The 222,117-nt window shown below is 67.4% G+C and carries 234 protein-coding genes and 2 tRNA genes (1 of these 236 only partly in view); 115 read left to right on the top strand and 121 right to left on the bottom strand.

Going from position 1 to position 222,117, the window contains the following annotated elements; genetic code table 11:
* From BGP17_RS23345 to BGP17_RS23325, 5 genes are all read right to left on the bottom strand, one after another.
* Positions 1–745: the beginning of a strawberry notch-like NTP hydrolase domain-containing protein gene (locus BGP17_RS23345; protein ID WP_502688453.1), read on the bottom strand. It extends 1,805 nt beyond the left edge of the window; only the first 745 of its 2,550 coding nucleotides appear in the window; its start codon is at positions 743–745; the stop codon falls past the left edge of the window.
* Positions 746–803: 58 nt separating this feature from the next.
* The gene (locus tag BGP17_RS23340; RefSeq protein ID WP_286713871.1) at positions 804–1,040 is read right to left on the bottom strand and encodes a DUF6117 family protein; all 237 of its coding nucleotides are present in this window, start codon (positions 1,038–1,040) and stop codon (positions 804–806) included.
* A gap of 58 nt (positions 1,041–1,098) precedes the next feature.
* Complete coding sequence (locus tag BGP17_RS23335; RefSeq protein WP_286713870.1) at positions 1,099–3,201, bottom strand: ParB/RepB/Spo0J family partition protein; 2,103 nt, start codon at positions 3,199–3,201, stop codon at positions 1,099–1,101.
* Positions 3,202–3,324: 123 nt separating this feature from the next.
* A complete protein-coding gene (locus BGP17_RS23330; RefSeq protein ID WP_286713869.1) occupies positions 3,325–3,774 on the bottom strand; it encodes a hypothetical protein in 450 nt (149 codons plus the stop codon).
* Between the two features lie 63 nt (positions 3,775–3,837).
* On the bottom strand, positions 3,838–5,037 hold the full coding sequence (locus BGP17_RS23325) for a DUF932 domain-containing protein (RefSeq protein WP_286713868.1): 1,200 nt from the start codon (positions 5,035–5,037) through the stop codon (positions 3,838–3,840).
* Between the two features lie 357 nt (positions 5,038–5,394).
* On the opposite strand from BGP17_RS23325, the gene BGP17_RS23320 reads away from it, so the two are divergent.
* The 3 genes from BGP17_RS23320 to BGP17_RS23310 are packed head-to-tail and all read left to right on the top strand — an operon-like array spanning position 5,395 to position 7,004.
* Positions 5,395–5,772 carry a helix-turn-helix domain-containing protein gene (locus BGP17_RS23320; protein ID WP_286713867.1) on the top strand — a complete coding sequence of 126 codons (378 nt, stop codon included), beginning with the start codon at positions 5,395–5,397 and terminating at the stop codon, positions 5,770–5,772.
* Positions 5,772–6,218, top strand: a complete 447-nt coding sequence (locus BGP17_RS23315) for a HipA N-terminal domain-containing protein (protein WP_286713866.1) — start codon at positions 5,772–5,774, stop codon at positions 6,216–6,218. Before BGP17_RS23320 ends, BGP17_RS23315 begins: the two co-directional genes overlap by 1 nt.
* 30 nt (positions 6,219–6,248) lie before the next feature.
* Positions 6,249–7,004 (top strand): type II toxin-antitoxin system HipA family toxin, encoded by a 756-nt coding sequence (locus BGP17_RS23310; protein ID WP_286713865.1) that lies wholly within the window; start codon positions 6,249–6,251, stop codon positions 7,002–7,004.
* A 714-nt stretch (positions 7,005–7,718) separates the two neighbouring features.
* Here the strand turns inward: BGP17_RS23310 and BGP17_RS23305 are convergent.
* A complete protein-coding gene (locus BGP17_RS23305; RefSeq protein WP_286713864.1) occupies positions 7,719–8,135 on the bottom strand; it encodes a MerR family transcriptional regulator in 417 nt (138 codons plus the stop codon).
* Positions 8,136–8,205: 70 nt separating this feature from the next.
* Between BGP17_RS23305 and BGP17_RS23300 the strand changes: the two genes are divergently transcribed.
* The 4 genes from BGP17_RS23300 to BGP17_RS23285 all read left to right on the top strand — a co-directional run bounded on the left by BGP17_RS23300 (position 8,206) and on the right by BGP17_RS23285 (position 10,312).
* The gene (locus tag BGP17_RS23300; RefSeq protein WP_286713863.1) at positions 8,206–8,568 is read left to right on the top strand and encodes a mercuric reductase; all 363 of its coding nucleotides are present in this window, start codon (positions 8,206–8,208) and stop codon (positions 8,566–8,568) included.
* 13 nt (positions 8,569–8,581) lie between these two features.
* A complete protein-coding gene (locus BGP17_RS23295) occupies positions 8,582–8,788 on the top strand; it encodes a GDCCVxC domain-containing (seleno)protein (RefSeq protein ID WP_455431360.1) in 207 nt (68 codons plus the stop codon).
* A 277-nt stretch (positions 8,789–9,065) separates the two neighbouring features.
* Complete coding sequence (locus BGP17_RS23290) at positions 9,066–9,731, top strand: DUF6088 family protein (RefSeq protein ID WP_286713861.1); 666 nt, start codon at positions 9,066–9,068, stop codon at positions 9,729–9,731.
* Complete coding sequence (locus tag BGP17_RS23285; protein WP_286713859.1) at positions 9,731–10,312, top strand: hypothetical protein; 582 nt, start codon at positions 9,731–9,733, stop codon at positions 10,310–10,312. Before BGP17_RS23290 ends, BGP17_RS23285 begins: the two co-directional genes overlap by 1 nt.
* 22 nt (positions 10,313–10,334) lie before the next feature.
* Here the strand turns inward: BGP17_RS23285 and BGP17_RS23280 are convergent, their stop codons facing one another.
* Entirely contained in the window at positions 10,335–11,054 is a 720-nt protein-coding gene (locus tag BGP17_RS23280; RefSeq protein WP_286713857.1) for a tetratricopeptide repeat protein, read from the bottom strand.
* Between the two features lie 15 nt (positions 11,055–11,069).
* A complete protein-coding gene (locus BGP17_RS23275) occupies positions 11,070–11,312 on the bottom strand; it encodes a hypothetical protein (RefSeq protein WP_286713855.1) in 243 nt (80 codons plus the stop codon).
* Between the two features lie 48 nt (positions 11,313–11,360).
* Between BGP17_RS23275 and BGP17_RS23270 the strand changes: the two genes are divergently transcribed.
* Positions 11,361–13,409, top strand: coding sequence for a competence protein CoiA family protein (locus BGP17_RS23270; protein ID WP_286713853.1), 2,049 nt, complete (start codon positions 11,361–11,363; stop codon positions 13,407–13,409).
* A 3-nt stretch (positions 13,410–13,412) separates the two neighbouring features.
* On the opposite strand, the gene BGP17_RS23265 is transcribed toward BGP17_RS23270, so the two are convergent.
* Both BGP17_RS23265 and BGP17_RS23260 read right to left on the bottom strand, forming a co-directional pair.
* Entirely contained in the window at positions 13,413–14,054 is a 642-nt protein-coding gene (locus BGP17_RS23265) for a hypothetical protein (RefSeq protein WP_286713851.1), read from the bottom strand.
* A gap of 86 nt (positions 14,055–14,140) precedes the next feature.
* On the bottom strand, positions 14,141–14,410 hold the full coding sequence (locus tag BGP17_RS23260; RefSeq protein WP_286713850.1) for a metal-sensing transcriptional repressor: 270 nt from the start codon (positions 14,408–14,410) through the stop codon (positions 14,141–14,143).
* 73 nt (positions 14,411–14,483) lie between these two features.
* On the opposite strand from BGP17_RS23260, the gene BGP17_RS23255 reads away from it, so the two are divergent.
* On the top strand, positions 14,484–15,812 hold the full coding sequence (locus BGP17_RS23255) for an MFS transporter (protein WP_286713848.1): 1,329 nt from the start codon (positions 14,484–14,486) through the stop codon (positions 15,810–15,812).
* 47 nt (positions 15,813–15,859) lie between these two features.
* Here the strand turns inward: BGP17_RS23255 and BGP17_RS23250 are convergent, their stop codons facing one another.
* From BGP17_RS23250 to BGP17_RS23235, 4 genes are all read right to left on the bottom strand, one after another.
* Positions 15,860–16,258 (bottom strand): response regulator, encoded by a 399-nt coding sequence (locus BGP17_RS23250; protein WP_286713847.1) that lies wholly within the window; start codon positions 16,256–16,258, stop codon positions 15,860–15,862.
* 110 nt (positions 16,259–16,368) lie between these two features.
* Positions 16,369–16,539, bottom strand: a complete 171-nt coding sequence (locus BGP17_RS23245) for a Flp family type IVb pilin (RefSeq protein WP_286713846.1) — start codon at positions 16,537–16,539, stop codon at positions 16,369–16,371.
* 114 nt (positions 16,540–16,653) lie between these two features.
* Positions 16,654–16,893 (bottom strand): hypothetical protein, encoded by a 240-nt coding sequence (locus tag BGP17_RS23240; protein ID WP_286713845.1) that lies wholly within the window; start codon positions 16,891–16,893, stop codon positions 16,654–16,656.
* A 65-nt stretch (positions 16,894–16,958) separates the two neighbouring features.
* Entirely contained in the window at positions 16,959–17,138 is a 180-nt protein-coding gene (locus tag BGP17_RS23235; protein ID WP_286713843.1) for a hypothetical protein, read from the bottom strand.
* 203 nt (positions 17,139–17,341) lie between these two features.
* Here BGP17_RS23235 and BGP17_RS23230 point away from each other — a divergent pair, with 203 nt between their 5' ends.
* Positions 17,342–18,208, top strand: coding sequence for a helix-turn-helix domain-containing protein (locus tag BGP17_RS23230; RefSeq protein ID WP_286713841.1), 867 nt, complete (start codon positions 17,342–17,344; stop codon positions 18,206–18,208).
* A gap of 6 nt (positions 18,209–18,214) precedes the next feature.
* Here BGP17_RS23230 and BGP17_RS23225 read toward each other — a convergent pair whose 3' ends face one another.
* The 3 genes from BGP17_RS23225 to BGP17_RS23215 are packed head-to-tail and all read right to left on the bottom strand — an operon-like array spanning position 18,215 to position 19,841.
* Positions 18,215–18,994 (bottom strand): sulfite exporter TauE/SafE family protein, encoded by a 780-nt coding sequence (locus BGP17_RS23225; protein ID WP_286713840.1) that lies wholly within the window; start codon positions 18,992–18,994, stop codon positions 18,215–18,217.
* Between the two features lie 7 nt (positions 18,995–19,001).
* Positions 19,002–19,520 (bottom strand): rhodanese family protein, encoded by a 519-nt coding sequence (locus tag BGP17_RS23220; RefSeq protein WP_286713839.1) that lies wholly within the window; start codon positions 19,518–19,520, stop codon positions 19,002–19,004.
* 3 nt (positions 19,521–19,523) lie between these two features.
* A complete protein-coding gene (locus BGP17_RS23215) occupies positions 19,524–19,841 on the bottom strand; it encodes an ArsR/SmtB family transcription factor (protein ID WP_286713838.1) in 318 nt (105 codons plus the stop codon).
* Between the two features lie 74 nt (positions 19,842–19,915).
* Here BGP17_RS23215 and BGP17_RS23210 point away from each other — a divergent pair, with 74 nt between their 5' ends.
* The 3 genes from BGP17_RS23210 (at position 19,916) to BGP17_RS23200 (ending at position 21,845) form a co-directional block, all read left to right on the top strand.
* Complete coding sequence (locus BGP17_RS23210; protein ID WP_286713837.1) at positions 19,916–20,800, top strand: MBL fold metallo-hydrolase; 885 nt, start codon at positions 19,916–19,918, stop codon at positions 20,798–20,800.
* Positions 20,801–20,980: 180 nt separating this feature from the next.
* Positions 20,981–21,379: a response regulator gene (locus BGP17_RS23205; RefSeq protein ID WP_286713836.1), complete on the top strand. Its 399-nt coding sequence runs from the start codon at positions 20,981–20,983 to the stop codon at positions 21,377–21,379.
* Positions 21,366–21,845 carry a response regulator gene (locus BGP17_RS23200; RefSeq protein WP_286713876.1) on the top strand — a complete coding sequence of 160 codons (480 nt, stop codon included), beginning with the start codon at positions 21,366–21,368 and terminating at the stop codon, positions 21,843–21,845. The genes BGP17_RS23205 and BGP17_RS23200 overlap by 14 nt, the downstream gene beginning before the upstream one ends.
* A 52-nt stretch (positions 21,846–21,897) precedes the next feature.
* Here the strand turns inward: BGP17_RS23200 and BGP17_RS23195 are convergent, their stop codons facing one another.
* The 5 genes from BGP17_RS23195 to BGP17_RS23175 all read right to left on the bottom strand — a co-directional run bounded on the left by BGP17_RS23195 (position 21,898) and on the right by BGP17_RS23175 (position 26,159).
* The gene (locus BGP17_RS23195) at positions 21,898–22,038 is read right to left on the bottom strand and encodes a hypothetical protein (RefSeq protein ID WP_286713835.1); all 141 of its coding nucleotides are present in this window, start codon (positions 22,036–22,038) and stop codon (positions 21,898–21,900) included.
* Complete coding sequence (locus BGP17_RS23190; RefSeq protein WP_286713834.1) at positions 22,004–23,017, bottom strand: cysteine desulfurase family protein; 1,014 nt, start codon at positions 23,015–23,017, stop codon at positions 22,004–22,006. The genes BGP17_RS23195 and BGP17_RS23190 overlap by 35 nt, the downstream gene beginning before the upstream one ends.
* The gene (locus tag BGP17_RS23185) at positions 22,992–24,323 is read right to left on the bottom strand and encodes an MFS transporter (protein WP_286713833.1); all 1,332 of its coding nucleotides are present in this window, start codon (positions 24,321–24,323) and stop codon (positions 22,992–22,994) included. Before BGP17_RS23185 ends, BGP17_RS23190 begins: the two co-directional genes overlap by 26 nt.
* A gap of 3 nt (positions 24,324–24,326) precedes the next feature.
* Positions 24,327–24,671 (bottom strand): MBL fold metallo-hydrolase, encoded by a 345-nt coding sequence (locus BGP17_RS23180; protein WP_286713832.1) that lies wholly within the window; start codon positions 24,669–24,671, stop codon positions 24,327–24,329.
* A gap of 195 nt (positions 24,672–24,866) precedes the next feature.
* Positions 24,867–26,159, bottom strand: coding sequence for a type II restriction enzyme NmeDI-related protein (locus tag BGP17_RS23175; RefSeq protein ID WP_286713875.1), 1,293 nt, complete (start codon positions 26,157–26,159; stop codon positions 24,867–24,869).
* A 231-nt stretch (positions 26,160–26,390) separates the two neighbouring features.
* Between BGP17_RS23175 and BGP17_RS23170 the strand changes: the two genes are divergently transcribed.
* The gene (locus BGP17_RS23170) at positions 26,391–27,662 is read left to right on the top strand and encodes an acyltransferase family protein (protein ID WP_286713831.1); all 1,272 of its coding nucleotides are present in this window, start codon (positions 26,391–26,393) and stop codon (positions 27,660–27,662) included.
* A gap of 288 nt (positions 27,663–27,950) precedes the next feature.
* Positions 27,951–28,547 (top strand): class I SAM-dependent methyltransferase, encoded by a 597-nt coding sequence (locus tag BGP17_RS23165; protein ID WP_286713829.1) that lies wholly within the window; start codon positions 27,951–27,953, stop codon positions 28,545–28,547.
* 118 nt (positions 28,548–28,665) lie between these two features.
* Here BGP17_RS23165 and cueR read toward each other — a convergent pair whose 3' ends face one another.
* Positions 28,666–29,055 carry a Cu(I)-responsive transcriptional regulator gene (cueR, locus tag BGP17_RS23160; protein ID WP_286713828.1) on the bottom strand — a complete coding sequence of 130 codons (390 nt, stop codon included), beginning with the start codon at positions 29,053–29,055 and terminating at the stop codon, positions 28,666–28,668.
* The gene (locus BGP17_RS23155) at positions 29,052–31,316 is read right to left on the bottom strand and encodes a heavy metal translocating P-type ATPase (protein WP_286713827.1); all 2,265 of its coding nucleotides are present in this window, start codon (positions 31,314–31,316) and stop codon (positions 29,052–29,054) included. The genes cueR and BGP17_RS23155 overlap by 4 nt, the downstream gene beginning before the upstream one ends.
* A 576-nt stretch (positions 31,317–31,892) precedes the next feature.
* Here BGP17_RS23155 and BGP17_RS23150 point away from each other — a divergent pair.
* From BGP17_RS23150 to BGP17_RS23140, 3 genes are all read left to right on the top strand, one after another.
* Entirely contained in the window at positions 31,893–33,194 is a 1,302-nt protein-coding gene (locus BGP17_RS23150; protein ID WP_286713826.1) for an acyltransferase family protein, read from the top strand.
* A gap of 100 nt (positions 33,195–33,294) precedes the next feature.
* The gene (locus BGP17_RS23145; protein ID WP_286713825.1) at positions 33,295–33,978 is read left to right on the top strand and encodes a DUF2231 domain-containing protein; all 684 of its coding nucleotides are present in this window, start codon (positions 33,295–33,297) and stop codon (positions 33,976–33,978) included.
* Positions 33,979–34,020: 42 nt separating this feature from the next.
* Positions 34,021–34,494: a YybH family protein gene (locus BGP17_RS23140; protein WP_286713824.1), complete on the top strand. Its 474-nt coding sequence runs from the start codon at positions 34,021–34,023 to the stop codon at positions 34,492–34,494.
* A 49-nt stretch (positions 34,495–34,543) separates the two neighbouring features.
* On the opposite strand, the gene copD is transcribed toward BGP17_RS23140, so the two are convergent.
* Both copD and copC read right to left on the bottom strand, forming a co-directional pair.
* Positions 34,544–35,470, bottom strand: coding sequence for a copper homeostasis membrane protein CopD (gene copD / locus BGP17_RS23135; protein WP_286713823.1), 927 nt, complete (start codon positions 35,468–35,470; stop codon positions 34,544–34,546).
* Positions 35,471–35,857, bottom strand: coding sequence for a copper homeostasis periplasmic binding protein CopC (gene copC, locus BGP17_RS23130; protein ID WP_286713822.1), 387 nt, complete (start codon positions 35,855–35,857; stop codon positions 35,471–35,473).
* 135 nt (positions 35,858–35,992) lie between these two features.
* Between copC and BGP17_RS23125 the strand changes: the two genes are divergently transcribed.
* The 8 genes from BGP17_RS23125 to BGP17_RS23090 all read left to right on the top strand — a co-directional run bounded on the left by BGP17_RS23125 (position 35,993) and on the right by BGP17_RS23090 (position 42,289).
* Positions 35,993–36,268: a hypothetical protein gene (locus BGP17_RS23125; RefSeq protein WP_286713821.1), complete on the top strand. Its 276-nt coding sequence runs from the start codon at positions 35,993–35,995 to the stop codon at positions 36,266–36,268.
* Positions 36,265–36,705: a periplasmic heavy metal sensor gene (locus BGP17_RS23120; protein WP_286713820.1), complete on the top strand. Its 441-nt coding sequence runs from the start codon at positions 36,265–36,267 to the stop codon at positions 36,703–36,705. The genes BGP17_RS23125 and BGP17_RS23120 overlap by 4 nt, the downstream gene beginning before the upstream one ends.
* Positions 36,702–37,265 (top strand): RNA polymerase sigma factor, encoded by a 564-nt coding sequence (locus BGP17_RS23115; RefSeq protein ID WP_286713819.1) that lies wholly within the window; start codon positions 36,702–36,704, stop codon positions 37,263–37,265. The genes BGP17_RS23120 and BGP17_RS23115 overlap by 4 nt, the downstream gene beginning before the upstream one ends.
* Before the next feature lie 52 nt (positions 37,266–37,317).
* On the top strand, positions 37,318–39,174 hold the full coding sequence (locus BGP17_RS23110) for a copper resistance system multicopper oxidase (protein WP_286713818.1): 1,857 nt from the start codon (positions 37,318–37,320) through the stop codon (positions 39,172–39,174).
* The gene (locus BGP17_RS23105; protein ID WP_286713817.1) at positions 39,171–40,316 is read left to right on the top strand and encodes a copper resistance protein B; all 1,146 of its coding nucleotides are present in this window, start codon (positions 39,171–39,173) and stop codon (positions 40,314–40,316) included. The genes BGP17_RS23110 and BGP17_RS23105 overlap by 4 nt, the downstream gene beginning before the upstream one ends.
* A gap of 177 nt (positions 40,317–40,493) precedes the next feature.
* Complete coding sequence (locus BGP17_RS23100) at positions 40,494–40,883, top strand: DUF305 domain-containing protein (protein ID WP_286713874.1); 390 nt, start codon at positions 40,494–40,496, stop codon at positions 40,881–40,883.
* Between the two features lie 192 nt (positions 40,884–41,075).
* On the top strand, positions 41,076–41,753 hold the full coding sequence (locus BGP17_RS23095; protein ID WP_286713815.1) for a PepSY domain-containing protein: 678 nt from the start codon (positions 41,076–41,078) through the stop codon (positions 41,751–41,753).
* An 86-nt stretch (positions 41,754–41,839) separates the two neighbouring features.
* Positions 41,840–42,289, top strand: a complete 450-nt coding sequence (locus tag BGP17_RS23090) for a DUF411 domain-containing protein (RefSeq protein WP_286713814.1) — start codon at positions 41,840–41,842, stop codon at positions 42,287–42,289.
* A 5-nt stretch (positions 42,290–42,294) separates the two neighbouring features.
* On the opposite strand, the gene BGP17_RS23085 is transcribed toward BGP17_RS23090, so the two are convergent.
* The gene (locus BGP17_RS23085; protein WP_286713813.1) at positions 42,295–42,870 is read right to left on the bottom strand and encodes a TetR/AcrR family transcriptional regulator; all 576 of its coding nucleotides are present in this window, start codon (positions 42,868–42,870) and stop codon (positions 42,295–42,297) included.
* A 113-nt stretch (positions 42,871–42,983) separates the two neighbouring features.
* Here BGP17_RS23085 and BGP17_RS23080 point away from each other — a divergent pair, with 113 nt between their 5' ends.
* The 9 genes from BGP17_RS23080 (at position 42,984) to BGP17_RS23040 (ending at position 52,014) form a co-directional block, all read left to right on the top strand.
* Positions 42,984–43,139 carry a hypothetical protein gene (locus BGP17_RS23080; protein WP_286713812.1) on the top strand — a complete coding sequence of 52 codons (156 nt, stop codon included), beginning with the start codon at positions 42,984–42,986 and terminating at the stop codon, positions 43,137–43,139.
* Positions 43,136–43,675, top strand: a complete 540-nt coding sequence (locus tag BGP17_RS23075) for a hypothetical protein (RefSeq protein ID WP_286713811.1) — start codon at positions 43,136–43,138, stop codon at positions 43,673–43,675. The genes BGP17_RS23080 and BGP17_RS23075 overlap by 4 nt, the downstream gene beginning before the upstream one ends.
* 100 nt (positions 43,676–43,775) lie before the next feature.
* Positions 43,776–44,153, top strand: coding sequence for a hypothetical protein (locus BGP17_RS23070; protein WP_286713809.1), 378 nt, complete (start codon positions 43,776–43,778; stop codon positions 44,151–44,153).
* A gap of 96 nt (positions 44,154–44,249) precedes the next feature.
* Positions 44,250–44,525, top strand: a complete 276-nt coding sequence (locus BGP17_RS23065; RefSeq protein ID WP_286713807.1) for a hypothetical protein — start codon at positions 44,250–44,252, stop codon at positions 44,523–44,525.
* Positions 44,526–44,641: 116 nt separating this feature from the next.
* Positions 44,642–45,904: a TolC family protein gene (locus tag BGP17_RS23060; protein WP_286713806.1), complete on the top strand. Its 1,263-nt coding sequence runs from the start codon at positions 44,642–44,644 to the stop codon at positions 45,902–45,904.
* The gene (locus BGP17_RS23055) at positions 45,901–47,376 is read left to right on the top strand and encodes an efflux RND transporter periplasmic adaptor subunit (protein WP_286713804.1); all 1,476 of its coding nucleotides are present in this window, start codon (positions 45,901–45,903) and stop codon (positions 47,374–47,376) included. The genes BGP17_RS23060 and BGP17_RS23055 overlap by 4 nt, the downstream gene beginning before the upstream one ends.
* Complete coding sequence (locus tag BGP17_RS23050) at positions 47,373–50,519, top strand: efflux RND transporter permease subunit (protein ID WP_286713803.1); 3,147 nt, start codon at positions 47,373–47,375, stop codon at positions 50,517–50,519. The genes BGP17_RS23055 and BGP17_RS23050 overlap by 4 nt, the downstream gene beginning before the upstream one ends.
* A gap of 11 nt (positions 50,520–50,530) precedes the next feature.
* Positions 50,531–50,926 (top strand): copper-binding protein, encoded by a 396-nt coding sequence (locus BGP17_RS23045; protein WP_286713801.1) that lies wholly within the window; start codon positions 50,531–50,533, stop codon positions 50,924–50,926.
* A gap of 293 nt (positions 50,927–51,219) precedes the next feature.
* A complete protein-coding gene (locus BGP17_RS23040; RefSeq protein ID WP_286713799.1) occupies positions 51,220–52,014 on the top strand; it encodes a TSUP family transporter in 795 nt (264 codons plus the stop codon).
* A 170-nt stretch (positions 52,015–52,184) separates the two neighbouring features.
* Here BGP17_RS23040 and BGP17_RS23035 read toward each other — a convergent pair whose 3' ends face one another.
* The 7 genes from BGP17_RS23035 to BGP17_RS23005 form a co-directional block, all read right to left on the bottom strand.
* Positions 52,185–52,814, bottom strand: a complete 630-nt coding sequence (locus BGP17_RS23035; protein WP_286713797.1) for a class I SAM-dependent methyltransferase — start codon at positions 52,812–52,814, stop codon at positions 52,185–52,187.
* Positions 52,811–53,809: a sterol desaturase family protein gene (locus BGP17_RS23030; RefSeq protein ID WP_286713795.1), complete on the bottom strand. Its 999-nt coding sequence runs from the start codon at positions 53,807–53,809 to the stop codon at positions 52,811–52,813. The genes BGP17_RS23035 and BGP17_RS23030 overlap by 4 nt, the downstream gene beginning before the upstream one ends.
* 62 nt (positions 53,810–53,871) lie before the next feature.
* Complete coding sequence (locus BGP17_RS23025; protein ID WP_286713793.1) at positions 53,872–54,531, bottom strand: class I SAM-dependent methyltransferase; 660 nt, start codon at positions 54,529–54,531, stop codon at positions 53,872–53,874.
* Between the two features lie 197 nt (positions 54,532–54,728).
* Positions 54,729–55,196 carry a helix-turn-helix domain-containing protein gene (locus BGP17_RS23020; RefSeq protein WP_286713791.1) on the bottom strand — a complete coding sequence of 156 codons (468 nt, stop codon included), beginning with the start codon at positions 55,194–55,196 and terminating at the stop codon, positions 54,729–54,731.
* A gap of 33 nt (positions 55,197–55,229) precedes the next feature.
* Positions 55,230–55,790: a hypothetical protein gene (locus BGP17_RS23015; RefSeq protein ID WP_286713790.1), complete on the bottom strand. Its 561-nt coding sequence runs from the start codon at positions 55,788–55,790 to the stop codon at positions 55,230–55,232.
* A 172-nt stretch (positions 55,791–55,962) separates the two neighbouring features.
* Positions 55,963–56,202, bottom strand: a complete 240-nt coding sequence (locus BGP17_RS23010) for a hypothetical protein (protein WP_286713788.1) — start codon at positions 56,200–56,202, stop codon at positions 55,963–55,965.
* A 116-nt stretch (positions 56,203–56,318) separates the two neighbouring features.
* Positions 56,319–56,681 (bottom strand): hypothetical protein, encoded by a 363-nt coding sequence (locus BGP17_RS23005; RefSeq protein ID WP_286713786.1) that lies wholly within the window; start codon positions 56,679–56,681, stop codon positions 56,319–56,321.
* A 103-nt stretch (positions 56,682–56,784) separates the two neighbouring features.
* Between BGP17_RS23005 and BGP17_RS23000 the strand changes: the two genes are divergently transcribed.
* Together BGP17_RS23000 and BGP17_RS22995 are read left to right on the top strand one after the other, a co-directional pair.
* Positions 56,785–57,228: a MerR family transcriptional regulator gene (locus BGP17_RS23000; RefSeq protein ID WP_286713784.1), complete on the top strand. Its 444-nt coding sequence runs from the start codon at positions 56,785–56,787 to the stop codon at positions 57,226–57,228.
* The gene (locus tag BGP17_RS22995; protein WP_286713782.1) at positions 57,228–57,554 is read left to right on the top strand and encodes a YnfA family protein; all 327 of its coding nucleotides are present in this window, start codon (positions 57,228–57,230) and stop codon (positions 57,552–57,554) included. The genes BGP17_RS23000 and BGP17_RS22995 overlap by 1 nt, the downstream gene beginning before the upstream one ends.
* Before the next feature lie 35 nt (positions 57,555–57,589).
* Here the strand turns inward: BGP17_RS22995 and BGP17_RS22990 are convergent, their stop codons facing one another.
* Complete coding sequence (locus BGP17_RS22990; protein ID WP_286713779.1) at positions 57,590–57,982, bottom strand: MerR family transcriptional regulator; 393 nt, start codon at positions 57,980–57,982, stop codon at positions 57,590–57,592.
* Positions 57,983–58,045: 63 nt separating this feature from the next.
* On the opposite strand from BGP17_RS22990, the gene BGP17_RS22985 reads away from it, so the two are divergent.
* The 3 genes from BGP17_RS22985 to BGP17_RS22975 all read left to right on the top strand — a co-directional run bounded on the left by BGP17_RS22985 (position 58,046) and on the right by BGP17_RS22975 (position 60,227).
* On the top strand, positions 58,046–58,696 hold the full coding sequence (locus tag BGP17_RS22985; protein ID WP_286713777.1) for a cation efflux transmembrane domain-containing protein: 651 nt from the start codon (positions 58,046–58,048) through the stop codon (positions 58,694–58,696).
* Between the two features lie 117 nt (positions 58,697–58,813).
* Positions 58,814–59,620, top strand: a complete 807-nt coding sequence (locus tag BGP17_RS22980) for a helix-turn-helix transcriptional regulator (protein WP_286713775.1) — start codon at positions 58,814–58,816, stop codon at positions 59,618–59,620.
* Positions 59,621–59,681: 61 nt separating this feature from the next.
* On the top strand, positions 59,682–60,227 hold the full coding sequence (locus BGP17_RS22975; protein WP_286713773.1) for a heme-binding beta-barrel domain-containing protein: 546 nt from the start codon (positions 59,682–59,684) through the stop codon (positions 60,225–60,227).
* A 61-nt stretch (positions 60,228–60,288) separates the two neighbouring features.
* Here BGP17_RS22975 and BGP17_RS22970 read toward each other — a convergent pair whose 3' ends face one another.
* From BGP17_RS22970 to BGP17_RS22950, 5 genes are all read right to left on the bottom strand, one after another.
* On the bottom strand, positions 60,289–61,815 hold the full coding sequence (locus BGP17_RS22970) for a tyrosine-type recombinase/integrase (protein ID WP_286713772.1): 1,527 nt from the start codon (positions 61,813–61,815) through the stop codon (positions 60,289–60,291).
* Between the two features lie 226 nt (positions 61,816–62,041).
* Positions 62,042–63,316: an adenosylmethionine--8-amino-7-oxononanoate transaminase gene (locus BGP17_RS22965; RefSeq protein WP_167301279.1), complete on the bottom strand. Its 1,275-nt coding sequence runs from the start codon at positions 63,314–63,316 to the stop codon at positions 62,042–62,044.
* Positions 63,313–63,924 carry a dethiobiotin synthase gene (bioD, locus tag BGP17_RS22960; protein ID WP_286713770.1) on the bottom strand — a complete coding sequence of 204 codons (612 nt, stop codon included), beginning with the start codon at positions 63,922–63,924 and terminating at the stop codon, positions 63,313–63,315. Before bioD ends, BGP17_RS22965 begins: the two co-directional genes overlap by 4 nt.
* A complete protein-coding gene (locus BGP17_RS22955) occupies positions 63,921–65,039 on the bottom strand; it encodes an 8-amino-7-oxononanoate synthase (RefSeq protein WP_286713768.1) in 1,119 nt (372 codons plus the stop codon). Before BGP17_RS22955 ends, bioD begins: the two co-directional genes overlap by 4 nt.
* A 61-nt stretch (positions 65,040–65,100) precedes the next feature.
* Entirely contained in the window at positions 65,101–65,529 is a 429-nt protein-coding gene (locus BGP17_RS22950) for a hypothetical protein (protein WP_286713766.1), read from the bottom strand.
* Between the two features lie 165 nt (positions 65,530–65,694).
* Here BGP17_RS22950 and BGP17_RS22945 point away from each other — a divergent pair, with 165 nt between their 5' ends.
* The 11 genes from BGP17_RS22945 (at position 65,695) to BGP17_RS22895 (ending at position 73,411) form a co-directional block, all read left to right on the top strand.
* On the top strand, positions 65,695–66,342 hold the full coding sequence (locus BGP17_RS22945) for a hypothetical protein (RefSeq protein WP_167301283.1): 648 nt from the start codon (positions 65,695–65,697) through the stop codon (positions 66,340–66,342).
* A gap of 59 nt (positions 66,343–66,401) precedes the next feature.
* Positions 66,402–67,514, top strand: a complete 1,113-nt coding sequence (locus BGP17_RS22940) for an S-(hydroxymethyl)glutathione dehydrogenase/class III alcohol dehydrogenase (protein WP_286713764.1) — start codon at positions 66,402–66,404, stop codon at positions 67,512–67,514.
* Between the two features lie 10 nt (positions 67,515–67,524).
* Entirely contained in the window at positions 67,525–67,908 is a 384-nt protein-coding gene (locus BGP17_RS22935) for a VOC family protein (protein WP_167301285.1), read from the top strand.
* Complete coding sequence (locus BGP17_RS22930) at positions 67,905–68,261, top strand: cupin domain-containing protein (protein ID WP_286713762.1); 357 nt, start codon at positions 67,905–67,907, stop codon at positions 68,259–68,261. Before BGP17_RS22935 ends, BGP17_RS22930 begins: the two co-directional genes overlap by 4 nt.
* 25 nt (positions 68,262–68,286) lie before the next feature.
* Positions 68,287–69,135 carry a formyltetrahydrofolate deformylase gene (gene purU, locus BGP17_RS22925; RefSeq protein WP_286713761.1) on the top strand — a complete coding sequence of 283 codons (849 nt, stop codon included), beginning with the start codon at positions 68,287–68,289 and terminating at the stop codon, positions 69,133–69,135.
* 10 nt (positions 69,136–69,145) lie between these two features.
* Positions 69,146–69,979, top strand: coding sequence for an S-formylglutathione hydrolase (gene fghA, locus BGP17_RS22920; RefSeq protein WP_167301288.1), 834 nt, complete (start codon positions 69,146–69,148; stop codon positions 69,977–69,979).
* Positions 69,976–71,193, top strand: coding sequence for an NAD(P)/FAD-dependent oxidoreductase (locus tag BGP17_RS22915; RefSeq protein ID WP_286713759.1), 1,218 nt, complete (start codon positions 69,976–69,978; stop codon positions 71,191–71,193). The genes fghA and BGP17_RS22915 overlap by 4 nt, the downstream gene beginning before the upstream one ends.
* Before the next feature lie 103 nt (positions 71,194–71,296).
* Positions 71,297–71,509, top strand: a complete 213-nt coding sequence (locus BGP17_RS22910; protein ID WP_167301290.1) for a helix-turn-helix transcriptional regulator — start codon at positions 71,297–71,299, stop codon at positions 71,507–71,509.
* On the top strand, positions 71,502–71,915 hold the full coding sequence (locus BGP17_RS22905) for a hypothetical protein (protein WP_286713757.1): 414 nt from the start codon (positions 71,502–71,504) through the stop codon (positions 71,913–71,915). Before BGP17_RS22910 ends, BGP17_RS22905 begins: the two co-directional genes overlap by 8 nt.
* A 27-nt stretch (positions 71,916–71,942) precedes the next feature.
* Positions 71,943–72,866, top strand: coding sequence for a TraB/GumN family protein (locus BGP17_RS22900; RefSeq protein ID WP_286713755.1), 924 nt, complete (start codon positions 71,943–71,945; stop codon positions 72,864–72,866).
* Positions 72,867–72,943: 77 nt separating this feature from the next.
* Positions 72,944–73,411 (top strand): DUF1440 domain-containing protein, encoded by a 468-nt coding sequence (locus tag BGP17_RS22895; protein WP_286713753.1) that lies wholly within the window; start codon positions 72,944–72,946, stop codon positions 73,409–73,411.
* Between the two features lies 1 nt (position 73,412).
* Here the strand turns inward: BGP17_RS22895 and BGP17_RS22890 are convergent, their stop codons facing one another.
* From BGP17_RS22890 to BGP17_RS22870, 5 genes are all read right to left on the bottom strand, one after another.
* Positions 73,413–74,177: an exonuclease domain-containing protein gene (locus tag BGP17_RS22890; RefSeq protein ID WP_286713751.1), complete on the bottom strand. Its 765-nt coding sequence runs from the start codon at positions 74,175–74,177 to the stop codon at positions 73,413–73,415.
* Positions 74,178–74,233: 56 nt separating this feature from the next.
* Positions 74,234–74,614 (bottom strand): DUF1801 domain-containing protein, encoded by a 381-nt coding sequence (locus BGP17_RS22885; protein WP_286713749.1) that lies wholly within the window; start codon positions 74,612–74,614, stop codon positions 74,234–74,236.
* Complete coding sequence (pgmG, locus tag BGP17_RS22880; RefSeq protein ID WP_286713748.1) at positions 74,614–76,002, bottom strand: phosphoglucomutase/phosphomannomutase PgmG; 1,389 nt, start codon at positions 76,000–76,002, stop codon at positions 74,614–74,616. Before pgmG ends, BGP17_RS22885 begins: the two co-directional genes overlap by 1 nt.
* Positions 76,003–76,086: 84 nt before the next feature.
* Positions 76,087–76,344 carry a J domain-containing protein gene (locus BGP17_RS22875; RefSeq protein WP_086128232.1) on the bottom strand — a complete coding sequence of 86 codons (258 nt, stop codon included), beginning with the start codon at positions 76,342–76,344 and terminating at the stop codon, positions 76,087–76,089.
* On the bottom strand, positions 76,344–77,138 hold the full coding sequence (locus BGP17_RS22870) for a division plane positioning ATPase MipZ (protein WP_086128233.1): 795 nt from the start codon (positions 77,136–77,138) through the stop codon (positions 76,344–76,346). The genes BGP17_RS22875 and BGP17_RS22870 overlap by 1 nt, the downstream gene beginning before the upstream one ends.
* 79 nt (positions 77,139–77,217) lie before the next feature.
* Here BGP17_RS22870 and panC point away from each other — a divergent pair, with 79 nt between their 5' ends.
* Entirely contained in the window at positions 77,218–78,060 is an 843-nt protein-coding gene (panC, locus tag BGP17_RS22865) for a pantoate--beta-alanine ligase (RefSeq protein WP_286713747.1), read from the top strand.
* A gap of 88 nt (positions 78,061–78,148) precedes the next feature.
* The gene (locus BGP17_RS22860; RefSeq protein ID WP_167301298.1) at positions 78,149–78,445 is read left to right on the top strand and encodes an SEL1-like repeat protein; all 297 of its coding nucleotides are present in this window, start codon (positions 78,149–78,151) and stop codon (positions 78,443–78,445) included.
* 15 nt (positions 78,446–78,460) lie between these two features.
* On the opposite strand, the gene BGP17_RS22855 is transcribed toward BGP17_RS22860, so the two are convergent.
* Both BGP17_RS22855 and topA read right to left on the bottom strand, forming a co-directional pair.
* Positions 78,461–78,901 (bottom strand): GNAT family N-acetyltransferase, encoded by a 441-nt coding sequence (locus BGP17_RS22855; protein ID WP_286713745.1) that lies wholly within the window; start codon positions 78,899–78,901, stop codon positions 78,461–78,463.
* Positions 78,898–81,438 (bottom strand): type I DNA topoisomerase, encoded by a 2,541-nt coding sequence (topA, locus tag BGP17_RS22850; RefSeq protein ID WP_167301300.1) that lies wholly within the window; start codon positions 81,436–81,438, stop codon positions 78,898–78,900. The genes BGP17_RS22855 and topA overlap by 4 nt, the downstream gene beginning before the upstream one ends.
* A 130-nt stretch (positions 81,439–81,568) precedes the next feature.
* Here topA and BGP17_RS22845 point away from each other — a divergent pair, with 130 nt between their 5' ends.
* Positions 81,569–83,101, top strand: a complete 1,533-nt coding sequence (locus BGP17_RS22845; protein ID WP_286713743.1) for a DUF4403 family protein — start codon at positions 81,569–81,571, stop codon at positions 83,099–83,101.
* Positions 83,102–83,133: 32 nt separating this feature from the next.
* On the opposite strand, the gene yghU is transcribed toward BGP17_RS22845, so the two are convergent.
* The 4 genes from yghU to plsY form a co-directional block, all read right to left on the bottom strand.
* Positions 83,134–84,027 (bottom strand): glutathione-dependent disulfide-bond oxidoreductase, encoded by an 894-nt coding sequence (gene yghU / locus BGP17_RS22840; RefSeq protein ID WP_286713740.1) that lies wholly within the window; start codon positions 84,025–84,027, stop codon positions 83,134–83,136.
* Between the two features lie 68 nt (positions 84,028–84,095).
* A complete protein-coding gene (locus tag BGP17_RS22835; protein WP_167301302.1) occupies positions 84,096–84,758 on the bottom strand; it encodes a hypothetical protein in 663 nt (220 codons plus the stop codon).
* 10 nt (positions 84,759–84,768) lie between these two features.
* Complete coding sequence (gene dprA, locus BGP17_RS22830) at positions 84,769–85,854, bottom strand: DNA-processing protein DprA (RefSeq protein ID WP_167301303.1); 1,086 nt, start codon at positions 85,852–85,854, stop codon at positions 84,769–84,771.
* Complete coding sequence (plsY, locus tag BGP17_RS22825; protein ID WP_167301304.1) at positions 85,847–86,452, bottom strand: glycerol-3-phosphate 1-O-acyltransferase PlsY; 606 nt, start codon at positions 86,450–86,452, stop codon at positions 85,847–85,849. The genes dprA and plsY overlap by 8 nt, the downstream gene beginning before the upstream one ends.
* Before the next feature lie 136 nt (positions 86,453–86,588).
* Between plsY and murI the strand changes: the two genes are divergently transcribed.
* Positions 86,589–87,386 (top strand): glutamate racemase, encoded by a 798-nt coding sequence (gene murI, locus BGP17_RS22820; RefSeq protein ID WP_286713738.1) that lies wholly within the window; start codon positions 86,589–86,591, stop codon positions 87,384–87,386.
* A gap of 102 nt (positions 87,387–87,488) precedes the next feature.
* Here the strand turns inward: murI and BGP17_RS22815 are convergent, their stop codons facing one another.
* Complete coding sequence (locus tag BGP17_RS22815; protein ID WP_167301306.1) at positions 87,489–87,659, bottom strand: hypothetical protein; 171 nt, start codon at positions 87,657–87,659, stop codon at positions 87,489–87,491.
* 234 nt (positions 87,660–87,893) lie between these two features.
* On the opposite strand from BGP17_RS22815, the gene hemA reads away from it, so the two are divergent.
* Positions 87,894–89,135, top strand: coding sequence for a 5-aminolevulinate synthase (hemA, locus tag BGP17_RS22810; protein ID WP_286713737.1), 1,242 nt, complete (start codon positions 87,894–87,896; stop codon positions 89,133–89,135).
* Between the two features lies 1 nt (position 89,136).
* Positions 89,137–89,484 carry a hypothetical protein gene (locus tag BGP17_RS22805; protein ID WP_286713736.1) on the top strand — a complete coding sequence of 116 codons (348 nt, stop codon included), beginning with the start codon at positions 89,137–89,139 and terminating at the stop codon, positions 89,482–89,484.
* On the opposite strand, the gene BGP17_RS22800 is transcribed toward BGP17_RS22805, so the two are convergent.
* From BGP17_RS22800 to BGP17_RS22780, 5 genes are all read right to left on the bottom strand, one after another.
* Positions 89,481–90,008, bottom strand: a complete 528-nt coding sequence (locus BGP17_RS22800; RefSeq protein ID WP_286713735.1) for a DUF4199 domain-containing protein — start codon at positions 90,006–90,008, stop codon at positions 89,481–89,483. The genes BGP17_RS22805 and BGP17_RS22800 overlap by 4 nt on opposite strands.
* A 202-nt stretch (positions 90,009–90,210) precedes the next feature.
* A complete protein-coding gene (locus BGP17_RS22795) occupies positions 90,211–90,627 on the bottom strand; it encodes a response regulator transcription factor (RefSeq protein WP_286713734.1) in 417 nt (138 codons plus the stop codon).
* A gap of 4 nt (positions 90,628–90,631) precedes the next feature.
* On the bottom strand, positions 90,632–91,294 hold the full coding sequence (locus tag BGP17_RS22790) for a class I SAM-dependent methyltransferase (protein ID WP_167301311.1): 663 nt from the start codon (positions 91,292–91,294) through the stop codon (positions 90,632–90,634).
* Positions 91,291–92,535 carry a BtaA family protein gene (locus tag BGP17_RS22785; RefSeq protein WP_286713733.1) on the bottom strand — a complete coding sequence of 415 codons (1,245 nt, stop codon included), beginning with the start codon at positions 92,533–92,535 and terminating at the stop codon, positions 91,291–91,293. The genes BGP17_RS22790 and BGP17_RS22785 overlap by 4 nt, the downstream gene beginning before the upstream one ends.
* Positions 92,536–92,635: 100 nt before the next feature.
* Entirely contained in the window at positions 92,636–93,214 is a 579-nt protein-coding gene (locus BGP17_RS22780) for a DUF1579 family protein (RefSeq protein WP_286713732.1), read from the bottom strand.
* Between the two features lie 47 nt (positions 93,215–93,261).
* On the opposite strand from BGP17_RS22780, the gene BGP17_RS22775 reads away from it, so the two are divergent.
* Positions 93,262–94,089 carry a LytTR family DNA-binding domain-containing protein gene (locus BGP17_RS22775; protein WP_286713731.1) on the top strand — a complete coding sequence of 276 codons (828 nt, stop codon included), beginning with the start codon at positions 93,262–93,264 and terminating at the stop codon, positions 94,087–94,089.
* A gap of 43 nt (positions 94,090–94,132) precedes the next feature.
* Here BGP17_RS22775 and BGP17_RS22770 read toward each other — a convergent pair whose 3' ends face one another.
* Positions 94,133–94,606, bottom strand: coding sequence for a hypothetical protein (locus tag BGP17_RS22770; RefSeq protein ID WP_286713730.1), 474 nt, complete (start codon positions 94,604–94,606; stop codon positions 94,133–94,135).
* Positions 94,606–94,857: a hypothetical protein gene (locus BGP17_RS22765; protein WP_167301315.1), complete on the bottom strand. Its 252-nt coding sequence runs from the start codon at positions 94,855–94,857 to the stop codon at positions 94,606–94,608. Before BGP17_RS22765 ends, BGP17_RS22770 begins: the two co-directional genes overlap by 1 nt.
* A gap of 58 nt (positions 94,858–94,915) precedes the next feature.
* Between BGP17_RS22765 and rpiB the strand changes: the two genes are divergently transcribed.
* The 5 genes from rpiB to BGP17_RS22740 all read left to right on the top strand — a co-directional run bounded on the left by rpiB (position 94,916) and on the right by BGP17_RS22740 (position 98,341).
* Complete coding sequence (rpiB, locus tag BGP17_RS22760; protein WP_167301316.1) at positions 94,916–95,368, top strand: ribose 5-phosphate isomerase B; 453 nt, start codon at positions 94,916–94,918, stop codon at positions 95,366–95,368.
* Positions 95,365–96,675: a serine hydroxymethyltransferase gene (glyA, locus tag BGP17_RS22755; RefSeq protein WP_167301317.1), complete on the top strand. Its 1,311-nt coding sequence runs from the start codon at positions 95,365–95,367 to the stop codon at positions 96,673–96,675. The genes rpiB and glyA overlap by 4 nt, the downstream gene beginning before the upstream one ends.
* A gap of 124 nt (positions 96,676–96,799) precedes the next feature.
* Entirely contained in the window at positions 96,800–97,261 is a 462-nt protein-coding gene (gene nrdR / locus BGP17_RS22750) for a transcriptional regulator NrdR (protein ID WP_167301318.1), read from the top strand.
* On the top strand, positions 97,258–97,983 hold the full coding sequence (locus BGP17_RS22745) for an RNA methyltransferase (protein WP_167301319.1): 726 nt from the start codon (positions 97,258–97,260) through the stop codon (positions 97,981–97,983). Before nrdR ends, BGP17_RS22745 begins: the two co-directional genes overlap by 4 nt.
* Before the next feature lie 85 nt (positions 97,984–98,068).
* The gene (locus BGP17_RS22740) at positions 98,069–98,341 is read left to right on the top strand and encodes a hypothetical protein (protein WP_167301320.1); all 273 of its coding nucleotides are present in this window, start codon (positions 98,069–98,071) and stop codon (positions 98,339–98,341) included.
* 61 nt (positions 98,342–98,402) lie between these two features.
* On the opposite strand, the gene BGP17_RS22735 is transcribed toward BGP17_RS22740, so the two are convergent.
* Complete coding sequence (locus BGP17_RS22735) at positions 98,403–98,705, bottom strand: chorismate mutase (protein WP_167301321.1); 303 nt, start codon at positions 98,703–98,705, stop codon at positions 98,403–98,405.
* Positions 98,706–98,883: 178 nt separating this feature from the next.
* Here BGP17_RS22735 and rpsD point away from each other — a divergent pair, with 178 nt between their 5' ends.
* Positions 98,884–99,498, top strand: coding sequence for a 30S ribosomal protein S4 (gene rpsD / locus BGP17_RS22730; RefSeq protein WP_086128258.1), 615 nt, complete (start codon positions 98,884–98,886; stop codon positions 99,496–99,498).
* 213 nt (positions 99,499–99,711) lie between these two features.
* Complete coding sequence (locus BGP17_RS22725) at positions 99,712–100,479, top strand: nucleotidyltransferase domain-containing protein (RefSeq protein WP_286713729.1); 768 nt, start codon at positions 99,712–99,714, stop codon at positions 100,477–100,479.
* Positions 100,480–100,491: 12 nt separating this feature from the next.
* Here BGP17_RS22725 and BGP17_RS22720 read toward each other — a convergent pair whose 3' ends face one another.
* Positions 100,492–102,477, bottom strand: a complete 1,986-nt coding sequence (locus tag BGP17_RS22720; protein ID WP_286713728.1) for an alpha/beta hydrolase family protein — start codon at positions 102,475–102,477, stop codon at positions 100,492–100,494.
* Positions 102,478–102,737: 260 nt separating this feature from the next.
* Here BGP17_RS22720 and BGP17_RS22715 point away from each other — a divergent pair, with 260 nt between their 5' ends.
* The 4 genes from BGP17_RS22715 (at position 102,738) to BGP17_RS22700 (ending at position 109,539) form a co-directional block, all read left to right on the top strand.
* The gene (locus BGP17_RS22715) at positions 102,738–105,242 is read left to right on the top strand and encodes a TonB-dependent receptor (RefSeq protein WP_167301324.1); all 2,505 of its coding nucleotides are present in this window, start codon (positions 102,738–102,740) and stop codon (positions 105,240–105,242) included.
* Between the two features lie 100 nt (positions 105,243–105,342).
* The gene (locus tag BGP17_RS22710; RefSeq protein ID WP_286713727.1) at positions 105,343–106,782 is read left to right on the top strand and encodes a CehA/McbA family metallohydrolase; all 1,440 of its coding nucleotides are present in this window, start codon (positions 105,343–105,345) and stop codon (positions 106,780–106,782) included.
* Between the two features lie 137 nt (positions 106,783–106,919).
* On the top strand, positions 106,920–108,539 hold the full coding sequence (locus BGP17_RS22705; protein ID WP_286713726.1) for a M28 family metallopeptidase: 1,620 nt from the start codon (positions 106,920–106,922) through the stop codon (positions 108,537–108,539).
* A 19-nt stretch (positions 108,540–108,558) separates the two neighbouring features.
* Positions 108,559–109,539, top strand: coding sequence for an agmatine deiminase family protein (locus tag BGP17_RS22700; protein WP_286713725.1), 981 nt, complete (start codon positions 108,559–108,561; stop codon positions 109,537–109,539).
* A 140-nt stretch (positions 109,540–109,679) separates the two neighbouring features.
* On the opposite strand, the gene BGP17_RS22695 is transcribed toward BGP17_RS22700, so the two are convergent.
* The 15 genes from BGP17_RS22695 to BGP17_RS22625 all read right to left on the bottom strand — a co-directional run bounded on the left by BGP17_RS22695 (position 109,680) and on the right by BGP17_RS22625 (position 123,460).
* The gene (locus BGP17_RS22695) at positions 109,680–111,113 is read right to left on the bottom strand and encodes a PQQ-dependent sugar dehydrogenase (RefSeq protein ID WP_286713724.1); all 1,434 of its coding nucleotides are present in this window, start codon (positions 111,111–111,113) and stop codon (positions 109,680–109,682) included.
* Between the two features lie 82 nt (positions 111,114–111,195).
* Positions 111,196–113,403, bottom strand: a complete 2,208-nt coding sequence (gene katG, locus BGP17_RS22690; RefSeq protein ID WP_167301329.1) for a catalase/peroxidase HPI — start codon at positions 113,401–113,403, stop codon at positions 111,196–111,198.
* Positions 113,404–113,655: 252 nt separating this feature from the next.
* A complete protein-coding gene (locus tag BGP17_RS22685) occupies positions 113,656–114,564 on the bottom strand; it encodes a hemolysin family protein (RefSeq protein ID WP_167301330.1) in 909 nt (302 codons plus the stop codon).
* Positions 114,565–114,573: 9 nt separating this feature from the next.
* Entirely contained in the window at positions 114,574–115,083 is a 510-nt protein-coding gene (gene ybeY / locus BGP17_RS22680; RefSeq protein ID WP_286713723.1) for an rRNA maturation RNase YbeY, read from the bottom strand.
* 37 nt (positions 115,084–115,120) lie between these two features.
* Complete coding sequence (locus BGP17_RS22675) at positions 115,121–116,122, bottom strand: PhoH family protein (protein WP_086128269.1); 1,002 nt, start codon at positions 116,120–116,122, stop codon at positions 115,121–115,123.
* A gap of 371 nt (positions 116,123–116,493) precedes the next feature.
* Positions 116,494–117,828 (bottom strand): tRNA (N6-isopentenyl adenosine(37)-C2)-methylthiotransferase MiaB, encoded by a 1,335-nt coding sequence (miaB, locus tag BGP17_RS22670; protein WP_286713722.1) that lies wholly within the window; start codon positions 117,826–117,828, stop codon positions 116,494–116,496.
* Positions 117,829–117,877: 49 nt separating this feature from the next.
* Positions 117,878–118,759: a lysophospholipid acyltransferase family protein gene (locus BGP17_RS22665; protein ID WP_286713720.1), complete on the bottom strand. Its 882-nt coding sequence runs from the start codon at positions 118,757–118,759 to the stop codon at positions 117,878–117,880.
* A gap of 1 nt (position 118,760) precedes the next feature.
* On the bottom strand, positions 118,761–119,183 hold the full coding sequence (locus BGP17_RS22660; RefSeq protein ID WP_137864504.1) for a Fur family transcriptional regulator: 423 nt from the start codon (positions 119,181–119,183) through the stop codon (positions 118,761–118,763).
* 121 nt (positions 119,184–119,304) lie between these two features.
* A complete protein-coding gene (locus BGP17_RS22655; protein WP_086128275.1) occupies positions 119,305–119,718 on the bottom strand; it encodes a Ros/MucR family transcriptional regulator in 414 nt (137 codons plus the stop codon).
* A gap of 108 nt (positions 119,719–119,826) precedes the next feature.
* On the bottom strand, positions 119,827–120,303 hold the full coding sequence (locus tag BGP17_RS22650; protein ID WP_167301335.1) for a GNAT family N-acetyltransferase: 477 nt from the start codon (positions 120,301–120,303) through the stop codon (positions 119,827–119,829).
* The gene (gene tsaB / locus BGP17_RS22645; RefSeq protein WP_286713718.1) at positions 120,300–121,001 is read right to left on the bottom strand and encodes a tRNA (adenosine(37)-N6)-threonylcarbamoyltransferase complex dimerization subunit type 1 TsaB; all 702 of its coding nucleotides are present in this window, start codon (positions 120,999–121,001) and stop codon (positions 120,300–120,302) included. Before tsaB ends, BGP17_RS22650 begins: the two co-directional genes overlap by 4 nt.
* Positions 120,931–121,524 carry a malonic semialdehyde reductase gene (locus BGP17_RS22640; protein WP_167301337.1) on the bottom strand — a complete coding sequence of 198 codons (594 nt, stop codon included), beginning with the start codon at positions 121,522–121,524 and terminating at the stop codon, positions 120,931–120,933. Before BGP17_RS22640 ends, tsaB begins: the two co-directional genes overlap by 71 nt.
* A gap of 28 nt (positions 121,525–121,552) precedes the next feature.
* A complete protein-coding gene (locus BGP17_RS22635; protein WP_167301433.1) occupies positions 121,553–122,125 on the bottom strand; it encodes a NifU family protein in 573 nt (190 codons plus the stop codon).
* 148 nt (positions 122,126–122,273) lie between these two features.
* Positions 122,274–122,543, bottom strand: a complete 270-nt coding sequence (locus tag BGP17_RS22630; RefSeq protein WP_286713717.1) for a hypothetical protein — start codon at positions 122,541–122,543, stop codon at positions 122,274–122,276.
* Between the two features lie 50 nt (positions 122,544–122,593).
* Positions 122,594–123,460: an aspartyl/asparaginyl beta-hydroxylase domain-containing protein gene (locus BGP17_RS22625; protein ID WP_286713715.1), complete on the bottom strand. Its 867-nt coding sequence runs from the start codon at positions 123,458–123,460 to the stop codon at positions 122,594–122,596.
* A gap of 191 nt (positions 123,461–123,651) precedes the next feature.
* Between BGP17_RS22625 and BGP17_RS22620 the strand changes: the two genes are divergently transcribed.
* Entirely contained in the window at positions 123,652–126,546 is a 2,895-nt protein-coding gene (locus tag BGP17_RS22620) for a M16 family metallopeptidase (RefSeq protein WP_286713713.1), read from the top strand.
* A gap of 150 nt (positions 126,547–126,696) precedes the next feature.
* Here the strand turns inward: BGP17_RS22620 and BGP17_RS22615 are convergent, their stop codons facing one another.
* Together BGP17_RS22615 and ggt are read right to left on the bottom strand one after the other, a co-directional pair.
* Positions 126,697–128,478: an AMP-dependent synthetase/ligase gene (locus BGP17_RS22615; protein WP_286713712.1), complete on the bottom strand. Its 1,782-nt coding sequence runs from the start codon at positions 128,476–128,478 to the stop codon at positions 126,697–126,699.
* A 59-nt stretch (positions 128,479–128,537) separates the two neighbouring features.
* Positions 128,538–130,256 carry a gamma-glutamyltransferase gene (gene ggt / locus BGP17_RS22610; RefSeq protein WP_286713711.1) on the bottom strand — a complete coding sequence of 573 codons (1,719 nt, stop codon included), beginning with the start codon at positions 130,254–130,256 and terminating at the stop codon, positions 128,538–128,540.
* A gap of 163 nt (positions 130,257–130,419) precedes the next feature.
* Between ggt and BGP17_RS22605 the strand changes: the two genes are divergently transcribed.
* Positions 130,420–130,995, top strand: coding sequence for an HdeD family acid-resistance protein (locus tag BGP17_RS22605; protein WP_286713710.1), 576 nt, complete (start codon positions 130,420–130,422; stop codon positions 130,993–130,995).
* Positions 130,996–131,004: 9 nt separating this feature from the next.
* Here BGP17_RS22605 and BGP17_RS22600 read toward each other — a convergent pair whose 3' ends face one another.
* Positions 131,005–131,979 carry a quinone-dependent dihydroorotate dehydrogenase gene (locus BGP17_RS22600; RefSeq protein WP_286713708.1) on the bottom strand — a complete coding sequence of 325 codons (975 nt, stop codon included), beginning with the start codon at positions 131,977–131,979 and terminating at the stop codon, positions 131,005–131,007.
* Positions 131,980–132,251: 272 nt separating this feature from the next.
* Between BGP17_RS22600 and BGP17_RS22595 the strand changes: the two genes are divergently transcribed.
* The 14 genes from BGP17_RS22595 to BGP17_RS22530 all read left to right on the top strand — a co-directional run bounded on the left by BGP17_RS22595 (position 132,252) and on the right by BGP17_RS22530 (position 144,098).
* Positions 132,252–133,163 (top strand): DUF6597 domain-containing transcriptional factor, encoded by a 912-nt coding sequence (locus BGP17_RS22595; RefSeq protein ID WP_167301342.1) that lies wholly within the window; start codon positions 132,252–132,254, stop codon positions 133,161–133,163.
* Positions 133,164–133,242: 79 nt separating this feature from the next.
* Complete coding sequence (locus BGP17_RS22590) at positions 133,243–133,719, top strand: SUF system Fe-S cluster assembly regulator (protein ID WP_286713706.1); 477 nt, start codon at positions 133,243–133,245, stop codon at positions 133,717–133,719.
* Between the two features lie 2 nt (positions 133,720–133,721).
* Positions 133,722–135,185 carry a Fe-S cluster assembly protein SufB gene (sufB, locus tag BGP17_RS22585; protein WP_167301344.1) on the top strand — a complete coding sequence of 488 codons (1,464 nt, stop codon included), beginning with the start codon at positions 133,722–133,724 and terminating at the stop codon, positions 135,183–135,185.
* Positions 135,185–135,586, top strand: a complete 402-nt coding sequence (locus BGP17_RS22580) for a hypothetical protein (protein WP_286713705.1) — start codon at positions 135,185–135,187, stop codon at positions 135,584–135,586. The genes sufB and BGP17_RS22580 overlap by 1 nt, the downstream gene beginning before the upstream one ends.
* Positions 135,583–136,143: a hypothetical protein gene (locus tag BGP17_RS22575; protein ID WP_286713704.1), complete on the top strand. Its 561-nt coding sequence runs from the start codon at positions 135,583–135,585 to the stop codon at positions 136,141–136,143. Before BGP17_RS22580 ends, BGP17_RS22575 begins: the two co-directional genes overlap by 4 nt.
* Before the next feature lie 24 nt (positions 136,144–136,167).
* On the top strand, positions 136,168–136,911 hold the full coding sequence (gene sufC, locus BGP17_RS22570; RefSeq protein ID WP_167301347.1) for a Fe-S cluster assembly ATPase SufC: 744 nt from the start codon (positions 136,168–136,170) through the stop codon (positions 136,909–136,911).
* Entirely contained in the window at positions 136,908–137,213 is a 306-nt protein-coding gene (locus tag BGP17_RS22565) for a hypothetical protein (protein ID WP_167301348.1), read from the top strand. Before sufC ends, BGP17_RS22565 begins: the two co-directional genes overlap by 4 nt.
* Complete coding sequence (locus BGP17_RS22560) at positions 137,210–138,295, top strand: SufD family Fe-S cluster assembly protein (protein ID WP_341786483.1); 1,086 nt, start codon at positions 137,210–137,212, stop codon at positions 138,293–138,295. The genes BGP17_RS22565 and BGP17_RS22560 overlap by 4 nt, the downstream gene beginning before the upstream one ends.
* Entirely contained in the window at positions 138,292–139,503 is a 1,212-nt protein-coding gene (locus BGP17_RS22555) for a cysteine desulfurase (protein ID WP_286713703.1), read from the top strand. The genes BGP17_RS22560 and BGP17_RS22555 overlap by 4 nt, the downstream gene beginning before the upstream one ends.
* Entirely contained in the window at positions 139,500–139,976 is a 477-nt protein-coding gene (locus BGP17_RS22550) for an SUF system Fe-S cluster assembly protein (protein WP_167301350.1), read from the top strand. Before BGP17_RS22555 ends, BGP17_RS22550 begins: the two co-directional genes overlap by 4 nt.
* Positions 139,976–140,329 carry a HesB/IscA family protein gene (locus tag BGP17_RS22545; protein WP_167301351.1) on the top strand — a complete coding sequence of 118 codons (354 nt, stop codon included), beginning with the start codon at positions 139,976–139,978 and terminating at the stop codon, positions 140,327–140,329. Before BGP17_RS22550 ends, BGP17_RS22545 begins: the two co-directional genes overlap by 1 nt.
* A 48-nt stretch (positions 140,330–140,377) precedes the next feature.
* Positions 140,378–141,439, top strand: a complete 1,062-nt coding sequence (gene mgrA / locus BGP17_RS22540; RefSeq protein WP_167301352.1) for an L-glyceraldehyde 3-phosphate reductase — start codon at positions 140,378–140,380, stop codon at positions 141,437–141,439.
* A complete protein-coding gene (locus BGP17_RS22535; RefSeq protein WP_286713702.1) occupies positions 141,436–141,903 on the top strand; it encodes a GreA/GreB family elongation factor in 468 nt (155 codons plus the stop codon). The genes mgrA and BGP17_RS22535 overlap by 4 nt, the downstream gene beginning before the upstream one ends.
* A gap of 26 nt (positions 141,904–141,929) precedes the next feature.
* Complete coding sequence (locus tag BGP17_RS22530) at positions 141,930–144,098, top strand: penicillin acylase family protein (RefSeq protein ID WP_286713701.1); 2,169 nt, start codon at positions 141,930–141,932, stop codon at positions 144,096–144,098.
* 26 nt (positions 144,099–144,124) lie between these two features.
* On the opposite strand, the gene dinB is transcribed toward BGP17_RS22530, so the two are convergent.
* Both dinB and BGP17_RS22520 read right to left on the bottom strand, forming a co-directional pair.
* Entirely contained in the window at positions 144,125–145,192 is a 1,068-nt protein-coding gene (gene dinB / locus BGP17_RS22525; RefSeq protein WP_286713700.1) for a DNA polymerase IV, read from the bottom strand.
* Position 145,193: 1 nt separating this feature from the next.
* A complete protein-coding gene (locus BGP17_RS22520) occupies positions 145,194–145,796 on the bottom strand; it encodes a TetR/AcrR family transcriptional regulator (protein WP_208413775.1) in 603 nt (200 codons plus the stop codon).
* Positions 145,797–145,967: 171 nt separating this feature from the next.
* Here BGP17_RS22520 and BGP17_RS22515 point away from each other — a divergent pair, with 171 nt between their 5' ends.
* The 7 genes from BGP17_RS22515 to BGP17_RS22485 all read left to right on the top strand — a co-directional run bounded on the left by BGP17_RS22515 (position 145,968) and on the right by BGP17_RS22485 (position 156,591).
* Positions 145,968–147,017 (top strand): efflux RND transporter periplasmic adaptor subunit, encoded by a 1,050-nt coding sequence (locus tag BGP17_RS22515; RefSeq protein ID WP_286713699.1) that lies wholly within the window; start codon positions 145,968–145,970, stop codon positions 147,015–147,017.
* Positions 147,014–147,154: a hypothetical protein gene (locus BGP17_RS22510; protein ID WP_286713698.1), complete on the top strand. Its 141-nt coding sequence runs from the start codon at positions 147,014–147,016 to the stop codon at positions 147,152–147,154. The genes BGP17_RS22515 and BGP17_RS22510 overlap by 4 nt, the downstream gene beginning before the upstream one ends.
* 10 nt (positions 147,155–147,164) lie before the next feature.
* On the top strand, positions 147,165–150,410 hold the full coding sequence (locus tag BGP17_RS22505) for an efflux RND transporter permease subunit (RefSeq protein ID WP_167301357.1): 3,246 nt from the start codon (positions 147,165–147,167) through the stop codon (positions 150,408–150,410).
* Positions 150,407–151,822: an efflux transporter outer membrane subunit gene (locus tag BGP17_RS22500; protein WP_286713697.1), complete on the top strand. Its 1,416-nt coding sequence runs from the start codon at positions 150,407–150,409 to the stop codon at positions 151,820–151,822. Before BGP17_RS22505 ends, BGP17_RS22500 begins: the two co-directional genes overlap by 4 nt.
* 325 nt (positions 151,823–152,147) lie before the next feature.
* Positions 152,148–155,231, top strand: a complete 3,084-nt coding sequence (locus BGP17_RS22495) for a TonB-dependent receptor (protein ID WP_286713696.1) — start codon at positions 152,148–152,150, stop codon at positions 155,229–155,231.
* 59 nt (positions 155,232–155,290) lie between these two features.
* Positions 155,291–156,346: an alginate lyase family protein gene (locus BGP17_RS22490; protein WP_286713695.1), complete on the top strand. Its 1,056-nt coding sequence runs from the start codon at positions 155,291–155,293 to the stop codon at positions 156,344–156,346.
* 44 nt (positions 156,347–156,390) lie between these two features.
* On the top strand, positions 156,391–156,591 hold the full coding sequence (locus BGP17_RS22485) for a hypothetical protein (RefSeq protein WP_167301361.1): 201 nt from the start codon (positions 156,391–156,393) through the stop codon (positions 156,589–156,591).
* Here the strand turns inward: BGP17_RS22485 and BGP17_RS22480 are convergent.
* Together BGP17_RS22480 and BGP17_RS22475 are read right to left on the bottom strand one after the other, a co-directional pair.
* Entirely contained in the window at positions 156,575–157,822 is a 1,248-nt protein-coding gene (locus tag BGP17_RS22480; protein WP_286713694.1) for an MFS transporter, read from the bottom strand. The genes BGP17_RS22485 and BGP17_RS22480 overlap by 17 nt on opposite strands.
* Entirely contained in the window at positions 157,819–159,222 is a 1,404-nt protein-coding gene (locus BGP17_RS22475; protein WP_167301363.1) for a glycoside hydrolase family 30 protein, read from the bottom strand. Before BGP17_RS22475 ends, BGP17_RS22480 begins: the two co-directional genes overlap by 4 nt.
* Positions 159,223–159,539: 317 nt before the next feature.
* Here BGP17_RS22475 and BGP17_RS22470 point away from each other — a divergent pair, with 317 nt between their 5' ends.
* On the top strand, positions 159,540–160,526 hold the full coding sequence (locus tag BGP17_RS22470) for a cupin-like domain-containing protein (protein WP_286713693.1): 987 nt from the start codon (positions 159,540–159,542) through the stop codon (positions 160,524–160,526).
* A 41-nt stretch (positions 160,527–160,567) separates the two neighbouring features.
* Here BGP17_RS22470 and BGP17_RS22465 read toward each other — a convergent pair whose 3' ends face one another.
* The 5 genes from BGP17_RS22465 to BGP17_RS22445 all read right to left on the bottom strand — a co-directional run bounded on the left by BGP17_RS22465 (position 160,568) and on the right by BGP17_RS22445 (position 168,890).
* Entirely contained in the window at positions 160,568–162,079 is a 1,512-nt protein-coding gene (locus BGP17_RS22465; RefSeq protein ID WP_286713692.1) for a tryptophan halogenase family protein, read from the bottom strand.
* A gap of 86 nt (positions 162,080–162,165) precedes the next feature.
* Entirely contained in the window at positions 162,166–164,109 is a 1,944-nt protein-coding gene (locus BGP17_RS22460) for a glycoside hydrolase family 3 protein (protein WP_286713691.1), read from the bottom strand.
* A gap of 117 nt (positions 164,110–164,226) precedes the next feature.
* The gene (locus tag BGP17_RS22455) at positions 164,227–167,094 is read right to left on the bottom strand and encodes a TonB-dependent receptor (protein ID WP_286713690.1); all 2,868 of its coding nucleotides are present in this window, start codon (positions 167,092–167,094) and stop codon (positions 164,227–164,229) included.
* A 160-nt stretch (positions 167,095–167,254) separates the two neighbouring features.
* On the bottom strand, positions 167,255–168,358 hold the full coding sequence (locus BGP17_RS22450; protein ID WP_286713689.1) for a LacI family DNA-binding transcriptional regulator: 1,104 nt from the start codon (positions 168,356–168,358) through the stop codon (positions 167,255–167,257).
* Between the two features lie 64 nt (positions 168,359–168,422).
* Positions 168,423–168,890: an Lrp/AsnC family transcriptional regulator gene (locus BGP17_RS22445; protein ID WP_286713688.1), complete on the bottom strand. Its 468-nt coding sequence runs from the start codon at positions 168,888–168,890 to the stop codon at positions 168,423–168,425.
* Positions 168,891–169,014: 124 nt separating this feature from the next.
* Here BGP17_RS22445 and BGP17_RS22440 point away from each other — a divergent pair, with 124 nt between their 5' ends.
* Together BGP17_RS22440 and BGP17_RS22435 are read left to right on the top strand one after the other, a co-directional pair.
* The gene (locus BGP17_RS22440; protein ID WP_286713687.1) at positions 169,015–170,082 is read left to right on the top strand and encodes a Glu/Leu/Phe/Val family dehydrogenase; all 1,068 of its coding nucleotides are present in this window, start codon (positions 169,015–169,017) and stop codon (positions 170,080–170,082) included.
* A gap of 3 nt (positions 170,083–170,085) precedes the next feature.
* On the top strand, positions 170,086–170,319 hold the full coding sequence (locus tag BGP17_RS22435) for an ACT-like domain-containing protein (protein WP_286713686.1): 234 nt from the start codon (positions 170,086–170,088) through the stop codon (positions 170,317–170,319).
* Here BGP17_RS22435 and BGP17_RS22430 read toward each other — a convergent pair.
* Positions 170,316–170,945 (bottom strand): TetR/AcrR family transcriptional regulator, encoded by a 630-nt coding sequence (locus tag BGP17_RS22430; protein ID WP_286713685.1) that lies wholly within the window; start codon positions 170,943–170,945, stop codon positions 170,316–170,318. The two genes, BGP17_RS22435 and BGP17_RS22430, sit on opposite strands and share 4 nt — an antisense overlap.
* Positions 170,946–171,034: 89 nt before the next feature.
* Between BGP17_RS22430 and BGP17_RS22425 the strand changes: the two genes are divergently transcribed.
* Genes BGP17_RS22425 through BGP17_RS22400 form a run of 6 tightly spaced genes read left to right on the top strand, consistent with a single transcriptional unit; the run spans position 171,035 to position 179,935 of the window.
* Positions 171,035–172,504, top strand: coding sequence for an efflux transporter outer membrane subunit (locus BGP17_RS22425; protein ID WP_286713684.1), 1,470 nt, complete (start codon positions 171,035–171,037; stop codon positions 172,502–172,504).
* Complete coding sequence (locus BGP17_RS22420) at positions 172,497–173,642, top strand: HlyD family secretion protein (RefSeq protein WP_167301371.1); 1,146 nt, start codon at positions 172,497–172,499, stop codon at positions 173,640–173,642. The genes BGP17_RS22425 and BGP17_RS22420 overlap by 8 nt, the downstream gene beginning before the upstream one ends.
* Positions 173,643–173,653: 11 nt before the next feature.
* Positions 173,654–175,183 (top strand): DHA2 family efflux MFS transporter permease subunit, encoded by a 1,530-nt coding sequence (locus BGP17_RS22415; protein ID WP_286713683.1) that lies wholly within the window; start codon positions 173,654–173,656, stop codon positions 175,181–175,183.
* A 51-nt stretch (positions 175,184–175,234) separates the two neighbouring features.
* Positions 175,235–175,567 (top strand): hypothetical protein, encoded by a 333-nt coding sequence (locus BGP17_RS22410; protein WP_286713682.1) that lies wholly within the window; start codon positions 175,235–175,237, stop codon positions 175,565–175,567.
* 54 nt (positions 175,568–175,621) lie between these two features.
* Positions 175,622–176,749: an efflux RND transporter periplasmic adaptor subunit gene (locus BGP17_RS22405; RefSeq protein ID WP_167301374.1), complete on the top strand. Its 1,128-nt coding sequence runs from the start codon at positions 175,622–175,624 to the stop codon at positions 176,747–176,749.
* A gap of 3 nt (positions 176,750–176,752) precedes the next feature.
* Entirely contained in the window at positions 176,753–179,935 is a 3,183-nt protein-coding gene (locus BGP17_RS22400) for an efflux RND transporter permease subunit (RefSeq protein ID WP_286713681.1), read from the top strand.
* A gap of 74 nt (positions 179,936–180,009) precedes the next feature.
* Here BGP17_RS22400 and BGP17_RS22395 read toward each other — a convergent pair.
* The 5 genes from BGP17_RS22395 to infA all read right to left on the bottom strand — a co-directional run bounded on the left by BGP17_RS22395 (position 180,010) and on the right by infA (position 182,059).
* A tRNA-Phe gene (locus BGP17_RS22395) sits at positions 180,010–180,085 on the bottom strand.
* A 30-nt stretch (positions 180,086–180,115) separates the two neighbouring features.
* Entirely contained in the window at positions 180,116–180,301 is a 186-nt protein-coding gene (locus tag BGP17_RS22390) for a DNA gyrase inhibitor YacG (RefSeq protein ID WP_286713680.1), read from the bottom strand.
* A gap of 1 nt (position 180,302) precedes the next feature.
* Complete coding sequence (locus BGP17_RS22385) at positions 180,303–181,265, bottom strand: ribonuclease (protein WP_286713679.1); 963 nt, start codon at positions 181,263–181,265, stop codon at positions 180,303–180,305.
* Positions 181,258–181,827, bottom strand: coding sequence for a Maf family protein (locus tag BGP17_RS22380; RefSeq protein ID WP_167301441.1), 570 nt, complete (start codon positions 181,825–181,827; stop codon positions 181,258–181,260). The genes BGP17_RS22385 and BGP17_RS22380 overlap by 8 nt, the downstream gene beginning before the upstream one ends.
* Before the next feature lie 13 nt (positions 181,828–181,840).
* On the bottom strand, positions 181,841–182,059 hold the full coding sequence (gene infA / locus BGP17_RS22375; RefSeq protein WP_003049127.1) for a translation initiation factor IF-1: 219 nt from the start codon (positions 182,057–182,059) through the stop codon (positions 181,841–181,843).
* Positions 182,060–182,306: 247 nt separating this feature from the next.
* Here infA and BGP17_RS22370 point away from each other — a divergent pair, with 247 nt between their 5' ends.
* Positions 182,307–183,683, top strand: coding sequence for a hypothetical protein (locus BGP17_RS22370; RefSeq protein ID WP_286713678.1), 1,377 nt, complete (start codon positions 182,307–182,309; stop codon positions 183,681–183,683).
* Between the two features lie 84 nt (positions 183,684–183,767).
* Here BGP17_RS22370 and BGP17_RS22365 read toward each other — a convergent pair whose 3' ends face one another.
* The 7 genes from BGP17_RS22365 to hisG form a co-directional block, all read right to left on the bottom strand.
* Positions 183,768–185,759 carry a S9 family peptidase gene (locus BGP17_RS22365; protein WP_286713677.1) on the bottom strand — a complete coding sequence of 664 codons (1,992 nt, stop codon included), beginning with the start codon at positions 185,757–185,759 and terminating at the stop codon, positions 183,768–183,770.
* Positions 185,760–185,930: 171 nt separating this feature from the next.
* Entirely contained in the window at positions 185,931–188,111 is a 2,181-nt protein-coding gene (locus tag BGP17_RS22360) for a sodium-translocating pyrophosphatase (protein WP_286713676.1), read from the bottom strand.
* Positions 188,112–188,219: 108 nt separating this feature from the next.
* Positions 188,220–189,059, bottom strand: coding sequence for a thiamine-phosphate kinase (gene thiL / locus BGP17_RS22355; protein ID WP_286713675.1), 840 nt, complete (start codon positions 189,057–189,059; stop codon positions 188,220–188,222).
* Positions 189,060–189,103: 44 nt separating this feature from the next.
* Positions 189,104–189,565, bottom strand: a complete 462-nt coding sequence (nusB, locus tag BGP17_RS22350; protein WP_167301383.1) for a transcription antitermination factor NusB — start codon at positions 189,563–189,565, stop codon at positions 189,104–189,106.
* A 90-nt stretch (positions 189,566–189,655) separates the two neighbouring features.
* A complete protein-coding gene (locus BGP17_RS22345) occupies positions 189,656–190,045 on the bottom strand; it encodes a hypothetical protein (protein ID WP_286713673.1) in 390 nt (129 codons plus the stop codon).
* Positions 190,045–191,337 (bottom strand): histidinol dehydrogenase, encoded by a 1,293-nt coding sequence (gene hisD, locus BGP17_RS22340; RefSeq protein ID WP_167301385.1) that lies wholly within the window; start codon positions 191,335–191,337, stop codon positions 190,045–190,047. The genes BGP17_RS22345 and hisD overlap by 1 nt, the downstream gene beginning before the upstream one ends.
* Positions 191,334–191,987: an ATP phosphoribosyltransferase gene (gene hisG / locus BGP17_RS22335; protein WP_167301386.1), complete on the bottom strand. Its 654-nt coding sequence runs from the start codon at positions 191,985–191,987 to the stop codon at positions 191,334–191,336. Before hisG ends, hisD begins: the two co-directional genes overlap by 4 nt.
* A gap of 64 nt (positions 191,988–192,051) precedes the next feature.
* Here hisG and BGP17_RS22330 point away from each other — a divergent pair, with 64 nt between their 5' ends.
* Together BGP17_RS22330 and BGP17_RS22325 are read left to right on the top strand one after the other, a co-directional pair.
* Complete coding sequence (locus BGP17_RS22330; protein WP_286713672.1) at positions 192,052–193,149, top strand: DUF2332 domain-containing protein; 1,098 nt, start codon at positions 192,052–192,054, stop codon at positions 193,147–193,149.
* On the top strand, positions 193,149–193,526 hold the full coding sequence (locus tag BGP17_RS22325) for a DUF6157 family protein (protein ID WP_167301388.1): 378 nt from the start codon (positions 193,149–193,151) through the stop codon (positions 193,524–193,526). Before BGP17_RS22330 ends, BGP17_RS22325 begins: the two co-directional genes overlap by 1 nt.
* Positions 193,527–193,554: 28 nt before the next feature.
* On the opposite strand, the gene BGP17_RS22320 is transcribed toward BGP17_RS22325, so the two are convergent.
* The 4 genes from BGP17_RS22320 to BGP17_RS22305 form a co-directional block, all read right to left on the bottom strand.
* The gene (locus BGP17_RS22320) at positions 193,555–194,454 is read right to left on the bottom strand and encodes an alpha/beta fold hydrolase (RefSeq protein WP_286713671.1); all 900 of its coding nucleotides are present in this window, start codon (positions 194,452–194,454) and stop codon (positions 193,555–193,557) included.
* A gap of 97 nt (positions 194,455–194,551) precedes the next feature.
* The gene (locus tag BGP17_RS22315) at positions 194,552–194,677 is read right to left on the bottom strand and encodes a hypothetical protein (RefSeq protein ID WP_286713670.1); all 126 of its coding nucleotides are present in this window, start codon (positions 194,675–194,677) and stop codon (positions 194,552–194,554) included.
* Positions 194,678–194,720: 43 nt separating this feature from the next.
* Positions 194,721–195,620 (bottom strand): pirin family protein, encoded by a 900-nt coding sequence (locus BGP17_RS22310; protein ID WP_286713669.1) that lies wholly within the window; start codon positions 195,618–195,620, stop codon positions 194,721–194,723.
* A 181-nt stretch (positions 195,621–195,801) separates the two neighbouring features.
* A complete protein-coding gene (locus BGP17_RS22305; RefSeq protein WP_167301391.1) occupies positions 195,802–196,086 on the bottom strand; it encodes a BolA family protein in 285 nt (94 codons plus the stop codon).
* A 108-nt stretch (positions 196,087–196,194) separates the two neighbouring features.
* Between BGP17_RS22305 and BGP17_RS22300 the strand changes: the two genes are divergently transcribed.
* Positions 196,195–196,737: a J domain-containing protein gene (locus tag BGP17_RS22300; RefSeq protein WP_243857682.1), complete on the top strand. Its 543-nt coding sequence runs from the start codon at positions 196,195–196,197 to the stop codon at positions 196,735–196,737.
* Here BGP17_RS22300 and BGP17_RS22295 read toward each other — a convergent pair.
* From BGP17_RS22295 to BGP17_RS22260, 8 genes are all read right to left on the bottom strand, one after another.
* Positions 196,734–197,381: a glutathione S-transferase family protein gene (locus BGP17_RS22295; RefSeq protein WP_286713668.1), complete on the bottom strand. Its 648-nt coding sequence runs from the start codon at positions 197,379–197,381 to the stop codon at positions 196,734–196,736. The two genes, BGP17_RS22300 and BGP17_RS22295, sit on opposite strands and share 4 nt — an antisense overlap.
* 65 nt (positions 197,382–197,446) lie before the next feature.
* Positions 197,447–198,169 (bottom strand): VOC family protein, encoded by a 723-nt coding sequence (locus tag BGP17_RS22290; protein WP_353681892.1) that lies wholly within the window; start codon positions 198,167–198,169, stop codon positions 197,447–197,449.
* Entirely contained in the window at positions 198,166–198,528 is a 363-nt protein-coding gene (locus BGP17_RS22285; protein WP_167301395.1) for a DUF1428 domain-containing protein, read from the bottom strand. The genes BGP17_RS22290 and BGP17_RS22285 overlap by 4 nt, the downstream gene beginning before the upstream one ends.
* A 22-nt stretch (positions 198,529–198,550) precedes the next feature.
* Positions 198,551–199,204, bottom strand: a complete 654-nt coding sequence (locus BGP17_RS22280; RefSeq protein WP_286713667.1) for a glutathione S-transferase family protein — start codon at positions 199,202–199,204, stop codon at positions 198,551–198,553.
* 10 nt (positions 199,205–199,214) lie between these two features.
* Positions 199,215–199,694, bottom strand: coding sequence for a VOC family protein (locus BGP17_RS22275; protein WP_286713666.1), 480 nt, complete (start codon positions 199,692–199,694; stop codon positions 199,215–199,217).
* 25 nt (positions 199,695–199,719) lie between these two features.
* Positions 199,720–200,103: a DoxX family protein gene (locus BGP17_RS22270; protein WP_286713665.1), complete on the bottom strand. Its 384-nt coding sequence runs from the start codon at positions 200,101–200,103 to the stop codon at positions 199,720–199,722.
* A 26-nt stretch (positions 200,104–200,129) separates the two neighbouring features.
* A complete protein-coding gene (locus tag BGP17_RS22265; RefSeq protein ID WP_167301399.1) occupies positions 200,130–200,570 on the bottom strand; it encodes a VOC family protein in 441 nt (146 codons plus the stop codon).
* A 23-nt stretch (positions 200,571–200,593) separates the two neighbouring features.
* A complete protein-coding gene (locus BGP17_RS22260) occupies positions 200,594–201,286 on the bottom strand; it encodes a DUF899 family protein (RefSeq protein ID WP_286713664.1) in 693 nt (230 codons plus the stop codon).
* Between the two features lie 159 nt (positions 201,287–201,445).
* Between BGP17_RS22260 and BGP17_RS22255 the strand changes: the two genes are divergently transcribed.
* The gene (locus BGP17_RS22255; RefSeq protein ID WP_286713662.1) at positions 201,446–202,060 is read left to right on the top strand and encodes a winged helix-turn-helix transcriptional regulator; all 615 of its coding nucleotides are present in this window, start codon (positions 201,446–201,448) and stop codon (positions 202,058–202,060) included.
* Positions 202,061–202,116: 56 nt separating this feature from the next.
* Here BGP17_RS22255 and BGP17_RS22250 read toward each other — a convergent pair whose 3' ends face one another.
* Positions 202,117–202,767 (bottom strand): hypothetical protein, encoded by a 651-nt coding sequence (locus BGP17_RS22250; RefSeq protein WP_167301402.1) that lies wholly within the window; start codon positions 202,765–202,767, stop codon positions 202,117–202,119.
* Positions 202,768–202,953: 186 nt separating this feature from the next.
* Here BGP17_RS22250 and cobS point away from each other — a divergent pair, with 186 nt between their 5' ends.
* Positions 202,954–203,958 carry a cobaltochelatase subunit CobS gene (cobS, locus tag BGP17_RS22245; protein ID WP_167301403.1) on the top strand — a complete coding sequence of 335 codons (1,005 nt, stop codon included), beginning with the start codon at positions 202,954–202,956 and terminating at the stop codon, positions 203,956–203,958.
* A 96-nt stretch (positions 203,959–204,054) separates the two neighbouring features.
* On the opposite strand, the gene BGP17_RS22240 is transcribed toward cobS, so the two are convergent.
* Positions 204,055–204,438, bottom strand: a complete 384-nt coding sequence (locus tag BGP17_RS22240; RefSeq protein WP_286713661.1) for a hypothetical protein — start codon at positions 204,436–204,438, stop codon at positions 204,055–204,057.
* A 138-nt stretch (positions 204,439–204,576) separates the two neighbouring features.
* Here BGP17_RS22240 and BGP17_RS22235 point away from each other — a divergent pair, with 138 nt between their 5' ends.
* From BGP17_RS22235 to BGP17_RS22210, 6 genes are all read left to right on the top strand, one after another.
* Positions 204,577–205,467, top strand: a complete 891-nt coding sequence (locus tag BGP17_RS22235; RefSeq protein ID WP_286713659.1) for a hypothetical protein — start codon at positions 204,577–204,579, stop codon at positions 205,465–205,467.
* A gap of 42 nt (positions 205,468–205,509) precedes the next feature.
* Positions 205,510–207,336, top strand: coding sequence for a cobaltochelatase subunit CobT (cobT, locus tag BGP17_RS22230; protein ID WP_286713657.1), 1,827 nt, complete (start codon positions 205,510–205,512; stop codon positions 207,334–207,336).
* Positions 207,333–207,581, top strand: a complete 249-nt coding sequence (locus tag BGP17_RS22225) for a ribbon-helix-helix domain-containing protein (protein ID WP_286713655.1) — start codon at positions 207,333–207,335, stop codon at positions 207,579–207,581. Before cobT ends, BGP17_RS22225 begins: the two co-directional genes overlap by 4 nt.
* Positions 207,582–207,688: 107 nt before the next feature.
* Entirely contained in the window at positions 207,689–210,193 is a 2,505-nt protein-coding gene (locus tag BGP17_RS22220; protein ID WP_286713653.1) for a TonB-dependent receptor, read from the top strand.
* A gap of 101 nt (positions 210,194–210,294) precedes the next feature.
* On the top strand, positions 210,295–210,888 hold the full coding sequence (locus tag BGP17_RS22215; protein ID WP_353681891.1) for a tetratricopeptide repeat protein: 594 nt from the start codon (positions 210,295–210,297) through the stop codon (positions 210,886–210,888).
* On the top strand, positions 210,882–211,565 hold the full coding sequence (locus BGP17_RS22210) for a Fe2+-dependent dioxygenase (RefSeq protein ID WP_286713652.1): 684 nt from the start codon (positions 210,882–210,884) through the stop codon (positions 211,563–211,565). The genes BGP17_RS22215 and BGP17_RS22210 overlap by 7 nt, the downstream gene beginning before the upstream one ends.
* Before the next feature lie 176 nt (positions 211,566–211,741).
* Here the strand turns inward: BGP17_RS22210 and BGP17_RS22205 are convergent, their stop codons facing one another.
* The 4 genes from BGP17_RS22205 to BGP17_RS22190 form a co-directional block, all read right to left on the bottom strand.
* Entirely contained in the window at positions 211,742–212,629 is an 888-nt protein-coding gene (locus tag BGP17_RS22205; RefSeq protein WP_286713651.1) for an FAD:protein FMN transferase, read from the bottom strand.
* A 207-nt stretch (positions 212,630–212,836) separates the two neighbouring features.
* Positions 212,837–213,700, bottom strand: a complete 864-nt coding sequence (locus tag BGP17_RS22200; RefSeq protein WP_286713650.1) for a DUF4198 domain-containing protein — start codon at positions 213,698–213,700, stop codon at positions 212,837–212,839.
* 19 nt (positions 213,701–213,719) lie between these two features.
* Complete coding sequence (locus BGP17_RS22195) at positions 213,720–214,253, bottom strand: DUF2271 domain-containing protein (protein WP_286713649.1); 534 nt, start codon at positions 214,251–214,253, stop codon at positions 213,720–213,722.
* Positions 214,254–214,259: 6 nt separating this feature from the next.
* Positions 214,260–214,916: a PepSY-associated TM helix domain-containing protein gene (locus BGP17_RS22190; RefSeq protein ID WP_167301413.1), complete on the bottom strand. Its 657-nt coding sequence runs from the start codon at positions 214,914–214,916 to the stop codon at positions 214,260–214,262.
* Between the two features lie 194 nt (positions 214,917–215,110).
* Here BGP17_RS22190 and BGP17_RS22185 point away from each other — a divergent pair, with 194 nt between their 5' ends.
* On the top strand, positions 215,111–215,389 hold the full coding sequence (locus tag BGP17_RS22185) for a hypothetical protein (protein ID WP_286713648.1): 279 nt from the start codon (positions 215,111–215,113) through the stop codon (positions 215,387–215,389).
* Positions 215,390–215,453: 64 nt separating this feature from the next.
* Here the strand turns inward: BGP17_RS22185 and BGP17_RS22180 are convergent, their stop codons facing one another.
* Entirely contained in the window at positions 215,454–220,052 is a 4,599-nt protein-coding gene (locus tag BGP17_RS22180; protein WP_286713647.1) for an NAD-glutamate dehydrogenase, read from the bottom strand.
* Positions 220,053–220,210: 158 nt separating this feature from the next.
* On the bottom strand, positions 220,211–221,500 hold the full coding sequence (locus BGP17_RS22175; RefSeq protein ID WP_167301416.1) for a PAS domain-containing protein: 1,290 nt from the start codon (positions 221,498–221,500) through the stop codon (positions 220,211–220,213).
* 189 nt (positions 221,501–221,689) lie between these two features.
* Between BGP17_RS22175 and BGP17_RS22170 the strand changes: the two genes are divergently transcribed.
* Positions 221,690–221,765 (top strand) — tRNA-Thr (locus tag BGP17_RS22170).
* The last annotated feature ends 352 nt before the right edge of the window (positions 221,766–222,117 follow it).

Raw genomic sequence — 222,117 nt, 5'->3', positions numbered from 1 at the left:
GTCCTCCGGGACGAAGCCGGGCAAGCGCGGATGCGATATGCCGGAGCGCCGTTCCGGGCATGCGGCGCTCGACCCCCGCCATCGCGGAGAAAGGCGGGTTCATCAGCACGACGTCCGGTATCAGGCCGGGATCGAGGCGATCGTCGATCTGTGCGGCATCGTGACGCGTCACGAGCGTATCCGGAAACAGACGATCGAGCAGCGCGGCTCGCGCCTGGGCCAGCTCATTCAGGGCGAGACGCGCACCGAACAGCTGCGCGAAGATCGCCAGCATGCCGGTCCCTGCCGAGGGCTCAAGCAGTTGCTCGCCCGCGCCGATCCTTGCTGCAATGGCCGCGACAAGGGCAAGCCCCGGCGGAGTCGAGAATTGCTGCATCGCCTGCCCGGCCTGCGAACGGCGCGTGTGCGTCGGCGCAAGGGCCGCGACCCGTTCGACGAGGCGCAGCCACCCCTGCGGATCGCGCGCGGGATCGAGGATCGCCGGGCCATGGCGCCGCAGGAACAGGATCTCGGCAGCTTCGCAGCTGTCGTAGGCCTGTTTCCAGTCCCAGGCGCCTTCGGCATCGCTCGCGCCAAAGGCCTCCTCCATGGCACGGCGAAGCAGTCGGGCGTCGATCGGTGCGCCGCGTTCGAGGTTGGGCAGCAAGATAAGCGCGGCGCGGTGGCACGCATCGGCTGCGGCGGTGTCGGGACAGGAACGAGCGGGCGCGCCGAGGGGCGTCCCGCCGAGAATCGGCAGGTTCATGGTCGGTCTCCAGGATTTGGGGGCTGGGCGCATCGGCGCGCCCGCGCGAAGATTGGGGTCAGCCGGCGGGATGGGCCGGATCGGCGGGCGGCCGATAGAGATCGAAGGGGTTGCCATCGGCGAGATGGCCGAACGGCGTCATGCAATAGGCGCCGTCGTCGAAACCGACCGCGCACAGCACGCAGCGCGGCTCGCCCGAGACTGCGTCGGTGCATTCGAGCAAAGCGAGATTGCCGTCGGCAGCCGCGCGCAGCAGCGTGTCGAAATTGGCGCGATGCGCGTCGGGAATTGCCATGACAGGCTCCTGAGGCTGGAAGGGGGAGCGGGACGCGAACGCGCCCCGCTCCCAGAAGTCACTCGGCGGCGATCGCCAGTGGCGCTTCGCCCTCACCCTCGCCGGGCTCGGCGAGGAACGCCGGAAGCTCGGCCACGGCACCGCCCAGTAGCTCGGCCTGGGCCGGCAGCTCGGGCGTGCGCAGCGGCTCGGGCAGCCAGCGGGCATCCTCCATCAGCCGTTCGGCTTCGCGCGCCATATCCGGCTTCTTCAGATGGTCGATCAGCGATGCGGTATCGGCGCCCTTGCCCTCGGTCACCGCTTCGAGGATCCGCGCCTTGGTCACCTTGCCGAAGAAATTGTCGGCGGTGGGCTTCCAGCCGCCAGCGACCAGGTCGAGACCGACCGCACGGGCGAGGATGTGGCTGTGCGCCAGGCGGCGATCGACCATGTGCGCCGAGATGCGGCCATTGTCGTACTTGGGCGCGACCTCATAGAGCGCATTGACCGCATAGGCCGCGCAATGCGCGAACAGCTCGGCCTGGGCATCAGCATCGAGCTGGAGCAGCGCGTCCCAGAGGTCGCGGTCCGACTGCGGAAGCCGCTCTTTCCACATCGCATGCCGGGCGTCGATCGCGAGCGCGGCCGGGCTGTGCTTCATGCCCGTGGGCTGGAAGCCGAAGCCGACCTTGGACAGGCTGACGGTCAGGCAGCTTTCGGTCCGGCCATAGTAGAAGGTCGCCAGCACGAAATTGTGCAGCACCGCAGCGAAGGCGACCTTGGGATTGCCGGCGATCGCCTCCTGAAGCGCGAGCGTGCGCTCGGCAGTCAGCTCGGAGATGAGGCGGTCGGGCAGCGGCTTCAGCCCTTCATCCTCCTCTTCCGCCGATTCAGGCTGGATGGCCGTCCCACCTTCACCCTCGCCGCGATGCTCGCCGTCGCCCTGGCCGACCTCGGCGTCGTCACCGACCTCTCCGGGCTCGGGCTCGACCACCGGCTCATCCTCGGCACGGACCCAGCCGGCTTCGATCTCGAGCGCGCCCGTGCGGTCGATCGTCACGAACACGCCAGCGATCGTCATGTCGGCGGGATCGTAGTTCCAGCTGCCGCCGGCCAGCTCGGCGATCCGCTCGTCGATCGCGGTGATCCTCGCGTCGACCGCGTCCGGGATCTCGTCGGCATTGCCCCATTCGGTCTCGAGCGCGTCGGCCTCGGCCTGGAGCGTCGCCACCTCGGCGAGATCGGCCTCGGTCGGCGGCGTGTGGATCGGCTCGATCGGCCGCATCCCGTGCTGGAATCCATAGGGCAGGTCGATCATAGCCTCGACCCATTTCCAGCCTTCGCCGCGGATGCGCTCGGCTTCGGCGCCGAGTTGCTCGAGCACGAGCCGGTCGAGCAAGGCCGCATCCTGCAGCCAGCCGCCGCGATCCTCCTCGAACAGGTCGCGCAGCACGCAGCCGCCGCCCGCGACATAGACGTCGATGCCGACGAACAGCGCGCGCGGATCGCGCGCCGGCACGGTGGTCTCGTTGAGGCGCGCGCGGATGAAATGCGCGGACTGGTTGTGATGGCTCTGCACCAGCTCCCAGACCTGCTCCTGGCGGGCATGGTCGTCCGAGACGGTGAAGGCCATCAACTGCTCGAGGCTCATGCCGCCGGCGGCATAGACCTCGTGCAGCGCCGGCGACACGCAGGCGAGCTTGAGGCGCTGGCGCACGACCGCAGGCGTGACGTGGAAGCGCGCGGCGACATCCTCGATCTCGCCGCCCTGGTCGACAAGGCTCTTCATTCCGCGGAATTCGTCGAGCGGATGGAGCGCTTCGCGGTGCGTGTTCTCCGCATAGCTGTCCTCCTCGGCGGAAACAGCCGCGTCGGCAGGCTTGACGACGCAGGGGACGATCGCGTCGGGGGCGAGGCGCTTGCGCTTGACGAGGATCTCAAGGGCGCGGAAGCGCCGGCCGCCGGCCGGCACATGGAAGGTCCCGGTGTCCTGGCCCTCGGCGTCCAGCAGCGGCCGGACGCTGAGACCCTGGAGCAGGCCGCGGCGTTCGATGTCCGCCGCCAATTGCTCGATGGTGACGCCGTTCTTGACCCGGCGGACATTGGCCTGGGACAGGACCAGCTGGTTGAAGGGAATCCCCTGCGCGGGCGCAAGGACGAGCTTGGGTAGGGCTTTCGCCATGTCAGTTCTCCATGGCGGAGCGCCGGAAGACTCTCTCCCGGCCTTCACTCCGCCATGGGAGCGGCGCAGCCCTCTACCTCTTGAGGCAGGAGAGCTGCGCCATGCACGAGCGACGCGGAAGGGTCATGGGTCGCCGTCCACGACGAGCGGCGGGATTGGGAAATCGGCTGCGTCGAAATGGCCGATCACGGCTTCGATGGAGCCGAGCTGCAGCGCCGTTTCGCGGTCCACCAGAATGCGGTCCTCCTCGTCGGCGACGAACGACGCGGGCTCGCCCGCGCCGGCATAGACGACGCGCTCGGATCCCCAGGATCCGGCATAGCCGCCTGACCAGCGCGCGAAGGGAACGCGGTTGGCGACGCACCAGTCCTCGACCGGCTCGACCCGACCCCAGGCGACCTCGTGCGCAAAGAGCTTTAGCGGCTCCCCGCGAGTACGATGGCCGGGCTCGAACGGCGCGCCGCCCCACTCGATCGACAGCCCCTCAAGCTGGATGAGGGCGGTGACTTCTTGATACTGGTCATCGGTAATGGCGCCGCCCAGCGTGAGGGCGACGGAAACGCGATCGGCCATGATGGCCTCCTGTGAAAGCAGATGTGGGAGACGCCGGGGCGCGTCGCGCCCCGGCGTCGGCGGTCAGTGGACGGCGGACAGGAGCTTCGAGGCCTTGCCCTCGAGATCGAGCCGCGCATCCTGATGGGGCTTGTCCCGCGCGAGCGCAGTGATCCCCTGGACGAAATCAAAGATCGAGGCGGGCGGATGCCCCTCCTCGTCGAGCACGGTCGCAGTGATCCTGCCGGTCTCGGCCTTGGAGAAGCCGCGCTTGCGCAGGAAGTCCTGCCGGTCCTCGTCGGTGCGGGCGACGATGCGCTGCCGCGCCGCAAGGATGCCCGACATGAAGGGCTGCGGTGAGGAGGTCGCGAAATGCTCCAGCGCCGGAGCCGCCTCGTGCGCGAAGCGGTTGGCGGCAAACTTGCTGTGCCGGATGCTGATCTCCTCGAAGCCCTCGGCACCCCAGATGTTGCGGTTCATGCAGACCGCGCGGAGATAGAAGGAGGCCATGCCGAGTGTCTTTGCGCCGACCTCGCTGTTCCAGCAGTAGAAGCCGCGGAAGAACAGGTCAGGGTCGCCATTGGGCAACCTGCCCGCCTCGATCGGATGGGCATCATCGACCAGGAACAGGAACACGTCGCGGTCGCTAGCATAGAGCGTGGTGGTGTCCTTGGTCACCTCGACATGCGGGTTATGGGTCATGGTCGACCAGTCGAGCAGCCCCGGCACCTTCCAGCGCGTGTCGCCGGTGCCGTTGCCGGCGATCCGCATGACGGCCTCGACCAGCTCATGGTCCCAGATCCGGCCATAGTCGGGGCCGGTCACCGCACGCAGCTCGGTCCGCCCGTCCTCGGTCTCCAGCGTCTTCATCAGCTCGCCGCGATGCGTGAGCAGCCCGTGCTGGAGATTGATGCCGGCAAGCGGCGCGGGGAGCTGGCGCAGATAGCCCGATGGCGCGCCGACGAGGCTGGCGAGCTGCCCGAACGACCAATGGGTCGGCGCGACCGGTTCGTCACGGCCGGGCACGATCAGCGCCAGGCGCTCGGCATTGTCGCGGCTCGCCTCGACCCGCACCTCGCGCGTCTCGATCGTCCGGGTGGTGGCGCGCTTCGCCCGCGCCAGGGTTGCGGCGTGCAGCTCGCGCAACGAGAGATATCGCTCGTCATCGGGGCGCGAGAACCATTCGGACGAGACGCGCCCGATGCGCCGGCCCCTCGAGATATCGACCTTGTAGGGCGCAGTACGCGGCGGCGGCGCGGGGGAATGGTTGAGGACAGTGGCCATGGAAATTCTCCGCGACGGGCGCCGGGAGACTCTCTCCCGGCCCTGACCCGTCACGGCCGAACGGCCGCCCTCTTCCTCTCACCGGAGCGATGCGGGGCGGAGCGTCCGCGGAAGGGGTATGGCCAGACGCGGCTGGCCGTCACGGGAAGGCCTTCCCCTTTCGGATCGTTGTGGCGAAAATCGGCGGCTATGATCTGCGGCTCCAGACCATGGCCGCGCGCGTTTGCGTGCCGAAAAGTGCGTTGGCACTTCCGCAATCAGGACGACACGCGACCGGAAAATCGATCTTTACGTATCTGGTAACATATCATATGTGGCAGTTTATAGGATACAACACGTCATATCTGGATTGTTATCATGTCTTCGGCAAAAACCCGGTCGGTCTTGATTCGGCTCGGCAAGGATCTGCGGGCCGCGCGCCTTCGCCGCGGCATGGCGATCGGCGACCTTGCCGTGCGCGCCGGCGCTTCGACCAGCACGATTATCCGGATGGAAAAAGGGGAACCGGGAGTCGGGATCGGCACGCTCGCCGACGTCATGGTCGTGTTCGGTCTCAATGAACGTTTCGCCGACCTGCTCGATGTCCGGCACGACGATCTTGGCCTGGCCCTGAGCAATGAACGGCTTCCGCAACGTGGCCGCCGCCGCTCTACGAAGATTCCTCGCCAGCAAGGCGACAAGGATTCGGCTTCGCCGGAGGGTGGCGACAGCAACGCTGACGGCCTCGCCTTCTGATGACCGACTACCGCGCAAAGGTGGCGCTAGGCGAGGCGCTGGTGCCGGTCGGGCAGTTGCGCTTCACGCGTGATGGGCCGCGGCAATATTCGAGCTTCGCTTATGATGCTGGCTGGATCGAGGATCCGCGCCGGTTCGCGCTCTCGCCCGACATGCCGCTCGACAGCGGCCCCTATCATCATTCGGGCCAGCAAGGCGAAGCGCGCGACGCGCTTGGGGGCGCATTCGCCGACGCAGCACCAGACAGTTGGGGCCGGCGACTGCTCGAGCGCGCTTATGGCAATGGCCTGAGCGAGTTCGAATATCTGACCCTGTCCGACGATGCCTGCCGCCAGGGGGCATTGCGCTTTCTCGACGATGCCGGCGCGGTGATCACCGGCGGCGCCGCCGACGCGGTGCCCCGCCTCATCGACCTTGCCGCGATTACGGCGATCGCGCGCGCTTAAGAGCAGGGTAATGAAATCTCTGCCGAGGATTTGCAGGCGCTGGCCGGCGCCGGCGGCTCGGGCGGCGCGCGCCCCAAGGCCAATGTCCGCGAAGGCGAGCATCTCTGGCTGGCCAAGTTCACCTCGGTGCTAGATCAGCAGCCGGTCGAGCGCGTCGAAGTGGCGACGCTTCGCCTTGCCAAACTGTGCGGCATCGCGGTTCCGGAGGTGCGTCTCGTCCTTGCCGATACCCCTTGGCCGGTGGCGTTGCTGCGCCGGTTCGACCGGCAGGGCAATGCCCGGATTCCCTATATTTCCGCGCGCACCGCGCTTGCCAAGCGCGGCACGGAACTCGGGTCCTACACCGAGATCGTCGATTTCATGCGCGGGCATGCGGCCGACCCGTCGCGCGATTTCCGCGAGCTGTTCCAGCGGCTGATCTTCACCATCCTCGTCTCCAACAAGGACGATCATCTCAAGAATCACGGCTTTCTCTATGTCGGCAAAGGCCAATGGCGCTTGTCGCCAATGTTCGACGTCAACCCGGCGCCGGATCGTAACCCGCATCTCGAGACCGCCATCCTGGAAGGTGGCGCGCATGACCGCTCCATCGCGCTTGCGCTCTCGGCTTGCGAGTTCTTCGAGATCGAGGAAGGCGATGCGCGCACGATGATACGGGAGATGGCCGCACGCATCGCCGGAAGCTGGCGAGACGCCTTTCGCGAGGTAGGGGTAACTGGCGCCCAGGCCCGCAGCTTCGAAACAGCCTTCGAGCATGACGAAGCAAAGCTGGCGTTGAACTTTTAACATTCATATTTGATTTCTTATCGTGAATAACACGTCATATATGACGTTTTGGATTCAACCGCCGAACTGGCCGCCCTATTCCTCTCCGGGGCGTTGCGGGGCGGAGCGCCCGCAGAAGGGGTACGGCCAGACGCGGCTGGCCGTCAGGGGAAGGCCTTCCCCCTCCCGGATCGACCTCCGGAACCGAGCAGCATCCTGCCCGGCGATTGTATCCTGGGGGAAAATCAAAAAAAGGGAGGCCGTGGGGCCTCCCTTTCGAATTCCGACCATCCGCTTCATGGTCTTCCCGAAACTCTCCCCTTATGGGCTTGACCTCGGGAAAGGTGCTAGCGCGGACCTGCAAGGTTTTTACGCCCTGCCTCATATTTAACGACCCTGAGGTTGATACAAGGTCGCGGATTGCTCCGATTGACGAGCTTCTAACTGGCTATCCATGGTCGTTCGAAGAAGGGCCGCTGGAATATCCGATGCCGGGATGTGTGGCTTCAGCGCCTCGTTGGCAAGACTGGCGGAGTAGCCGGCCGAGGCCGTCCCTCTTTCCGGACAAAGGGGCGTTGCGGAGCAGGCTGTACGCAAACTCGCCCAGCGAAGACCAGCGGTTGGACCTGGGCCACCCGCCCCGCCTCCAACCCGGAGATGCGCGCGGCATATGATTGTGCAACGCGCCAAACGCACGAAGCTCAAGCAAAGGTGAGGCGTGCAGTCTCTCGTCGGTCAGTGAGCCGGAGTGCCGTCCGTCAGCGCTTCGAGCAGCGGGCAGCCGCTATTGTCGCCGCGTTCGCACGCCAGCACGGCCTCGGCCAGAACTCCCGCCATGCGTTCGAGATCGGCTAGCTTCGCGCGCACCTCCGTCAGATGCCCTTGCGCGAGGTCGTGCGCCTGCTGGCACGATTGTGCGCCACCCTCAGCAAGCGTCAGCAACGCCCGGATCGCCTCGATCGGGAAGCCAAGCTCGCGGGCGCGGCGGACGAACGCAAGCCGGCGCACGTCGCCCCCTCCATAACTGCGGTAGCGGCCTCGGCGGGCCGCCAACGGCAGCAAGCCGATGCGCTCATAATAGCGGATGGTTTCGATATTGCAGCCGGTCTGGCGCGAGAGCTCGCCGATCGGGATCGTCCCGGATGTCGTCATGAAGATTCCGCTTGAGTCTGTAGCGGCTACAGACGCTAGGGCGAGTCCATATCCGCCGCAAGGAGTCGTCATGCCCCGACCATCAACTCGTCGACCCACTGGCATCGCCGCCGCTTCGCTTGCGCTGGGCGGGATCGCAGCGGCGTTCGGGGTCGCCGCCTGCTGCGCGTTGCCGTTTCTGCTCGCCTCAGCAGGCATTGGAGCCGCGTGGCTGGGCGGTATTGGCATGGCGGCAGCGCCCTATCGCACCCCGCTTCTCGCCATCGGCGCGCTGTGCCTGCTGACGGGCGCGCTGCTGCTCCTCCGCCAACAGATCGCGGCCTCCCGTTGCGGGCCGGACGGGGTCTGCACGCCGCCAGCGATAAGGATCGTCACGCTCATCGGGCTGCTCATCGGCGCGGTGTTGCTCTATCTCGGCTATCGCTATGTCTGATGCCGCCATTGAATTGCGTTCCACACTCACCTGTCCGCACTGCGGCCATCAGGCGACCGAGACGATGCCGACCAACGCCTGCCAGTTCTTCTACGACTGCACGGGCTGCGGCACGCTGCTGAAGCCCAAGCCGGGAGACTGCTGCGTGTTCTGCTCCTATGGCACCGTGCCGTGCCCACCGATCCAAGTCGAGGGCAAGGGCAGCGGCTGCTGCGGCTGAAGGCATAGCTGAACGGCCGAGGATCGTCTTTCCGGCCGTTGCATCCATTCCCGATTGGCTGACCTATGCCGATAGAGGTGGAAGCGTGTTGTCGACGCCTCCACGAAGCTAACACCATGACAGTCCTCCCACGGGGCGAGCAGCAGGCCGTACAAGGCATCGGTTGTGCCAGCACCGCCATGGCCGGAGGAGCCAAGGTGAGTCTGTCCGAAATTTGTTGTTGTTTTTCGGACAATCGACTATAAGCGTGTCCGAAATATGTAGGCAAATTTCGGACATGGACACGCCCGACCTCAAGACGCAAATCGTGCGGCACATCGCCAAGGCGAAGCCGCGTGCGGTGTGGACACCCATCGATTTTCTCGATCTCGGCACAAGGGACGCGGTCGACAAGGTCCTGCAGCGCCTGGTCAACGCCGGCGACCTGCGCCGCATCGACCGGGGCCTGTACGACAAGCCCGGCATCAACAGCCTGACGCGCCAGCCCACCGCGCCCGATCCGCGCGAGGTGATCGACGCGATCGCGCGCCGCGACCAAATCCGGGTGCTGGTCGACGGGATGACTGCCGCGAACGATCTGGGCCTCACCAATGCGGTGCCCTCGAAGATCGTGGTGCATACCGACGCCCGGCTGCGCTCGATCCATCTCGGCAACATGATCATCACGTTCAAGCCGACCGCGGCGAGCAAGCTCTACTGGGCGGGCAGGCCCGCCATGCGGATCGTGCAGGCGCTGCACTGGCTGCGCGATACGCTCGGCGATCCCGACGGCCTGGACGATCTCAGGCAGCGGCTCGACGACCTGCTGCACAGCGGCCCCAACGCCACCAAGGTTCGCAACGACCTGCGCGACGGGCTATCGACGCTGCCGGCCTGGATGCACGATTTCCTGAAACCCCTGCTGACCGCGAGGCGCGCCGCCGGTTCGGCCGGTTATCCCTGATGACCGACCCGGCCGACATCGTCGCGCAATTTCAGCGAGAGCCGCTGCTGCTTCCCTGGCCGGCCGACGGTAATCCGGGCGGCTTTCTGTCGTTCGAGACGGGCGCCCAGTGGCGCGACTTCATCGCCGGGCTCGGCATCGACCCTCACATCCCCGACATCGTGCAGGCCAAGTTCGATCGCGCGCAGCGGCTCTATCTGCTCGGCTGGATCGACTTCAACCTGATCAAGGCGGGCGAACTAGCCGCGCTCATCGCCCTCGAGCTTGCGCTGATGGATCGGTACGGCGGGGCGATCTCCAAGCGAAAGCGCAGCTTCTCGACCTTGCTCCTGCACATGGTTCAGGCCGACGGCCTGACCGACGCCCAGATCCCGATGTCGGTTCGCTGCGGCGGCAGCGCGCTCGGCCAGCTCACCGGCGAGACTCACCCGACCCTGGCCGAGCGGCGCAACCTGCTCGCGCATGGCGACCCATTCGATGGGTTCCCGACCGGCGGGCTGCTCGAGCTGGTGCGCGACCTGATCAACTATGCCTATCGCGGCTATATCGCCGAAGCGGCGGCGTTCGGCCGACGGGCATGATTTGAATCGCGTCGGCGAACCGCTAGCCTCCGCGCGAGGCCAGCCATTTCAGCGCGCCCGGGGTAGCAGTCCAGCCATCCTGCGCATTGGCTGCGTAGATCGCCGCTTCATCGGGCGACCCGAAGGAATAGGATGCGGTCGGGAGGCGGATCGACACCAGGCGCCGGTTCAGCGCGGCGACGACGTGCGGATTGCCGGCGATCGCCTTGTCGAGCAATGCGTCGGCTTCGGGCGCGCCGTCGCGGAACGCATGGAGCGCCAGCCAGTATCGAACCTCGGTCCGATACTCATCGCGATACCGGCGCGCGATCCGGCGCGCGGCCGGCCAATTGCCGGCCGAGGCTTCCCACCCCATCAACAGCAATCGCGTTCCGGCGCGGTCGTTTGGATCGAGCCGCAGGGCGCGCCTTGCATGGCGCAGCGCTTCCTCGCGGTTGCCTGGCCGCGCCGCCTCCCAGAGCAGTCGGGCCAGATTGCCGAGCGCACGCACATGCGCGTGCAGGTCGTAGGCGACAGCTTGACTGCACTCACCTTTCTCGAACGCCGCAGCGACGCAGACAGCTTCCTTCAATAGCGCGATCGCTTCCGCCGGGACCTCCGTAGCCGCCGCCAGCACGACATAGGCATCGATCACTTCGGGGCGATGATTCAGGATGGCGCGGGCCAGCACGACGGCGTGCTCGGTCTCGCCCATGCCGAGGCACTCCCAGGCGTCGTCGATCTGTCGCCGATAGTTTGTCACTGCCTTTGCCCCCGGCTAGTCGGCGTCCTCGATCGTCAGGATCATCAGATCGACGAGCTTGCCCGGACGGTCCGACGAAACATGTTCGAGATGGATCGCATAGCCGTCACCTTCATTGGCGCGCACCCGGCGAACCAAGTTCTGGAACGAGGCCAGGTCAGTCTCGCGATCGCTGGCAGGAGCCAGTGACGCACCACCTTCGGTCCGCGTGAACACGAAATTCCCGCCACCCTCAACAAGCTCGTCGATAAACGCCAACGCCGATTCCTTTCGCCCCCGTTTCGAGCGTCCGATCGCCAGTGTCCAGTGACCACCCTGCCGCCACGGGCCGTATTCGAACAAGGGGCACGCGAGGGCGTGCGCACAACCCCATCCGGCAGACTTGAAGGGCAGGTCGACCAAGGGCACAGTTCGGTCCCGGCACAGCGCACCCTCGCGCGGTACCGGCGCGAGGCGCACACTTTGTCCGACCTGGATCGCTTTGACTCCATGTTGCTGGCCCCGCGGCCCCGCCGGCCGTGCGCCGCCGGACGGATCGCGCAGCCCATCGGCCAGGGCCTGCTCAAGGTGCCGTTCGCGCGGTGCGGCGACGGGGTGGCGCGCCACGTCTCCGCAGTCGCCGGCGCGAGACAGGGGCCCTTCCATTGCCTGGACTGCGGCGAGCTGCTGAACCTTCGCCAGCCGGTCGACAAGCGCCGGCATTTCGCGCACCGGCCGGACTCGCTGTGCACCGGCGAGACCGCGCTTCATCGCTACGCGAAGGAACTGCTGACGGCAGCGAGGACGCTGACGCTTCCCGCGCTGGTCCTTGAAGAGGAACGGGTCCGCCAATTGGTGTTCGAGGCCGGGACCTATGCCTTCGACGCCGTGTCGCCTGAGCACAGGATCGGCACGTTCCAGCCCGACGCGCTGGTGCGCTATCAGGAGTTCGAGCTGGCGGTCGAATTTCTGGTCAACCATGCGGTCGATCGCGAGAAGCGCGCCAAGGTGCGCGATCACGATATTTCGATGGTCGAGATCGACTTGTCCGGGCTGAAGGCCGGGCAGATGGACGGCGATGCGCTCGACGCCGCGATCCTGCACACGGCGCCCCGCACATGGATCCATCACCGCAAGGCCGCAGCCGCCAGGCGCAGGCTCGACGCCGCCGTCGCGAAGGAGAAGGCCGAACGCGGCGGGCGGCTCAAGGGGCATATTCTTCGCCGGCGCCGGGCCAGCGTGCCCGACGGCTGGAAAGCCGAGGCAATGGCGGCTGTTCGGCGAACCGGCCTCGAGGCCTTGATCGGGATCGAGGTGGAGGGCGGTCACTGGTTCACCGTTCCGGCCAAGGATTGGCAGGCCGAGGCGCTGTTCGCCGTGGTGATCAAGCCGAGCGAGCAATATTCGCCAGGCGCGACGCTCAAGGTCAAAGGCGATTTTCCGAACGAGCGCGATCTGTCGTCGATGCTGCCGGACTGGATGATCCGAACGGACCTCGCCGCGTATCCGGTGAAGCGCCTGGCCGAGGCCGGGTTCAGCAAGGAGAGCTATGGCAGCCCGGATGCCGCGGTCTGGCACTATCTCGCGGAGCTGACGGCAAAGGGCGAGGCAGTATTCTGGAGCCGCGAGGACCAGTGTTTCTATGTCGAGCCCGAGCTTCAAGGCCTGCTGCATCGCCGGTCCGAGTTGCAACGGCGCGTGAAGAAGCTGCTCAGGGCAACAGACGTCGAGGACGTTGAGACAGCCTACTTGCATTGGGCGGCGACCTATCGCAGCAGCGGCATGTCGCCGTCCCAGCTGATCGAAGCGGGCGGCGATGCGTATGGCGATTTGCTCGCCCGGATCGCGCGGCTCGAGACGATGGTGTCCGGCTACGCGCCAAAGGTGGTGGACGATCTATGCGGTTTGCCCCTCGCGGCGATCCGCCTGTGCAACCAGGAGGCCATTGCTGCGGCCGAGGCCGACAAGGCGGCCAAGCTGGAAGCGGCGGCATCGGAGCGACAGCGATCCATTCGCCTGCAGGCCGGACAGATGCTGGAAGGCGAGGCGACGGCCTGGCTGGCTCAAAAGGTTGCAGGCACCGACACCAGCTTTGCGGCGTTCGCTCGCGAAAGCGATGACGCACTGCTTCGGCTGGAGCGGCAATTGGCCAGGGACAGCGACGCGCGCCGCAAGCGGATCGCGGCCGAGCGCGAGGCCAGCCGGCTTCGTGGCCAGCTGTCGGAGGCGGCAAAGCGGGCCTTTCCCACCGAGCAGCTGGCGGAGCTCTTCCTCAATTCGGCGCATCCGAAACTTCAGGGCAGCCGGCCGATCGACCGCTGTCACAGCTCCCAGGACCTGGCCTTCATTCTGAGCCTGATGCCAAAGCGGCGCTGAGCGTCAGGCCTTGGGCTCGTGATTGGCTGGAGCATGGCGGCCCCACCTGCCCCAGGGGAGCGAGCGCAGCCCGTCCTTCTCGACCATGTCGGCGCATTCGCGCATCATCTCCGCCACCGCTTTCCAGCGGGGACGGTCGTCCTTGGCATAATAGACCAGGGCCGCTGCACCCGCCGCGATCCAGACCTCGCCGACGTCCCAAAGGAAGTCCATCTTTCGCCGTCCGGCGGGAATCGCGTAATCCTTCATGTCCCAGAACCAGCGGCTGAAGCTGGTATAGAAATCCTTGCGCCAGGAGTCGCTTTCCCAATAGCGGGCATGCTTGCCCGCCGGCGGTTGCGCCGCGCCTTCGGCGGGGGCCTGGAGCTCCGCGATCTCGGGCTCGGGCCAATCGGGCTCAGCTTCCGCCTCGCCGTCAGGCGGCCCGAGACGATCCCGCACGATGCGCAGAACTTCTCCCACCGCTTTCCGGTAATCGGTATTAGGCTTGAACCGGTCATGGGTCGAAAGCAGTCCGTTCACGCTGTGCTTGAGCATCGCGAAATAAACCGCGGCCTCGTTGTCGCCGGGATTGCGGCTCCAATGCTCCTCGACGATCCGGTCCATCCAGACCGCCACCACATCGTCGAGCGATCCGTCCCTCACCAGCATTCTCCGATTCCGCGTTCACGCCCGGTCGAGCGCTTATGCTCGCCACGATTCCATTCTGTGCCGCTGACACGGCGGCGACCCTAGAGATATCTCGAGATTGCCCGGAACTCCTCGATCGCCCTGGCCGCACCCCCTTCATCGGCGGCGTGGCTGAGGCAATGATCGATGTGATCGTTGATCAACGCACGCTTGGCGCTGGCCACGGCCTTTTCCACCGCGTCGAGCTGTTGGGCAAGGTCGATACAGGCCCGCCCGTCCTCGATCATCGTAACGACGCTGCGCAGATGTCCCGCGGCACGGTTGAGCCGCTTGACGATCGCCGGATGGCTCGAATGCTTGTGCTCGCTCATCTCGCGTTCTTCGCGCCGAAAGCGGCTTTTGTCGAGGCATTGACATATCCCCCCTGGGGGATATGCGCGGGCCATGCTCCGCGTCCTCGCCAATCGAACCTATCGGCACCTGTTCCTCGCGCAGGTGATCGCGCTGATCGGTACGGGGCTCGCGACCGTGGCGCTGGGACTGCTCGCCTACGACATCGCAGGCGGTGATGCGGGCGCGGTGCTGGGGACCGCGCTGGCGATCAAGATGATCGCCTATATCGGCGTCGCGCCAATCGCCGGCGCCTTTGCCGACCGGGTGCCGCGCAAGGCATTGCTGGTCGCGCTCGACCTGGTTCGCGCAGGCGTCGCGCTGTTCCTGCCCTTCGTGACCGAGATTTGGCAGGTCTATGTCCTGATCTTCGTGCTGCAGTCTGCGTCGGCCGCGTTCACGCCGACCTTTCAGGCGACGATCCCGGACGTGCTGCCGGACGAAGCGGACTATACCCGGGCGCTGTCGCTGTCGCGACTGGCCTATGACATGGAGAGCCTGACCAGCCCGATTCTCGCGGCGGCGCTGCTGACGCTGATCAATTTCCACTGGCTGTTCTCGGGGACCGCCATCGGCTTCCTCGCATCCGCCGCGCTGGTCGTGACATCGGGTCTGCCCAGGGCAATGGCGAAGCCGCGCGAAGGGGGCATCTACGAGAAGACCACGCGCGGCATCCGCATCTACCTCAAGACCCCGCGGATGCGCGGCCTGCTCGCAGTCACGCTCGCAGCGGCGGCGGCAAGCGCGATGGTCATCGTCAACACCGTCGTCATCGTCCGCGGGCTGGGCCTGGGCCAGCGCGAGGTGGCGCTGACGCTGGCGGCGTTCGGCGGCGGCTCGATGCTCGCGGCGTTCACGCTGCCGCGCATCCTCGACCGGATCCCGGACCGTCTGGTGATGGTCTGCGCCTCGGCGGTGCTGGTCCTCGGGCTCGGCGCACTGACCGCCTTTTCGACCGCAGTGACCGGCCCCGCCTATTGGCACCTGGTGCTCGCCGGCTGGGTCGTGCTCGGCATCGCCTATTCGATGAGCGTGACACCCGGCGGCAGGCTGCTGCGCCGCTCGGCCAGCGCCGACGATCGCCCGGCGCTGTTCGCCGCACAGTTCGCGCTGAGCCATGTCTGCTGGCTGATCGCCTATCCGTTGGCGGGTCAGCTCGGCGCGAAGGTCGGCATGACCGCCGCCTTTGGCGGCACCGCGCTGCTCGCGGCGATCGGCGTAGGGGCGGCGCTGTTGCTCTGGCCAAAGCGAGATCCCGATGCCGTGCCACACCTGCATGCGGACCTGCCCGCCGGGCATCCGCATCTGAGAGAGGCTCATGGCGCGGACGGTGGGCATGATTTCGTGATCGACGGCCTCCACCGGCACTGGCCCAAATCGTGATGCGCGAATTGCTTCCTGAGTCGCGCATCACGGAGGCGGTCAATCGGTCAGGCCGTACTGCCCGGACGGCTATCGACGTTGATGAGCAAGGTCGAGATCGCGGTGACCAGTTGCGCCGGCGCGAAAGGCTTCTGCAACAGGACGCTGTTCGGAACGCCCCTGGCGGTCCAGTCTCCAGCACTATCGCCAGTCATGTACACGACCGGTAGCTCGGGCCTAAGCTCTCTTCCATGGTGGGCGACCTTCCAGCCGCTTGGGCCTTCGCCCAAACGGATGTCGGTTATGAGTCCAGCGATTTCGGCAACTCGGTCATCGAGCATCCCAAGAGCCTCCATACCGCCCCCCGACCAGATCACGTCATATCCGCGATCGGCCAAGGCAGCCTTCATCAATTCCGCGATGAGAGGGTTATCCTCGACGAGCAGCAGTAAGATCGTATTCCCCACCGCATTGCCTCGTTAAGAATTTTCGGTTGGTGACACCCGCGGCCATAGCGCTCGTGCTTTTGTCCGAGCGGTCACGCTATGGCCGCAAACGCCCCCCCGGATGAATTCGGTTAACTTGCCTTCATGTTCGAAGAAACATTGCCGAAGGTTTTCTTGAGCTGATTCCCAAGCCCCTGCATCGCCGCGATCGCAGCCACCGCGATCAGGGCTGCGATCAAGCCGTATTCGATGGCGGTCGCGCCGCGTGTGTTGCGCAGGGCCGAAACGATATAGTGAAGCATGATTTTCTCCGTTGCCCGCCCGCTCTACGGATGATTGGTTGAGAGCGAATTAACCATGTCCGGCCGCGAACACGACGAGCGAGAAGGCTCCGCTCCGCGCCCGCGCGGAGATGGTTACCGTCTCAGGCTCAGCCGGCGGCGCTTTGGCGGCTCCGGGCCATCCGGTTCCGCCGGCATCGCGTGGCGCAACAGACACTTGTCGTTCTCGTCCCTGACTTCCGCGGCAGTCACGCCCAGCCGACTCATCTTGATCGGAAATTGCTCCTTGGCGTGCCGGACAGCGGTGAGGAATTCGTCGTGGAAACTCGTTTCCACGACAGTGTTTCCGCTTAACCAGATGACGGTACAGGTCACGTCGATTCCTTATCCAGGCGGCGGGCAGGAGTCCGCTGCTCCCCGATCGCTTCGCTAGGTTTGCCTTACCCGCTTGCGGCGCCGGCCTCGGGTTCAAGGAATTTGCTCGCGCCGGACTGAATGGCGTCGGCATGTTCGTTGCCAAATCGCCAGATTTCCCCATCGATGGCCCGCAGCACCGCATCTGCTTCGATCGCCGCCTTGTCGTCTCCTCTTCGCACCGCGGACTGGATTTGATCGACCATATGTTGCGGCGCCCTTCGCCCGTAGGACAGGATAAGCTCTCGTGCTCGCTGTACCGCTTCCACGGGTAAGGGGGCAGTTTGCACATCGTACCTCGATGCGATGGAATTCCAGCCTGTCACACGATCCCCCGGGCGTCCCGATATTTCTTGGTCGCGCCCGTACAGCAATATTTGTAAGGTCGCAGCAAAAATCGGATGAAGATATGCCGCTCAAGACTGACCTCGAGTTCACGACCGCTCAAGCGACTCCATCCATCTCACGAGCGTTCGACGGCTTCGCCGTCGAGCATTTCGAATTTCAGGAGAGCGCGCCGTTCGATTACGCGCGTGAAGGCGATAGCTGGTATCTCGCGCTGCATGACATCCAGCTTGAAGCGGCCGAGGCTCGGATTAGCGACGGACAGCGAAGCGAGCGTCTCGACTTGCGCGACACGCTGACGCTGCTGCCGCCCTCGGCCAGAATCGAGGGCTGGTCAAAGCCGCTGACGGGGCGGCACTCGTTCATCGCACTCTATTTTTCACCGGAGTTGTTGGCGCCCGAACTGGGACGGCAATTCGAGACGACGCGGCTCCAACCCGTCCTTTATGGCCGGGACCGGGCAGTATCCCTGACGATGCGGAAAATGACGAAGCTGCTACGCGAGGGGCATGAGGGACGCATGCCTCTCGAACAGCTCGCAATCGTCGCGGCATGCGAGGTGCAGAGCTTCTTGCGCCCCCAGGCGGTCGCCGACCGTCCGACCCGCCTGTCCGCGGCGCAACTCAATCTCGCGACAGACTATATCGCCGCGAACATGACCGGCGACATTTCCCTGGGAGACCTGGCACATGCGGTAGGGCTGAGCAGGTTCCACTTCGCGCGCGCGTTCGCCGCTACGACAGGCACAAGTCCCTACGCATTCCTGACCGCGCAGCGCACGAAACTCGCGTCGGACCTTCTGGCGTCAACGGCGCTGCCGCTTGAAGAAGTCGCGCTCCGGTCTGGTCTTGGGACGGCAACGCGACTTCGCAGGGCAATGGCCAAATGCCATGGCGTCACGCCATTGGCATATCGCCAGCATCACAAGTAGGATGCGTCAGATACCCTTCAGCGCCACATAGCCACCCACTACCACCACGATGAGCGCGAAAACGCGCTCGAGCAGGCCTTTGCGCGTGGCGAGCCTGGCGCCCAGCCAGATTCCGGCAAAGGCGCCCGCGATCCCGCCGAAAACGAGAAGCGCCGCGAGCGGCCAGTCGACATAGCCCGAAAGCGCATAGGAAGTCGCGGTCGTGAGCCCAAGCGCCGTGACGACCACCAGCGAGGTGCCGACGGCGAAGCTCAGCGGCATCGCCGTCGCGGCGATGAGGCCGGGAACGATGAGGAATCCGCCTCCGATCCCGAAGAAGCCCGCGGCAAGCCCGACGCCGAGGCCAATCGGCACCAGGCGCGACAGCAGCACCGATGCGGTTTCGCGGGTGAGGCGAACATCCGGCGCCTCGCCCTTGCCGCGCTTTCGCAGCATCGAGAGGCCGACGCCGATCATCAACAGGCCGAACAGCATCAGCAGCCGCTGCCCGTCGAATGCCTTGCCGAGCTCGGCACCGATCGTCGCGCCGACAACCCCAGCCGCCGCGAAAACGGCGGCGCAGCGCCACTTCACCTTGCCAGCGCGCGCATGGCCGATGAGGCTCGCGAACGCGTTGGCGGTGACCGCCACCGCGGCGGTTCCGATCGCAGCATGGGGAGATCCTAGCCCGACGAGATAGACGAGAAGCGGGACCGCGAGGATCGAACCGCCGCCGCCCACCAGCCCGAGTACGACGCCAATGATGCCGCCGGACGCGAGCGCGAGCAGGACTTGGGCGAGTGTCATGGCCGGCTCAAACGGCCGGAGCCGAGCGGTTCCACGGCAGCCGGCGCAGCAGTGTCGCCATCCCGCACCAGCCGGTAGCGCCCGCTAGAGTCAGGCCCGCGCCGACAAAAGCCGATAACCCGAAAAAGGCCGGCGCGACGAGGAACCCGAGGATGACGCCGAGCAACACCAGCCCGCCGGCGACAAGCTGGACCTGCCGCATGATTTCGAGCGGCCGGCGTCGATCGAGCGCGGTGGGCAGGCCGCCCGCGCGCCAGGCGTCGATTCCGCCCGCCAGAATGTAGCAGGGAGCGCCCGCGGCATCGGCCAATTGGCCGGCGTTGGCCGCCGTGCGCATGCCCGAACGGCAGTGAAATATGACCGGGCCGGACGGGGGGCGCATATCCGCGATCGCGACCAGCGGTACGTTGAGCGCGCCCGGGATATGCTCGCGCGCATGTTCGTCGGCATCGCGGATATCGACGAGCGTGGCGCCGGCGGCGACAAGCCGCTGCGCGTCGGCGGGGTTGAGCGAGACAGGCGTCATGGATCAGGCTTCCTTGCAATAGAGATGGTAGAGGGTGGAGAGCAGCGCCTCGGTGCGGGGATCGGCGATCCGGTACCAGAGCGTCTGGCTTTCGCGACGGAAGGCGACGAGGCCTTCGTCGCGCATCTTCGCGAGATGTTGCGACAGCGCCGATTGCGACAATGCAATTTCACGCGCCAGGTCGCCGACCGTCATCTCGCCATGCTCGACGAGCTTGCACAGGACCATCAGGCGACGGCCATTCCCCATCGCCTTGAGCAGGTTCGATACCTCGCCCGCCTTCGCCTCGAAGGTGCCAAGATCCATCGGAGGTTTGAGCATCGCCGCTTCCTTATATTAGGTATTGCTAATTTAATGACCTCTAATATATTGTCAAGCGACACAGGAGATTTCCAATGCCCGCCCAGCCCATGATCGAGGCGTTCTTCGACGAGCCAACCAACACCATCAGCTATCTCGTCGCCGATCCCGCAACCCGCGACGCTGCTGTCATCGACCCAGTCCTCGATTTCGACCTGGCGAGCGGCGAGGCGGATACGCGCTCGGCGGAACGCATCCTGGCGTTCGCCGCCGCGCATGAATGGCGGATCGTCATGGTGCTGGAGACGCACGCCCATGCCGACCATCTTTCCGCCGCGCCCTATATCAAGGCCAGGACAGGTGCCGTGATCGGCATCGGCGAACATATCCGCGATGTTCAGAAGATATTCCGCCCGGTCTTCGCGCTGGAGGACCTGCGCACCGATGGATCCGATTTCGACCAGCTGTTTAGCGACGGCGAGCGGTTTCTGATCGGGGAGATGGAGGTCGAGGTATTGCACGTGCCGGGTCACACCCCGGCCGACATTGCCTACAGGATCGGCGATGCCGCGTTCGTCGGCGATACGCTATTCATGCCCGATTATGGTACTGCGCGTGCGGACTTTCCCGGTGGGGACGCGCGCCAGCTATTCCGTTCGATCCGGCGGGTGCTCGCGCTGCCGGAAGAGACGCGGTTGTTCCTGTGCCACGACTATAAGGCGCCGGGCCGCGACGACTATCGCTGGGAGACGACAGTCGGCGAGCAGCGCCGCAGTAGCGTCCACGTCCATGACGGGGTTAGCGAAGACGCATTCGTTGCGATGCGCGAGGCGCGTGATGCCACGCTGTCCGTGCCGAAATTGCTGCTGCCCTCGATTCAGGTTAACATCCGCGCGGGAACATTTCCCAAGGCCGACAGCAACGGTGTCTCCTATCTCCGCATTCCGGTGAGGGCAGCTGCCCGGGGTTGCGGACGTTAGGGGAGGCGTCTGGGTGGGCGCCGCGCGTGCCCAATAACCGCCAATTCTCCCGGAAAGCGGAACGGCGACGCTCGGCGACCCCCAGGGACAGGTCGCACAATGTGGTGGGGATGCGACCCGACACGTCGCACCGGAACTGAGTGCCTTGCCCAAGGTTATTGCGGAAACGGGGATAATCTGATGCCGGGGAACCAGTTGCTGGTCGTTGAGGATGAGACGATCATTCGGCTGCTGGTGGAAGAGGTGCTCAGTGATGGGGGTTACAAGATAGCGTCGGCCACGACCGGCCTGGAGGCGATCGAATTCCTCGAAAATCCCGCGCAGGAATTTGCTGAAATCGTCACCGATGTCAGACTTGGCGGCGATCTGACAGGATGGGACATTGCCCGCCATGCGCGTGAACTGCACCCCGAGATATGCGTCGTCTATGTGAGCGCCGACAGCGGCGATGAATGGCTATCACAGGGCGTGCCGGGTAGCATGTTCATACAAAAGCCGTTCGCCGCGGCGCAGATCGTCACGGCGATTTCGACGCTGCTGAACGAGGCCGGTGGTCAGGCGGGGCATGCGCCAGATTGATCGCCTGGACGGGCGACATTCGGTCGTGCCGCGCGACCGGGGTGCTGACCAACACATGGGCGCGAACGGCGGCGCTGCAGGAATGTCCGACGATACTAGCTTCCATGCCAGCCTCGAAAGTCCATCGGGCGGATGCCCATTATCCGCGCCGTCGGCAAAATTCTCCTGGATTCCCGTACCCGAAAAAATGATGGCGCCGATTGGCAGCACCGACAGGATCGCATCGTTGCGCTTGAACGGCGCCGCTTTCTTGTGGCGCGTCCAGTCGGTGCTGTCGATCGACGGCATTGCTCTGGCCCAGGCCGTTCGGGCGAGATTTCCATCGGTTCCGGTGATCGTAACCTCAGGCCACCTAGGAGGCCGAAGCCTGGACGGAATCGCGCATCACGCGGGATTTGCCGACTCTGCCCATTTCAGCCGCACCTTCACGCGCATTCGGTTTGGCGGCAGCAGCGCTACGGCTTGACGGGAGCCTGGGTCCACTCTGAGTCGATCACTCCACCCAACGGCTCGAGACCTTACTTCGCCTGGCCGCGCAGGAAGCGGTTGAACGTGTAAGGCTGGAATCCCTTGCCGTCGGGATCGAGCTCGAAGCGCTCCTGATATTCGTCGGGCCCAAGGAAATCATAGGTGTAGCGCGCCTTCCAGCCGGCGGGCACATTCTCGAGACTTTCGGACGTCAGGACCAGATGGCCCGGACGGCTCGCGGCGGGATCCTCGACATAAGTCGACACGAAGCCGAGATTGTCGAACTGCCGCAGGATGAGCCGGTGGCGGGCCTTGGCCGTTCAGTATGACGCGATCGCCACGACCCTCCCTCAGTTCGTTCCAAAAGCGATCGCGCAACACGCCGACGCGGATCATCGGCTCCATGTCCATGGCCAGCTCGCAGGCCGCACCGAGACCGACGGCAAGCAAGGCACTCTCCGTTCCAGCACGCCTCCCTTGCTCGTGCCCTGCGCCATGGATCAGAGGCTCAAGCGCGACATCACGGCGGATATAAAGCGCGCCGACACCCTTGGGTGCGTAGAGCTTATGGCCAGCGATCGTCAGTAGATCGACGCCAAGCGCATCGACCCTGGCCGGAACCTTGCCGACCGATTGTGCGGCGTCGGTGTGAAAGCGGATGCCGTGCTCTCTCGCAATAGCGCCTATCTGTGCAATCGGCTGGATCGTGCCGACCTCGTTGTTGGCGTGCATGACGCTGATCAGGATGGTGCGCGGGGTGATGGCACGGCGCACGGCCTCGGGATCGACGCGGCCCGTCGAGTCGACGGGCAGATAGGTCACTTTCGCGCCGAGCCGTTCGAGAAACCGGCAGGGCGCGAGTATGGCCGGGTGCTCGACCGCGGTGGTGATGATGTGCTCGCCCTTGTGGCCGAGCGCGAAGAACATGCCTTTGATCGCGAGGTTATTGGCCTCGCTACCGCCGCTCGTGAACACGATTTCATTGGATGCACAGCCGAGCAATGTCGCTACCTGGCCCCGGGCGTTCTCCAGGGCGGCCTTTGCCGGCGTACTCGCCCAATGTCCGCTGGATGGATTGCCAAAGGATTCTTCCAGAAGCGGCCGCATGGCTGCCACTACTGCCGGATCAATCGGCGTGCTTGCGTTATAGTCGAGATAGATCGATCCCATCTGAGACCTCCTGTCGTTCCCGCTGGGCGACCTCGGGTGCGATCGGTTGACTCGGGGGCTTCCCTATTTCCTGCATTACGATGGCGACCACGGCGCCTGACAGAAATGTCAGGGCAGCTATCGAAGCGATCGCCCACGACAGCCCAAAGCGATCGGCGATGAGACCCGCGGCGAGCGCGCCGATGGCGTAGCCGAGATCCCGCCAGAACCGGTAGACGCTGAGCGAACGGGCGCGCCAGGTCGGGTGCGAGGCGTCGGAGACGGCAGCGATCAGGCTCGGGTAGACCATGGCCGTGCCGATGCCGAGCAGGAGGCTGCCGACGAGCCACCACTCGAACCGGTGCGTCGCCGCGGTCAGGAACAGGCCGGCGGCCTGGACCCACATGCCGGCGACGATCAATCCCTTGCGGCCCCATCTGTCACTCAAGGGACCAGTGGCGATCTGCAGGATGCCCCAGGTCGCCGGATAGACCGCCTTGAGGATGCCGATGCGCTCGATGCCGAGACCGAAAGAAGCGAAGAATAGCGGGAAGATGCCCCAGCTCATGCCGTCGTTGAGATTGTTTACGAGCCCGGCCTGCGAGGCAGCAAACAGATTGCGGTCGCGGAACGAGGTAAGCGCAAAGATCTCGCGGAAGCTGATTGGAGGAGCCTGTGGGTGGGATGAAGCCTCCAGCCGGACGTGGTCCCGCGTGTCGCGCACGAGCAGGATCGACAGTACAGCGCCGAGGACCGCATAGCCGATGCCGAGATAGATCGGCACCGGCCTCAGCCCGTATTGCGCGGCCAGATAGCCGGTGAGGAATGCGGTCACGCCGACAGCGAGATAGCCGGCGAACTCGTTGAGGCCGACCGCGAGGCCGCGCGACTTTGGTCCGACGAGATCAACCTTCATGATCACCGTCATCGACCAGGCGAGCCCCTGATTAATGCCGAGAAGCGCGTTGGCGGCAATGACCCATTCCCAGCTCGGCGCCCAGATGATCATGAACGGCACCGGCAGACCGAACAGCCAGCCCAGCACGAGAACGCGCTTGCGCCCCCAGGCATCGGCGAGCTGGCCGGAGACGAGATTGGCGAACGCCTTGACGACGCCGAAGCTGACGATGAAGGAGACGACCAGGGTCGTCGAGACGATGCCGAACTCCTCGGAGCCGATGAGCGGCACGACCGTTCGTTCGATTCCGATCATGCCGCCGACAAAGGCGTTGATCACCACGAGCAGCGCGAATTGTGGCCAGTTCTCCCTGAGGCCGAGCCTGACGGGTAGACCCGCCCTGCCTGGAACCGATGCCGCTTTGTCCATGGATCAAGCCGCCGCCGCAGCCAAGGCGGAATTGGCCGCCCGAAACGCAGCGGCCTCGGGCGGAGCCGGCGGAATCTCGGCGAGCATGAAGCGGATGAACTCGACCTCATCCTCGATCCGGAAAGCCTCATTGTGACGCTTCTCGAACCCGATGGTGGACCAGGGCTTGCCGCTCAGACGCCGGCCACAGACGGAGCCGGCATAAGCACCGGGGAGCACCTCGACATGGTCCGGCAGGGCCCTGAGCCGACGGGTGCTCTGAAACAGATCCATTGCGCCTTGTTCGGCGCTGATCGCGAGTTCCGTCCGGCCGAGATCGCCGACCATCAGCGTATGACCGGTCAGCACGAACCAGGGTTCGTCAGCGCGTGTGCGGTCGCTTACCAGCAGGCAGATGTGCTCGGGCGTGTGGCCAGGCGTAGGCGGCGTTGCGCGCGAGCGCGTCGGCTTCTCAACCGCTTAATACGCACGCACGCGCGCGATCCCTCACGGACCGAAGCGTCGCGGAACTCTCACTGCTTCCGCGCACAAGGAAACCGCACCTTACGCTAGTCGGTTGGAGATCGCCTTGATCGCTTTCAAGCCCGATCCGAAGCGCGCAATCGCGTCCTTGTTCTTCTCCAGTTCGCTATAGGGCAAATAGGAAAAGTCCAGATCTGCCACGCGGCTGAATGCTGGCCTGCGCAACTGCGCGCGCACATCTGCTTCGCGTGCGTCGGGCGCGACCAGAAATAGGCCGGCCGCCGCATGAAGATCGCTGCCGGAAAGCGCGAGGTCGAGCATCCGCACGATGCCCGAATAGATCGATGTCGAATGTTCCACTTCAAATGCGGCCGCCACGCCTGCGTGCGTTCGATCCAGCCACAAGACGTCGATCAACCGGATCGAGTCGGCCCCCGTCGCGGTCGCAATGGTATCCGGAAGATGCTCGAGGCAGCCTCGCCCGAGCGGTACGCCCTCGTGAAGCCTTCCGCGATCGTTTGCCGCGATCCAGACATCATAGCCGAGCGACAGCCCGAGATCGCGCAGCCAGGCTTGGATCTCGGCGTGCGTACGATCGGTCTCGTTTTGCGCGGACGCGACCTTGTCGAGCTTGCGCGCCTCGTCCCGTGCCTCCTCCAGGCGCGACAGCCAATCCATGCCGGCGGCGCCGTCGTCCGGCGGAGGCGCGGGATACCGGCCTGATCCGATGTCGAAGAGCAACCCGCCGATTGCGCCGAGATCGTTGGAGAGTAGGTCGCGATGGCGGTCGTTCAAATCGAGAATGCCGGCGCGCATCGCCAGGAAATGATCCCAGGACCCGAGCTTCACTCTGGCGCCGGTCAGCGCGTTGTAGCCGTTGACGATCGCGGTATTGAATGGCGGTATCAGTGTGGGGTGCAGAAAATACAACAGGTTGGCGACGGCCGGCCCCAGACCTTTGATCTTGAGACGATCGATCGCTCGAATATGCGCGATGACCTCGTCGGCGCTATCGCAGCATGAGCAATTTTCGAGCAGCTGACCGAATGCGCGCTGGTTGACGGGATTCTCGTAGATGTCGGGAATGCGGAGCTTGGGCTTCCACAAGAAGGCGTGGTCGGCCCCTTTGAAGATCTGCCGTTGCTCGGCGACCGAATGAACGACGGTCTCAAGCGACGATCCGCGATAGGCGACGCCGAAGCTGCCGGCGTGGATCTCCGCAACCACCTGCGCGAGACCTCGCCGGATCGACCTGAAATTCTTCAGGCGCTCGTCCCAAAGAAACCAGCTTCGATATGTCGCGCCGGGATCGTCGCGCCAGCGGCGGATCAGTTCCCGCGTTAGATCGATCGAAGAGACGTCAATTTGTGGCATCGAACCCGATTCCGTTTCTGGCACGCGCGATGGTTCTGCATCGTAGCGTGCCGGTACTCCGATTGCAGCATATCATCCTGCATCCAGGTAATGTCTTGGCTTGGGGCTGCACAGCCCACAGCTTCCGACCGGTGATGGCGCCCGAGGCGAGGGGCGTCGCGCCCGGCTCGTCCGGCCGGCCGGCGCCGTCTTGCTGCGGACCGAGCCGCACGCGAGGGATGGAGCCTCCCGGTGCGTACTAACACCCAGAAGCAGTCGGTGCGGTCCGAGCGGCGCCGACATTTGGGGGGCGACGATGGACGCCAGTCGACTTCACGCAATCCCGCTGCGGCGCAATTCGGCAGCGGCCGGGCCGGCGGGAGCAAGGCGGTGATGGCGCTCATGGCACCGGGGCATCTCGGCACCGCGTCGAGAAGCTATATTCAGTCGCACAATGCGATCCGGGGATTCGCCGCGATCGGCGTCTTTGCCTATCACCTTCAATTGGAGAATGCGTACGGGGTCCCGCTCGGTTTGGCTGAGGGCTTGGTCAAGCGGGGCTACGTCTGGGTCGATCTGTTTTTCATACTGAGCGGTTTTGTCATAAGCCTTACCTACCAGACGCGGCTCGCGGGCTTGTCCTGGTCTCCAATTCGGAAATTCCTGTTGGCGCGCGTTGCGCGCATCCTTCCCCTTCACCTGTTTGCGCTCCTGTACCTGGGAGCGCTGGTGCTTGGCATGGAAGGACTCTACCGGCTGCTCGGCTGGTCGCCCCACTGGAGTCCGGTGACCTGGCGGGACATCGGTGATCTCGGACTCCAGGCGGCGCTTGTTCAGATATGGAGTCGCGACGCGACGATGAGCTGGAATATCCCCAGCTGGTCGGTTAGCGCGGAGATGCACATTTATATCCTGTTCGTCCCGATTGCCGGGATGCTCGCGCGGCGACCACGGGCGACGATGCTGTGCCTCGCGGTGATATCCGTGGCGATCTATCTCTTCATTCTCTTGAATTACGCAAATCTCGACATACTCACGCCCGTGGCGCTGCTGCGCTGCCTGGCCGGCTTCGCGCTCGGGACCGTCTTGCAGAACATCCACCGCACTTACCCGATAGCCCCCGCTTGGCTGATCGCCGCGCAGTCGGCAGCTCTCCTTGCCATAGGCGCCGTTCTGGTATCGGGCTTGCACGACGTGTTCCTCATTCCCGCCTTCGTCCTCCTCGTCGTATCGACGGCTTCCGACGGCGGACTCGTCGGGCGCGCGACCCGGGGGCGGCTGGCCCAGTGGCTGGGCGACATCTCCTATTCGATCTATCTGCTCAACTTCCCCATTCTCCTCTCGGCAGGCCTTTTCTGGCCGAAACTCGAACCGCTGCTGCCTGCCGGCTGGTTGATCCCTGCGCGGCTGGCATGGATGGCGCTGCTGCTAATGTTGCTGGTCGCAGCGGCGGGCCTCACCTTCCGCTTCATCGAGGTACCAGCCAGGCGGCGCATGCGGGGAACCTCGAGGCTCGCGTCATAGCTGACCGGCCACGCCCATAGGTTCGCGGAATGCGCAGACTTTGCATCCACCGTACATCAATGCTTCATTAATGACGGGGGCGCAGCCCGCCGGCATCCTGACAAAGAGAAGGTTAGATAGGGCGTTACGCGCGTACGGGGACGGCGCGTGTTCGCCATGGGCGGAAGGACTCGGTATTGCGGCAGATTAAGGGACATTCTCTCGCGGAGCAGGTGCATGGAAGCTGACAAATATACGCCGGCGCTTGGCTGGCATGCGCTGACCGGACTTTATGATTCCGCGCTCGCCTTGCTGACGCGCGAGCATCGGTGGCGCGCCGCGCTGCTTGAACAGGTCGCAGCCCAGCCAGGGGAGACGATTGTCGATGTCGGTTGCGGAACCGGCACATTGGCGATCGCGCTCAAGCGGCGCGCGCCGGAAGCCCATATCATCGGAATCGACCCCGACCCCCGCGCGCTGAAGCTCGCCGCCGAAAAAGCGGATCGTGCCGGCGTCAGCATCGACTGGCGACAAGGCATGGCGAGCGCGCTCTCTGCCCAACCGCAAACGGTCGACAAGGCAGTTTCGAGCCTGGTGTTCCATCAGGTGCCGCCCGCGGGCAAGCGCGCCGGCATCGCCGCGATGGCCGCCGCGTTGCGATCCGGCGGCGAACTGCACATTGCCGATTATGCACGCCAGACCGGCCTCGCGCGGCTGGCCTTTCGCTGCACGGTCCAACTGCTCGATGGCATCGCGGATACCCAGCCCAATGCCGACGGCATGCTCGAGAGCATCTTGGCGGAAGTCGCAGGCGCTGCGGTCAACGCGAGCTGCGCCTTCGGCACTCCGACCGGAACGATCAAGCTATTCAAGGTCACCCCGGCTTTCCACGCGGATCGACAGTAATCCTCGATGCCCGCTTTGAGCGGCGTCGGCGGCTCTTCCTGCTTGTAGCCCGCAAGGAGACGAGACGGCTTCGCGCCGGCGCCGCCGGCGCGCACAAGCGACACCCACAAGGCTGCGGCTAGCGGCGGGCCAGGCTTTCGAGGATAGGGCAATCCGGGCGCGCGTCGCCATGGCAGCGTTCGGCCAGGTCAACGAGTGTCCGGCGCATTGCCTCGAGCAGCGCCGCCTTGCGTTCGAGCTCCGCCGCGCGCGCGGTGGCCAACGCCTTGACCTCCGCGCTCGATCGGCCGCGATCGCTCCATAGTGCAAGCAGCATCTGGATCTCCTCAATCGGAAATCCGAGATCGCGCGCGTTGGCGATGAAGCGAAGGCGATGGACGTCGGCGTCGGAATAGTCCCGGTAGCCGCTGTCGCGCCGCGGCGGGGTCGGGATCAGACCGATCTTCTCATAGTGGCGGATCATCCGCTGCGAGACGCCGCTCGCAGTCGATGCCTGGCCGATGTTCACAGCTCTACCCGATTGAGGCGGAGCGCATTGCCGACCACGCTCACCGACGACAGCGCCATCGCCGCCGCCGCGATGATCGGCGACAGGAGGATGCCGAAGAAGGGATAGAGCAGGCCGGCGGCGATCGGCACGCCCGCCGCGTTGTAGACGAAGGCGAAGAACAGGTTCTGGCGGATGTTGGACATGGTCGCCCGGCTCAGCCGCCGCGCGCGGACGATCCCGCCAAGGTCGCCCTTGAGCAAGGTCACGCCGGCGCTCTCGATCGCCACGTCGGTTCCCGAGCCCATGGCGATGCCGACATCGGCGGCGGCAAGCGCGGGCGCGTCGTTCACGCCGTCGCCGGCCATCGCCACGACATGCCCGTCACGCTTGAGCCGCTCGACCACCGCGCTCTTCTGATCGGGCAGAACCTCGGCCTCGACCGAGTCGATCCCGAGCTCGCGCGCGACCGCCTCGGCGGTCGTCCGGTTGTCGCCGGTGAGCATGACGACCTTGATTCCCGCGGCACGAAGCGACGCGAGCGCGTCGGCGGTGGTCGCCTTGATCGGATCGGCGATCGCGAGCACGCCGGCGACGCGGTCGTCGAGGCCGATATAGATCGCGGTCGCGCCGTCGCGGCGCAGTTCGTCGGCGGCTTCCTCCATCGCGCCCAGCTCGATGCCGCTCTCGCGCATGATGCGGGCATTGCCGAGCGTGACTCGCCTGCCTTCTACGGTCCCGACCGCGCCCTTGCCGGTCGGGGCTTCGAAATCCGCGACCGCGGGAATCGCGATGCCACGCTCCTCGGCGGCCGCGACTACCGCAAGCGCGAGCGGATGCTCGGAGGCGCGCTCGACCGCGGCGGCGAGCCGCAGCACCTCGGCCTCGTCCGCGCCCTCGGCGGTCACGATGCGGGTTACCGAGGGCTTGCCTTCGGTAAGCGTCCCCGTCTTGTCGACGATCAGCGTGTCGACCTTCTCCAGCCGTTCGAGCGCCTCGGCATTCTTGATCAGCACGCCCAGGCCCGCGCCGCGTCCGACGCCCACCATGATCGACATCGGCGTCGCGAGGCCGAGCGCGCAGGGGCAGGCGATGATGAGCACGGCGACCGCCGCGATCAGGCCGTGCGCGAGCCGCGGCTCGGGGCCCCAGATACCCCAGGCGACGAACGCTGCCACCGCCACGAGCAGCACCGCGGGGACGAACCACCCAGCCACCTGGTCGGCGAGCCGCTGGATCGGCGCGCGCGAGCGCTGCGCCTCGGCGACCATCTGGACGATCCGCGCGAGCATCGTGTCGCGGCCGATCTTCTCGGCGCGGATCACCAGCGCGCCGCTCTGGTTGAGCGTGCCGCCGATCACCATGCCGCCGGCTTCCTTGGCAACGGGCATCGACTCGCCAGTCACCATCGATTCGTCGATTGCGGAACGGCCTTCCTCGATGACGCCGTCGATCGGCACCTTCTCGCCGGGCCGGACGCGCAGCCGGTCGCCGACCGCGATCAGCTCGAGCGACACTTCCTCGTCGCGCCCGTCCGCGGCGATCCGCCGCGCGGTCTTGGGCGCGAGGTTGAGCAACGCCTTGATCGCGCCGGAAGTGCGTTCGCGCGCGCGCAACTCGAGGACCTGGCCCAGCAGCACGAGCACGGTGATCACCGCCGCCGCCTCGAAATAGACCGCGACGGTGCCGCCTTCGCCGCGGAACGCCGCGGGGAATATCCCGGGGGCGACGGTGGCGACCACGCTGTACGTCCAGGCGACGCCCGTCCCCATTGCGATCAGTGTGAACATGTTGAGGTTGCGCGTCCGGAGCGATGCCCAGCCGCGCTCGAAGAACGGCCAGCCGCCCCACAGCACCACCGGCGTCGCCAGCAGGAACTGAAGCCAGGTCGACGCGCGTTCGGAGACGAGATGATGGAGGGCAGGAAAGAGATGGCCGCCCATCTCGAGGACGAACACGGGGATGGTGAGCGCGACCCCGATCCAGAAGCGGCGCGTCATATCGACGAGCTCGGCGCTCGGGCCAGCGTCGGCGGTCGCGATCTCCGGTTCGAGCGCCATGCCGCAGATCGGGCAGGCGCCGGGATGGTCCTGGCGGATCTCGGGGTGCATCGGGCAGGTCCAGATCGTGCCTGGCGCAGTTTCCGCAGCCGGCTCCTGGCGATCGCCCAGATAGCGTTCGGGGTCGGCGAGGAACTTCACCCGGCAGCCTGCGCTGCAAAAATGAAAGTCGTGTCCCGCATGGGAAGCATGGTGCGCCGTCCGCTCAGGATCGACGGTCATCCCACAAACCGGATCCTTTGCCTCGGTCGCTAGCGGACCGGCTGGACCATGGCCGGCATGACCAGCGCTGCCGCCATGCCCACCCGAATGCGTCCCATGTTTCGAATCAGTCACGGCTCTTCTCCTCCTCGACTCGATCTAGGGTTTGACATCGTGTCAGGGTCAAGGGGTAGGCCTTGTTTTCCGGACATCAACGGAGAGGGTGCCCGATCCATGCCCCAACCCACCGACAACGAGTATCAGATCTTACCGATTGGCCTTGGTCGCGGCGAACCGCCTTAGTGCAGTCCCTCCCGAACCGGCGCGCCGCGATCGAGAGAAGGGTGCTCTGAGCAAGCCCGCCGGGCTCGCAACCTTCATATATCCGCTCCACTTCCGCCCTTGTCCCATAATACGCATCGGCAAGGCATTTCCCCCACCGCCTTCGTCCGGCCCACGCTCGGGAAGCACAACTCGCTGGCGGCGCCGGAGGGGCCGTGCCGGCCGCGGGACAGTTGCAGCCGATACGGCGAAGATGACGTGAGCCCACCCGCCCCTTGACCTCGAGCTGGAAATTCGAGGAGCAGTGAGGGGTGCATGCGTCGCCTGCGTATTGTTCGTAATGGCGCGACATGGCTTCATTCCGGCAGCGACTCATTCGCGGACTCTGCGGTGGGCCTGGTGTCTGCGCACGTCGGCGCGCGGCACCCCGGACATGGCCGAAGCGTTTCGTCGCGCAGTTCGGGCATGACGCCGGACGAGCGGCAAACAAGCCCGGCGAAATCGGCCGATACCGGCGCTCCGGTTGCCGCTTACGCCTACATGGACGCCTTTCGCTTCATGCTCGCGCTCGCGGTCGCATTTGGCCATGTCTGGGCATTGTTCATCCGGGATTATCAGCCGACGGCGGATACAGGGGTCAATATCCTCTATTTCGCTGCGGGCTTCGCGCATCCCGGCGTCGTGATGTTCTTCGTGCTCAGCGGCTATTGGATATCGAAGAGCGTGATCGGTCGCGCTGAGGCAGGGTGGAGGTGGAGCGGCTATCTGATCGACCGGCTCAGCAGGCTCCTCGTCGTTCTCATCCCCGCGCTGGCGATAGGTGGCGCACTGGATGCCGCCGCACTCTATCTGATGCACTCACCGACGCATCTCGGCGAAACGGATACCTATGTGCTCAAGACGGACGTCGCTGCCAACCTCGCTCCCGATGTGCTTCTCGGGAATCTGCTGTTTCTCCAGGGCATTCTGGCGCGCCCCTTCGGGTCGAACGGGCCGCTTTGGAGCCTCGCGTACGAATTTTGGTACTATATCTGGTTTCCGGCGATCTTTCTGACGTACCGGCGGCGCAGACTGTCCGCCGCGTTGATTGCATTGGTGCTTGCCCTGCTGGCGCCCGAGTTGATGTTCGGGTTCATCTCCTGGAGCTGCGGCTCCTTGCTTTTCTTTCTGGAGGCAAGGCTCCGGCAAAAGGGCGCGCGCGTCACTTCGCTGGCAAGGCGGCTTCTGCTGCCGGCAGCGATGCTGTTCTCCATCATCCTGGTCTGGGGACGCACCGGGGACTTCAGCTACGAAGATCCGATGCTCGCGGCAGGCTTCAGCGCCTTCCTGCTGGCGTTGCTCCTCGCCAATCCTGCGCCCTTCCGGGGCATTGCCGCCCTGGCGGCCTATGGCGCCGGGGCGAGCTTCTCGCTCTACGCGATCCATTTTCCGATCATGGCCTTTGCGGCCGGACTATTCGTCGGCGCGCAGCGTTTCGCACCGAATTCTTCCTCGATCGGGCTCGCGGCATTGGTGCTCCTCACGACAGTTGGCGCCGCCTGGCTATTCTCGCGGGCAACCGAGAGCAGGACCAACACGGTACGACGGGCCGCCCGCGGGATTCTTGCCGGGCGCTGAGCGAGAGGCGGCATTGTCCTTGCCGCACGCCCAACAGGAAATGAGGGCTGCGCGACCGCCCTGCGTATTGAGGGCATGGGTTGGGAAGGGGTAGATTCCGATGAGCAATACCAGGCGCATTTTTGTCCTCGCGGTCGCGCTGGCCGGTCTCGCGATGGGATCGCCGGCACTGGGCCATAACGATCATGAAGCGCTTGGAGCCGGGCCGGGGCCCGCGAATGCGGTCGCGCCTGCTCCACAGAATGCGGATGCCTCGAACGGTCACATGGAGATGGGCAGCATGAATGCGCCCTCCGACACGGACATGGACCACGGGCATGATGAAGCAGGCAGTGCGAACAAGACATTTGGCGAGCGGCTGGTGAGTTGGCTCGGGCGACTCCACACCATGGTGATCCACTTCCCCATCGCCATGTTCATCGGAGCCTTTGCCGTGGAGGTGTTCGGACTTTGGCGCGGGAAGCGCGATTATCAGCATGCCGCCTACATCATGCTCATCGTGGGCTCGGCAGGCGCGATCGCCGCCGCATTTCTCGGATGGTTCGCAGGCGGCTTCTATCTGACCGACCGCAACCCGGTTCTGATGACACACCGGTGGCTGGGGACAGGCATTGCGATCTTCGGATTCATCCTCGTCTATCTCGCTACCGCCTCTCGCAAGTCGCCCGAGCGCTCGCGGACCTTGTTCTTTTCGCTGTTGGGAATCATGGTGGCCGCGATCGCGATCCAGGGCTTTTTGGGCGCGACGTTCATGCACGGCGGCCTGCGTCATCTCGCCTTCTAGACAAGATACCGACGGACGACCCGAATCGATAAGGAGAAAGAAATGCGTGCGGGACTCATGATGATAGCGGCCACGTCCCTGGCGATGCCGCTTGCTTCCGCAGCCGAGCAACCTGTCGGCCGCCCCACCGACGTTCAGGCCGTGCAAGGTGTGCTGGCGCGGTACATGGCTGCGATCGAGAAGCTGGATGCAAGCGGCACCGAGATTCTGTTCGTCCCGGACTCGCAAATATTCGAGACCGGAGGCTCGGAAGGCACCTACGCCAACTATCTCGCCCATCATCTCGGTCCGGAGCTGGCCGAGTTCAAATCGTTCAAGTTCTCGGATTACAAGGTGAGCGTCAGGTTCGAGGGGCCAGTCGCGCTCGCAACCGAAACCTACCGATTCCGCATTGAGCCCAAGTCCGGGGAAGCCGCGGAGCGGGTGGGCGTGACGACGAGCGTGCTGAGGAAGGTCGGCGACAGCTGGAAGATCGTCGTCATGCACAATTCGGCAAGACGTCCCAGGCCTGCCTGACCCTTTCTTACGTCTCCCATGCCGGGGCTATTCCGCCCCGGCATCGACGCTAGCCCGAGATAGGGGGCGCGAGCGTTCCGAGCCAGGCGACGAGCGCCAGGATCGCAAACGCCAACACCGTCTCGACGACAAGGCTCCGGCGCAGCGTGGATGCGGCGCTTGCAGCATCGTCCTGTTCGAGCGCCGCGCCAAGGGCCGGCGTAAGGCGAAACCGATGGCTCGCCGCCAGCCAGAGCATGGCGGCGAACAGAGCGATTTTCGTTATCAGAAGCTGGCCGTAGAGCGTCGTCCCGAGCAACCAAAAAGCGTCGAAACCGACCAAGACCAAGCCGTTCAAGACTCCAGTGACGATGATCAGTGCAACGAGGATCGAACCGACCGTCGCGAAGCCCGCCAATGCGCGATGGGTTATCCGTACGCGCTCGGCGGTCGGCTCCCGGCGCATCATCATCAATCCCGTCAGCACGGCGAGCGCGCCGAGCCATGCCGATGCCGCGAGGAGGTGAACGATGTCACCCGCCAGATGGACGATAGCGGCTGTCCCCTCGCTCGCGGCGGCGTGGCCGGACCAGGCCAGCGTTCCGACCGCGACCGCGCCCGTGGCCGATGCCAGGACCAGGAACGGGACTGGCTTGCGGGGGATCCGTAGGCAAAATGCCAGCGCAAGGATCAACGCGGCTTCCCGGGCAACAAAAGCCCATCCGACCGCTGTCTCCGAAATCAGCATCATCATGATGCCGCGATCGAGGCCGGCGAGGCCGGTACCAGTCATCGAAGCGGCCATCGACGCGAAGCCGAGCAGGCTCAAGATTGCGCCCACCGCCGCAAGGGTCCCAACAATCAGTCTGAACGGGAGCAATTGTCCCCGCTCCTCGCCTCTCAAGGCGTAGAGCGCGAACAATGGCACCCCGAACAGAAGCCCGAGGTCGGCGTAAAGCGCGAGCCTCGTTGCGACGATGGGCCAGTCGGTCTCCACTTACTTTACGGTGAATGTCAGCTTGCCGGTGATTCGATGGGTGTCGGCCGACACTGCATGCCAATCGATCTGATAGGTTCCCGCAGGCAGCGCCTTGGGAAGCGTTGCGACCAGCGTCTTGCCGTCGGGGCCGACCGAGATCTTGAACCCGGTCACTTTCATCGGCTTGTGGTTCGCCATTCCGGGCATGCCGGTCATCGACAGATCGATGCCCGACAGCTGGGGCATGAGCCGCTCGCTGAAGGTCAGCGTAATCTGCTTCACGTTGCTGACGACGGACTGCGCGGCGGGCGTCGACGAAACGAGCTTGGGATGGGCCATCGCCGGGCTTGCGGTCGCGATGATGGCGACCGAAACGGCCGCGCCCATGATGCGAGAGAATTTCATATTGGGACTCCTTGTTCGATTCACTGCTCAATACGCGCGCCCGCGGCCGAACCCTCATCGGAAAGTGCGGGGCCGTGCTATGAGGGGTTGCGACGATAGGTGCGTAATATCAAGGAAGAGCGCGGAGAAACACGCATGACCGACATTGATGCAGCACTCGCACGGCTGCGCGAGATGCCCCTCCACCCGCGACTGGCGGCAATCGACGCGACTGTGCTCGACCATATGGCGACCAGGTCCGTATCGCGACCGGTTCCCGGCATGGTCTTCGGACTGGCCGCGCTCTCTGCGCTTACGTTCGGTATCGCCAGCGCGGCGGTTCCGGGCACCCCGGCGCGTGCCGCCCAGCTCGCTCCCTTCGGAACTTCGCCTGCACTGGCACCTTCCACCCTGTTGAGCAGCGCCGAATGAACGACCGGCGCCGCCTGCTCCTGATCGCGCTCATCGCTTTCGCGGCAGCGCTCGCCGGCGTGTTCATCGGGCGCGCCTATGTCGCGCGGCAGCTGCCCGTCGAAACCGAACTGCATGCGCTGCTCCACCATGATCTGAGCCTCGACGACAACCAGAAGGTGCAGCTCGACGCGATCGAGAAGCGCTTCGCGGTTCGCAGGCAGGCACTCGAGCTCGAACTCCGCGCGGACAATGCCCGGCTGGCGGAAGCTATCGAGGCCGAGCACGGATATGGGCCACGCGTAGGCGCGGCAGTTGATCGCTCGCATCAAGTGATGGGCCAGCTGCAGAAAGAGACGCTCGAGCACATTTTCGCGATGCGGGGCGTGCTCCGTCCGGATCAGGCCGCCAAATTCGATGCCGCGGTGGTGAGAGCGCTCACGGCCAAGGAGCAGTGACGCTCGATCTTGGGGGCTGCTCGGACGGCGAGCTTGCCGCATTGGCCGTCGCGGGGAGGCAAGCTGCCTATACCGAACTCATGCGCCGCCATCGCGACGGCGTATATCGCCTGGTCCGGGGCCACACCGGCGATGCAGATGCCGCGCTCGACGTCACGCAGCAGAGTTTCCTCGCCGCCTTCTCCGCACTCGCCCGATACGATGGCGCACGGCCATTCCGGACCTGGATCGCGCGCATCGCTCTGAACAAGTGCCATGACTGGGCGCGGCGCCGTGCGGTGCGCCGCATTTTCTCATTCGCGCTTCCCGTGGAAACGGCAGAACACGTCGCCGACGAGGCGCCGACACCCGAAACGCTTTTGGCGGACCGCCAGGAGCTCGATCGCGCCATGGCGGCGATTGCCGCCCTTCCGACCTCGCTTAAGGAGGTCCTTATTCTGCGCACGGTTGACGGCTTCACCCAGCCCGAAGCGGCGGCGGTGCTGGGCGTGAGCGAGAAGGCGATCGAGACCCGTCTCTATCGCGCTCGACTAAAATTGACGGAAGTGCTGAGGGATTGATCTTTTCTGCGCGTATCTTCGTTAAGGCCGCGAATTCAGGGACTCAAGGGTGATGCATTCATTAAATCTCGATCGCCGGGCGCTGTTGCGCGGGGCTGCTGTCGCAGGCGGAGGGCTTTCGCTTGCGAGCTGGTTTCCGGCATGGGCCCAGTCGGGATCGGCCGGTATTACGCGGCCGCTTCCGACGGTCAGCGGCACCGACATTTCTTTGCGCATTGCCCATCAGATGATGATGATCGACGGTCGGGAGAGTCACGCGATCGGCATCAATGGTACGATCCCGGCGCCGCTCATCAGGCTGCGGCAAGGCCAGACGGTCCGGCTGTCGGTCACCAACGATCTCCATGACGAGGACAGCTCGATCCACTGGCACGGGCTGCTCGTGCCCTTCCAGTTCGACGGCGTTCCCGGCATCAGCTTTCCGGGCATCAAGCCCAAGTCGACCTTCGTCTACGAGTTCCCGATCATTCAGTCGGGCACCTATTGGTATCACAGCCACTCAGGCCTCCAGGAGCAGCTGGGGCATTACGGCCCGATCGTGATCGATCCCGAGGGCGAGGATCCGATCGCGTCGGATCGCGAGCATGTCATCGTGCTGTCGGATCATAGCCAGATGCATCCGCACTTTATCTTCAGAAAGCTCAAGCAGCAGGCCGGCTATTTCAACCATCAGAAGCAGACGCTCGGAAGCTTGCTCGCCGGCAAGGATCAGCCGCTCAAGGACCGGCTTGATTGGGGCAGGATGCGGATGGATCCTACCGATGTCTCCGACGTGACCGGGGCGGCCTATACCTATCTCGTCAACGGCCACGGCCCCAAGGACAATTGGACGGCGTTGTTCCGGCCGGGCGAGCGGGTACGCCTGCGGATCATCAACGCATCAGCGATGACCAATTTCAACGTCCGCATTCCCGGCCTGCCGATGACGGTGGTTCAGGCCGATGGCCAGAATGTCCAGCCGGTGAGCGTAGACGAGTTCCAGATCGCGATCGCTGAAACCTATGATGTCATCGTCACGCCCTCTGACGAGCGTGCCTACACATTTGTCGGCGAGGCGGTCGATCGCTCGGGCCTTGCCCGGGCGACGCTTGCACCGCACGAGGGCATGGCCGCCGAAGTCCCCGCGCTGCGCGAGCGGCCGCTGGCGACGATGAAGGACATGGGGATGGACATGTCCGGTATGGACATGGGCGGCATGGATATGAGCGGTGACAGCGGCGGCACGCTCGATCTCAGCGCGCCGGAGCCCGCCATGCCGGGAATGGATCATGGCGCGATGGCGGGCGCGGCTGCTCCCGCGCAATCAGGCCCCGCGATGGCCGGCATGGACCATGGCGCGATGGGCGGTATGAGCATGAATATGCGCGACCCCAAGAACGCGCCGCAGGTCAAGCTCGGGCCCGGCGTGCAGACGATCGCGCCGATGCCGATGGATCGCACCGGCGAGCCCGGTACCGGCCTGGAAAATGCCGGTCACAAAGTGCTCGTCTATCGCGACCTTATGGCGGTGACGCGCAACCCGGATGTACGCGCACCCGACCGCGCGATGGAAATTCACCTGACCGGTAATATGGAGCGGTTCATGTGGTCGTTCGACGGAGAAAAGCTGAGCGAGGTCAAAGCGCCGATCCCGTTCCTCAAGGACGAGCGGGTTCGCGTCACCCTGGTCAACGACTCGATGATGTCGCATCCGATCCACCTGCACGGTCACTTTTTCGAGCTGGTGACCGGCCACGCGGAATATGCGCCGCGCAAGCATACGGTGAACGTGCTGCCGGGAGGGAAGGTGACGTTCGATGTAACCACCGATGCCGTCGGCGACTGGGCGTTCCACTGCCATATGCTTTACCACATGCACGCCGGGATGATGCGGGTCGTGTCGGTCCGTCCGCGCGGAGAAGCAGCATGAGAGGTGTTCTGCTTCTGGCGGGCGTCGCCCCCTTGCTGTTCGCTGCCCCGGCCGTGGCCCAACAGACCGATCATTCGAACATGCCTGGCATGCAGATGCCGGCGCCAGCGGCCCCGGCGGCCAAGCCTAAACCCAAACCGCGCGCCAAACCCAGGCCCACGGCACGGGCGAAGCCTGTGCGGAGAACACCCGCACCACCTCGGGCCGCTCCGGTACCCGGGGCCGATCCGCATGCCGGCCACGTCATGCCGGCAACGCAGGCTGCCGACATGCCCGACAAGCAGACGCCGCCGGCGCCCGGTGCACCGGCTCCGCAAACTGGGCACGACATGCCCGGGATGCCTGGCGTGCCCGAAGGTGACGCAGCGCCCCAGCACGGGACGGGCGGTACCGCTCTGCCAGCCGGAGACGCACCGGCTCCGGCGCCGCCTGCCGACCATTATGCCGACCGGATATTTCCATCTGATGAGATGGCGCGCGCGCGGGCGAGGCTGACCCGCGAGCACGGAGGCACCTCGACCTATAAGGTGATGGCCAACCTCGCCGAATACCAGCTGCGCCGCGGTCGCGACGGCTTTCGCTGGGATGGCGAAGCGTGGTTCGGGGGCGACATCAACCGGCTGACGCTCAAGTCGGAGGGTGAAGGTAGTTTCGGCAGCGGCGTCGATAGCGCCGACGTCCAGGTGCTCTATAGCCGGGCGCTTGACCCTTATTGGAACTTGCAGGCCGGCGTCCGCCAGGATTTCCAGCCTGGGCCGGGACGGACCTACGCGACCGTCGGCATTGAAGGTATCGCGCCGTACTGGTTCGATATCGAGGGGGCAGTCTTCCTTTCCGACAAGGGAGATTTGCTGGCTCGAACCAGCGCCTATTATGACCAGCGCATCACCCAGCGCGTGATCCTTCAGCCACGCGTCGAATTGAACTTCTCTGCCCAGGACATGCCTCGGAACAGGATAGGGTCAGGATTGGTGAATGCCGAGCTGGGCCTCAGGGTGCGCTACGAAATCACGCGTGAATTCGCCCCCTATGTGGGCGTCTCATGGGAACGCAAGTTTGGAAACACCGCCGATTATGCACGGCTGCGCGGCGAGGATACCGGCGGCTTCAGTTTCGTTCTGGGGCTTAGGACATGGTTCTAGGAGAGGCGGACGCGCGCGTCGCGACTGCCATTTCGGTGCGAGAATCCAGAAGGCGCGCGAAATGTGCGACCAGGCAAGAGGGCCGATGCTGACGCCCGGGCGGCAACAGGAGGAAGGCGAGTGACGAAGAACCCTTATGCGAGTCTCGCGCTGCAGACGGTCCTCGGCGGCATCGTCATGTATCTGGTGATGTTCGTGATGATCGACGGGCTCGGCAGCTTCTACAACAATCTCAACATGCTCTACATGACGCTGATGATGGCCACGCCGATGATCGTGCTGATGATCCTCGCCATGCCGCACATGTTTCCGTCGCGGGCGCTCAACATCGCGCTCCTGGCCGGCTCGGCTGTCCTTTTCCTCGGCTCCTTCGCGCTCATCCGCACCCAGACCACGATTGGCGACCGCGAGTTCCTCCGCTCGATGATCCCGCATCATTCGGGTGCGATTCTGATGTGCAAGGAAGCGTCGCTGCGCGATCCCGAGATCGTTGCGCTGTGCCGCGAGATCATCCGGTCGCAGCGACAGGAGATCGACCAGATGAAAGCCATCCTGGCACGAAAGTAGATCTGGCGGTTGCCAGGCGCCTGCCATCAAGAGAGACGGTAGGCACGGGCACTCATGGCCTAGACCGATTCTGGGGGGAAATGTGTTTAATGTTGAGAGAAGCGGCGGCTGCGCCGGCAGCGTGCGCATGACCAACGTACGAGCCTGGTCGTGAGGAGCCGAAAGCTCCGGCTGCACATCGGCGCGAGCCGGTTGCACCGCTGGCTTGGGCTGCTGCTCGGCGTCCAGCTCCTGCTGTGGTTCACCAGCGGGCTGGTGATGAGCCTGCTTCCGATCGACCGCGTTCGCGGGGAACATCTGGTGGATCGGGAAGCGGCGGCCATGCTTCCGGGCGATACGGGCTATGCGCCCACGCACGCGATATTGGCTGCCGGCAAGGAACCCATCCGGCAGTTCCAGGTGCGGATGCTGCTCGGCCGCCCGGTGGTGGAAGTGCAGACCGCTTCGGGTGCAGTTCGGCTCCACGACGCCAGAACCGGCGCCGTCCTTCCGCCAGTCGGATCCCGGGACGTGGCGACGATCGCTTTGGCCGCGTATCGCGGCGGCTCGAAAATTGCCCCGCAAGTCGAGCGAGTCTCCGCGACGAGCACGGAGTATAAGGGCAAGGTCCCTGCATGGCGCGCGGTATTCCCGGACCCCGACGCGACGCGGGTCTATGTCGACGACACCGGAAAGATCGTTGCGGTGCGGACCGGCACATGGCGCCTCTATGACTTCTTCTGGGGTCTGCACATCATGGACTGGACCGAGCATGAGCACTTCAACACGCCCTGGATGTGGGCCTTTGCGACCGGCGGGCTCGCCCTGGCGATCGCGGGCACCATACTCCTTTATTTGCGCTGGCCGCGGCGCAAGCGGAAACCGGCCTGAAGATGGCTGGTTCGCCGCATCGGCTTCGGCCGGCGGCAAGCGGTGAAGAGGATCCGCCCTGTTGGCGGAGAGAGACGGGAAGAACGATGATGAATCGAATCCGGATATTGTTTGCCGCGCTCGCGCTGGGGGTGCCCGCGGCCGCGATGGCGACCCAGCAGATCGCGGTCTACCGCGATCCCGGCTGCGGGTGCTGCGAGAAATGGGCGGCGCAGGTGAGAGCCCAATTCGGGCGGCAGGTCCAGCTTGTCGATGACCGGCAGCGGGCGGCGCTGCAGAAGCGGCTTGGCGTTCCCGCAGATCTGGCCTCGTGCCATACCGCCATCATCGACGGCATGGCGTTCGAAGGACATGTTCCGATCGCCGACATGAAGCGCGTACTCGCGCAACGCCCCAGGGGCGTCAGCGGCCTCGCCGTTGCCGGGATGCCGCTCGGGTCGCCGGGGATGGAGGTGCCGGGCGTGCGCGGGCAAGCCTATGAGGTGATCGCATTCGGGCCCGCCGGGCGCCGCATGTTCGCGCGTCACGGCGGCTGAGTCACTCAGCGCGGAGGCCGAAGCCCGGACAGCGTGACTGCGACGAGCCGTTGAACGGCATCCTCCGACTTTAGCCTGCTCGCGGCGGTAAGCGCATAGAGGCAATAGTCGGCAAGTTCGTCGGGCGCGATATCGTCCCGAAGGTTCCCGGTCCCGGCGACCTCCACCAGCAATTCCCGGATCAGTTCGGCGAGCTGCTGGTGCGACTGATCGACATGTTCGCCCCGATGCAGCAGCGCTACCAGTTCGGTGTCGTGCTGGCCCCGGTGATGGGCGATCAGGGCAAATGCCCCGAGCACGGCTCCGAGCCGTTCGCAGGGGTCGCCGGGCCGCTTGCGAAGTTCGGCCAGATGACGAAGATGGGCAGCTACATGGCGCTGATGCCAGGCGGCCAGGATCGCTTCGACCTCCGGAAAATATTTGTAGAGCGTCGCCCGGCCGATTCCGGCCTCCTGCGCGATCCGTGACATCGTCACGGATGCCAGCCCCTGTTTCGTTACCAGCCCCCAGGCGCTGTCCAGGATCGCGTCGCGCACCGCGGCGCGATGGGCTTCGATCGTTTGATTCCAGAGCTTTGGCACCGCCGCACTATAGGCTCGCGGTTTTCCAAGACAATACGACTCGACAGAGACATATTGTCTCGATAAATCTGCAGAATGGCCTATCGACTTCGAGGCTGAGCGAAGGAGGGACAATGGCTGACCCGTCCGCATATCCCGGCATGCCGCGCTGGGCGAAGCTGCAGGGGATCCTGGTGGCGGTTCTGCTCCTGCTGACGCTGGGGATGGCTGCGGGGCTGACCGGTCATGGTGCCGCGGGCGATCACGCAACGCGCCACGGTGGCCATTGATGATCATGCCACCCCGCCTCCGCAGGTTCGCGCTCACCGTGCACGTCATCTGCTCGATCGGCTGGATCGGTGCGCTTGCGGCCTTTCTCGCGCTGGCGATCACGGGTTTGACCAGTCAGGATGCCGATATCGTCCGCATCGCCTATGGCGCGAACGCGATAATCACCGCGTACGTCATCGTCCCACTATCGCTCGCTGCGCTCCTGACGGGCATTGTCCAATCCCTCGCCACCGAATGGGGATTGTTCCGGAATTTCTGGGTGCTCATCAAGCTCCTGATCGTCCTCGCCGCAACTTTCTTGCTGCTGATGAAGACGGGGCAAATCGACTATCTGGCGACCGCCGCTTCGGAAACCGCCCTGGCCCCCGCCGGTCTCAGGGGGTTGAGAGTTTCGGTTGTGGCCCATGCCGCCGGCGGTCTGCTGGTGTTGCTCTGGGCCGCCGCGCTGGGGATGTACAAACCGCGCGGGCTGACCCGGCATGGCTGGCGCCAAAAACAGGCAATGCGCCAACGGTCGATCGCCTCATCAGGATAACTTCGATCGGCTCATCAGGACAACAATGTCGGGGTCGCGGTAACCTTCTTGTCCGCGGTCACGAATTGACTTCCATATTGCAAAGGAGCATTTTCAAACGGTGCTGAGACTGCTGCGCCATCTGTTGTGCATTGGAATCCTGTTCGGCCTTGCCGGAAACGGGGTGGCGGTTGCTGCCCCGTGCCTGCTGATGACGCAGGACCAGGCCGCCGCGAGTTCGGCGATGCCCGACTGCAAGGTGGCCACGGACTGCACCGACTGCGCCGCCAAGCCGGCGAAGAGCGACGAGGGCTCCAAATTGCCCAAATCCTCCGGTTGCATGCTGATGGCCGGTTGCAGTGCGGTGCTCGGCGTGAAGGAGCCGCACGCACCCTCCACGGCGCGACCGGCGCCGATCGCGACCTTCTGGCCGACATCGGCAATACTTGCGGGGCATGACACCGGCCCCGAACTGGAACCGCCCACCTTCCTTGGCTGACCTTCGCACGCGGGTGCGCGCTTCCTGAAGCTGTGAACGGCTTGCGGAGTGCCGAACGGCCCGCGACAGGACGACTTTCAGACCAAGGACAGTATCATGAAGACGATCAATATGTCGGCCGCGGTGATCGCGGTCGCGCTTTCCACCTTCGCAATCGCAGCGCCCGCCTTCGCGCAGGATGCGCCGGTAACAAATACCCGCGGCCATTATGAATGGCGCTCGGTGCCGCAATACGGGCCCCACCCGACCGGGCCCACGCGGGTCCGCGTGTGGGTGCCGGAGGCCCGGGAAATGGCCAGTTGCGACTGCGCGATGATGCAGGCGAGCCCTGCCGACTGCATGAAAGGAGCGGTCAAGCCGAATAACGGCTGACCCCGTCGTCGGCGACTCGCCGGAGCGGGTCGGCCGGGCTGCGGTCCGGCTGGCCCGTTCCGGGGGCGGCGCGCCTCCGCAGACGCGCCGCCCCCTTACCAAAGGGGAATATCTTGATGACCATCATGCCAAGGCGCGTTCGGCGCCGCCTGCTTCTGGCGATCGGGGCCGCGGCGCTGGCGATTGGCGCAGTGTTGCCGGCCTCGGCCGATCCGCTGACCTTCGACGAAGCCCTGGCGCTGGCGGTCAGGCAGGCACCCTCGCTGCGCGCACGGTCGCTCGATGTCGATGCGCGGCGCTCGGGCGTGATCCCGGCCGGCCAACTGCCCGACCCGAAGCTTACCTTCGGGTTCGACAATTTCCCGGTCTCGGGCCCACCCGCCTTCACCTTCGGCGGCGACGAGATGACGATGGCGCGGGTCGGGGTCAGCCAGGATCTGCCCAATCTGGCGAAACGCCGGGCACGGACCGGCCTCGCCACCGCCGACCTCGGGGTCGCCGAGGCGGTGCAGATGGCGGAAGCGCGGCGGGTGCGCGTCGCGACGGCGCTCGCCTGGATCGACCTGGCCTATGCCGAGCGCAGGCTCGCTACCCTCGATTCCATCCTTGTCGAGCTTCGCGAACTGGTTTCGGCAGCGACCTCGGCGGTTGCGTCGGGCACGGCGCGCCCGGCACAGGCGCTGGAGGTGCGACAGGCGATCGCGGGCCTCGAAGATAAGCGCAGCGAACTCGCCGCCGAAGTTGCGCGGGCGCGTGCCACCCTCGCGCGCTGGACAGGTGATCCCAATCCCCAGATCGAAGGTGCCCTTCCGGAGTTCGTCATCGATCCTGCGGCGCTTCGCGCGGGGATCGACCGGCACCCGGACCTGGCGATCGCGGCGGCACGAACGCGCCAAAGCGAAGCGGGCATCGACGTCGCGCGCGCCGGCAAGCGCCCCGACTGGAGCTTCGATCTCAGCTACCAGCGACGCTATCCGCGCTATGGCGACATGGTTTCCGTGGGGGTCACGGTCGATCTGCCGCTGTTTTCGCGCCGGCGCCAGGATCCTCTGATCGCCGCGAGCACCTCGGCTGCGGGCGCCGCCCGCGCCGACCAGGAGGATCTGCGCAGGGCCCTTGCCGCCGATCTCGAGGCGGGGCTGGCGGATCACGCCATGCATCATGAGCAATGGATGCGCGCACGCGACGAGCTGCTGCCGCTCGCGCGCCAGCGCGCCGAGCTGGAGCTTGCGAGCTATTCCGCGGGCCGCGCGACGCTGCTCGATGTGATCGCCGCGCAGTCTCAATATTCCGACGCGGCGCTGTTGGCGCTCGATCGCGAGGCACTGGTGGCGCGCGACGGTGCACGCCTGGTCCTGACCTACGGGAGTGATCAATGACCGCCCAACTTTCGCGCCGCGCCCGGTTGGCGCTCGCCGCAGCGGGAATCGCGCTCGTCGCCGGTGCCGCCGGCTACGGCATCGCGCAGCTCGGCGGACAGGGCGGCCAGCCGCAGTCCGCCGCCGCGGACGGCCGCAAGATCCTCTACTGGTACGACCCGATGGTGCCGAGCCAGCATTTCGACAAGCCGGGCAAGTCGCCGTTCATGGATATGCAGCTGGTCCCCAGATACGCCGATGAGGGGGCCTCTGGCGCGGGCGTCCAGATCGACCCCGCGCGAACGCAGAGCCTGGGTGTCCGGAGCGTCACGGCTGAGCGCGGGACGCTTGCGGGCGGTCTCAGCGCCACCGGCACGATCGATTTCAACCAGCGCGACGTGGCAATCGTCCAGGCACGCGCGTCGGGCTTCGTCCAGCGCGTCTATGGCCGTGCGCCGGGCGATGTGGTCGGCGCCGGCGCACCTTTGGCCGATCTGCTCATCCCGGAATGGGCCGGGGCGCAAGCCGAGTATCTCGCGGTCAGGCGAACCGGCGATGCTGCGCTGACGCGCGCCGCACGGCAGCGGCTGACATTGCTCGGCATGGCGCCGGGGACGATCAGCGCGGTCGAGCGCAGCGGCCGGCCGAACAACGTGGTCACGATCTCGACGCCCACCGGCGGAACGATCAAGACGCTCGGCGTCCGCGCCGGGATGACGGTGTCGGCAGGCCAGACGCTCGCCGAGATCAACGGGCTTGGCACCGTCTGGCTGAACGCCGCGGTGCCCGAAGCGATGGCGGGGCAGCTCAAGCCCGGCCAGAGCGCGACGGCCACGCTTTCGGCTTTCCCCGGCGAGCGCTTCACCGGGCGGGTCGCGGCGATCCTCCCTGACGTGCAGGCCGAGAGCCGCACGCTGACGGTCCGGATCGAGCTCCCGAATCGCGGCGGGCGGTTGCGGCCGGGCATGTTCGCGAGCGTCGATTTCGGCGGAACCAACCGATCGGCGTTGCTCGTGCCCTCGGAGGCAGTGATCCGCACGGGCAAGCGAAGCCTGGTAATGCTCGTGTTGCCGGGCGGCCGCTATCAGCCGGCCGAGGTCCAGACTGGCGCCGAAGCTGGCGGGCAGATCGAGATCCTTGCCGGACTGTCGGAAGGCGAGAAGGTCGCGGCGTCTGGACAGTTCCTGCTCGATTCCGAGGCGAGCCTGTCGGGTATCCAGGCGCGGCCGATCGCTGGGTCTCTCGCGGCGCCGGGCGCGTCACCCACGCTCTATGAAGCCGTTGGCAGGATCGAGAAGATCGACGCGACCGGCATCACGCTTGCCCACGGACCCGTACCCGCGATTCGCTGGCCGGCTATGACGATGCATTTCCGACTCGGCTCACCCGCGCTGGCCCGAGGGTATAAGGTCGGCGACCGCGTCCGCTTCGCCTTCGACCAGCCGCCCGAGGGCCCGACACTGCGGCGCCTGGCACGGGAAGCCGGCCGATGATTGGGTCGCTCATCCGCTGGTCGGTGGCCAACCGCTTCTTCGTCGTGCTCGGCGCGCTTGCGCTGGTCGCCGCAGCGCTGCTGGCGGTGCGCGCGACCCCGATCGACGCGCTGCCGGACCTTTCCGACACGCAGGTCATCATCCGCACGTCCCTGCCCGGCCAGGCACCGCAGATCGTCGAGAATCAGGTGACCTATCCGCTTGCCACCACGATGCTGTCGGTGCCGGGCGCCAAGACGGTCAGGGCCTATTCCTTCTTCGGCGACAGCTTCGTCTATGTGATCTTCGAGGACGGCACCGATCTCTATTGGGCGCGCAGCCGCGTGCTCGAATATCTCAATCAGGTGCAAAGCCGGCTGCCCGAGGCCGCGAAGAGCGCGCTCGGACCCGACGCGACCGGCGTGGGCTGGGTTTACGAATATGCGCTGGTTGACCGCACGGGGGGTCATGACCTGGCGCAGCTGCGCGGGATACAGGATTGGTTCCTGCGCTACGAGCTGAAAGGCCTGCCCGGCGTCGCCGAGGTCGCGAGCATCGGCGGGATGGTCAAGCAATACCAGATCGTGCTCGATCCGGCGAAGCTTGCCGGCTTCGGCGTCACCCACGCCCAGGCGGTCGAGGCGATCCGGCGCGCCAACCAGGAAGCCGGTGGCTCGGTGCTCGAAATGGGCGAGGCCGAATATATGGTCCGCGCCTCGGGCTATCTCAAATCGCTCGATGACTTTCGTGCGATCCCGCTGCGCACGGCGGCAGGCGGCGTGCCGGTGACGCTGGGCGATGTCGCCACGATCCAGATCGGGCCCGAGATGCGGCGCGGCATCGCCGAACTCGACGGCGACGGCGAGGTCGCCGGCGGTGTGATCATCCTGCGCTCGGGCGCCGACGCGCGCACCACGATCGCCGCGGTCCAGGCCAAGCTGACCGAACTCCGCAAGAGCCTTCCAGCGGGTGTCGCGATCGTCCCGACCTATGACCGCTCGCAGCTGATCGACCAGGCGATCGACAATCTCAGCCACAAGCTGCTCGAGGAGTTCATCGTCGTCGCGATCGTCTGCGCCCTGTTCCTCTGGCATGTCCGCTCGGCGCTGGTCGCGATCGTGACGCTGCCGCTGGGAGTTCTCGCGGCGTTCGTCGTGATGCACCTCCAGGGCGTCAACGCCAACATCATGTCGCTGGGGGGCATCGCGATCGCGATCGGCGCGATGGTCGACGCCGCAATCGTGATGGTCGAGAATGCCCATAAGGCGATCGAGCGCTGGGAGCACGATCATCCCGCCGACAAGCTCGAAGGCGCCACGCGCTGGACCGTCATCACCGAAGCGGCGATCGAGGTCGGTCCGGCGCTGTTTTTCAGCCTGCTGATCATCACCTTGTCGTTCGTGCCGGTGTTCACGCTCCAGGCCCAGGAAGGCCGGCTGTTCGCGCCGCTCGCCTTCACCAAGACCTATACGATGGCGGCCGCCGCGATCCTCTCGGTGACGTTGGTACCGGTGCTGATGGGCTGGCTGATCCGCGGCCGGATTCCGTCGGAGCAGGCCAACCCGATCAACCGCGCGCTGACCGCAATCTATCGTCCGGCGATCGACTGGGTGCTCAAAAAGCCCAAGACGACGTTGCTGATCGCGGCGCTGGTGTTCGCGACCACCGCCTGGCCCGCATCGCGGCTCGGCGGCGAATTCCTGCCCGCGATGAACGAAGGCGACCTGCTCTACATGCCCTCGGCGCTGCCGGGATTGTCTGCGGCGAAAGCGTCGGAGCTGCTCCAGCAGACCGACCGGATGATTAAGACCGTGCCCGAGGTCCAGAGCGTATTCGGCAAGGCGGGCCGCGCCGAGAGCGCGACCGACCCGGCGCCGCTCGAGATGTTCGAGACGACGATCCGCTTCAAGCCCCGCAACCAATGGCGCCCCGGCATGACCCCCGAGAAATTGGTCGAGGAACTCGACCGGGCGGTGAAGGTGCCGGGCCTCGCCAATATCTGGGTGCCGCCGATCCGCAACCGGATCGACATGCTCGCGACCGGTATCAAGAGCCCGATCGGAATCAAGGTCTCGGGCGCCGATCTCGGCCAGCTTGACCGGATCGCACACGATATCGAAGGCGTGGCGAAGACCGTGCCCGGGGTGAGTTCGGCGCTCGCCGAGCGGCTGACCGGCGGGCGCTATCTCGATGTCGACATCGATCGCGCCGCCGCGGCGCGCTACGGACTCAACATCGCAGATGTGCAGGGGATCGTCTCGGGCGCGATCGGCGGCGAAAATGTCGGTCAGACCGTCGAAGGCCTTGCGCGCTATCCGATCAATATCCGCTACCCCCGCGAGCTGCGCGACAGCATCGAAGGGTTGCGGACGCTCCCCGTTCTGACGCCGTCGGGGCAGCAGATCACGCTCGGAACCGTCGCGCGCATCGAAGTCGCCGACGGCCCCCCGATGCTCAAGACCGAGAATGGACGGCCATCGACCTGGGTCTATATCGACGTGCGCGGTCGCGATCTCGCGTCCGTCGTCGGGGATTTGCAGGCGGCGGTGAGCCGGCAGGTGAAGCTCTCGCCCGGGGTGTCGATCGCCTATTCAGGACAGTTCGAATATCTCCAGCGCGCGGTCGATCGGCTGACGCTGGTGGTGCCCGCGACGCTCGCGATCATCTTCCTGTTGCTGTTCCTGATCTTCCGGCGCCTCGGTGAAGCGGCGCTGATCATGGGCACGCTGCCGTTCGCGCTGACCGGCGGGTTCTGGATCCTCTATTTTCTCGGCTATCACCAGTCGGTCGCGACCGGTGTGGGGTTCATCGCCCTTGCCGGTGTCGCCGCCGAGTTCGGCGTGGTGATGCTGATCTACTTGCGGCACGCGCTTGACGAGCGGGACCCTGACGCTTCGGACTATGAGGTCGCATCCGCGGTTCGCGAAGGTGCATTGCTCCGCGTCCGCCCCAAGGCAATGACGGTCGCGGTGATCATCGCCGGGCTCCTGCCGATCCTGATCGGCACTGGCGCCGGTTCGGAGGTGATGAGCCGCATCGCCGCCCCGATGATCGGCGGGATGCTCACCGCCCCCCTGCTCTCGATGTTCGTGATCCCCGCCGCCTATCTGCTGATGCGGCGGCGGCGAGCAGCACCTCACCCGCAACCCCAAGTTCAACCCTGAAGGAGACGACGATGAAGCCCCTCTATCTGCTTGCCATGATCACCCCGGCAATGTTGCTCGCAGCGTGCGGCGAGAAGGCCGCGACCAATGCGACCGCCGCCAACACGTCCACCGAAACCCCTGCGACGATGGCGGGTACGGACAATATGTCCGGCGATATGGGCAACATGGCGATGCCCGACGCGAAGACTGCCAAAGGCAGCGGGACCGTCACGGCGATCGACAAGGCAGCGGGCACCATCACACTCGATCACGGCGCTATTCCGGAAGCCGGCTGGCCGGCGATGACGATGGCATTCAAGGCCGCGCCCGCTTTGCTCGACAGCGTCAAGGTCGGGGACAAGGTCGCGTTCGAGCTGGCGCTCAAAGACGGGTCGGGTGAAGTGACGTCCATCACCAAGCAGTGAATGACAGCCGGCCGCCAGGATCGCTTCGGCGTCCTGGCGGCCGGAACTGCGGGAGGGAGACTCAGGGACGGTTGCGATGCGGCATATGCTCGCGTCCATGGCCTTCGACGAGCTCGCAGAACAGTTCGCGGGCCCGGTGCTTGGTGATTCCGGGGCACATCGCGGCCAAGAACGGTCGCTTGATAGAAACGTCGGCGGCGCGCCGCTAGAGTGCATGGGCCCGGGCGATGGCGCGATCCGCGCCGTAAGCCGGATGCTCGGACACGCTGGACCCACGCTCGGAGAGGACAACCATGGACCTGGTAGTAATTGCCACGGTGGCCGCGCTTGCCTCGGCGCTGACGCTCTTTTCGGGGTTCGGGCTTGGCACCATCCTGCTGCCCGCCTTCGCGCTCTTCTTTCCGGTTCCGGTCGCGGTCGCAGCGACCGGGATCGTCCATCTGCTGAACAATCTCTTCAAAGGTACGCTGCTCTGGCGGCGGACCGACTGGAAGACCGTGCTGCGTTTCGGTCTTCCCGCAATCCCGGCTGCGGTGCTGGGCGCCTGGCTGCTTGCGCTGCTTGGGGACACGCCACGCCTGTTCGCGTGGGAGGTATTCGGCATGCGCTTCGGTCCTACCGGCGCCGGCCTGGCGATCGGACTGTTGATGATCGTCTTCGCGCTGCTCGAATTCCAGCCATGGTTCCAGAAGCTGAGCGCACCGGTACGGCTGATGCCGTTCGGCGGCCTCGTCACCGGATTCTTCGGCGGGCTGACCGGGCAGCAGGGCGCGTTCCGCTCGGTGTTCCTGCTGCGTGCCGGACTCCCTGCTGACGGGTTCATCGCTACCGGCGTGATGATTGCGATCCTGGTCGATGTCTCGCGCCTGACCACGTACGCGGCATCCCTCTCGACCGCAGGCTTCGATCTCTCTGGACGCGAGACCCTGCTCGTGACGGTTGGTACCCTGTCGGCGTTTCTGGGTGCCTATGTCGCCACGCGCCGGCTCGAGAAATTAACGATCGGGTCGATTCGAGTCGGCGTCGCGACGCTGATGCTGATGATTGGCGCTGCGCTGGCAGCAGGTATTCTCGGTTCGCCTGGCTGAATGTCAGCAAGGCTTCGCCGAAGATCCCTCCGGCAAGCTGGTCGAGCCCGCCACCTGCTGAGGTGCTGCAGAGGCGTCTGGCGTCGCACGGTGGTAAGGGGCAGCCCCGAGCGCGCAGCCGATCCACCGCAAGCCGCATCTTCAATTGCCTTTTCGCTCTGGAATCGACGTCAGCCGCGCCAGAATAAATGGTAGCGGAACGCCTGCTCGGCGCCCCAGGGCGTGCGGTGCGTTTCGTCGCGGGTGTCGATCAGCTCGAATTCATAGCCGAGCAGCTCGGCCAGACTTTGCGCGTCATGCTGGACGATCTCGAGTCCGCTGCATTTCAGCGGGCCACCGGGCGCGAAGCCGGCGATGATCGCCCAGCCGCACGGCTTGAGCGAGGCGCGCAGGGTGTCCGCATAGGCTTGCTGATCTTCCCTCGCCGTCAAGAAGTGGAGCACGGCGCGGTCGTGCCAGAGATCGAAGGGTTCCTCGGGACGCCAGCGCGTGATGTCCGCCGCGATCCAGCGCACGCGATCGGCCTCGCTGTCAAGGCGCGCCTGCGCGTGCCGAAGCGCCTCTTCGGAAATATCGAGCACGGCGAGCGAAGAATGGCCCGAGGAGAGGAGATGATCGGCCAGCGTCGATGCGCCTGCCCCGACGTCGAGCATCGAAGCGGTGTCGGCCAGGCCGGTCGCCTCGATCAGTTCGAGCGAGACATCCGGCCGTTCCTGAAACCAGCTGACTTCGTCCGGAGTCTTGGCGGCATAGACGCCCTGCCAGTGCGCTCGCCGCTCGTCCTCGACCGTTTCCGTCATGTCCACCTCGCTACCTTGTATTCTGGGGATTGCTCCAGCGCCGCGCAACCAGACCCCCACAATCCCTTGATCGCGGCAGGCCTGTTTGGGCAGCTGCCAGCGATGCCCGATGGTGCCTGCGCGCTGGCGCGGCCCGGCCATGCGACGGACCCAGCCAGCACCAGCAACCCGATCGCGACGAGCGTGGGCGTGGCGATCGCCGGCTTGCGTGCCGCGCGCGAGCGGTCGGCAATCGCGGCGACCCGTGCCTGATATTCTGGGTGCTCGGTGCCCATCCAGCGGTCCCACCAGCTGAAATAGAGCCCGTAATTGGTGCGCCCGCTCTGGTGGTGCAGGTCGTGATGCGTGGTGGTGTTGAGCCAGCCCCTAAGCCGCGAGCGGCGCCCGGACACCGGCGAGAACTCGACGCCGGCATGGCCGATCACGTTGCGCGCTATCTGCCAGGTCATGAAGATGTAGAGCGCGGTATCGTGCATCGGCACGATCGCGGCCCAGATGGGAACGAACGCGACCATGACGATCGCCTCGGGCGCATCGAACGCATAGGCGGTCCAGGGTGTCGGCGTGCGCGACTTGTGGTGCGTCCAGTGAAAGGCACGGAACAGCCGCGGGTGATGCATCGCCCGGTGGGTCCAGTAGAAATAGGCGTCGTGCGCGACGATCATCAGCACGAGCGTCGCGGCTAAATAGGCCGGACCCTGGACCGAGAAACCACTGTAGACCGTGAGCCAGCCTGCGCGGGCGGCGAGATACATGCCGAAGCCGGTCAGCGCGAAGATGAGCACGGTCCGGACCGAGGCCAGCACCTCGCGGCGATAGTCGCTCGCGGTCGCGAACCGGCTCTGGATCTTTCGGTGGCGGAACCAGCTCCGCCAGAAGGTCCAGGTCACGAGGCTCACCAGTCCGGCGGTGACGATGTACCGGCCGCCTTCGAGCATCAGGACGTGGGGAAATATAGCGACGAGCCCGTGCAGTACGGTGTCGAGCGAAATCATGCGCCTGCTCCCGCGTTTTCGAGTTCGAGTGGTGGGGCCGCGAAGTCGAGGTGCGCCATATCCTATGCGCCCCCGCCGGGATTACCCGGCACGCCATGCTTCGTGGCGACGATGAGAATTGGTCCGGTATGCTCTGCGGTGGAAACGTCGTCCGGGAGGCCGACCGTGAAGCCCGCTAGCTCGAGCGCGGCGACGATCTCCTCAAGGGTGGGGAAGTGGTAGACGTCGACGGGGAACGCCTTCACCGCGGCAGCATTGGCATTGGTACGCAGCACCAGGACGAAGCGCCCGCCAGGCTTCAGGACACGCGCGATCTCCCGCAGCGCTGCGCCAAGATCGGCCCAGAAATAAACGACGTGCACGCACATCGCCTTGTCGAACGTGGCGTCTGGAAACGGCAGCGCCTCGGCACTCGCGATCACGACGCCGATGCGCCCGGCACGGACCAGCCGGCGGTTCCGCCGCACAGCGATCTCCACCATGAGCGCCGAAGGGTCAGCGCCCGTGACACGGCCTTCCGGAGCAAGCGCGGCGAGCGCGGCCAGGCCACGCCCATGGCCGCATCCGATGTCGAGGACATGGCTGCGCGGCTCGACCTCCAGGGCTTCGATCGCGCACCGGTTCACGGCCCAAGTCTCGCGCGCCATGATCGAGGCGATGAGCCGGCCCAGCAGTCCTTTCGCATTGCGTGCCTGCTCGGCGATGAAACGCGGTCTGCGCATCTTCAGCGCTCTGCTGGAATGAAGGCGCGGGCGATGATGGTTTCTATGCGAGTCAAGCGATGCTCCCTGCGCCGGGATGGCGCGACGGGAGCCGCTTTGCAGATGGCGGCGCGCTTGGCTCGCCGCAGTCGAAATCAGGCTAGCCGAAATCGAAGCGCTGCTCGCCGAATCCGAAGGGCGCGTGCCGGATCAGGTGCTCAGGGGGCGGCGCTTGCGCCCAGCGAACGCGCGCGGAACGCGCTGGGGGTCAGCCCGGTTTCCGCCCGAAAAGCGCGGTTGAAGGGGCCGAGCGACGCGAACCCGGCGTCGAGCGCGATCGTCGAGATCGGCACTTCGCGCTGCGCGCGGTCGGCGAGTGCATCCTTCACCTCGCCAAGCCTCCATTGGTTGAGAAAGGCGTTGAAATTTCGATGACCGAGCCGCTGGTTGATCAGGCGACGCAGGCGATATTCGGGCATCCGCAATCTCGCAGCGAGCGCCGCCACCGTCAGCCCCGGCTCCCTCGACAGGCGCTCCTCGCGCATCAGTCGCTCCAGGATCGCCGCCGCGCGCGCATCTTCTTCCTCCAGTTCGGCGGGTGGTGTCGAAGTATCTTGCGCCGGTGCTTCCTTGCCGGGCCCGAACAGCGCTGCATCGGCGCGCAGGAATGCCAATACCCCAGCCATGCTCATCGCGAAGAGCAGCGCGGCAGCCAGCGGCTAGAGCGCCTGCGCCGATCGGCCCAGAGCTTCGCCGGATTCGACGATCGTAATCGCCAGCGCATAGACTGCACCGGCGGCGAGCACCGGCCCGCGCAGGCGCCGCCGCGACTCGACCAGGTCGCTCTTCCAGCCTCGTGCGATGACGAACAGGACGTGTGCCATCAACAGGGCGCCGATGATATTGTGGGCGAGCCAGAGTCCCTTGGCGATAGCGTCCGTCGCGATGGTCTGGCTCAGGCCAAGCAGGAGCAGCGCAACGGCTGGCACGGCACGCTGAGGTTCGAACCGCCGCCGATCCTCGAACAGCTCGATCGCAAACGCCCAGAACAAACCGGCGGCCGAGACCGATAACGCCCAGATAAATTCCCAGGCCGGCGCCAACGCAGGCCTGATTTCCGGCAACTGCGTCAGCGTGTGCGCGGCTGCCGCAAGGCAGAACAGGATGCCGGTAACCCGGGCTCGCGCCGATCCCCCACGCCCTATGGCGATGGCGAGGGCAAGGAAGCCGCCCACCGCGGCACCGCGCACCAGAAGTTCCAGGGCGGCGGCGTTCGACATGGGTACGAATTAACCGAGATGCGCTGGACGGTCCACCTGCGCCCGCTTCCGCGGGACCAGGGCGAAACGCGCCTTCGAGAATTCGACACACGGAGATCATCCCGTGGTAGTCGAGCGATATTCGACTCTCATCGAAGAATGAGGACGCCTGCGTGCTTTCGCCCGGCCTCGGCTAACCGCGCAACACCGCGCCAATCGGCCGTTCAAGCATCGGCCACAGATAGGCGAGAACCATTATTGCCGTCGCAAACCCCATGATGACCAGCGTGGCCCGCGCCGGGCGCTTGCCGGAGCGCTTCGACTGATAGGCGACCCATAGCCAGCCCGCGACGACCGCCGCGACGGCGATCGGTGTCAGCCAGCTATAAGCCTGTGCGAACCAGGCGATAGTGCCACCGAACATCCCCAGCATCGCGGCCGGAATCGCAAGGGGAAGGACGCAGCAGACGCCGCAGGCGAGAGCGGCGACCGACGCTGTGGCGGCTACGGTGCCGACTGCCCGGTTTCCCCGCCTTTGAGGCTCCGCGTTCATGCGCCGCACCCTCCGGTGCAACCGCAGGCAGCGGTCTGCAAAACCGTTTCCTGGAACAGACCGAAGAGCGACTCCGCGGCGTCGCGCGCGATCTCGGGCGCGGTGATCGCCAGCGTCACCACCTCTTCCCCCTCCGTCAGGTCGAAGAGCAGGAACGCGCAGCATGCCTGCTCCTGCGCGATCAGTTGCTGGACATCGGCAAGCGCTGGCAGCGCATAGTCGAGCTCGAGACGGAGATCATCACGCCGCACCGCCTTGAGCGCGCGTGAATTGAGGTCGGCGATCCACGCCATCCTGGCTTTGAAGCTGCCCCCATCCAGCGTGCACGCGATCGGCGCCAAGTCTGTCAGTCCATCCATGGTTGCTCCTGTCGAAAGCGCGGCCGAATGGCCGCAATCCTTGCTGGCCAAGACTATACAAGTTGAAGTAACTTGAGGTTCAAGCGCTAATTTCGAGGGATTTATGGCATCGCATAGGATCGGCGCGCTCGCCGAGCGCACGGGCACCAACGCGGCGACGATCCGCTATTATGAGGGCATCGGGCTCCTTCCGCGCCCCGATCGCCAGGAGGGAAACCAGCGCCGCTATGGCGACGACGACGTCCGCCGGCTGACCCTCATTCGCCGCTGCCGGGATTTCGGATTCTCGATCGAGCAGGTGCGCACACTGACATCGCTCGTGGAGGATCAATCGCGATCCTGCATCGAGGCTAGGGATCTTGCCCAAGCGCACCTCAACGCGGTGCGCACCAAGCTGCGTGAGCTTAGGGCATTGGAGAAGAGTATCGCACAATTCGTGGAAGTCTGCGACGCCGAGTGCGTCGGGGGACCGGGACCGGATTGTGTCATCCTCGACGACCTGTCTGGCAAGCGCCCGATCGCATCCTCCTGCTGCGGGACGGTCTGATGCCGACAATCCTTGCTTATGCTGGCGCGGCCCTCGCCGAGATCGGCGGCTGCTTCGCCTTCTGGGCATGGTTGCGGTTGGGCAAGTCGCCATGGTGGATTGCCCCTGGGATCGCGTCACTCATCCTGTTTGCTTGGCTGTTGACGCTGGTCGACAGCGAAGCTGCGGGCCGGACCTATGCGGCCTATGGCGGTGTCTATATCTGCGCCTCGCTGTTCTGGCTCTGGGCAATCGAAGGCTTGCGGCCCGACCGCTGGGATGTGACCGGCGCTGCGATCTGTCTGGTCGGTGCCGGCATCATCCTGTTCGCCCCACGCACCTCCTAGGATCGCTTTCAATCGGGGAGCCGGCTCAGCTCGGATCAGCGAGGAGGCGACAGGGCCTCGATGATGCGACAGTCCGCGATCGTCGAGCCAAGGCAGCTGTCGAGCCGCCGGACCAGCTCGCCGCGCAGTGCCTGCAAATCGGCAAGCTTGCGGTCGATCTCGACGACGTGCGCAGTCGTGATCGCATCGACTTCGCCACAGGGAGCGGCCGGGTCATCGGCGAGGCGGAGCAGGGTACGGACCTGATCGAGCGTGAAGCCCAGATCGCGCGAGCGGCGAATGAAAGAGAGGCGGTCGAGATGCGCCTGCTCGTAGATGCGGTAATTGCCGCTGCTGCGCGAGGGCGGCGGAATCAGGCCCTGAGCCTCGTAGAACCGAATGGTCTCCGGCTTGGTGCCGGTCGCTTGCGCGAGATAGCCTATTTTCATGCTTGACCCTCTAGTTACTTGAGGGTGCATGGGGAAGTCCGCTCAGGCTGCAGGACAGATTCGATGGCAGATGATTGCTGCTCCAGGAAAAGCGACGCGATCGCCGCGCTCGCCGAAAAGGCAGGACAGCGCCGGGTGCTGGTGATCGTCATGATCATCAACTTCGCGATGTTCGTCATCGAGTTCGGCGGCGGACTGGCGGCGCGATCTTCCGCGCTGATGGCGGATTCGGTCGACATGCTCGGCGATGCGTTCGTCTATGCGCTGAGCCTCTATGCGCTCCACCGCGGTGCCAGGTGGGAGGCTGGCGCGGCGATCGTCAAGGGCGGGTTGATCCTTGCCTTCGGCGTGGCGGTGATCGTCGAGATCGCCGACAAGCTCGCCAATGGCGTTCCACCATCGAGCGGACTTATGCTCGCCTTTGGCAGCGCCGCGCTGGTGGCGAACCTCACCTGCCTCGCCATGCTGTGGCGCTTCCGCGGCGCCAATGTGAACATGCGCAGCACCTTCGAATGCTCGCGCAACGATGTCGCGTCCAACGTCGGAGTCCTGGCCGCGGCTGGGCTCGTCGCTGCAACGGGAACCGCCTGGCCGGACATCGCGGTCGGCGCGCTCATCGCGCTTCTGTTCCTGCGCTCGGCATGGCGCGTCCTTGCCGAGGCGATTCCAGCGTGGCGGGACGCGCGAGAAATCGCCTCGGATGCGCCGCGCTGACAAGGCAGGCGACACCCGCAGGCCGGTTCTGACAATTCCAGTGGCGCTGGAGGCGCCGTCGAACTCTCTGGCCCAGCGGGCTTGCCGCAAGAGCCGGCCCCATGGAATAGTTGCGCGATGCAGCTTGACTTTCGCGACCACGGCCCAGCGCACGCCGAGCTTGGCCGCTTGGTACGCTCGGCATGGAGTCTCGACTATGGCGGCGGCGCCCAGCGCCTCGAAGGCCTGATCGCACCGGATTGCCAGGTCGAGTTCGTCTTCCAATTGGGCGACCCTTGCCGCCTTTCGGATGGCGCGTCGGGGCAAATCACGCCGCGCGCGATGCTCTATGGGCTTCGGCATGGTACGCTGCAGATGGTGCCGAACGGCGCGAACAGGATGGTGTCGTTCCGCGTCGCCCCGGCGGTTGCGGCCGCAATCGTACGCGCGCCCCTGGCTGATTGCTGGGACCGGCCAATCGCGCTTTCGGAGCTGATCGGGTCGGAAGCGGACCGCCTGCTCGACCGGCTCGCTAGCGCACCGCGCGACGCCATCGGAAACGTGATCGAAACCTGGTTGCTCTCGCGACTGACCGACTGGAGCGCCGAGGACGCGCGGCAATGCGCACTTCAAGATGTGCTCCTGTCGCGCTTTGCCGGACAGCGGCTCTCGGTACTCACTGACGAACTCGGCATCTCGCCCCGGACGCTGCGCCGCGACTGCGAACGCTCGGCCGGATTGTCGCCCAAGCAACTCGTCATGTCGGGGCGGATGCTGCGCGGGTGCGTCCTGCTGCGCGACCGTCCGGACTTGCCTATTGCCGACATCGCCGACCGGTTGGGCTTCAATGACCAGCCAGCCTTCGCCAACGCCTTTCGTCATTATGTCGGGATGACGCCTGCTGCGCTGCGCGCCGAGCCGCTCGTCTATTGCGCGCTGCCCTGACCGCTTTCTGCAAGACGCGCGCGACGGGATCGGATTAGGTTCGGACGCAAAGGGAGGCGGTATGAAGCACGCGATCACGATCTTTGCTGCTGCATTACTGGCGCTGCTGCCGATGGCGGCGCCGGCTCAGAACGGCAGCGACCCGCTCGCGCCTGTGGCGATGTTGGCGGGCGACTGGACCGGCACCGGCGAGGGCGATCCCGGCACGTCGGCGGCCTTCCGACATGCCGCGCGGGCGCATGAAGGGCATTACCTTCGTATCGAGGGGCGGTCAGTCTATCCGAGGCAGGACAAGAACAAGAAGGGCGAGATGCATACACAGACCGACTGGTGGAGCTACGACAAGGCGCAGCAGCGTCTCATCCTGCGCCAGTTCGACAATCTCGGCTTCGTCTCGACCTATGCCCAGGACCTGGCGGCCAGCCGACCTGGGCATATCGTCCTGGTGTCGGTGCAGCTCGAGAATGTGCCCGCCGGATGGAAGGCACGGTACACCTATGACCTGATCGGCGACGACGCGTTCGAGGAACGGTTCGAGCTCGATCCGGACGGAAAGGGCTTCCAGCCTTACACTTTCAATCGCTTCCTGCGAGATCGGCCGGACTGAACGCTTCGTCTGCTCGCAGGCGAGCGACAGACGGCCTTGCCTTACCCCAAAGCGGGTTGCGTCAAGCTGCGGCCGAAATGTCTGATTGCGCTTGAGCCTTCTTCCAGGCGGCCAGCGCGTCCGCGGCATAGACGACACGCCGCCCAATCTTGCGAAAGGCGGGGCCGGTACCCATCCAGCGGTAGGTCTGCATCGTCCCCACCGTGAAGCCCAGCATCGCCGCCGCAGCGCGCGTGTCCAGCCATTGCGTGCGGATGACTGCCCCAAGGACAGGATCGGACGGGAGCGCTTCGCTCTCAGGCTCCTTGGCCCAGAACGTCTCGAACGGATCGCCTTCCGCGACGTCGTTGGCGGCAAGCACCTCCAGGCCCTCGCCGAGACACCGCGCGATCTCGTCCGAAATCCGCTCTGCCGCGCTCTTGAGCGGATGGTCGGAGAGGTGCGTGTAACGCTCGGTGGTCTTGGCGCTGCGATGACCGAGCAGCGCGCCGATGATCAGCATGCTGTCCCCGGTGGCCGCCCCGATCGAAGCGAAGCTGTGTCGCAGGTCGTGAATGCGCACGTCCTCCAGCCCGGCGGTCTTTCGAATCCGGACCCAGACCGCCTGGAGGTCCGTGACATGCGTGCCGTCTTTCTTGCCCGGCAGCAGATAGGGGTTGCCCTCCACCGTCGGCACCATGGCGATGATCCGCATCGCCGGGCCACCCAGATGGACGACCTTGGCGCCCGTCTTGGAGTCCGGCAGGCGCAGGCAGCGATGATAGCGATCGATATAGCTGTGCTTCAGCTTGAGGATCTCGTTCTTGCGGCAGCCGGTCAGGACCAGCAGGCGCAGCGCCGCGATGGCATATAGGCTTTCCACGCCGAGCGACGCGGCGGCGGCCAGCGCCTCGCCCAGCCGGGCCAGTTCCGCCGGCGAGAGAAACCGCTCCATTTTCTTGCCGGGAAACTTCCGGACGCCGATCGCTGGATTGTCGATCCGCAGCTTGCGCTCGACCGCCACGCCCAGCATTGCGCTGATCGTCGTCACGCACTGGTTCGCCGCCCCCTTGCCGCCGCGGACGCGCGAGAGTCTGCGATGCCCCTTCTTGAGCGTGCGCGCGGTCTTTCCGACTGCGATGTCGCGCAGCATCTGCTCGATGTCGCTGCGTTCGATCTTGGACACCCGCCGCTTGCCGAGCAGTGGCAGGATATGGTTCTCGATATTGTTGCGCGCCTGCCGGACCGAGCTCTCCTTGGCGGTGAACAGAGTCTCGTTCAGATAGATCTCGCTTAAATCATCAAGCGTGAGTTCTTTGCGCTCTGCTATCTTTTCTTGCTGTGGATCGATGCCATCTACGATCTTCCCCAAAAGGCTCTGCGCCTCCGAGCGTGCCGTTTCAGGCGTCCAAGGCGAGCCGTGGGCCCCGATCTTGAAGCGCCGCTGCCTGCCCTCGACGCGGTACTGCAGGACATAGACGAGCTTGCCCGCAGGCGAAATTCTCAACCCGAAACCAATGACATCGCTATCCCACAGAAAGCGGTCAGTCCCGTCGGCCGAGAGGCCGTCGACGAGGCGCTTCGTGATTCGAACGCGTTCGGCGGACATGCTATACTACTCCAACCCGACCTCAGCCTTCCGAAAGCATCCGAAATTTGGAAGCAGATTGGAAGCAAGAGGCAGAATATCGTGGGTTGAAGTGTCGCGTTATCGGCTAGGCGAGTCAAGACAAAATGGCTGAAATCGTAGCTTTGGATAGTATAGCGCAAGTAAAAAAGCGTCTTGGTAAGGCTGAGGTCGTGAGTTCAATCCTCACCGGCAGCACCACTCGCCCCTAGAAGGCGAACAGATCCCCCATGCGGGGCTCCCGCTCCAGAAACGCCGTCACCGCGCCATAGGTCGCGTCGAGATCGGCATCGTCGATGCAATAGGGCGGCATCACATACACCGTGTTGCCCAGCGGCCGGATCAGCACGCCGCGCTCCAGCGCGAAGGACCTGAGGCGCGGGCCCACCGAATCGAGATAGGCCGATTCGCCCGTGCCGATCTCGGCGGCGACGATCGTGCCCAGCCGGCGCGGATTGCGGACCAGCGGATGCCGGGCCAGCGCGTCGAGATGGTCCTGCTGGCGGTCGCCCAGGTCGGCGATGCGTTCGCGCACCGGCTCGTCGCGCCAGATCGCCAGATTGGCGTTGGCCGCCGCGCAGGCGATCGGATTGGCGGTGTAGCTCGACGAGTGGAAGAACATGCGGGCGCGATCGGTCGACAGGTGCGCCTCGAAGATCGCCGCGGTCGCCATCGTGACGGCCAGCGGGATCGCCCCGCCGGTCAGCCCCTTGGACAGGCAGAGGATGTCGGGCACCACGCCCGCCTGCTCGCAGGCGAGCAAGGTTCCGGTGCGGCCCCATCCCGTCATCACTTCGTCGGCGATGAACAGTACCTCGTGCGCCGCGCAGATCCTGCGCATCTCGGCGAGCAGGCTGGCGGGGTAGAATTTCATGCCGCCCGCGCCGAGCACCAGCGGCTCGACCAGCAGCGCGGCGGGCTTGTCGCGGCACTGTGCCTCCAGCGCGTCGAGCGTCGCCTTGCTCTGGCCAGGCTCGGGGAAGGGGATGGTCGCCACGTCGAACAGCAGGGGCTGATAGGGCCGGTTGAACACGCCGCGCGCGCCGACCGACATGCCGCCGATCGTGTCGCCATGATAGCCATGCTCCATCACGACGATGCGGTGGCGGGGCTCGCCGCGATTGTCCCAGAAGCCGAGCGCCATCTTCAGCGCCACTTCGACGCTGGTCGAGCCGCTGTCGGAGAAGAAGACGTGCCGGAGCGGGTCGGGCATGATCCGCGCCAGTTCGCGGGCGAGTGCCTCGGCCGGTTCATGGGTCCAGCCGGCGAAGATGATCTGGTCCATCCGGCTCGCCGTTTCGGCGATCGCGGCCATGATCCGCGGATGGCAATGGCCGTGCGTCGTGACCCACCAGGAGGAGATCGCATCGACGAAGCGCCGCCCGTCCCGCGTGTGCAGCGCCGCGCCTTCGGTGCGCACCACTTCGGGGATCGGCTCGCCGAGACCGTGCTGGGTGAACGGATGCCAGACGGGGGAAGTCATGCGGTGAAGTCCGTGAGGGTGAAGGCCCGCGCGAAGGCGGCGGCAAGGGCGGGGCGGTCGAGCGGGTCGAGGATCGGCAGGCGCCCAAGCCGGCGGACTCCGCCGATCGCGGCGATGGTGGCTTCGCTGTCCTCGTTCGCTTCCCCGACGAACGCCACGCCGAGGATCGGCACGCCGCGCGCGCGGAGCGCCTCGATCGAGAGCAGGCTGTGGTTGATGGTGCCCAGCGCAGTGCGGGCGACCAGGACCACCGGCAATCGCCAGCGCGCGAACAGGTCGGCATAGAGTAGCTCGCGCGTCACCGGCACCAGCACGCCGCCGGCGCCCTCGATCACCAGCGGGTCGATCGCGGGCGGATCGAGCCGCGCCGGATCGATCGCCACGCCGTCGATCTCGGCGGCCAGATGCGGCGAGCACGGAGTGTTCAGCCGATAGGCCTCGGGCAATGTCGCCGCTCCCGACACGGCGGCGACCCGCTCGGCATCGCTGGCGCCCTCCAGCCCGCTCTGCACCGGCTTCCAATAGGCCGCGCCCAGGGCTCCGGCCAGGCCGGCCGCGAACACGGTCTTGCCGATATCGGTATCGGTGCCGGTGACCACGATCCTCATGCCAGGCCCCGCAGCGCATCGGCGAGGGCGGCGACGTCGTCCTCGCCGGCGTTGAGAGTCAGCGAGATGCGCAGCCGCGAAGTCCCTGCCGGCACGGTCGGCGGGCGGATGCCGCGCACGTCGAAGCCGAGCCGCTGCAACTCCGCCGCCATCGCCATGGTCCGCGCATCCTCCCCGATCACCAGCGGCAATATCTGCGAGCCCGTTGCCCGCACGCCCACCGGGGCCAGCAGCGCCTCCGCCTGCCGGATCAGCCCGTGCAGCCGCGCGCGCCGTGCCGGCTCGGCGATCAGCGCCAGCGCCGCGCGCACCGCCTCCGCCATCAGCGGCGAAGGCGCGGTCGAGAAGATGAAGGCCCGGCCGCGATTGACCAGGAAGTCGCGCACCACCCGCGGCCCGCACAGCAGCGCGCCTTCGCAGCCCAGCGCCTTGCCGCAGGTATGCAGCGTGATCAGGTTCTCGCGCCCCGCCAGCCCTGCCGCCAGCCCGCGCCCCTGCGGCCCGAACACGCCGGTGGCGTGCGCTTCGTCGACCAGCAGCACTGCTTCGTGCCGGTCCGCCAGCGCGGCGAGTTGGTCGAGCGGCGCCTGGTCGCCGTCCATGGAATAGAGGCTTTCCACGGCGATCCAGATGCGCCCGGTGCCGCCCGCGTGCCGCCACGCCGCGATGGCGTGCTCGAACGCGCCGACATCGTTGTGCGCGGCCTCGCGCGCTTCCGCCCGGCTCAGCCGCATGCCTTCGTGCGCGCTGGCATGGATCAGCGTGTCGTGGACGATCAGGTCGCCGCGCTGCGGCAGCGTGGCGAGCAGCGCCGCATTGGCGGCATAGCCGGTCGAGAAATAGAGGGCGCTCCCGGCGCCGAAGAACCGTGCGGCTTCCGCTTCCAGCGCCTCATGCGCTTCGTGGTTGCCCCGCAGCAGCCGCGATCCGCCGGACCCGATCGGGATGCCCGCATCGATCGCCGCGCGCACCGCCGCCGCCAGCGCAGGATCGCCGGCCAGGGCCAGATAGTCGTTGGAGGAGAAATCCCGTCCCGCCCGCTGGGCCAGCCGTCGCGCACGGCTGCGTTCGGCGAGGTCGGCAAGGTCACGGCGCTGCGCTTCGAAATGGGGCATCCCCGCGCCCATAGGCGCAGTGGGCGCGATCGGCCAAGCGCGGAAGCCCGCGCGCCCGGGCTCAGCCGCCCCGCGGCTCCGTCATTTCCAGCGCGTCGCGCAGCATGGACATCGGACTCACGTCGCCGCTGGCGACCAGCACCGCATATTGATTGACGAGCTGCCACTTGTTGCGCTCGACCACCAGGACCAGGTCCTGGTTGAGCGGAATCTGGCTGCCGTCGATCCGGACGGCCGCGAAGAACAGCCCGTCGATCCAGAAGAGAGCGAGGCTGTTGTTGCCGTTGAAGAACTTGCCCGGGCCGTCGCTCGCGTTGAGCGTCCGCGGCACTGCCTGCATGCCGGGCTGATATCGGTTGCTGCCCGATTGGCCCCAGCCCGGAATCGTGCCGCCCGAGGTTCCCAGGCCGTTGATGCTCAGGTTGAGATCCTGGCTGGTCAGGTTCATCACATAGACGTTGCCCGCCGCTGCGTTCGGAGCCTCTACCATCCTTCTCTCCCGCCATCCCGCGCGGCCGGAAAAATAGCACGGGCCTCTCGCGGCGTCGCCGCGGATTGCCGCCGTTTCGGCGATATCGGCCCTGTGCGGCCGACGGCTTGCCTCGCCCGGGGCAGTGGTGTATTATTTAAATAATACACATATGGGAGATGCGGGATGCAGCGATCCTTTGTCGGCGATCATGGCAGGCCCTTCGGCACGGTGGCGGCGCTGCTCTGCCTGTTGCTCACCATCGCGCTGATCGTGCTCGGCGACGTTTCGCACGACCTGGCCGGCGCCTCGGAGCCGTTCGCGGCGATCGCCCGGGGCAGCTTCGATGCCGCCCGCGCCCATTGGGGCCTGCTGCTCGCCGGCGAGATCGTCCGCTGCGTGTTCGCGGGTGCGATCCTGCTCGCGATGCTGACGCTGGCCGGGCCGATCGGGCCGCGCACGCCGGCGCGCGACGCGGCGCTGTTCGTCGGCGCCGGGGGAATATTGTGCCTGGCCGTCGCTGCGCATTTCAGCATCGAGGCGGCGGCGCTGCTCGGTGTCGGCCGGATCTCGCCGCGGGGCGATCTCGTCGCGACGCTCACGGCGCTCGGCCATGCCGGCATCGCGCTCTGGGCGGTGCTGAGCGTGCGCGAGGCGGGTGTCGCGCGCAGCCTTCCCGGCTGGGTGCTGCTCGCCGGCCTCGCCTTTGCCGGTCTCGTCCTTGCCTCCGGCTTCGCGCGGGCCCTGCTGGACGTCGCCGCGTTCGCCGGGATCGCCTGGTGGGGCGGCATCTTCCTGACCCTGCGCAAGCCGGAAGACCGCATCCCGCGCTGACTCCCATTGCAACCGGGCCGGGTTTCCCCGATCAGGCCTGCGAGCAAGGAGCAAGACCCATGAAGACCCGCGCCGCCGTCGCCTTCGAAGCGAAGAAGCCGCTCGAGATCGTCGAGCTCGACCTCGAAGGACCCAAGGCCGGCGAAGTGCTGGTCGAGATCATGGCGACGGGGATCTGCCATACCGACGCCTATACGCTCGACGGATTCGATTCCGAGGGCATCTTCCCCAGCGTGCTCGGCCATGAGGGCGCGGGCATCGTGCGCGAAGTGGGTGCGGGCGTCGCTAGCGTGAAGCCGGGCGACCATGTGATCCCGCTCTACACGCCCGAATGCCGCCAGTGTAAGTCGTGCCTGTCGGGCAAGACCAACCTGTGCACCGCGATCCGCGCCACCCAGGGCAAGGGCCTGATGCCCGACGGCACGACCCGGTTCTCGTACAAGGGCCAGCCGATCTACCATTATATGGGCTGCTCGACCTTCTCGAACTTCACTGTGCTGCCCGAGATCGCGGTGGCGAAGATCCGCGAGGACGCGCCGTTCCAGACCAGCTGCTATATCGGCTGCGGCGTCACCACCGGCGTCGGCGCGGTGGTCAACACCGCCAAGGTCCAGGTCGGCGAGAAGGTGGTGGTGTTCGGCCTGGGCGGGATCGGCCTCAACGTGATCCAGGGCGCCCGGATGGTCGGCGCGGACGTGATCGTCGGCGTCGACATCAATCCGGACCGCGAGGCATGGGGCCGCCAGTTCGGCATGACGCACTTCGTCGACGGCAAGGGCAAGTCGCGCGAGGCGGTGATCGCCGAGGTGCTTGCGCTCACCGACGGCGGCGCCGATTATTCCTTCGATGCCACCGGCAATACCGAAGTGATGCGCACCGCGCTCGAATGCTGCCATCGCGGCTGGGGCGAATCGATCATCATCGGCGTGGCGGAGGCGGGCAGGGAGATCGCGACGCGCCCGTTCCAGCTGGTCACCGGCCGCGTCTGGAAGGGCACCGCGTTCGGCGGCGCCAAGGGCCGGACCGATGTGCCGAAGATCGTCGACTGGTACATGAACGGCAAGATCGCGATCGATCCGATGATTACCCATGTCCTCGCGCTGGAGGAGATCAACAAGGGCTTCGACCTGATGCATGCGGGCGAGAGCATCCGCAGCGTCGTCGTCTATTGAGGAGAGCGCCATGTTCAGCCACGTCATGCTCGGCAGCAACGATCTTGCCCGCTCGCGGGCCTTCTACGACGCACTGTTCGGCGCGGTCGGCGGCAGGCCGGCGATGACCGACGACAAGGGCCGGCTGATCTACCTGCACAATGGCGGGATCTTCATGGTCTCCATGCCGCTCGACGGCGATCCTGCCTGCCATGCCAATGGCGGCACGATCGGTTTCGCGATGGACAGCCCCGAGCAGGTCGTGGCCTGGCACGATGCCGGCGTCGCGGCGGGCGGCAAGTCGATCGAGGATCCGCCCGGCCTGCGCGACCTGCCCTTCGGCAAGATGCACCTCGCCTATCTCCGCGACCCCGACGGCAACAAGCTGTGCGGGCTGTGGCGCGTGCCGGCATGAGCGAAGTCGTCAACCTGGCGGAGAAGTTCGCCGGCTTCTCGGAACATTGGGCGCCGCGCATCGTCGCGCGCTACAACGACAATGACATCCGCATCGTGAAGGTGGAGGGCGAGTTCGTCTGGCACAGCCATCCCGAGACCGACGATTTCTTCCTGGTGCTCGAAGGCGTGCTCGACATCGAGCTGCGCGACCGCATCGTGACCCTCCGCCCGGGCGAGATCTTCGTGGTGCCGCGCGGCGTCGAGCACCGGCCGGTCGCGCGCCAGGGCGAAGTGAAGCTGATCGTCATCGAGCCGACCGGCACCCCCAATACCGGCGACGCGGCCACGGCGACGCAGGTGGAGGCGCTGTGATGTCGCGGTGCCCGGCCCGCCGCGCATGACCGCGCCGGCCTGGATCCTGACTCTCGATTGCGAGGACCGGCCGGGCATCGTCGCGGCAGTGAGCGGATTCCTTGCGGCGCGCGACGGCTTCATCCTCGACAGCCAGCAATATGCCGATCTCGATTCGGGCCGCTTCTTCATGCGCGTCGAGTTCAAGACGGTGGGGGAGCCATTCGAGACCGCGGTGCTGCGCGGGGATTTCGCACCCGTGGCGGAGCGCTTCGGCTTCGACTGGGCGATGGCGGAGAGCGACAGGTTCCCGCGCATCCTGATCGCGGTGTCGCGGGGTTCGCACTGCCTCAACGACTTGCTCCACCGCTGGAAGACCGGCGGCCTGGGGGTCGAGATCGCGGGCGTGGTCTCGAACCATGACACGCTGCGCGACCTCACCGAATGGCACGGCCTGCCCTTCGTCCTGCTGCCCGAGGACAAGGCATCGCAGGAGGCGGCGCTGCTCGCCGAGTTCGACCGCGCCGATGCGGACTATCTGATCCTCGCGCGCTACATGCAGATCCTGTCGCCCGCGCTCGCCGATCGGCTGGCGGGGCGCTGCATCAACATCCATCACAGCTTCCTGCCGGGGTTCAAGGGCGCCAGGCCCTATCATCGGGCGCATGCGCGCGGAGTGAAGCTGATCGGCGCCACCGCGCATTTCGTCACCGGCGACCTCGACGAAGGGCCGATCATCGAGCAGGCGGTCGAGCGAGTCGACCACCGCGCCTCGGTCGACGACATGATCCGCATCGGCCGCGACATCGAGGCGCAGGTGCTCGCCCGCGCGGTGCAGTGGATCGGTGCACGCCGCGTCTTCCGCAACGGCAATCGTACCATCGTCTTCCGCTGAAGGGCCGCCCATGGAACTGCTTTCCTCGAACAAGTCCCAGGGCGGCGTGCAGGGCGTCTATCGCCATGCTTCCGAAGTCACCGGCACCGACATGACCTTCTCCGCCTTCGTGCCCGAGCATGCGCCGGGCGCGAAGCTGCCGGTGCTGTGGTTCCTCTCGGGCCTCACCTGCACCCATGCCAACGTCACCGAGAAGGGCGAGTATCGGGCGGCCTGCGCGCGGCACGGCGTGATCCTGGTCGCGCCGGACACGTCGCCGCGCGGGCCGGACGTGCCCGACGACGAGGCCTATGATTTCGGCCAGGGCGCCGGCTTCTATCTCGATGCGACCGAAGCGCCCTGGGCGGCGCGGTTCCGGATGCGCAGCTATGTCGAGCAGGAGCTGCCGGCACTGGTCGGCGCGGAATTTCCCGCGGACATGGGCCGCCAGGGCATTACCGGCCATTCGATGGGGGGGCATGGCGCGCTCACCATCGGCCTGCGCCATCCGGAGCGCTTCCGCTCGGTCTCCGCCTTTTCGCCGATCGCGGCGCCGAGCCGCGTGCCCTGGGGCGAGAAGGCGCTGGGCGGGTATCTCGGCGCGGATCGGGGGGCGTGGCGCGCATATGACGCCGTTGCCCTGATCGAGGACGGCGCGCGCCTGCCCGAACTGCTGGTCGATACCGGCGCCGGCGATCCGTTCCTCGACACTCAGCTCAAGCCCGAACTGCTGGAGGCTGCCTGTAGCCGGGCGGGCATCGCGCTGACCCAGCGGCTCCAGCCGGGCTATGACCACAGCTATTATTTCGTCTCCACCTTCCTCGGCGACCATGTCGCCTGGCATGCGGAGCGGCTGAAGGCATGAAGTACGACGTCCTCATCGTCGGCGCCGGCCATGGCGGCGCCCAGGCCGCGATCGCGCTTCGCCAGAACAAGTTCGAAGGCAGCATCGGGCTGCTCGGCGACGAGCCCGAACTGCCCTATGAACGCCCGCCGCTCTCCAAGGAATATCTCTCGGGCGAGAAGGCCTTCGAGCGGCTGCTGATCCGCAACGCGGCCTTTTGGGAGGAGCGCCGGGTGACGCTGCTCCCCGGCCGCACCGTCACCGCGGTCGATCCCGTCGCGCATGAAGTCACCGTCGATGGCGAGCCGATCGGATATGGCCGGCTGATCTGGGCGACCGGCGGCAAGCCGCGTCGCCTGGCCTGTGACGGCCATGACCTTGCCGGCATCCACACCGTGCGCACCCGCGCCGATGTCGACCGGATGATGGCCGAGCTGGACGGCGTCGCCCGGGTCGCGGTGGTCGGCGGCGGCTATATCGGGCTGGAGGCGGCGGCCGTCCTCGCCAAGCTCGGCAAGCAGGTCACCGTGATCGAGGCGCTGGACCGCGTTCTCGCCCGAGTCGCCGGCGCGCCGCTGTCGCGCTTCTTCGAGGCCGAGCATCGCGCGCACGGCGTCGAGATCCGGCTCGGCGCGCAGGTCGAGGCGATCGAGGGCGAGGTTCGGGTCGCCGGCGTGCGCCTGGCGAATGGCGAAGTGATCCCCGCCGACATGGCCATTGTCGGCATCGGCATCCTGCCCGCCGTCGAGCCGCTGCTCGCGGCCGGCGCGGTCGGCGGAAACGGCGTGCTCGTCGATGCGCAGTGCCGTACCAGCCTGGCGGACGTCTTCGCGATCGGCGACTGTGCGCTGCATGTGAACCGCTATGCCGCCGATACCGCGGTCCGCCTCGAATCGGTCCAGAACGCGAACGACCAGGCCAATGTCGCGGCGAAGACGATCTGCGGCGTCGAGGCGAGCTACGACGCCGTGCCCTGGTTCTGGTCCAACCAATATGACCTCAAGCTCCAGACCGTCGGCATCTCGGCCGGGCATGATGCCGCGGTGGTCCGCGGCGATCCCGCCGCGCGCAGTTTCTCGCTGGTCTATTATCGCCGGGGCCGGGTGATCGCCCTCGACTGCGTCAACGCGGTCAAGGACTATGTCCAGGGCCGCAGGCTGGTGGTGGAGGGGCTTGCCGTGGATCCGGCGGCGATCGTCGACGCATCCGTTCCGATCAAGGAAATCGCGAGCTAGCCGAGCCTGACATTATGTCAGGTCTTGTTGACAATCGCACGCGACTCGCTATGTAAGGTGTACCTGACAAGGTGTCAGGTCATGGGGACATGCCGAACAACGGATGCGAAACCGGCTGAAAGTGCTGCGCGCCGAGCGTGACTGGAGCCAGGCGGAGCTTGGCGGCCGGCTCGGCGTGTCGCGCCAGGCGGTGAACGCGATTGAGACGGGCAAGCACGATCCGTCGCTGCCGCTCGCGTTCAAGATCGCGCGCCTGTTCGCCATGCCCATCGAGGAGATATTTTTCGATGGCGAGTCGGGAGGCGGGGATGACTGAGCATGCGGGGCCCGGCGAACGTGCCGAGGTGGCGCGCCGCAATCGTTTCTGGCTGATGATGTCGGGCTTCATGCTGCTCGGCGCCGTGATCGGCGGCACGCTCGTCGCGATCGAGAAGAGCCCGTCGGGCAGCCTGCCCGCGATCTGGGCGATCGCGATCACCGTGATCTTCGTCGCCGTGCTGGGCGGCGGCACCTGGTATTTCTACCGCGATATCGACGAGGTGGAGCGGCAGGACAATCTGATCGCGGGCACGATCGCGATCAATTTCTACGCGCTCGTCTATCCCGCCTGGTTCTTCCTGTGGAAGGGCGGCCTGGTTCGCGAGCCCGATCATGAAACCCTCTTCGTGGCGACCGTGATTGTCATGAGCGCCGTCTATTTCTGGAAGAAACTTCGGCCTTGAGGGCCGCGCAACTGGAGTGATCCCGCGATGTTGAAGAAGAAGTTGCTCACCGTTCTGGCGGGCTTCACTGCTCTCGCCACCCTGCCGGCCATTGCCCATGCCCAGGTCGCGCCGGCCACCGCCGCGGCGCCGGCCGCCAGGGAAGCCGATCCCGCGCTCTGGGTGGTCAAGGATGCCGATACCACCGTCTATCTCTTCGGCACCGTCCATGTCCTGAAGCCGGGCCTCAGCTGGTTCGACAAGGCGGTGAAGGCCGCGTTCGACAAGAGCGACACGGTGGTGCTCGAGATGGTGATGCCCGAGCCCGCGGTGATGCAGGGGGTGATCACGAAGGCCGCGACGGCGCCGCAGGCCGACCCCGCGCTCACCGCCAAGCTGCCCGAAGATGCCCGGCCGGCGCTTGCGGGCGCGCTGGCCAGCCTCGGCATGCCGGCCACCGCGCTGGACCGCTTCGAGCCATGGTATGCGGCGATGATGCTCAGCATGCTGCCGCTGGCCAAGCTGGGCTATGATCCTTCCAGCGGCGTGGAGGTGACCATCACCGCCGCCGCCAAGTCGGCCAACAAGCGGCTGGAAGGGCTCGAGACCTTCGAGCAGCAGATCGGGTTCTTCGACACGCTGCCGGAAGGCCTGCAGGTCAAGTTCCTGGCGCATACGGTGAAGGAGTTCGACAAGATCGGCCCGCAGCTCGACAAGATGGTCGAGCAGTGGAGCGCGGGCGATCCCGATGCGCTCGGCGCGACGCTGAACGAGGAAATGCGCAGGACGCCCGAGCTGGCCAAGGTGCTGCTTGCCGACCGCAACGCCCGCTGGGCCGATTGGATCGACGCGCGCATGGCCAAGCCGGGCACTGTGTTCATCGCGGTCGGCGCGGGCCACCTGGCCGGCGGCGACAGCGTCCAGGCCTATCTCGCCAAGCACAATCTCAAGGCCGAGCGCATCCAATATTGATTGCCCCGATATTGATGTGACGCCGGGAGCCGGGCAGGGAGGGGCGCATCGAGCCCATCCCTGTCCCGGAGTTCCCGATGGCAAAGCCCCGCCCGTTTCTCGGTCTTCTCGCCGGTGTCGCCGCGGGGCTGGTCGCTTCCGCGGCGATGGCCGCCTTTCAGCACCAGGCGGCGAAGCTGCTGCCCGAGGATGGCAAGGACGCGGAGCCGGCGACGGAGAAGGCCGCCGACAAGGCGAGCGAGGCGCTGATCGACACGCCGCTGCCCGAGCCCCGGCGCGAACAGGCCGGGATGGCCGTCCCCTATATCGCCGGCGCGGTGCTCGGCGGCATCTATGGCGTCATCACCGAATACAAGCCCGAGGCGAGTGCCGGTTTCGGCGGAGCCTATGGCATTGCCACAAGCGCGCTGCTCGACGAAGCCGCCGGCCTGGCGCCGGGGCCGGAAGACACGCCGCTTGCCCAGCATGCCTATGGCGCGGCCTCGCACCTGGTCTACGGCATCGTCCTCGAAGGGGTGCGCTGGCTGATCGCCGGGCGGCGCTAGATCAGAACAGCAGCCGCTGGGCCGGAGCGTTGTGCCCCGCCGGCGCCCCGCCGCGCCGGCGCGCCAGCTCGGTCTGGGCCGTGAAGCGCACGTCCTCGTCGCGATCGTTCAGGAAGACGGCGAGCGAATCATCGTCGATCTCGCCCCATTCCTTGCCGCGATCGGGCCCGAAGCGGACGCGCGGCAGCAGCCCCGGCGATCTGGACCATTCGACCAGTTGCGCGACGCCGACCTCGTTCAGCATGTCGCGCAGATGATGCGCAGTGACATAGGCGTCGGGAAAGGCGCGGTGCGCGGGCAGGCCGCGCTCGTGCTCCAGCCCCTCGGGATGGCGCCAGTAGCGCAGGAACTGGTTCGAGAAGCCGCCGCTGTCGGGCCACAGCCGCAGCGCGCATTTCCAGGTGCAGATCCAGTCGGCGCCGCGAGTGAGGGCCGGGGTGCAATATTGCTCCTCGAAGCTTGCCCGGTGCGCCGCCAGCGCCACCCGGCGCGGCCAGGGATCGAGGATCGGCCGCGCGACGTCGTGCCACCAGGGCGCGTCGGCGACGTCCTCGTCGCGGATATGGTGGATCGCCATGGTGAGCGGAGGGATCGGCCGGCCGGGGTTCACCAACCGGTTGCCGCCTTCGCCATGGAGCTCCCAGCGCCCGTCCTTGCCCATCGCGACGTCCTGCCAGCCGATCTCGCACACGGCATGGGCCGGCGGCTTGTCGCCGGTGGTTTCGAGATCGATGACGCGGATGATGGGCGGGTGGGATGACGCCATGACCCCCAAATGGGGGGAGGGACGCGGAATTGCGAGTCAAATCGCCCGACGGGGCATCAGGCGGTGGCGGCGATCCAGCGGCGGACGAGGTCGCGCAGCGCATCGGCATGGGCGGCGACGTCGTCCGCGTCGCGCAGCTGGATCACGCCGCGATCGGGCGCCGGCCAGGCCGCGAGGCCCGCGGGATCCTCGAACCGGAAGCCGGTCGCCGTCTTCGCCGTGGCGCCGCGATGCAGGACGATCCGGACGCCGCCCTTGCGGTCGATGCCGAGCGTCACCTTGTGATCCTGCGCGTCGCGGAAGCTCGGCGCGTTCCACTTCAACTCCTCGACCAGCCCCGGCGCGGCCTCGGCCACCAGCCCTCGCAGCGCATCGACGGCGGCGCGGTGGCCGGAGTCGAGCGCGTCGAGGAATGCGGGGATCGATCCGGCCGCCATCAATGCGCCACCGTCTCTCCGCGCATCAGGCCGCTCTTGGCGAGCTGATCGTCGATCTGGGCGAGCAGCCGGTCGAGCCCGGCCTGGTCCCCGGCCTCGGCACGGGCGACGAGCACGTCCTGCGTGTTCGACGCGCGCAGCAGCCACCAGCCGTCGGCGGTGTTCACGCGTGCGCCGTCGGTGCGGTCGACATCGGCGCCTTCGGCTTCCAGCCGGTCGAGCACTTCGTCGACCACCGCGAACTTGCGGCTCTCGTCCACCTGGAAGCGCATCTCGGGCGTGTTGACCAGCCTGGGCATCGCGTCCCTGAGCTCGGTCAGCGACTTGCCGATCACATGGATCGCCTGGATCAGCCGGATCGCGGCATATTGCGCGTCGTCGAAGCCGTAATAATCCTGGGCGAAGAAGATGTGGCCGCTCATCTCGCCGGCGAGCGGCGCATGGGTTTCCTTCATCTTGGTCTTCACCAGGCTGTGCCCGGTCTTCCACATCAGCGGCTTGCCGCCCAGTTCCGCGACTCGGTCGAACAGCATCTGCGACGCCTTCACATCGGCGATGATCGTCGCGCCCGGCTCCACGCGGAGGACGGGTTCGGCCAGAATGGACAGAAGCTGATCGCCCCAGATCACACGGCCTTGCCCGTCGATCGCGCCCAGCCGGTCGCCGTCGCCGTCAAAGGCAAGTCCGAAATCGAGCTGCTTCTCCGCGACGAGCCTCTTCAGATCGGCGAGGTTCTTCTCGTCGGTGGGGTCGGGATGATGATTGGGGAAATTGCCGTCCACATCGGTGAACAGCGTGTGATGCTCACCGGGCAGCAGCTTCACCAGCTTCTCGACCACCGGGCCGGCGGCGCCGTTGCCCGTATCCCATCCGACGCGATAGGCGCCGCCGGCATAGCCCGCGATCAGCCGGCCGACATACAGGTCCTCGACATCGGCGTCGGTCACGGTCTCGCTGCCGTCGCCTTCGTCCCAATCGCCTTCCGCCGCCATCCGGCCGAGCAGCTGAATCTGCTCGCCGAAGAAGCTGGCGTGCTGAAACACCATCTTGAAGCCGTTGTAATGGCCGGGATTGTGGCTGCCGGTTATCTGGATGCCGCCATCCACTTCCAGCGTTGCCTCGGCATAATATAGCATCGGCGTCGGGCCCATGCCGGTGCGCACCACCGAGCAGCCCGACTTGGTGAGCCCGTCGATCAGCGCTTCCTCGAGTGCGGGCGAGGAGAGGCGGCCGTCGCGCCCCACCGCCACGCGCGTGCCGCCGGCGCGGCGCAGCAGAGTGGCGAAGCCGCGGCCGATCGCGCGCGCATCGTCCGGGCCGAGGGTCTGCCCCACGATCCCGCGAATGTCGTACTCGCGCAGCGAAGTGGGGTCGAAGCGATGCGTCATGATGCCTCCCGGGGGAATCTCTGGCGGCCTAATTCGCGAATATCGGGGAAAGTTCAATCCGGCATCGCAAGCGCGGGCAAGGGCTCAGCGGCCGTGCCGCAGCAGCGTGTCGCGCGCCGAATTGATCCGTCGGGTCAGCTCGGCCGAGCCGCCCTTGTCCGGATGCACCGCCGAGACGAGCCGGCGATGCGCCGAGCGGATCGCCTCGTCATCGGCATCGGCCGCCACGCCCAGGATCGCGCGCGCCTCTTCCTCGGGCATGCGCGGGCCCTTTGAACGCGGCTTCAGCACGAGCAGGTACAGCGCGTAGAGGACCAGCGCCGCGATGATCAGCTTCGCCATCAGGCGAACAGCGGCATGGTGACTTCGGGGAGCGCCAGCCCGGCCATCATCTCGCGCAGTTCCTGCCGCGCGGCGACGTGCGCCAGGCCCATCTCGCCGAACTCGCGGCTGTCGAGCATGGTCAGCCCCTGGGGGAACAGCTCGCGATAGATCACGCGTTCGGAAAGCCCGGAGATCACGCGGAAGCCGACGCGCTTGGAGAGCTGGTCGATCGCCTCCGACACGCGCTTCATGTTGCGCGCCTCGATATGCTGCATGCGGTTGCGCAGCACGACCCAGTCGATCGTCTCGCCGTCCGCCTTGGCGCGGCGCTTGCGCGATTCCCAGATCAGCTCCGAATAGAAGCTGGGGCGGACGACCTTGAAGGTATCGGGATCGACCTGGCCGATCAGGTCGAAATCGACGAAGCTGTCGTTCATCGGAGTGACCAGCGTGTCGGCATTGGTGACGGCGATGCGGGCGAACTTGTCGTCGCGGCCGGGCGTGTCGATCACCAGGAAGTCCGCGCCGGTGCCCAGCCGGTCGAGCGCCTCGGAGAAATAGGCCATGCTCTCGCCGTCATGCGTGTCGTAGACCGGCATCGGCAGCTCGCGGCCCATGCGCTTCATCGTCGCGCCGCGATTGTCGAGATAGCGGCCCATGGTGCGCTGCCGATGGTCGAGATCGAAACAGGCGACGCGCGCGCCCTTCGACGCGAGCGCGATGGCGGTGTGGACCGCCGTGGTGGATTTTCCGGTGCCGCCCTTCTCGTTCGCGAATACGAGAACGTGCAGCCGCTTCGATCCTTCGCTCAACGTCTCAACATCCTTTATTGATCGATCGGCCCGCCCCCCATAGAAGGCCGCGCCTCCGTCTTATCGAAAGTGTTAACGCGTGCAAACAGTCCGTCAGCTCGAAGCCCTTCGCGAGGCGGCCGCCGCCTGGCGCCAGGCGGGCGAGCGCATCGCCCTTGTTCCCACCATGGGGGCGCTGCATGACGGGCACATGGCGCTGGTCGATGCCGCCCGGCGCGCCGCGAACCGCGTCGTCGTCTCGATCTTCGTGAACCCGAAGCAGTTCGGCCCCAATGAGGATCTCGCCAAATATCCCCGCAAGGAAGCCGCGGATTCGCGCATGCTCTCGGGCGCGGGCGTGGACCTGCTGTGGATGCCGCCGGTGGAGCTGGTCTATCCCGAAGGCTTCGCGACCAACGTCTCGGTTTCGGGCGTGAGCGAAGTGCTCGAGGGCGCGCACCGGCCGGGCCATTTCGACGGCGTGGCGACGGTGGTCGCCAAGCTGTTCGGCCAGGTCCAGCCCGACATCGCGTTCTTCGGCGAGAAGGACTGGCAGCAGCTCGCCGTGATCCGTCGCATGACCATGGACCTCGACTTGCCGGTCGAGATCCAGTCGGTGCTGACCCAGCGCGACGATGACGGCCTGGCCCTGTCGTCGCGCAACGCCTATCTGATGCCCGAGGAGCGTGCCAAGGCCGTGGCGCTGCCCCGCGCGCTCGGCGCGGCGGGCAAGGCGATCGTGGAGGGCGGCGATGTCGAGGCGGCGCTTGCCCAGGCGCGCGAGACGCTGGCCGCGGCGGGCTTCGAGATCGACTATGTCGCGCTCGCCGATGCCGCCACGCTGGCGCCGGTGACCGCCTATTCCGCCGACCGGCCGCTGCGCCTGCTCGCCGCCGCCAGGATCGGGGCCACCCGGCTGATCGACAACATCGCGATACCCTGAACAATTACGGTTAACGCCGTTAACCATTTGTTTTGGATTCGAGTGCCAAACCCCATCCACCACGAAAGGGTGGAAAGGGGTAAGCGACATGGGCAGCAGCCTGAAGAGTGCGCGTTTCCTTATCGAGAGCCGGCTGCGCGATGCGGCCCGCGGCGATGCCAATGCGTGCTACGATCTGGGGATGGTCTATTCGAGCGGCGCGGATGGCATCGGCGTCGATCTGATCGAGGCGCACAAATGGTTCAACATCGCCGCGGTCACCGGCGACACGCGCGCGCAGGAATGCCGCGCCGAGATCGCCGAGGACATGACCGCGCGCGAGATCATCGAGGCACAGAAGGCCGCGCGGGCCTGGCTCCGCGGTTTCGAGGTGCGGGCGGCCTGATCCGCCGGCCTCGCCTCAATCGAGGCTGAGTTCCATGTCGACCCGGTGCATTCCGGGGCCCCAGCCATCGGCGATCCGGCCGCGCGACCGTGCGCCGTAGCGCGCGAAGAAGGGCTCCGAGAGATGGCTGGCCGCGATATCGATCCTATGGGCGCCGCCGGCCCTGGCCGACGCCATCGTCGCGGCGATCATCGCGCCGCCGGCTCCCGATCCCTGCACCGCGGGGTCGACCATGATCCAGTTCAGCCGCGCCCGCGCGCCGTGCAGCGCGACTCCGAATGCCGCGACCACCCGGCCATCGCGCTCGCATAGCCGGTACTCGCCGGCATGCGCGCGCAGATAATCGACGAACTCGGCGCGCTCGTTCGGAGCGAAGAAGCGCGGGCAATTGGCATCGAACAACGCCAGGCAGGCGGGCAGATCCGCCTCCCCGAACGCGCGGATGCCGTGCCTCATCCCGCCTTCGCCGCGGCCTTTTTGGGCGCCGCCTTCTTGGCGGGCGCCTTCTTGGCCGGGGCCTTCTTCTTGCCCTTGCCCTTGGCGGGGCCCGCCGCCGCGCGGGCGTCGATCAGCTGGGCGGCTTCCTCGAGCGTCAGCTGGTCCTTGTCGATCGACTTGGGCAGCGTGGCGTTGGTCTCGCCGTCGGTGACATAGGCGCCGTAGCGGCCGTCCATCAGCTTGATCTCGGCCTCGGTGCGCGGATGCTTGCCGAGTACCTTCAGGGGCTCGCGCGCGGCGCCCCGGGCCGGGCGGCCCGAATTCGCCGCCGCTTCGGCCAGCTTGACCACCGCGGCGTTCATGCCGGTCTCGAACACTTCCATGGTCGAGCCGAGCCGCGCATATTTGCCGTCATGCGCCAGATACGGCCCGTAGCGGCCGATCGAGGCGGTGATCGGGTTGCCGGTCTCCGGATGGTCGCCGATCACGCGCGGCAGCTTGAGCAGCTTCAGCGCCAGCTCCAGGTCGAGCTCGACGTCCTTGGGGATCGAGGCGCGTGCCGCTTCCTTGCCCTCGCCAAGCTGTATGTACGGCCCGAACCGGCCCGACTTGCGCTCGACGTTGAGGCCCGTTTCCGGATCCTGGCCGAGCACTTCCGGCCCGCTGTCCTCGCCCGCTTCCCCGCCGGGCTGCGCGAAGCGGCGGGTATATTTGCATTCGGGATAGTTGGAGCAGGCGATGAACGCGCCGAACTTGCCGCCGCGCAGCGCCAGCCGGCCGTTGCCGCAGTTCGGGCACAGCCGCGGATCGCTGCCGTCCGCCCTTTCCGGGAACAGATAGGGCGCCAGGAACTCGTCCAGCGCCGCCGTGATGTCCGACGGCTTCTGCTCCATCACATCGGCCGTGCGCGGCTTGAAGTCCTTCCAGAAGGCTTCGAGCACCGCCTGCCACTGGGCGCGGCCGCCCGAGACGTCGTCGAGCTCCTCCTCCAGCTCGGCGGTGAAGTCGTAGTTGACGTATTTCTGGAAGAAGCGCTCGAGGAACGCCGTCAGCAGCCGCCCGCTCTCCTCGGCGAAGAAGCGGTTCTTCTCGACGCGCACATAGGCACGATCCTTGAGCACCTGGATGATCGAGGCATAGGTCGACGGGCGGCCGATCCCCAGCTCTTCCAGCCGCTTGACCAGCGAGGCTTCGGAGAAGCGGGGCGGCGGCTGGGTGAAATGCTGCTCGGCATGGACGGCCTTCTTGGCCGGAGTCGCGCCCTCGCTCATCCGCGGCAGGCGGCGCGAATCCTCGTCGCCTTCATCGTCGCGGCCTTCCTCGTAGAGCGCGAGATAGCCGGGGAAGAGCACCACCTGGCCAGTGGCGCGCAGCCCGTGCTGGCCGGTCGCGTCCTCCAGGTCGATCGTGGTGCGCTCCATCCGGGCCGAGGCCATCTGGCTGGCCAGCGCACGCTTCCAGATCAGTTCGTAGAGCCTGGCGTGATCGCCCGAGCCTGCGCGATCCTTGCTGAAATCGGTGGGGCGGATCGCTTCGTGCGCTTCCTGGGCGTTCTTGGCCTTGGTGGTGTAGACGCGCGGCTTGTCCGGCACATAGCTGCCGTCATAGCGGGTGGCGACTGCCTTGCGGGCCTCCTGGATGGCGCCGGGGTCCATCTGGACGCCGTCGGTACGCATATAGGTGATCGCGCCATCTTCGTACAAACCTTGGGCGATCCGCATCGTGTGGCTGGCCGAGAAGCCCAGCTTGCGCGCGGCTTCCTGCTGCAGCGTCGAGGTGGTGAAGGGCGGCGGCGGGTTGCGCATCGCCGGCTTGGTCTCGACCGAGACGACGGTGAAGCGGCCTTCCTCGACCGACTTCTTCGCTGCCTCGGCAGTCTTGCCGTCGCCGATCGACAGCCGGTCGAGCTTGTCGCCCTTCCACTTGACCAGGCGGCTGGTGAACGGCGTGCCGTCCTGCTCCATGTCGGCGGTGACCGACCAATATTCCTGGGCCTTGAACCCCTCGATCTCGCGCTCGCGCTCGACGATCAGGCGCAGCGCCACCGACTGGACGCGGCCGGCCGACTTGGCGCCGGGCAGCTTGCGCCACAGCACCGGCGACAAGGTGAAGCCCACCAGATAGTCGAGCGCGCGGCGCGCGCGATAGGCATCGATCAGGTCGGTATCCAGCTCGCGCGGCTGCGCCATCGCGGTCAGGATCGCCGGCTTGGTGATCGCGTTGAAGGTGACGCGCTCGACTTCCCTGGGCAGCGCCTTCTTGTTCCGGAGCACTTCCTGCACGTGCCAGCTGATCGCCTCGCCCTCGCGATCGGGGTCGGTCGCGAGGATCAGCCGGTCGGCCTTCTTCGCTTCGTCGGCGATCGCCTTCAGCTGCTTCGACTTGTCGGCATAGGTCTCCCATTCCATCGCGAACCCTTCGTCCGGGTCGACGGAGCCGTCGCGCGCAGGCAAGTCGCGGACATGGCCGTAGGAGGCGAGGACCCGATAGTCCTTGCCGAGATATTTCTCGATGGTCTTCGCCTTGGCCGGCGATTCTACGATGACGAGCTGCATGGGGGGTAAGCGTTCCTCACGTGTACGCGTGTAAGGTGGGGAGGGGAGACGGGAGCCGTCAACCCGGTTGATCTGGAACCTGAAGCGGTTTTGCGGGTATCACTCGTCGAGGCCGAGGGGGAGCAGGATATTGCCCGAAGAGACAGTACCGCCGCAGCCGCGCCGCTCGCATCGGCGCCTGTGGATCTTCGGAACTATCCTGGCCCTGCTCGCGGCGGCGGGCGGCGCCGCCTTTCTCTGGCTCCGCGCCGCGCTCGACGTGAAGGCCGAGGCGCCGCCGCGCGCCAGCGACGCGATCGAAGTGCCCAGACAGGTTTCCGCGATCGACGTGCCGCTCGACGTGCATGTCTCCGTCCTCAGCCGCGCGCTCGAACGGGCGGTGCCGCGCACGCTCTGGTCGATCGACCAGCGGATCGACAATTGCGTGCCGGCGCAGCGGGTGAAGCTGTTCAGCAAGAAGCTCAAGGTCACCCCCGATCTCGGCTGCACCGTGGTCGGCACGGTCACCCGCTCGGCGATCCGCCTGCGCGGCGCGGGCGACGAGATCATCGCCGACGTGCCGATCCGCGCCAATATCGCCGCGCGCCATGTCGGCGGCTTCCTCAAGGGCAAGACCGCGACGGGATCGGCGATGGTCCGTGCCCGGGTCCGCCTGTCGATGACCGCCAACTGGCAGCCCCAGGCGACCGTCCGCCTGGCCTATGACTGGACGGCGCCGCCCGGCATCGACTTCCTTGGCCGCCGCATCACCTTCACCGACAAGGCCGACGAGAAGCTCCGCCCGGTGGTGCGCGATCTGGAGCGCACGCTGCCGCGCGAGATCGCCAAGCTCAATGTCCGCGCCCGCGTTGCCGATGCCTGGCGGCAGAGCTTCACGTCGTTGCAGCTCAATGCCGAGAACCCGCCGGTCTGGATGCGGATCACGCCGCAGAAGCTCAACTATGGCGGCTATGGCCTGGCCGGGAACCGGCTGCGCCTGCGCCTTGGCCTGTCCGCGCTCACCGAGACGTTCGTCGGCCCGCGTCCCGAGGATCCCGCGCCCACGCCGCTGCCGCCGCTCGGTCGCGATGCGCATGGCGCGAAGCTTGCCTTCTTCATTCCGGTGATCGCCGACTATGCCCAGCTGGAGCCGGTGCTGCAGAAAGCGCTCGCCAAGCGCTCGATGCGGCCCTTCGCGTTGCCGGGCATCGGCCCGGTGGTCGCGCGGTTCGACAAGGTGACCGGCTATGGCACCACGGGCGGCCGCATCGCGGTGGGCCTGGCGATCACCGCCCGCCGGCAGGACAGCGCGGCCGAGACGCATGGCCTGGTCTGGCTCACCGCCAGGCCGGTCAACGCTCCCGGCTCGCAGCGCGTCCATTTCGAGCAGCTGGCCGTTTCGGGCGAGACCGACCGGATCGAAGGGGACCTGCTCGTCCGCCTCGTCCAGAGCCCCGGCGTGGCCGAGACGCTGGCCGAATCGCTCACCCAGAACTTCACGCATGATTTCGACAAGCTGCTCGGCAAGGTCCGGCGCGCCATCGTCCAGAAGCGCGCCGGCGACTTCGTGATCCGCGCCGATATCGCCGATGTGCGTACCGGCGAGCTCAAGGCGGCGGGGCAGGGACTGTACCTGCCCGTCTGGGCGTCGGGCACGGCGCGGGTGGAATATACCGGCCGCTAGCCGTCCCCTCCCCTGGAAGGGAGGGGAGCGCCTTACGCGCGCATCCGCGCCCGCACCGCGTCGATATCCGCCGCCGAATGCCGCTCCGGCACGCGCTGGTCCTCCGGTCCGGTGCCGCGATTGACCAGCCGACCGCGCTGGACGGCCTCGCGCGCGCCGACTTCCGCGACCCAGCGGTTGAAATGCGCATATTCGGCGGTGTTCAGGAACTCGGCCGCGCCGGGATAGGCATCGCCGCGGGCGACGCCGCCATACCAGGGCCAGATCGCGATGTCGGCGATCGTATAGTCGTCGCCCGCCATGTAGCGATTCTCTGCCAGATGCGTGTCGAGCACGTGGAGCTGGCGCTTCACTTCCATCGCATAGCGGTTGATCGCATATTCGATCTTGTAGGGCGCATAGACGAAGAAATGGCCGAAGCCGCCGCCCAGGAACGGCGCCGATCCCATCTGCCACATCAGCCAGCTCATCGTCGCCGCGCGCTTTGCCGGATCGCCCGGCAGGAAGGCGCCGAACTTCTCGGCGAGATAGACCAGGATCGCGCCGCTCTCGAACACGCGGATGGCGGGATCCACCGAATGGTCGACCATCGCGGGAATCTTCGAGTTCGGGTTGACCTCGACGAAGCCGCTGCCGAACTGGTCGCCCTCGCCGATGTTGATCTTCCACGCGTCATATTCGGCACCGCCATGGCCGGCGGCGAGCAGCTCCTCGAGCAGGATCGTCACCTTCTGCCCGTTCGGCGTGCCGAGCGAATAGAGCTGGATCGGATGCGCGCCGACCGGCAGCGCCTTTTCGTGCGTCGCGCCCGAGACCGGCCGGTTGATGTTCGCGAACTGGCCGCCGCTGGGCTGCTCCCAGGTCCACACCCGGGGCGGGACATAGCCGGCGGGCAGGTTGTTCGCGGGGTCTTGGGCGTCGGCCATGTCGGGGTTCCTTGTGGGGAGGATTGCCCCGGCGATGTAGGAACGGTCCGGGGACTTGCCAGCCCCGGTCAGGCGAAGATCTGCTCGAGTTGCGGCGACGCTTCCCTGGCCGAGAAGGAATAGATCGCCATCGCCAGGAACCAGCTGAGCACCGTCGAGCCATAGGCGAGCAGGTTGCTGGCGAGCATCGGCACCGGCGGCGCGGGGCCATATTCCGGTATGAGGAAGAGATCGAGGACGACCGACGCGACCAGGCCGGTGCCGACCACCAGAAATGCGAGGCAGATCGGCACGGCCTTGCCGCGCGTGCGGGTCCAGCTGCCGCCCAGTGCCGCTCCCATTCCCTTGCCCTCCGCGACCACGATCGGCACGCCGATCGACCAGCGCGCGAGCAGGTAGAGCCCGGGCAGCACGAGGAGGAAGATGCCGAGCAGGATTGCGAGGCCCGAGACGATGCTCAGCAGCGCATAGCTGCCGGCGCGGCCGGGCACATTGTCCGCCTGCATCAATCCCGCGCGGCGCGCCACCCGGCCGCTCACGATGAACTGGCCGAAGATGCCGATGATCCCGCCGACAAAGGCGAAGCGGGCGTCGCTGCCGCCGCCGGGCAGCACGCTCAGCGCCGTGGTGGGGAGCGCCAGCGCCAGCCAGAAGATCAGCGCGGCGCCGGGCGCGAGCCGGACCATCTCGCCGGTCCGCCGCAGGATCATGCTCGTGTCGAAATCTTCCATTCCGTCCCCCTCACCCGACCGCCAGACTTACCCGCCCGCCCGCATGCCGCTCCAGCCGCCCGGCCAGCTCCAGCTCGAGCAGCACGGTCTGCACCACCGCCGGCGCCAGCCCCGATTGCCGGATCAGCTCGTCCGCCGCCACCGGTACCGGCCCGAGCAGCCCGGTCACCGCGCGGCGATCCGCATCGCCCGCATCCTCGGGCGGCGGGCCGCGCCAGCCGGTGCCCGGCACGCGCACTGCCCGCGGATCGATCGGACGGACCATCTCGAGGATGTCGTCCACGCCCTGCACCAGAGTCGCGCCCTCGCGGATCAGCAGGTTGCAGCCCTGCGCCCGCGGGTCGAGCGGCGAGCCGGGCACCGCCATCACCTCGCGTCCCGCCTCGGCGGCGATCCGCGCGGTGATCAGCGAGCCGGAGCGCGGCGCCGCTTCCACCACCACCGTGCCGAGCGCGAGCCCGGCGATGATCCGGTTGCGCGCCGGGAAGAAGCGGGCGAGCGGCTCGGTGCCTGGCGGCTGTTCCGCCAGCAACAGCCCCTCGCGCGCCACGCGCTCCTGCAGCTCGCGATTCTCGGGCGGAAAGGCGATGTCGATCCCGCTTGCGATCACGCCCACCGTGCCGCTGGCGAGCGAGCCGATATGCGCGGCGGTGTCGATCCCCCGCGCCAGCCCCGAGACCAGCGTCACCCCGGCCTCGCCCAGCCCGAGCGCGAGCTGGCGGGCGAAGCGACAGGCGGCGGCCGAGGCATTGCGCGCGCCGACGATGGCGACGGTGGGCCGGGCGAGAAGCGCCGGCCGGCCCCGCAGGATCAGCGCGGGCGGCGCATTCTCCAGCTCGGCGAGGAGCGGAGGATAGTCTGCATCCCCCAGGAACAGATAGCGTGCGCCCAGCCGCTCGACGGCCGCGATCTCGCGCCGCACCGCGCCCGGATCCGCGATCGCCGGCGCCCGCCCGCCGCCACGCGCGGCCAGCATCGGCAGTGCGTCGAGCGCCGCCTCGGCGTTGCCGAAGCGGGCGATCAACTGGGCATAGGTGACGGGGCCGATGTTGGCGGAGCGCAACAGCCTTAGCCGTGCCTCCCGCGTGTCAGCCACTTTTCTTCCCGATGCGGGGCTCGGTGCCGTTCAGCAGGCGGTCGATGTTGGCGCGGTGCTTCCACAGCACGATCATCGCCAGCGCGAGCAGCATCAGCACCAGCTCGATCCGCCCGAAAAAGGCGGCGCTCACCGGCGCGCTGATCGCCGCGCTCATCCCGGCGAGCGAGGAGATGCGCAGTATCGCCAGCAACCCGAGCCAGACCACCGCGAACACGATCGCCGAGGGCCAGTGGAGCGCGAGCACCACGCCCATCATCGTCGCCACGCCCTTGCCGCCGTTGAAGCGCAGCCACACCGGGTAGCAATGGCCGATGAACGCGGCGAGCCCGCCCAATATGCCGCCGCCCGGCACGAGCGCGCCGGCGATCCACACCGCGGCGGCACCCTTGGCGAGATCGAGCAGCAGCGTCGCCGCGGCCAGCCCCTTGCGCCCGGTGCGCAGCACGTTGGTCGCGCCGATATTGCCCGAGCCGATCTGGCGCAGGTCGCCGGCGCCGAAGAAGCGCGTGAGCAGCAGCCCGAACGGAATCGAGCCCAGCAGATAGCCGAGCAGCAAGACCCCTGCGGGTGCGAGCCATGGAATGTCGGTCGTCATTCATCCCCCTGCGCCTGCCAACATAGTGGCTGGCGGCAGAGGCGCAATGACGCGGATGACGCGCAATCGGATGTATCGGCCGGTTGCGTCGGGGCGAGGTTGACGCTGCCTCGCGCCCGGCCCATGCCGCGCGGCGATGTCCGACGATCGGCCCGTCCTGTTCTTCGATTCCGGCGTTGGCGGGCTTTCGGTGCTTGCGCCCTGCGCGGCGCTGCTGCCGCACGCGCCGCTCGTCTATGTCGCCGATTCGGCGGGCTTTCCCTATGGCACTCGCAGCGAGGGCGAGATCGCCGCGCGCGTGCCCGCCCTGCTCGGCCGCCTTGCCGAGCGCTACGATCCGCGCCTGATCGTCATTGCCTGCAACACCGCGTCCACGATCGCGCTCCAGCATGTCCGTGCCGCGCTCGACGTGCCGATCGTCGGCACCGTGCCTGCGATCAAGCCGGCCGCGGCGATCAGCGAGACGCGGGTGATCGGCGTGCTGGGCACCGAGGCGACCGTGCGCCAGCCCTATGTCGACGATCTCGCGGCACGCTTTGCCGGCGATTGCACGGTCCTGCGCCACGGTTCGGCCGAACTGGTGGAGATTGCGGAGGCCGCGCTGGAAGGGGTGCCCCCGATCCCGGCGCGGATGCGCGCCGTGCTCGCCGGGCTGTTCGGCCAGCCGGGCGGCGAACGGATCGACGTGATCGTCAATGCCTGCACGCATTTTCCGCTGGTCGAGGCCGAACTCGCCGCCGCCGCGCCGCATCCCGTGCGCTTCGTCGATGGCGGCCCGGGCATCGCCCGGCGCGTCGCCCATCTGACCCAGGGACAGGGCTGGCCCTCGGCGCCGGTGCCGGGGAAGGCGGTGTTCACGGCGCGCAGCGCACGGACCGAGATGCTGGCGCCGGCCCTGGCGCGCTACGGCCTGGTCGAAATCGAATCGCTCTAGGCTGCGGGATTCACATCCTCTCCCACGTCATCCCCGTGCAGCCCTGAATCCTCGCCTGCGCGGGGAAGACGGGTGGGGGAACCTGAATCCCCAGCCCGGCCCTCAGGCCTGGACGCAGGGCACGGCGACGACGGCGATGTCGCGCAGCCGCGCCGAATAGCGATCGGCCATTTCCAGATGGACGCGCCGCGCGATCATGTCGTCGCTGCGCGCGGCATGCTCGCGCTCCTGGCGCTCGCGTCTGGCGAAATATTCCATGTCCCTGACCGTCATGGCCCGATGCTCCTGTTCAGGCGGAGGCGCGCTAGGTCTCTTGGCCGTGGGCCCGCTCGGTAGCCGAGTCGCCCGCGATGCCTCCTGCTTACCACAAGTCGCGCCGTTCCTGCAGCAATCCCTATCGATTCCGGACCAATGGCATTTTGTTTTCGATCAAAGGAGGGACGGGGCGCTCCGATTAGGCATTATGTCCAACTGGAAATCGCCCGATTTTGGCGATAGGAACGCTGCATGCACAGCGCAGACAGCCCCGCGCCCGTCGACTATTCCCGGGTTTTCTCGTCCGCGATCGACCGGCTGCACGCCGAGGGCCGCTACCGCGTCTTCATCGATATCCTGCGCAACAAGGGCATGTTCCCCAATGCGCGCTGCTTCGCCGGCCATAACGGCCCGAAGCCGATCACCGTCTGGTGCTCGAACGACTATCTGGCGATGGGCCAGCATCCCAAGGTGATCGCGGCGATGGAGGAGGCCCTGCACGACGTCGGCGCCGGCTCGGGCGGCACGCGCAACATCGGCGGCAACACCCATTATCATATCGAGCTGGAGCATGAGCTTGCCGACCTCCACGGCAAGCAGGGCGCGCTGCTCTTCACGTCCGGCTATGTCTCCAACGAAGCGACGCTCTCCACGCTCGCCAAGATCCTGCCCGGCTGCATCGTCTATTCGGACGAGCTCAACCATGCCTCGATGATCGCCGGCATCCGCAATTCGGGCTGCGAGAAGCGCGTCTTCCGCCACAACGACCTGGCCCATCTCGAGGCGTTGCTCGCGGCGGACGACCCCGCGGTGCCCAAGCTGATCGCGTTCGAGAGCGTCTATTCGATGGATGCCGACATCGCCCCGATCGCCGCGATCTGCGACCTGGCCGACAAGTACAACGCGCTGACCTATCTCGACGAGGTCCATGCCGTCGGCATGTACGGCCCGCGCGGCGGCGGCATTTCGGAGCGCGACGGCGTTGCGGACCGGCTGACGATCATCGAGGGCACGCTCGGCAAGGCGTTCGGCGTGATGGGCGGCTATATCGCGGCCGACCAGATGATCATCGACGTGATCCGCAGCTATGCGCCGGGCTTCATCTTCACCACCTCGCTCTCGCCCGTGCTCGTCGCCGGCGCGCTGGCCAGCGTGAAGCACCTGAAGGGCTCCACCGAGGAGCGCGAGGGCCAGCAGGCGGCCGCGGCGACGCTCAAGGCGATGATGGCCGATGCGGGCCTGCCGGTGATGCCGTCGACCACGCATATCGTGCCGCTGATGGTCGGCGATCCGGTCAAGGCCAAGAAGATCAGCGATGTCCTGCTCGCCGAATATGGCGTCTACGTCCAGCCGATCAATTATCCCACCGTGCCGCGCGGCAGCGAGCGGCTGCGCTTCACGCCCGGCCCCGCGCATGACGAGGCCATGATGCGCGAGCTGGTCGACGCACTGGTCGAGATCTGGGGCCGGCTGGAGCTGCGGCTGGCGGCTTGAAGTGAAGCGCGCGCCCGACACCCGTTGGAAGCGCGACGCCTTGCTCGGTGCGCTGCCCGGTGTCGCCTGGATGGCCTTCATGCTGGTTCGGGGCGGGTTCGGCGCCTATTGGCTCGGGCTGTTCACGCTATCGATCCTCTTCGCCACCGCCGGCACCTATATCGGCCATCGCGTCGCACGACCGCTGCGCAGCTATCTCATCGCCCTGCTCGTATCGGCCGGCCTCGCGATCCTGCTGCGCCTCGTTGCGCCGAATCCCGCCGCGCCGATCTTCTGGTTCGCGCTGACCGCGTTCGGCGTCTTCTGGGCCTGGTATTGGGAGCGGACCGAGCCGCTCCCCAAGGCTTAGGCTTCCGCTGCGCGCGCCGGCAGGAAGCGGCTGTTGCGGAGCAGCCCGGCCGAGACCAGCGACACGATCGCGCCCACCGGGAAGATCTCCGAAAAGGTGATCGGCAGCCGGAGGAACGGGTTGTGATAGGTGGCGCGGAAACTCTCCAGCTCGGCCTTGGCGCTGGCCAGTTCCGCGCCGGTCTTGCCCTGGAGCGCGCCCCCGGCGAACTTGTCGACGAACGCGTCGATCCCGATCATGTGGAGCGCCGCGTCCCAGCAGAGCGTATAGACGATGCCCGCGACCAGGCTGATGCCCAGCCCCAGCCCGAATGCGGGCAGGAAGCGGATCACGCCGCCCTGCGTCACGTCGCGCTGGCGCTTGATCGCGATGAAGATGGTGCTCAGGCCGATCAGCATGATCAGGTAGCCGATCGCCATGCCGTATTGGTCGACGGCGCCTTCGAAGTTGAGGACGACGATGGAGAGCAGGCCGCCGGCGATCAGTCCGCCGATCGCGCCATAAGCCAAAGCGGTGCGGAGCATGTCGATGTCCTCCTTGGGTTCAGGTTGCGCCCGAAGGAAGCATCGGGCAAGCCCGCCCGGCAATCGCCCGAAGGGATGATTTGCGTGAAATGCGCAGGACGGCGGCTGGCCCTCCCTCCTCCCTTGCCATCCCGGCGAGGGTCGGGATCTCAGGCAAGGGCGCGAGGCAGGCGCAGCACCAGGCCCCGGCCACGGATCCGGCTCAGCGAACGATCCCCAGTTCCCGCGCCCGCGCCACCGCGTCTCCGCGACGCTTGGCACCAAGCTTGTCCAGCAGCCGGGCGACATGCGTCTTCACTGTGTTCGGCGAAACGCCCAGCCGCTCGGCGATCTCCTGGTTCGATCGGCCGGCGCGCAGTTCGTCCAGCACTTCCAGTTCGCGTGGCGAAAGTCCCAGCGTCGCCACCGCGCGCGGATTGCCGTCGAAGCCGCGCGCGGCCGGCCGCGCCATCCCCTTCATGCCCAGGAACACGCCCAGCGCAAGGAAGCCGCAGGCGATCAGGAAGACATAGACGTCGCCGGCATGCGAGCGCACCAGCCGCTGATAGTCGAGCCATTCGAGCAGCAGCGTGCCGGCGGCCAGGAGCGCGCCGTACAGGACGATGCGCCTCCACATCATGTCTTCAGTCCCGCGTCAGCGTCGCGCTCCACACATAGCCGCGCAGGGAGGAGCGGAAGTCGAGGCGCAGGCCCTGTTCCTCGGCGACGCGCTTCAGCACCGCGGGCAGTTCGGCGCGTGGGAACACGTGGAAGTCGTTGAGCGACTTGAAATGGAGCCGCTTGGCGAACCCCGGCAGCCGTTCATACTGGCCGAAATCGACGATGTGCAGGCTGCCGCCCGGCGCCAGCGCCCTGGCCCCCAGCTCGATCGCCTCCACCCAGGGCGGGATCATCGAGAGCGTGTAGCTCATGAACACCCGGTCGAGCTTCTCCAGCCCGAACAGGCTGGTCACGTCGAATGCGCCCGCATCGCCCTGCGCCAGCGTGATCCTGCTCCCCAGGCCGTTCTTCTCGACCGAGGCGCGCGCGGTTTCCAGCATCGCTTCGCTGATGTCGAAGCCGAAGAAGCGCGCCCGCGGGAAGCGCTTCGCCGCGACGATCAGGTTGCGCGCGGTGCCGCAGCCCACTTCCAGCACCGTCCCGCCCTCGGGCGGGTTCAGCCCGCGGATCAGCGCATCGCGCCCCAGCAGGTAGAATTTGCGCGTGAAGTCATAGAAGTGGCGATGGAGCGCATAGGTCGCGTCCATCAGCCCCTTCTGGTCGGCCCCCCCGGTCGCGGCACTCATGCGTGCGGCTTCAGCGTCCAGACGTGCGTCGCGCCATAGACCGAGGAGCGGTCGCGGCGGGTCCAGTCGTCGAGCTTGGCCTGGTCCTCATATTCCCACTGATCCATGATCGCGTCGGGGATATGGCCCCTCACCACGTCGGGGATCGCCGCGGTGCGATAGAGCACGCGGGCGCCCGGCTTGGCGGTGCGGGTGATCTCGTTCCAGATGCGGGTGAGCTGCTCGTCGGTCATCCAGTCCTGCGCATCGAGCAGGATGAAGCGATCGAGCGACTGGGCGGGCATCGATTCGAGATAGTCGGCATAATTGGTGTGGCGGATCTCGACGCGGTCGGCACACGCGCGCACCACGTCCCAGTTCTTCGCCTCGAGATAGGGCGGCAGCGGCGCGTCCGGCCCCTCGCCATAGCCGCGGCCGAATGCCTGCCAGGCGTAGAAATTGTCCTTCAGGTCGAAGTCGCAGGCGAGCTTGCGCAGGCGGCTCCTGAGCGCGCCGGTGATCCCCGCCTGGTCGTCGACCTTGAGCAGGTCGTACTGCGCCGGCGGAATGCCGAAGCCGAACAGCGCGGCGGGCTGGTCGACCAGCCAGCGCAGGAACTTCTTCTCGAAGAAGGGGGCGAAGCGCGTCTCGAAGATCTGGCGCTGCTCCTCGATGGTCTTCGCCGCCAGGATCTCGCGCGGATCGATGCCATAGCGGTGCGCGAGCCAGTGGACGAAGCCGATCAGCCGGCCGAGCAGGCCATATTTGTAGAAGCCGTGCCGGAACGCGTCGATCCGGCGGGTGCCGTTCAGGCCGCGGCGCTCCCAATAGTCGCGATAGGGCGCGTCGAGGTGCGGCGCGATATGCTGGCGATAGGCCTCGACATTCTCCGCCTTGTTCGCCTGGCCGAAGAAGCGGTGGAACGAAGCATAGTCGGGCAGGTTCAGCACCGCCTGCTTCTTGAGGTTGTTGAGCGCGATGTGCGCCGGGTTCAGGTCCACCGCGGTGATCCTGGCCGGGTTCGCCGTCAGATAGGAGAAGACGTTGCACCCGCCCGAGGCGATCGTCACCATGTGGTGATCCGGCTGGAGCTGCAGCGCCTCCATGTCGATCACCGGATCCTCCCAGATCTGCGGATAGACCAGGCCCCGGAACGCGAAGGTGAAGGCCCGCTCGAGCAGGCCTTCCTTGGTGAGATGCTCGTGGCGATGCACGGCACCGCGGACGGCGACATTCTTCGGCGTCTTGGTAATCGAACCCATCAGTGACTCCTGGGCGCCCGGCGGGCGGCGGCGTTCCGCCACGCCCTATTACCCCTTTGTGACGAACCGGCGTCACCCTTGGGTCAGGAGTGCTGTAAAATCAATCCCGTGTCATGCTCCCGGCCATCGGCCAGTCGGTATCGCCGACGCGTTTCAGGGTCATCCTGAAGAAGGGGCGGGGCGGCTGGCCGTCGGCGACGAAGTCGCCGGTCTCGGTCCAGGTGGTGCCGTCGAAGCTGGCCTTGTACCGCACGCGGGCGGCGGGCCCGGCCGGCACTTCCCAGGCATAGCCCCGCTCGGCCGCGATCAGCGGGAAGCTGCCCGATCGGCCGCCCGTGTGGCTCGCCATGGTGAAGGCCTTCGCGGCGGGATCGTAGGAGACGACGGCGAAGGCATTGAACGGCACCTTGCCGTCCGCGCCGAACGACTTGCCTTCGATCAGCGTGATCGTGCCGCCGAGCAGCGTGCCGACGCGCTCGGTATGCGTCACCACCAGTTCCTTGCCGCCCGGCATCTGCATCCGCGCCTCGCCGCGCCATTTGCCGTGCATCCAGTCGAGCTTGTGCATCGCTTCGGCCTGCGCGGCCATTGCGGCGGTGTCGGCGGCCTGGGCGTGCGCCGCGGCGGGCAGGGCGAGCGCGGCGAGCGTGAAGGCGAGGGGGAACATGGGGCGAAGCATGGGGTCTCCCGTTGTGATCCCGGGCCGCGCATGGCAGCCTCTCCGCCATGCCCGCCGCCCGATCGCTCCGCACTGGCCCCGTCGCCCGCCTCGCCGGCAAGCGCGGCTTCGCGAAGCGCGCGCCCGGCTTCGCGAAACGCGCGCTGCCCCGGGCGCCGGTGCCCGGTTTTCCCTTGCTGTGGATCGCCTGCCTGGCCGCGGCCGCGCTGATGGTGGTCACCGGCGGGTTCGGCACCGGCGCATTGCCGCTCGGCACGCGCATCGCCTTCTGGCTGCTGCTGATGGGGTGGAACGCGCTCAAATGGCAGGCGCTGTTTGCCTGGGGCGTGCGCAAGCCGGGCGACTGGCCGCGCGTCTCGCTCTTCGGCACGATCCCGCTCAACCTGCCCCTGCCGTTCGAGATCTGGCTGTGCGGCCGTGCCGTCGGCGTCGAGATGCAGGCCGTGCCGGTGGAGGTATGGCTGGGCGCGGCGGCGATCAGCACGGGGATCTTCGCGGTCTGCTGGGCTGTCGCCTGGCTGATGCTGCGCCGGATGCGCCCGGTACGCGCCGATACCGGCCTGCTCGCCCGCGCCCGGGTCCCCGCCGGCGACCTCGCGGCGATCGAGGCCGAGGATCATTATTGCCGCATCCACCGCCGCGACGGCGGGAGCGCGCTGATCCATTATCGTTTCGGCGACGCGCTGGAAGAAGTCGCCGGCCTCGACGGTCTCCAGGTCCATCGCGGCGCGTGGGCGGCGGCGGATGCGGTGGAAGGCGCGGAACGCGACGGCCGCAAATGGCGCCTGCTCCTCGCCGGCGGCGGCAGCGTGCCGGTCAGCGCCACCTATGCGGCGGCGGCGCGGGCGCGGGGATGGTTGCGGGCGACGCGCTGACCGTCACCCCGGCCTCGTGCCGGGGCGACGGTCGGGGAAAGGCCTAATCCCGGCAATAGCCTTCGCCGGACTTCACGGTCAGGCAGTCCTTCTTGCCCGTCAGATACTTCAGGCCGGTCGCATCGCCGTCGCTGGCGCGCAGCACCTGCTTTCCGTCCGGCCGCTCGAAGGCAATGCCGTCGCGCGTGCCCCTGCCCTCGAAGCTCCCCTTGTCGTCGAGCGTATATTGCATCTCGAGCTTGTAGGTGCCGGCGTCCTTGCCCTTGGCGACGACCAGATAGGTGCCCTCGACGCCCTTCCAGCGGCCGACCCAGCCGTCATGCGCCACCGGCTTGCCGGAGACTTCCCTCTTCAGATCGGCGGCGCCCTCGGCGACGGCATTGGCTATGGAGCCGCCCACCGCCACCGCGGCATTGCCGGCGGTCTCGGTGGCATTGGCGGTGGCATCGCCGGCCTTGTCGGCGGCGTTGCACGCGGCGAGCGCCAGCGCGGGCGCGAGGATCAGGAGCGGCCGCATCAGCGCGTCGCCTCGTCGATCGCGTTGCCGACATGCTCGGCACGGTTGCCGATATCGTCGGCCGTGTTGCCGATCGCGGCGCCGGCATCGTCGGCGGCGTTGCCCAGCGTGTTGCCCATGTCGTTCATGCTGTTCGCCAGCGAGTCGCCGGTGCGGTCGAGCGAGTTGGACAAATTGCTCTCGGCACCGGGCGAACAGGCTGCGAGGCCCAGGGCCAGCACCGGAAGCAGGGTGAAAATCGTCTTGCGCATGTCTCTCTCCGAATAGTCGGTCTAGCCAGCAGGTTCCTTGCGGCGTAGGGGAGCGCGCATGTCGCACAGCATCGCTATCGCCTCGGATCATGCCGCCTACGCCATGAAGGCAGAACTCGTCGAATGGTTGCGTAACGAAGGGCATGAAGTGCTCGATCTCGGCACCAGCGGACCGGAGAGCGTCGACTATCCCGACTATGGCTATCGCCTGGCCAAGGCGATCGAGGACGGCCGCGCGGCACGCGGCGTCGCGCTGTGCGGCTCGGGCATCGGCATCTCGATCGCGGTGAATCGCAATCCCGCCGCCCGTTGCGCGCTCGTCTCCGAGCCGCTCTCGGCCAGCCTCGCCCGCCAGCACAACGATGCGAACGTCGTCGCGCTGGGTGCCCGTCTCGTCGGGATCGAGATGGCCAAGGCGTGCATCACCACTTTCCTCGCAACCGAGTTTCTCGGCGAACGCCACCAGCGTCGGGTCGACAAGCTCAGCCATCCTGAAGGGACCCCTGCATGAGCACCAACCCCGTGAACCTGGGCGCCCAGCCCGATGGCTATTTCACCCGCTCGCTCGCCGAGGCGGATCCCGCGGTCTTCGCCGGCGTGCAGCATGAGCTGAAGCGCGAGCAATATCAGATCGAGCTGATCGCGTCGGAGAACATCGTCTCCAAGGCGGTGCTGGAAGCGCAGGGCTCGGTCTTCACCAACAAATATGCCGAGGGCTATCCCGGCAAGCGCTATTATCAGGGCTGCCACCCGTCGGACGAAGTCGAGCAGCTGGCGATCGATCGCGCCAAGCAGCTGTTCGGCTGCGAATATGCCAATGTCCAGCCGCACTCGGGCGCGCAGGCCAATGGCGCGGTCATGCTCGCCATGGTCAAGCCTGGCGACACGATCATGGGCCTCAGCCTCGATTCGGGCGGCCATCTGACGCATGGCGCCCGCGCGGCGATGTCGGGCAAGTGGTTCAACGCGGTCCAGTACGGCGTCACCCCGGACACGCACCTGATCGACTATGACGAGGTTGCCCGGATCGCTCGCGAGACGCGCCCCAAGCTGATCATCACCGGCGGCTCGGCCTATCCGCGCCATATCGACTTCGCGCGTTTCCGCGCGATCGCCGATGAAGTGGACGCGATCTTCATGGTCGACATGGCGCACTTCGCCGGCCTGGTCGCCGGCGGCGTGCACCCGACGCCCTTCGGCCACGCCCATGTCGTCACCACCACCACCCACAAGACGCTGCGCGGCCCGCGCGGCGGCGCCGTGTTCACCAATGACGAGGCGATCGCCAAGAAGATCAACTCGGCGGTGTTCCCGGGCCTGCAGGGCGGCCCGCTGATGCACGTCATCGCCGCCAAGGCAGTCGCGTTCGGCGAGGCGCTCCAGCCCGAGTTCAAGAGCTATGCGGCGGCGATCGTCGAGAACGCCAAGATCCTGGCGGCGACGCTCAAGGAGCGCGGCGCGGCGGTGGTCTCGGGCGGTACCGACACGCATCTGGCGCTGATCGACCTCACCCCGCTGGGCGTCACCGGCAAGGACGCCGACGAGGCGCTGGAGCGCGCGGCGATCACCTGCAACAAGAACGGCATCCCCAACGATCCGCTGCCCCCGGTCAAGACCAGCGGCATCCGCGTCGGCTCGCCGGCGGGCACCACCCGCGGCTTCGGACCCGCCGAGTTCCGCGAGATCGGCAACATGGTCGCCGACGTGCTCGACGGGCTGAAGAAGAATGGCGAGCAGGGCGACGCCCAGGTCGAGCACAATGTCCGCGAGCGCGTCCGCGCGCTGTGCGAGCGCTTCCCCATCTATCCGGAGCTTTGATTTGATGCGCTTCCGCGCGTTCGGCGCCAGCCCGCTCCCCCACCCGGCCACCCACCGGCAGGGTATTCTATGGGTGGCCGGGTGGGGGAGCGGGCTGGCTCCGCTTCTCCGTCAGGAGCAATAGATGCGCTGCCCCTTCTGCGGACATGAAGACAGCCAGGTAAAGGACAGCCGCCCCACCGAAGACGGGGCGGCGATCCGCCGCCGGCGCCAGTGCGAGGCCTGTGCCGCGCGCTTCACCACGTTCGAACGCATCCAGCTGCGCGAGCTGACCGTGCTCAAGAGCGAGGACAAGCGCGAGCCGTTCGACCGCGACAAGCTGGTCCGCTCGATCTCGGTCGCCACCCGCAAGCGGCCGGTCAACGCAATGCAGATCGAGAAGCTGGTCTCCGGCATCCAGCGCCAGCTCGAGACGGCCGGCGACACCGAAATCCCCTCGCAGAAGATCGGCGAGCTGGTGATGGAAGGTCTCAAGGGCCTGGATTCGGTGGCCTATATCCGCTTCGCCAGCGTCTATAAGGACTTCCGCGAGGCGAAGGACTTCGAGGAATTCGCCGGCAATGTGAGCGAGGTGGGGAAGAGTTGAGCCAGCCCCCCGTCATCGTCCTCGTCCGCCCGCAGCTGGGCGAGAATATCGGCAAGGCAGCGCGCGCGATGCTCAATTTCGGGCTGGTCGACCTGCGCCTCGTCGCTCCGCGCGACGGCTGGCCCAATCCGAGCGCCGGCCCCGCCGCCAGCGGCGCGGACATCGTCCTGGAACGGGCCGAGGTGTTCGAGACCGTCGCCGACGCGGTGGCGGATTGCGCGCACGTCTATGCCACCACGGTGCGCAAGCGCGGAGTCTCCAAGCCGGTCGTCACTCCCGAGGAAGCTGCCGGCGAGATCCACCGCGAGGAAGGGCGTTCGGCGATCCTGTTCGGCCCCGAGCGCTCGGGCCTGGAGACGGACGACGTGGCCGTCGCCCGCACCATCGTCACCGTGCCGATCAATCCGGAATTCGGCTCGCTCAACCTTGCCCAGGCGGTGATCCTGGTCGCCTATGAATGGTCGAAGGGCGTGCGCCTCGCCCAGCCGACCCAGGAGGTGCTCGATCCCCCCGCGCCGCAGGACGAGCTCGACGGCATGATCGGCCAGCTCGATGCGATGCTCGAGGAATCGGGCTATTATTTCCCGCCCGATCGCGTGCCGTCGACCAAGCGGACCTTGCGCACCCTGCTCACCAAACCGGCCTGGTCGAGCCAGGAACTGCGCACGCTTCGCGGCGTGCTCTCGGCGCTCGAAGGGAAGAAGCGGCATCGCGGCAGCTGATACAGCTCTGCAATACACTTCCGCTTTTCGCAGCTGTGAAATCCCGCTAGATTGCACGAATCTTTCGAGTGGGGAGGGATTTTTGATGCGTTTCGTACCCGTGCTTGCGTTGCTCGCTCTCGCTACCCCGGCACTTGCCCATCAGGATGCCGATGGCGGAGCCGACAAGAAGCCCAAGGCCGAGAAGAAGATCTGCCGGGCGCTCATCTCGACCGGCTCGATCATGGGCAAGCGCGAATGCCGCACCAAGGCCGAATGGGACGCGATGAGCGACCGTTCGACCAACGCCCGCGAGAAGCTGGACCGCGACATGGGCGGGCGCACCGGCGGCATCGGCGCCACGCGCAGCAACGACTGAGCGGATTTCCGCGCGCCGGTGGCGTCGGCCGCCGCGCGGATGCCCGCACTCACATTTCACGTCAGCGCCGGTCGAACGCCTCGAGCTCATGGGCGATCGAGGCTTCGACCAGCCTGTCCCAGATCTCGCCGATCGGCGCGTCAGGAATGCCGGCGGCGCGGGCATGCGCGCGGGCATTGGCGATCACCTGCGCCTTGCGCGCCTCGTCGCGGACATGGCTGCGCTCGGGCTTGATGCGCGCGGCGGCGTCCATATAGCCGAAACGGCGCTTGAGGAGCTGGACCAGCGCCGCGTCCACCGCGTCGACGCCGGCACGCACCTCGATCATGGTCGTGCAGGCTTCGGGATCGATCGTGTCTTGCATGGCGGCTCCTTGGCCGGGTGGCGCGCCGCTGTCCAGCTTGACTCGGCCGCGCCGCGCCGCTAACCGCGCGCCTTCGCAATGGCCCCGCACCCCGGTGAAGCGGTGGCCCTGTCCTCCTTCGGGAGATCGGCAGGCGGATACCGGGAAAACCGTTGTTAGCGATTGCAAGGATTTACGAATGTCGAAGCGTTCCAGCGCAAAGTACAAGCTCGACCGCCGCATGGGCGAGAACATCTGGGGCCGTCCCAAGTCCCCGGTGAACAAGCGCGAATACGGCCCGGGCCAGCACGGCCAGCGCCGCAAGGGCAAGATGTCGGACTTCGGCATCCAGCTGCGCGCCAAGCAGAAGCTCAAGGGCTATTACGGCGACGTCACCGAGAAGCAGTTCAAGCGCGCCTATGAGGACGCGTCGAAGATGAAGGGCGATACGTCGCAGAACCTCATCGGCCTGCTCGAGCAGCGTCTCGACATGATCGTCTATCGCGCCAAGTTCGCGCCGACGATCTTTGCGGCGCGCCAGCTGGTCAATCACGGCCACGTCCTGGTCGATGGCGAGAAGTGCAACATCGGTTCGCGCCGCATCAAGCCGGGTCAGACCGTGTCGCTGCGCGCCAAGGCGCAGGAAATGGCGCTGGTGATGGAGGCGCAGAGCCTCGCCGAGCGCGACATCCCCGACTATGTGTCGCCGGACGGCGCCTCGAAGATCACCTTCACCCGCGTGCCGACCCTCGACGAGGTGCCGTACCCGGTGAAGATGGAACCGAACCTGGTCGTCGAGTTCTACAGCCGCTGATGCCATGCTCCGGCGCAAGCCGGAGCCGGCCATGCTCAGCGGCTCGGCCGGCGGCGCCAAGAGCGCCGACCGACGACGCGGCTTTGCCGCGGTGCCGATCCGGAGAGAAAGGAGGGCGGTCCTGCGGGGCCGCCCTTTTTCGTTGCGGGGATCGAACCGCTATGGCGGATGTCCGGTCTGGTCCGGCCGTCATGGTTCCGGCACAGATGCCGCATGATCGATCCGACCCTGTCCACGCCAGCCGAGGTGCTGGCGGCCGCGCGCGCCATAGTGGCGTCGCGCTATCCGGATGCCGTCTTCGCGCTCGTCGCGGGGTCGCTGATGCGCGGGGAGGGCACGGCGCATTCCGATCTGGATCTGATCGTGCTCCACGACCGGGTCGAAGCCTCGCGGCGCGAATCCTTCGTCGCCGGGGGCGTGCCGGTGGAGGCGTTCGTCCATGACGACGAGACGCTGGCCTGGGCGATCGACGTCGCCGCGACGCGCGGCCGGCCCAGCCTTCTCGCCCTGATCGCCGAAGCGACGGCGATCGGCCGCGCGCCGCAGCGGGCGGCGCGGCTGAAGGAGGCGGTGGCGGGGATCCTCGCCAAGGGGCCGCCGCCCATGCCGCCCGCGCAGCTTGATGCGCTGCGCTATGCGATCACCGACGCCGTGCAGGACTTGCGGGGCGCCCGTGGCGAGGCGGAGCCTCTGGCGATCGGCGTCCTGCTCTATCCCCTGCTGGCCGAGCTGGCCCTGCGCGGGCGCGGCCAGTGGAACGCGACGGGCAAATGGGTGCCGCGCGCGCTCGCCCGGATCGACGGCGCGCTTGCAGGGCGGTTCGACCACGCCTTTCGTGCCCTGTTCGCGTCGGGCACGGCCGATGCCGTCATCGCGCTCGCGGAACGGGAACTCGCGCCGCATGGGGGCATGCGCTTCGACGGCGACGTCCAGGTCGCCAGCCCCGCCTGGCGTGCGCCGGCGGGCCGGTTCGGCGCGTAGGGCTTCCCGGCCTCAGGGCCTGGCGGGAAGCTTCAGCGCCGTGCGCAGGAACCCGTCGCTCTTGTCGAGCATCTGGGTGCGGGCGCGATCGTCGTCGAGCTGATGGTCGAGGCCCTTGAACTCGACCAGCTCGACCGACTTGCCTGCGCCGCGCAGCTTCGATGCCATCAGTCGCGATTCGCCGATCCCGACATTCAGGTCCTGGTCGCCATGGAACATCAGCACCGGGGCCTTGATCTTCTGGGGGTTCTGGGCCGGCGAGCCTTCCTTCACATGCGGCCCCGAGCCGATGAACTTGCTGACCATGTCGTAGTTGGTGAAGCCCAGGGCTTCCTTTCGCAGCGCCTCCAGGTCCGTCACCGGCGCGATCGCCACGATCGCCTTGAACAGGTCGGGGTCGAGGGCCGGGCTCTGCAGTGCGGCATAGCCGCCATAGGACCAGCCGACGATCGCGAGCTTGTCCGGCGCGGCGATGCCCTGGGCGACCAGCCAGCGTCCGCCATCGTTGACGTCGCCGATCGCGGTGCGCCACGACTGGAAACCGTTCTTCTGGAACCAGGCGTCGCCATAGCCGGTCGATCCGCGGAAATTGGGCTGGAGCACCGCAAAGCCGCGCGCCGCGTAGAATTGCGCCAGCCAGTCGAAGCCCCATTCGTCGCGCGAGCCCGGCCCGCCATGCGGCATCACGATCGCGGGCAGGTTCTTGCCGTCGCTGCCCGGCGGCAGGGTGAGATAGCCCGGGATCGCGGTGCCGTCCGCCGCCGGGAAGGTCACCGCCCGCATCGGCGACAGGCTGGTCTTGGCCAGCCCCGGCCGCAACGGCATCACTTCGGCGAGCTGCCGGCTGGTCTTGTCGTAGAGATAATAGGTGCCCGGATCGGTGTCGCCGCCGGCGAACAGCAGCAGCTTCTTCTCGTCCGCGGTCGCGTCGACGAACGTCACCAACGGCTTGCCGGGCAGCGCCTTGCCGAGCGCGGTGCGCAGCTTCTGCAGCTCGGGGTCGAAGAATTCGGTGTTGCGCTTGTCGGTGGCGTAGCTCACGCCGACCACGCGCCGCTGCCGGCCGATGCGGATCAGCCCGTCGACATCGACCTGGGGATGCGCGAACACCAGCTTGCGGGTGAGGTTGCCGTCCAGCGCGATGCTGTAGAGCGCCATCCGCCCGTCCTTGCCGTCGAAGCCGTAGACGATGTTGGCGTCGCGATCGACGGCATAGGGGTTGAAGCCGGCATAGCCGCCGACACCGTCGGCGACGAGTTCGCCCAGCTTCTTCCATTCGCGGCTGTCGGACGTGCGATAGCTATAGGTGTAGCGGCCGGTGCTCATCCCCGTGCCGCGAGTCTCCGCCACGCCCAGGACGCGGACATTGCCGTGCCCGTCGCTGATATACTCGCTGGCGCCGCCCCGCGGCAGCTCGACGCTCCTGCGCTTGAGCGTCGTCGCGTCGACCAGCTCCACCCCCATCCCCTCGCGCGTGTTGGCGAGGTGGGTGCCGGTGGAATATTCGGGGACGGACATGCTCGTCATCAGCACCGATCCGTTCGATCCGTCCGGGCCCCAGTCGATGATGTCCCCACCCGACTGGACGATGTCGAGCGCGGTCGCGCTGCCCCGCTTGCTCAGCAGCTTGAGGTCCGATCCATCGGCGTTGAGCGAGACCATCCGGGTGAAGGCGAGCTTCTGGTCGAGCTGCTCGATGATGTAGATGTTGCACACGATCCGCGTCGAACTGGCCCAGCGGCAGCTGGTGAGCTGATCGGGCTCGCCGCTCGCGGTAAGCACCACCTTGCTCGCGCCGGTCTGCACATTGGCGACCACCAGCCCCGCGCCGTGCCCGGGCATCGGCTGGATCATCGCCACCTGGGTGCCGTCGGGCGACAGGCTGATCTGCTGCACGAACTCGCGCGCGCCGAAATTGCGCGCATCCTCGCTCTGCGCCGAAGCGAGCGCGGGCACGGCCGAGGCGGCGAGCAGCGCCGCGCGAACGAAATATTTCATGAATCCCCCCCTTTTTCGGACGGCAGCCTAGCCGGCGCGCGCACTTTGGCAATCCACCCGATCCCTGGTGCTGCATAGTCCGCGGCATGGGCTCTGCCCCATGCCTCTCGCGACTGGCCCCATGCACATCGGAAATCGCTGTCATTTTTCCGAACAAATAGCTTCATTTCGGTGTCTTCTCCAAGCCGTCCAATCGCAACAGCAGGCGCCTAGCGCGCCCCGGCAGCAGCCTGCGCTGTCCATGCGAAAGGGGATTACCAATGCAGATCAGCCATATGCTGACGCGCACCAGCTTCACCGCCCTCCTGTTGACGGCGAGCGTTCCGGCGCTCGCCCAGGCACAGGAAGCCGCCAGCCCGGCCACCGGCGCCGCCACGCCCGACGAGGAGATCGTCGTCACCGGCCGCGCCGGCGCCGGCGAGCGCACCAAGCTCGACACCAGCTACGCCGTCACCACCCTGTCGAACGACATGATCCGCTCGCGCGCGCCGTCGAGCGTGACCGAGACGTTGAAGTCGGTCCCCGGTTTCTGGGTCGAGGCCTCGGGCGGCGAAGGCTCGGGCAATGTCCGCGCGCGCGGCATTCCGGTCGACGGCTTCGGTTCGATCAACCTGCTCGAGGACGGCCTGCCCGTGCAGCACGATCCCGCGCTCGGCTATCTGAACGCCGACCAGGCCTTCCGTCTCGACGAATCGATCGACCGGATCGAAGTCGTCCGCGGCGGCCCGTCGTCGGTCTTCTATTCGAACGCCCCGGGCGGCGTGGTCAACTACATCACCCGCCGCGCCGGCGATTCGATCACCGGCAACGCCCGCGTCCTCTATGGCCCCACTGCCGAGCTCTACCGTTTCGACGGCTGGATCGGCGCGCCGCTGGCCGACGGCCTCAAGCTCGGCGTCGGCGGCTTCTATCGCAGCGAGCAGGGCGTCCGCGATCCCGGCTTCACCGGCAACAAGGGCGGCCAGGTCCGCGCCGACCTCGTCAAGGAATTCGACGGCGGCTCGCTGACCTTCAGCTACAAGCATCTCGACGACAACGCGATCTTCTACACCGGCATCCCGCTGACCAAGGACGGCAAGGGCAAGATCGTCGGCCTGCCGGGCTTCGATCCGCATTACGGCACCACCGCCAGCCCCGCCTCGGCCAAGCTCTCGCTGCGCAGCGCCACCGGCATCGTCAATTTCGACAACACCAAGGGCACCGACATCCGCCTCGACCAGGGCTCGATCCTCACCGATTACGAGTTCGCGCCGGGCTGGAAGCTCACCAACGGCATGCGCTATCGCGACAGCTACACGGTCCGCAACGGGGTCTACCCGACTTCGGTCAACACCGCGGCGGCCTTCCTCGCGGCGAACCGCGCGGCGCTGCTCGGCGCCTTCCCGGGCGCGACCGACGTGCAGATCCGCTATGCCGACAACGGCCAGGCGTTCAACGTCGCCAACCAGAACGGCAATGGCGACATCTTCATCAACGCCGCCCGTCCGGTGACCGTCTGGGAGCGCGAGTTCCTCAACGACTTCCGCATCGCCCACAAGTTCGAAGCCGCGGGCACGCATGATTTCGCGTTCGGTTTCTATTATGCGAACATCGACGAGACCTTCAGCCGCTACTCGGCCTCGACCGTGCAGGACGTGTCGAACAATTCGCGCCTGCTCGACGTGGTCGCGGTCAACGCCGCGGGCACGGTCGTCGGCGCGCTGACCAGGAATGGCGTCGCCCGCTACGGCTCGGAATTCGCCAACGGCACCGGCAGCCAGACGACGATCGCGCTCTACGCGTCGGACGAGTGGCAGATCACGCCGACGCTGCGCTTCGACGGCGGTATCCGCTGGGAGCAGATGAAGGCCAACGGCGCGCAGGAAGGCCAGAAGACGGTCAATCTGGGCGATCCCACCACGCTGGCGGACGACACGGTGCTGACCGGCAACGGCGTGTTCACCAACTTCGATCGCAAGTTCGACGATATCGGCTACACCGCCGGCATCGACTGGCAGTTCGCCAGGGTCGGCGGCGTGTTCGCGCGCTACACGCACGCCTTCCGCATGCCGAGCGTCGGCAGCTTCATCACCAGCGCCACCGCGACGCCGGTGATCCAGGGCATCAACATGTGGGAAGGCGGGCTCAAGCTCTCCACTCCGCTGATCAGCATCTATGCCACCGGCTTCCTGACCGACTACGACTCCTATTCGATCGGCAATTTCGTCTTCGCGCCGCCGCCGGCCACCGGCGTCATCCAGCAGACGGTCTATACCGACACGCGTGCCTATGGCGTCGAGCTCGAGGCGACGCTGCGCCCGGTCAAGTGGTTCGACTTCACCGTCCAGGCGACCATCCAGGAGCCGACCTTCCGCAACCTGCGCTACAACGAGAACACGTCGGGCGGCCTGGTCGCGCGCGACTATTCGGGCAACCAGCTGCTGCGCGTGCCCAAGCTCTCGCTGCGGGCCACGCCGGCGGTGACGCTGTTCGACGGGCGCCTGCGTGCGCAGATGGACGTCGAGCATTATGGCGACCGCTATGCCGATGCGGCGAACACCTCGAAGCTGCCGGCCTATACGGTGATCAATGCCAGCGTCAGCCTGGGCCTGACCAAGAACATCCGCCTCTGGGCCTATGGCGACAACCTCACCAACACGATCGGCCTTACCGAAGGCAATCCGCGCGCGGGCGAGCTGACCAGCGGCCAGGCCAACGACCTGCTGTTCATCGGCCGCCCGATCGTGGGCCGCAACATCCGCTTCGCGGTCGACTTCTCGTTCTGAGTGCCGGGGGAAGGGGAGGCGTATCTTCCTCTTCCCCCATTTCCCGCCCAATCTCTCCGTTCCTGATCCCCCTGACGGTCCTCCTCCAAGGGATTGCCCCATGCTCCGCTTGCTGATCGCGCTCTGCCTCCTCCTCGTCCACGCGCCCGCATATGCGCAGCAGGCGGACCAGGTGATGACCGGCGAGATCACCGGCGCGGATCACGAGACCTACAAGCAGATCCCCTTCGACGTGCCCGACGGGGCCCGGCGCATCACCGTGCGCCTCAGCTATGACAAGGCGAACCGGACGGTCGTCGATCTCGGCCTGTTCGATCCCGAGCGCTTCCGCGGCTGGAGCGGCGGCACGCGCAACCGTTTCACCATCGCGGCCAGCGACGCCTCGCCCGGCTATCTCCCCGGCGCGCTGCCCGCGGGCCGCTGGCACGTCCAGCTCGGCGTGCCCAATGCCCGCAAGGATGCGCGCAGCCCCTATCGGGTCGAGGTCTTCCTCGATCGCGGTGCCGTCCGCAACGCCAGCGCCGCGATTGCCGACGGCCCGGTCCGGACCGGGCCCGGCTGGTTCCGCGGCGATCTCCACATGCACGATGCCCATTCGGACGGCAGCTGCACCAGCAAGGCGGGCAGGAAGGTGCCGTGCCCGCTCTTCCGCACCGTCGACGCCGCCGCGCGTGCCGGCCTCGATTTCGTCGCGGTCACCGATCACAACACCGTCGCGCATTTCGCAGGGCTGCGCGAGCTCCAGCCCTATTATGACGACATCCTGCTGATCCCCGGGACCGAGATCACCACCTTTGGCGGCCATGCCAATGCGATCGGCCTCGATCGCTGGGTCGATTTCCGCATCGGCACGCCGGGCGCCCTCAATGTCGCCGCGATGGAGAAGGCAGTGGAGGAGGCCGGGGCGATCCTTTCGATCAACCATCCGGCGCTGCCCTCGGGCGAGGCCTGTATGGGCTGCGGCTGGATCTGGCCGGATACCGACTGGGCCGGCATCGCCGCGGTCGAGGCGATCAACGCCAATACGGTCGACACGCCGCTCTCGGGCATCGGCTTCTGGTACAAGCGGTTGAATGCGGGCAATCGCCTCACCGGCATCGGCGGCAGCGACAATCACGATCCCGATGCGCAGGCCGGCCGTGCCCCGATCGGCCGCCCGACCACCGTGGTCCATGCCGCCGAACTCTCCACGCCGGCGATCCTGGCGGGCATCCGTGCCGGCCGCGTCTTCATCGACGTCGAGGGTACGCGCGACCGGATGCTCGACGTGACGGCCGTTTCGGGCCGCAGCCGCGCGGCGATGGGCGAGACGATCGCCGCCGGCGCGAGGATCGATGTCACCGCGACGATCGCCGGCGTCGCGGCGGGCAAGGCGGTGCTGGTCGCCAATGGCGCCGAAGTGCAGTCGCTGCCGGTCGGGCCGGCGGTTGCCTTCCGGCTCGATCGCAAGGCCGCCTGTGGCTGGGTCGCAGTCAATGTGACGACGGAGGGCGGCAAGCTCCTGCTGGTCGGCAACCCGATCTATGTGGTGTGCCGCTAGGGCGCCCCGCTTTCCTTCGTCACCGCGATTCCCTGCCGTGACGATGTTTCATGGTATCGCCACCATGGCGCTGCGCATTGCGATCCCGCGCAACCCTTGCCAACATTCGCGCGATACCATTCCGCAAAGGGGATCCCATGCGTCACCTGCTCACCGCCGCCCTGCTGCTCGCGGGCACCGCGGCCAATGCCCAGACCATCCCGGTCGAGACGATGAAGGAGGTGACGAAGGAATTGTCCTCCGATGCCTATGAGGGGCGCGCGCCGACCACCCCGGCGGAGGACAAGACGATCGCCTATATCGTCCAGCGTTTCGAAAGGGCCGGATTGAAGCCGGGCAACAAGGGCAAGTGGACCCAGGACGTGCCGCTGGTCGAGCTCACCGCCGGCAACGTCCAGCCGCTGGTCTTCACCGGCGGCAAGACCCCGGTCAGCCTCGACTATCGCAAGGACATGGTGATCGCCACGTACCGGGTGGTCCCCAAGGTCGCGATCAAGGACAGCGACGTGGTGTTCGTCGGCTATGGCATCAACGCTCCCGAGCGCGGCTGGAACGACTATGCCGGCCTGGACGTGAAGGGGAAGACGGTCGTCATCCTGGTCAACGATCCCGACTATCGGGCCCCCGATACCAAGGGTTTGTTCGAGGGCCGGGCGATGACCTATTATGGCCGATGGACCTACAAGTTCGAGGAAGCCGCCCGCCAGGGCGCGACCGCCGCGATCATCGTCCATGACAGCTTCCCGGCCTCCTATCCCTGGGGCGTCGTCCAGTCCTCCTGGACCGGCCCCCAGCTCGAGCAGGACACTCCCGGCGATCACATGGACCAGAGCCAGGCGATCGGCTGGATGCAGCTCGACAAGGCCAAGGCGCTGTTCGCCGCGGCGGGCAAGGATTTCGATGCCCTCGCCGCCGCTGCGACGAAGCAGGGCTTCAAGGCCGTGCCGCTCGGCGTGAAGGCTTCCGTCAGCTGGGACAATTCGATCCGGCGCCAGGCTTCGAAGAATGTGGTCGGCATCCTGCCCGGCGCCGGCAAGCCCGGCGACGTGGTGCTCTACTCGGCCCATTGGGACCATCTCGGCCGCTGCGACGCGGTGAAGGGGGACGACATCTGCAACGGCGCTGTCGACAATGCCTCCGGCATCGGCGGGCTGGTCGCGCTGGCGGAGGCTCATGCGAAGGCGGGCCCGGCCCGGCGCAGCATCGTCTTCCTGGCCGTCACCGCCGAGGAATCGGGCCTGCTGGGCAGCAAGTTCTACGCCGAGAACCCGGTCTATCCGCTCGCCAGCACGGTGGGCGGAGTGAATATGGATTCGCTCAACGTCATCGGGAAGACTAGGGATTTCGTGCTGGTCGGCGCCGGCAAGTCCGAGCTCGAGGACCTGGTGAAGCCCATCGTCGCCGCCGAAGGCCGGGTGATCGTCCCCGAGGAACGGCCCGAGGCCGGCGGCTATTACCGCTCGGACCATTTCAGCTTCGCCAAGCTGGGCGTACCGATGCTCTATGGCGAGAGCGGCGACGATCTGGTGAACGGCGGCAAGGAAGCCGGCGAGAAGGCCGCCAAGGACTATACCCAGAACCGCTATCACAAGCCCCAGGACGAATATGATCCCAACTGGGACTGGAGCGGCGCGGTCTCCGACCTCAACGTCTATTACGGGCTCGGCCGCCAGCTCGCCGACGGCAGCGCCTGGCCCAACTGGTATCCGACCGCCGAATTCCGCGCGATCCGCGACAAGTCTCGCGCCGGGCAATGAACGGGATTATGGGGGCGGGATGACGATTCCGCCTCCCCCCAAGCCCGAATGGGCGCATCATCACGCCGTGTGGATCGGCTTTCCCAGCCATCCCGAACTCTGGCTCGAAGACCTGGCCTCCGCCCGGCTGGAAGTCGCCGCCTTTGCCAAGGCGGTGCATGCCGAGGGCAAGGGCGAACAGGTGATCCTGGTCGCCGCGAACGAAGAATCCGCCAAGGCCGCCCGTACCTTGGCGGGGAATTCCGCCAAGGTGGTGGTGGAGCCGTTCGGCGACATCTGGCTGCGCGACACCGCCGCGATCATCGGCGGCGACGGCACCGCGCACGACTTCCGGTTCAACGGCTGGGGCGGCAAATATGATCTCGAAGGCGATGACGATATCGGCCATCGCCTGGCCGAGCGGGCCCGGATGCACGTCGAGGACCATGGCTGGATCCTCGAGGGCGGCGCGATCGACGGCGACGGCACCGGCCTCGTCGTCACCACCGAGCAATGCCTGCTCAACCGCAATCGCAACCCGCAGCTGAGCAAGGCCGATGTCGAGGAAATGCTGCGCAAGGACCTGGGCTATACCCAGGTGCTGTGGCTGGGCGACGGGCTGCTCAACGACCATACCGACGGCCATGTCGACAATCTCGCCCGCTTCATCGGCCCTAACCGGCTGCTGGTTCCCGAGGGCGCCGAGAACGACCCCAATTGGCGCATCTACCAGGATGCCGCCGCGCGCGCCGAGCGTGCCGGCGTCGAAGTGGTGCGCTTCCCCTCGCCGGGCCGGGTGCTCAACGAGGATGAGGAGATCATTCCGGCGAGCTATATGAACTTCTATATCGGCAATGCCGCGGTGGTGGTCCCGCTCTACGGGCAGGAGAACGACCAGGCGGCGGTCGACATGCTGGCCAGGCTCTTTCCCGGACGGGCGATCATCGGCCAGCGCGCCGATCATATCCTGACCGGCGGCGGCAGCTTCCACTGCATCAGCCAGCAAATCCCGACGGCTTGAGGGATGCCGTAGCATAGGAGGGGCGTCCTCCCGGCCTTGTGCCGGGGGCCGCCATGCCGCGCTGCTTGCGCTCAAGCCTCCGGATCTGGCACCCCGCCTTCCGGCGGACCCCGGCACAAGGCCGGGGAGACCGGATCGCGCTATTTGGGCGAGGCGGGTGCGGGTGCGCCCGCGATCGGCGCGCCGGCCTTGCTGCTCACGCGCCAGATCATGTTGCCGACATCGTCCGCTACCAGCAGCGCGCCGCCGGCATCGGTGATCACGCCCACGGGGCGGCCGTTCACCGTCTTGCCGTCCTTGGCGAGGAAGCCGGTGAGCAGGTCGACCGGCTTGGCGTCCTTGCGCGGATAGCCATTGTCGCCGAACGGCACGAAGACGAGCTTGTAGCCCGAGGGCGGCTCGCGGTTCCACGAGCCGTGCAGCGCGACGAAGGCGCCGTTGACGAACGGGCCGCCGAGCTTGGCGTCGGCGGCGAAGGCGAGACCGAGCGGCGCGGTATGCGCGCCCAGCGCGAAATCCGGGCGCTTGGTATATTCGCGCAGGTCCGGCCGCTCGGGCGTCACGCGCTTGTCGACATAGCCGCCCCAGTAATTCCACGGCCAGCCATAGAAGGCGCCGAAATCGACCTGGGTGAGATAGTCGGGCGGCATGTCCGAGCCGAGCATGTCGCGCTCGTTGACCACGGTCCACAGATTGCCGGTATGCGGCTCGAAGGCCATGCCGTTCGGATTGCGCAGGCCCCAGGCATAGACGCGCGACGACTTGGTCTCGGGCACCACTTCGAGGATCGCGGCGCGGGTGCGCCGGGCCGCGTCGAGCTGCTTCGCGACCTGGAAGGGGGTGTCCGCGGCATAGATGTCGCCTTCCTTGTCGAGCCCGTTCTCGGCGATGTTCGAGGAAGATCCGACCGCGACATAGATGCGCTTGCCGTCGGGCGAGGCGAGGATGTTGCGCGCCCAGTGATTGCCGCCGCCGGCCAGGTCGACGATCTTCTCCGGCTTGGCGGTGATCCTGGTCTCGCCCGTCTTGTAGGGGAAGCGGACGAGCGCATCGGTATTGGCGACGTAGAGCCAGTCGCCGACCAGGGCCATGCCGCTGGGCGAGTTGAGGCCTTCGAGCAGGGTCGAGCGCTGGTCGGCAACGCCGTCGCCATTGGTGTCGCGCAGCAGCGTGATGCGGTTGGCCGAGGGCACGCCGGCACCGGCGCGGTTCATCAGGATGCCCATGATCCAGCCGGTGATGCCGCCGCCCTCGCGCGGGGGCGAGTTGGTTTCGGCGACCAGCACGTCGCCATTGGGCAGGCGATACAGCCAGCGCGGGTGATCGAGCTTGTCGGCGAAGGGTGCGACTTCGATCCCGGCGGGCGCCACCGGCTTCGCGCCGTTCGCCCAGCCCACCGGCTTGGCGATGCGGATCGTCGGGATGTCCTGGTAGCGGGCCTCGCCCAGTTGCGGGATCACGCCGGTCACGGCCTGTTCGGGCAGCTTGGCGACATCCGGCCGGGTGGCCCAGATGAAGAGGCCGATGAGCGCCACCGCGAGGATGGCCAGGACGATGAGGATCCGCTTGAGCATGGCGGAACGATAGGGGCGGGAAAGGGGGAAGCCAATCCAATTAAAATCCTCCCCGAGCGAGGCTCGGGGAGGAATTGGTCGGTCATTTCAGGTCGAAGCGATCGGCGTTCATCACCTTGGCCCAGGCGGCGACGAAGTCCTGCACGAACCGGTCGCCACCGCCGGCCTCGGCATAGACTTCCGAAATCGCGCGCAGCTGCGAGTTGGAGCCGAACACCAGGTCGGTGCGCGAGGCCGTCCATTTCCGTGCGCCGGTGGCGCGGTCGGTGCCGGTGAATTCCTCGTCGGCACTCTCGTCGATCTCCTTCCACACCGTCCCCATGTCGAGGATGTTGACGAAGAAGTCGTTGGTGAGCTGGCCGAGGCGATCGGTGAACTGGCCGTGCTTGCCCGCCTTGGCATGGTTGGCGCCGAGCACGCGCAGCCCGCCGACCAGGACGGTCATCTCGGGCGCCGACAGGCCGAGCAGCTGGGCGCGATCGACCAGCAACTCCTCGGTGGGCACGCTGAAGCGGACCGCCAGATAGTTGCGGAAGCCATCGGCGCGCGGCTGGAGCACGTCGAAGCTCTCGGCATCGGTCTGCGCGTCGGTGGCGTCGCCGCGGCCCGAGGTGAAGGGCACGGTCACGTCATGGCCCGCCGCCTTCGCGGCCTGCTCGACGCCGAGATTGCCGCCCAGCACGATCAGGTCGGCGATGCTCACCTTGCCGCCGAAATCGGCCTGGATGCCCTCATAGACCTTCAGTACCCTGGCGAGCTCGGCCGGCTCATTGGCTTCCCAGTCCTTCTGCGGCGCCAGCCGGATGCGTGCGCCATTGGCGCCGCCGCGCCGGTCCGACCCGCGATAGGTCGAGGCCGAGGCCCAGGCAGTCTTGACCAGCTGCTGCACGGTGAGGCCCGAAGCGGCGATCTTGCCCTTGAGCGTCGCGATATCGCCGTCGCCGAGCTTGGTGCCGGCCGGGATCGGATCCTGCCAGATCAGGTCCTCCTGCGGCACTTCCGGCCCGAGATACCGGGTCTTCGGGCCCATGTCGCGGTGCGTCAGCTTGAACCAGGCGCGGGCGAAGGCATCGGCGAAATAGGCCGGGTCGCTGCGGAACTTCTCCAGGATCTTGCGATAGTCGCCATCGTCCTTGAACGCCTTGTCGGCGGTGGTCATCATCGTCGGGACCTTCCTGCCCGGCGTATGCGCCGCCGGCGCGAGGGTCTCCTCGGGATTGCCGACCGGCTGCCACTGCTGGGCGCCCGCCGGGCTCTTCACCAGCTCATATTCATGGTCGAGCAGCATGTCGAAATAGGTCATGTCCCATTTCGTCGGCGTCGGGGTCCAGGCGCCTTCGATGCCCGAAGTGATGGTGTGGTCGCCCATCCCGGTCTCGTGCGTCGAGATCCAGCCCAGGCCCATCGAGGCCATGCCCGCGGCCTCGGGCTCGCGGCCGACATGCTTCGCATCGCCCGCGCCATGCGCCTTGCCGAACGTATGGCCGCCGGCGGTGAGCGCCGCGGTCTCCTCGTCGTTCATCGCCATGTTGGCGAAGGTGCGGCGCAGGTCGCGCGCCGAACCCTTGGTGTCGGGCTTGCCGCCCGGGCCCTCGGGGTTGACGTAGATCAGGCCCATCTGGATCGCGGCGAGCGGCTCTTCGAGCGCCATGCCCGCCTCGTCATCGATGCGGGTCTTGTTCTCGGGGTGGCCGACCCATTGCTCCTCGGTGCCCCAATAGATGTCGCGCTCGGGCTCGAAAATGTCCTCCCGGCCGCCGGAGAAGCCGAAGGTCGGGCCACCCATCGATTCGATCGCGACGTTGCCGGCCAGGATGAACAGATCCGCCCAGCTGATCTTCGCGCCATATTTCCGCTTGATCGGCCACAGGAGCCGGCGGGCCTTGTCGAGATTGCCATTGTCCGGCCAGCTGTTGAGCGGCGCGAAGCGCTGCGAGCCCGAGGACGAGCCGCCGCGGCCGTCCCCCGTGCGATAGGTGCCGGCCGAGTGCCAGGCCATGCGGATGAAGAAGGGGCCGTAATGCCCGTAATCGGCCGGCCACCAGGGCTGGCTGTCCGTCATCAGCGCAGTGAGATCCGCCTTGAGCGCGAAATAGTCGAGGCTGTCGAAAGCGGCGCGATAGTCGAAGCTCTCGCCATAGGGATTGGGCGAGACGCCGCCCTGGGAGAGGATTTCCAGGCTCAGCTGCTCCGGCCACCAATCGCGGTTGGTGCGGCCCAGCAACGTGCGCAGCGCCTGGGGCTCCTTCGACGGGTCGCTCAGCGGGCTGCCGGTGGTTGGTGCGTCCATGGGATCGATTCCTCTCGATTGCTTGGTCGCTCGGGAAGCAAGCGCTTCCCTGAGTCTCGTAGAGGCTAGCCGGGGCGCAGTGATCGCAGAAATGGATTAGATCGCCGTCAGTGATCGACCGGGTGATTTTTGCGACATGTTGTTGTCATGCGCGGGGAAGCGCGGAAGGCCCGGCATGCTGTTCCCGGGTGCGACGTCATCTCCGTTCCCCTCCCTGAAAGGGAGGGGAGCTTTCCGCCCGGTTGCGGCCGCCTACTCCTCCGCCAGCGCCTTTTCCGCCGGCGGATGCAGCCTCAGCCGCGTGACGCGCTTGGGATCGGCCTCGACGATCTCGAGCTTCCAGCCGCTGTCATGCTCCAGGCACTCGCCCGCCTCGGGCACATGCCCGGCGAGCACGAAGGCTAGGCCGCCCAGCGTGTCGACATCGCCATCGACTTCGCCCAGGCGCGGATCGACCGTCTCGGCGACGTCCTCGAGCTCGGCACGGGCATCGGCGTCCCAGCCGCCGCCTTCGATCGGCACGAGCAGCGCGGTGGGCGCCTCGTCATGCTCGTCCTCGATCTCGCCGACGATCTCCTCGATCAGGTCCTCGATCGTGATCAGCCCCTCGGTGCCCGAATATTCGTCGAGCACGATGGCGAGATGGGTGCGTCGCCCGCGCATCTGGGCGAGCAGGTCGAGCGCGCCCATCGACTGGGGCACGTAGAGCGGCTGGCGGATCAGGCCGGCAATGCTGGCGGGGTGCGGCGCACCGCTCGCCAGGATGTTGAACACGTCCTTGATATGGACCATGCCGATGATGGTATCGAGCTCTTCGCGATAGACGGGAAGGCGGCTGTGGCCGGCTTCCTCGAACAGCTTCACCAGATCGGCGAAGCTGGTCCGTTCCTCGACCGCGATGATGTCTGCGCGCGGCACGCCGACATCGCCGGCATCGCGCTCGCCGAAATGGAGCAGGTTGCGCAGCATCTGGCGCTCGATCGGCGCCAGGTCGCCCGCCGGGGCGCGGCCGCCCTCGTCATGCTCGTCGATTGCGTCCTCGATGCGGTCGCGCAGCGTTTCTTCTTGGTCGTCACCGAACAGGAGGGTGCGGATGCCGCGCCATATTCCGCCACCTTCGTGGCCGTCTCCATTGCCGTTGCTACTAGGGCCCTCGGGCATGTTCGGTGTTCAATCCTCGCGTATCAGATAGGGGTCGTGCAGGCCGAGGTCGCGAAGCGCGGCGCGCTCCATTTCCTCCATCGCCTCGGCTTCGGCATCGTCCATATGGTCATAGCCTAGCAAATGCAGCAGGCCGTGGACAATCAGGTGCGTTGCATGGTCCTCGACCGAAACCCGGCGCTCCATCGCCTCGGCGGCGCAGACGCCGTGCGCCAGGACGATATCGCCCAGCAGCACCTCGCCATCGTCGCTGTTCTCGGTGACCGCTTCCATCAGGTCCGGCTGGACCATCGGGAAGGAGAGCACGTTGGTCGGCTTGTCCTTGCCCCGATACTGGCGGTTGAGGACATGGACTTCCTCGTCCGAAGTGAAGCGCACCGCGACTTCGATCGTCGCGGCATGATCCAGCCACTCGAGGAAGGGGGTCTGGCGAAGCGCGGTCTCGGCGGCGCGGAGGGCGAGCGTTTCCCAGTCCGCGTCGGGCCAGGGCGATTCGACCAGGGCGGCAACGTCAAGCATCTAGATCCCCCCCAGAACGGGGAGGATCAGGAAAGTATCAGGCATTCGGTCCCTCATATGCCTCGACGATGCGGCCGACGATCGGGTGGCGGACCACGTCCGCCGTCGAGAAGCGCGAGAAGGCGATGCCCTCCACGCCCTCGAGCCGTCGCGTCGCGTCGTTCAGGCCCGAGGCGGGCGGGCCGCCGGGCAGGTCGACCTGGTTGGGATCGCCGCAGATCACCATCCGGCTGTTCTGGCCGAAGCGGGTGAGGAACATCTTCATCTGCGCCGGCGTGGTGTTCTGCGCCTCGTCGAGGATGACGAACGCATCCGCCAGCGTGCGGCCGCGCATGAAGGCGATCGGGGCGATCTCGATCTCGCCGCTGGCGATGCGCCGCTCCACCTGCTCGGCGGGCAGGCAATCGTAGAGCGCATCGTAGATCGGGCGGAGATAGGGATCGACCTTCTCCTTCATGTCGCCGGGCAGGAAGCCCAGCCGCTCGCCGGCCTCCACCGCGGGACGGGAAAGGATCAGCCGCTGGACGCTGCCGGTGATCAGTTGCGCGACTGCCTGCGCCACGGCGAGATAGGTCTTGCCCGTGCCCGCCGGGCCCAATGCGAAGATCATGTCGTTCGAGACGAGCGCGCGCATATACTGGGTCTGCGCGACCGAGCGGGGCACGATCGTCTTCTTGCGCGTGCGGATCATGATCTGGGGCGGGGCGTTGCCATTGTCCGCCTTGATGATGCCGGTGAGCGTCGGCTCGCTCGACATCGCGATCACGGCGTCGATCAGCCCGGTATCGACTTCCTCGCCGCGGATGACGCGGGCGTGCAGTTCCTGCAGCACTTCGCGGGCATGGGCGACGGCCTCGGCAGATCCTTCGATCTGCACGCGCTGGCCGCGAGCATGGATGTACACGCCGAGCCGCTCTTCCAGGGCGAGGATGTTGCTGTCGAATTCGCCGAAGAGCTGCGGCAGGAGTTGGGGCTTGTCGAAATTCACCTCGGCGCGGCTGCGTTCACCGGACTGGGCGGGGACAGGCTTGCGGCTCATGCGGCTCCTTGCGGCTGCGAGATATGGACTCTGTTGACGGTGCCACGCATGCGCGCGGACGTCCCTTGCCCGACGCGCGTAGAGACGCTGCGTGTCAAAGCGAAGACGATGCGGGCGGTTCCCTGGCGCATGCGATATGGGGAGAGTGGCAGAGGATTTCCAACTTGGACAGGGGGAATGCGGCGGTTGCAGCAACGAAGCGATGGACTGTGCGATGCGTGCCACATGGCCAGGGTCCGAAACCGCCCCTGTCGGATCTTCACCGAGGAGGATCTGGACGCTGCGCGGAGCATCGGGATGGCGCGGAATCTCGGCTTCTCGCCGCGCGAGATCGCGGCACCGGCAGCGGAGCGATGGCCGCCGAACGCGGCCTAGGCCGCCGCGCGGACCATTTCGGTTCCTTGCAGCGAATTGGCGAAGCCCGCGACGATCTCGACATCGACCATGTCGCCGATCCCGGCATCGGTATCGAGATAGACCGACTGGAGCCAGGGCGACTTGCCGAGCATCTGGCCGGGGAGCTTGCCCTGGCGCTCGATCAGCACCGGGCAGCGCTTGCCGGCGGTCGCGCGGTTGAAGGCGAGCTGGTCGCGGTTGAGCGCGGCCTGGAGGCGCTGCAGGCGCTCGTCCATCACTTCGGCGGGAACGAACCGATCGGTCATCTCTGCGGCGGGCGTGCCCGGGCGCGGGCTGTACTTGAAGCTGAAGCATTGGGCATAGCCCACTGCGTCGACCAGGCGCAGCGTTTCCTCGAACTCGGCGTCGGTCTCGCCCGGGAAGCCGACGATGAAATCGCCCGACAGTGCGATGTCGGGCCGCGCGACGCGGACGCGCTCGAGAATCTCCAGATAGGAATCGCGCGTGTGGCTGCGGTTCATTGCCTTGAGGATGCGGTCGCTTCCCGCCTGCACCGGCAAATGGAGGAACGGCATCAGCTTGGCCACTTCGGCATGGGCACGGATCAGGCCCTCGCGCATGTCGTTGGGGTGGCTGGTGGTGTAGCGGATGCGCTCCAGGCCCTCGATCCGATCGAGCGCGCGGATCAGGCCGTGCAGCCCGGTGCCGGCATCGTCGTCCCAGGCATTGACGTTCTGGCCGAGCAGCGTGATCTCGCGCGCGCCGGCATCGACGAGCGCCTTGGCCTCGTCGACCAGTTCGGCGAAGGACCGGCTGATCTCGGCGCCGCGCGTATAGGGCACGACGCAATAGGTGCAGAATTTGTCGCAGCCTTCCTGCACGGTGAGGAAGGCCGTGGGGCCGACCTTGCGACGCCGGGGCAGCGCGCCGAACTTGCTGAGCGCCGGCATGTCGGTATCGAGGGTCGACTGGCCGCTGGCGGCCTTCGCCACCAGCTCGGGCAGGTTGTGATAGGCCTGCGGGCCCACGACGACATCGACCTTGGCGCGGCGGACGATCTCCTCGCCCTCGGCCTGGGCGACGCAGCCGGCGATGGCGATCATCGGCTCCGCGCGCCCGTCCGCGCGCGCGCCCTTCCGCAGGCGGCCGATGTCCGAATAGACTTTCTCGGTCGCCTTTTCGCGGATGTGGCAGGTGTTGAGCACGACGAGATCGGCGGCCTCGCCCTCGGCGGCGGCGGTCATGCCCTGCGCGGCCATCAGCTCGGCCATGCGTTCGCCGTCATAGACGTTCATCTGGCAGCCGAACGATTTGACCTGGAAGGTCCTGGGATTCTTGGGGGCGTTCATCGGGCGGGGCTATACCGACTTACGTCCCTCGCCGAAAGGGAGGGGTGCCTCAGCCCCCCGGCTTCGGCCGATACCCGATCGGGTCCTCGGCGAAGCGGAAGGTGCGGAGCGGCTGGCCCAGCACTGCGACCAGCGCCTCCTCGATCCGCCGCCGGCTCTCCGCGGCGATCACCTTGCGGCCGGGAAAGTCGCGCGGATGGAAGGGCTCGAGGAAATGCACGTCGAGCCGGAAGCTGCCCTTGCGGCCGAGCACGCGCCGCGCATTGTTGAGCCCGCGTTCCTGGCCGATCCAGCAGATGTCGTCCGCCGCCGCGCCATAATGGAGCATCACCGGCTGCACCATAACCCCGGGGGGCGGCGGCTCGAGCACGCGCAGCATCGGCGTCTTGAAGGGAAGGAGCGACTTGCCGTCGGTGGTGGTGCCCTCGGGGAAGACCGTGATCGCCCAGGTCTCCGCCAGCGCGTCGCGCAACTCGTTGATCTGCTCGGCGACGCCCAGGCGGTTCTCGCGCTTCACATAGACGGTGCGGTTGAGCCCGGCGAGCCAGCCGACGATGGGCGAGCTCCGGATCTCCGCCTTGGCGATGAAGGCGGTGCCGCTGGCGCCGCCCAGCGCCAATATGTCGATCCAGCTCAGATGGTTGGAGATGTAGAAGACGTCGCGCTTCAGGTGCGTGCCGATGCGGTTGATCCGCGCGCCGCAAATCCTGGCGGCGATGGAGAGGAAATAGCGCGGCCAGGGCGATGGCAGGCGGGCGAAGCGGAAGAGATAGTGGAGCGGGACGAGCAGCAGCAGCGCCAGCACCAGCATCGCCACGCGCCGCCACATGCGGCACTGCTCGGCCAGGGTAAGCGGGGTGTCGTGGCCCTGGATCGCGTCCTCGCGCCGGCGCGCGGCGCGCTGGGCCCGGGTCTCGCCGGTGCCCGGCATCTCAGCTCTTGCGGTCGAGCGCGACGCCGTAGAGTTCCATGCGGTGATCGACCAGGCGGAAGCCCAGTCGCTCGGCGATCTGCTTCTGCAACTGCTCGAGCTCGGGATCGACGAACTCGATCACTTCGCCCGTCTCGACGTTGATCAGGTGGTCGTGATGCGCTTCGGGCGAAGGCTCGTAGCGGGCGCGGCCATCGCCGAAATCGTGGCGGTCGAGGATGCCCGCTTCCTCGAACAGGCGCACGGTGCGATAGACCGTGGCGATGGAGATGCCCGGATCGATCGCCGAGGCGCGCTCATAGACCTTTTCGACGTCGGGATGATCCTCCGCATCGGAGAGGACGCGCGCAATCACCTTGCGCTGTTCGGTGATGCGCAGCCCCTTCTCGTGGCAGAGCGCTTCGAGATCGATCTTACGGCCCATGGGCGCGATGTAGCGTGCGTGCGCCGAAGTTGGAAGACTGTGGCGGAGAAAAGGCGCGGTCAACGAGAAAGGCCGGCCCGGAGCGATCCGGACCGGCCCTTCCTGTTCGGCGGGCTGGGGCTCAGCGCTTGCGGCGCTTGGTGCCCAGGCCGATCTTCTTCGCCAGGCTGCGGCGCTGCTCGGCATAATTGGGGGCGACCATCGGATAGTCGGCCGGCAGGTTCCACTTGGCGCGGTACTGCTCCGGCGTCATCTGATAGTGCGTCATCAGGTGACGCTTCAGCATCTTGAGCTTCTTGCCGTCCTCGAGGCACACGATATAGTCGGGCTTCACCGAGGCGCGAATGGAAACGGCCGGCTCCTGCTTCACTTCGGGCTCGGCGGCGGCGCGGCCAAGACCCGAGAGCGCGCCATGCACGTTCTGGATGAGAGTCGGAAGGTCGGATACCGCAACACTGTTGTTGCTGACATGCGCCGCAACAATATCTGCCGTCAGGGTGACCAGCGTTTCATCAATCTCGGCTTGCGTTTCCATTTTTTTCCTTTCGACCCGGCGAAGACGACTATCACTCGTCGCCCGGCATCACCCTATCGGACCATTTTGGATCAAACGCAAGATCATATTTGCAGATATCCGTAAGTCTCAGTCCAGATCCCGAGCATAGGTATGGGCATCGAACAACTGCCCGCTACGTCCTCGATAATAGTCCCTGCGCTCGCCGACCTTTTCAAAGCCTTCGCGACGGTAGAGCCAGACGGCATCGTTTCCTGAACGCACCTCGAGATGAAGACGCGCGACACCGCGGCCACGGGCTTCTTCGATCACCGCACGAAGCAGTGCTCCCGCAACGCCGCGGCGGCGCGCGGCAGGGTGCGTGGCGAGGAGCAGCAACTCGGCTTCGCCGGCAATGGCGCGGGCGAGGGAGAAGCCGGCATCCTGGCCGTCGACGCTGGCCACCACCAGCCAGACGCCGGGGAGCGAGAGCATGCCGAGGCACTGCGCGCTGGTCCAGGCCTCGCCAAACCGGGGGTCGAATGCTTCCTGCATGATGCGGTTGACGCTGTGGAGATCGTGCGCCCCGCCTTCGCGCAGCTCGATCAGGTTGATCGTGCCGCTCATGCCAGGCCCCGCTCGGCGAGCGTCTTGGCATCGGGCGCGCGGCCATAGACGGGGCGGGCCGGCAGGGCGGTGAAGCCCCCCGCGAGCAGCCGGACGTCGGCGGCGGCGGGCAGCGCCTCGCGCAGGTCGGGCCCCTCGGCCAGCGGCGCCAGGTGGCGGACGCCGCTGCCAATGGCCGGGCGCCCCTCGATCGCGGCAAGGGCGGCGGCGGGAGCGAGCGAGCGGAACGGCCCGTCTTCCCGCAGCGGCTGGGAATGGAAAGCCTGCATGAACACCTCACCGTGCCCGCCTTCGAGCACCACGGCAAGGCTGGCGATCGCCGGGTCGGCGGCGAAGCCGGCCGCGGCGACGAGTGCGAGCGACGAATAGCCGTGCACGTCCGCGCTCCAGCCGATCGACAGGCCGAGCGCCGCAGCAAGGCCGACGCGCACGCCGGTGAAGCTGCCGGGGCCGACATCGACGAGAATATGCGCCGCCCGGCCCTGGCCCGGCAGCGCGGCGATCATCGGCACCAGGCGCTCCGCATGGCCGCGGCCCACGACTTCATGGGCCGCGGCGATCACGGTCGCCCCGTCGAGCAATGCGACCGAACAGGCTGCGGTCGCGGTCTCGATGACGAGCGTCAGGTCAGAGGACGCGATTGAACTGCTCGAATTCAGGCCGCGGGAGTCGATCGAAGATGGTGGAGGGGTCGCCATGTCCCAGTGTCGAGATGAAGTTGGACTTCACATTGGGCTGGTCCGCAAAAAAGGCTTCGTCAACCTTCGCGTTGTCGAAACCCGACATCGGACCGGTGTCGAAACCGAGCGCGCGGGCGGCGATCAGCAGATACGCGCCCTGGAGCGACGAGTTGCGGAAAGCCGTGGTGTAGCGGCTCTCCTCGGTGGGGAACCAGTCCTTCGCGGTCGGCGCGTGCGGGAAGAGCCAGGGCAGCTGTTCGTTGAACGCCAGGTCCATGCCGATGATCACCGCGGCCGGCGCCTTGCGGATCTTGTCGGCATTGGTGCTGCTCGAAAGTGCCGCGAGCCTTTCCCGGGCCTCGGGCGTGGTCAGCCACACGAAGCGCGCGGCCTGGTTGTTGGCCGAGGTGGGGCCCATCTTGAGCAGGCCGTAGATGTCGCGGATATCGGCCTGGGTGACCGGCGCGTCGGTATAGCCGTTATAGGTGCGCGCGGTACGGAAGATCGTGTCCAGCGCCGCGTCGTCGAGCGGTTGGGCCATGTTCCAGTCCTTTCTTGGGCGATTGGGCTCAGACGGCCCGGACTTCGGTGACTTCGGGGACGTAGTATTTGAGCAGCTGCTCGATGCCGTTCTTGAGCGTGGCGGTCGAGCTGGGGCAGCCCGAACAGGCGCCCTGCATCTGGAGATAGACCTTGCCGGCATCGAAGCCGCGATAGACGATGTCGCCGCCATCATTGGCGACGGCGGGGCGCACGCGCGTCTCGATCAGCTCCTTGATCTGCGCGACGATCTCCGCGTCCTCGGGATTGTCGCCGAAATCCTGGCTCTCGGCCGGCACGCTGAAGCCGGCGGAGGCGGCGTGGAACAGCGGCATGTTCGCCGCGAAATGATCGAGCAGGATGCCGAGCACGTCGGGCTTGGCATCGCGCCATTCGGCACCGGGAGCGATCGTCACCGAGATGAAGTCGCGGCCGAAGAACACCCCGGTCACGTCGCCCAGGCCGAACAGCGCCTCGGCGAGCGGCGAGGCTTCGGCCTCTTCGGGGTTCGCGAAGTCGCGGGTGCCCGCTTCCATCACGGTGCGGCCCGGAAGGAATTTGAGCGTCGCCGGATTGGGCGTGGCTTCGGTCTCGATCAGCATGCGCGTCATTTGGGCGCTCGGGCGGCGGCGATCAAGCTGGAAGGAGGAAACGAAAGGTTTCCGCCGGCGTGGTTCCTGCCTGTCATCGCTCCTACGGCCCTGGATCCCGCCTTCGTATCGGAGGCGGGAGCCGGGGAGGAGGCGGGCTTCAGTCCTGCTGCTCGTCGTGCGTGGTTGCCTCGGTCACGCTCTGGTCGTGGCCGCTCTTGTCGCTGAAGAAGGCGGCGGCGAACAGGCCGCAGCCGAGCAGCGTGGAAAGGAACACGCCGCCGATCGTGGCGAGGACGGCCGAGGGATAGAGCGCGTCGTAGAGCGAGAGATACCAGAGGGCGCCCGCGACCATCAGCACGCCCGCCAGCGCGATCCAGGTGATCATCCGGCGGAATTCGGTCCAGGCCTTGGCGCGGTTGGTAGCCATTTGGCGGCAGCTCCTTCGTGTGCGCCATGTGGGCCCGCGGCGCGCGCAAATCAATCGTCGAGCGCCTGCATCGCCGCGTTCCAGCGGTTCACGTTCGCCCGCGCCTCCTGCACGAACGCCGAGCCGCGGATCCAGGCCAGGAACCTGTCGACGAACCACCGGCCCGGCTGGCGGAGCGGCCGGCGGAACTGGACGAGCAGAACCACGCGGGTGCCGCTCGTGTCGTTCCACACCTCATGATCATAGGTGTCGTCGAACACCAGCGTCTCGCCCTCCGCCCAGCGCAGGATGCGATCGCCGACGCGCATGCGCACGTCGCCGTCGCGCGGCACGATCAGGCCGAGATGGCAGGTGATCAGCCCCTTGGTGACGCCGCGATGCGCCGGGATGTGCGTGCCCGGCGCGAGGATCGAGAAGAAGGCGCTGTTGAGGCCGGGGATCGACTCGACCAGCCGGGTGGTCACCGGGCAGCGATCGAGATTCTCCGGCACGAGATAGCCATAGCCATAGAGGAAATAGCTTCGCCACTTGTTCACCGGCGCGATGGCGCGGTGATCGGGCGAGATGACGGAGAGCGAAGGCGCGAGATTCGGCGAGAGCGCGGCGGCGATCGCCTCGGCGCGGATCGCCTGCCAGTTGGCGCGCAGCGCCTCGGTCCAGGCGAAGTCGCGCACGTCGAGCACCGGGCTGTTCGAGACGAGCGAAAAGCGGGCGATGAACTGGTCGAAGACCCCGCGCAGATGCTTGCCATATTTGATCAGGAAAGGCCGATCGCTATCGGCGCGTAGCGGCGCATCGGCCATGCTGGCGTCCGACACGACCGTGAGGCCGGGAATCATTTCCCGTGCTGCGGCGGCTTCGACTTCGCCCGCGTCCCGCCACATTGCGCTGCCCCGCGCGCTCGGCTCGACCTTCACTGCACCTGACCTTGCTGGTTACGCTGCCTTTTCGACTGCGGGACTCGCCCGCACCGCTTGGATTAGCCTGTGGATGGGTCGAAAACATGGCCCCGCTGCGGCGTACAAGGGCCGCTTCGTGTCCCGCGCGTACATCTGGCGGAAAGGTTCGCGCTGGCATGCCCGGCGCTTCGCCCCTAGATGGACGGTCTATGCATTTCTTCCTGCGTGCGCCTCTCGCGCTCCTCGCTTTCGCCGCGCTCGCGCCGGTCCTGCCGGCCCAGGCCCAGGTTTCGACCAATCCCCCGAACGTATCCGATACGCAGACGGTGGGGCGTCCGGTCCAGACCGCCAAGGATCCCTGGCTCTATGAGAAGAGCGATCTCGTCCATGACGACGCGTGGAAATTCGGGCGGCTTCCCAACGGTGTACGCTATGCCGTGCGCAAGAATGGCGTGCCGCCGGGCCAGGTATCGGTCCGCGTGCGCATGGATGTCGGCTCGCTGATGGAGCGCGACAGCGAGCGGGGCTTCGCGCACCTGCTCGAGCATCTTTCCTTCCGCGGCTCGGTGCACGTGCCCGACGGCGAATCGAAGCGCGTCTGGCAGCGCCTGGGCGTGACCTTCGGCTCCGATTCGAACGCGAGCACCACGTTCACCGCCACCACCTACAAGCTCGACCTGCCGATGGCGTCCCCTGCGGGGCTGGACGAGAGCTTCAAGATTCTGGCGGGCATGATGTCGGGCCCGCAGATCACGCAGCAGATCCTCGATTCGGAGCGGCCGGTGGTGCTCGCCGAACAGCGCGAGCAGCCGGGGCCGCAGGTGCGGCTGCAGGATGCGATGCTCGACCTGATGTTCGCCGGCCAGCCGCTGTCGCAGCGCGAGCCGATCGGCACGGTAGACACGCTCGTCGCCGCGACGCCGGCAAGCGTGCAGGCGTTCCACGAGCGCTGGTATCGCCCCGAGCGCGCCACTGTCATTGCGATCGGCGACGTCGATCCGGCGCTGCTCGAGCAGATGATCGTCAAGCATTTCTCGGACTGGAAGGGTACCGGCCCGGCCGTGCCGACGCCCGATTTCGGCAAGCCGGTCGAGGGCACCCCCGTTGCCGCCAGCATCGTCGAGCCGGCACTGCCGGTGCTCACCACCATGGCGATCGTGCGCCCCTGGACGGTCGACGGCGATACGGTGATCTTCAACCAGAAGCGGATGATCGACCTGGTCGCGATCCGCATCATCAATCGCCGGCTGGAGACCCGGGCCCGCTCGGGCGGCACTTTCATCGCCGCCGGGGCCGACCTGAGCGACATCGGCCGATCGGCGAACATCACCACCGTGCAGGTGCTGCCGGTGGGCGACGACTGGGAAGCGGCGCTGCGCGACGTGCGCGCGGTGATCGCCGACGCCCAGGCCGCGCCGCCGAGCCAGGCCGAGATCGACCGCGAGGTCGCCGAGATCGAATCGTCGATGAAGCAGCGGATCAACACCGCGCCGGTCGAGGCGGGGGCCAAGCTGGCCGACGACCTGGCCGAGGCGGTCGACATCAACGAGACGGTGACGACGCCCGAATTCTCCTACGCGATCTTCAAGGGTGCGGTGGACGGCAAGATGTTCACGCCGGCCACGGTGCTGGCGTCGTCGAAGAAGGTGTTCGAAGGCACCGCGACCCGCGCGATCGTCAACCTGCATGCGCCCGATCCGGCGATCACCACCAAGGTGACCTCCGCGCTCGAGGCCAATGTCGCGGCGAGCGGCAAGCGCAAGCTGGTCGGCAATGTCAGCTTTGCGGCGCTGCCCAAGCTCGGCGTGCCCGGCAAGGTGGCGAGCCGCGAGCAGATCCTGCCGGGCACCGGCATCGAGAAGCTCGCATTCGCGAATGGCGTCACGCTGCTGATCCGCCAGGACCCGTCGGAGACCGGCAAGGTCTATGTCAATGTGCGCTTCGGCCGCGGGCTCTCGGGCCTGCCGAACAAGGGCCAGACCCCGGCCTGGGCCGGCGATCCGGCGCTTATGGCCAGCGGCATCGGCAAATATGGCCAGGAAGAGCTCGACGCCTTGACCGGCCGCCGCCAGATCGGTGCCGATTTCGACGTCGACGACGATGCCTTTGTCCTGAAGGGCCAGACGACCAAGGACGACCTGCCCGACCAGCTCAAGCTGCTGGCGACCAAGCTTGCCGCACCGGGCTGGGATCCCAATCCGGTGTTGCGCGCCAAGGCGGGCATCCTGTCGGGCTATGCCGGCCTCTCGGCCTCGCCCGACGCGGTTCTGAATCGCGATCTGGAGCGGCTGCTCCACAATGGCGATCCGCGCTGGGGCGTGCCGCCCGAGGCGACGATCCGCGAGACCACGCCGGAGAGCTTCCGCAGGTTCTGGGAGCCGCTGCTGGCGACCGGGCCGATCGAAGTCGAAGTGTTCGGCGACATGGATGCCGAGGCGACGGTGAAGGCCGTGGCCGCTACCTTCGGTGCGTTGAAGCCGCGCGTGGCGAGCAAGGCGCCGCTCGCGCCGGTGGAATTCCCCGCGCACGTCGCCACGCCGGTGACGCTGTTCCACAAGGGCCAGCCCAACCAGGCCGCGGCGGTGATCGCCTGGCCGACCGGCGGCGGCACCGAGAATGGCGGCATCACCGAGAGCCGCAAGCTCGAGGTGCTCGCCGCGGTGTTCCGCGACCGGCTGCTCGACCAGCTGCGCAGCCAGGCGGGCGTGAGCTATTCGCCCCAGGTGGCCAGCCAGTGGCCGCAGGGTTTGCCGGCGGGCGGCAAGATCATGGCGCTCGGCATGGTGCCGCCCGACAAGGTCGACTTCTTCTTCGAGCTGTCGCGCAAGATCGCCGCCGATCTGGTTGCCAAGCCGATCGACGCGGACGAGCTCAACCGTGCGCTCACGCCGCTGAAGCAGCAGATTCTGCGCATGTCCTCGGGCAACATGTTCTGGATGCGCCTGGTCGAGGGCGGCACCTATGATCCCGCGCGGATCGCCGCCGTCGAGACGCTGGCCGCCGACTATTCGCGGGTGACGCCGCAGGACGTGCAGGGGCTGGCGATGAAGTATCTCCGCCCGGACAAGGACTGGACGCTCAAGGTGGTGCCGGAGAAGAAGTGAGGCTTGGGCCCTCGCGTCACGGGAAATGGAAAAGGCCGGGGTGGAAGCCCCGGCCTTTTTGTTTGCCCGCACCGTTCCGCCACACTTCGCCATCCCCGCCTTTGCGGGATGACGGGGAAGGGGGAGGGCGAAGCCTCGGCGGTGGGTTCCCTACCGGTACAACCCGTCGAGCCGCTCGCCATAGACCGCCTTCAATATGTGCCGGCGGATCTTGAGGCTGGGCGTCAGCTGCTCGTTCTCGATCGTGAAGGGCTCGTCGGCGACCAGGAATTTTCGGACGCGCTCGATCACCGAGAGGTCCTTGTTCACGCGCTCCACCGCGGCGCCCAGCGCCGCCTTGTAGTCGGGATCATGGGCCAGTTCCCTGAAGTCGCATTTGGTGGCGGTCCGGGCGCACCATTCGGCGGTCCATTCCGGATCGGGGACGATCACCGCGGACATATAGGGCTTCTTGTCGCCGGCGATCATCGCCTGGACGATCTCGGGCTGCAGCGTGAGCATGCCCTCCACCTTCTGCGGCGCGACATTGTCGCCCTTGTCGTTGACGATGATGTCCTTCTTGCGGTCGGTGATCTTGATCCGGCCCTTGTCGTCGATATGGCCGATATCGCCGGTATAGAGCCAGCCGTCGCGCAGGACGCGCTTGGTCTCTTCCTCGTTGCGCCAATAGCCGTGCATCACGAGCTCGCCGCGCACCAATATCTCGCCATCGTCGGCGATGCGCACCTCCACCCCTTCGAGCGGCGGACCGACCGTGTCCATCTTGAGCCCGGCCTTGGGGCGGTTGCACGAGATCACCGGCGCCGCCTCGGTCTGGCCATAGCCCTGGAGGAACGTGAGGCCGAGGCTCTGGAAGAAGATGCCGACCTCGGGATTGAGCGGCGCGCCGCCCGAGACCATCGCCTTGATCCGTCCGCCGAACTTCTTCGAGAGCTTCGGCTTCAGGGTGGCGCCGAGGAACAGGTTCATCGGCAGGTCGGACAGGCGCCCGGTGCCGGCCGCCTTGCGCCCGCCGATCGCGACGGCCTTGTCGAGCAGGAAATTGGCGAAATTGCCCTGCTTCTCCACTTGCTTGACGATGCGGGTGCGCAGCACCTCGAACAGGCGCGGCACGACGACCATGATGGTCGGGCGTACTTCCTCGATGTTCGAGGCGAGCTTCTCCAGCCCTTCGGAATAATAGATCTGCGCGCCGAGCCCGATCGGGAAATGCTGGCCGCCGGTATGCTCATAGGCGTGGCTGAGCGGCAGGAACGAGAGGAACACCTCGTCGTCCCAGCCGAAATCCTCGCTGATCAGCGCGCAGCACGCCTCGACATTGTGCAGGATCGCGCCGTGATGCTGCATCACGCCGCGGGGGCTTCCGCCCGTGCCGCTGGTGTAGATGATGCAGGCCAGGTCCTCGCGGCGGAACGTGCAGGAAAGGCCGCGCGGATCGGTGTCGTGCCTGGCGATCAGCCCGCGCCAGTCATGGAACTCCAGGCTGCCCTGCTGGGCGACGCGCAACTCCTCCATGCCGATCACCATCCGGGCCGAGGAAGCGCGGATCGCGGCGGGAAGCAGCGCCTTTGCCAGCTTGGTGTTCGAGACGATGATCGCGCAGGCGCCCGAATTCTCGATGATGTGCTGGTGATCGCGCTCGGTGTTGGTGGTGTAGGTGGGCACGGTCACACAGCCCGCGGCCATGATCGCCAGGTCGCTGATGCAGAATTCCGGGCGGTTCTCCGAGACGAGCATCACTCGGTCGCCGCGCTTCAGGCCGAGCGCGGTCAGCGCCGCGGCCAGGCTCGCCACCTGGCGGGCCGCTTCGGCCCAGCTGGTCGGCCGCCACTTGCCTTCGTCCTTGTGCCAGAGGAAGGGCGCATCGCCCTTTTCCTTCGCCCGCGCGAAGAACATCTGGACCAGGTTGTCGAACCGTTCGAGCCTACGCATTCCCTCTCCCCATTGCGGGCGCCCCCTTTTCCGGGACGTCCCGCCTTCCCCCGACGTTTCTATTCCGACGGCCGGTTCGGCTGCGCGCCCACGCGATGGATAACGGTCATGTGGCCCTGTTGGTCCATCACGACGCCTTCGCTGCGCGGATCGGCACCGCCGGTCCAGCGGGCCCCGACCCGCTCGACCGCGTTCATCTTGAGCCCGAGCGGGGCGGACTGGACCTTCTCGCCCAGCGCCTGGAGCGCCGGGACCATCGCATCGAGCTGGGTGCCCTTCTCGGCGACCGCCATCTTGCCGGGCGCATAGAGCAGGCCGAGGCCGATCGCGTCCTGGGCCGAAAGCTTCCAGTCGATCACGCCGATCAGCGCCTTGGCCACCTGGGCGATGATCGTCGAGCCGCCGGCCGCGCCGATCGCGATGCGGACCTTGCCGTCCGGGCCATAGACGATCGTCGGCGCCATCGAGCTGCGCGGCCGCTTGCCGCCCTCGACGCGATTGGCGACCAGATAGCCGTCCTTCTCCGGCACGATGTCGAAATCGGTGAGCTCGTTGTTGAGCATCACCCCGTCCACCGACAGGCCCGAGCCGAACGCGCCTTCGATCGTGGTGGTCACCTGGGCGACGTTGCCGGCCTTGTCGACCACCGAGAGCGAGGTGGTGCCCGGCACTTCCTGCGGCTTGACCGCGATGCGCTTCGGCGCGCCGGGAGGCGTGCCAGCCTTCACTTCGGCCATGGTGCCGCCCGGGCTGATCAGCGCCGAGCGGCCGGCGAGATATGCGCGGTCGAGCAGGCCGGCGATCGGCACCTGCACATAGTCGGGATCGCCGACATAGAGGTCGCGATCGGCATAGGCGAGGCGCGAGCTTTCGGCGAACAGGTGCCAGGCGACCGGATTGTCCTTGCCGAGCTTCGCCATGTCGAAACGCTCGAGCTGGGCGAGGATCATCATCACGGTGACGCCGCCCGACGAGGGCGGGCCCATCGAGCAGATCTTGTAGGCGCGATACGTGCTGCACAGCACCGGCCGCTCCTTGGCGTCATAGGCGGCAAGGTCGCCGACGGTCATCTTCGAGGGGTTGCGCGCCGAGCCGTTCACCGTCGCGATCAGCTTCTCCGCCTGCGGGCCGACATAGAAGCTGTCGGGGCCGAACTTCGCCACGCGCTCGAGCAGCGCGGCCTGTTGCGGATTGGTCGCGCGCGCGCCGGCCGCCAGCGGCGTGCCGTCGGCGTGGTAATAGATCGCGCGGACGCCGGCATCGACGTGCGGCGCATAGTTGCGCAGCGCGTTGGCGAGCCGGGGCGAGACGTCGAAGCCCTCACGCGCCAGCCGGATCGCCGGATCGAACAGCCGGGCCCAGGGCAGCTTGCCGGCGCGGGCATGCGCCTTGGCCATGGCGCGCAGCGTGCCCGGCACGCCGACGCTGCGCCCGCCCGGCACGGCGGCCATATGGCTGAGCGGCTGGCCGTCCGGGCCGTAGAACCAATGGTCGTTCGCGGCCATCGGCGCCGCCTCGCGCCCGTCGACCGTGGCGATCTTGCCGGTCTTCACGTCATATTGGAGGAAGAAGGCGCCGCCGCCGATGCCGGCGCTCTGCGGCTCGACCACGTTCAGCGCGAGCATCGTCGCGATCGCCGCGTCGGTGGCGCTGCCGCCGGCATTGAGGATCTCGGTGCCCGCGGCGGCGGCGCGAGGATCGGCCGCGCTGACCACCCCCTGGGCGGAAGCCGCGGCGGGAGCGGCGAGAAGGGCGAGCAGCAGGAACAGCTTCTTCATCCGGCAAGCCGTAGCGGGCTTTGGCCGGAGCGCAAAGACGCTACGTCGGGCGGCGAAGGATCGGATGATTGCGCAAGGGTATAACCAGGCGCAATCTGGCGCAGGTCGACGCGCTGCATGCCCGCCCATGCCGGACGGGCGGCGCTACCGAAGGAGGGCTAGCATGACCGACGGCTCGACATTTGCGACTTCCCCCTCGCTGCTGCGCGCGCTCGGCAAGCGCTGGTGGCTGTTCCTGCTGCGCGGCATCGTCGGCATCGCCTTTGGGATCCTCGCGCTGTTGTGGCCGGGCGTGGCGCTGCTCACCCTGGCGCTGGTGTGGGGCGCCTATGCGCTGGTCGATGGCGCCTTTGCGCTGGCCGCGGCGCTGTCGGGCATGCGTGGCGGCGATACGCCGCGCTGGTGGCTGGCGCTCACCGGGCTGGCCGGGATCGCCGCGGGCCTGCTGACCATCGTGTGGCCGGGCATCACCGTGCAGGTGCTGCTGCTGCTGATCGCCGCCTGGGCGATCGTCACCGGCGTGATGGAGGCGGCGGGCGCGATCGCGCTGCGCAAGGAGATCGAGGGCGAGATCTTCCTGATCCTTGCCGGGCTGGTCTCGATCGGCTTCGGCGTGGCGATCCTCGCCTGGCCGGTTGCGGGCGCCATCGGCCTCGTCTGGCTGATCGCCTGGCTCGCGATCCTGGGTGGCGCGGCCTATGTCGCGCTCGCGCTGCGGCTCCGGAAGCTTGCGGGCTAGGACCCGTAGCTAGGCGAGCGCCCGGGCGATGGCGCGGGGCAGGCCCGGCCCCTTGAACACCAGCGCCGAATAGAGCTGGACGAGCGTGGCACCGGCGTCGATGCGGCGCTTCGCTTCGTCCGGGCCGTCGATCCCGCCCGCCGAGATCAGCGGCAGCGCGCCCGCGGCGATCTCCGCCGCCTCGGCCAGCTTCTGGCGCGCGAGCGGGGCGAGCGGCTTGCCGGACAGGCCGCCGGCTTCGCCCGCATGGGCGGAGCGGAGCGGCGGGCGCGCGATGGTGGTGTTGGACACGATCAGTGCGTCGATCCCGTTGTCGAGCGCTGCCCGGATCGCCCCTTCCAGCCCGGCGCGATCGAGATCGGGCGCGATCTTCAGGAACAGGGGCGTTCGCCCACGCGCCGCATGGCTGGCGGCAAGCAGCTCGTCGAGCGCCGGGCGCGACTGGAGGTCGCGCAGGCCCGGCGTGTTGGGCGAACTGACGTTGATGGTGACGTAATCGGCATGCGCGGCTGCCTTGCCCACCCCCAGGGCATAATCGGCGACACGATCCGCGCTGTCCTTGTTCGCCCCGACATTGATTCCGAGCATGCCCTTGCGCGGCCCCAGCCCGGCGATGCGCGCCAGCGCCGCGTCGATCCCGCCATTGTTGAATCCCATGCGGTTGATCACTGCCTCGTCCTCGGGGAGGCGGAACAGGCGGGGGCGGGGATTGCCGCCCTGGGGCCGGGGCGTGAGCGTGCCCACCTCGACCGCGCCGAAGCCCAGCGCGAACAGGCCCGGAATCGCCTCGGCATCCTTGTCCAGGCCGGCGGCCAGCCCGATTCGATTGGGAAAGGTCAATCCTCCCAATTGGACCGGTGATTCCACCATTTCGGATCTGAAAACGGTACCGAGCGATCCCCATAGCGCGAGCGCGCGGATGGCGGCGCGGTGCGCCCTTTCGGCATCGAGCGCGAACAGCGCGGAACGGAGCGGATAGGCCATGGCGGGAGGCCTTCGCACCGCTTTTCCTCTCCGTAAAGCTGCGTATGTCGATTCCTTCCAATACCGCCGCGCCGGGCTCGGCTAGGTGGAAACTGCGACCCGAGGGGTTTCCGCTCAATGGGGGAACCCTTTCCTTTTGGCCCGGTCTGGCTTCGGCTGACCGGGCCACTTTTCTATTCCGTGACCGCGCGGTATATTTGCCTCAGAAAATAAGGAATCCGGGAAGGGAAGAGTCTCGGATCGACAGGGTACAAATGCGGGGCGCAACCAGGATGAAACCGGCCCAACCGGCCGCCGAAAATGACCGCGATCCGCGGCCGCAGATCGAATTCCGCAAGGCGGAAGGCGCGCTGCTCCCGCACGTCGAGTCCTATTATCTCTACCGGCACGATGCGGAAGACATCGAGGGGATCGAGCGCGTCGATCTCGGCCAGCTCCGCTTCGTCATCAAGGGCGAGGGCGAGGTCCATTTCCCCGACGGCCATGTCGAGAAGACCCGGCGGGTGATGGTCAACGGCCCCGGCACCGCGGCCGCGACCTACAAGATCCGCGGGCCCTTCCACTGCTTCGGCGTGTCGCTGCGCGCGATCGGCTGGAAGGCGCTGATCGACTTGCCGGCGCACAAGGTGGCCGATCATATCGTCGATGGCGAAAAGCTGTTCTGCGAGCAGGCCGGGCTGCTCTGGCATCGGCTCCACAAGATGGAGACGCTGGAGGAGATGATCGGCGCGATCGAGCCGCTGCTCAAGATGCGCCAGCACGAAGTGAAGCCGGTGCCGCCGGCGCATCTGGCCTTCCTGCGCGCGGTGCGCGAATGGGCGGCGACCACGGATCCAACGATCGACGATCTCTATGCGCGCATCCGCCGGAGCTCGAACATCGGCGAGCGCCAGGTGCAGCGGCTGTGCAAGGACTATTTCGCCGGCTCGCCCGCGCATCTGAAGCGCAAGTTCCGCGCGATCGGCGCCGCCATGCGCATCTATCAGGGCGCTTCGGTGGACGATGTGGTCGAGCCTTTCTCGGACCAGTCGCACCTGATCAACGAGATTCGGCACTTCACCGGCCACACCCCGACATCGTTGCGCGCGGGCATCGATCCGGTGCTGGCGGTGACGCTCGACAACGAAACCTTCCACTTCCTGCCGGATGTGCTCCCCGAATCGGTTGACCTTCGGCGTCGCTGAGCCCATTTGCGCAATCGGAACGTTTTTGTCCGATTGAGTCCGCCGCGCCGTTGCGCGTAAGGACCAGCAAGGGAAGTGCGTGCGTCTTTCGAGCCTTGCCGACTATGCGGTCGTGATGATGTCCGCCGCGGCGCGCCATTGCGGCGGGTCGTGCCGGCTCAACGCGACGCAGCTCGCCGAGGAGACCGCGCTGCCGCTGCCCACGGTCCAGAAGCTGGTTAGCAAGCTTTCCGCCGCCGGCCTGATCGAGAGTGCGCGCGGCACCGGCGGCGGTTTCCGCCTGGCGCGGCCGCCCGCGGCGATCACGCTGGCCGACATCGTCGAGGCCGTCGAAGGCCCGATCGCGCTCACCAGCTGCGTCGATGCCGGCAAGCAGGATTGCTGCGTGCAGGACAGCTGCAAGGTAAAGCCGCACTGGAATGTCGTGAACGGTGCTGTAAAGGGCGCGCTCGCGGGCATTTCCCTCGCCCAACTTTCCAGCGTGCCGGCCGAGGCCGGGGCGCAGCATCCGGCAGATCCTATCCGGACCCCGGCACTGGCCGGGGAGCAGGTGTAAGCATGGCTACGAAGAACGCGGAAGCACTGGCGGCCGCCAACAAGAAATATGAATGGGGCTTCGCCTCCGACGTCGAGCAGGAGTTCGCGCCCAAGGGGCTGAACGAGGACACCGTCCGCTACATCTCGGCCAAGAAGGGCGAGCCCGAATGGATGCTCGACTGGCGCCTGAAGGCGTTCCGGATGTGGCAGGAGATGACGCTGCCCGAATGGGCGAAGCTGTCGATCCCGCACATCGACTATCAGGACGCGTATTATTACGCCGAGCCCAAGCAGAAGAAGACGATCAACTCGCTCGACGATCTCGACCCCGAGATCCGGCGCACCTATGAGAAGCTCGGCATCCCGATCGAGGAGCAGAAGGTGCTCGCCGGCGTGGAGGGCGCGCGCAAGGTGGCGGTCGACGCGGTGTTCGACAGCGTCTCGGTCGCGACCACCTTCCGCGAGGAGCTGAAGGCGGCGGGGGTGATCTTCCTGTCGATCAGCGAGGCGATCCGCGAATATCCCGAGCTGGTGAAGAAGTGGCTCGGCAAGGTCGTGCCGGTGCGCGACAATTTCTATTCGGCGCTGAACAGCGCGGTCTTCTCCGACGGCACCTTCGTCTATGTGCCCGAAGGCGTGCGCTGCCCGATGGAGCTCAGCACCTATTTCCGGATCAACGCCGAGAATACCGGCCAGTTCGAGCGCACGCTGATCGTCGCCGACAAGGGCGCGTACGTCTCGTATCTCGAGGGCTGCACCGCCCCGATGCGCGACGAGAACCAGCTCCATGCCGCCGTGGTCGAGCTGGTCGCGCTCGACGATGCCGAGATCAAATATTCGACGGTGCAGAACTGGTATCCGGGCGACGAGAACGGCGTCGGCGGCATCTTCAACTTCGTCACCAAGCGCGCGCTGTGCGCCGGCAGGAACTCGAAGGTGAGCTGGACCCAGGTCGAGACCGGCAGCGCGATCACCTGGAAATATCCGTCGTGCATCCTGCAGGGCGACGGCTCGGTGGGCGAATTCTATTCGGTTGCGGTCACCAATGGCCGCCAGCAGGCCGATACCGGCACCAAGATGCTGCACATCGGCAGGAACACCCGCTCGACGATCGTCTCCAAGGGCATCTCGGCCGGCAAGTCGAACAACACCTACCGGGGCCGCGTGCTGGTGAACGCGGCGGCGGAGAATGTCCGCAACTTCACTCAGTGCGACAGCCTGTTGCTGGGCGACCAGTGCGGCGCGCACACGGTGCCCTATATCGAAGTGAAGAACCCCTCGGCCCAGATCGAGCACGAGGCGACCACTTCGAAGATCAGCGAGGACCAGATGTTCTACGCGATGCAGCGCGGGCTCGACCAGGAAGCGGCGGTGGCGCTGATCGTCAACGGCTTCGCCAAGGAAGTGCTGCAGCAGCTGCCGATGGAATTCGCGGTCGAGGCGCAGAAGCTGCTGGGGATCTCGCTGGAGGGGAGCGTCGGCTGATGCTCCTTGCGTTGCTCTTGATGCAGGGCGTGCCCGCTCAGGCGGGCGGGCAGCAAACGGTCGAGGCGGGCTTCTCCGCCCCGGAATCGCTGGCACCGGCGATCGAGACCTATCTCGGTTGCCTCGGCCCGACGATGCAGGGGATCAGCCGGAAAGCCGGGCCCCAGCTCGCCGATGGCATGCGCAAGGTCGTCGACCAGACGCTGGAGCATTGCGCACCCAGTCGCGCAAAGGCGCGCCGGCTCGGGCTGCGACTGATCCAGGGTGACGCGAAGGTAGCTGCTGCGGACCGCGAAGCGACAGTCGATCACACGCTCGCCGAGATCGATGCCGTGTTCCGGCGCATGCCGGACCAGTTGCCCCCCGAAGAAAGGCCAGAGGCGGAGAAGGCCAGGCCGTGATCCTCTCCGCCGCGCTCCTTCTCCTTGCCCAGGACGTGCCCGCCACCCGGGCCGTCGCCCCGCCCGCGGAAGACGAGGCCAACATCGTCGTGCGCGCGACCTTCGGGCGCACGACGATGCTGTTCGACAAGGGCGCGGACGGCAAGCTGCGCAACTGCCGGGTGATGATCTCGAGCGGCAGCCAGCGGCGCGACACCACCGCCTGCGAGGCGACGCCGGTCTGCTACGCCAGGACCGCCGACGAAGTCACCGATTGCCGCGAGCTGAGCATCCTCGAACAGGCGGCGGCGATCGGCGCCCCGCGGACACCGGCGGCGCCGGGAGTGAGCAAGCCGGGGGTCTTCGAGCTGCCCAAGCTGGTGCAGCCCAAGCCGGTGCTCTCCGCCGATCTGGTCGGGCCCATCGGCAATGGCGAGGACAGCCGCGAGACCGAGCGCCAGCGCGTCAAGCCGATCGCGCCGCCGACGAACCCGGCATCGGACGGCCCGGTGGTGCGCTTCACCACGGGCAACCAGCCCCAGCACAACGATACCGACAAGTCAGAAAAGCGGCCCTGAGCCGCCCTAGGAATGAACGAAGCGATGTTGAAGATCACCGACCTCCGCGCCGAAATCGACGGCAAGGAAATCCTCAAGGGCCTGAACCTCGAAGTGAATGCAGGTGAGGTCCATGCGATCATGGGCCCGAACGGCGCCGGCAAGTCGACGCTCGGCTATGTGCTGGGCGGCCGGCCGGGCTATGACGCGACGGGCGGCAGCGTGCGCTTCGACGGGCAGGACCTGCTCGAACTCGAACCGCACGAACGGGCCGCGGCGGGCCTGTTCCTGGGGTTCCAGTATCCGGTCGAGATCCCCGGCATCTCCAACCTGCAGTTCGTGCGCGAGGCGCTCAACAGCCAGCGCCGCGCGCGGGGCGAGGCGCCGCTGTCGGGCGGCGAGTTCCTCAAGCTTGCCCGGGCGCAGGCGGAAGCGCTCGGCATGGACGTCGAGATGCTCAAGCGGCCGGTCAATGTCGGTTTTTCGGGCGGCGAGAAGAAGCGCAACGAGATGGTGCAGATGGGCATCATCGGCCCCAGGCTCGCGATCCTCGACGAGACCGACAGCGGCCTCGACATCGACGCGCTCAAGGCCGTGGGCGAGGGGATCAACCGGATCATGCGCGCGCCCGACAAGGCGGTGCTGCTGATCACCCATTATCAGCGGCTGCTCGACTATGTGCAGCCGGACTTCGTCCATGTGCTCGCCGATGGCCGCATCGTCCGCTCCGGCGGTCCCGAGCTGGCGCTCGAACTGGAGCGCGAAGGCTATGGAGCGGTGGCCGCATGATCCTTTCCCTGCTCCTCATGCTGCAGACCGCGCCTGCGCCGCAGGACGAGCTGAACATCGAAGTCGTCGGGCGCCGGCTCGCCGCGATCTCCGCGACCGTGCGCCAGGGGCCCGGCGGCAAGCTCGGCTGCGCGCTCAGCGCGTCGAGCGGCTATGCGAAGCTCGACGAACAGCTCTGCCGCACCGCGACTCAGTGCGTCCGCAAGGGCGCGCGCGACGCCGCTGCCGTGAAAACCTGTATCGACCGGCGCAAGCCCGAACTGCTCACCGACTTCAAGCGCAGCTGGAGGGCGGGCCAGTGAACACCCTGCTCGAGCTTCCCACGCCGCGCCAGGAGGAATGGCGCTGGGCCGATATGGCCGCGCTCAAGGCGGCGGCCGAAACGGCGCGGCGCGACGTCGGGATCGATCCGGCCGGCCTGTTCCTCGACATCGAAGGGCCCCGGCTGCTGTTCGTCGACGGGCGTTTCGAGCCGGCGCATTCCCGGCCCGGCCCGGTGCAGGTGACGCAGCAATTGGCCACTACCGACCATCCGCTGGGCAGCCTTGCCGATGGCGAGGGCTGGTCGCTGCATCTCGGCAAGGAACATGCGGCGACGGCGATCCAGATCGTCCATATCGGCACCGGCGGCGAAAGCCATGTGCCGGCCCGGCTGATGCTGGCCGAAGATGCGGTGGCGAGCGTGGTCGAGACCTATGCCGGCAGCGGCTGGGCGAACCGGCTGACCACGCTCTGCCTCGAACGGGGGGCGCGGCTGATGCGCTCGGTGCGGCTGCTCCAGGATGCGGGTTTCGTCTCGCTGCGCGAAGAGGCCGAAGTGGGCGAGGCGGCGAGCCTGGTCTCGGTGTTCCTCGGCGCCGGCGGCATGGGCAGCCGGATCGACGGGGCGCTGCTGGTGAACGGCAAGGGCGGGTTCGCCGAGATGGGCGGGGCGCTGCTCACGTCGGGCAGCCAGAAACAGGAAGCCGCGGTCGCGGTGCGGCACGAGAATGTCGAGGGCACGTCGCGCCAGCTCTGGCGCGCGGTGGCGGCGGACAAGTCGGCGGCCAGCCTGGCGGCGCGCGTCGAAGTGGCGCGCGGCGCGCAGCAGACCGATGGCGAGCAGTCGCTGCGCGGCCTGCTGCTCCAGCGCTCCGCGACGGTGAATCTCAAGCCCGAGCTCGAGATTTTCGCCGACGACGTGAAATGCGCGCACGGGGCGACGGTGGGCGAGCTCGACAGGATGGCGCTCTTCTATCTGCAGAGCCGCGGCATCGACGAGGGCCGCGCCAAGGCACTGCTCACGCGCGCCTTCGTGGCGGACGCGCTCGCCCGGATCGGCGAGGATGTGGTGCGCGAAGCCTTTGCGGCGGATGCCGATCGCTGGCTGGACACCGCGCTATGACCGTAGCCGCCGATACCCGTCCCCTCGACCTGCTCGCCGATTTCCCGGCGATCCCGGCCGGCTGGCATTATCTCGACACGGCGGCGACTTCGCAGAAGCCGCAGCCCGTGCTCGATGCGATCGCCAGGGCCTATGGCGAGACCTATGCCACCGTGCATCGCGGCGTGTACCAGCGCTCGGCCGACATGACGCTCGCCTATGAGGCGGCGCGCCGGCGCGTGGCGCAGTTCCTCGGCGGCGCGGAAAACGAGATCGTCTTCGTCCGCGGCGCGACCGAGGGGATCAACCTGGTCGCGCAGTGCTGGGCGGGAACGCAGCTCAAGGCCGGCGACCGCATCCTGTTGTCCACGCTCGAGCATCACTCCAACATCGTGCCCTGGCAGATGGTCGCCGAGCGGGTCGGCGCCGCGATCGACGTGGTGCCGCTCACCGCCGACCAGCGCATCGACCTCGACGCGATGGAAGCGATGCTCACCGAGCGCCACAAGCTGGTCGCGCTGGCGCATGTCTCCAACGTGCTGGGTTCGGTGCTCGATGCGAAGCGGGCGACCGAGCTGGCGCACGCGGTGGGCGCGAAGATCCTGCTCGACGGCTGCCAGGCGGTGCCGCGCATGCCCGTCGACGTCGCCGCGATCGGTTGCGACTTCTATGTGATGTCGGGCCACAAGCTCTACGGCCCCACCGGCATCGGCGTGCTCTGGGGACGCTACGAACTGCTCGATGCGATGCCTCCTTATCAGGGCGGCGGCTCGATGATCGACCGGGTCACCTTCGCGAAGACGACCTATGCGCCGCCGCCGGGCCGGTTCGAGGCGGGGACGCCGCACATCGTCGGCGTGGTCGGGCTGCATGCGGCGATCGACTATGTGGCGGGCATCGGGCTGGAGCGCATCCATGCGCACGAGGCAGCCCTGGTGCGCCAGACGCGCGAGGCGCTGTCGCAGCTCAATTCGGTCAGGCTGTTCGGCCCCGAGGACAGTGCCGGCATCGTCAGCTTCGCAGTGGAGGGGGTGCACCCGCACGACGTCGCCACCATATTGGACGAAGGCGATGTCGCGATCCGCGCCGGGCATCACTGCGCACAGCCGCTGATGGATGCCCTGGGCGTGCCGGCCACCGCGCGGGCGAGCTTCGGAGTCTATAATGGCGCGGACGACATCGCCGCGCTGGTGAAGGGTATTGAACGCGTGACGAGGATCTTCGGGTGAACCAGGAACGCAAGATCGAAGTCGAGGAAGTGGCCGCCGTGGCGCCGCCGCCCAAGGCGCGCGTCGAGGATGCGGCCGAGAGCGTCGCGGAGACGTTCGAGCGCAAGCGCGACTATCTCTCGGGCTTCCTCTCGCAGAAGCCGCAGGCGCTGTCGGGCGCCGAGCCGGGCGGCGAACTCTATGAGGCGGTGATCGCGGCGCTCAAGGAAATCTACGATCCCGAGATCCCGGTGAACATCTACGACCTGGGCCTGATCTATGGCGTCGACATCACCGCCGACGGCCATGCCGCGGTGCAGATGACGCTGACCACGCCGCATTGCCCGGTGGCGGAATCCATGCCCGGCGAAGTCGAGCTGCGCGTCGGCTCGGTGCCGGGGATCGGCCATGCCGAAGTCAATCTCGTCTGGGATCCGCCCTGGGATCCGCAGAAGATGAGCGACGAGGCCAAGCTCGAACTGGGGATGCTGTGATGACCACCGCCACCCGTCAGCGCCCCGCTGCGCTGCTCCTGACTCCGGCCGCCGAGCGGCGCATCGCCGATCTGATGGCCAAGGCGCCCGAGGGCGCGGTAGGCGTCAAGCTCTCGACGCCGCGCCGCGGTTGCTCGGGGCTGGCCTATTCGGTCGACTATGTCACCGAGGCCAAGCCGTTCGACGAGAAGATCGAGACGCCCGGCGGCACGTTCTTCGTCGATGGCGGCTCGGTCCTCTATCTGATCGGCTCGACCATGGACTGGCAGGAAGACGATTTCACCGCCGGCTTCGTCTTCCAGAACCCCAATGCCAAGGGCAGCTGCGGCTGCGGGGAGAGCTTTACGGTCTGACCCGGCGGGCATAGGGACGGCTGACAACGCAGTCGGAAGAGGATGTCGATGCCCTATCCCCAGCCCTATGCCGCCGATCCCGCGCGCTATGACGGGCGGATGCCCTATCGCCGGTGCGGCCGTTCGGGGCTCGACCTGCCGGCGATCAGCCTCGGCCTCTGGCAGAATTTCGGCGGGACGGACGTGTTCGAGACCGGCCGCGCGATGCTGCGCCGCGCGTTCGACCGGGGCGTCACCCATTTCGATCTCGCGAACAATTACGGCCCGCCCTATGGCGCGGCCGAGGCGAATTTCGGCCGCGTGCTGGCTGGCGACTTTGCCGGCCACCGCGACGAGCTGATCGTCTCGACCAAGGCGGGCTGGGACATGTGGCCCGGGCCCTATGGCGATGTCGGCGGATCGCGGAAGTATCTGATCGCCTCCTGCGACCAGAGCCTGAAGCGGATGGGGCTCGACTATGTCGACATCTTCTATTCGCACCGCGTCGATCCGAAGACCCCGCTCGAGGAGACGATGGGCGCGCTCGCCCAGCTCCACCGCCAGGGCAAGGCGCTCTATGTCGGCATCTCCAGCTATTCGCCCGAGCTGACGCGCCAGGCCGCGGCGATCCTCGCCGAGCACAAGGTGCCGCTGCTGATCCACCAGCCGAGCTATTCGATGCTCAACCGCTGGATCGAAGGCGAGCTGCTCGACACGCTGGGCGAGCTCGGCACCGGCTGCATCGCCTTCTCGCCGCTGGCGCAGGGCATGTTGAGCAACAAATATCTGAATGGCGTTCCTCAGGATGCCCGCGCGGCCAGGGGCGGCTCGCTGAACCAGCGGCTGCTGTCGGACGACAATATCGCCCGTATCCGCGCGCTGCATGAAATCGCGCAGGCGCGCGGGCAGACGCTGGCGCAGATGGCGATCGCCTGGGTGCTGCGCGATCCCCGCGTCACCTCCGCACTGATCGGCGCACGCACGGTGGAGCAGCTCGACAACTCGCTCGACGCCGTGAACAATCTCGATTTCAGCGCGGAAGAGCTGGCCGCGATCGACGCCCATGCAACCGATGGCAGCCTGGATCTCTGGAAGGTCTCGTCGAGCATCGAGGAGCTTCCCCAGGCATGAGCGTCGCCTTCCGCCGCGAGAGCGACGAGGAACACAAAGAACCGAAGTTCGAGCTGCCGCTGCCGCCGGGCCCCAATATGGTCACGGCGCGCGGGCTCGCGCTGATCGAGGCCAGGGCAGCCGCGCTGGAAGCCGCGGTGGCGGCGGAGAGCGGAGACGAAGCGCGCGAAGTGCTGAAGCGCGAGCTGCGCTACTGGAACACGCGGCGCACGACCGCGCAGATCGCGCCGGAGCCCGAGCCGGGCGTGGTCGGCATCGGATCGCGCGTGCGGGTGCGCATGAACGGCAAGGATCGGGTGATCGACCTGGTCGGCCATGACGAGGCCGATCCCGCCGCGGACCGGCTCTCCTTCCAGGCGCCGCTGGCCTGGGCGCTGATCGGCGCCGAGGAAGGCGAGAAAGTCGATTTCGGCGGGCGGGCGCAGGCGATCGAGATCATCGGCATCGAAACGATTCCGGACTGAGCCCAACTGCGCCTAAGGTGGCGGGCATGACTCGCCTCCTGCTCGCCGCCGCGCTGCTCGCCTCCACTTCGGCCTACGCCCAGACCGACGCTGCCCGCTGGAAGGCGGAAGCGGCGCGCGTGACGATCACGCGCGACGACTGGGGCGTCGCGCACATCCGGGGCGAGACCGATGCCGATGCGGTGTTCGGCATGATCTATGCCCAGGCCGAGGACGACTTCAACCGGATCGAGACCAACTATCTGGTAAGCCTGGGCCGGCTCGCCGAGGCGGAGGGCAAGGGCGCGATCTGGCAGGATCTGCGCCAGCGGCTCTTCGTCGATCCCGAGGCGCTGAAGGCGGACTATGCCAGGAGCCCGGCATGGCTGCGCAAGCTGATGCAGGCCTGGGCGGACGGGCTGAACCATTATCTCGCCACGCATCCGGCGGTGAAGCCGCGCGTGCTCACGCGGTTCGAGCCATGGATGGCGCTGAGCTTCTCGGAAGGCAGCATCGGCGGCGATATCGAGCGCGTGCCCCTGAGCCAGCTCGAGGCGTTCTACGGCAAGCAGCAGGTCGCGATGACCGAGGCGGAGAAGGGGCTGCTCTTCAAGGAACCCAAGGGCTCGAACGGCATGGCGATCGCGCCGAGCCATACGAAGAACGGCCATGCGCTGCTGCTGATCAACCCGCACACCAGCTTCTTCTTCCGTTCCGAGCAGCAGGTGACGAGCGGCGAGGGGCTGAACGTCTATGGCGCGGCGACCTGGGGCCAGTTCTTCATCTACCAGGGGTTCAATGCGAAGGCGGGCTGGATGCACACCTCGAGCGGCGTCGACAATGTCGACGAGTTCGCGGAGACGATCGTCAGCAACGTGCAGGGCACGATGCTCGGCTATCACTATGGCGCCGAGACGCGGCCGGTGACGATCAAGCCGATCACCATCACCTATCGCGCTGCCGACGGCAGCCGGGCGCAGCGCAGCTTCCGGACCTATGCCACGCATCACGGACCCGTGGTGCGCGAGGTCGACGGCAAGTGGATCGCGGTGGCGCTGATGAACAAGCCGGTGGAAGCGCTGCAGCAGAGCTTCCTGCGCACCAAGGCCACCGACTATGCCGGCTTCATGAAGGTGGCCGAACTCAAGGCCAACAGCTCCAACAACACCCTGTTCGCCGACTCGAAGGGCGAGATCGCGTTCCTGATGCCGCAGTTCATGCCGGTGCGCGACGATCGCTTCGACTATCGCAAGCCGGTGGACGGCAGCGATCCGGCGACCGACTGGAAGGGGCTGCACAGCCTCGCCAGCCTGCCCCAGGCAGTGGACCCGAAAAATGGCTGGGCCTTCAACGTGAACAACTGGCCCTGGACGGCGGCGGGCGCGGACAGCCCCAGGGCCGCGGACTATCCGCGCTATTTCGACCAGGCCGGCGAGAATCCGCGCGGCGCGCATGCGCTGCAGGTGCTGAACGCGCGGACGGACTTCACGCCGGAGACGCTGCGCCAGGCGGCCTATGACAGCTTCCTGCCTGCCTTCGACCGGCTGCTGCCCGGGCTGGCCGCCGCTTGGGAGAAGCTGCCCGATGGCGATGGGCGCAAGGCGAAGCTGGCCGAGCCGGTGGCGCTGTTGAAGAGCTGGGACCGGCGCTGGAGCGCGGGATCGACCGCGACTTCGCTCGCGGTGTTCTGGGGCGAGGCGCTCTGGGCGCCCGGAGCGCAGCCGGCCAGGGACGCGGGCATTTCGGTGTGGGACTGGATGGCGACACGCGCCACCGATGCGCAGCGGATCGATGCGCTGGCCTCGGCCGTGGATCGGCTCGTCCAGGATTTCGGCGACTGGCGCGTGCCCTGGGGAGAAATCAACCGGTTCCAGCGCAATGACGGCGCGATCGTCCAGGCGTTCGACGATACGAAGCCGAGCATCCCGGTGCCCTTCACGTCGGCGCAATGGGGCTCGCTCGCTTCGTTCGGGGCCCGGCGCTGGCCGGGGACGAAGCGCTATTACGGCACCAGCGGCAACAGCTTCGTCGCGACGGTGGAGTTCGGGCCGAAGGTGAAGGCCTGGGCAGTGACCGCCGGCGGCGAGAGCGGCCATCCGGAGTCGAAGCACTTCGCCGACCAGGCCGGGCGCTATGCGGCGGGGGACTTGCGGCCGGTCTATTTCTATCCGGAGGATCTGAAGGGGCATGTGGTGCGGACGTACCGGCCGGGCTAGCCGGGGACGGCGCGCCCATCCCTTGCCTAGAACGGCAATTCCTCGCCCAGCCGCTCCTCGAAGTTCGAGACCGTCACGCCGACCAGCCGGATCCCCTTGGGCGTGGGCAGCACCGAGCGGATCAGGGCGAGGCTCATGTCCCGCAGCGTATCGCGGCGGTCGACCAGCCCGGCGGTGAGGCTGCGGCTGCGCGTGATGATCTGGAAGTCGCCATATTTCACCTTCACGGTAACGGTGCGGCCGAATTCCTGCGCCTGGTCGCACCAGGTCCAGACGTCCTCGGCCATCTCGAGCACGCCGGCCTCGATCTCGGCATTCTCGACCAGGTCGCGGTCGAACGTGGTCTCGGAGCCGGAGGATTTGCGCGGCAGGTCGACATGCACCGGCCGGTCGTCCTCGCCGCGCGAGATCGCGTGGTACCATTCGGCCGCGCTGCCGAAATGGGCGCGGAGGAACTCGAGCGACTTGCCGCGCAGGTCCGCGCCGGTCTCGATGCCGAGCGCGTGCATCTTCCGCGCCGTCACCGGCCCGACCCCGTGGAAGCGCGCGACCGGCAGCGCCTCCACCCAGGCCGGGCCCATTTCGGGCGTCACCGCGAACTGGCCGTTGGGCTTGCGCTGGTCCGAAGCGAGCTTGGCGAGGAACTTGTTGTACGAGATGCCGGCCGAGGCGGTGAGGCCGGTTTCCGCAAGGATGCGCGCGCGGATCTCCTTCGCCGTCGCCCAGGCGGTCTCGATCCCGCGCAGGTTCGCGGTGACGTCGAGATAGGCCTCGTCGAGCGAGAGCGGCTGGATGACCGGCGTATAGTCCGCGAAGATCATATGGATCTGCTTCGAGACGGCGCGATAGACGTCGAAGCGCGGCTTGACGAAGATCAGTTCCGGGCAGCGCCGCATCGCAGTGACCGAGGGGAGGGCGGAGCGCACGCCGAACCGGCGCGCCTCGTAGCTCGCCGCCGCCACCACGCCGCGCGCCGCGGCATAGCCGACCGCGACCGGCTTGCCGCGCAGCGCCGGATCGTCGCGCTGCTCCACCGATGCGTAAAAGGCGTCCATGTCGACATGGATGATCTTGCGGACCGGCCGGGTCCCCATGTCAGTCGTCCATCGGCTCCAGCGCGGCGGCGAAGATGCGCGTCAGGCGCTTCTCGAAGCGATCGGTATCCTCGGCGCTGCACATGTCCGGGTCGATGGCGAGGGTGTTGTGCATGATGCCCATGCCCATCAGCACGGCGAAGGCCATGGCGGCGCGCATCTCGGTATCCTGGCCGCCCAGCACCCGGGCGATCGGTTCCAGAATGTCGGTGTCGATCGTCTCGCGGATGATCTCGCCCGCCTTGGGCGATCCGATCGAATGCAGCAGGATCAGGATCTGGTCGATATGGAGGTCGCGCTCGTCCTGCGGCGTGTCGCCCTCGTCGAGGAAGAGCTGGGCGAAATGCCGGGCGAGCGTCTCGCGCGTCGCGCCTTCCATGAAGTCCTTGTCGTCGTCGCGCAGCGTCTCGCGGAACAGGGCTTCCTTGCTGCCGAAATAGCGGCTGACCAGCGCGGGATCGACACCGGCATCGCCCGCGATCTCGCGCAGGCCGACATTCTCGTAATTCTCGCGCGCAAAATGCTTGCGGGCCGAGACGAGGATCGCTTCGCGCGTCGCAGCCGCGTTGCGCGACCGCGGCAGGGCCTGGACGGGCGGGATCATGGGCGCCTTTTTATCGCTAACAGATGGGTAGTCAACCATTGTGGACATATGTCTACAGTCGTTGACAAGTTCCCTGAACGCGCTTAGCGGGTGCCAAATCGGAAGTCGTTCGTTTCCAGTAACGGCACCACGGAGGATGTCCGGCCAGGGGCACGGATTTAGGGATCGAACATGCATTCGAAGAACCGCCAGCTGCTTATCCCGGCTCTCATGGCCGCGCTCGCTCTCGCCGGTTGCGGCGGCGGCGGACCGCAGATGCCGCAGCAGGGGCCGCCCCCCGTCACCGTCTCGGCACCGCTGGTGCAGGACGTGGTCGACTGGGACGAGTTCGTCGGCCGCTTCGAGGCGATCCAGACCGTCGAGGTGCGCCCGCGCGCCTCGGGCTATCTGCAGGGCATATGGTTCAAGGACGGCCAGTTCGTCCGCAAGGGCCAGCTGCTCTTCACCATCGATGCGCGCCCGGCCCAGGCCGCCGTCGCCCAGGCTGCCGCGCAGGTTGCCCAGGCCAAGGCGACGCTCGCCAATGCGCAGACCGAATATGCCCGTTCCGAGGCGCTGGTCGCCCAGCGTGCCGCCAGCCAGGAAGAGCTGGAGCAGCGCCGCGCCGCGCTGCGCTCGGGCGCCGCGCAGGTCGCCGCCGCGGAGGCCAATCTGCGTGCGCGCCAGCTCGACCTCGGCTTCACGCGCGTCGTCGCGCCGCTGAGCGGCCGCATCTCGGAGCGCAAGGTCGATGTGGGCAATTCGGTCACTGCCGACCAGACGGTGCTGACCACCATCGTCTCGGTCGATCCGCTGCACTTCGTCTTCCAGGGTTCGGAAGCGCTGCTGCTGAAATATCAGCGCCAGGGCACCGGCGCCCAGAACGGCACGGCGATCAAGGTCAAGCTTTCCGACGAGAGCGACTATACGCATACGGGCGCGCTCGACTTCGTCGACAACGCGCTCGATGCCGGTGCAGGCACGATCCGCGCCCGCGCGATCATCGCCAATCCGGGCGGCTTCCTGAAGCCCGGCATGTTCGGCTCGGCCCGGCTCGAGGCGTCCAAGCCCTATCCGGCGCTGCTGGTGCCGGACACGGCGGTGATGGCCGATGCGGCGCGCCAGATCGTGTTCGTCGTCGACAAGAGCAACACGGTGACGGCGCGTCCGGTGCAGACCGGCCCGCTGCGCGGCAATCTGCGCGTGATCCGCTCGGGCCTGACCAGGGACGACCGGTGGTGATCGACGGCACCCAGCGCGCGCGCCCCGGCGTGAAGGTCACGCCGCAGCCGGGCAAGATCACGGAAGCGCCGGCACCCGCCGCCGCGCCGCCGTCCGATCAGCCGGCCGGCACCGCGCTGCCCGCCGGCAACCGCTGAGGATAGGGCCATGAGCGAACCCCAGGCTCCCCAGCCCGACGCGCCCGTGCGCAGCGGCTTTTCCAGCTTCTTCATCGAGCGGCCGATCTTCGCGGCGGTGATCTCGGTGTTCATCACCCTGATCGGCGCCTTCTGCTATCCGCTGCTGCCGCTCTCGCAATATCCCGAGATCGCGCCGCCGACGATCGCCGTGAGCGCCTTCTATGCCGGCGCTTCGCCGGAGACGATCGCAGAGACGGTCTCGACACCGCTCGAGCAGGAGATCAACGGCGTCGAGGGCATGCTCTACATGAGCTCGTCCTCCACCCAGGGCCAGGCGACCGTCACCGTCACCTTCAAGCCGGGCACCAATCTCGATGCCGCGCAGGTGCTGGTGCAGAACCGCGTCAACCTGGCCGTGCCGCGCCTGCCCGAACAGGTGCGCCAGATCGGCGTGACGGTGAACAAGCAGGAATCGGGCTTCCTGATGATCGTGGCGCTCACTTCGCCCGACAACAGCCTCGACGTCGATTACATGGGCAATTACGCCAACACGGTGATCCGCGACCGGCTGCTGCGCCTTGAGGGCGTGGGCACGGTGCAGGTCTTCGGCGGCGGCAATTATTCGATGCGCGTCTGGATCGATCCGGACAAGGCGGCGGCGCGCAACCTGACGGCGTCCGAGATCGTGGCGGCGCTGCAGGCCCAGAACGTCCAGACCGCGGGCGGCGCGCTCGGCTCGGCGCCGACGGGCAAGGACAATCCCTCGTTCGAAGTGCCGGTGGACGTGCGCGGCCGCCTGGCCACGGTCGAGCAATTCTCCAACATCACGGTGAAGTCCGATCCGACGGGCGCCGCGCTCACCAAGCTGGGCGACGTCGCGCGGATCGAGCTGGGTAGCCAGGACTATTCGATCCGCGGCTCGTTCGGCGGCCGGCGCGGCATCGCGCTCGCCATCGTCCAGCAGCCGGGCGCCAACTCGCTCAACGCGGCGGACCTGGTGCTCAAGGAGATGGATACGCTCAAGAAGGACTTCCCGCAGGGCCTCCAATATACCATCCCCTACAATCCCACCGAATATGTCTCGGCGTCGGTGGAGGCCGTGCAGCACACGCTGCTCGAAGCGGTGGTCCTCGTCGTCGTGGTCGTGGTGATCTTCCTCCAGACCTGGCGGGCGGCGGTGATCCCGATCGTCGCCATCCCGATCGCGCTGGTCGGCACCTTCGCGGTGCAGCTCGCGCTCGGCTATTCGATCAACTCGCTGTCGCTGTTCGCGCTGGTGCTCGCCGTGGGCATCGTGGTCGACGACGCGATCGTCGTGGTCGAGGCGGTGGAGAAGCATATCCGCGAGGGCAAGTCGCCGCGCGACGCCGCGCACCTGACGATGAAGGAAGTGTCCGGCGCGCTGGTCGCGATCGGCCTGGTGCTGGTCTCGGTGTTCATCCCGACGGCGATGGTCGGCGGCATCCCCGGCATCTTCTACCGCCAGTTCGCGGTGACGATCGCCGCGGCCTCGGCGATCTCGCTGCTCGTTTCGCTGACGCTGTCGCCGGCGCTCGCCGCGCTGCTGCTCAAGCCGCACCAGCATATCGACGCCGATAGCGGCCCGCGCTGGATGCGGCCGATCAAGGTGGGCGCGGAGAAGTTCAACCAGGGCTTCGACTGGCTGTCGGACCGCTATGGCCGCGTCACCGGCCGGCTGATCCGCATGGGCCTGATCATGATGCTCATCTATGCGGGGCTGCTCGCGCTCACCGGCTGGCGCCTCACCGCCACGCCGACGGGCTTCATTCCCGAGCAGGACCAGGGCTTCCTGATCGGCGTCGTCCAGCTGCCGCCGGGTTCGTCGCTCGAGCGCACCAGCGAAGTGGTCGACAAGGCCTATGCCATCGCCGCCAAGACCGACGGCGTGATCGACGGCGCGGCCTTTGCCGGCCTCGACGGCGCGAGCTTCAGCCAGGCATCGAATGCGGGCGTGTTCTTCATCAAGCTGAAGGACTGGTCGCAGCGCGGCAAGCAGCAGAGCGCGGAGGCGCTGGCCGGCCAGCTGACCGGCGCGATCGCCGGGCAGATCAGCGGCGCCAACATCTTCATGATCTCGCCGCCCGCGGTGCAGGGCCTCGGCAACGGCTCGGGCTTCGTGATGATGATCGAGGATCGCGCGGCCAATGGCGGCTGGCGCGGGCTCGAAGGCGCGACCGGCGCGATGATGGGCGCGGCGATGCAGGAGCAGAAGGTCACCCAGGTCTTCTCGCTGTTCAACACCGCCAATCCGCGCATCCGCGCCGACGTCGACCGCGACAAGGCGCAGATCCTGGGCGTGCAGCCGCAACAGGTGTTCGACGCGATCGGCACCTATATCGGCTCGACCTATGTCAACGACTTCAACCTGCTCGGCCGCACCTTCCGCGTGACGGCGCAGGCCGAGCCGGCCTCGCGCGACGACATCAGCGACATCGGCCGACTGCAGGTGCGTTCGTCGAGCGGACAGATGGTGCCGCTCTCGGCGGTGGCGAGCTTCCATCGCGACTCCGGCTCGTCGCGCGTGGTGCGCTACAACCTGCTGCCCGCCGTGGAGCTGCAGGGCGCCGCCGCGCCGGGCGTTTCCTCGGGCGATGCGCTCGCGGCGATGGAGGCGATGGCGAGCAAGGTGCTGCCCCAGGGCTATGGCTATGAATGGACCGGCCTCGCCTATCAGCAAAAGGCGGCCGGCAGCTCGTCGGCGCTGATCTTCGTGCTCGCCGTGGTGTTCGTCTTCCTCGTGCTGGCTGCCCAGTATGAGGCGCTGACGCTGCCGCTCGCGGTGATCCTGATCGTGCCGATGTGCATCCTGGCGGCGCTGCTCGGCGTGAACCTGCGGGCGATGGACAACAACATCCTTACCCAGGTCGGCCTGGTGGTGCTGATCGCGCTTGCCGCGAAGAACGCGATCCTGATCGTCGAGTTCGCCAAGCAGGGCGAGGAAGAGGGCATGAACCGGTTCGATGCCGCGGTCCACGCCGCGCGTTCGCGCCTCCGCCCGATCCTGATGACGTCGTTCGCATTCATCTTCGGCGTGATCCCGCTGGCGATCGCCAGCGGCCCGGGCCAGGAGATGCGCCAGTCGCTCGGCACCGCCGTGGCGTTCGGCATGGTCGGCGTCACCATCTTCGGGCTTATCTTCACGCCGATCTTCTACGTGCTGCTGCGCAAGCTGGGCGGCGGCAAGGTGGCGCATCACGGCCCCACGCCGCCGGCACCGGAGACGCCTGCCGCCGCGACGGGAGAAGCGCAATGAAGCGGACCCTGACCCTGATCGCCGCCGGCCTGACGCTGTCGGGCTGCGTGGTCGGCCCCAATTATGTCTCGCCTGCCCCCAAGGCGCCCGCCCAGGGCGACCTGAGCCAGGCGAGCGCGCCGGGCTTCGTCGCGGACGAGCCGCCGGCGGACTGGTGGAAGCTGTTCGACACGCCGGTGATCGACCGGCTGGTCGGCGAGGCGCTGGCCGCCAATACCGACCTGCGGGTCGCGGCGGCGAACCTGCGCCAGGCGCGGGCGAGCCTGCGCGAGACGCGGGCCCAGCGGCTGCCGACCACCAACGTCACGTCCAAGGCGACGCATGCCCGCGTTCCGGGCGCGTCGCTGGGCATCCCCGGTTCTTCGTTCGAAGGCGATACCTATGACGTCGGGCTCGACCTGAGCTATCAGGTCGATCTGTTCGGGAAGATCACCCGCGCGATCCAGGCCGGCCGTGCCGACCTGCAGGCGAGCGAGGCCGCTTACGACCTCGCCCGCGTCACCGTGGTGGCCGAGACGATCCGTGCCTATTCGGATGCCTGTGCCGCCGGCGAGCAGCTCAAGGTCGCTTCGCAGACGCTCAAGCTCCAGGAAGACACGTTCGACCTGACGCGCCGGCTCGAGGCGGGCGGGCGCGGCACCGGGCTGGAGACCAGCCAGGGCGCCGCGCTGCTGGAGCAGACCCGGGCGCAGGTCCCGGTCTATGCGGCGCAGCGCAAGGCCGCGCTCTTCCGGCTCGCCGTGCTGACCGGCAAGCCGCCGGCCGAGGCGCCCGCCGACGTGGCGAGCTGCGAGACGGTGCCGGTCGTGAAGCAGGCCATCCCGGTCGGCAATGGTGCGACGCTGCTCGCCCGCCGCGCCGATGTCCGCGCGGCCGAGCGCCGGCTCGCCGCCGCGTCGGCGCGGATCGGCGTCGCCACGGCGGACCTTTATCCGAACATCTCGATCGGCGGCTCGATCGGCTCGACCGCGCTGGCGCCCAAGGACATGTTCAACAGCTCAAGCTTCCGCTTCAGCGTCGGGCCGCTGCTGTCGTTCAGCTTCCCGAACATGAGCGTCGCCCGGGCCCGCATCGCCCAGGCCGAGGCGGGAGCGGATGCCGCGCTCGCCACGTTCGACGGCACCTGGCTGACCGCGCTGCGGGATACCGAGACCGCGCTGGCTACCTATGTGGCGCAGGGCCAGCGCGTCGAGGCGCTGCGGCGGGGCCGGGACCAGAACGCCGAGGCGGCCCGCATCGCCCGGCTGCGTTACCGTGCCGGCGCGGAACCGTTCCAGACCGTGCTCGATGCCGAGCGTTCGCTCGCCACGAACGAGCTGAGCCTGGCCCAGGCCGAATCGGACTTCTCCGACGCGACGGTTACCCTCTTCCTCGCGCTTGGCGGAGGTTGGCAGCAGTCTCCCCAGGGCTGAACTGCCGACCCCCGCCCCCGCGACCCCGCGTACCTTTCGGTGCGCGGGGGCGCGGCTGTTTCCCGCCGCGCCGGAACGGGCGGGAACACCGCATCTCTACCCGAAAGCGTAGCTGGGCACAGCCTGCAAGGGCGTGACCCATTGCGGTCGTGTGCCGGCCCCGCATCGCCTTCCCCCGCGCGCACGCTTGTTGCCCGACCAATAATGCAATGTGGCCTGACCATTCTATTGACACTCGCGCGCGTATCGGCCTTATTGGCCTGACACCGGTGGCCAGCACGACTGGCGACAAGGCAAGCCGGGGCACAGAGGGGGAGGGAGAGTCATGCGACGGACTGCTCTATTTGCTGGCACGGCGATCTGCGCCGTCCTGGCGGCGACGCCTGCGTTCGCCCAGAACACCAATATCGATACCCAGGCCAGCGCGCCGCAGGCCGAGGAGCCGGCGCCGCAGGCCGCGGACCAGATCGTGGTCACCGGGTTCCGTCGGGCCTATGCCGATGCGCTCAACATCAAGCGCGAATCCGACCAGATCACCGATTCGATCTCGTCCGACGGGCTGGGCCGCTTCCCGGACCTGAACGTCGGCGAGGCGATCCAGCGCATCCCGGGCGTGCAGATCAACCGCGAGGCGGATTCGCGCAACGCCACGATCTCGCTGCGCGGCCTGCCGGGTTCGTTCGCGCGCACCACGCTGAACGGCGGCGGCTTCGCCGATCCGATCCTGGGGAGCGCGACCAACACGTCGTCCACGCCGCTCGGCGCGTTCAATTCGGACATCTTCTCGTCGATCACGGTGATCAAGTCGCCCTCGGCGGCGAACCTGGCCGGCGGGCTTTCGGGCAATGTCGACCTGAAGATCGCGCCTGCGCTCGGCCGCAAGGCGGGCGGCTGGGTCAAGGCATCCTATGAGTATAACGATCTCGGCGACCTGGGCAGCCCGGCGCTCGCAGCCGGCTACAATGCGCACATCACCGACGATTTCGCGGTGTTCGGCGTGGTCTCGTGGAAGGACGAGAAGTTCCGCCGCGACTCGATCTCGGTGAACAGCTGGGCGAACAAGCTCGGCTCGATCCAGGTGGGCAACCAGGCGGTGCCGGCCTCCAATCCCACTTATCAGGCGCTGATGGCGCAATATCCGGGCGGGGTCTATTATCCTACCCAGGTCCGCCAGTTCGCCCGCCTGAACAAGGGGCATCTGCTCACCGGTGCCGGCGGCTATGAATGGCAGGCGAGCGACACGCTCAAGTTCGGCGCGACCGGCTTCTACACCGAGCGCAACCTCGATCAGGGCACCAACCACCTGCTCTACATCGACACGTCCGCGGGCAATAACGGCACCGGCGCGCTGGCGGCCAGCTCGGCGGTGGCGCATTTCACCAGCCTGGGCACGCCCTATGTCGTCCAGACGCCGACGGGGCCGCGCGCCTATATCAACCAGTTCACCGCCGAGAATCTGCAGACCTACGACTCGATCCGCTCGGAGCCGGCAAAGCAGAAGACCTGGGCGATCAACCCCATGGTCGAGTTCAAGGACGATCAGTGGCGCGTGACGGCGCAAGGCACGATCTCGCGCGCGCAGGTGCTCGCCAATCAGATCGAGTTCGACATCATCCAGAACCCGTATCGCAACCTGGGCACGGCGGGGCTGAACGGGATCACCGCGTCGGTCTATACCGGCGGCACCAGCCTGCAGAACGCGGTGTTCGTCCTCAACACGCCCAATGCCTCGCACATTCCGACGGGCGGCTATCCGCTCGCCTCGCCGGCGAACCAGGCGACTCAGGCGGGCGCGCAGATGCCGGGCGCCCCGGCCAATACGCTGGGCGATCGCTTCGGCGTCACCGGCACCAACGGCCAGTCGTGGAACGCGCTCGACGCGGTGCAGCTCGATATCGAGCGCAGCTTCGCGGGCAGCTTCCTTTCCGGCTTCCAGGTCGGCATGCGCTACGAGCATAACGAATATAGCTCGATCGGCTCGCGCAATACTTCGATCGGCGCGGTCACCGCCAATGTCACGCCGGCGATGTCGCAGGTGAACCCCTATGTCGCCGACTTCTTCGGCGGCACGGCGGGCGGCTATACCAGCAACTGGCGCAGCATGGACGTGAACCAGGTGCTCGGCGCGATCACGCCGGTGGTGCTGACGACGCGCCCTTCGCAGTTCGCCAACGGCCTGCCGCCCCAATTCGCCATGGGCGAACAATATGGCGTGTTCCTCACGCCCTATGGGCTGGTGAACAATTATTGGGATCCCAATTACTGGAACAACAACTTCACCAACACCAAGAAGGTGATGTCGGCCTATGCCATGGCCAGGTTCGACGGAGACCTGTTCGGCATCCGCGTCCGCGGCAATGCGGGCGTGCGCTACGAGGCGACCACGCAGAAGATCGACGCGCTGGACTGCCGCAACTGCCTGGCGGGCCTGTCGCTGCTGCCGCTGCCGGTGAACCACAGCATGAGCACGCGGACCTACAAGCAGAATTATGATTATTGGCTGCCCTCGGCGATGTTCGCGGCGGACCTGGCCAAGAACCTCGTGTTCCGCGGTGCCTATTACCAGACCTATGTCCGTCCGCAGCCGCGCGACAATGTGCCCACGACCACGATGCAGATCCCTGATCCGGCGGTCGTCGGCACGCCGGCCTACAATGTCATCATCGGGGCGACGAACCTCAGCCCCTATACGTCGGACAGCTACGACCTGTCGCTCGAATGGTACAACCGCCCCGGCGGCGCCTTCGCGATCGCCGTCTATCAGAAGGACATCCAGGGCTATGTCGGCCCGATCACCGATCGCCGCGTCCTGTGCCCTGCCAACGGCATCTATAACGGCATCGATTTCGGCCTGGGCGCGCTGCAGGACGACGGCACCAACTGCAATATCGTGGGCAGCCCGACCGGCGCGCGCGTGACGGCGAGCGGCGTCACCAACCAGAAGCCGATGCGGGTGCGCGGCGTCGAGGTCTCGGTGCAGCAGAACCTCGATTTCCTGCCGGGCTTCCTGAAATATCTCGGTGGCGCCGCGAACTACACCTATACCGACATCGACGGGAAGGACGCCCAGGGCAATCCGATCACGCTCCCCAGCGTCGCCAAGAACAACCTCAACCTGATCGGCTATTACGAGACCAAGCTGTTCGGCATCCGCGTGGTGTTCAACCATCGCGGCAAATACGACCTGGCGGCGGGCAACAGCTTCGTCGGCGATGCCCGCACCGTGAAGGCGCGCAGCCAGCTCGATGCCTCGGCCTCGCTCAACATCATGAAGAACTTCTCGATCTCGGTCGACGCGTTCAACCTGACGAACGCGACCCGCTCGGAATATGAGAACGATCCGATGCTGCCCCGCCGCATCGACTATGACGGCCGGACCTATACGCTGACGATCCGCAGCAACTTCTAGCGCTCGTGCGGAGCGGCTATTCTCCCGCCGCTCCGCACCCTTTTCGAAGAGGCCGCCCGATGAAACTGCTTCTCTCCAGCGCGGTCGCCCTGCTGGCGTTCGGCGGCCTTCCCGCCCGCGCCCAGGGCCATGCGATCCTCGACGCCGGTTTCGCCAGGGCAGTGGCGCCGGACGATCCGGTCGCACGCCGGATACGCGGCCGGGCGGGCGCCGCGCTCGAGCGTCCGCCGGGGGCGATCCCGCAGCTCCACACCGAAGGGACGCTGCCGGGCAAGGGCATCCGCGAGATCAGCCTCACGGCCAAGCAGGACCAGGGGATCGTCCTCGCCCTGGCGCTCGCCTGGCGGTTGACCCGCGAGCGGCGCTATCTCGACCAGGCCGCGCGCTATCTGGAGAATTGGGCGGACGTCTATCGGATGTCGTTCAACCCGATCGACGAGACCGGGTTCGATACGCTGCTGCTCGCCACCGACCTGACCGAGGCGGACCTGCCCCCCGCGCTGCGCGGCAAGCTGGATGCCTTCTGGCGGAAGATGGCGGCGGGCTATCTCGACGCGATGGATGCCGGCCCGAGGAACGCCAACACCAACTGGCAGAGCCACCGCATCAAGCTGGCGACCATGGCCGCGTTCCAGACGGGCGACGCCATGCTGATCGCCCGGGCGCGGGCGGCGTTCCGCAACCAGGTCGGCGCGAACATCCAGGCCGACGGATCGGTGTTCGACTTCCACGAGCGGGACGCGCTGCACTATGTCACCTATGATCTCGACCCGCTGCTGATGGCGGCGCTCGCCGCCCGTGCGCATGGCGAGGACTGGTATGGCTGGAAGAGCCCGTCGGGTTCGAGCCTGGCCGGCGCGCTCGCCTGGCTGGAGCCCTATGCCACGGGGGAGAAGACGCATGTCGAGTTCGTCCGTTCGCGGATCCAGTTCGATCGCGATCGGGCAGCGGCCGGGCAGAAGGAATATGCGCCGCATCCCTGGGATCCGGGCAATGCAGTGAACACCTATGCGCTCGCCCGGCTGCTGGCCCCCGGCTATCGTGCCTTCGCCGCGAAGCTTGCCGAGCGCACCGGGCGCCAGCCGGCCGACTGGATCGTGCTGCTGGCCCGCTAGGCGGCACTGGACAGGGATCGCTCCGTCTGGCTATCCGCCCGCAAATGCCAGTCATTGCCACCGTCATGAATTCGACCACCGGCCAGCCGATCCAGAAGATGCGCTTCGGCCGCATGCCCAAGCCCTGGGCCTCGTTCACTCTCGAAAACGGCGAGCTGGTCGCGATCGACCGCGTCGATATCGGCAAGCCGGCGCCGGGCAAGGTGGTGGTGCCGGTCTCCGTCTGGGTCACCCCGAAGAAATAGGCGGGCGCCGCGCCGCCCAGGCGAAGCCGGCCACATAGAGATAGGCAAGGGCAGGCACCGCAAAGGCCCAGCCCAGCCCGGCCGTGTCGGCGACGCCGCCGGCGATCAGGGGCAGCGCCGCGCCAGGGCCGACCGCGAGGACGAGCAGTCCCGAAGTCGCCGCAGCGGGCGCGCCGGAGCGTTCGAGCGTGAGCGCGAAGATGGTCGGGAACATGATCGAATTGCAGAGCCCCACCGCGAGCAGGCACCACGCGCCCGATCGTCCGGGCAGCGCCAGCGACGCGAGGCAGAGCGCGGCGGCGGCGAGCCCCGCCAGCAAGAGCAGCCGCGGAGCCGGCACGAAGCGCAGCAGCCAGCTGCCGACGAAGCGCCCCACCAGCGCGCCGCCCCAATAGAGATTGGCGACCCAGGCACCCGCCACGTCGAGCGGCAGGCCGAGGGTATGGGCCTGGGAGAGATAGAGGATCAGCGTGCTGCCGATCGTCACTTCGGCGCCGACATACAGGGCGATGCCGAGCGCGCCGCGCAACGCCCAGCGCGAGCACAGCGCGGCGAACGCGCCGCCGGCGGCGGGCGGCTCCGGCATCGCCGCGGCGGCGATCGCGCGGCGTGCGGCAATGGCCAGCACGGCGAGACCGGCGACCAGCAGCGCCATCACCAGATAGGCCTGCATCATCGCCGCGATGCCCGCGCTGCGCTCTGCCGCGGAGCGGAGCGGCTCGGGCGAGTGGAACACCGCGCCCGCCAGCACGAAGCGCGCGCCGAAATGCACGCCGCAGACCACGCCGAGCGCGTTGAACGAATGGGCGAGGGTGAGCCGGTAATGGCTGCGCTCGGGCGGGCCCAGCGCGGCGGCGAGCGGATTGGCGGCAACCTGGAGAAGGGTCACGCCGCTCGCCAGCACGAAGATCGCGGCGAGCACCACTGCGAAATCGGGCAGCCGGCCCATGCCCTGCATCGTCAGGCATCCGCCCGCCATCACGGCGAGCCCGGCCAATATCGTCCGCATCGCGCCGAACCGGGCGAGCATCGCCGCGGCGGGGAGCGACAGCAGGAAGAAGGCGACGAACGAAGCGATCTGGGTGAGCAGCGCCTCGGTATAGCCCAATCCGAACACCCGCCGCGCCGCCGCGATCAGCGGATCGTTGTTCGCGCAGACGAAGCCCCAGCCGAAGAACAGCGCCGTCACGCTTGCAAAGGCGAAGCGCGTCGGGGCGGCGGATGCGCTCAACGCGGCTTTCGCCAGCGGAAGGTCGCGGCGCCGTGCGAGGCGAGGCGATAGGTGAAGCGGCGCCCCTCGGCCGTCACGTCGACGTCCCTCGCGGCGGCGGCGGCATTGAACGCGATCAGTACCCGGGTGCCGTCGGGATTGGCATAGGCAACCGTCTCGATCCCGTCCGGCGTGCTGGTCGCGTCGATCCGCCAGGCGCCGGGGCGGACGAAGCGCGAGGCCTGGCCCAGTGCATAATATTCGGGATTGCGGGTGATCGCGCCGGTCTTGCTGTCGATCGTCACCACGCCGCGGCAATCACCGCAGCCGCCGAGATGGGGGCCGTGATTCTCGTCGAGCGCCAGGTTCCACATCAGGACGCCGCGCGCCCAGTTGCGCGGGGCGCCCATCACCAGCGTGCGCAGCGTCCAGCTCCAGCTGTCCGCCCATGGGCCCGACCAGTTGCCGCCCGAGCATTCGGTGAAGAACACGTCCTTGTCCGGAAAGGCGTCGCGCACCCTGGTCTGGGCCGAGACGTCGCCGCCATAGCAATGCCAGGCCACGCCCGCGACATGGCGGCTGGCGGCGGGATCGGCGAGGACGCCAAGCGGATGCTCGGGCTTGTCCCAATTATGATCCCAGTCGAGGATCTTCGTTCCCAGCCCCATCCGCGCGAATTCGGGGCCGACATGGTCGCCGATGATCCGGGCGCGCTGCGCGGCGGAAAGGCGCATGCCGGGATAATTCTCCGGCTCGAAATCGGGTTCGTTCTGGATGCTCAGATAGTCGATCGGGCCGATCTCGGCGGCAAAGGCCTGGACGGTCTTGCCGAGATAGCGGGCGAAGGGGGCATAGGCGCGTTCGTTCAGCGTGCCCTTCACCAGCGAATCGGTCGACTTCATCCAGCCCGGCGCGCTCCAGGGCGAGATCATCACCGCCAGCCGCGGATTGATCGCGCGCGCGGCGCGGGCGGTGGGGAGCACGTCCTGCTTGGCGGGCGCGATCGAGAAATGCGCGAGGTCCGGATCGGCCCCGCCCTTCGCCACGTCGTCATAGCTATAGTGCGAGCGCGAGAAGTCCGAGGCGCCGATGGTCAGGCGGGTGAAGGCGAAGCCCAGGCCCTCGCTGCCGAACAGCTCGCGGAGCAGGGCGCCGCGCTGCCGGGGATCGAGCCGGTGCTGGATCAGCCAGGCCGAGGCATCGGTGATCGCCGCGCCGAAGCCGACCATCCGCTGCTGGCGCTTGCCCGGATCGACCGTGATCGCGGCGCCGGCACCGCGCCGGAGCGGGAGCGAAGGCTGTTTCGCCAGCAGTGCCGATTTGTCGGGCAAGGTGAGCCAGACCTCCACCTGCGGTCCGGAGGCGGGAACGGGCGCCGCGGCCGTGGCGGCCAGCAGGGCGAGGGCGGGCAGGATGCGCATCATGTCTCTCCTCATCGCAGGATCGGGAAGCTCGTGGGGATGGGCGGCAGGGCGTGCCCTGGCGCATCGACGCGGAGGGGCGGGTTGTTAGGGCGCATCGACATAAGTATTTGATATTTATGGAAACTAGGCTTCCATTTCGTCATCCCCGCGCAGGCGGAGATCCAGGGTGGCGCAGGATGTCGAAGCCATTGTGCGAACGCCCTCCTGAGAGCGCCGGGCTTGGCCGCGCGCGCTCCGCCCTTGGCCCTGGATCCCCGCCTGCGCGGGGATGACGGTTGAAGGGATATGGGCTCTTGACCTAGGCTCGTCAGGTCATGAACCCCATTCGCCTCTGGCACGACGTCACGCCCGCCAGGTTCCAGGAGATCCGCGCGGCCGGCGAGCCCGCGGTGATGAAGGGACTCGCCGCCGACTGGCCGTTCGTGCGCGCTGCGGACGCCGCCGCCTATCTGCGCGCGATGGCCTTGCCCGGCACGGTGCAGTACATGCGCGCGCCGCCCGATATCGAGGGGCGCATGCATTATGGCGCGACGATCGGCTCGCGCAATTTCACGCGCGAGGAAGCGCTGTTCGCGGCCTTTCTCGACCGGCTGGCCGAGCAGTCGGAAGCGGATCGGCCCGAGGCGCTGGCGCTGCAAGGCTTGCCCGCGCCGCAGCTGATGCCCGGCTTCGCCGAAGCCAATCCGATGGCGCTCGTTCCCGGCGTCTCGCCGCGCCTGTGGATCGGCAACGCGGCCAAGGTGGCGATCCATCACGATCCGACCGAGAATATCGCCGTGGTCGGCGCCGGCCGCCGCCGCTTCACGCTGTTCGCGCCCGAGCAGGTGGGCAATCTCTACATGGGGCCGTTCGACCCGACGCCCGCCGGCGTGCAGGTGAGCATGGTCCATCTGACCGCGCCCGATCACGCGCGCTATCCGCGCTTCGCGGTGGCGATGGCGGCGGCCCTGGTCGCCGAGCTCGATCCGGGCGACGCGATCTACATCCCCTATCAATGGTATCACCATGTCGAGGCGCTCGACCGCTTCAACGTGCTGGTGAATTATTGGTGGGATCCGGTGCCCGACGCTTCGCCCTGGGAAGCGATGATGCACGGGTTCGTGAGCCTCAGGAGCTTGCCGCCCGACCAGCGCCGCGCCTGGCGGGCGATGTTCGATCGCTATGTCTTCCTGGTGGACGGCGATCCCGGTGCGCACCTGCCGCCCGAGGCGCGCGGGGTGTTCGGGGCCACATCGCCCCAGGCGATCGCGCAGATGCGCGCGATGCTCTTCGACGGCCTGCGCAAGCGGCTGCGGCGCTGAGAGCATGTCGATCCTTTCCCGGAGGTCGGGAGGGGTGCGGGCTAGGCAGCACATGTCTTGGCCACGAACTCGGCATGGTCCGGCATCAGGCCCACGCAGCGGGCGATCACGCGCTGGATGTTGCCTAGATATTCCTCGACCTGCGCTTCGGGCTTGATGTCGACCAGCGGGTCGTAGCCGCGCGGGATCACGCCCTGGCCGAGGAACACCTGGATCCAGCTTTCCTCGGTGAACAGCTCGTCGTCCTCGCGGAAGATGCGGCCGTTCGCGGCGAACAGGTCGATCTTGCGCTGGAGCGTGTCGGGCACTTCCATGTCGCGGCACTGGCGCCAGAAGGCCGTGTCGTCGCGGCTGGTCGCCTTGTAGTGGAGGATGATGAAGTCGCGGATCCGCGCATATTCGAAATCGGTCTGGCGATTGAACTCGGCGATCGTCGCGGGATCGAAGCCGCGATCGGGCAGCAGCCGGACGAGGCGGATGATCGTGGACTGGATCAGGTGGATGCTGGTCGATTCGAGCGGCTCGAGAAAGCCCGAGGCGAGGCCGACCGCGACGCAGTTCCGGTTCCAGATCTGCCGGCGCTTGCCAGTGGTGAAGCGCAGCTTGTTGGTGTCCGCGAGCTGCGCGCCGTCGAGATTGGCGAGCAGCTGGGCCTCGGCCTCCTCGTCGGAGATGTGCGCGCTCGAATAGACATGGCCGTTGCCGGTGCGATGCTGGAGCGGGATGCGCCATTGCCAGCCGGCGGTGCGCGCGGTGGCGCGGGTATAGGGGGTGAAGGGTTCGGTTCGCGCGCAGGGCACGGCGATCGCGCGGTCGCACGGCAGCCAGTGCGTCCAGTTCTCGTACCCGGTCTTCATCGCCTGCTCGATGATCAGGCCGCGAAAGCCCGAGCAGTCGATGAACAGGTCGGCGGCGATCGTCTCGCCGTCCGCCATGGTCACCGATTCCACGAAGCCGTCGTCGCCGCGCAGCGTGACGTCCGCCACCTTGCCCTCGCGCCGCGTGACGCCGTGCGCCTCGGCATAGCCGCGCAGATATCGGGCGTAGAGCCCGGCATCGAACTGGAAGGCATGGGCGATATGGCCGATCGGGCTCTCGGCCATCTTGGGATCGGCGCGCATGAACTTGTTGGCGCGCGCGGCCGCGCTGTTGATCGAGTAGGCGGAGAAGTCCGCGGCGCGGCCCATGGCGCGCATCTTCAGCCAATATTGGTGGCAGCGCAGCCAGCCCAGGTCCTGGCCGATCACGCCGAAGGAATGGAAATAGGCGTCGCCCCTGTGCGCCCAGTCGACGAACTCGATGCCCAGCTTGAAGCTGCCCTGGGTGCGGCGGACGAAGTCGTTCTCGTCGAGTTCGAGCAGCTCGTTGTATTTCTTGATCGCCGGGATGGTGGCTTCGCCGACGCCGACCGTGCCGATCTCCTCGCTCTCGATCAGCGTGATCTCGTACAGCCCCTGGAACAGCTTGCCGAGCAGCGCGGCAGTCATCCAGCCCGCCGTGCCGCCGCCCACGATCAGGATGCGCTTGATCTGCTGCATGGTGCGCCCGTCCATCCCCTCTTCTCGTAACCCCGGCCTTGCATCTGCGGCCCCAAGCTTGCCTCCCGGCGGACCCCGGAACAAGTCCGGGCGCCGGGTGGTCAGCAGGCCGTTGGCACCGCCGGCTCCGGCAGCGGCCCGGTGCGGCCCGGCTTCGCATAGCTGAGCCCATAGCCGCGGGCGAACTGGACGATGCTCGCCGGATCCTCGCCGGTCGAGCAGGCCGAGCCCGGCCAGGCGAAGGAAAGGCGGCCGGCGAAGTCGTGGCGCCCGCCGACCAGCAGGTCGGCCAGGCCCTCGCCCTCGGTGCCCGGCAGGAAGGCGGCGACGAACGCGTCGGACAGGTTTATGAGGTCGTTGGCATAGGCCGGGCGCCCCGAATAGAGCACCGAGACCACCGGCACCCCCTTGCCCGAGACGCGCTGGAGCACCGCCAGGTCGGCGGGGTGGAGCGCGCTGTGCGCCGCCGGCTTCGGTGCGCGGACGTCGCCATTATACTCGGCATAGGGCGTCTCGCCGATCACCGCGACCACGGCGTCGAACTTGCCGGGATCGACGTCCCTGGCGTCTTCCGAGAAGGTGACGTTCGCGGCGCCGAGCGCGTTGCGCAGCGCCGCCAGCAATGTGGTGCCGCCCTTGAAATCGGCATTCCTGTTCTCGGTGCCCTGCCAGGTGAGCGACCAGCCGCCGGTCTGGTTGGACAGGCTGTCCGCGCTGGCGCCCACCACCAGCACGCGCTTGCCCGCCGCCAGCGGCAGCGCGCCCTGGTTCTTGAGCAGCACCACCGACTTGCGCACCGCTTCGCGGCCGAGCTCGCGCGCGGCGAGCGCATCGGCCTTGCCGGCAAAGGCGCCGGCGTTCGGGTTGCGATCGAACAGCCCGGCGCGCAGCTTGACCCGCAGGATGCGAGTCACCGCATCGTCGATCCGCGCCATGGCGATGCGGCCCTCGCGCACGTCCGCCGCGGTGTTGGCGATGAACGCCTTCCAGTCGTCGGGCACCATGATCATGTCGATCCCGGCATTGACCGCCTGGGGGCAGTGATCCTTGGTGCAGCCCGGCACCTGCTGGATGCCGTTCCAGTCGGAGACGATCAGCCCGTCAAAGCCCAGCCGGGCCTTGAGCACGTCGGTCAGCAGCTCGCGGCTGCCGTGCATCTTGCCGTAATCCTTGCCGGCGGCGGTGTCGTTCCAGCTGCTGTACGAGACCATCACCGTCTGTACCCCTGCGTCGAGCGCGGGATAATAGCCGGCACCGTGCACCTGGATCATATGGGTGCGGGCGGCGCGGTTCTCGCCCTGGTCGATGCCGTCGAAGGTGCCGCCGTCGCCCAGGAAATGCTTGGCGGTGGCGATCACGTCGCCGTCGCCGGTCAGGCCGCCCTGCAGCCCGTGCACCATCGCGCGCGAATAGGATGCGACGATCGCCGGATCGCTCGAATAGCTCTCATAGGTGCGGCCCCAGCGGCGGTTCTCGCCCACCGCCAGCGTGGGCGCGAACACCCAGGAGATGCCGGTGGCGCGCACCTGGCGGGCGGTGGCGCGGCCGATCCGCTCGACCAGCGCGGGATCGTGCGCGGCGCCCAGGCCGATATTGTGCGGGAACAGCGTCGCCCCCGCGACATTGCCGTGGCCGTGCACTGCGTCGGTGCCCCAGATCACCGGCACCCGCACCGCCATGTCGGTGGCCATCGAGGCGCGGTAATAGGCGTCGGACAGCGCGGTCCAGTCGGTGACGGCGGCATCCTTCCGCATCCCCGGCCAGGCGCCGCCGCCGTTGAGGACCGATCCGATATAGTGACGGCGCACCTCGTCCGGCGTGATCGAGCGGATGTCCGCCTGGGTCATCTGTCCGATCTTCTGCTCGAGCGTCATGCCGCGCACGATGGTTGCGATCCGCGCCTCCATTGCCGCGTCGGGCGCGGTGGGGGAGCGGAGCGCCGGCCAGTCCTGGCCGTGCCAGAGCAGGTCGCCGCCCGGCGCGGTGCCGGCGCAGCCCGCCAGCAGGGGGAGGATCAGCCAGAGCCCGGATCGCAGAGCTTTCATCGCGTTACTCGTTCACTTGGGGCCGCGCGCGGGCCGCGGGGAAAGAAAAGGGGAGGTGCCGGCCATGACCGTGCACCTCCCCTCGAACACCCGGCGGGTCGACCCGGGGGGAGGAAATCAGAAGCGGTAGTTGAACCCGAGCAGGAACTGCCGGCCGTATTTCTCATAGGTCTCGGGCAGCGGCGTGCCGTCGGTGGTGTGCGTGCCGCCCGTGTCCAGCCCCAGCCGCGTGCGATAGGGCGAGTCGGTCAGGTTGCTGACCTGGAGCAGCACGCCGAGGCCCTTGAGCGCCGAATTATCCGGGAAGGTATAGCCGATCTGGGCGTCGAGCTGCCGGTCCGCGAGGATCTCGGTATAGCCGCGATTGGTGAACAGCTGCACCGTCTCGCCCTTGAAGGCCGAGCGGAAGCGATAGCTGGCCCGTGCCTGGAAGCCCCATTTCTCGAAATAGCCGGTGACGTTGTAGACGGTGCCGGACAGGCCCGGGATGCGCACCACGTCGTTGTTGTCCGTCGGGTTGAGATCGGATTCGGTGTAGGAATAGCTGCCGGTGAACCCGAAGCCGTCCAGCGCCGGAATGATGCGCCCGATCTCGATCGCCCCGCTGACTTCGATGCCCTTCAGATTGCCGCCCGGCCCGTTGGCCGGCATCGTCACCTGCCCGATCGAGCTGATGTTGACGTTGGGCGGGATCTGGTTGGTCGGGATCGGCAGACCCTGGAAGTCGATCGCGAAGTTGCGGTTGTAGATATAGTTGTCGAGCCATTTGTAGAAGCCGGCGACGCTGATGTAGGTCGCCTTGCCGATGTACCATTCATAGGCGACGTCCAGCGCCTTGGCCCGCCAGGGCTGGAGTTTCGGGTTGCCGCCGGTCGCCGACCAGGGATTGACCGTGCTGCCCGGCGCGCAGGGCGGGTTGCCGCCGCACGGATTGACGTTGAAGCTCGGCGTGAAGTTGGCGCGCATATCGTCCATGCGCGGGCGCGCCAGCACCTTGGACGCGGCCAGGCGGATGCGGTGGCCGCCGCCCAGGTCGTAGATCAGGTTCGCGCTGGGCAGCACGTCGGTATAGTGCATCGTCTCGAAGACCTGCGACAGCGCGATCGGAGTCAGCGTCTGGTTGATCCGCAGGCCCGACGAGGACTGGAACTGCTCCACCACCTGCACGCCGACATTGCCGCGCAGCCGACCCCATTCGATGTTCGCCTTCGCCTTCCAGCTGATGACGTCTTCCTTGATCTTCCACGTCTTGTCGAAGTGGTTGGCGTCCTCCAGCGGGGTCTTGTTGTAATAGGTGTCGAGCGCCGCGGGCACGTTCCAGGCGATCACGTTGCCGAAGCCGACAAAGTCGAGCGAAGTCGGGTCGAGCAGATATTGCGAGCCGACCGGCACCTGCGCGCGCCCGTTCTTCAGGTTGAGATCGAGTTCGTCGACGGTCTTGTGCTTGTTGCGCTGCGTGTAGTTCACGCCGATCTCGATGTTCCGGAGGAACCCGCCGATCTCCCGGCTCAGCATGAAGTCGACGGCGCCCAGCTCTTCCTTGACGTGCGGCGACTTCATCAGGCCGTCATGGCCCCAGCCGCCCCAGGGCGCGCGATCGCCGAGCGAGACCTGGCTGGCATTCGCATAGTCCAGGCCGAAGCCATAATGCGGGAAGGCGCCGTCGATCGGGAACGAGAAGTCGTAATTGTCCATGGTGCGGGTCTGGAACGGGCCCGCGCCATAGCCGCCATAGGTCTCGATATAGGTCTCGTCGCGCTTGTTGGTCGAATAGCTCAGGTCGGCGACGAAGCGCGTGCGCTCGTCGAGCTGGAACTCGTTGTTGAGCCCTGCCGAGAACAGCTCGTCCTTGCGCTCGTTATAGTCGTTGCGCAGGATCGGAACGGCATTGGTGACGTGCCCGGAGGTGCCGATCGCCGAGCCGCCCAGCTGGGTGGTGCCGATATTGGAGAAGGTCGCATTGTCCGCCCAGCCGTTCGAGAACCACTGTGCGCCGCGGATCACTTCCTTCTGCTTGAAGCGCGAATAATAGACGTCGAGCACGCTGTGGACGCTGTCGCTCGGCTTCCATTCGAGCGTGCCCATCACGCCGTCGCGCTGGTTGCGGCGGCTGGTCGCCCAGGCTTCCTGCCCGTTGAGCTGCAGCGCGTTGTCGGCGGAATCGGGCGTGACGGTGTTGGGGCTGCACGGATTGGTGGGCGTCGGCTGGCAGATGTTGCCAAAGGCTTCGTAGCCATAGGCCTTGTAGTGATCGACATGGCTGGGCGAATCGAGATGCGCATAGCCGAGCGACCAGCCGAGCGTGCCGGCGGCATTCTGGTCGATATAGCTGAGCGTGCCGCGCCAGCCCCATTTGGAGATGTCGGCGTTGCGGCCGCCATCCGCGTCGAGCTCGCCGCGAAGGTTCATCGCGATCGCGCGCTTGCCATAGGCGAGCGGGCGCACCGTGCGCAGGTCCGCACTGCCCGAAAGGCCCATGCCGGCGATGGCGGCGTCCGGCGTCTTGTACACGACGACGCTCGACAGCAGCTCGGCCGGATACTGGTCGAACTCGACGGCGCGGTTGTCGCCCGAGCTGGCCTGTTGGCGCCCGTTGAGCAGCGTGGTGGTGAAGTCCGGCGCGAGGCCGCGGATCGAGATCACCTGGGCGCGGCCGTTGACCCGCTGGGCGGCGAGGCCGGGCAGGCGGGCGATCGATTCGGCGATGGAGACGTCGGGCAGCTTGCCGATGTCCTCGGCCGATACCGCTTCGACGATCGAGGCCTGGTCGCGCTTGATGTTGATCGAATTCTGCAGGCCGGCGCGCAGGCCGGTCACGACGATCGTGCTCTCCTCGGCCGGCACCTGGTCCTGCCCGGCCCGTGTGGCGCCGTCCTGCGCCCAGGCCTGGGCTGGCAACGTTGTCGCCAGAGCCAGCGTCGAAATCGTGAGCCCGAGATTGCTCTTGGCGCGCTTCATAGCGCGCGCATGCGGACGCTCCGCCATTGCCTCTTCCCCTCTCATAGCAAGCGGCCGTTATCGACCGTCTCTGTCCCCATTGGGCGCCCCGTGAAAACTGGAAGCGCTTCCAATTGGTATCATCGCGTCGCGCGAAATTGTCAACGCGTTACAGAAAACGCTTACGAAGGAGCTCGATACGGTGCGTTCAGCCGCGCGGCGGAGCGACGGATTCGCGCAGGACGAGATGGTGATCGATCGTATCGAAGCCCGGCGTGCCGGTGCCCTGGCCGCGCAGCAAGGTCTCGACCAGGCGCTCCACCGCGCGCGCCGCGATGCGGCGAATCGGCTGGTGGATGGTGGTGAGCGGCGGCCAGATATAGGCGGCGACCGGCGCATCGTCGAAGCCGACCACCGATAGGTCCCCGGGCATGGCCAGGTGCATGCGGTGCGCGGCGAACATCGCGCCGACCGCCATGTCGTCATTGGCGCAGACGATCGCGGTGGGGCGGTCGGGGCCGGCCAGCAGCGCCTCGGCCAGTTCCACGCCGGAGCGGAAGCTGAAGTCGCCGCGCAATGCCGTCACCGCGCCTTCGTCGAGCCCCGCTTCGGCGAGCGCGCGCAGGAAGCCGGCGAAGCGCGTCTCCGCGGCGAGATGGCCCTCGATCCCGAGCATGTAGCCGAAGCGGCGATGGCCGGCGGCGACGACGTGATGGGCGATCTCATAGCCCGCCGCCGCCTCGTCGAACCCGACGCCAGGCAGCAGCGCGCGTACTTCCTCGCTGGGCGAGATGCAGACCACCGGGCAGCCCTGGGCGATCAGCCGGCGGGCGAGCTCGACATCGGCGGAGAGCGGCGGCGACAGGATCAGCCCGGTGCTGCGGCCCGAGGCGAACAGCTCGATCAGCCGGTCGTCGCGATTGTCGTCCTCGATATGGATGTTGAAGGTCGAAAGCTCGAACCCGGCCGCCGCGGCCGCGCGCAACGCGCCCAGCTCGATCGCGGCGAAATAATAGGAATTGGGCGGCGCGTCGCGCGCATTGCAGTTGATCAGGGTAAGCGTGTTGCTCGCCCGGCTGGCGAGGTTGCGCGCCTGCGGATTGACTCGATAGTCGAGCGCCTCGACCGCGCGCATCACCCGGTCGCGCATCCTGTCGCTCACATGCGCCTGGTCGTTGAGCGCCCGCGACACGGTGGCCCGGCCGACACCGGCGAGCGCCGCGACGTCGTCGATCGTCGGCGGCCGTCCGTTCCGGCCGGTTTCCGTGCCGCTGGCGCCCGATATCGGCGGTGATTTGGAAAGGGATGACATTTCTAGAAGGGAATGGGTGGCACAGGCGCTGGCGAAGCGGCAACCCAAAATGCGCGCCGTCCGGCTAGGGAATCGGCAGCGCCGTCGTCGCCTTCACTTGCGAAAGCGCGACGGTGGAGTTGATCTCCTGCACGCCGGGCAGTTTGGAGAGCCTGGTGAAGAAGAAACGCTCATAGGCCTCGATATCGGCGGCGACGATGCGCAGCATGAAGTCGAACACGCCCATCAGCACATAGGCTTCCAGCACCTCCGGAAAGGAGCGGATCGCCGCGGCGAACTCGTCGAGATTGGCGCGGCCATGCGCGTTCAGCTTGATCTGCGCGAAGATGTGCGCGTTGAGCCCGATCTTCTGCCGGTCGACCAGCGCGACGCGCCGGGTGATGACGCCTTCCTTCTCCAGCCGGTCGACGCGGCGCCAGCAGGGCGAGCTCGACAGGCCGACCATCTCGCCGAGTCTGGCGGTGGGCATCGACGCATCTTCCTGGAGCACCTGCAGGATCCTGCGTTCGAACGGATCGAGTTCAGTAGGCAAATCTGTTCTCCAGATGCGCATATTTGGGTGAAATCTTGCTGACAATGCAGCATGGGCCGCAAAGAAGGCAACATTATCCTGCGAGTCCATGGAAGAGTCGTCTCCGGATTTCAGGAGCGCTTTCATGGTCGATACCCCGCAAGTTACCGCCACCCCGCCGGAGAGCGTGCATGTGCTGCGCGACGCCGAGAGCGGGCTGGACGGGGTGATCGTGCTCCACTCCACGCGCCGCGGCCCCGCGGCGGGCGGGTGCCGGCTGTGGCGCTATGGCGACCATGCCGCGCTGGTCGGCGACGCGATGCGGCTGGCCGAGGGCATGACCTTCAAGAATGCGATGGCCGACCTGCCGTTGGGCGGCGGCAAGGCGGTGCTCAACCTGCCCGATGGGGAATTCGACCGGTACAGGCTGTTCGCCGCGTTCGGCCGGGCAGTGGCGCGGCTCGATGGGGATTACGTGACGGCCGAGGATGTCGGCACCAGCGTCGCGGACATGGAAGCGGTGCGCGGCCAGACCCGCCATGTCGCCGGCCTGCCGCCGCGCGGTGGCAGGCCCGGCGGCGATCCTTCGCCCTGGACCGCGCGCGGCGTGTTCCTGGCGATGGAGGAGGCGGCGCGGCGCCAGCTGGGCAGCGAATTGCGCGGGCTGCGCGTCGCGGTGCAGGGCCTCGGCCATGTCGGCTCGGCGCTGTGCGGCATGCTCCATGAAGCGGGCGCCCGGCTGGTCGTAGCCGAGCCGCGGCCCGGCATCGCCGCGGATATCGCCTGCCGCTACGATGCGGAGATCATGGGGCGCGACAGCATCCTCGATGCCCGCTGCGCCATCTTCGCACCTTGCGCGCTGGGCGGCGTGATCGACGAAGCGGCGGTCCGCCGGCTGCGTGCGCATGTCGTCTGCGGCGCCGCGAACAATGTGCTCGCCACGCCCGAGGATGGCGACCGGCTCGCCGATCGCGGCATCCTCTATGCGCCCGACTATGTCGTGAACGCCGGCGGGATCATCAGCGTCGCCGGGGAATATCTCGGCTGGAGCGCCGATGAAGTGGCGGCGCGCGTCCATGCGACCGGCTTGCGGCTCGGCGCGGTGCTGGCCCATGCCGGGCGCGAGGGACTGGCGCCACACCGTGCCGCCGATGCGCTGGCCCGCGCGCGGATCGTCGCGGCATCGGCGGCGCCGGCGCGCGAGGCCGCCTGAGTCATGCGCCTGGACATCGTCGGCGAAGCGAGCGCCGCGCTGCTGTGCCGGCTGCTCGGCCTGGCCGCGCAGCACGACCTGACGCCGCCCGAAATGGAAGTGCGCCTGACCGGGGACGGCATGGCCGTGCGGCTCGACCTGGGTGGCCTGGACGGGCCGCCCGGCAGGATCGTGGCGGAGAAGATGCTTCGCTGCATCGGCGTCGAGGCGGTGGCGCTCGACGGGGCGGCGCTCTAGCCGGGCGCGAAGGCACGCAGGAACACTTCGGCCATCTGCGCGGCTTCGTGGTCGCGTTCGGCCGCCGACAATTCCTGTCCCCAGATCATGCGCTGCTGCACGCCGAGGCAGAGCGAGGCGAGCACGCGCGCCGCGAACAGCGGGTCCGCGCGGCGGAGCGTTCCCGCATCCATCGCGCGCTCGAGAAAGCCGGCGAGCAGCTGCTGGGTGGGCATGGGGGCGCGGCGATAGAAGATGTCGCCGATCTCGGGAAAGCGGCTGACTTCCGAGGCGATCAGCCGGTGCAGCCGCAGCCCGTCGGGCGACGAGATCTTGGCGATGAAGCCCCGGCAGAATTGCAGCACGGCGGCGCGCACGTCCTCGCCGGGCTTGAGCACATCGGCGAGCTGGCCGCGATATTCCTTGGTCGCATCGTCGAGCACGGCGGCGAACAGCTCTTCCTTCGACGGGAAATAGCTCCACAGCGTCCCCTTGGAGCCGCCGAGCTCCGCCGAGATCGCCGACATCGAAGCGCCGGAATAGCCCTGGTCGAGGAACACGCGCTTGGCGATCGCCAGGATCGCCTCGCGCCGTTCCTCCTTGCGCGCCTCGCGCTTGCCGGACGGCCTATCCAGTATTTTTTCCATAACCGTACTATAGGGTACGATTACGGGTTGACAAGATGGCGGTCCGCGCCCATCTGCCGCGCCGTACCCGACAGTACGGTATTTAAATCATGATCCGATTCTCCCTTCGTCCGTTGCTGCTCGCCGCGACTGCCGGGGCCGCGCTGCTTTCCGCCTGCGCGCCGGTGCCGCAGCTCGGCGCCCGCCCCGAGGTGCGCGCGGCGGCCGCCTATGCCGCCGACCAGTCGCTGGCCGTGCGGGCGGATGCCGCGAACTGGCCCGCCAATGACTGGTGGAGCGCCTATGGCGACGCGCAGCTGAACGGGCTGATCGCCGAGGGGCTGGCCGGCTCGCCCGATCTCGCCGCCGCCGCCGCGCGCCTGCGCTCCGCCCAGGCCTATGCCCAGCAGGCCGGCGCCGCGCTGCTGCCGTCGGTGGGCGTCCAGGCCGGAGCGACCGAGGGCAAGCAGAGCTACAATAACGGCATCCCCGCCGCCTTCGTGCCCAAGGGCTGGAACGACAGCGGCCAGGTCGCGGCGAACCTGAGCTTCGATCTCGACCTGTGGGGCAAGAACCGCGCCTCGCTCGCCGCCGCCACTTCGGATGCCGAGGCGGCGCGGATCGAGCTGGAGCAGTCGCGGCTCGTGCTTTCGACCAACATCGCCAGCGCCTATGCCGATCTCGCCCGTCTCGCTTCGCAACGCGCGGTCCAGGCCAAGGCGCTCGCGCTGCGGACCCAGACGCAGAAGCTGGTGAGCGACCGGGTGACCAACGGGCTCGATACCCGCGCCGAGCTGAAACAGGCCGACGCCGCGGTGCCCGCCGCCCGCGCCGATCTGGCGGCCACCGATGAGGCGATCGGGCTGACCCGCAACCGCATCGCCGCCCTGCTTGGCAAGGGGCCGGACCGCGGGCTGGCCATTGCGCTGCCCGCCGGCCCGGCCGGCGCACACGGGCTTCCGGCGGGCGTCACCACCGACCTGATCGGCCGCCGCCCGGACATCGCCGCCGCCCGCGCCCGGGTCGAGGCCGCGGCGAGCCGCATCAAGGTGGCGCGCGCCGATTTCTATCCCTCGATCAACCTCAGCGCGCTGATCGGTTTCCAGGCCTTCGGGCTCGACAATCTGTTCAAGAGCGGATCGACCTATGGTTCGGTCGGCCCGGCGATCAGCCTGCCGATCTTCCGGGGCGGGCAGCTGGCCGGCCAGTACAAGGGCGCCCGCGCCGGCTATGACGAGGCGGTCGCGACCTATGATTCGACCGTGACCACCGCCTATCGCGAAGTCGCCGATGCGGTGACGAGCAAGAACGCCCTCGTCACCCGGCTTTCCGAGAGCCGCCAGGCGCTCGCCGATTCCGAGGCCGCCTATGCGATCGCCCGCCAGCGCTACGAGGGCGGCCTGTCGACCTTCCTCGACGTGCTGACCGCCGAGCAGGGCGTGCTGCAGAACCGCCAGATCGTCGCCGATCTCGAGGCGCGGGCGTTCACGCTCGACGTCCAGCTGGTCCGCGCGCTGGGCGGGGGCTTTTCCACCGACATCGCGGCCGCCGCCGCAACCAAGGACTCGACCCATGGCTGACGCCGAACCCCAGATCCATGTCGCGAACGCCGAAGCGGCGCCCGCCAAGCCCAACCTGCGCCGGCGGCTGCTCACCGGCATCGCCGGCGCGGTGCTGATCGCCGGCATCGGCTATGGCGGCTGGTACGTGCTGGTCGGCAGCCACTATATCAGCACCGACAATGCCTATGTCGGCGCCGACACGGCCAGCGTCACGCCGATGGTCGCCGCGCAGGTGGCCGGCGTCGCGGTGTCCGATACCCAGGCGGTGAAGAAGGGCGATGTGCTCGTCCGGCTCGACGACAGCGATGCGCGGATCGCGCTCGCCCAGGCCGAGGCGGATCTCGCCAAGGCCCGCCGCCAATACGGCCAGACCTCGGCCACCAGCGCGGCGCTCGCCGCGCAGGTCCAGGCCCGCGGCGCCGATATTTCCCGAGCCCGTGCCCAGCTCGTCGCCGCCGAGGCGGATTACGAGAAGGCGCGGGTGGACCTCGCCCGGCGCCAGCGCCTCGCCCCCAATGGTGCGGTGTCGGGCGAGGAGCTCACATCGGCGACCAACGCCTTCTCCTCGGCCAAGGCCAATCTGGAGCTGGCGCGGGCGGGCGTGGCCCAGGCCAATTCGACGCGCGGCGCCGCCAGCGGCGAGCTTGCCGCGAACAATGCGCTGATCAGCGGCACCACCGCCAATTCGGCACCGGAAGTGCTTTCCGCCCAAGCCAGGGTGGCGCAGGCGCAGCTCGATCTCGATCGCACCGTGATCCGCGCGCCGATCGACGGCGTGGTGACGCGCCGCAACGTCCAGGTCGGCCAGCGCGTCGCGCCGGGCGCGCAGCTGATGCTGGTCGTGCCGGTGGGCCAGCTCTATGTCGACGCCAATTTCAAGGAAGGCCAGCTGACCCGCGTGAAGGTCGGCCAGCCGGTGACGCTCAAGTCCGACCTTTATGGCGGCGGCGTCGAATATCACGGCAAGGTCGTCGGCCTGTCGGGCGGCACCGGTTCGTCCTTCGCGCTGATCCCGGCGCAGAACGCCACGGGCAACTGGATCAAGGTGGTCCAGCGCCTGCCGGTGCGCGTCGCGCTCGATCCCAGGGAGCTTGCCGAGCACCCGCTCCGGGTCGGCCTTTCCATGGACGCCGAGATCGACGTCTCGAAGAACTGAGGACGGCTGCGATGAACGGCAAGACCGAGACGGCGGCGCCCCTGACCGGGCTGCCGCTGATCCTCGCGGGCGTGGTGCTCGCGCTGACCAATTTCATGGTGGTGCTCGACACCACCATCGCCAACGTCTCGGTCCCGCACATTTCGGGCAGCCTCGGCATCTCGGGCAGCCAGGGGACGTGGATCATCACCTCCTATGCCGTGGCGGAGGCGGTGTGCGTGCCGCTGACCGGCTGGCTCGCCGGGCGCTTCGGCACGGTGCGCACCTTCACCTTCGGGATGATCGGCTTCGGCGTCTTCTCCGTCCTGTGCGGCCTGTCGACTTCGCTCGGCATGCTCGTCGCCTGCCGTATCGGCCAGGGGCTGTGCGGCGGCCCGCTGATGCCGCTGTCGCAGACGCTGCTGATGCGCATCTTCAAGCCCGAGCAGCGCGCCCAGGCGATGGGCGTCTGGTCGATGACCACCGTCGTCGCGCCGATCCTGGGCCCGATCCTGGGCGGCACGATTTCGGACAGCTGGTCGTGGCACTGGATCTTCTTCATCAACATCCCCGTCGCCGCCCTTTGCGCGTTCGGCGGCATGCGGCTGCTCTCCAGGGTCGAGACGCCGACGAGCAAGCTGCGCGTCGACCGGGTCGGGCTGATGCTGATGCTGCTGTGGATCGGCGCGCTGCAGATCATGCTCGATCTCGGCCGCGAGCATGACTGGTTCAACGACCGCACGATCGTGGTGCTCGGCGTGACCGCGCTGATCGGCTTCCTGGTCTTCCTGGCCTGGGAGGGGACCGAGGACCAGCCGATCGTCGACCTGCGCGTGTTCCGGCACCGGGGCTTCACCGTGGCGGTGCTGTCGCTGGCCCTGGCCTTCGGGACCTTCTTCTCCTCGGCAGTGATCATCCCGCAATGGCTGCAGACCAGCATGGGCTACACCGCCACCTATGCCGGCTATGCCACTGCCTTTACCGGCGTGGCGGCGGTGATCATGTCGCCGATCGTCGCCAAGCTGACGAACAAGGTCGATCCGCGCGCGCTGGTGTGCTTCGGAATCCTCTGGCTCGGCTTCACTTCGCTGCTGCGGGTCCAGTGGAACAGCCAGGCCGATTTCTGGAGTCTCGCCTTCCCGCAGATGCTGCAGGGCATCGGCATGCCGTTCTTCTTCATTCCGTTGACCACGCTGGCGCTGGGCTCGGTGCAGCCGCAGGAAACGGCATCGGCCGCAGGCGTGATGGCGTTCCTGCGGACGATGGCGGGCGCGATCGGCACGTCGGTATCGACCACCGCCTGGGACGACAGCGCCCGCGTGGCGCGCAGCGAGATCGCCTCGCGGCTGAACAGCGACGGCACCGTCGATGCGATGGCGGCGCAGGGCTTCTCGCTCGACCAGGCGCGGCTCGCGATCGCGCAGCTGGTCGACAAGGAAGCCTTTGCGCTGGCGACGAGCCACATATTCCTGCTCTCCGCCTTCGTCTTCGCCGGCGCGGCGATGATCATCTGGCTGACCCCGCGCCCGAAGCGGGCAGTGGGGGCGGGCGCGGCGCATTAGGCCCGCCATCAGGCGCTTACACCGGCGCGCGGATGTGTTAGGGACAGCGCGATGCGCCTGTTGCTGCCCGTCATTGCCTGTCTGATGCTGGTGATCACCAGCCTGACGACGGTCGCGCACGCGACCGAGGCGCCGGAGCGGCACCTCACCACGATCGAGATCGAGGGCTGGCACGCCCCCGGCGATGCCGATGAAGTGCCGGCCGATCCCGACAAGAACTATCCGCATCACCATTCGACCTGCCACGGCCATGACCTCGCCGCGCCGGTGAAGGCGCCCGCGGCGCCCCGTGCCCATGGCGGCACCCGGCTGTCCTGGCGCATGGCCAGCGCCGAGCTTGCCGCGCGCATCGCCGACACGCCGCTCAGACCACCGATCGCCTGACACCGGCCTCCGCGCCCTTCGCGGCGCGTCTGTCCCTGTCAGGAGTTCAAGTTCATGCATCGAATCGCAGCGGCGCTTTGCGTCGCGACGCTCATTGCCGGTTGCGGCGCGCCAGCGCCCCAGCCGGAAAACAAGACTGCCGAGGCGCATGCCGAAGGCACCGCCACGCTCACCGCCGAACAGATCGCTTCGGCCAACATCACGCTGATCCGGCCCGGCCGGGGCGGCGCCGGGGCCGCGATCGAGGCGCCCGCCCTGCTCGAGAGCGATCCGGACGCCACTCGGGTGGTCGCGGCGCCGCTCGAAGGGCGCGTGATCGCGCTCGTCCGGAACCTGGGCGATGCCGTCCGCCGGGGCGATACGCTGGCGGTGATCGAGAGCCGCCAGGCCGCCGGCCTCCAGGCCGAGGTGGAGAAGGCGCGGACCCGGCTGGAACTCGCCCGCAAGACGCTGGCGCGCGACGAGGCGCTCTATGCGCGCGGCTTCCGCCCCCTGCGCGAAGTCGAGATATCGCGCGCCGCCGCCGAACAGGCGGAGACGGATGTCAGGCTGGCGCGCCAGCAGGTCGCGGCCTCGGGCGTGCGCGGCGGCAGCCTCAACCGGATCGTGATCACCGCGCCGATCGCCGGCCGCGTCGTCGCGCGCAGCGCCGTGCCCGGCCAGATGTTCACCGCCGATGCGGCGGAGACCGAATTGTTCCGGATCGCGGCGCTGGAGCGGCTCAGCGTCGCCCTGTCGATCGCGGCCGGCGATGCCGCCCGGGTGCGGCCCGGCAATCCGGTCGAAGTGACCGCGGCGGGGCGCACCGCCATGGCGCGCGTGCGTTTCGTCGCGCCGGCGCTGGATCCGCAGACGCGCCTCGTCCGGGTGATCGCCGATCTCGACAATCGCGGCGGCCAGTGGCGCGCGGGCGAGCCGGTGCAGGCGCGGATCGAAGTCGCAGGGGCGGGCGGCGCCCCGCTGATGGTGCCGGCGACGGCGGTGCAGACGGTGGAGAACCGCCCCGTGCTGTTCGTGCGGACGCCGCAGGGCTTCCGGACCCGGCCGGTGACGCTCGGCGCCCGCGACGGCGCGATGGTCGCGATCCTTGCCGGCCTTTCGGACGGCGAGCAGATCGCCGCCACCAACACCTTCACGCTCAAGGCCGAGCTCGGCAAGGGCGAAGCGAGCCATGAGGACTGAGCCATGATCGCCCGCATCGTCAACTGGGCGGTCGACAAGCGCTGGCTTGTCCTCCTGCTCACCGCCATCGCCGCCGTGATCGGCGCCGCCGCCCTGTATCGCCTTCCGATCGACGCGGTGCCGGACATCACCAACAACCAGGTCCAGATCAACGTCCGCGCGCCCGCGCTCTCGACCGAACTGGTCGAGAAGCAGGTCGCCTTTCCGATCGAGACCGCGCTCGCCGGCATTCCCGGCCTCGAATATACCCGCTCGCTCAGCCGCAACGGCTTCGCGCAGGTGACGGCGGTGTTCACCGACGCCACCGACATCTATTTCGCCCGCGCCCAGGTGAACGAACGGCTCGCGGGCGTGCGGGAAGGGCTGCCCGACGGCGCCGATCCCGAACTGGGGCCGATCGCCACCGGCCTTGGCGAAGTCTATATGTGGACGGTCCGGCTCGATCACCGGGCGGACGACAAGCATCAGCCCGGCGAGCCCGGGATGCAGCCCGACGGCAGCTACATCACCCCCGAGGGCGAGCGGCTGGCAACGGAGACCGACAAGGCGACCTATCTGCGCACTGCGCAGGACTGGATCGTCACCCCGCTGCTCAAGAACGTGCCGGGGCTCGCCGGCATCGATTCGATTGGCGGTTATGCGCGGCAGATCCTGGTCATTCCCGACGTGGCGAAGCTGGCGGCGCTCGGCCTGACGCTCACCGATCTGGCCACGGCGATCGAGCGCAACAACACCAGCAGCGGCGGCGGCTTCGTCGATCGCAACGGCGAGGGGCTCGCGGTGCGCGCCGACGCGCTGGTGCGGGGCCCGGCCGAGCTGTCGCGCATCGTCGTGGCCACGCGCGCGGGGGTGCCCATCACGCTCGATCAGGTCGCGACGGTGCGGACCGGGCAGGCGGTGCGCATGGGATCGGCGTCGGAGAACGGCACCGAAGTGGTGGTCGGCACCGCGATCATGCGGATCGGCGAGAACAGCCGTACGGTGGCGACCGCGGTGGCGGACCGGCTCAAGTCGATCAACGCCTCGCTGCCGCCCGACGTGGTGGTCCAGCCGGTGCTCGATCGCACGGCGCTGGTCAATTCGACGATCCGCACGGTGGCGCGCAACCTGAGCGAGGGCGCGCTCCTCGTCATCGTCGTGCTGTTCCTGCTGCTCGGCAATTTCCGCGCGGCGCTGATCGCGGCCGCGGTGATCCCGGTCACGATGCTGCTCACCGGCTTCGGCATGCTGCGGCTGGGCGTGTCGGCCAATCTGATGAGCCTCGGCGCGCTCGATTTCGGGCTGATCGTCGACGGGGCGGTGATCATCGTCGAGAACGCCCTGCGCCGCCTCGCGGAGCGCCAGCACGAAGCCGGGCGGCCGCTCGATCGGGCCGAGCGGCTGGAGACGGTCTCCGCCGCCGCGCGCGAGATGATCCGGCCTTCCGTCTATGGCCAGGCGATCATCATGCTGGTCTATGTGCCGCTGCTCACGTTGAGCGGTGTCGAGGGCAAGACCTTCGTGCCGATGGCGGTGACGGTGATCCTCGCGCTCGCCTGCGCCTTCGTCCTGTCGCTCACCTTCGTGCCCGCGGCGATCGCGATCTGGCTGTCGAGGCGCGTCGAGGAGAAGGAAGGGCGCATCATCGGCTGGCTGCGCCGGCGCTACGAACCGGGCCTCGACCGCGCGATGGGCCGGCCCACCGTCACGATCGGCGCGGCGGTGGCGAGCCTGGGCGCGGCGGCGCTCGCCTTTCTGGCGCTGGGCCAGGTGTTCCTCCCGCAGCTCGACGAGGGAGACCTGCTGATCCAGGCGCTCCGCATCCCCGCCACTTCCGTCCAGCAGAGCCAGGCGATGCAGGTGCCGCTCGAACGGCTGATGGCGAAGCAGCCCGAAGTGAAGTTCGTCTTCTCCAAGACCGGCACGGCCGAGCTCGCCTCGGATCCGATGCCCCCCAACGCCACCGACATGTTCGTGATCCTGAAGCCGCGCGCCGAATGGCCCGATCCGGGGCTGCGCAAGGAAGCGCTGGTCGAGCGGATCGAGGGGCAGCTCGCGAAGCTGCCGGGCAATGCGTACGAGATCACCCAACCGATCCAGATGCGCTTCAACGAGCTGATCGCGGGCGTGCGCGGCGACATCGCGGTGAAAGTGTTCGGGGACGACTTCGCCGCGATGAACGCCACTGCCGAACGCATCGCCGGCATCCTGCGCCGCACGCCCGGCGCGGCGGACGTGAAGGTCGAGCAGACCAGCGGCCTGCCGATGCTCGACATCCGGGTGAACCGCGACGCGATGGCTCGGCTTGGCGTCACCGCGCAGGATGTGCAGGATCTGGTCGCCGCCACGCTGGGCGGGCGCGAAGCCGGCATGATCTTCGAGGGGGATCGCCGTTTCCCGGTGGTGCTGCGGCTCTCCGAGGCGCAGCGCGCCGATTTCGAGGCGCTGGCCCGGCTGCAACTGCCCGTCGCGGGCGGTGCCTTCGTGCCGCTCGCCAGCGTCGCGGATATCCGCGTTGTCGACGGTCCCAACCAGATCAGCCGGGAGAATGGCAAGCGGCGCGTCGTCGTCCAGGCGAACGTGCGCGGGCGCGATGTCGGCGGCGTGGTCGCCGATGCGCGCGCCGCGATCGAGCGCGAGGTGCGGCTGCCCGCCGGCAGCTATCTCCTATGGGGCGGCCAGTTCGAGAATCTCGCCTCGGCGCGCGATCGGCTGGCATTGGTGATCCCCGCCTGCTTCGCGCTGATCCTGTTGCTGCTCTACGGCGCGCTCGGTTCGGCGCGCGATGCGGCCATCGTCTTCACCGGCGTGCCGCTCGCGCTGGTGGGCGGCGTGCTCGCGCTGTTCCTGCGGGGCATGGACTTCTCGATTTCGGCCGCAGTCGGCTTCATCGCCTTGTCCGGCATCGCAGTGCTCAACGGGCTGGTGATGGTCTCCTCGATCCAGGATCTGGTCCGCGCGGGCGTGGCGCGGGCGGAGGCCGCCAGGGCGGGGGCGATGCAGCGCCTGCGGCCGGTGGTGATGACGGCGCTGGTCGCCAGCCTCGGCTTCGTGCCGATGGCGCTCGGCCATGGCGCGGGGGCGGAAGTGCAGAAGCCGCTGGCGACCGTCGTGATCGGCGGCCTGATCTCGGCGACCTTGCTCACCTTGTTCGTGTTGCCGGCGCTCTATGCCCGGTTCGGGCAGCCGTCGCGCGACGCGGCATGAGACGGGCGGCGCGGGGCCGCGAACGCGGCTCCGCGCACGTCAGCGCCGCGGGTGATGGTTCGCGATGGAAGAAGTGGTGCCCGGGGACGGAGTCGAACCGCCGACACTGCGATTTTCAGTCGCATGCTCTACCAACTGAGCTACCCGGGCATGCCCGGCGAGTGCCGGGGAGCGCGCCTCTTAGTCGCGCGAATCGGTGCTGTCCACCCCCGAATGCGCATGGGGATCCACGCGCTCGCCGGGAATGCGATAGCCCTCGCCCAGCCATTGCAGCAGGTCGCGGTCCTTGCAGCCGCGGCTGCAGAAAGGCTTGTTGTCGATATCCGTCGGCTGGCCGCAGACGGGGCAGGTATCGCTCTTCGCCATTTCACTCCTTCGCGCCGGTTCCGTCGCCGGCGGACGTGAACCTGGTCACGCCGCCGATCCGCCGCGCCAGCTCCGCGGTCCAGCCGGGTTGCTGGGCGAGGCGGCGTGCGACGTTCCTGGTCACCATATGGGTAGTCGGGGGCGGCGGGGGAAGCCGTTCGATCCGCCTGAGCTCGGCCCGCGTCTCGGCGCCGAGCGGATCGGCGCGCAGCAGTTCGGGCAGCGAAGGCCGAGTGCGGCGGCGGACGATCTGGAGGAAGCCGAAGCCGTTCACCGCGGTCCGCTCGAAGGGCTGGGGCAGGGCGGCGTCGATCGCCTCGGCCACCGCCTGGCGCGCGCCCTTTCCGGCAAGCGTGGGGAAGTCGATGCCGATCGAGCCGGCGATGCCGTGTCGCTCGATCGCCCGCGCCACCGCATGCGCGGCGGCAACCGCCAGCGGCTCGATCGGGCCGGAGCCGTCGACGTCGAACAATGCCATCGCCGGGGTGGGCGAAAGGCGCAGCGCCCCGCCCGGAAAGGCGATCTCGCCGGTGATCGCTTCCTCGATCACTTCGGACCAGCCGGCCGCTTCCAGCGCGTCCGGCTCGTGCGGGCGGAGCATGCGGAGGGGGAGGCCGGTGGCGGCGATGCGATCGAGCAGGGTGGGGCCGTCGGTGAGTTCCTCGTCGCTCGGCACCGCCTTGGGCAGCTTGGCGCGGCCCGGCTCGGGAATCGCTTCGCGAACGATCCGCACCCGCAGCTTCGCCCCCTGGGTGATCGCCTTGGGGACATGGTCGCACAGCGCCTCGCCGCCGCCGTCGAGCGCGATCAGCTTGGCCGCCTTGTCGACCAGCCTTGCATCGAGCACCGCGCCGACGCGCGGCCGGGTGCCCTCCAGCTCGATCCGCGCCTTCCAGATGCTGCCGCGCGCGACGAGCGCGGCGCGGTTCTCGCCGATTCCGGCCTCGTACAGCCACTCAGCCAAGGCTGTACCCGGCGCTCTCCAGCAGCGCGCGCGTTTCGAAGACGGGCAGGCCGACCACGCCCGAATGGCTGCCGGCGAGGTAGCGGACAAAGGCCTCGGCCTTGCCCTGGATGGCATAGCCGCCTGCCTTGCCCATGCCTTCGCCGCAGGCGACGTACCAGTCGATCTCGGCCTGGTTCAGCCGCTTGAAGGCGACGACCGTGTCCGAGATGCGGGTGCGTGCCTTGCCGTCGGCGCCGATCAGGCAGACGGCGGACAGGCAATGGTGGCGCCGGCCCGAGAGCAGGGCGAGCATGCGGCGCAGATCCGCCTCGTCCTCGGGCTTGGCGAGGATGCGACGGCCGACCGCGATGGTGGTGTCGCCCGCGAGCACGATCTCGTCCGCGGCGCGGGGCACGGCATGCGCCTTGTCGATGGCGACGCGCAGCACATAGGCGCGCGGCGTCTCGCCGGCGCGGACATTCTCGTCGACATCGGGCGCGGCGATGCGCGCGGGCTCGGCGCCGATCCGCTTGAGCAGATCGAGCCGGCGCGGCGACGTGGAAGCGAGGACGAGCCGCAAGGGCACCGCCCGCTTACTTGAAGCGATAGGTGATACGGCCCTTGGTCAGGTCGTAGGGCGTGAGCTCGACGAGCACTTCGTCGCCCACCAGCACGCGGATGCGATTCTTGCGCATCTTGCCGGCGGTATGGCCCAGGATCTCGTGATCATTTTCGAGCCGGACGCGGAACATTGCGTTGGGCAGAAGCTCAACGACCTGACCCCGCATTTCAAGCAGTTCTTCTTTGGCCAAAAATTACCTCATGGGTGCGCGCGCTAAAAGTGGCGGAGCCTTTACAGTGCGCAGGGAGAAAAGGGAAGGCGGTGAAGCCGACAAAGCCGGCCACCTTGGTCCGATATGGGGATTGCGCCGCCCCTTGCCATCCTGCGCGGCAATTCCGGCCGATTTGATCGACGGATGCGCGTGCTTCGTCGCCGCCCGATTTGCCGTGCCGGGGCAACCTGTATCTCCCGCCGCCGATCATTCGGGAGTCGGGAAAATGCGTCCTTCGTTTCTGCTGGGCTCGGCGCTGTGCGTGCTGGCCGCCTTCACCGCCGTCGATGCGCGCGCGCAATGCGCCGCACGGCTGGAGCGGGCCAATCACAATGCGCGCGACATGCCGGAGAACACACCCTACCAGGTGCATGACGAACTGTCCGACCAGTCGCTGCTCGCCGAGGAGGTCAAGGACAGCAACCCCGCCGAATGCCTGAAGGCGGTGGCGCGGATGGAAGCGCTGATGCGGCGCCACGGCAAGGGGATCGTCGAGACATCGGGTGCGCCCGCCGCAACGGGAGTGGCGGCGCGGCCGGAGACGCTCGACGCGCTGTTCCCGCCGACGCCGCTCTCGCGGCGCCTGGCGCAGATGCGCATCTCGACCGGCGGGCAGACCCGGGCCGATGCGCTGGCGCTCAACGAATATGCCAATGCCAGCCGGGCGCTGGGCTTCGCGATCTATAGCGGCACCATCGAGAGCAATGCCGCCGCCGCGGCCGAGGCCGTGTCGGTCACGGACAGGTCCGTCGCCGCGGCCGAGGCGACGCAGGAAACCATGATCATGATCAACCAGGAAGGCGATGTGCTGCACGCGCAGCTCGAGGACGCCTTTCGCGAACTGGAGGCGGCACAGCGCGCGCAGGATCGATTCGCGCAGAAATATGGGGAATTCGCGACTTCGCTCGGGAAGGAGCAGGGGACGAATCCGTTGAAGCGGCTGGAGGCGGCGAAGCGCAACCTCAAGAATGCGACGGATCGCCTGAACAAATGGATCGAGCGCAATCTGGAGGAAGGCTTCGCGCCGGGGTATCTCGGCGCGATGCGGGTGCTGGAGGCGCGCTACAAGCCCAAATTCGAGCAGATCGAGCGACAATGCGAAAAGATGCGGCAGGACGCGTTCCAGAAGTTCGCCCAGGCCGCGCTGACGGGGAGGAAGACGACCGCGATCGAGGACGCGGGGAAGGCCTGCTCGCAAATGGAAAGGCCGCTCAAGGCGCAGTCGCAGCGCGAGGAAGACGAGATCCACAAGAAGTACAAGCTGCCGGAGAAGGCGGACGACGACTTGCTGACGCCGCTGACGGTGGAGCCCAAGGGCCCGGGCAAGGGGACGGCGCCGGCAAAGGCGCCCGAGGCACCGGACGACCTGCTGACGCCGCTGACGGTGGAGTCCAAGGGCCCGGGCAAGGAAGCGACACCGGCAAAGGCACCCGAGGCGCCGGTCGACGATTTGCTGACGCCGCTGACGGTGGAGCCCAAGGGTACCGGCAAGGAAGCGGCGCCGGCAAAGGCGCCCGAGGCGCCGGTCGACGACTTGCTGGCGCCGCTGACGGTGAAGCCCAAGGGGGCCGGCAAGGGGCCGGGTTCGGGCAAGCCGAAATAGAAACCGTTCCCCGCCGCCGGCCGGTCTGCGCGATGGCCGGAGAGCGATGACCGGGGCGGCCCGTCGCCACGCCGCCCCGTTCGCTCAGGCCGGATTGTGCTTGTCGAGGAACTTCTTCATTTCCTGCAGGAACTGGGTCCGATCCTGTTCGCGCAGCAGGTTATGGGTGTTCAGCGGCTGCTCGAGATAGAGGAAGTCGACGCCCTCCTTCTTGCCTGCGCCCTTGAGCTTGCTGACCAGCCCGCGCGACTGGGCGACGGGGACACGCTGATCCTTGGCGCCATGGACGATCAGGATCGGCGTCGAGAACATCTCGGGATGATAGGCCGGGGAGATCGCCCCGAGGTCGCCCGCCGCGCCCAGGCCCATCTTGGCGCCATAGCCGCCGAGATAGTTCTTGTCGTAATTGACCATCGCCGGGAGGTCGTGGACGCCCGCGCCGCTCACCGCGCAACGATATTTGTCGCCGTCGCGCTGCGCCGCGCGGCTGGCGGCATAGCCGCCATAGGACCAGCCGACCATGCAGACCCGCTTGGGATCGATGGTCCCGTCCTTGGCAAGCCAGGGGATCACGTCGTTGAGATCGTCCTGCATGCGCAGGCCCCAATTGCCGTTCACGGCCTTGCCGAATTCCTTGCCGTAGCCGGTCGAGCCGCGATAATTGGGCTGGACGACGACATAGCCATATTCCGCCAGCGTCTGGGCCCATTGGTAGCTGTCCCAATCGGCGTCGTCGCGCGCCCAGGGGCCGCCATGCGGCATCACGATGAGCGGCAGGTTCTTCTCTCCCGTCCGGTGGCGCGGCAGCGTGAGGATGGCCTCGATCGATTTGCCGTCGGAGGCGGTGTAGCGGAAGGTCTGCACCGGATTGAGCTTCGCGTTCTTGAGCGTCTCGTTGCTCCACGAGATCAGCGAGATGTCGCCGGTCACGGTGTTGAGCAGATAATAGGCGGGAACCTGGCCGAGCGCGCCGAAGGAGAAGAGGATCTTCTCGCGCTTCTGGTCTGCCGACAGCAGATTGACGTTGCCGGCGCCGAACTCCTGATCGAGCAGCTTGGCGATTTCCTTGAGCCTGGGCTCGTAGAAGACCCGGTGGGTGCGCTGGTCGCTATAGGTCACGCTCTGCAGCGCGGTGCCGTCCGGCGTGATCGTCGCATCCGAAATATCGTAGCCCGCGACACCGAACACCTTCTGGCCGAGCGCCATCTTGTCGAGGTCGTATTCGTAGAGCGCGCGGAAGCCGTCGCGATTGCTCAGGGCATAGGCCTTGTTCGAGCCCGACAGGATGTAATCGGGCAGTTCGGTGTCGTCATACTGGTCCGGCGTCTCGTGCAGGATGGTACGGAACGTCTCCGATGCGCCGGTTCGGTAGAGCACGCGCAACTTGCCGTTCTCGCGGTCGCGCGCCCAGCCCATCCGGACGACGCCGCTTCTGTCGGCGGTCCAGGAACTCACCACCGGATTGGAGCGCTGCACGTTGCGGATCGCCCCGGTCTCGACGTCGATGTCGATCACTTCGGGATGGGCCCACATTTCGCTGCTGTTGCGGTTGGTGAAGCGCTGGAGCAGCAGGTGCGGCTTGGGCGTGTCCGGCGGCGACATCCACAGCACATCGCCCGCCCATCCCGCGGCACCGTCCCAGCCGAGCGGCGTCGCCTTGCGCGACTTGATATTGTAGGCGGCGATGCGCGTGACGTCGATCCACTGGCCGAACTCGAAATCGAGGCCGCGGATCCAGATCAGCAGGTTCTGGTTGTCGATCCATTGCCAGCGATAGATTTCGCGGTCGCCGAAATTGCCCTTCGAGAAATCGGAGTCGCCCGCGACGATGAACGGCTTCGCGTCCGGCTGGCCGATCGGCAGGATCGCGAGCGCCTGCCGCCCGTCGGCGCGAGCCTTGGCTGCGATCAGGTCGCCATTGGGCGAAAGTGCCGGACGGTCGATCGACGGGAATTGGCCGAACACTTCGATCGGGACGGTCTTCCTGGCCCATTCGGTGCTGGGCTGGGCGCGTGCCGGCCCGGACATGGCGACGATGGCAATCAGGGCGCCGAACGGCGCAAAGCGATGCAACAAGATGATCCTCCCCCGCAGAGGAGGGCGAAATGCCCCCTGCGCCGAAATTCATCGGCGTCGATGGGTTTGTCCAGCGGAGTTTGGCACCGGCGTGGCGCGATCCGGACAGGGAAGGCCCCGCCCGGATCGCTCCGGGCGGGGCCAGTCCTCGATCCTGTCGAAGGCGGAAGATCAGCCCGCGGCGTGCCCCGCCAGCGCGGCGAGCAGCAGCAGCGCCACGATGTTGGTGATCTTGATCATCGGGTTCACCGCCGGTCCCGCGGTGTCCTTGTACGGATCGCCGACGGTGTCGCCGGTCACGGCCGCCTTATGGGCTTCCGATCCCTTGCCGCCGTAGTTGCCGTCCTCGATATATTTCTTGGCATTGTCCCACGCGCCGCCGCCCGAAGTCATCGAGATGGCGACGAACAGGCCGGAGACGATCACGCCGAGCAGCATCGCGCCCACGGCCGCGAAGCCCTGGGACTGGCCGGCGACCGCGGTGATGATGAAATAGATCGCGATCGGGCTGAGCACCGGCAGCAGCGACGGAACGATCATCTCCTTGATCGCCGCCTTGGTGACGATGTCCACCGTGCGGGCATAGTTGGGGCGGCTGGTGCCGGCCATGATGCCCTTGTCGGCGGCGAATTGCTGGCGGACATCCTCGACCACCGAGCCCGCCGCGCGGCCGACTGCGGTCATGCCGAAGGCTCCGAACAGATAGGGCAGCAGCGCGCCGAGCAGCAGGCCGACGATCACGTACGGATTGTTCAGGGAGAAATCCACGGGCACGTCCGGGAAGAACTCCTTGAGGTCGGTCGTATAGGCGCCGAACAGCACCAGCGCGGCGAGCGCGGCCGAGCCGATGGCATAGCCCTTGGTCACGGCCTTGGTGGTGTTGCCCACCGCGTCGAGCGCGTCGGTCTTGTGGCGGACTTCATCCTCCAGGCCGGCCATCTCGGCGATGCCGCCGGCATTGTCGGTCACCGGGCCATAGGCGTCGAGCGCGACGACCATGCCGGCCAGCGCGAGCAGCGACGTCGCGGCAAAGGCGACGCCGATGATGCCGGCGATCTGATAGGCTGCGATCACCGCGACGACGATGACGAGCGTTGGCAGCGCAGTCGATTCCAGGCTGATCGCCAGGCCCTGGATCACATTGGTGCCATGGCCCGTCACCGAAGCCTTGGCGATCGACTTGACCGGGCGATAGTTGGTGCCGGTGTAATATTCGGTGATCCACACCAGCAGGCCGGTGACGGCCAGGCCGATCATCATGCAGATGAACAGGCTCCAGCCGGTGAACTGCGCGCCCGAGGCCAGGCCCTGCACCGCTTCGGCAGTGACCTGGTCGCTCGGTTCGAGGAAGGAGCTGGGATCGATCGAGAGGCCGCCGATCGGCGCGTTCATGTCGCCGAGCGCATATTGGGTGACGAACCAGATCGCCGGAACCGAGAGGATCGCGGTGGTCCAGAAGCCCTTGTAGAGCGCGCCCATGATCGACTGGCTCTTGCCCAGGCGGACCATATAGGTGCCGATGATCGAAGTGATGATGCACACGCCGCCGACGATCAGCGGCAGCGACATCAGCTTGAGCAGCAGCTCGTCGGAAAGATTCTTCACCAGCAGCGCGATCGAGACCATGGTGAGGCCGAGCGTCACGACATAGGTTTCGAACAGGTCGGCGGCCATGCCGGCGCAGTCGCCGACATTGTCGCCGACATTGTCCGCGATAACGGCGGGGTTGCGGGGATCGTCCTCGGGAATGCCGGCCTCGACCTTGCCGACCAGGTCGGCGCCCACATCGGCGGCCTTGGTGAAGATGCCGCCGCCCAGGCGCGCGAAGATCGAGATCAGCGAAGCGCCGAAGGCGAGGGCGGTCAGCGCCTCGATCACCTTGCGGCTGTTGGGCGCGAGCCCGAACGGGCCGATCAGGTACCAGAACAGCACGGCGATTGCGAGCAGGCCCAGGCCTGCCACCAGCATGCCGGTGATCGCGCCCGAGCGGAAGGCGAGCGTGAGGCCACCCTGCAGCGAGGTGCGCGCCGCTTCCGCGGTGCGGACATTGGCGCGCACCGAGATGTTCATGCCCACGAAGCCCGCCACGCCCGAAAGCACGGCACCGACGAGGAAGCCGATCGTCGACAGCGTCCCCAGCGTGAAGAACAGGACGATGGCGACGATCACGCCCACTACGGCGATCGTCATATATTGCCGGCCGAGATAGGCCTTGGCGCCTTCCTGGATGGCAGCGGCGATGCTCTGCATCTTCTCGTTGCCCGCCGGCGCCTTCAGCACCTGCTGGCTGGTCAACAAGCCATAGAGCACTGCGAGCACGCCGCAGGCTATGGCGATGTACACAATCGTCATGCGTTCAAGCCCTTCCCCTATTGGATATCGAGCCGCGCCGGTCTGTGTGCCGGTTTAGAGGGCCCGGTATGGGGAGGCTATCGAGCGGTGGCCCGCAGCGCAAGCGGATCAGCGATGCTGGTAGCCCAGGGGGAAATCGGGTGCCGCGCCGTCGAGCAGCAGCGGAACGGCCCGTTCGTCCGCCAGCGTGCCGATCCGCGTGGCCGCCACGGGCGGCGCGAAATCGGCGGGGGCGGCGAAGAGCAGCTCGTAATCGTCGCCCCAGGTCGCAGCGCGCAGCGGATCGGCACCGGGAGCGACGGGCAGGGCGGCGCGGGCGATCTCGGCGGTGCAGCCGCTCGCTTCGGCCAGGCGGGAGGCGTCGAGGAGAAGCCCGTCCGACACGTCCATCATCGCATGGACGTGCGGCGCGAGCGCGCGGCCCTCGGCGAGGCGCGGGCGCGGGCGGAGATAGGCGGGGCCGTCGCCCGCCTCGAAGCCCAGCATCGCCGCGCCGATCGTGCCGGTCACCCATAGCGCGTCGCCTGCCCGTCCGCCGTCGCGGCGCGGCACGGCGGCGCCGGCGCGGCCGATGGCGGTGCAGCCGAAGGTGGCGGGCCTGACCGAGATGGTGTCGCCGCCGAGCAGCGGCACGGCATATTCGGTAAGGATCGCGCGCAGCCCCTCGACGAAGCGCTCCGCCCCTTCCACCAGCACGGCGCCGATCAGCACGCCCAGCGGCGTGGCGCCCTTGGCGGCCAGGTCCGACAGGTTCACCGCGACCAGTTTCCAGGCGATGTCGAACGGATCGGTGCCGGGGCGATAATGCACGCCCTCGGCGATCGCATCATGGGTGAGGATCAGCGTCTCGCCGCCGATCGCGAGCGTTGCCGTATCGTCGCGCAGGCCCTCGGCGCCCGGATGGAGCGGAAGGGTGCGCAGCGCTGCGATGAACTCGGCTTCGTTCACTTCCTAATCCTCCCCCCGCTTCGCATGGGCAGGATCGCATGGGCTCAACCCCGGACTTCCTTTGCCACGGCGTCGAGGATGCCGTTGACGAAGCCCTTCTCGCGGCGATCGTAAAAGGCGTCGGTGACGTCGAGATACTCGCTGATCGCCGCGCCGACGGGCACGTCCTTGCGCGCCATCAGCTCATAGGTGCCGGCGCGCAGGATCTGGCGCATCGGCTTGTCGAGCCTGTCGAGGCTCCAGTCGGCGGTCAGCTTGGCGGCGATCAGCCGGTCGATCTCGTCGCGGCGCTCGCTCACGCCGACCACGATGTCGTCGAAAAAGGCGATGTCCGCCTCGGCATATTCCACGTCCTCGATCACCGCGCCCAGGCGGTGGTGGTGGAATTCATGGAGCAGCGCCGGGATCGAGGTCGCTTCCATCTCGTGCTGATAGAGCGCCTGCACGGCGGCGAGGCGCGCGGCGGCGCGCGCCTTGGAACGGGACTTTGCTTGATGGCTAGGCATGCTGCGCCCCATAGGTCCGTTCGGCCGAGATGGCAAAGCGTCTTGCGCGGCGAGCGTCCATTCCCCTCTCGGCAAGGGAAGGAGAAGCGTCTAGTCCCGCGGCCAAATCTTCAGCGGCGCCCGCGCGGCATAGTCGCGGCTCTCGGCATTCCCCGCCTGCACTTCGATCACATGCTCCGGTCCGAAAGGCACTTCGGTGCCGAGCCAGAACGCGTCATTCTCATCGATGTCGGGCTCGTTATCGAGCAGCCCGAAATAGCTGCCGTCCGCCGCCTCGCGCACCACCACCCACATCCGGTCGGTGATCGGCTCGTCGTCCTCCTCCACGGCGATCAGGAAGATCAGCTTGGCGAAGTCGCCGGGCTTCAGGCTGGCCCGGGCCCTTTCGTCCGGGATCTCGAAGGTTTCGGCATCGAGCGCATGATAGTCGGCGGCGCTGGCCAGGCACCAGCCGTCCTCGTCGAGGTCCGGCGCGCGCATCACGCCTCCCGCAGCCGGATCGCGACGGACTCGGCATGTGCCGGCAGTCCCTCGGCATGGGCGAGCGCCACTGCCGCCGGGCCGATCGCGGCCAGCCCGTCCCGGTCGAGCGACAGGAAGCTGGTCCGCTTCATGAAATCGAGCACCGACAGGCCCGAGGCGAAGCGCGCCCGGCGGCCGGTGGGGAGGACATGGTTCGGACCCGCGACATAATCCCCCACCGCCTCGGGCGTGTAGCGACCGATGAAGACGGAGCCGGCATGGCGGACCATGTCGAACAGCCCTTCGGCATTGTCGCAGGCGAGCTCGAGATGCTCGGGGGCCAGGCGATCGACCAGCGGCATCGCGGAAACGAGATCGGGCACCAGGATGATCGCGCCGTTCGCTTCCCAACTCGCCCGCGCGGTCTTCTCGGTGGCGAGTGCGGCCAGCGCGCGCTCCACCGCTTCGGCCACCTTGTCGGCGAACGCGGCATCGTCGGTGAACAGGATCGACTGGCTGGTGGGATCGTGTTCGGCCTGGCTGAGCAGGTCGGCGGCGATCCAGCCGGCATCGTTCCTGCCGTCCGCCACTACCACGATCTCGCTCGGGCCCGCGACCATGTCGATGCCGACCACGCCGTAGAGCTGGCGCTTGGCCTCGGCGACCCAGGCATTGCCGGGGCCGGTGATCACGTCGACCGGCGCGATGCTGTCGGTGCCATAGGCGAGCGCGGCGATCGCCTGCGCTCCGCCGACGCGCCAGATCTCGTCGACGCCGGCCAGGTGCGCGGCGGCGAGGACGAGCGGGTTCACTTCGCCGTCCGGCGTCGGCGTCACCATCACCAGCCGGCCGACGCCGGCGGCGCGTGCCGGCAGCGCGTTCATCAGCACCGAGCTGGGATAGGCGGCCCGACCGCCCGGTACATAGACGCCCGCCGCGTCCACCGCCCGCCAGCGCGCGCCCAGCCGGATGCCCGCCGCGTCGATCTCGTCGCGATCCTGGGGCTTCTGCTTGGCGTGATAGGCGGCGATCCGCTCGGCGGCGAGCTCGAGCGCGTCGCGCAATTCGGGGGAAAGCCCCTCCCAGGCAGCAAGGCAATCGGCACGGTCGAGCTTCCAGCCCTGCGTGTCGAGATCGAACCGGTCGAAGCGCCGGGTATAGTCGCGCAGCGCCGCATCGCCCTCGGTTCGGACGCGGGCGACGATCGCGGTCACGTCGCGCGCGACATCCTCGTCGGCCTCGCGCCGGGCGTCGACCAGATCGGTGAACGCCCGGGCGAAACCCGCATCGCCGGCATCCAGCCGGATCATGCGGCCACCGCCCGGCGGAACCCGTCGACCAGCGGCACCACTTCGGTCGCGCGCGTCTTGAAGGCGGCGCGGTTGACGATCAGCCGGCTGCTCACTTCGGCGATCACTTCCACCTCGACCAGCCCGTTCTCCTTGAGCGTGCGGCCCGAGGAGACGAGGTCGACGATGCGCGGCGCCAGGCCCAGTACGGGCGCCAGCTCCATGGCGCCGTTGAGCTTGATGCACTCCGCCTGCACGCCGCGCGCCTCGAAATGGGCGCGGGTGATGTGCGGATATTTGGTGGCGACGCGGACATGGCTCCAGCCGCGCGGATCGTCCCGCTCCGCCAGGTCGGCGGGCTCGGCGACCGAGATGCGGCAATGGCCGATTCCCAGGTCCACCGGGGCATAGAGTTCCGAATAGTCGAACTCGGCGAGCACGTCCGAGCCGACGATGCCGAGTTGCGCGGCGCCGTGCGCGACGAAGGTGGCGACGTCGAACGCCCGCACGCGGATCAGGTCGATCGCCGGCGTGTTGGTCCGGAAGCGGAGCGCGCGCGAGCCCGCGTCGGCGAAGTCCGGCTCGGGCACGATGCCGACGCGGGCGAGCAGCGGCAGCGCCTCGTCGAGGATGCGCCCCTTGGGGACGGCGAGGATCAGCGGTTCGGTCATCGAAGGCGGGGCTTTACTAGGGGCACCCGACAGGCGCAACAGACGCGCCGCGGAGGTAATTCTTATGGCCAGTGAAGAGAATAACCGCGGCGCGTTCCGGATCCAGGAATTCTATTGCCGCAAGATGGACGCGCCCATCTATGCGGACATCTGCGCCGCGCTTGCCGACGGGCTGACGCGCGGCAGCGAAACCGGCCGCCGCGCGCTCGACTGGCCGGGCGAGCCGACTCGCGACGCGCTGCCGCTGCGGCTGGTCGGCGGGCTGCACGCGCTGGTGCTGGCGGGCAGCGATGCGGAACTGGCCGAGGCGTTCGCGGGCAGGCTGGCGGGCGAAGCATTGCAGGCGGCGCTCGACCGCGTGCTGGCGCGCAACGATGCCGCCCTGCTCCCCTGGCTCGATGGCCCGCCCCAGACCAACGAGCCGGGCCGCTCGGGCGCGCTGATCGTCGGACTGATCGAAGTCGCGCGGCGCCATGGCCCGAAGCTGGAGATATTGGAGATCGGATCGAGCGGCGGGCTCAACCTGCTGATCGATCGCTATCGCTTCGACCTGGGCGGCGCGCTGCTCGGGCCGGCCGATTCGCCCGTCACGATCGCGCCCGCATGGCTGGGCGACCCGCCCGCGCTGCCGCCGCTGGAGATCGTCTCGACCCGGGGTTGCGACGTCGCACCGCTCGACGTCACCGATCCGGCGGTGGAGGCGCGGCTCTCCGCCTATGTCTGGGCCGAGACGCCGATGCGGCTCGATCGGCTGCGCAAGGCGATCGCGATGGTGCGTGCGAGCGGCGTGGACCTCGCGCGTGCCGATGCCGCCGACTGGGTCGAGGCGCGCCTGGCCGAGCCGCAGGCGGAAGGCGTCACGCGCGTGCTGATGCATTCGGTGGTCTGGCAATATGTTCCCGATGCGAGCACCGCGCGCATTCGCGCCGCGATGGAGGCGGCCGGCGCCGCGGCCACGCCCGAACGGCCGCTCGCCTGGGTGGCGATGGAGCCCGATCGCGCGCTCGGCGAGCAGGTGGTGAGCGTGCGGACCTGGCCCGATGGCGGACCGCGCATGGTGGTCGCCACCGCGCACGCCCATGCCGCCTGGGTTCGCCCGGGTGCGGAACGCAGCAGCGAGCAGGGCATTCTCCTCGATGCCGCGGCCGAGGTGCGGTTGTGATGAAGTCGACCAATTATCGCGACACGCTGATCACCGCTTCCCCCGATACTCCGGTGCACAAGGGCATTGTGCCCGGGAAGCCGGGAACGGTGGCGGCGGTGCAGCATGCGCTGCTCGCCCGTCCCTATGCGATGACCAGCGACGACCTGATCTTCGCGGCATATCGCGAGCGTGGCGGGGACAAGAGCCGCGAGGATTTCTTCGCCAGGCCCCAGGCCTGCCTGCGCGCCTCGCCGCTGGTGAAGCAGTTCGGCTGGGGCGTGCATCACGACGGCGAGGGCCGGATCGCGCTGCTCGGCATGGAGAGCGCCGAATATCGCCGGCTGCTCGAGGATCCTTCGGTCGCCAAGGCACCCGGTATGCGCCGGGCGCGCTAGGGTCGAGGGCGCCCCGGGCTTCCGGCCCTCAGCCGTTCCGCGCGGCGAGCCAGTCCCGCATCGCCTCGGTCACGGCATCGGGCTTCTGCCACGGCACGAAATGGCCGGCGTCCGCGATGCGCGCCACGGTCAGGTCCGGCACCAGCGCATCGAGTCCGTCGAGCTGGACGGGCAGCAGCGCGCTGTCCTGCATCCCCCAGATCACCAGCGTCGGCTGGCCGAGTGGCGGGAAGGGCGCATCGAGCCAGGGCGGCCGCTCCGGCATGTCCCCGGGGGCGGGCACCTGGATGATGCTGGCGCGGTACCAGTTCAGCATCGCGGTCATCGCGCCGGGCTGGCTCCATTCGGCGAGATAGGCGGGCTTCTCGGGCGCGAGCAGCGCCGGATCCGCATGCTTGGCGAACGTGGTGTCGAAGAAATTCTCCAGCCCGATTCGCGCGAGGAACTGCTCGAAATCGCGGTTGCGAAAGGCAGTGATGTACTGGCTGGCCTCGCGCTGGGCCGGATCGTCGAACAGGCTGCGCTGGAAGACCAGCGGATGCGGGGCGTTGACGATGATCAGCCGGGCGATGCGCTGCGGGTTCTGCAGCGCCGCCATCCAGGCGATGGCGCCGCCCCAGTCGTGCCCGGCCAGGGTGAAGGGAGCGAGCCCGAAATGGTCGGCCAGCGCGAGCAGGTCCGCCACGGGCTTGTCGGGCGTATAGTTCGCCACGCCCTCGGGACGGGCGGAATGGCCGAAGCCGCGCTGGTCGGGCGCGATGACGAAATGGTCGCGGGCCAGTGCCGGAATCTGGTGGCGCCAGGTGCGGTGCGATTCGGGGAAGCCGTGGAGCAGCAGGACCGGCGGCGCGGCGGGATCGCCCGCGATGGCGACATTCAGCGCCACGCCGGTGGGAAGCGTGATCTGCCGGAGTTCGAAATCGGCCATGTCTGCCTTTCCCGCTTGTCTCTTTGCCGCAGGGTAGGCCGGGAGGCGCGCATCCTCAACCATCATCCTGGCCCGCGCGCGTCGATAGCAATGGCGCCTATTCGGGCCGCACCGCGCGCTTGCCCCTGGTGCGGCTGGTCAGATGATACTGGAAGCAACGGTCGCAGCGATAGGGACGCAGCGCCAGCCCCGACGCATGGATCGCGCCCAGCGCCTCGGGCATCGTCGCATAGCGCCGCTTGCGCCGGCAGATGCTGAGCCGCGTCCTAGGGATAGCTCACCGTCTTGGGCACTTCGGGGATCGGGATGAACTCCTTGTCGTCGCCCGGCACCTTGGGGAAGTTGCCCGCCTTCCAGTCTTCCTTGGCCTGGTTGATGCGGTCGCGGCTGGAGGAGACGAAGTTCCACCAGACGTGGCGCGGCGTGGCGAAGTCCTCGCCGCCGCACAGCATCACGCGCGCGCCGCCGGCGGAGCGCAGGATCGCAGTGATGCCGGGGCGCAGGATGTAGAGCGTGGAGACTTCCATCTCGACGCCGTCGATGCTGGCATCGCCATAGGAGAGATAGATGGCGCGCTCGTCGGCGGAAGGATCGATCGGCACCGCGCCGCCTTCGGCAAGCTCGATATCGGCATAGATGGTCTGGGCATAGGTGGTGGTGGGTGCGCTGGCGCCCCACAGCGTGCCCATGATCACCCGGCAGCGCGCGCCGGGCGCCTCGACGAGCGGCAGTTCGCCGGCGCCGACATGCTCGAAGGCCGGGGCCATTTCCTCGTTCGCCTCGGGCAGGGCGAGCCAGGTCTGGATGCCCGACAGCTCCGGGCCCTTCGCGCGCTCGGCGCTGGGCGAGCGCTCGGAATGGACGATGCCGCGGCCGGCGGTCATCAGGTTCACCGCGCCAGGCTCGATCGTGGCGACGGTGCCGAGCGAGTCGCGATGGTCGATCGCGCCGGCATAGAGATAGGTGACGGTGGCGAGGTTGATGTGCGGGTGCGGGCGCACGTCGATGCCGGTGCCCAGGTCCAGCCGCGCCGGGCCCATCTGGTCGAAGAAGATGAACGGCCCCACCATCGTCCGCGGCCGGGAAGGCAGCGTGCGGTGGACCTTGAAGCCGCCCAGATCATGGGTGGTGGGAGTGATGATCTGCGTGAAAAGCGCGTCGGTCATAAGAGCCCTTTCGTCGCCGAATGCATAGCCCGCGGCGTACGGGACGGACAGCCACAGTTTGGAAACCCATCCTTTCGGGTCGCGATGCGCCGCTCGCTGGCGAGATGGGCGATATGCCGGACGAACTCGCCCCGGCCCTGGATTTCCGCCCAGTATCAGTATCAGAGCTTGTGCGGCATGCTCATTCTCCCGGCGCGCGGGCCCGGATCGCCAATGCGTGGATGCGCGAGGCGAGCAGGTCGGCGAGCGCGCTGTTGATCAGGCGCTGCCGCTGAACGCGCGACAGGCCCTGAAAGGCCCCGCTCTCGACCACCACCGTCCAGTGCGATTCGCCGGTGCCGTCGTCGCCCAGATGGCCGGCATGGTGATGGCTGTCGTTGATCACTTCGAGATGCGCCGGGGCGAGCGCAGCGGTGAGACGGGCGGCGATGATGTCGGCGAGTCCGCCGGTGGCAGTGTCGGTCATCGCGCTTATATAGGCGGTTTGCGCAAGGGAGGTAGCGTGGCCGAGGGCCAGCACAGGAAAGACAGGCCGAACGCGCGTTTCCACGGCCGGGTGGAGGCGCCGGGGCGGTTGTGCGCCGAGCCGGGCTGCACCGAGCCGGGCGAGTTCCGTGCGCCGATGGGCCATGCGCGCGGCGGCTATGACGGACCGGGCGAGTATCGCTGGCTGTGCCTCGATCACGTCCGCGCGTTCAACTCGGGCTATAACTTCTTCCAGGGCATGACGCCCGACGAGATCCACGACGCCCAGCGTCCCTATGCCGGCTGGGAGCGCGAAACGCGCGCCTTTTCGGGCGCGGGCGGCGCCGACCGGCCGCCGCGCTGGGCGGATTTCGCCGATCCGCTGGATGCGATCGGCGCGCGCTTCAACGATCGCGTGAAGGACCGGGCGGAGCGCAAGGACGGCAAGCCGCTATCGGGCAAGGACCGCGAGGCGCTCAAGGTTCTCGACCTCGCGATCGATTCCGATCGCACGGCGCTGCGCAAGCGCTATTCCGAGCTGGTCCGCAAGTTCCACCCCGATCGCAACGGCGGCGACCGCAGCCATGAAGGCCGGCTCCAGCGCGTGATCGAAGCGTATCAGACGCTCAAGGGCTCGCCTGCCTTCGCCTAGTCGGCCGGGCGGGTGTTCACTGCGAGCTGGTCGGCAAAGGCGCGCCGATAGGCGGGGCGCGCCTCGCCGCGGGCCACATAGGCGGCCAGGCTCGGATGCTGGTCGAGAATGCCCGACGGCCGGGTCCGGAGCAGCACCGAGACCATCATCAGGTCGCCCGCGCTGAACGCGCCGTCGAGCCATTCCGCATCGCCGAGCCGGTCGGCGAGCTGGCGCAGCCGGCCATGGATGCGCTCCACGACCAGCGGCATGCGATCGGCCGCCCAGGGCTTGTCGCCCTCGACGATCCGGACGGTGATCAGATCGAGGATCGGCGGCTCCACCGTGTTCACCGCGGCGAACATCCAGGCGATCGCCCGGGCCCGCGCATCGGGGTCGTCGGGCAACAGGCCCGCATGCCGCTCGGCGAGGTGGAAGACGATCGCCCCGGTCTCGAACAAGGCGAGGTCGCCTTCCTCATAGGTGGGGATCTGGCCGAAGGGGTGCAGCGCGAGATGCGCGGGCGCCTTCATCGCGGCGAAGGAGACGAGCCGGACCGCATAGGGCTGGCCCGTCTCCTCAAGCGCCCAGCGCACCCGAGTGTCGCGCGCCAGCCCCTTGCCGCCATCGGGCGATCGTTCGAACGCCGTGATGGTGACGGTCATCGCGGCTCAGCTCTTGCCGGGCGAGACGAAGCCGCAGGCCACGCCCTCGGGATCGACGATGCTGATCACCCATTCGCCGCCGGGCACCTGCTCGGGCCCCACACGACCTTGCCGCCGCCGGCCTCGACCCTGGCGATCGCGTCGGTGATGTCGGGCACGCGGATATAGAAGCGCCAGCCCGGGGCGGTGCCCGGCTGCACGCGCATGATCGCGCCGACCGCCTCGCCCTTGCTGTCGCCATTGGCGATGAAGCTGTACTCGCCCATCTCGCCCATCGGCATGCCGCCCACCTTGGTGATGGCGAACAGCCTTTCGTAGAAGGCGAGCGCCGCGGCGTCGTCGGGCGCGAGCAGCTCGTTCCAGGCGACATGGCCCAGGCCCATCCGCTGATAGGCGGTGCTGGTGTGCGGCGAGGCGCCGCGCATCACATAGAAGGGCACGCCCTGCGGATCGGTGACCATCGCCAGCCGGCCGACATCGGGGATGTCGAAGGCGGGAAGGTGCACCTGCCCGCCGGCCGCGACCACCGCGGCGACCGATGCATCGACGTCGTCGACGCCGAGATAGCCGAGCCAGGTGGGCCGGGCGCCGCCGGCGATCATGTCGGCATTGAGCTGCATCACGCCGCCGGCCTGGCCGTCGGCTGCGTTGATCATGCGATAGTCCATGCCGCCGGGGGCGGGCTGGGCATCGATGTTCCAGTCGCAGACCGAATCGTAGAATGCCTTGGCCTTGGCGGAGTCTCCGGTCACCAGCTCGTACCAGATGAAGCTTCCATGCGCGTTCATTTCGCTTCTCCCGTGTCGAGGATCGGCTCGAAGCCGCCCCAGAACATGCGCTTGCCGTCGAAGGGCGACTCGCCGTCGGGCTGCATCCGCTCGTCCTGCATCAGCTTCGCCCAGCCGGCATCGCGCGTCGCCTTGTCGGGCCACATCACCCAGGAGAAGACGATCGTCTCGCCTTCCTCGGCCTTGGTCGCCATGTAGAAGTCGGTGAGCTTGCCATGCGGCACGTCGTTGCCCCAGCCTTCCAGCACGCGGGTGGCGCCGAATTCCTGGAAGATCGGCGCGACCTTCTCCGCCATCTTGCGATAGGCTTCCTTGTTCCCCTCGGGGATCGCGAGCACGTAACCGTCCATATAAGCCATTTTGGTTCTCCTCTCGACAGTGTCAGGCCGCGACCGGCGCGGGTTGGAAATCCGCGAGCTGCGCCGCCATCGCGCGCCGGAAGGCGGGCCGCGCCATGCCGCGCTCGACATAGGCGGCCAGCGCGGGGCGCGACGTGATCAGCGTGCTGCCGTCGGCGTTGCGCAGCACCGTCACCATCGCGATGTCGGCAACGCTGAAGCCCTCGCCCAGCCATTCCCGCTCGCCCAGCGCGTCGGCGAGCCGGTCGAGCCGCTTGCCCATATCTTCCATCAGGCTCGGCAGGCGCAGCTTCGCCCATTCCGCGTCCTTGGAGAACAGGGTGACGTTACCCAGTTCGAACAGCCCCGGCTCGACGCTGTTGAGCGCGGCGAACAGCCAGGCGATGCTCGTCGCCCGTTGCTGCGGATCGCGCGACAGCAGCCGCGTGTCCTTCTCGGCCAGGTGGAGCAGGATCGCGCCGCTCTCGAACAGCCGGATGTCGCCATCGTGCAGCACCGGCACCTGGCCCCAGGGCTGCTCCCCGAAATAGGAGGCGGGCTTGGGGGGGACCGGGCTGATCAGCCGCATGGCATAGGGCAGGCCGATCTCCTCGCAGGCCCAGCGCGGCCTGAGATCGCGGACATAGCCGCGCGCGAAATCGGGCACCCAGTTGAAGCCGGTGATCTCGACAGTCATGGCATCCTCCTCAACCGCGCGCAGCGGCTTCGATCGTGGCGATGTCGATCTTCTTCATCGTCATCATCGCCTCGAACGCCCGCTTCGCGCTTGCGGGATCGTCGCCGAAATTGAGCTCGATCAGCCGGCGGGGCGTAATCTGCCAGTTGAAGCCCCATTTGTCCTTACACCAGCCGCACATGCTTTCCGCGCCGCCATTGCCGACGATCGCGTTCCACAGGCGATCGGTCTCTTCCTGGTCTTCGGTAAGGATCTGGAACGAGACGCTTTCGTTCGGCTTGAAATTGGGGCCGCCGTTCAGGCCGGCATAGCTGCGCCCGGCCAGGGTGAATTCGACGACCAGCGCCGCGCCTTCCTTACCGCTCGGATTGTCGCCGGGCGCGCGGAAGATCCTGCCGACATGGCTGTCGGGCAGCAGCGAGACGTAGAAGCTGGCGGCTTCCTCGGCCACATGGTCGAACCACAGGACGGTGGTGATCTTGTCTGCCATCGGTCCTCTCCTTTGGACTCTGAAATCAGCCGGCGATCGGGATCAGCGCGCGGATGCGGGGATCGCGGAACCACAGTCCGCCCCAGGCGATCACGCCCAGATAGACGCCGAACAAGGTGTAGCTGAGCAACGGACTGCCCACCCGGAAGTGCATCGCGACCGCGCCGCCCAGATAACCGGTGAGCAGGATCGCGCCGAGCACCGCGGTGCGCGGCACCGCATAGAGAATGGTGCAGATCGCGAGGATCAGCCCGAGCTCGCGATACAGGTTCACGTCCGGGGCGATGCCGAGCGGCGGGCTGTAGGCGATCATCGCCGCCGGCGCGACGAGCTTGCCGCCCGCATCCATCGCCAGGAACAGGATGACGAGGCCGCTCAGCGCCCAGCCGATTGCGAAGTCACGCTTCATGCTGCGTCTCCTTCCCTCGCGTCCGCTCAGGCCGGCTCATGGGCGGGGCCGTCGGGAAAGGCCGCCATCGCGGCCTCGAGGTCCATGAACATCGGCTCGAAGATATGGCCGTCCGGATCCTCGAAGCTGCGGCCGTACATGAAGCCCATGTCCTGCTTCTCGCGGATATCCGCCTTGCCGCCGGCCTTGCCCGCCGCCTCGACGATCGCGTCCACCGCCTCGCGGCTGTCGCGCGAGATGCAGATCAGCGCCTCGGTCACCGCATGCGCATCGGCGATCGGCTTCGGCGTGAAGGTTTTGAAGAAGTCCCGCGACAGGATCATGAACACGATCGTGTCGCTGAGCTGCATCGCCGAGGCCTGCTCGTTGCTGAAGCGGGCGTCCTTGGTGCAGCCGATCGCTTCGTAGAAGGCGGTCGACCGGGCGACATCGGCCACGGGCAGGTTGACGAAGATCATCTGGGGCATGTTTTCTCTCCTGGGGATTTGGTTCAGTAGGTGAGGAAGGGGTACCAGTCGGTCCCGCGGCCCTCGGGGGTGGAATCAAGGATGGTCCAGAGCGGCATCAGGTCGGGCGCGCCGCGCGGGTCCTGTCCGGGATCGGCGCTGTCCGGGCCCATCTCCCCCGCCCAGAACAGGCGGGGCGTGCCGTCGCGCCGGGTGAAGACCAGCAGCTGCGGAATGTCCGAGCCGTCGGGGGCGATCGCGCCATAGTCGCGGCTGAACGCCTGTTCGCCGTCGGAATAGAGCGGGAGATGCTGCCAGCCGCGCTCGGCCTTGAACGCCGCGAGCTTCGCGATCGGCGAGCGGGCGATCACCGCAAGGCCGGTGCGCTGGAGGATGTCGGGCGCCTCGCCGTCCCAGGCCGATAGCAGCGAGGTGCACATCGGGCAGGGCCGTTCGCGCTGCGGGCCGAACATATAGGTATAGATCACCAGCGTATCGTGCGGGCCGAACAGGTCCGCGAAGCGGGCCGCGCCGTTCTCGCCCTGGAACCCATAGTCGCCCGTCACTTCCGGACCCGGCGGCAGCGCGCGGCGCTGCTCGGCCACGCTTTCCAGATGACGGCGCAGCGCGATCTCCTCGGCGAGCAGCGCGGTGCGCGCGGCGCGATATTCCGGGGACTCGCCCGGCCAGCGCGCCGTCTCACGCGCGGCCAGTTCTGCGGCAGGAACCAATGTCATCGGACTAAACCTCCGCTTTGGGTGGTCAGCGAATCGCTTTCTTGATCCTGATGCCCGACTCGGTTATTAAAAGCAACTATGGAGTCACAAAAAATAACTAACTCGGATTTCGCAAAGGCTCGCCGCTGGTATCAGGACGCGTGCGGGACGGCGCTCGCGATGGACCTGATCGGAGAACGCTGGTCGCTGCTGATTGTTCGCGAGCTGCTGCTGGGGCCGCGTCGCTTCGGCGAGATTCGCGGCGCGCTGGAGGGGTTGAGCGCCAATATCCTCACCCAGCGGCTCGAGGGGCTGGAGAAGGGCGGCATCCTGCGCCGCCGGCAGCTCCCTTCGCCGGCCAATGCCCAGGTCTATGCGCTTACCCGTTGGGGCGCGGCGCTGGAGGAACCGATCTTCGCGCTCAGCCGCTGGGCGGCGGGTTCGCCCGCGCACGACGTCACGCTGCCGCTCAGCAACGGCGCCTTCATGCTTTCGCTCAAGACGATGATGAATCGCGAGGGCGCGCAAGGGCTCTCGATCGATCTCGGCTTCCGCATTGGCGGCGAGCCGTTCCGCGCGACGATCGTGGATGGCGGGCTGGTGATCGAGCGCGGCGACCCCGCCGGCGCCGATGTGATCTTCGAAGGCGTGCCGACCCCGCTTGCCGCGACCTTCTATGGCCCGCTGCCGCTCGCCGAGTCGATCCGCGAGGGACGCGTGGCCGTCGCCGGCGACATCGCGCTTGCCCAGCGTTTCGTCGATCTGTTCGGCCTGCCCAGATTCGAGAACGACTAGCGGCTATCGGCTACCGCCGTCATCCCCGTGAAGGCGGGGATGCCGCGGCGCGCGCCCTAGGTCCGGTTGCAGAAGCCCGGGCGGCGATCGCCCATGTCCCAGCAGCCGTCGAGGATCATCGTCTTGAGCGTCTCGCAGCCCCGCTGCGGCCCGCATTGGCCGTCGGGATTGACCACCGTGCACTGGCGCGCGAGCAGCGCCGCCTTCTGCCAGCCGATCTTCGATGCGCAGCTCGGGCCGTTGTCGCGCCAGTTCCAGCGCTTCTCGCGGGGGCGATAGTGGATCGGCCGCGGCGATGGGGTGGGCCGCCATTCCGGCGGCTGGGTCCAGCGGGGCGGCGCCTTGAGATAGCGGCGATAGGCAGTGGCCACGCATTCCGCCGTCTGGCAGGCATCGCGCTCGCTGAGCAGCGCCTGGAGCTGCTGGCGCTGGACCCAGAGCCGCTGGCGGTCGGCACCCTGGCGTTCTTCCGCCCATTGGCCGGCCAGCGTGCGGTGCAGCCAGTTCAGGCCCTTGTTGTCGCAGACCAGCCATTCGCCGCGCCGCAGCGCGCCTTCGCAATAGGGGATCGGATCGAGCCAGTTCGGCCCGCGATCGACTGGGCGGACCACCGGCGGCGGGCGCCGCGGGGGCGGGGGAGGCTGCTGGCCCCAATCGCAACCGGCAAGCGGCGCGAGCAGCGCCAGGAACAACAGCTTCCCGTTCATCGTCTTCCCCAGAGAGCTAAGAATCGGTGGATGCGCGCGCCCGTTACTGTGGCGTCATGATCCCATGAAAGCCGATTCGAGGAAAGGGCTTGCGGCGGAAGGCGACGTCGGTGCGTTTTGCGCGATGCCCGTTGCAGTGCGGCACGGGAGCTTCTAGTCGCTCTGGCGACGGAAGGATCCGAAGACATGGCCGATATCCCCAACACCCAGCCCGACAGCCGGAGCACCACGATCCTCGACGCGCCCGACAAGATGGTGAAGGCGCGCGATCTGTTCGGGATCGACAGCGACCTCGAAGTGCCGGCGTTCAGCGAGGCGGACGAGCGCGTGCCCGATCTCGACCCCGCCTATGTCTTCGATCCGGATACGACGCTGGCGATCCTGGCGGGCTTCGCGCACAATCGCCGCGTGATGGTCCAGGGCTATCACGGCACCGGCAAGTCGACGCATATCGAGCAGGTGGCGGCGCGGCTGAACTGGCCCTGCATCCGCATCAACCTGGACGCGCATATCAGCCGCATCGACCTGATCGGCCGCGACGCGATCGTGCTCAAGGACGGCCAGCAGATCACCGAGTTCCGCGAGGGCCTGCTCCCCTGGGCGCTGCAGACTCCGACCGCGCTGGTGTTCGACGAATATGATGCGGGTCGCCCGGACGTGATGTTCGTGATCCAGCGCGTGCTGGAGACCGAGGGCAAGCTGACGCTGCTCGACCAGAACCGCGTGATTCGCCCCAATCCCTATTTCCGCCTGTTCGCCACCGCGAACACCGTGGGCCTGGGCGACACCAGCGGCCTCTATCACGGCACCCAGCAGATCAACCAGGGCCAGATGGACCGCTGGAACATCGTGGTGACGCTCAACTATCTGCCCGCCGCGGTCGAGGCGCAGATCGTGCTCGCCAAATCGGGCGATTTCGACAAGCCGGGCGGCAAGGAGCTGGTCGAGAACATGGTCCGCGTGGCCGACCTGACCCGCAAGGGCTTCGTCGCCGGGGACATCTCCACCGTGATGTCGCCGCGCACCGTGATCACCTGGGCGCAGAATGCCGAGATCTTCAAGGATGTCGGCTTCGCCTTCCGCCTGTCGTTCCTCAACAAGTGCGACGAGGCGGAGCGCGCGCAGGTGGCGGAATATTATCAGCGCGTGTTCGGCAAGGACCTGCCCGAAAGCGTGGTGAGCAAGGCCTGAGCGGCGCGCCGCCGCCAGGCTGAGACCTCCTCTTCGTTTCCGTCATCCCTGCCTGCGCGGGGATGACGGTCGACATGGGACAGTAGGAGGCCTCGCCTAGCCCTTCTTCTCCGTCTCGCGCGGGGCGAACTCGATCGCCACGGTCATCGCCAGCCATACCGCGAGCGTCGGCTGGAGCTGGACCGGCAGCTGCGCCCCCGGCGTGAGCAGGATCTTGAGCGCGAGCGGCATGAGCGCGACCCCCGCCGCGGCGAGCAGCGCATAGGCCAGCCGCTGCTTGCTCGACGAGACGTAGAGGATGGTGATCACCATCGACGCGGTGCCGACGAGGACCAGGGTATAGTCCCTGGTGCCCAGCGTCTCGGTGCTCGCCATCACGAAGCCGAGCACGGCGCCGAAGAAGATGCCCAGGCCGTTGAGGTTGGCGCGATATTCCCCGTGGCTCATCCGCCCGAGGCCGATACGGTCGAGAAGCTTCATGTGATCCCCCTTGCCCGGAACCATGAAGCGCAGGCGCAGCCAAGGCAATCGCGGATCGATCGGCGATTGTGCTGCCCTTCGCGCCCGGGCAAGCTCGGCGCGGGAAGGCGCGGGCAATCGCGCGGAAGAGGGGGGACGATGATCCGGAAATCGAAGGGGCTCGCCATGCTGGCGGGCGTGCCGATGCTCGTAGCCGCGGCGCCGGCGGGCGGGGGCAATATGGCAGTGTTTCCGCTGCCCGACACGATGTGGCCCGATCCGGCCGCGCCGGTCGGCAAGGCGTTCACGCTGAAGCCGGGCGAAGAGCTGATGCGCGCTTCGGTCAAGCAGACGCAGAAGCTCACGCTGCTCGCGCCGGTGAAGGTGTCGATCGACAGGTTCACCGACGAGATCGCCGCCGGCGAGGAGCTCACCGCAGTGGTCGCGCCCGAGGCGACGCAGGCCAAGATAGGCGGCAAGGGGCTCTATTTCTGCGGGCGGGACCAGCGCGGCCGTTCGGGGCTGGGCGCGGCGCTGCTCGGCGGCCTCGCCTCCAAGTTCATGCCGATCGTCCGCTTCTGCTTCATCGATGGCGACAAGGACGGCAAGCTCGACCAGGTCTTCCTCGCCGGCGCCAAGGACGAGGCGATGCAAAAGGCGATCCCGATCGATTCGGTGGCGTACAGGACCGAATATCTGGTGCCGCGCGATGCCGGCCAGTATCTGCGGTTGCGCTATCGGAAATACACGCCCGAGAGCAACAAGGTGCAGCTCGAGCTCGAAGTCTATGAAGACGGCAAGAAGCGGAGCTTCGACTATGTGCTCTACAACGGTTCCACCGGGCCGTTGCAGCGCCAGGTGCCCTATCTTCAGACCAATCCCAGGAAGATCCCCTATCCGGTGTTCTTCAACAACGTGATGGGCGCGGTCGTGCGCGTCGACGGCGTCGACGCCGAGGGCAATGCGCGCTTCACGATCGAGCGCAATTTCCGCCCGACCCTGTTCCGCCCGATCTCGATCGAGGTGCGCTACATCTACATCTATATCTAGCCGAGGCTTGCATCGCGCGGCCAAGCTTCCCAAAGCGGGGGCATGGCCGCCGACTCTCCCCTCGACAGGTTCCGCAATGTGCTGGGCGGCGCCGCGCGCGCGCTTTCGGGCGAGCGGGAGGCCGAGCTGAGCTTCACCGGCGAAGCGCCGCGGCAGGACGGGCGCCAGATCAAGGTGCCGGCGCCGTCGCGCACGCTGCCGGCCGAGGAAGTGGCCGAGGCGCGCGGCTTCGCCGACAGCTTCGCGCTGCGCATGCGCCACCATGACAATGGCCTGCACCTGAAGGGCGCGCCCAGGGAGCCGGTTGCACGGGCGGTGTTCGACGCGGTCGAGACGGCGCGGGTCGAGGCGCTGGGTTCGCGCGGCTATGCCGGCATCGCCGCCAATCTCGAACATGCGCTCGACCTGAAATTGCGCGCCGATCCGATCACGCGCGCGCGCAATCGCGAGGAAGTGCCGCTCTCCACCGCGCTGGGATTGATGGTCCGCGAGCGGCTGACCGGGCGCGAATCGCCCGGCGCGGCGGCGCTCGGCATGGCGCTGATCCGCGATTGGATCGAGGAGCGTGCCGGCGCCGACCTCGATGCGCTGGCGCTGGCGATCGACGACCAGCGCGCCTTCGCCTCGCTCGCGTCGAAGCTGCTCCAGGACCTGGAACTCACCGAAGGCGATGTGCTGCCCGACGAGGCGGACGAGGGCGGGGGCGAGGACGAGGGCACCGACGAAGAGGAGCAGCCCGGCGACGAGGAGGGCGAGAGCGAAACGAGCCAGGGCGAGGGGCAGGCCGAGGCGCGCGGCGAGCAGCGCGAATCTGATGCCGGAGAGGAAGGCGAGCAGCAGCAGTCCGACGCGATGGAGGATGGCGACGGCGAGCCGGGCGACGAAGGCGATGAGGGCATGATGCCCGTACGGCCCAATCGCCCGTGGAGCGACTTGCCGCCCCAGTTCGAATATCGCGCCTATACCACCCAGTTCGACGAAGTGATCGCGGCCACCGAGCTGTGCGACACCGAGGAGCTGGATCGCCTCCGCTCCTATCTCGATCAGCAGCTCGTCCATCTCCAGGGCGCGGTGACCAAGCTTGCCAACCGGCTCCAGCGCCGGCTGATGGCCCAGCAGAACCGCAGCTGGGACTTCGACCAGGAAGAGGGGCTGCTCGACGCGGCGCGGCTGGCGCGGGTGGTGATCAACCCCATGCAGTCGCTCTCCTACAAGGCGGAGAAGGACACCGAGTTCAAGGACACGGTGGTCACGCTGCTGATCGACAATTCGGGCTCGATGCGCGGGCGGCCGATCTCGATCGCGGCGATCAGCGCCGATATCCTGGCGCGCACGCTGGAGCGGGTCGGCGTGAAGACCGAGATCCTCGGCTTCACCACGCGCGCCTGGAAGGGCGGGCAGAGCCGCGAGAAATGGCTGGCCGATGGCCGCCCGGCCCAGCCCGGCCGCCTCAACGACGTGCGCCACATCATCTACAAGCAGGCCGACGAGCCCTGGCGCCGCGCGAAGAAGGCGCTCGGGCTGATGATGCGCGAGGGGCTGCTCAAGGAGAATATCGACGGCGAGGCACTGCTCTGGGCGCACCAGCGGCTGATCGGCCGATCCGAGGACCGCAAGATCCTGATGGTGATATCGGACGGTGCGCCGGTCGACGATTCGACGCTCTCGGTGAATTCGGGTTCCTATCTGGAGCGCCATCTGCGCCAGGTGATCGGCTGGATCGAGGCGCGCTCTCCGGTCGAGCTGGTCGCGATCGGCATCGGCCATGACGTGACGCGCTATTACAGCCGGGCGGTGACGATCATGGACGCGGAGCAGCTTGCCGGCACGATGGTCGAGCAGCTGGCGGCGCTCTTCGATACGGAATGAACGTCGATCCGCCTCCGGGCGGCTTTCACGGGCCGGTCAAGCGCTCCGTCACCATTGCCGGACACCAGACCTCGATCAGCCTCGAGCCGCTTTTCTGGGAGGCGCTGGAGCGCGCGGCGGACGTGCGCGCCTTGCCGCTCAACGCACTGGTCGCGGCGATCGACCATGCGCGGATCGGCGGCGCGGATCCGCCCAACCTCGCCAGCGCGATCCGCACCTGGCTGCTGGGACAGGCGCCCGGCTGATTTGCAACAATTCTGCGACAAAGCTGCGAACAGCTCGCATTAGCATTGACTCTGAGAACGCCTCGCAATAGCTCGCCCCGAAATAACCTGTTCAGGGGGATCAATTCGTGAGTCGTGTTTCCACCGCGCGTTCGGGCGCATCGTTCCTCGCACTGGCCTGTGTCGGCTTCATCGCCACCGCGCCGGCCGCGCATGCCGCCGACGGCAATGCGCCGGCGCCCGCCGATGCGGACAAGGACGGCCAGGATCGCAGTGCCGAGGACCGCGAGCAGATCGTCGTCACCGGCGGCCGCGCCGAGCTGCAGGGGCCGAAGGCTACCGCCTCGGTCCAGAACACCCCGCGTTCGGTGGTGATCCTGCCGAAGGACGTGATCGACCAGACCGGCTCGACGACGCTGGCCGATGCGCTGCGTACCGTGCCGGGCATCACCTTCGGCGCCGCGGAGGGCGGCAATCCGATCGGCGATCGCCCCTTCATCCGCGGCTTCGACAGCCAGGGCTCGATCTTTGTCGACGGCGTGCGCGACACTGCCGCACAGGCACGCGACACCTTCGCGATCGAGCAGGTCCAGGTGATCCGCGGTTCGGATTCGACGCTGGGCGGCCGCGGCAGCGCCGGCGGCTCGATCAACATCATCACCAAGGTGCCGCAGCAGACCAGCTTCATCCGCGCGACCGGCAGCGTCGGCACCGCGGACTACAAGCACGCCGCGCTGGACGTGAACCAGTATCTGGGCGGCGGCATCGGCGTGCGCGTCGCGGCGATGTGGCACGATCAGGACGTTGCCGGTCGCGACGCGATCTGGCAGCGCCGCTGGGGCGTCGCGCCTTCGGTGACCATCGGCCTCGGCACACCGACGCGCCTGACGGCCTCCTATTATTATCTCGAGAGCCACGAGCTGCCGGACAGCGGCATTCCCTATCTCTACACGCTGGCCAATGCGCCGGGCACCGGCGAGGTCTATTCGGAGCCGGCCATCGGCACCGTGCGGACGATCGCCGGCACGACCGGCCATGTCGACCGCAGCACCTTCTACGGCCTGAAGAGCCGCGACTTCCGCGACACCTTCACCCACCAGGCCACGGTACGCGTCGAGCATGACTTCGGCACGGTGACCCTGCGCAACACCTCGCGCTACAACTATAACGAGCAGAATTATATCTACACCCAGCCCGACGATCAGCAGGGCAATGTCTATGGCACCAACGCCGCGGCGACGGCGACGGCGGGCGGCCTGGTCTGGCGGCGCGCGAACACCCGCTACGGCTATGCCGAGTCGCTGACCAACCAGACCGACCTGTTCGGCAGCTTCGAGACCGGGGCGATCAAGCACAGCTTCGCGACGGGCTTCGAGATCAGCTGGGAGAAGGCGCGCCGCGGCGCCTATGTCCTCGCCACCGGCTCGACCATCAGCCCGCGCTGCACGCCGGCCGCGATCGGCCGCTTCTATTGCACCAGCCTGTTCAGCCCGAACCCGAACGACGCCTGGGTGAACTATACCGGCGACGCCACCACGGCGACCACGCCGATCGTGAAGGGCGCCCCCACCGCGGAGACCCAGAACGACGCGCACACCCTCTCGGCCTATGCCTTCGATTCGATCACGCTGCTCCCGTCGCTGATCCTCAACCTGGGCGCGCGCGTCGACCGCTTCACGTCCAAGATCACGCCGGCGCTGGCCGCAGGCGCCACCCAGACGACCCCGCTCGAGCGCACCGACACGCTGTTCAACTGGCAGGCCGGCCTGGTCTTCAAGCCGACGGCGAACACCAGCCTCTATGCCAGCTATGCGACTGCGGCGACCCCGCCGAACAGCCTGCTCGGCGAGGGGCAGGAGCCGAACGCGCTGCCGACCACCAACACCGCCGCCAACCTGGCGCTGCTCGACAGCCTGAAGGTCGAGAAGACCAGGAGCTATGAAGTCGGCGCCAAGGCCGGGCTGTTCGACAACCAGCTCTCGCTGACTCTGGCCGCCTTCCAGACCGACACCGACAATGCCCGCGCGACCGGTCCGGACAATACGGTGCAGTTCATCGGCAAGCGCCGCATCCGCGGCATCGAGTTCAGCTTCAACGGCAACCTGACCAAGTGGCTGAACGTGTTCGGCGGCTATACCCATCTCGATCCCAAGATCGTCGACGGCGGCTATACCGTGCTGACCGCGGCGGCGGTCACGGTGGGCGGCGTCGTCGTCCAGCAGCCCAAGACCCTGCTCGTTCCCTCGGTCAACACCGGCCGCCAGGCGACCCAGACCGCGCGGGACAGCTTCACCCTGTGGGCCAACGCCACGCCGATCAAGGGCCTCAGCATCGGCGGCGGCGCCTATTATATGAGCCGGGTGTTCGGCGGCTATTCCGACAATCGCAGCTTCACCCAGAATGCCGCGGGCGTCACCACCTACACGCCGGCCACCAAGGTCCGCATCGTGACGGTGCCCGAATATTGGCGCTTCGACGCGCGCATCGGCTACACGATCAACGAGCATTTCGATGTGAGCGTCAACGTGCAGAACCTGACCGACAAGGTCTATTTCCCCCAGGCCTATACGGCGCATTATGCGTCGATCGCGCCGGGCCGCTCGGCCTTTGCCACGCTGGGAGTGAAGTTCTGATCGAAGCGCTGGACAGCCTTTCCGCGGAAGAAATCGCCGCCCGCCTCTCCGGTTCGCCGGAGGCGCGGGCGGCGCTCGTTCGGGCGGGCGCCGAGCAGGGCGTGGCCGAGGCGCAGGCCGTGCTGGGCCAGATGCTGCTCGACGCCGGCGAACCGCGCCAGGGCTTTGCCTGGTTCAACAAGGCGGCGGCGCAGGGCCATCTGATGGCGCTCAACATGGTCGGGCGCTGCTATGATCTCGGCTGGGGCACCCCGGTCGACAAGGTGCGGGCCGCCGAATGCTTCCGCGTCGCCGCCGCGCGCGGGCTCGACTGGGGCATGTACAATTACGCGACGGCGCTGGCGCTGGGCGAGGGCCTGGCCGAGGACAAGGCCGCCGCGCTCGCCTGGTTCGAAAGGGCCGCGGCGATGGGCAATGCCAAGGCGATCAACTATGTCGGCAGCTTCCACGAGGATGGCTGGGTAGTGGCGCGCGACATGGCCAGGGCGGCGGATTTCTATCGGCAGGCGGCCGAGGGCGGCGATTTCCGCGGCGCGTTCAATCATGCCCGGATGCTGCTGGATGCGGGCCGGGTGGCGGAGGCGCGGAACTGGCTCGCCCGATGCCGCGAGACCGCCACGCCGGCCTTCGCGCAAAGGGCGCAGGACTGGCTGCGGGCCTCGCGCTGGCCCGAACTGGAGGAGCTGCTGTGCTGATCGCCATTCCCGAACTGCTCTCGCCGGAAGAGGTGGCGGCGATCCGCCAGGTGATCGACGCGGCCGAATGGGTGGACGGCAACGTGACCTCGGGTACGCAATCGGCGCTCGCCAAGCAGAACGAGCAACTGCCCGAAGGCGACGAGGCGCATCGCCGCGCGGGCGCGTTCCTCCTCGACGCGCTGGGCCGTTCGCCCCTGTTCGTGGCGGCGGCGCTGCCGCTCAAGGTCTTCCCCCCGCTGTTCAACCGCTATGGCGGGGGGCAGCGCTTCGGCACCCATGTCGACAATGCCGTGCGCATCCAGCGCGGCACCGATTTCCGCATCCGTTCCGATCTGTCGATGACTGTCTTCCTCGAGGACCCCGGCGAATATGACGGCGGCGAACTGCTGATCGAGGGGCAGTTCGGCGAGCAGGCGGTCAAGCTGCCGGCGGGGCATGCGATCCTCTATCCCTCGTCGAGCCTGCACCGCGTGGAGCCGGTGACTCGCGGCACGCGGGTGGCGAGCTTCTTCTGGCTCCAGTCGATGGTCCGCGACGACGGCGCCCGGCGCATCCTGTTCGAGATGGACCAGGCCGTGCAGCGGCTCGTGGGGACGCTCGGCAACGACGATCGTGCGGTGATCGAGCTGACCGGCGTGTACCACAATCTCCTACGCCGCTGGGCCGACGCCTGAGCGGAAGTTTCGGAAGTTTGGACTATGGGCCCCGTTTCTCCCCTCCCGTCCTTCGCCGAACCGCGGCGGCCCGATTTCGCGAGCAACAGGACGATGGGGTTGTCGGCATGAGGGGAAGGTTGGTTCGCGTGCATGGAAAATCGAACCAATCAGGTTAGGTTCCCTATTGCGACGGGCTAGCCCAGCATCGCCTGCAACGCCGGGGAGAGGTGCTCGCTGAAGCCGGCGCCTTCGCGCACCACCATATGTACCGCGAGCCCTTCGCGTTCGGCCAGCGCCATGCCTTCCGGCCCAAGCACGGTGAGCGCGGTCGCCCAGGCGTCCGCCAGCATGCAGCTGGGATGGAGGATGCTTACCGAGGCGACGCCATTGGCCAGCGGCCGGCCGGTGCGCGGATCCAGCGTATGGGCATAGTCGCGGCCGCCATGGGCGAAGCTGCGGCGATAATCCCCCGAAGTGGCGATCGACAGGCCGTGGAGCGCGGCGCGCAGCGGGGCGAGGCGGCTGCCGGGCACGGGCTCCAGATCGACCCACCAGGGCTGGCCGTCGGGCCTGATCCCCTCGCCGCGCAATTCGCCGCCGACCTCGATCAGGAAATCGGGCAGCGCCATGCTGCGCAGCATCTCGGCAACGCGGTCGACGCCGTACCCCTTGGCGATGCCGGAGAAGTCGAGCGCGGCGGGGGCGGTGCGGCGGGCGCGGCGGTCGTCCTGCTCGATCCGGGTGCGGCCGGAGATGGCGCGGGCCTGGACGATCTCCGCGTCGCCGGGCAGGTCCAGGCGCGGGCCGGGCGGGCCGAAGCCCCACAGGTCGGCCAGCGCGCCCATTGCCGGGTCGAAGGCGCCCCCGCTCTTCTCCGCCACCGCGAGCGCGGCGGCGAGCACATCGGCGAAGCCGGGGGGCAGCGGCTGCCAGCGGCCGGGCTCGCTGCGGTTGAAGCGGGAAAGGGCGGAGTCCGGCGCCCAATGGCTCATCTCGGCGACGACGCGGTCGAGCTCCGCCTGGATCTCGAGCGCGATGCCCTCGGGCGCGGCGACGATGCGGGCCGACCAGCCGGTGCCCATCGTCTCGCCCGAACAGGAAGCGACAGGGGCTCCCGTCCGGCGGCGATGGAATGCCGCGGGCGAGAGGGCCGGGGGGATGGCTATTCCGGGCTGGCTGCGCATTTTCTCATGGTCACGCTGCGACTTTCATCGCCATCCTGCGATCTCCATCGTCATCCCCGAGCGGGCGGGGATGACGAGAGATCAAGGCCTTGGTCGGGTCTGGTTCTAAGGCGCCAGCACCTCGAGCGTGGTGACATAGCTCACCCGGGCGCGCGGCGGGCCGGCGGGGCCGCTCGCAGCCGCGCCCGCGGGGCGCTGGGCGCCGGCGCCCGGGCCTTCGGGGCGCTCGCCGCCTTCGTTGACCATCACCCAATACATGCCCGGATCGCCCCATTTGATCGAGACCTTGCCCGCGGCATCGGTCTTGAGGACCTGTTCCTTCAGGTCGTTGCGATAGCGGATGCCGCCCGGAATGACGGTGACGGTGAGGCCGGCGCCGGGCTTGCCGTTCTTCAGGAACTGGAAGTTCGCCGGCTCATTGGTGACGAGATCGTTCGGATGGGTGATCGGTGCCAGCTCGATGCCCTTGCCGCTGGCCTTGAACACCGTGGCGGTCGGCGCGCCCTGGGTGATGAAGATCTCGTTGCGGCTGAGATTTTCCGCGGTCTGCACGTCGGTGGCGCCGGCCGGGATCGCGGCGGCGAGCGTCGCGGCGGTGGTGCCGCGCGGCAGCATCTTGCGTTCTCCGTTCAGCATGTAGCTGCCGAACACGCCCTCGTTGACCACGGCGACCTTGTAGGTGCCCTGCTGGGTCAGGTGCAGGTCGAACGTCGCGCGGAACTTGCCGACATTGTGGTTCTCGACCTTGCCTTCGGTGCCGTCGGGCTGGGTGACCAGGGGCACCGCGCGCAGCGGCTGGTGATCGAAGAAGAACAGGTCGTTCGACACGGCCGCGTCGACCGTCACCCAATTGTCGGTGCCCGAGACGGTGGTCGACGACGGCACCATCCACATGCGGTGCGCGATGGCGGCCGGGGCGGCGATCGCGGCGATCGCGGCGGCGGCGATAAGCGGCTTGCGGAAGTTCATGGCTCCATTCCCCCTGAAATCAGCGCTTGATCGAAACGGTGACGGCGCCGAGCTCGCTCGTGCCCTTGGCGGTGCCGCGCGCGGCGGTGCCGTTCCAGGTGAAGGGCACGGTGACGACTTCGCGGCCGCCGACTTCGCGCGCCGCCTCGACCATCAGCTTGTAATTGCCCGGCGTGAGCGCCGGCATGCCGCCGCGCCCGGCGACGAGCGTCACCTTGTGGCTGCCCGCCGGGCGGGTGGCGCCGGTGACGCCGTCGGCCGGGAAGGTCATGCCGCGCCCGACCACCCGCCACCATTGGCGCATGTCGCGCAGCCATTTGGTGCCGGCGCCTTCCTTGCTGTTCCCGTCGAAATCATACCAGACTTGGAGGGTGCGCGGGGCGGCGCCCTCCTTCTCCAGCCAGATCGCCACATAGGGACGGTGATATTCGGCGACCTTGAGCTGCGGAATGGCGATCGACAGATCGAGCGTCTGCGCGCCGGCGGCGGCGGGAAGGCTCGCCCCGCCGATCGCGGCGAGCGTGAGGCCGGTGATGCGATAGTGCATGGACATGGCTCCCTAGTGGATCAGGAAAATCGCGACGAGCGCGGGAATGACGAGGCCCGCGGCGACGAGCGGCCAGGTGCTCCGGCGATGCCTGGAATGCATCCAGAGCAGCACCAGGCCCGTGAGGGTGAAGACGATGCAGGCGAATACGAAGATGTCGATGAACCATTTCCACGCGGTGCCGGCGTTGCGGCCCTTGTGGAGGTCGTTGAGATAGGCGATCCAGCCGCGCGAGCTGGTTTCGCTGGTCACTGCGCCGGTGTCGCGGTCGATCGAGATCCAGGCGTCGCCGCCGGGCCGCGGCTTGGCGAGATAGATTTCGCCGGCCGACCATTCGGCGGTTCCGCTCGCATCGATCTTCACCTGGTCCTGCACCCATCTGGCGACGTCGGCGGGGATCGGCTTCTTGCTGTCGGGCTGGTCGTCGGCCTTTACCCGGGCGAGCAGGGCGGGAGGCAGCTGCGCGGCGCGATCGATCGATTTCGGCGCGGCTTCGATATCCGCGGCATGGTTGAGCGTGAAGCCGGTGATCGCGAAGAGCAACAGCCCGATCAGGCTGATCGCCGAGCTCATCCAGTGCCAGGTGTGCAATTGCTTCAGCCAGAAGCTCTTCCGGCTGCGTTTCGCTTTGGCCTTGGCCTGCTCTGCCTGGGCGGTGGGGGCGTGCATTTCGGGTGCGTGATTCCGGGGCGATTCGATGCCGGTCCGTAACGCGAACGATTCGCAATTGCAAACCTGGTGCGAGATGCCGGGTGGTTGGTTCCGGCTATGAAACCGGACGGGGATCCCCGCCTGCACGGGGACGACGAGAGCAGGATGGCAGGGGGATGAGAGGGGTGGAATAATCGTCAGGCAAGTTCAGCATGGCGGATTCGACCAATTTTCGCCCTTTCCTAGCCGATCCTCATCCATCGTCTCGCATGTGCAGCAAAGATACGCCGCGGTGCAGCGACGAATGTTTCTTGCCGGGTCTCAAGAAATTACGCAGCTTCCTTCCAGATAAGACTTGGGAGGACTGGATGTCGGCACTTTATATCGGTCTGGCGGTGGTGTGCGTAGTCGGGGTTTCGGCCTGCCTTGGCGGCATGTACCTCATTCTGCGGAGCACGCCATCGGCGGCGCGCGCCGACTCCGAAGCCTGATAGCGACTTGATCCTCGGGGCATGAGAGCCCGGCCGGTCCAAACGGGGCCGGCCGGGCTTTTCTCTAGCGGGCGAGGAGCACGCGCGCCTGGCCGGCGATCTGCGCCAGCATCGCGGCATTGGGCACTGCGGACTGGCGGGCGCGGCGGACCAGGGCCGTGAACTGCTCGACCCGCGCGGCATTGGCGGCCAGCCATGCATCCACCGCGGCCTGGGGTTCCGCGGCCTGGCCGCGGCTCAGGAAGTCGAGGCGGATCTGCTGGAAGTCGCGGGCGAGGCCGGCGATCAGCAGCCGTTCCCACACATCGCCGGTGGTGATGCGCGCGGCGGTCGACTGGGCCCAGTCGAGCCCGAGCGCCTGGCCGAGCGACGTGAAGGCGCGGGTGAGCGGAGTCACTTCCAGCCCCATGCTGACGCCGAGATCGGCAAGGCCGACCGCGCCGTCCAGCTCGAACAGCTTGACCACCCTGGCGACGAGTTCGCTCGGCGCGCCGGCGGCCTCGAGCCGTGCGGAGATGCGGTTCGACTGCGCCTTGACCTCGTCGAGCAGCAGGCCCTTGGCGGCCTTGTCCAGCGCGTCGATGCCGGGCTTGAGGCGCTCGATCACCTCGGCGGGGCTGGCGCCCGGCGGGGAAACGCGGAGCAGGTCGGCGACCTGGCCGCGCACCGCCACTGCCATCTCGTCGAGCAGCGCGATGCGCGCGCCTTCGGAAATCGCGGCCGTTTCCACCGCTTCCCACAGCGCGGGCAGGCAGAAGAGCCGCTCGGCAACGACGAACATCGCGGCGATGTCGGCCATGGCCGCGCCTTCCTCCTCGGCGAGCTCGAAGGGGTGGAGCACGCCCAGCCGGTTGATCACGCGATTGGCCAGCTTGGTGGCGACGATCTCGCCGCGCAGGCGATGCTCGTCGATCGCCTTGCCGAACTTCGCCTGCATCGCCTTGGGGAAGGCATGGCGCAGATCGCCCTCCAGCGCCGGATCCTGGCCGAGCCCGGTATGCTCGATCGCATCCTGCAGCGCGAGCTTGGTCGAGGCGAGCAGCACGGCCAGCTCCGGCCGGGTGAGGCCGTTCTTGTCCTGCGCGCGGCGAAGCAGTTCCTCGTTGCTGCCAAGGCCCTCGACCGCGCGGTCGAGCCGGCCCGAGCCTTCGAGGATCTCGATCACCCGGACATAGCTGGGCAGCGCGACATAGCCGTCATTCTCCATGAAGGAGAGCGCGAGCGTCTGGAGGCGATTGTCCTCGAGCACCAGGTGCGCGACGTCGTCGGTCATCGCGGCGAGCAGCGTGTTGCGGTCCTCGAACGCCAGGCGGCCCTCGGTCATCTCGCGATTGAGCGCGATCTTGATGTTGACCTCGTTGTCCGAGCAGTCGACGCCGGCCGAATTGTCGATGAAGTCGGTGTTGATGCGGCCGCCTTGCGAGGCGAAGGCGATGCGTGCCGCCTGGGTGACGCCCAGGTTCGCGCCTTCGCCGACCGCCTTGCAGCGCAGCTGTTCGGCATTGACGCGCAGCCGGTCGTTCGCCGGATCGCCGACCTCGCCGTTACTTTCGGACGCGGCCTTGATGTAGGTGCCGATGCCGCCGAACCAGAGCAGCCCGACCTGGGCCTTGAGGATCGCCGAGATCAGCGAGACCGGGTCGATCTCGGTAGCCTGAAGGCCGAGCAGGGCCTGCACTTCGGGGCTGAGCGGGATCGATTTCTCGGTGCGCGGGAATACGCCGCCGCCCTTCGAGATCAGCGCGGGATTATAGTCGGCCCAGCTCGAGCGCGGCAGCGCGAACATGCGGGCGCGCTCGTCCCAGCTCCTGGCCGGATCGGGATCGGGGTCGAGGAAGATGTGGCGATGGTCGAACGCGGCGACCAGCTTGATCGCCTTGGACAGCAGCATGCCGTTGCCGAACACGTCGCCCGACATGTCTCCGCAGCCCGCCACGGTGACCGGCTCGGACTGGATGTCGGTGCCCATTTCCAGGAAGTGGCGGCGGACCGAGACCCAGGCGCCCTTGGCGGTGATGCCCATCGCCTTGTGGTCGTAACCGTGCGAGCCGCCGGACGCGAAGGCGTCGCCCAGCCAGAAGTTGCGCTCGGTCGCGATCGCGTTGGCGACGTCGGAGAAGGTCGCGGTGCCCTTGTCGGCGGCGACGACGAAATAGGGGTCCTCGCCGTCCAGGATGCGCACGCCCTCCGGGTGGACGACTGCGCCCGACACGATGTTGTCGGTGATCGACAGCAGCGTGCGGATGAAGATGCGGTAGCTCTCGGTCCCTTCGGCGAACCAGGCGTCGCGATCGGTGGCGGGGGAGGGGAGCTGCTTGGGATAGAAGCCGCCCTTGGCGCCCGTCGGCACGATCACGGCATTCTTCACGCGCTGCGCCTTCATCAGGCCCAGGATCTCGGTGCGGAAATCGTCGCGGCGATCGGACCAGCGCAGGCCGCCGCGCGCGACCGGGCCGGCGCGCAGATGGATGCCCTCCACCCGCGGGCTGTAGACCCAGATCTCGCGCCAGGGGAGCGGCTGGGGCAGGCCCGGCACCTTGGCCGAATCGAGCTTGAACGCCAGCGCCTCCCTGGCGGCGGGCGCATAGGCGTTGGTGCGCAGCGTCGCGAGCACGACGCCGCGGATGGTGCGCAGGATGCGGTCGTCGTCGATCGCCTGGACCTGGGCCAGGCCGGCCTCGATCGCGGCGGCGGCGGCTTCGATCGCCGCATCGTCGCCGGCGCGGGCCGGGTTGTGCGCGGCATCGAAGCGCTCGATCAGCGCATTGGCGACGCCCGGCGCCCGGCGCAGCGCGTCGACGACCGTGGCCATGCCATAGTTCATGCCGGTCTGGCGGAGATAGCGGAACCAGGCGCGGAACAGCACCACCGATGCCGGCTTCATGCCGCTCTCGACGATCAGCCGGTTGAAGCTGTCATTCTCGGCATTGCCCTCGAGCACCGCCGCGAGCGCTTCCTCGATCACCGCGGCGTCGCCCTTCAGCCCCGTGGCCGAAACGGCGAAATCATGGACGAAGGCGCCGCCGGTCAGCGCGGTCGGCACTTCCTCGATCACGCGGAAGCCGAAATTCTCGAAGGCGGGCACCGCGTCGGACAGCGCCAGCGCGCCGCCCTGGGCATAGAGCTTCACGCGATATTCCCCGGCCTTGCCGTCGATCGGCGTGATCCGCACCGAGCGGTCGCCCGGATTGTCGAGCCGGGCCAGGTGCAGGATGTCGCGCGCCGCTTCCTCGGGCGTCGAGGTGGTGCGATAGGCGGGCGGGAAGGCATGGGCATAGCGCAGCGCGAGGCGCGTGGCGCCGGTCGGCCCGGTATCCTCCATCAGTGCCGCTTCCACCGCGGGGACCCAGCCGCGCATCATCCGCTCGAGCTGGTTATCGAGCGCCTCGGCATCCGGCATGGTGCCGCCCGCGCGCAGATCGAGCGTGTAGCGCAGCAGCGCGACCTCGCCATCCTCGAGCGCGATCGACCAGTTGATGATCTTGGCATTGGCGGCGTCGGCAAGGAGCTCGCCCACCGCTTCGCGCCGCGTGGTGGTGACTTCGTCGCGCGGCAGCCAGACGAATGCGAACAGGTGCCGGCCGAGCAGGCTCTTCACCAGCACCAGCTTGGAGCGCGGACGATCGGCGACCGACATGGTGGTGAGCACGAGATTCTCGAGCGAATCGGCGTCGAACGCGGTGGTCAGGTCGTGCGGCAGCGCCGTGAGCGCGTGCTGCATCGCCTTGCCGGTATGGCCCTTCGGGTCGAAGCCGAACTTGCGCTCCAGCCCTTCCAGGCGGGCCCGGAGCACCGGCACTTCGTCCGGATTGGCGAACAGCGCGGCGCTGGTCCACAGGCCGGCATGGATCGACAGGCCGGTCACTTCGCTGCCGGTGAGGATCGGCACCGCGACGATGTCGAGCGGCACGCGGCGATGGACCGGCGAGATCGAGTTGGACTTGAGCAGCAGCGGCGCTTCGCCGCCCTTGTTGAAATAGTCGACCGCCGCCTTGCGCGAGGCTTCGGCGAGGATCGGCGTGTCGAGTTCGTAGCGGGCGAGGCCGAGCTTGTCGGAAACGCTGCCGTCGGTACGCCAGGTCTCGTGCCCGAGCAGCGTCATCGCGCCTTCCTGGAACCAGCGGAGCAGCTTGGCGCCTTCGCGCGAAGCGACGGTGGCAGCGTCCGAGCCGATCGCGCTCTGCAGCGCGCGCCAGTCGTTCACGGCGTCGCGGACCTGGGCGAGCGTGCGTTCCAGCTCGGCGACCAGGCTGCGCCGGGTGCGCGCGTCGGCGCGTTCCATTTCGATGTAGATCATCGATTCGCGCTTGCCCGCGCCGATCGATTCGAGCTTGCCGGCCTTGTCGCGCTTCACGGCGATGACGGGGTGGATGATGCGGAAAACGGCAATGTCGTAGGTCGCGATCGCGCCCGAGATCGAATCGACGAGGAAGGGCATGTCGTCATTGACGACGGCAAGCCGCATCCGGCGGCTCTCCTCGCCCTGGAAGGTCTCCAGCGCGACCTTCGCGGTATCGGGGGGGCGGACGGCAGCGGCTTCCGCGACGAAATTCGCCGCCTCGGCCCGCTCGGCCTCTCCGAAATCTTCCAACTCTCCCGGCAGCGCCCCTTCGAGCAACCGCGCCTCGAACGCCTGCGTCAGCGACGTCATCATGCTTTTCATGGCAGTACCGCCTACGCTTCCGCGGTGACCGGCTCAAGACTCTCACGCAAGAAAATTGCGCATTTCCCGAGAAAGGTCGCATGGCGCGCGAAAGCGTGGCTTCGCGCGCCGCAAAGCTCGGACTATTGGATGCCGGTATCGCGCCGCGGCGGGCTGGTTCAGGCCGCCGCCTTGCGGACGGCGCGTTCGGTGAGCGGGCTGTCCTCGACCCTGGCGACGATGTCGAGGCCCTGCTTGCCGGCACGGGCGAGCAGCACGACGAATTCGCTGTCCGCCGGAATCTCGAACGCGATGTCGATATGGGCGAGCGGCGGGCGGCTGCGCAGTTCGGCGGCGATCTGGGCGAAGAGGTCGGGCTTGGGGGCCGGACGGCGATGGGCGCGCTCGGCCTTCACCACGCCCTTGATGCCGCCTTCGGCCGTATCGAGAAAGGCGTCGAGCCCGCCCTGCGGCACCGCGACGCGCCGGGCGTGGCTGAGCACGGCGGCGAATTCGGTGATGCGGGTCTTGTCGTAATCGGCGCCGAAGACGAGCTTGACGGCAGGCGTCATCGGCGCGCGCGCCTGGATGGTGAGCCCGGCATCGGCGAGCAGCGCGGCATAGCCCCGGGCGTCGTCGTCGGCGGCGAGCGCGAAATCATAGGCACGGGCGAGCGCGCGGTAGAGCGCCGAGCGGCTGCGCGTATCCGAAGCGCGCGCGGCGGCGGCCGATTCGCGGGCGAGCAGCAGCTTGTCGGCCAGGCTCGCATCGACGGCGACCGACGATTCGGCGGCCGGTACTTCCCCCGCCGGCGCGTCGAAGCTTGCGCTCGGGCCATCGGCCCAGACCGGCGTGGCGGCGAGGCTGCGCGGCGCGGTGCGGCGCGATTCCTCCACCTCGGCTTCGAGCCTGGCCTGGGTCTCGGCGTCGACCAGTTCCTTCCAGTTGATGACGCCGTAGATGAAATCGATCGTGTCGGCTTCCGAATCGGCGCCCGACGAGAAGGGCATCAGGATGCCGCGATAGAGCGTATTGTGGCCGCGCGTGCCGACGAACTCGGCCTCGAAGCCGATCGGCGCGCGGTTGGCGATGATCTGGAGATAGTGATCGGTCAGGCGCGACAGCAGGGAGCGGCTGGGCACCTGGGCGACATGGGTGATCGAAGTGTCGAGTCCGGTCTCCTCGCGCAGCGCGCGGCCGAGGAAGCGAATCGCGGGATCGTCGACGCCCTTGGAGAAATCGAGCAGCACGCTGTGCGCGCCGAAGTCCATGATGTTGTCCGGATCGAGATCCTCGATCGACGGATAGGCGCGGCCGTGGAGCAGCGAGACCCAGTGGTTGTAGGCGCGCACGTGCATGCGGCGCTCGTCGGTGCCGATCGTCAGCGCGCGATCGTTTACGGCTTCGTCCGTCGCCTCGCCCTCCGGGTTCGAGTCGAGCGGGTGGTTGATGCCGCGCGCCATGTCCATGCCAAATGCTCCACTCGAGGCGGTACGCCCCCTTCATTCGTGGAACCGCTTGTGCACGCTGTGTGGTAAACGACGCGTAAAGGCGGCGCTTTTCCCGGCTTGTTCGCGGCAAGGCTTTCGCAACGCTTGTCAGCTAGGAAACATGCTGGTAAGCGCGCCGCTCCTTCGGGGCTCCGCGCCCCTTGGTTGGCCGCCTTAGCTCAGCTGGTAGAGCATCGCATTCGTAATGCGGGGGTCACAGGTTCGAGTCCTGTAGGCGGCACCATTTCTTCCAGATCTTCCAGCGGCATCGACGGTTTTCGGCCGGAGGGGCGGGCTCGGCCGGCTGGGCCGGCGGCTCCTTGCATCGTATCGCGCCGGCCTCCCGATTCCGGTGCAGCAGCTTCGTGGCTTCCCGCTTCGCCGCCCCGACCGGGAACGCGATGCGCTTCCCCTTCCGCGGGGAAATTTCGATCCGCCCCTAAACTATCGTCGAATTCCGCCGACAGCGAATTCGGGCGGCGCATCTGCCGTTCGTGTATGCGTTGGGGGAACGGATGGTTGCGATCTTCACGGGCGCCGGGACGGGATTCGAGCGCGGATCGGGGAGTGCCCTGGGATCGTCGGGTTTGCTGGGT

Origin of the sequence: Sphingomonas sp. 67-41 (assembly GCF_001899725.1) — a bacterium.
Lineage (GTDB): Bacteria > Pseudomonadota > Alphaproteobacteria > Sphingomonadales > Sphingomonadaceae > Sphingomonas > Sphingomonas leidyi.
The sequence above is the reverse complement of the archived record's forward strand: the minus strand, read 5'-3'. Positions and strand labels throughout refer to the sequence as shown.

Bases quoted from the DNA above. Each gene is read 5' to 3' on its own strand.
- BGP17_RS23340 (WP_286713871.1), bottom strand. From the start codon at position 1,040: ATGGCAATTCCCGACGCGCATCGCGCCAATTTCGACACGCTGCTGCGC.
- BGP17_RS23335 (WP_286713870.1), bottom strand. From the start codon at position 3,201: ATGGCGAAAGCCCTACCCAAGCTCGTCCTTGCGCCCGCGCAGGGGATT.
- BGP17_RS23330 (WP_286713869.1), bottom strand. From the start codon at position 3,774: ATGGCCGATCGCGTTTCCGTCGCCCTCACGCTGGGCGGCGCCATTACC.
- BGP17_RS23325 (WP_286713868.1), bottom strand. From the start codon at position 5,037: ATGGCCACTGTCCTCAACCATTCCCCCGCGCCGCCGCCGCGTACTGCG.
- BGP17_RS23320 (WP_286713867.1), top strand. From the start codon at position 5,395: ATGTCTTCGGCAAAAACCCGGTCGGTCTTGATTCGGCTCGGCAAGGAT.
- BGP17_RS23315 (WP_286713866.1), top strand. From the start codon at position 5,772: ATGACCGACTACCGCGCAAAGGTGGCGCTAGGCGAGGCGCTGGTGCCG.
- BGP17_RS23305 (WP_286713864.1), bottom strand. From the start codon at position 8,135: ATGACGACATCCGGGACGATCCCGATCGGCGAGCTCTCGCGCCAGACC.
- BGP17_RS23300 (WP_286713863.1), top strand. From the start codon at position 8,206: ATGCCCCGACCATCAACTCGTCGACCCACTGGCATCGCCGCCGCTTCG.
- BGP17_RS23290 (WP_286713861.1), top strand. From the start codon at position 9,066: ATGGACACGCCCGACCTCAAGACGCAAATCGTGCGGCACATCGCCAAG.
- BGP17_RS23285 (WP_286713859.1), top strand. From the start codon at position 9,731: ATGACCGACCCGGCCGACATCGTCGCGCAATTTCAGCGAGAGCCGCTG.
- BGP17_RS23260 (WP_286713850.1), bottom strand. From the start codon at position 14,410: ATGAGCGAGCACAAGCATTCGAGCCATCCGGCGATCGTCAAGCGGCTC.
- BGP17_RS23255 (WP_286713848.1), top strand. From the start codon at position 14,484: ATGCTCCGCGTCCTCGCCAATCGAACCTATCGGCACCTGTTCCTCGCG.
- BGP17_RS23245 (WP_286713846.1), bottom strand. From the start codon at position 16,539: ATGCTTCACTATATCGTTTCGGCCCTGCGCAACACACGCGGCGCGACC.
- BGP17_RS23235 (WP_286713843.1), bottom strand. From the start codon at position 17,138: ATGGTCGATCAAATCCAGTCCGCGGTGCGAAGAGGAGACGACAAGGCG.
- BGP17_RS23230 (WP_286713841.1), top strand. From the start codon at position 17,342: ATGCCGCTCAAGACTGACCTCGAGTTCACGACCGCTCAAGCGACTCCA.
- BGP17_RS23225 (WP_286713840.1), bottom strand. From the start codon at position 18,994: ATGACACTCGCCCAAGTCCTGCTCGCGCTCGCGTCCGGCGGCATCATT.
- BGP17_RS23220 (WP_286713839.1), bottom strand. From the start codon at position 19,520: ATGACGCCTGTCTCGCTCAACCCCGCCGACGCGCAGCGGCTTGTCGCC.
- BGP17_RS23215 (WP_286713838.1), bottom strand. From the start codon at position 19,841: ATGCTCAAACCTCCGATGGATCTTGGCACCTTCGAGGCGAAGGCGGGC.
- BGP17_RS23210 (WP_286713837.1), top strand. From the start codon at position 19,916: ATGCCCGCCCAGCCCATGATCGAGGCGTTCTTCGACGAGCCAACCAAC.
- BGP17_RS23205 (WP_286713836.1), top strand. From the start codon at position 20,981: ATGCCGGGGAACCAGTTGCTGGTCGTTGAGGATGAGACGATCATTCGG.
- BGP17_RS23200 (WP_286713876.1), top strand. From the start codon at position 21,366: ATGCGCCAGATTGATCGCCTGGACGGGCGACATTCGGTCGTGCCGCGC.
- BGP17_RS23190 (WP_286713834.1), bottom strand. From the start codon at position 23,017: ATGGGATCGATCTATCTCGACTATAACGCAAGCACGCCGATTGATCCG.
- BGP17_RS23185 (WP_286713833.1), bottom strand. From the start codon at position 24,323: ATGGACAAAGCGGCATCGGTTCCAGGCAGGGCGGGTCTACCCGTCAGG.
- BGP17_RS23175 (WP_286713875.1), bottom strand. From the start codon at position 26,159: ATGCCACAAATTGACGTCTCTTCGATCGATCTAACGCGGGAACTGATC.
- BGP17_RS23155 (WP_286713827.1), bottom strand. From the start codon at position 31,316: ATGACCGTCGATCCTGAGCGGACGGCGCACCATGCTTCCCATGCGGGA.
- BGP17_RS23150 (WP_286713826.1), top strand. From the start codon at position 31,893: ATGCGTCGCCTGCGTATTGTTCGTAATGGCGCGACATGGCTTCATTCC.
- BGP17_RS23145 (WP_286713825.1), top strand. From the start codon at position 33,295: ATGAGCAATACCAGGCGCATTTTTGTCCTCGCGGTCGCGCTGGCCGGT.
- BGP17_RS23140 (WP_286713824.1), top strand. From the start codon at position 34,021: ATGCGTGCGGGACTCATGATGATAGCGGCCACGTCCCTGGCGATGCCG.
- copC (WP_286713822.1), bottom strand. From the start codon at position 35,857: ATGAAATTCTCTCGCATCATGGGCGCGGCCGTTTCGGTCGCCATCATC.
- BGP17_RS23125 (WP_286713821.1), top strand. From the start codon at position 35,993: ATGACCGACATTGATGCAGCACTCGCACGGCTGCGCGAGATGCCCCTC.
- BGP17_RS23120 (WP_286713820.1), top strand. From the start codon at position 36,265: ATGAACGACCGGCGCCGCCTGCTCCTGATCGCGCTCATCGCTTTCGCG.
- BGP17_RS23110 (WP_286713818.1), top strand. From the start codon at position 37,318: ATGCATTCATTAAATCTCGATCGCCGGGCGCTGTTGCGCGGGGCTGCT.
- BGP17_RS23105 (WP_286713817.1), top strand. From the start codon at position 39,171: ATGAGAGGTGTTCTGCTTCTGGCGGGCGTCGCCCCCTTGCTGTTCGCT.
- BGP17_RS23100 (WP_286713874.1), top strand. From the start codon at position 40,494: ATGTATCTGGTGATGTTCGTGATGATCGACGGGCTCGGCAGCTTCTAC.
- BGP17_RS23090 (WP_286713814.1), top strand. From the start codon at position 41,840: ATGATGAATCGAATCCGGATATTGTTTGCCGCGCTCGCGCTGGGGGTG.
- BGP17_RS23080 (WP_286713812.1), top strand. From the start codon at position 42,984: ATGGCTGACCCGTCCGCATATCCCGGCATGCCGCGCTGGGCGAAGCTG.
- BGP17_RS23065 (WP_286713807.1), top strand. From the start codon at position 44,250: ATGAAGACGATCAATATGTCGGCCGCGGTGATCGCGGTCGCGCTTTCC.
- BGP17_RS23060 (WP_286713806.1), top strand. From the start codon at position 44,642: ATGACCATCATGCCAAGGCGCGTTCGGCGCCGCCTGCTTCTGGCGATC.
- BGP17_RS23055 (WP_286713804.1), top strand. From the start codon at position 45,901: ATGACCGCCCAACTTTCGCGCCGCGCCCGGTTGGCGCTCGCCGCAGCG.
- BGP17_RS23050 (WP_286713803.1), top strand. From the start codon at position 47,373: ATGATTGGGTCGCTCATCCGCTGGTCGGTGGCCAACCGCTTCTTCGTC.
- BGP17_RS23045 (WP_286713801.1), top strand. From the start codon at position 50,531: ATGAAGCCCCTCTATCTGCTTGCCATGATCACCCCGGCAATGTTGCTC.
- BGP17_RS23040 (WP_286713799.1), top strand. From the start codon at position 51,220: ATGGACCTGGTAGTAATTGCCACGGTGGCCGCGCTTGCCTCGGCGCTG.
- BGP17_RS23035 (WP_286713797.1), bottom strand. From the start codon at position 52,814: ATGACGGAAACGGTCGAGGACGAGCGGCGAGCGCACTGGCAGGGCGTC.
- BGP17_RS23030 (WP_286713795.1), bottom strand. From the start codon at position 53,809: ATGATTTCGCTCGACACCGTACTGCACGGGCTCGTCGCTATATTTCCC.
- BGP17_RS23025 (WP_286713793.1), bottom strand. From the start codon at position 54,531: ATGCGCAGACCGCGTTTCATCGCCGAGCAGGCACGCAATGCGAAAGGA.
- BGP17_RS23020 (WP_286713791.1), bottom strand. From the start codon at position 55,196: ATGGCTGGGGTATTGGCATTCCTGCGCGCCGATGCAGCGCTGTTCGGG.
- BGP17_RS23015 (WP_286713790.1), bottom strand. From the start codon at position 55,790: ATGTCGAACGCCGCCGCCCTGGAACTTCTGGTGCGCGGTGCCGCGGTG.
- BGP17_RS23010 (WP_286713788.1), bottom strand. From the start codon at position 56,202: ATGCTGGGGATGTTCGGTGGCACTATCGCCTGGTTCGCACAGGCTTAT.
- BGP17_RS23005 (WP_286713786.1), bottom strand. From the start codon at position 56,681: ATGGATGGACTGACAGACTTGGCGCCGATCGCGTGCACGCTGGATGGG.
- BGP17_RS23000 (WP_286713784.1), top strand. From the start codon at position 56,785: ATGGCATCGCATAGGATCGGCGCGCTCGCCGAGCGCACGGGCACCAAC.
- BGP17_RS22995 (WP_286713782.1), top strand. From the start codon at position 57,228: ATGCCGACAATCCTTGCTTATGCTGGCGCGGCCCTCGCCGAGATCGGC.
- BGP17_RS22990 (WP_286713779.1), bottom strand. From the start codon at position 57,982: ATGAAAATAGGCTATCTCGCGCAAGCGACCGGCACCAAGCCGGAGACC.
- BGP17_RS22985 (WP_286713777.1), top strand. From the start codon at position 58,046: ATGGCAGATGATTGCTGCTCCAGGAAAAGCGACGCGATCGCCGCGCTC.
- BGP17_RS22980 (WP_286713775.1), top strand. From the start codon at position 58,814: ATGCAGCTTGACTTTCGCGACCACGGCCCAGCGCACGCCGAGCTTGGC.
- BGP17_RS22975 (WP_286713773.1), top strand. From the start codon at position 59,682: ATGAAGCACGCGATCACGATCTTTGCTGCTGCATTACTGGCGCTGCTG.
- BGP17_RS22970 (WP_286713772.1), bottom strand. From the start codon at position 61,815: ATGTCCGCCGAACGCGTTCGAATCACGAAGCGCCTCGTCGACGGCCTC.
- BGP17_RS22965 (WP_167301279.1), bottom strand. From the start codon at position 63,316: ATGACTTCCCCCGTCTGGCATCCGTTCACCCAGCACGGTCTCGGCGAG.
- bioD (WP_286713770.1), bottom strand. From the start codon at position 63,924: ATGAGGATCGTGGTCACCGGCACCGATACCGATATCGGCAAGACCGTG.
- BGP17_RS22955 (WP_286713768.1), bottom strand. From the start codon at position 65,039: ATGCCCCATTTCGAAGCGCAGCGCCGTGACCTTGCCGACCTCGCCGAA.
- BGP17_RS22950 (WP_286713766.1), bottom strand. From the start codon at position 65,529: ATGGTAGAGGCTCCGAACGCAGCGGCGGGCAACGTCTATGTGATGAAC.
- BGP17_RS22945 (WP_167301283.1), top strand. From the start codon at position 65,695: ATGCAGCGATCCTTTGTCGGCGATCATGGCAGGCCCTTCGGCACGGTG.
- BGP17_RS22940 (WP_286713764.1), top strand. From the start codon at position 66,402: ATGAAGACCCGCGCCGCCGTCGCCTTCGAAGCGAAGAAGCCGCTCGAG.
- BGP17_RS22935 (WP_167301285.1), top strand. From the start codon at position 67,525: ATGTTCAGCCACGTCATGCTCGGCAGCAACGATCTTGCCCGCTCGCGG.
- BGP17_RS22930 (WP_286713762.1), top strand. From the start codon at position 67,905: ATGAGCGAAGTCGTCAACCTGGCGGAGAAGTTCGCCGGCTTCTCGGAA.
- purU (WP_286713761.1), top strand. From the start codon at position 68,287: ATGACCGCGCCGGCCTGGATCCTGACTCTCGATTGCGAGGACCGGCCG.
- fghA (WP_167301288.1), top strand. From the start codon at position 69,146: ATGGAACTGCTTTCCTCGAACAAGTCCCAGGGCGGCGTGCAGGGCGTC.
- BGP17_RS22915 (WP_286713759.1), top strand. From the start codon at position 69,976: ATGAAGTACGACGTCCTCATCGTCGGCGCCGGCCATGGCGGCGCCCAG.
- BGP17_RS22910 (WP_167301290.1), top strand. From the start codon at position 71,297: ATGCGAAACCGGCTGAAAGTGCTGCGCGCCGAGCGTGACTGGAGCCAG.
- BGP17_RS22905 (WP_286713757.1), top strand. From the start codon at position 71,502: ATGACTGAGCATGCGGGGCCCGGCGAACGTGCCGAGGTGGCGCGCCGC.
- BGP17_RS22900 (WP_286713755.1), top strand. From the start codon at position 71,943: ATGTTGAAGAAGAAGTTGCTCACCGTTCTGGCGGGCTTCACTGCTCTC.
- BGP17_RS22895 (WP_286713753.1), top strand. From the start codon at position 72,944: ATGGCAAAGCCCCGCCCGTTTCTCGGTCTTCTCGCCGGTGTCGCCGCG.
- BGP17_RS22890 (WP_286713751.1), bottom strand. From the start codon at position 74,177: ATGGCGTCATCCCACCCGCCCATCATCCGCGTCATCGATCTCGAAACC.
- BGP17_RS22885 (WP_286713749.1), bottom strand. From the start codon at position 74,614: ATGGCGGCCGGATCGATCCCCGCATTCCTCGACGCGCTCGACTCCGGC.
- pgmG (WP_286713748.1), bottom strand. From the start codon at position 76,002: ATGACGCATCGCTTCGACCCCACTTCGCTGCGCGAGTACGACATTCGC.
- BGP17_RS22875 (WP_086128232.1), bottom strand. From the start codon at position 76,344: ATGGCGAAGCTGATCATCGCGGCGCTGGTCCTCTACGCGCTGTACCTG.
- BGP17_RS22860 (WP_167301298.1), top strand. From the start codon at position 78,149: ATGGGCAGCAGCCTGAAGAGTGCGCGTTTCCTTATCGAGAGCCGGCTG.
- BGP17_RS22855 (WP_286713745.1), bottom strand. From the start codon at position 78,901: ATGAGGCACGGCATCCGCGCGTTCGGGGAGGCGGATCTGCCCGCCTGC.
- topA (WP_167301300.1), bottom strand. From the start codon at position 81,438: ATGCAGCTCGTCATCGTAGAATCGCCGGCCAAGGCGAAGACCATCGAG.
- yghU (WP_286713740.1), bottom strand. From the start codon at position 84,027: ATGGCCGACGCCCAAGACCCCGCGAACAACCTGCCCGCCGGCTATGTC.
- BGP17_RS22835 (WP_167301302.1), bottom strand. From the start codon at position 84,758: ATGGAAGATTTCGACACGAGCATGATCCTGCGGCGGACCGGCGAGATG.
- plsY (WP_167301304.1), bottom strand. From the start codon at position 86,452: ATGACGACCGACATTCCATGGCTCGCACCCGCAGGGGTCTTGCTGCTC.
- murI (WP_286713738.1), top strand. From the start codon at position 86,589: ATGTCCGACGATCGGCCCGTCCTGTTCTTCGATTCCGGCGTTGGCGGG.
- BGP17_RS22815 (WP_167301306.1), bottom strand. From the start codon at position 87,659: ATGACGGTCAGGGACATGGAATATTTCGCCAGACGCGAGCGCCAGGAG.
- hemA (WP_286713737.1), top strand. From the start codon at position 87,894: ATGCACAGCGCAGACAGCCCCGCGCCCGTCGACTATTCCCGGGTTTTC.
- BGP17_RS22800 (WP_286713735.1), bottom strand. From the start codon at position 90,008: ATGCTCCGCACCGCTTTGGCTTATGGCGCGATCGGCGGACTGATCGCC.
- BGP17_RS22795 (WP_286713734.1), bottom strand. From the start codon at position 90,627: ATGATGTGGAGGCGCATCGTCCTGTACGGCGCGCTCCTGGCCGCCGGC.
- BGP17_RS22790 (WP_167301311.1), bottom strand. From the start codon at position 91,294: ATGAGTGCCGCGACCGGGGGGGCCGACCAGAAGGGGCTGATGGACGCG.
- BGP17_RS22785 (WP_286713733.1), bottom strand. From the start codon at position 92,535: ATGGGTTCGATTACCAAGACGCCGAAGAATGTCGCCGTCCGCGGTGCC.
- BGP17_RS22780 (WP_286713732.1), bottom strand. From the start codon at position 93,214: ATGCTTCGCCCCATGTTCCCCCTCGCCTTCACGCTCGCCGCGCTCGCC.
- BGP17_RS22775 (WP_286713731.1), top strand. From the start codon at position 93,262: ATGCCCGCCGCCCGATCGCTCCGCACTGGCCCCGTCGCCCGCCTCGCC.
- BGP17_RS22770 (WP_286713730.1), bottom strand. From the start codon at position 94,606: ATGCGGCCGCTCCTGATCCTCGCGCCCGCGCTGGCGCTCGCCGCGTGC.
- BGP17_RS22765 (WP_167301315.1), bottom strand. From the start codon at position 94,857: ATGCGCAAGACGATTTTCACCCTGCTTCCGGTGCTGGCCCTGGGCCTC.
- rpiB (WP_167301316.1), top strand. From the start codon at position 94,916: ATGTCGCACAGCATCGCTATCGCCTCGGATCATGCCGCCTACGCCATG.
- glyA (WP_167301317.1), top strand. From the start codon at position 95,365: ATGAGCACCAACCCCGTGAACCTGGGCGCCCAGCCCGATGGCTATTTC.
- nrdR (WP_167301318.1), top strand. From the start codon at position 96,800: ATGCGCTGCCCCTTCTGCGGACATGAAGACAGCCAGGTAAAGGACAGC.
- BGP17_RS22740 (WP_167301320.1), top strand. From the start codon at position 98,069: ATGCGTTTCGTACCCGTGCTTGCGTTGCTCGCTCTCGCTACCCCGGCA.
- BGP17_RS22735 (WP_167301321.1), bottom strand. From the start codon at position 98,705: ATGCAAGACACGATCGATCCCGAAGCCTGCACGACCATGATCGAGGTG.
- rpsD (WP_086128258.1), top strand. From the start codon at position 98,884: ATGTCGAAGCGTTCCAGCGCAAAGTACAAGCTCGACCGCCGCATGGGC.
- BGP17_RS22725 (WP_286713729.1), top strand. From the start codon at position 99,712: ATGATCGATCCGACCCTGTCCACGCCAGCCGAGGTGCTGGCGGCCGCG.
- BGP17_RS22720 (WP_286713728.1), bottom strand. From the start codon at position 102,477: ATGAAATATTTCGTTCGCGCGGCGCTGCTCGCCGCCTCGGCCGTGCCC.
- BGP17_RS22715 (WP_167301324.1), top strand. From the start codon at position 102,738: ATGCAGATCAGCCATATGCTGACGCGCACCAGCTTCACCGCCCTCCTG.
- BGP17_RS22710 (WP_286713727.1), top strand. From the start codon at position 105,343: ATGCTCCGCTTGCTGATCGCGCTCTGCCTCCTCCTCGTCCACGCGCCC.
- BGP17_RS22705 (WP_286713726.1), top strand. From the start codon at position 106,920: ATGCGTCACCTGCTCACCGCCGCCCTGCTGCTCGCGGGCACCGCGGCC.
- BGP17_RS22700 (WP_286713725.1), top strand. From the start codon at position 108,559: ATGACGATTCCGCCTCCCCCCAAGCCCGAATGGGCGCATCATCACGCC.
- BGP17_RS22695 (WP_286713724.1), bottom strand. From the start codon at position 111,113: ATGCTCAAGCGGATCCTCATCGTCCTGGCCATCCTCGCGGTGGCGCTC.
- katG (WP_167301329.1), bottom strand. From the start codon at position 113,403: ATGGACGCACCAACCACCGGCAGCCCGCTGAGCGACCCGTCGAAGGAG.
- BGP17_RS22685 (WP_167301330.1), bottom strand. From the start codon at position 114,564: ATGCCCGAGGGCCCTAGTAGCAACGGCAATGGAGACGGCCACGAAGGT.
- ybeY (WP_286713723.1), bottom strand. From the start codon at position 115,083: ATGCTTGACGTTGCCGCCCTGGTCGAATCGCCCTGGCCCGACGCGGAC.
- BGP17_RS22675 (WP_086128269.1), bottom strand. From the start codon at position 116,122: ATGAGCCGCAAGCCTGTCCCCGCCCAGTCCGGTGAACGCAGCCGCGCC.
- miaB (WP_286713722.1), bottom strand. From the start codon at position 117,828: ATGAACGCCCCCAAGAATCCCAGGACCTTCCAGGTCAAATCGTTCGGC.
- BGP17_RS22665 (WP_286713720.1), bottom strand. From the start codon at position 118,759: ATGCCGGGCACCGGCGAGACCCGGGCCCAGCGCGCCGCGCGCCGGCGC.
- BGP17_RS22660 (WP_137864504.1), bottom strand. From the start codon at position 119,183: ATGGGCCGTAAGATCGATCTCGAAGCGCTCTGCCACGAGAAGGGGCTG.
- BGP17_RS22655 (WP_086128275.1), bottom strand. From the start codon at position 119,718: ATGGAAACGCAAGCCGAGATTGATGAAACGCTGGTCACCCTGACGGCA.
- BGP17_RS22650 (WP_167301335.1), bottom strand. From the start codon at position 120,303: ATGAGCGGCACGATCAACCTGATCGAGCTGCGCGAAGGCGGGGCGCAC.
- tsaB (WP_286713718.1), bottom strand. From the start codon at position 121,001: ATGGCGACCCCTCCACCATCTTCGATCGACTCCCGCGGCCTGAATTCG.
- BGP17_RS22640 (WP_167301337.1), bottom strand. From the start codon at position 121,524: ATGGCCCAACCGCTCGACGACGCGGCGCTGGACACGATCTTCCGTACC.
- BGP17_RS22635 (WP_167301433.1), bottom strand. From the start codon at position 122,125: ATGCTGATCGAGACCGAAGCCACGCCCAATCCGGCGACGCTCAAATTC.
- BGP17_RS22630 (WP_286713717.1), bottom strand. From the start codon at position 122,543: ATGGCTACCAACCGCGCCAAGGCCTGGACCGAATTCCGCCGGATGATC.
- BGP17_RS22620 (WP_286713713.1), top strand. From the start codon at position 123,652: ATGCATTTCTTCCTGCGTGCGCCTCTCGCGCTCCTCGCTTTCGCCGCG.
- BGP17_RS22615 (WP_286713712.1), bottom strand. From the start codon at position 128,478: ATGCGTAGGCTCGAACGGTTCGACAACCTGGTCCAGATGTTCTTCGCG.
- ggt (WP_286713711.1), bottom strand. From the start codon at position 130,256: ATGAAGAAGCTGTTCCTGCTGCTCGCCCTTCTCGCCGCTCCCGCCGCG.
- BGP17_RS22605 (WP_286713710.1), top strand. From the start codon at position 130,420: ATGACCGACGGCTCGACATTTGCGACTTCCCCCTCGCTGCTGCGCGCG.
- BGP17_RS22600 (WP_286713708.1), bottom strand. From the start codon at position 131,979: ATGGCCTATCCGCTCCGTTCCGCGCTGTTCGCGCTCGATGCCGAAAGG.
- BGP17_RS22595 (WP_167301342.1), top strand. From the start codon at position 132,252: ATGAAACCGGCCCAACCGGCCGCCGAAAATGACCGCGATCCGCGGCCG.
- sufB (WP_167301344.1), top strand. From the start codon at position 133,722: ATGGCTACGAAGAACGCGGAAGCACTGGCGGCCGCCAACAAGAAATAT.
- BGP17_RS22580 (WP_286713705.1), top strand. From the start codon at position 135,185: ATGCTCCTTGCGTTGCTCTTGATGCAGGGCGTGCCCGCTCAGGCGGGC.
- sufC (WP_167301347.1), top strand. From the start codon at position 136,168: ATGTTGAAGATCACCGACCTCCGCGCCGAAATCGACGGCAAGGAAATC.
- BGP17_RS22565 (WP_167301348.1), top strand. From the start codon at position 136,908: ATGATCCTTTCCCTGCTCCTCATGCTGCAGACCGCGCCTGCGCCGCAG.
- BGP17_RS22555 (WP_286713703.1), top strand. From the start codon at position 138,292: ATGACCGTAGCCGCCGATACCCGTCCCCTCGACCTGCTCGCCGATTTC.
- BGP17_RS22545 (WP_167301351.1), top strand. From the start codon at position 139,976: ATGACCACCGCCACCCGTCAGCGCCCCGCTGCGCTGCTCCTGACTCCG.
- mgrA (WP_167301352.1), top strand. From the start codon at position 140,378: ATGCCCTATCCCCAGCCCTATGCCGCCGATCCCGCGCGCTATGACGGG.
- BGP17_RS22535 (WP_286713702.1), top strand. From the start codon at position 141,436: ATGAGCGTCGCCTTCCGCCGCGAGAGCGACGAGGAACACAAAGAACCG.
- BGP17_RS22530 (WP_286713701.1), top strand. From the start codon at position 141,930: ATGACTCGCCTCCTGCTCGCCGCCGCGCTGCTCGCCTCCACTTCGGCC.
- dinB (WP_286713700.1), bottom strand. From the start codon at position 145,192: ATGGGGACCCGGCCGGTCCGCAAGATCATCCATGTCGACATGGACGCC.
- BGP17_RS22520 (WP_208413775.1), bottom strand. From the start codon at position 145,796: ATGATCCCGCCCGTCCAGGCCCTGCCGCGGTCGCGCAACGCGGCTGCG.
- BGP17_RS22515 (WP_286713699.1), top strand. From the start codon at position 145,968: ATGCATTCGAAGAACCGCCAGCTGCTTATCCCGGCTCTCATGGCCGCG.
- BGP17_RS22505 (WP_167301357.1), top strand. From the start codon at position 147,165: ATGAGCGAACCCCAGGCTCCCCAGCCCGACGCGCCCGTGCGCAGCGGC.
- BGP17_RS22500 (WP_286713697.1), top strand. From the start codon at position 150,407: ATGAAGCGGACCCTGACCCTGATCGCCGCCGGCCTGACGCTGTCGGGC.
- BGP17_RS22495 (WP_286713696.1), top strand. From the start codon at position 152,148: ATGCGACGGACTGCTCTATTTGCTGGCACGGCGATCTGCGCCGTCCTG.
- BGP17_RS22490 (WP_286713695.1), top strand. From the start codon at position 155,291: ATGAAACTGCTTCTCTCCAGCGCGGTCGCCCTGCTGGCGTTCGGCGGC.
- BGP17_RS22485 (WP_167301361.1), top strand. From the start codon at position 156,391: ATGCCAGTCATTGCCACCGTCATGAATTCGACCACCGGCCAGCCGATC.
- BGP17_RS22475 (WP_167301363.1), bottom strand. From the start codon at position 159,222: ATGCGCATCCTGCCCGCCCTCGCCCTGCTGGCCGCCACGGCCGCGGCG.
- BGP17_RS22470 (WP_286713693.1), top strand. From the start codon at position 159,540: ATGAACCCCATTCGCCTCTGGCACGACGTCACGCCCGCCAGGTTCCAG.
- BGP17_RS22465 (WP_286713692.1), bottom strand. From the start codon at position 162,079: ATGGACGGGCGCACCATGCAGCAGATCAAGCGCATCCTGATCGTGGGC.
- BGP17_RS22460 (WP_286713691.1), bottom strand. From the start codon at position 164,109: ATGAAAGCTCTGCGATCCGGGCTCTGGCTGATCCTCCCCCTGCTGGCG.
- BGP17_RS22455 (WP_286713690.1), bottom strand. From the start codon at position 167,094: ATGGCGGAGCGTCCGCATGCGCGCGCTATGAAGCGCGCCAAGAGCAAT.
- BGP17_RS22450 (WP_286713689.1), bottom strand. From the start codon at position 168,358: ATGTCATCCCTTTCCAAATCACCGCCGATATCGGGCGCCAGCGGCACG.
- BGP17_RS22440 (WP_286713687.1), top strand. From the start codon at position 169,015: ATGGTCGATACCCCGCAAGTTACCGCCACCCCGCCGGAGAGCGTGCAT.
- BGP17_RS22435 (WP_286713686.1), top strand. From the start codon at position 170,086: ATGCGCCTGGACATCGTCGGCGAAGCGAGCGCCGCGCTGCTGTGCCGG.
- BGP17_RS22430 (WP_286713685.1), bottom strand. From the start codon at position 170,945: ATGGAAAAAATACTGGATAGGCCGTCCGGCAAGCGCGAGGCGCGCAAG.
- BGP17_RS22425 (WP_286713684.1), top strand. From the start codon at position 171,035: ATGATCCGATTCTCCCTTCGTCCGTTGCTGCTCGCCGCGACTGCCGGG.
- BGP17_RS22420 (WP_167301371.1), top strand. From the start codon at position 172,497: ATGGCTGACGCCGAACCCCAGATCCATGTCGCGAACGCCGAAGCGGCG.
- BGP17_RS22415 (WP_286713683.1), top strand. From the start codon at position 173,654: ATGAACGGCAAGACCGAGACGGCGGCGCCCCTGACCGGGCTGCCGCTG.
- BGP17_RS22410 (WP_286713682.1), top strand. From the start codon at position 175,235: ATGCGCCTGTTGCTGCCCGTCATTGCCTGTCTGATGCTGGTGATCACC.
- BGP17_RS22405 (WP_167301374.1), top strand. From the start codon at position 175,622: ATGCATCGAATCGCAGCGGCGCTTTGCGTCGCGACGCTCATTGCCGGT.
- BGP17_RS22400 (WP_286713681.1), top strand. From the start codon at position 176,753: ATGATCGCCCGCATCGTCAACTGGGCGGTCGACAAGCGCTGGCTTGTC.
- BGP17_RS22390 (WP_286713680.1), bottom strand. From the start codon at position 180,301: ATGGCGAAGAGCGATACCTGCCCCGTCTGCGGCCAGCCGACGGATATC.
- BGP17_RS22370 (WP_286713678.1), top strand. From the start codon at position 182,307: ATGCGTCCTTCGTTTCTGCTGGGCTCGGCGCTGTGCGTGCTGGCCGCC.
- BGP17_RS22360 (WP_286713676.1), bottom strand. From the start codon at position 188,111: ATGACGATTGTGTACATCGCCATAGCCTGCGGCGTGCTCGCAGTGCTC.
- nusB (WP_167301383.1), bottom strand. From the start codon at position 189,565: ATGCCTAGCCATCAAGCAAAGTCCCGTTCCAAGGCGCGCGCCGCCGCG.
- BGP17_RS22345 (WP_286713673.1), bottom strand. From the start codon at position 190,045: ATGCGCGCGCCGGACCTCGACGAGGACGGCTGGTGCCTGGCCAGCGCC.
- hisD (WP_167301385.1), bottom strand. From the start codon at position 191,337: ATGATCCGGCTGGATGCCGGCGATGCGGGTTTCGCCCGGGCGTTCACC.
- hisG (WP_167301386.1), bottom strand. From the start codon at position 191,987: ATGACCGAACCGCTGATCCTCGCCGTCCCCAAGGGGCGCATCCTCGAC.
- BGP17_RS22330 (WP_286713672.1), top strand. From the start codon at position 192,052: ATGGCCAGTGAAGAGAATAACCGCGGCGCGTTCCGGATCCAGGAATTC.
- BGP17_RS22325 (WP_167301388.1), top strand. From the start codon at position 193,149: ATGAAGTCGACCAATTATCGCGACACGCTGATCACCGCTTCCCCCGAT.
- BGP17_RS22320 (WP_286713671.1), bottom strand. From the start codon at position 194,454: ATGGCCGATTTCGAACTCCGGCAGATCACGCTTCCCACCGGCGTGGCG.
- BGP17_RS22315 (WP_286713670.1), bottom strand. From the start codon at position 194,677: ATGCCCGAGGCGCTGGGCGCGATCCATGCGTCGGGGCTGGCGCTGCGT.
- BGP17_RS22310 (WP_286713669.1), bottom strand. From the start codon at position 195,620: ATGACCGACGCGCTTTTCACGCAGATCATCACTCCCACCACCCATGAT.
- BGP17_RS22305 (WP_167301391.1), bottom strand. From the start codon at position 196,086: ATGACCGACACTGCCACCGGCGGACTCGCCGACATCATCGCCGCCCGT.
- BGP17_RS22295 (WP_286713668.1), bottom strand. From the start codon at position 197,381: ATGACCGTCACCATCACGGCGTTCGAACGATCGCCCGATGGCGGCAAG.
- BGP17_RS22290 (WP_353681892.1), bottom strand. From the start codon at position 198,169: ATGAACGCGCATGGAAGCTTCATCTGGTACGAGCTGGTGACCGGAGAC.
- BGP17_RS22285 (WP_167301395.1), bottom strand. From the start codon at position 198,528: ATGGCTTATATGGACGGTTACGTGCTCGCGATCCCCGAGGGGAACAAG.
- BGP17_RS22280 (WP_286713667.1), bottom strand. From the start codon at position 199,204: ATGACTGTCGAGATCACCGGCTTCAACTGGGTGCCCGATTTCGCGCGC.
- BGP17_RS22275 (WP_286713666.1), bottom strand. From the start codon at position 199,694: ATGGCAGACAAGATCACCACCGTCCTGTGGTTCGACCATGTGGCCGAG.
- BGP17_RS22270 (WP_286713665.1), bottom strand. From the start codon at position 200,103: ATGAAGCGTGACTTCGCAATCGGCTGGGCGCTGAGCGGCCTCGTCATC.
- BGP17_RS22265 (WP_167301399.1), bottom strand. From the start codon at position 200,570: ATGCCCCAGATGATCTTCGTCAACCTGCCCGTGGCCGATGTCGCCCGG.
- BGP17_RS22260 (WP_286713664.1), bottom strand. From the start codon at position 201,286: ATGACATTGGTTCCTGCCGCAGAACTGGCCGCGCGTGAGACGGCGCGC.
- BGP17_RS22255 (WP_286713662.1), top strand. From the start codon at position 201,446: ATGGACCTGATCGGAGAACGCTGGTCGCTGCTGATTGTTCGCGAGCTG.
- BGP17_RS22250 (WP_167301402.1), bottom strand. From the start codon at position 202,767: ATGAACGGGAAGCTGTTGTTCCTGGCGCTGCTCGCGCCGCTTGCCGGT.
- cobS (WP_167301403.1), top strand. From the start codon at position 202,954: ATGGCCGATATCCCCAACACCCAGCCCGACAGCCGGAGCACCACGATC.
- BGP17_RS22240 (WP_286713661.1), bottom strand. From the start codon at position 204,438: ATGAAGCTTCTCGACCGTATCGGCCTCGGGCGGATGAGCCACGGGGAA.
- BGP17_RS22235 (WP_286713659.1), top strand. From the start codon at position 204,577: ATGATCCGGAAATCGAAGGGGCTCGCCATGCTGGCGGGCGTGCCGATG.
- cobT (WP_286713657.1), top strand. From the start codon at position 205,510: ATGGCCGCCGACTCTCCCCTCGACAGGTTCCGCAATGTGCTGGGCGGC.
- BGP17_RS22225 (WP_286713655.1), top strand. From the start codon at position 207,333: ATGAACGTCGATCCGCCTCCGGGCGGCTTTCACGGGCCGGTCAAGCGC.
- BGP17_RS22205 (WP_286713651.1), bottom strand. From the start codon at position 212,629: ATGGGCACCGGCTGGTCGGCCCGCATCGTCGCCGCGCCCGAGGGCATC.
- BGP17_RS22200 (WP_286713650.1), bottom strand. From the start codon at position 213,700: ATGAACTTCCGCAAGCCGCTTATCGCCGCCGCCGCGATCGCCGCGATC.
- BGP17_RS22195 (WP_286713649.1), bottom strand. From the start codon at position 214,253: ATGTCCATGCACTATCGCATCACCGGCCTCACGCTCGCCGCGATCGGC.
- BGP17_RS22190 (WP_167301413.1), bottom strand. From the start codon at position 214,916: ATGCACGCCCCCACCGCCCAGGCAGAGCAGGCCAAGGCCAAAGCGAAA.
- BGP17_RS22185 (WP_286713648.1), top strand. From the start codon at position 215,111: ATGGCGGATTCGACCAATTTTCGCCCTTTCCTAGCCGATCCTCATCCA.
- BGP17_RS22180 (WP_286713647.1), bottom strand. From the start codon at position 220,052: ATGAAAAGCATGATGACGTCGCTGACGCAGGCGTTCGAGGCGCGGTTG.
- BGP17_RS22175 (WP_167301416.1), bottom strand. From the start codon at position 221,500: ATGGACATGGCGCGCGGCATCAACCACCCGCTCGACTCGAACCCGGAG.